Annotated in this window: 232 protein-coding genes, 4 tRNA genes and 2 pseudogenes (2 of these 238 running past the window's edge); 178 read left to right on the top strand and 60 right to left on the bottom strand. The window is 68.8% G+C overall.

The annotated features are described in order from the left end of the window. Positions 1 to 1865: the 3' portion of an FtsX-like permease family protein gene (locus ASE12_RS09305; protein ID WP_056399578.1), read on the top strand. Its footprint begins 85 nt before the window's first position; the window shows 1865 of its 1950 coding nt (coding positions 86–1950); its start codon lies beyond the left edge, outside the window; its stop codon occupies positions 1863 to 1865. A 176-nt stretch (positions 1866 to 2041) separates the two neighbouring features. Here ASE12_RS09305 and ASE12_RS20360 read toward each other — a convergent pair whose 3' ends face one another. Further along, a complete protein-coding gene (locus ASE12_RS20360; RefSeq protein WP_235508881.1) occupies positions 2042 to 3190 on the bottom strand; it encodes a lytic transglycosylase domain-containing protein in 1149 nt (382 codons plus the stop codon). A 227-nt stretch (positions 3191 to 3417) separates the two neighbouring features. On the opposite strand from ASE12_RS20360, the gene hemL reads away from it, so the two are divergent. From hemL to ASE12_RS09260, 8 genes are all read left to right on the top strand, one after another. Next, complete coding sequence (gene hemL, locus ASE12_RS09295; protein WP_369797183.1) at positions 3418 to 4734, top strand: glutamate-1-semialdehyde 2,1-aminomutase; 1317 nt, start codon at positions 3418 to 3420, stop codon at positions 4732 to 4734. A gap of 9 nt (positions 4735 to 4743) precedes the next feature. Then, positions 4744 to 5394, top strand: coding sequence for a histidine phosphatase family protein (locus ASE12_RS09290; protein WP_056399569.1), 651 nt, complete (start codon positions 4744 to 4746; stop codon positions 5392 to 5394). Position 5395: 1 nt separating this feature from the next. After that, positions 5396 to 5983: a TlpA disulfide reductase family protein gene (locus ASE12_RS09285; RefSeq protein WP_056399566.1), complete on the top strand. Its 588-nt coding sequence runs from the start codon at positions 5396 to 5398 to the stop codon at positions 5981 to 5983. Further along, a complete protein-coding gene (locus ASE12_RS09280; protein WP_056399563.1) occupies positions 5980 to 6732 on the top strand; it encodes a cytochrome c biogenesis CcdA family protein in 753 nt (250 codons plus the stop codon). Before ASE12_RS09285 ends, ASE12_RS09280 begins: the two co-directional genes overlap by 4 nt. 79 nt (positions 6733 to 6811) lie before the next feature. Beyond that, complete coding sequence (locus tag ASE12_RS09275; RefSeq protein WP_056399560.1) at positions 6812 to 8353, top strand: cytochrome c biogenesis protein ResB; 1542 nt, start codon at positions 6812 to 6814, stop codon at positions 8351 to 8353. After that, the gene (ccsB, locus tag ASE12_RS09270) at positions 8350 to 9291 is read left to right on the top strand and encodes a c-type cytochrome biogenesis protein CcsB (RefSeq protein ID WP_056399559.1); all 942 of its coding nucleotides are present in this window, start codon (positions 8350 to 8352) and stop codon (positions 9289 to 9291) included. The genes ASE12_RS09275 and ccsB overlap by 4 nt, the downstream gene beginning before the upstream one ends. 121 nt (positions 9292 to 9412) lie before the next feature. Continuing rightward, positions 9413 to 10315 (top strand): ABC transporter ATP-binding protein, encoded by a 903-nt coding sequence (locus tag ASE12_RS09265; RefSeq protein WP_056399558.1) that lies wholly within the window; start codon positions 9413 to 9415, stop codon positions 10313 to 10315. After that, positions 10312 to 11385, top strand: a complete 1074-nt coding sequence (locus tag ASE12_RS09260; RefSeq protein WP_200954994.1) for an ABC transporter permease — start codon at positions 10312 to 10314, stop codon at positions 11383 to 11385. The genes ASE12_RS09265 and ASE12_RS09260 overlap by 4 nt, the downstream gene beginning before the upstream one ends. 78 nt (positions 11386 to 11463) lie before the next feature. Here the strand turns inward: ASE12_RS09260 and ASE12_RS09255 are convergent, their stop codons facing one another. Then, the gene (locus ASE12_RS09255; protein WP_157412874.1) at positions 11464 to 12489 is read right to left on the bottom strand and encodes a hypothetical protein; all 1026 of its coding nucleotides are present in this window, start codon (positions 12487 to 12489) and stop codon (positions 11464 to 11466) included. A 68-nt stretch (positions 12490 to 12557) separates the two neighbouring features. Beyond that, a complete protein-coding gene (locus tag ASE12_RS09250; protein ID WP_056399556.1) occupies positions 12558 to 12827 on the bottom strand; it encodes a PLDc N-terminal domain-containing protein in 270 nt (89 codons plus the stop codon). Positions 12828 to 12895: 68 nt separating this feature from the next. Here ASE12_RS09250 and ASE12_RS09245 point away from each other — a divergent pair, with 68 nt between their 5' ends. Continuing rightward, the gene (locus tag ASE12_RS09245) at positions 12896 to 13162 is read left to right on the top strand and encodes a DUF4229 domain-containing protein (RefSeq protein WP_056399555.1); all 267 of its coding nucleotides are present in this window, start codon (positions 12896 to 12898) and stop codon (positions 13160 to 13162) included. Next, positions 13143 to 14225: a PLP-dependent cysteine synthase family protein gene (locus tag ASE12_RS09240; protein WP_056399552.1), complete on the top strand. Its 1083-nt coding sequence runs from the start codon at positions 13143 to 13145 to the stop codon at positions 14223 to 14225. Before ASE12_RS09245 ends, ASE12_RS09240 begins: the two co-directional genes overlap by 20 nt. Positions 14226 to 14335: 110 nt before the next feature. Here the strand turns inward: ASE12_RS09240 and ASE12_RS09235 are convergent, their stop codons facing one another. Together ASE12_RS09235 and ASE12_RS09230 are read right to left on the bottom strand one after the other, a co-directional pair. Further along, the gene (locus ASE12_RS09235) at positions 14336 to 14830 is read right to left on the bottom strand and encodes a metallophosphoesterase family protein (RefSeq protein WP_235508880.1); all 495 of its coding nucleotides are present in this window, start codon (positions 14828 to 14830) and stop codon (positions 14336 to 14338) included. Position 14831: 1 nt separating this feature from the next. After that, on the bottom strand, positions 14832 to 15722 hold the full coding sequence (locus tag ASE12_RS09230; RefSeq protein WP_056399549.1) for a 1,4-dihydroxy-2-naphthoate polyprenyltransferase: 891 nt from the start codon (positions 15720 to 15722) through the stop codon (positions 14832 to 14834). Positions 15723 to 15795: 73 nt separating this feature from the next. On the opposite strand from ASE12_RS09230, the gene ASE12_RS09225 reads away from it, so the two are divergent. Then, on the top strand, positions 15796 to 16359 hold the full coding sequence (locus ASE12_RS09225) for a hypothetical protein (RefSeq protein ID WP_200954993.1): 564 nt from the start codon (positions 15796 to 15798) through the stop codon (positions 16357 to 16359). Then, positions 16356 to 17399 (top strand): AMP-binding protein, encoded by a 1044-nt coding sequence (locus tag ASE12_RS09220; protein WP_082582177.1) that lies wholly within the window; start codon positions 16356 to 16358, stop codon positions 17397 to 17399. Before ASE12_RS09225 ends, ASE12_RS09220 begins: the two co-directional genes overlap by 4 nt. Positions 17400 to 17580: 181 nt before the next feature. On the opposite strand, the gene ASE12_RS09215 is transcribed toward ASE12_RS09220, so the two are convergent. After that, positions 17581 to 18240 carry an SDR family oxidoreductase gene (locus tag ASE12_RS09215; protein ID WP_056399548.1) on the bottom strand — a complete coding sequence of 220 codons (660 nt, stop codon included), beginning with the start codon at positions 18238 to 18240 and terminating at the stop codon, positions 17581 to 17583. Between the two features lie 37 nt (positions 18241 to 18277). Between ASE12_RS09215 and ASE12_RS09210 the strand changes: the two genes are divergently transcribed. From ASE12_RS09210 to ASE12_RS09175, 8 genes are all read left to right on the top strand, one after another. Next, complete coding sequence (locus tag ASE12_RS09210) at positions 18278 to 19222, top strand: o-succinylbenzoate synthase (RefSeq protein ID WP_369797181.1); 945 nt, start codon at positions 18278 to 18280, stop codon at positions 19220 to 19222. Continuing rightward, on the top strand, positions 19219 to 20781 hold the full coding sequence (gene menD / locus ASE12_RS09205; RefSeq protein ID WP_056399546.1) for a 2-succinyl-5-enolpyruvyl-6-hydroxy-3-cyclohexene-1-carboxylate synthase: 1563 nt from the start codon (positions 19219 to 19221) through the stop codon (positions 20779 to 20781). The genes ASE12_RS09210 and menD overlap by 4 nt, the downstream gene beginning before the upstream one ends. Before the next feature lie 69 nt (positions 20782 to 20850). Beyond that, positions 20851 to 22434, top strand: a complete 1584-nt coding sequence (locus ASE12_RS09200; RefSeq protein WP_056399545.1) for a GMC family oxidoreductase — start codon at positions 20851 to 20853, stop codon at positions 22432 to 22434. Positions 22435 to 22522: 88 nt separating this feature from the next. Continuing rightward, positions 22523 to 24037: an aldehyde dehydrogenase family protein gene (locus ASE12_RS09195; protein ID WP_056399540.1), complete on the top strand. Its 1515-nt coding sequence runs from the start codon at positions 22523 to 22525 to the stop codon at positions 24035 to 24037. 39 nt (positions 24038 to 24076) lie between these two features. Further along, positions 24077 to 24640 carry an RNA polymerase sigma factor gene (locus ASE12_RS09190; RefSeq protein ID WP_056399539.1) on the top strand — a complete coding sequence of 188 codons (564 nt, stop codon included), beginning with the start codon at positions 24077 to 24079 and terminating at the stop codon, positions 24638 to 24640. Beyond that, positions 24637 to 25710, top strand: coding sequence for a hypothetical protein (locus tag ASE12_RS09185; RefSeq protein WP_056399536.1), 1074 nt, complete (start codon positions 24637 to 24639; stop codon positions 25708 to 25710). The genes ASE12_RS09190 and ASE12_RS09185 overlap by 4 nt, the downstream gene beginning before the upstream one ends. Positions 25711 to 26056: 346 nt before the next feature. Then, on the top strand, positions 26057 to 28942 hold the full coding sequence (locus ASE12_RS20700; RefSeq protein WP_162255475.1) for an AAA family ATPase: 2886 nt from the start codon (positions 26057 to 26059) through the stop codon (positions 28940 to 28942). Between the two features lie 28 nt (positions 28943 to 28970). Then, positions 28971 to 29729, top strand: coding sequence for an SGNH/GDSL hydrolase family protein (locus tag ASE12_RS09175; protein ID WP_056399529.1), 759 nt, complete (start codon positions 28971 to 28973; stop codon positions 29727 to 29729). Between the two features lie 12 nt (positions 29730 to 29741). Here the strand turns inward: ASE12_RS09175 and ASE12_RS09170 are convergent, their stop codons facing one another. Further along, complete coding sequence (locus tag ASE12_RS09170; protein ID WP_200954992.1) at positions 29742 to 30620, bottom strand: aldo/keto reductase; 879 nt, start codon at positions 30618 to 30620, stop codon at positions 29742 to 29744. Between the two features lie 37 nt (positions 30621 to 30657). Further along, positions 30658 to 31071, bottom strand: a complete 414-nt coding sequence (locus ASE12_RS09165) for a hypothetical protein (RefSeq protein WP_056399526.1) — start codon at positions 31069 to 31071, stop codon at positions 30658 to 30660. A gap of 86 nt (positions 31072 to 31157) precedes the next feature. Between ASE12_RS09165 and ASE12_RS09160 the strand changes: the two genes are divergently transcribed. Then, positions 31158 to 31931 (top strand): helix-turn-helix domain-containing protein, encoded by a 774-nt coding sequence (locus ASE12_RS09160; RefSeq protein WP_056399525.1) that lies wholly within the window; start codon positions 31158 to 31160, stop codon positions 31929 to 31931. On the opposite strand, the gene ASE12_RS09155 is transcribed toward ASE12_RS09160, so the two are convergent. Further along, positions 31928 to 33184 (bottom strand): isochorismate synthase MenF, encoded by a 1257-nt coding sequence (locus ASE12_RS09155; RefSeq protein WP_082582176.1) that lies wholly within the window; start codon positions 33182 to 33184, stop codon positions 31928 to 31930. The two genes, ASE12_RS09160 and ASE12_RS09155, sit on opposite strands and share 4 nt — an antisense overlap. Positions 33185 to 33217: 33 nt before the next feature. Here ASE12_RS09155 and ASE12_RS09150 point away from each other — a divergent pair, with 33 nt between their 5' ends. Next, a complete protein-coding gene (locus ASE12_RS09150; protein ID WP_056399520.1) occupies positions 33218 to 33910 on the top strand; it encodes a demethylmenaquinone methyltransferase in 693 nt (230 codons plus the stop codon). Here the strand turns inward: ASE12_RS09150 and ASE12_RS09145 are convergent. Further along, positions 33907 to 34521 carry a hypothetical protein gene (locus tag ASE12_RS09145; protein WP_157412871.1) on the bottom strand — a complete coding sequence of 205 codons (615 nt, stop codon included), beginning with the start codon at positions 34519 to 34521 and terminating at the stop codon, positions 33907 to 33909. The genes ASE12_RS09150 and ASE12_RS09145 overlap by 4 nt on opposite strands. A gap of 226 nt (positions 34522 to 34747) precedes the next feature. On the opposite strand from ASE12_RS09145, the gene ASE12_RS09140 reads away from it, so the two are divergent. Genes ASE12_RS09140 through ASE12_RS09070 form a run of 15 tightly spaced genes read left to right on the top strand, consistent with a single transcriptional unit; the run spans position 34748 to position 51221 of the window. Continuing rightward, positions 34748 to 35107: an NADH-quinone oxidoreductase subunit A gene (locus ASE12_RS09140; protein ID WP_056209772.1), complete on the top strand. Its 360-nt coding sequence runs from the start codon at positions 34748 to 34750 to the stop codon at positions 35105 to 35107. Further along, on the top strand, positions 35098 to 35652 hold the full coding sequence (locus ASE12_RS09135; RefSeq protein ID WP_056399516.1) for an NADH-quinone oxidoreductase subunit B family protein: 555 nt from the start codon (positions 35098 to 35100) through the stop codon (positions 35650 to 35652). Before ASE12_RS09140 ends, ASE12_RS09135 begins: the two co-directional genes overlap by 10 nt. 2 nt (positions 35653 to 35654) lie before the next feature. Further along, the gene (locus ASE12_RS09130; RefSeq protein ID WP_056399514.1) at positions 35655 to 36404 is read left to right on the top strand and encodes an NADH-quinone oxidoreductase subunit C; all 750 of its coding nucleotides are present in this window, start codon (positions 35655 to 35657) and stop codon (positions 36402 to 36404) included. After that, entirely contained in the window at positions 36401 to 37729 is a 1329-nt protein-coding gene (locus ASE12_RS09125) for an NADH-quinone oxidoreductase subunit D (protein ID WP_056399511.1), read from the top strand. The genes ASE12_RS09130 and ASE12_RS09125 overlap by 4 nt, the downstream gene beginning before the upstream one ends. Beyond that, positions 37729 to 38556 (top strand): NADH-quinone oxidoreductase subunit NuoE, encoded by an 828-nt coding sequence (gene nuoE, locus ASE12_RS09120; RefSeq protein WP_056399498.1) that lies wholly within the window; start codon positions 37729 to 37731, stop codon positions 38554 to 38556. Before ASE12_RS09125 ends, nuoE begins: the two co-directional genes overlap by 1 nt. After that, positions 38549 to 39865, top strand: coding sequence for an NADH-quinone oxidoreductase subunit NuoF (gene nuoF, locus ASE12_RS09115; RefSeq protein WP_056399494.1), 1317 nt, complete (start codon positions 38549 to 38551; stop codon positions 39863 to 39865). Before nuoE ends, nuoF begins: the two co-directional genes overlap by 8 nt. Next, positions 39865 to 42273, top strand: coding sequence for an NADH-quinone oxidoreductase subunit G (locus tag ASE12_RS09110; protein ID WP_056399491.1), 2409 nt, complete (start codon positions 39865 to 39867; stop codon positions 42271 to 42273). The genes nuoF and ASE12_RS09110 overlap by 1 nt, the downstream gene beginning before the upstream one ends. Then, complete coding sequence (nuoH, locus tag ASE12_RS09105; protein ID WP_056399488.1) at positions 42270 to 43499, top strand: NADH-quinone oxidoreductase subunit NuoH; 1230 nt, start codon at positions 42270 to 42272, stop codon at positions 43497 to 43499. The genes ASE12_RS09110 and nuoH overlap by 4 nt, the downstream gene beginning before the upstream one ends. Beyond that, positions 43496 to 44092: an NADH-quinone oxidoreductase subunit NuoI gene (gene nuoI / locus ASE12_RS09100; protein ID WP_082530447.1), complete on the top strand. Its 597-nt coding sequence runs from the start codon at positions 43496 to 43498 to the stop codon at positions 44090 to 44092. The genes nuoH and nuoI overlap by 4 nt, the downstream gene beginning before the upstream one ends. Beyond that, positions 44089 to 44868 carry an NADH-quinone oxidoreductase subunit J gene (locus tag ASE12_RS09095; RefSeq protein ID WP_056399486.1) on the top strand — a complete coding sequence of 260 codons (780 nt, stop codon included), beginning with the start codon at positions 44089 to 44091 and terminating at the stop codon, positions 44866 to 44868. Before nuoI ends, ASE12_RS09095 begins: the two co-directional genes overlap by 4 nt. After that, positions 44865 to 45158 (top strand): NADH-quinone oxidoreductase subunit NuoK, encoded by a 294-nt coding sequence (gene nuoK / locus ASE12_RS09090; protein ID WP_056209744.1) that lies wholly within the window; start codon positions 44865 to 44867, stop codon positions 45156 to 45158. Before ASE12_RS09095 ends, nuoK (ASE12_RS09090) begins: the two co-directional genes overlap by 4 nt. Positions 45159 to 45168: 10 nt before the next feature. Further along, the gene (gene nuoL, locus ASE12_RS09085; protein WP_056399484.1) at positions 45169 to 47046 is read left to right on the top strand and encodes an NADH-quinone oxidoreductase subunit L; all 1878 of its coding nucleotides are present in this window, start codon (positions 45169 to 45171) and stop codon (positions 47044 to 47046) included. After that, positions 47043 to 48590 (top strand): NADH-quinone oxidoreductase subunit M, encoded by a 1548-nt coding sequence (locus tag ASE12_RS09080; protein WP_056399482.1) that lies wholly within the window; start codon positions 47043 to 47045, stop codon positions 48588 to 48590. The genes nuoL and ASE12_RS09080 overlap by 4 nt, the downstream gene beginning before the upstream one ends. Continuing rightward, complete coding sequence (gene nuoN / locus ASE12_RS09075; RefSeq protein ID WP_056399480.1) at positions 48587 to 50209, top strand: NADH-quinone oxidoreductase subunit NuoN; 1623 nt, start codon at positions 48587 to 48589, stop codon at positions 50207 to 50209. The genes ASE12_RS09080 and nuoN overlap by 4 nt, the downstream gene beginning before the upstream one ends. A 22-nt stretch (positions 50210 to 50231) precedes the next feature. After that, the gene (locus ASE12_RS09070) at positions 50232 to 51221 is read left to right on the top strand and encodes a polyprenyl synthetase family protein (RefSeq protein ID WP_056399477.1); all 990 of its coding nucleotides are present in this window, start codon (positions 50232 to 50234) and stop codon (positions 51219 to 51221) included. 21 nt (positions 51222 to 51242) lie between these two features. Here the strand turns inward: ASE12_RS09070 and rarD are convergent, their stop codons facing one another. Beyond that, the gene (gene rarD / locus ASE12_RS09065; protein ID WP_056399476.1) at positions 51243 to 52148 is read right to left on the bottom strand and encodes an EamA family transporter RarD; all 906 of its coding nucleotides are present in this window, start codon (positions 52146 to 52148) and stop codon (positions 51243 to 51245) included. Positions 52149 to 52255: 107 nt separating this feature from the next. On the opposite strand from rarD, the gene ASE12_RS09060 reads away from it, so the two are divergent. The 4 genes from ASE12_RS09060 (at position 52256) to ASE12_RS09045 (ending at position 56866) form a co-directional block, all read left to right on the top strand. Next, positions 52256 to 52843: a bifunctional 2-polyprenyl-6-hydroxyphenol methylase/3-demethylubiquinol 3-O-methyltransferase UbiG gene (locus tag ASE12_RS09060; protein ID WP_056399475.1), complete on the top strand. Its 588-nt coding sequence runs from the start codon at positions 52256 to 52258 to the stop codon at positions 52841 to 52843. A 55-nt stretch (positions 52844 to 52898) separates the two neighbouring features. Continuing rightward, entirely contained in the window at positions 52899 to 53741 is an 843-nt protein-coding gene (locus ASE12_RS09055; protein ID WP_056399473.1) for an SDR family oxidoreductase, read from the top strand. Positions 53742 to 53775: 34 nt separating this feature from the next. Next, positions 53776 to 54489, top strand: a complete 714-nt coding sequence (locus ASE12_RS09050) for a TIGR02206 family membrane protein (protein ID WP_056399472.1) — start codon at positions 53776 to 53778, stop codon at positions 54487 to 54489. Positions 54490 to 54553: 64 nt separating this feature from the next. Further along, complete coding sequence (locus tag ASE12_RS09045) at positions 54554 to 56866, top strand: hypothetical protein (RefSeq protein ID WP_157412870.1); 2313 nt, start codon at positions 54554 to 54556, stop codon at positions 56864 to 56866. A 2-nt stretch (positions 56867 to 56868) separates the two neighbouring features. Here ASE12_RS09045 and ASE12_RS09040 read toward each other — a convergent pair whose 3' ends face one another. The 3 genes from ASE12_RS09040 to ASE12_RS09030 all read right to left on the bottom strand — a co-directional run bounded on the left by ASE12_RS09040 (position 56869) and on the right by ASE12_RS09030 (position 59744). Next, positions 56869 to 58182, bottom strand: coding sequence for an HNH endonuclease signature motif containing protein (locus tag ASE12_RS09040; protein ID WP_157412869.1), 1314 nt, complete (start codon positions 58180 to 58182; stop codon positions 56869 to 56871). Between the two features lie 171 nt (positions 58183 to 58353). Further along, positions 58354 to 59337: a hypothetical protein gene (locus tag ASE12_RS09035; RefSeq protein ID WP_056399468.1), complete on the bottom strand. Its 984-nt coding sequence runs from the start codon at positions 59335 to 59337 to the stop codon at positions 58354 to 58356. After that, complete coding sequence (locus ASE12_RS09030) at positions 59334 to 59744, bottom strand: nuclear transport factor 2 family protein (protein ID WP_056399467.1); 411 nt, start codon at positions 59742 to 59744, stop codon at positions 59334 to 59336. The genes ASE12_RS09035 and ASE12_RS09030 overlap by 4 nt, the downstream gene beginning before the upstream one ends. Positions 59745 to 59865: 121 nt before the next feature. Between ASE12_RS09030 and ASE12_RS09025 the strand changes: the two genes are divergently transcribed. From ASE12_RS09025 to ASE12_RS08980, 10 genes and pseudogenes are all read left to right on the top strand, one after another. Next, a complete protein-coding gene (locus ASE12_RS09025) occupies positions 59866 to 60234 on the top strand; it encodes an NADH-quinone oxidoreductase subunit A (protein ID WP_056399465.1) in 369 nt (122 codons plus the stop codon). Positions 60235 to 60251: 17 nt separating this feature from the next. Then, positions 60252 to 60794 (top strand): NADH-quinone oxidoreductase subunit B, encoded by a 543-nt coding sequence (locus ASE12_RS09020; RefSeq protein WP_082582456.1) that lies wholly within the window; start codon positions 60252 to 60254, stop codon positions 60792 to 60794. Continuing rightward, positions 60791 to 61462 (top strand): NADH-quinone oxidoreductase subunit C, encoded by a 672-nt coding sequence (locus ASE12_RS09015; protein WP_056399456.1) that lies wholly within the window; start codon positions 60791 to 60793, stop codon positions 61460 to 61462. Before ASE12_RS09020 ends, ASE12_RS09015 begins: the two co-directional genes overlap by 4 nt. After that, positions 61455 to 62423, top strand: a complete 969-nt coding sequence (locus tag ASE12_RS09010) for a complex I subunit 1 family protein (RefSeq protein ID WP_056399454.1) — start codon at positions 61455 to 61457, stop codon at positions 62421 to 62423. The genes ASE12_RS09015 and ASE12_RS09010 overlap by 8 nt, the downstream gene beginning before the upstream one ends. A 122-nt stretch (positions 62424 to 62545) precedes the next feature. Next, positions 62546 to 62770: pseudogene (locus ASE12_RS20525) on the top strand (4Fe-4S binding protein); the annotation flags it as partial. A gap of 188 nt (positions 62771 to 62958) precedes the next feature. Continuing rightward, positions 62959 to 63456, top strand: a complete 498-nt coding sequence (locus ASE12_RS09000; protein WP_056399450.1) for an NADH-quinone oxidoreductase subunit J — start codon at positions 62959 to 62961, stop codon at positions 63454 to 63456. After that, positions 63456 to 63758, top strand: coding sequence for an NADH-quinone oxidoreductase subunit NuoK (gene nuoK / locus ASE12_RS08995; protein ID WP_056399447.1), 303 nt, complete (start codon positions 63456 to 63458; stop codon positions 63756 to 63758). The genes ASE12_RS09000 and nuoK (ASE12_RS08995) overlap by 1 nt, the downstream gene beginning before the upstream one ends. After that, positions 63755 to 65437 carry an NADH-quinone oxidoreductase subunit L gene (locus ASE12_RS08990; RefSeq protein WP_056399445.1) on the top strand — a complete coding sequence of 561 codons (1683 nt, stop codon included), beginning with the start codon at positions 63755 to 63757 and terminating at the stop codon, positions 65435 to 65437. The genes nuoK (ASE12_RS08995) and ASE12_RS08990 overlap by 4 nt, the downstream gene beginning before the upstream one ends. Next, entirely contained in the window at positions 65434 to 66939 is a 1506-nt protein-coding gene (locus tag ASE12_RS08985) for a NuoM family protein (protein ID WP_056399444.1), read from the top strand. The genes ASE12_RS08990 and ASE12_RS08985 overlap by 4 nt, the downstream gene beginning before the upstream one ends. Next, on the top strand, positions 66936 to 68342 hold the full coding sequence (locus tag ASE12_RS08980; protein WP_056399441.1) for an NADH-quinone oxidoreductase subunit N: 1407 nt from the start codon (positions 66936 to 66938) through the stop codon (positions 68340 to 68342). Before ASE12_RS08985 ends, ASE12_RS08980 begins: the two co-directional genes overlap by 4 nt. A 74-nt stretch (positions 68343 to 68416) precedes the next feature. Here ASE12_RS08980 and ASE12_RS08975 read toward each other — a convergent pair whose 3' ends face one another. Further along, complete coding sequence (locus ASE12_RS08975) at positions 68417 to 68908, bottom strand: YajQ family cyclic di-GMP-binding protein (RefSeq protein WP_056399438.1); 492 nt, start codon at positions 68906 to 68908, stop codon at positions 68417 to 68419. A 91-nt stretch (positions 68909 to 68999) separates the two neighbouring features. On the opposite strand from ASE12_RS08975, the gene ASE12_RS08970 reads away from it, so the two are divergent. Further along, a tRNA-Tyr gene (locus tag ASE12_RS08970) sits at positions 69000 to 69081 on the top strand. Between the two features lie 92 nt (positions 69082 to 69173). Here the strand turns inward: ASE12_RS08970 and ASE12_RS08965 are convergent. Further along, entirely contained in the window at positions 69174 to 69620 is a 447-nt protein-coding gene (locus ASE12_RS08965) for a hypothetical protein (RefSeq protein ID WP_157412868.1), read from the bottom strand. 183 nt (positions 69621 to 69803) lie between these two features. After that, positions 69804 to 70553 (bottom strand): FadR/GntR family transcriptional regulator, encoded by a 750-nt coding sequence (locus tag ASE12_RS08960; RefSeq protein WP_056399433.1) that lies wholly within the window; start codon positions 70551 to 70553, stop codon positions 69804 to 69806. 103 nt (positions 70554 to 70656) lie between these two features. On the opposite strand from ASE12_RS08960, the gene ASE12_RS08955 reads away from it, so the two are divergent. The 8 genes from ASE12_RS08955 to ASE12_RS08920 all read left to right on the top strand — a co-directional run bounded on the left by ASE12_RS08955 (position 70657) and on the right by ASE12_RS08920 (position 79111). Continuing rightward, positions 70657 to 71709 (top strand): sugar ABC transporter substrate-binding protein, encoded by a 1053-nt coding sequence (locus ASE12_RS08955; protein WP_056399430.1) that lies wholly within the window; start codon positions 70657 to 70659, stop codon positions 71707 to 71709. A gap of 1 nt (position 71710) precedes the next feature. Next, a complete protein-coding gene (locus ASE12_RS08950; protein ID WP_056399428.1) occupies positions 71711 to 72802 on the top strand; it encodes a mandelate racemase/muconate lactonizing enzyme family protein in 1092 nt (363 codons plus the stop codon). 13 nt (positions 72803 to 72815) lie between these two features. Next, positions 72816 to 73877 (top strand): ABC transporter permease, encoded by a 1062-nt coding sequence (locus ASE12_RS08945; RefSeq protein WP_056404687.1) that lies wholly within the window; start codon positions 72816 to 72818, stop codon positions 73875 to 73877. Further along, on the top strand, positions 73874 to 74875 hold the full coding sequence (locus ASE12_RS08940) for an ABC transporter permease (RefSeq protein WP_082582173.1): 1002 nt from the start codon (positions 73874 to 73876) through the stop codon (positions 74873 to 74875). Before ASE12_RS08945 ends, ASE12_RS08940 begins: the two co-directional genes overlap by 4 nt. Further along, positions 74872 to 76398, top strand: a complete 1527-nt coding sequence (locus ASE12_RS08935) for a sugar ABC transporter ATP-binding protein (RefSeq protein WP_056399426.1) — start codon at positions 74872 to 74874, stop codon at positions 76396 to 76398. Before ASE12_RS08940 ends, ASE12_RS08935 begins: the two co-directional genes overlap by 4 nt. Further along, the gene (locus tag ASE12_RS08930) at positions 76395 to 76736 is read left to right on the top strand and encodes an L-rhamnose mutarotase (protein WP_082582172.1); all 342 of its coding nucleotides are present in this window, start codon (positions 76395 to 76397) and stop codon (positions 76734 to 76736) included. The genes ASE12_RS08935 and ASE12_RS08930 overlap by 4 nt, the downstream gene beginning before the upstream one ends. Before the next feature lie 135 nt (positions 76737 to 76871). Beyond that, on the top strand, positions 76872 to 78155 hold the full coding sequence (locus tag ASE12_RS08925; RefSeq protein WP_056399423.1) for an enolase C-terminal domain-like protein: 1284 nt from the start codon (positions 76872 to 76874) through the stop codon (positions 78153 to 78155). Further along, a complete protein-coding gene (locus ASE12_RS08920; RefSeq protein ID WP_056399422.1) occupies positions 78152 to 79111 on the top strand; it encodes an aldo/keto reductase in 960 nt (319 codons plus the stop codon). The genes ASE12_RS08925 and ASE12_RS08920 overlap by 4 nt, the downstream gene beginning before the upstream one ends. Positions 79112 to 79125: 14 nt before the next feature. On the opposite strand, the gene ASE12_RS08915 is transcribed toward ASE12_RS08920, so the two are convergent. Together ASE12_RS08915 and ASE12_RS08910 are read right to left on the bottom strand one after the other, a co-directional pair. Continuing rightward, positions 79126 to 79881: a hypothetical protein gene (locus tag ASE12_RS08915; RefSeq protein WP_056399421.1), complete on the bottom strand. Its 756-nt coding sequence runs from the start codon at positions 79879 to 79881 to the stop codon at positions 79126 to 79128. After that, a complete protein-coding gene (locus ASE12_RS08910) occupies positions 79878 to 80390 on the bottom strand; it encodes a hypothetical protein (RefSeq protein WP_056399420.1) in 513 nt (170 codons plus the stop codon). The genes ASE12_RS08915 and ASE12_RS08910 overlap by 4 nt, the downstream gene beginning before the upstream one ends. Before the next feature lie 182 nt (positions 80391 to 80572). Here ASE12_RS08910 and ASE12_RS08905 point away from each other — a divergent pair, with 182 nt between their 5' ends. Further along, on the top strand, positions 80573 to 82633 hold the full coding sequence (locus ASE12_RS08905; protein WP_200954990.1) for a right-handed parallel beta-helix repeat-containing protein: 2061 nt from the start codon (positions 80573 to 80575) through the stop codon (positions 82631 to 82633). Between the two features lie 66 nt (positions 82634 to 82699). Here ASE12_RS08905 and ASE12_RS08900 read toward each other — a convergent pair whose 3' ends face one another. Genes ASE12_RS08900 through ASE12_RS08885 form a run of 4 tightly spaced genes read right to left on the bottom strand, consistent with a single transcriptional unit; the run spans position 82700 to position 86008 of the window. Further along, entirely contained in the window at positions 82700 to 83635 is a 936-nt protein-coding gene (locus tag ASE12_RS08900; RefSeq protein WP_056399419.1) for a sugar kinase, read from the bottom strand. Continuing rightward, positions 83632 to 84261 (bottom strand): bifunctional 4-hydroxy-2-oxoglutarate aldolase/2-dehydro-3-deoxy-phosphogluconate aldolase, encoded by a 630-nt coding sequence (locus ASE12_RS08895; protein WP_056399418.1) that lies wholly within the window; start codon positions 84259 to 84261, stop codon positions 83632 to 83634. Before ASE12_RS08895 ends, ASE12_RS08900 begins: the two co-directional genes overlap by 4 nt. Beyond that, a complete protein-coding gene (locus tag ASE12_RS08890; protein WP_056399413.1) occupies positions 84258 to 85016 on the bottom strand; it encodes an SDR family oxidoreductase in 759 nt (252 codons plus the stop codon). Before ASE12_RS08890 ends, ASE12_RS08895 begins: the two co-directional genes overlap by 4 nt. Beyond that, a complete protein-coding gene (locus ASE12_RS08885) occupies positions 85013 to 86008 on the bottom strand; it encodes a zinc-binding dehydrogenase (RefSeq protein ID WP_200954989.1) in 996 nt (331 codons plus the stop codon). The genes ASE12_RS08890 and ASE12_RS08885 overlap by 4 nt, the downstream gene beginning before the upstream one ends. A gap of 159 nt (positions 86009 to 86167) precedes the next feature. Here ASE12_RS08885 and ASE12_RS08880 point away from each other — a divergent pair, with 159 nt between their 5' ends. The 7 genes from ASE12_RS08880 (at position 86168) to ASE12_RS08850 (ending at position 92930) form a co-directional block, all read left to right on the top strand. Beyond that, positions 86168 to 87160: an aldo/keto reductase gene (locus ASE12_RS08880; RefSeq protein WP_235508879.1), complete on the top strand. Its 993-nt coding sequence runs from the start codon at positions 86168 to 86170 to the stop codon at positions 87158 to 87160. A 138-nt stretch (positions 87161 to 87298) separates the two neighbouring features. Continuing rightward, positions 87299 to 88036 carry a FadR/GntR family transcriptional regulator gene (locus tag ASE12_RS08875; RefSeq protein WP_056399410.1) on the top strand — a complete coding sequence of 246 codons (738 nt, stop codon included), beginning with the start codon at positions 87299 to 87301 and terminating at the stop codon, positions 88034 to 88036. A 123-nt stretch (positions 88037 to 88159) separates the two neighbouring features. Then, positions 88160 to 89527 (top strand): ABC transporter substrate-binding protein, encoded by a 1368-nt coding sequence (locus ASE12_RS08870; RefSeq protein ID WP_056399409.1) that lies wholly within the window; start codon positions 88160 to 88162, stop codon positions 89525 to 89527. Continuing rightward, a complete protein-coding gene (locus ASE12_RS08865) occupies positions 89520 to 90500 on the top strand; it encodes a carbohydrate ABC transporter permease (protein WP_200954988.1) in 981 nt (326 codons plus the stop codon). The genes ASE12_RS08870 and ASE12_RS08865 overlap by 8 nt, the downstream gene beginning before the upstream one ends. Positions 90501 to 90580: 80 nt before the next feature. Next, a complete protein-coding gene (locus ASE12_RS08860; RefSeq protein ID WP_200954987.1) occupies positions 90581 to 91423 on the top strand; it encodes a carbohydrate ABC transporter permease in 843 nt (280 codons plus the stop codon). Beyond that, on the top strand, positions 91420 to 92595 hold the full coding sequence (locus tag ASE12_RS08855; protein WP_056399405.1) for a mandelate racemase/muconate lactonizing enzyme family protein: 1176 nt from the start codon (positions 91420 to 91422) through the stop codon (positions 92593 to 92595). The genes ASE12_RS08860 and ASE12_RS08855 overlap by 4 nt, the downstream gene beginning before the upstream one ends. Then, a complete protein-coding gene (locus ASE12_RS08850) occupies positions 92592 to 92930 on the top strand; it encodes an L-rhamnose mutarotase (RefSeq protein WP_056399403.1) in 339 nt (112 codons plus the stop codon). The genes ASE12_RS08855 and ASE12_RS08850 overlap by 4 nt, the downstream gene beginning before the upstream one ends. On the opposite strand, the gene ASE12_RS08845 is transcribed toward ASE12_RS08850, so the two are convergent. Beyond that, positions 92927 to 93778: an amidohydrolase gene (locus ASE12_RS08845; protein WP_056399401.1), complete on the bottom strand. Its 852-nt coding sequence runs from the start codon at positions 93776 to 93778 to the stop codon at positions 92927 to 92929. The genes ASE12_RS08850 and ASE12_RS08845 overlap by 4 nt on opposite strands. 105 nt (positions 93779 to 93883) lie before the next feature. Between ASE12_RS08845 and ASE12_RS08840 the strand changes: the two genes are divergently transcribed. The 5 genes from ASE12_RS08840 to ASE12_RS08820 all read left to right on the top strand — a co-directional run bounded on the left by ASE12_RS08840 (position 93884) and on the right by ASE12_RS08820 (position 101664). Further along, the gene (locus tag ASE12_RS08840; RefSeq protein WP_056399399.1) at positions 93884 to 94744 is read left to right on the top strand and encodes a fumarylacetoacetate hydrolase family protein; all 861 of its coding nucleotides are present in this window, start codon (positions 93884 to 93886) and stop codon (positions 94742 to 94744) included. Continuing rightward, the gene (locus tag ASE12_RS08835) at positions 94741 to 95496 is read left to right on the top strand and encodes an SDR family NAD(P)-dependent oxidoreductase (RefSeq protein WP_056399397.1); all 756 of its coding nucleotides are present in this window, start codon (positions 94741 to 94743) and stop codon (positions 95494 to 95496) included. The genes ASE12_RS08840 and ASE12_RS08835 overlap by 4 nt, the downstream gene beginning before the upstream one ends. Before the next feature lie 33 nt (positions 95497 to 95529). Continuing rightward, positions 95530 to 96225: a FadR/GntR family transcriptional regulator gene (locus ASE12_RS08830; protein WP_056399394.1), complete on the top strand. Its 696-nt coding sequence runs from the start codon at positions 95530 to 95532 to the stop codon at positions 96223 to 96225. A 223-nt stretch (positions 96226 to 96448) separates the two neighbouring features. Further along, positions 96449 to 100348, top strand: a complete 3900-nt coding sequence (locus ASE12_RS08825) for a Pls/PosA family non-ribosomal peptide synthetase (RefSeq protein WP_235508878.1) — start codon at positions 96449 to 96451, stop codon at positions 100346 to 100348. After that, positions 100345 to 101664 (top strand): M1 family metallopeptidase, encoded by a 1320-nt coding sequence (locus tag ASE12_RS08820; protein ID WP_056399391.1) that lies wholly within the window; start codon positions 100345 to 100347, stop codon positions 101662 to 101664. The genes ASE12_RS08825 and ASE12_RS08820 overlap by 4 nt, the downstream gene beginning before the upstream one ends. Here the strand turns inward: ASE12_RS08820 and ASE12_RS08815 are convergent. Continuing rightward, the gene (locus ASE12_RS08815) at positions 101636 to 102187 is read right to left on the bottom strand and encodes a 4'-phosphopantetheinyl transferase superfamily protein (protein WP_056399388.1); all 552 of its coding nucleotides are present in this window, start codon (positions 102185 to 102187) and stop codon (positions 101636 to 101638) included. The genes ASE12_RS08820 and ASE12_RS08815 overlap by 29 nt on opposite strands. Before the next feature lie 98 nt (positions 102188 to 102285). On the opposite strand from ASE12_RS08815, the gene ppk2 reads away from it, so the two are divergent. Next, positions 102286 to 103191 (top strand): polyphosphate kinase 2, encoded by a 906-nt coding sequence (gene ppk2 / locus ASE12_RS08810; RefSeq protein ID WP_056404677.1) that lies wholly within the window; start codon positions 102286 to 102288, stop codon positions 103189 to 103191. 25 nt (positions 103192 to 103216) lie between these two features. Here the strand turns inward: ppk2 and ASE12_RS08805 are convergent, their stop codons facing one another. From ASE12_RS08805 to ASE12_RS08790, 4 genes are all read right to left on the bottom strand, one after another. After that, positions 103217 to 104533: a cyclopropane-fatty-acyl-phospholipid synthase family protein gene (locus tag ASE12_RS08805; protein ID WP_056399386.1), complete on the bottom strand. Its 1317-nt coding sequence runs from the start codon at positions 104531 to 104533 to the stop codon at positions 103217 to 103219. Continuing rightward, positions 104530 to 105231, bottom strand: a complete 702-nt coding sequence (locus ASE12_RS08800) for an anti-sigma factor domain-containing protein (protein ID WP_056399382.1) — start codon at positions 105229 to 105231, stop codon at positions 104530 to 104532. Before ASE12_RS08800 ends, ASE12_RS08805 begins: the two co-directional genes overlap by 4 nt. Next, entirely contained in the window at positions 105228 to 105824 is a 597-nt protein-coding gene (gene sigK / locus ASE12_RS08795) for an ECF RNA polymerase sigma factor SigK (RefSeq protein WP_235508877.1), read from the bottom strand. Before sigK (ASE12_RS08795) ends, ASE12_RS08800 begins: the two co-directional genes overlap by 4 nt. A gap of 185 nt (positions 105825 to 106009) precedes the next feature. Continuing rightward, complete coding sequence (locus ASE12_RS08790; protein ID WP_200954986.1) at positions 106010 to 106681, bottom strand: hypothetical protein; 672 nt, start codon at positions 106679 to 106681, stop codon at positions 106010 to 106012. A gap of 176 nt (positions 106682 to 106857) precedes the next feature. On the opposite strand from ASE12_RS08790, the gene ASE12_RS08785 reads away from it, so the two are divergent. Both ASE12_RS08785 and ASE12_RS08780 read left to right on the top strand, forming a co-directional pair. Then, positions 106858 to 107661 (top strand): S-methyl-5'-thioadenosine phosphorylase, encoded by an 804-nt coding sequence (locus tag ASE12_RS08785; RefSeq protein WP_056404671.1) that lies wholly within the window; start codon positions 106858 to 106860, stop codon positions 107659 to 107661. Continuing rightward, complete coding sequence (locus tag ASE12_RS08780; protein WP_056399378.1) at positions 107658 to 108698, top strand: NAD(P)-dependent oxidoreductase; 1041 nt, start codon at positions 107658 to 107660, stop codon at positions 108696 to 108698. Before ASE12_RS08785 ends, ASE12_RS08780 begins: the two co-directional genes overlap by 4 nt. Before the next feature lie 10 nt (positions 108699 to 108708). On the opposite strand, the gene ASE12_RS08775 is transcribed toward ASE12_RS08780, so the two are convergent. The 3 genes from ASE12_RS08775 to ASE12_RS08765 form a co-directional block, all read right to left on the bottom strand. Further along, on the bottom strand, positions 108709 to 109713 hold the full coding sequence (locus ASE12_RS08775) for a sensor histidine kinase KdpD (protein ID WP_056399375.1): 1005 nt from the start codon (positions 109711 to 109713) through the stop codon (positions 108709 to 108711). Positions 109714 to 109792: 79 nt separating this feature from the next. Further along, positions 109793 to 110503 (bottom strand): response regulator transcription factor, encoded by a 711-nt coding sequence (locus ASE12_RS08770; RefSeq protein ID WP_056399374.1) that lies wholly within the window; start codon positions 110501 to 110503, stop codon positions 109793 to 109795. A 2-nt stretch (positions 110504 to 110505) separates the two neighbouring features. Further along, entirely contained in the window at positions 110506 to 111804 is a 1299-nt protein-coding gene (locus ASE12_RS08765) for a hypothetical protein (RefSeq protein ID WP_235508876.1), read from the bottom strand. Between the two features lie 112 nt (positions 111805 to 111916). Between ASE12_RS08765 and ASE12_RS08760 the strand changes: the two genes are divergently transcribed. The 17 genes from ASE12_RS08760 (at position 111917) to ASE12_RS08680 (ending at position 129730) form a co-directional block, all read left to right on the top strand. After that, a complete protein-coding gene (locus ASE12_RS08760) occupies positions 111917 to 112579 on the top strand; it encodes a glycosyltransferase family 2 protein (protein ID WP_082582168.1) in 663 nt (220 codons plus the stop codon). Then, positions 112576 to 113220: a DUF2064 domain-containing protein gene (locus ASE12_RS08755; protein ID WP_056399371.1), complete on the top strand. Its 645-nt coding sequence runs from the start codon at positions 112576 to 112578 to the stop codon at positions 113218 to 113220. The genes ASE12_RS08760 and ASE12_RS08755 overlap by 4 nt, the downstream gene beginning before the upstream one ends. Next, a complete protein-coding gene (locus ASE12_RS08750) occupies positions 113217 to 113855 on the top strand; it encodes a methyltransferase domain-containing protein (protein ID WP_056399370.1) in 639 nt (212 codons plus the stop codon). The genes ASE12_RS08755 and ASE12_RS08750 overlap by 4 nt, the downstream gene beginning before the upstream one ends. After that, complete coding sequence (locus ASE12_RS08745; RefSeq protein WP_082582167.1) at positions 113852 to 115018, top strand: molybdopterin-dependent oxidoreductase; 1167 nt, start codon at positions 113852 to 113854, stop codon at positions 115016 to 115018. Before ASE12_RS08750 ends, ASE12_RS08745 begins: the two co-directional genes overlap by 4 nt. Then, entirely contained in the window at positions 115015 to 115434 is a 420-nt protein-coding gene (locus ASE12_RS08740) for a hypothetical protein (protein WP_056399368.1), read from the top strand. The genes ASE12_RS08745 and ASE12_RS08740 overlap by 4 nt, the downstream gene beginning before the upstream one ends. A gap of 90 nt (positions 115435 to 115524) precedes the next feature. Next, a complete protein-coding gene (locus tag ASE12_RS08735; protein WP_157412866.1) occupies positions 115525 to 116448 on the top strand; it encodes an ABC transporter ATP-binding protein in 924 nt (307 codons plus the stop codon). Next, on the top strand, positions 116445 to 117119 hold the full coding sequence (locus ASE12_RS08730; RefSeq protein WP_235508875.1) for an ABC transporter ATP-binding protein: 675 nt from the start codon (positions 116445 to 116447) through the stop codon (positions 117117 to 117119). The genes ASE12_RS08735 and ASE12_RS08730 overlap by 4 nt, the downstream gene beginning before the upstream one ends. Before the next feature lie 19 nt (positions 117120 to 117138). Further along, positions 117139 to 120261: an ABC transporter permease gene (locus tag ASE12_RS20220; RefSeq protein ID WP_056399367.1), complete on the top strand. Its 3123-nt coding sequence runs from the start codon at positions 117139 to 117141 to the stop codon at positions 120259 to 120261. Next, positions 120258 to 122942, top strand: coding sequence for an FtsX-like permease family protein (locus ASE12_RS08720; RefSeq protein ID WP_056399366.1), 2685 nt, complete (start codon positions 120258 to 120260; stop codon positions 122940 to 122942). Before ASE12_RS20220 ends, ASE12_RS08720 begins: the two co-directional genes overlap by 4 nt. A gap of 74 nt (positions 122943 to 123016) precedes the next feature. Further along, positions 123017 to 123892, top strand: coding sequence for an ABC transporter substrate-binding protein (locus tag ASE12_RS20520; RefSeq protein ID WP_056399365.1), 876 nt, complete (start codon positions 123017 to 123019; stop codon positions 123890 to 123892). Next, positions 123889 to 124728, top strand: coding sequence for an amino acid ABC transporter permease (locus ASE12_RS20515; RefSeq protein WP_235508874.1), 840 nt, complete (start codon positions 123889 to 123891; stop codon positions 124726 to 124728). The genes ASE12_RS20520 and ASE12_RS20515 overlap by 4 nt, the downstream gene beginning before the upstream one ends. A gap of 10 nt (positions 124729 to 124738) precedes the next feature. Continuing rightward, positions 124739 to 125464 carry an amino acid ABC transporter ATP-binding protein gene (locus ASE12_RS08705; RefSeq protein WP_056399359.1) on the top strand — a complete coding sequence of 242 codons (726 nt, stop codon included), beginning with the start codon at positions 124739 to 124741 and terminating at the stop codon, positions 125462 to 125464. Positions 125465 to 125591: 127 nt separating this feature from the next. Next, on the top strand, positions 125592 to 126188 hold the full coding sequence (sigK, locus tag ASE12_RS08700) for an ECF RNA polymerase sigma factor SigK (protein WP_235508873.1): 597 nt from the start codon (positions 125592 to 125594) through the stop codon (positions 126186 to 126188). Next, complete coding sequence (locus ASE12_RS08695; protein WP_056399357.1) at positions 126185 to 126886, top strand: anti-sigma factor domain-containing protein; 702 nt, start codon at positions 126185 to 126187, stop codon at positions 126884 to 126886. The genes sigK (ASE12_RS08700) and ASE12_RS08695 overlap by 4 nt, the downstream gene beginning before the upstream one ends. A 74-nt stretch (positions 126887 to 126960) precedes the next feature. Then, positions 126961 to 128223, top strand: a complete 1263-nt coding sequence (locus ASE12_RS08690) for an NAD(P)/FAD-dependent oxidoreductase (protein WP_056399354.1) — start codon at positions 126961 to 126963, stop codon at positions 128221 to 128223. Next, entirely contained in the window at positions 128220 to 128984 is a 765-nt protein-coding gene (locus ASE12_RS08685) for a DUF1365 domain-containing protein (RefSeq protein ID WP_082582165.1), read from the top strand. The genes ASE12_RS08690 and ASE12_RS08685 overlap by 4 nt, the downstream gene beginning before the upstream one ends. Continuing rightward, complete coding sequence (locus tag ASE12_RS08680; protein ID WP_056399350.1) at positions 128945 to 129730, top strand: DUF1295 domain-containing protein; 786 nt, start codon at positions 128945 to 128947, stop codon at positions 129728 to 129730. The genes ASE12_RS08685 and ASE12_RS08680 overlap by 40 nt, the downstream gene beginning before the upstream one ends. Before the next feature lie 66 nt (positions 129731 to 129796). On the opposite strand, the gene ASE12_RS08675 is transcribed toward ASE12_RS08680, so the two are convergent. From ASE12_RS08675 to ASE12_RS08640, 8 genes are all read right to left on the bottom strand, one after another. Further along, positions 129797 to 130444, bottom strand: a complete 648-nt coding sequence (locus ASE12_RS08675) for a fasciclin domain-containing protein (RefSeq protein WP_056404658.1) — start codon at positions 130442 to 130444, stop codon at positions 129797 to 129799. A gap of 32 nt (positions 130445 to 130476) precedes the next feature. Then, positions 130477 to 132015 (bottom strand): molybdopterin-dependent oxidoreductase, encoded by a 1539-nt coding sequence (locus tag ASE12_RS08670; protein ID WP_056399349.1) that lies wholly within the window; start codon positions 132013 to 132015, stop codon positions 130477 to 130479. A 92-nt stretch (positions 132016 to 132107) separates the two neighbouring features. Continuing rightward, the gene (locus ASE12_RS08665; RefSeq protein WP_056399342.1) at positions 132108 to 132662 is read right to left on the bottom strand and encodes a hypothetical protein; all 555 of its coding nucleotides are present in this window, start codon (positions 132660 to 132662) and stop codon (positions 132108 to 132110) included. Positions 132663 to 132741: 79 nt separating this feature from the next. Further along, the gene (locus ASE12_RS08660) at positions 132742 to 133833 is read right to left on the bottom strand and encodes a CU044_5270 family protein (RefSeq protein WP_056399341.1); all 1092 of its coding nucleotides are present in this window, start codon (positions 133831 to 133833) and stop codon (positions 132742 to 132744) included. After that, entirely contained in the window at positions 133833 to 134363 is a 531-nt protein-coding gene (locus tag ASE12_RS08655; protein WP_056399339.1) for an RNA polymerase sigma factor, read from the bottom strand. Before ASE12_RS08655 ends, ASE12_RS08660 begins: the two co-directional genes overlap by 1 nt. Positions 134364 to 134394: 31 nt before the next feature. Beyond that, positions 134395 to 134766, bottom strand: a complete 372-nt coding sequence (locus ASE12_RS08650; RefSeq protein WP_056399338.1) for a peptidase inhibitor family I36 protein — start codon at positions 134764 to 134766, stop codon at positions 134395 to 134397. A gap of 100 nt (positions 134767 to 134866) precedes the next feature. After that, entirely contained in the window at positions 134867 to 135163 is a 297-nt protein-coding gene (locus ASE12_RS08645) for a hypothetical protein (protein ID WP_056399337.1), read from the bottom strand. 9 nt (positions 135164 to 135172) lie between these two features. Next, positions 135173 to 135544, bottom strand: coding sequence for a hypothetical protein (locus ASE12_RS08640; protein WP_056399335.1), 372 nt, complete (start codon positions 135542 to 135544; stop codon positions 135173 to 135175). Positions 135545 to 135697: 153 nt separating this feature from the next. Between ASE12_RS08640 and ASE12_RS08635 the strand changes: the two genes are divergently transcribed. Both ASE12_RS08635 and ASE12_RS08630 read left to right on the top strand, forming a co-directional pair. Next, positions 135698 to 136354 (top strand): response regulator transcription factor, encoded by a 657-nt coding sequence (locus ASE12_RS08635; RefSeq protein WP_056399334.1) that lies wholly within the window; start codon positions 135698 to 135700, stop codon positions 136352 to 136354. After that, a complete protein-coding gene (locus tag ASE12_RS08630; protein ID WP_056399332.1) occupies positions 136351 to 138108 on the top strand; it encodes a sensor histidine kinase in 1758 nt (585 codons plus the stop codon). Before ASE12_RS08635 ends, ASE12_RS08630 begins: the two co-directional genes overlap by 4 nt. Before the next feature lie 3 nt (positions 138109 to 138111). Here the strand turns inward: ASE12_RS08630 and ASE12_RS08625 are convergent, their stop codons facing one another. Further along, a complete protein-coding gene (locus ASE12_RS08625) occupies positions 138112 to 138420 on the bottom strand; it encodes a hypothetical protein (protein WP_056399331.1) in 309 nt (102 codons plus the stop codon). Positions 138421 to 138484: 64 nt separating this feature from the next. Here ASE12_RS08625 and ASE12_RS08620 point away from each other — a divergent pair, with 64 nt between their 5' ends. From ASE12_RS08620 to ASE12_RS08600, 5 genes are all read left to right on the top strand, one after another. Beyond that, the gene (locus ASE12_RS08620; protein ID WP_056399330.1) at positions 138485 to 139510 is read left to right on the top strand and encodes a quinone-dependent dihydroorotate dehydrogenase; all 1026 of its coding nucleotides are present in this window, start codon (positions 138485 to 138487) and stop codon (positions 139508 to 139510) included. Positions 139511 to 139571: 61 nt separating this feature from the next. Beyond that, positions 139572 to 139644 (top strand) — tRNA-Thr (locus ASE12_RS08615). A gap of 52 nt (positions 139645 to 139696) precedes the next feature. Beyond that, positions 139697 to 139770: transfer RNA gene (locus ASE12_RS08610), tRNA-Met, on the top strand. A 56-nt stretch (positions 139771 to 139826) separates the two neighbouring features. After that, entirely contained in the window at positions 139827 to 139997 is a 171-nt protein-coding gene (rpmG, locus tag ASE12_RS08605) for a 50S ribosomal protein L33 (RefSeq protein WP_056399328.1), read from the top strand. 58 nt (positions 139998 to 140055) lie between these two features. After that, positions 140056 to 141099, top strand: coding sequence for a UDP-N-acetylmuramate dehydrogenase (locus ASE12_RS08600; protein WP_369797244.1), 1044 nt, complete (start codon positions 140056 to 140058; stop codon positions 141097 to 141099). Positions 141100 to 141102: 3 nt separating this feature from the next. On the opposite strand, the gene ASE12_RS08595 is transcribed toward ASE12_RS08600, so the two are convergent. The 5 genes from ASE12_RS08595 to ASE12_RS08575 are packed head-to-tail and all read right to left on the bottom strand — an operon-like array spanning position 141103 to position 144774. Next, the gene (locus tag ASE12_RS08595) at positions 141103 to 141597 is read right to left on the bottom strand and encodes a DUF4190 domain-containing protein (RefSeq protein WP_162255474.1); all 495 of its coding nucleotides are present in this window, start codon (positions 141595 to 141597) and stop codon (positions 141103 to 141105) included. Positions 141598 to 141635: 38 nt separating this feature from the next. After that, positions 141636 to 141923 (bottom strand): hypothetical protein, encoded by a 288-nt coding sequence (locus ASE12_RS08590; RefSeq protein WP_056399324.1) that lies wholly within the window; start codon positions 141921 to 141923, stop codon positions 141636 to 141638. Positions 141924 to 141950: 27 nt separating this feature from the next. Further along, the gene (locus ASE12_RS08585; RefSeq protein ID WP_056399321.1) at positions 141951 to 142298 is read right to left on the bottom strand and encodes a hypothetical protein; all 348 of its coding nucleotides are present in this window, start codon (positions 142296 to 142298) and stop codon (positions 141951 to 141953) included. Beyond that, positions 142295 to 143350 carry an adenosine deaminase gene (locus tag ASE12_RS08580; RefSeq protein ID WP_082582453.1) on the bottom strand — a complete coding sequence of 352 codons (1056 nt, stop codon included), beginning with the start codon at positions 143348 to 143350 and terminating at the stop codon, positions 142295 to 142297. Before ASE12_RS08580 ends, ASE12_RS08585 begins: the two co-directional genes overlap by 4 nt. A gap of 26 nt (positions 143351 to 143376) precedes the next feature. Beyond that, positions 143377 to 144774 (bottom strand): NAD-dependent malic enzyme, encoded by a 1398-nt coding sequence (locus ASE12_RS08575; protein ID WP_056404653.1) that lies wholly within the window; start codon positions 144772 to 144774, stop codon positions 143377 to 143379. Positions 144775 to 144933: 159 nt separating this feature from the next. Between ASE12_RS08575 and ASE12_RS08570 the strand changes: the two genes are divergently transcribed. The 23 genes from ASE12_RS08570 (at position 144934) to ASE12_RS08460 (ending at position 170501) form a co-directional block, all read left to right on the top strand. Next, positions 144934 to 145006: transfer RNA gene (locus ASE12_RS08570), tRNA-Trp, on the top strand. 35 nt (positions 145007 to 145041) lie between these two features. After that, positions 145042 to 145263 (top strand): preprotein translocase subunit SecE, encoded by a 222-nt coding sequence (secE, locus tag ASE12_RS08565; protein ID WP_056209538.1) that lies wholly within the window; start codon positions 145042 to 145044, stop codon positions 145261 to 145263. Positions 145264 to 145279: 16 nt separating this feature from the next. Further along, complete coding sequence (gene nusG, locus ASE12_RS08560; protein ID WP_235508872.1) at positions 145280 to 146167, top strand: transcription termination/antitermination protein NusG; 888 nt, start codon at positions 145280 to 145282, stop codon at positions 146165 to 146167. Between the two features lie 51 nt (positions 146168 to 146218). Beyond that, positions 146219 to 146647 carry a 50S ribosomal protein L11 gene (rplK, locus tag ASE12_RS08555; protein ID WP_056209536.1) on the top strand — a complete coding sequence of 143 codons (429 nt, stop codon included), beginning with the start codon at positions 146219 to 146221 and terminating at the stop codon, positions 146645 to 146647. An 83-nt stretch (positions 146648 to 146730) separates the two neighbouring features. Next, a complete protein-coding gene (rplA, locus tag ASE12_RS08550) occupies positions 146731 to 147444 on the top strand; it encodes a 50S ribosomal protein L1 (protein WP_056399319.1) in 714 nt (237 codons plus the stop codon). Positions 147445 to 147527: 83 nt separating this feature from the next. Continuing rightward, a complete protein-coding gene (locus ASE12_RS08545; protein WP_056399316.1) occupies positions 147528 to 148280 on the top strand; it encodes a hypothetical protein in 753 nt (250 codons plus the stop codon). 44 nt (positions 148281 to 148324) lie between these two features. After that, complete coding sequence (locus ASE12_RS08540) at positions 148325 to 149140, top strand: hypothetical protein (protein WP_056399314.1); 816 nt, start codon at positions 148325 to 148327, stop codon at positions 149138 to 149140. Positions 149141 to 149228: 88 nt separating this feature from the next. Continuing rightward, complete coding sequence (locus tag ASE12_RS08535) at positions 149229 to 150035, top strand: LppX_LprAFG lipoprotein (protein ID WP_056399313.1); 807 nt, start codon at positions 149229 to 149231, stop codon at positions 150033 to 150035. A gap of 245 nt (positions 150036 to 150280) precedes the next feature. Further along, positions 150281 to 150946 (top strand): 50S ribosomal protein L10, encoded by a 666-nt coding sequence (rplJ, locus tag ASE12_RS08530; RefSeq protein ID WP_056399312.1) that lies wholly within the window; start codon positions 150281 to 150283, stop codon positions 150944 to 150946. A 54-nt stretch (positions 150947 to 151000) separates the two neighbouring features. Next, positions 151001 to 151393: a 50S ribosomal protein L7/L12 gene (gene rplL / locus ASE12_RS08525; RefSeq protein WP_056209524.1), complete on the top strand. Its 393-nt coding sequence runs from the start codon at positions 151001 to 151003 to the stop codon at positions 151391 to 151393. A gap of 275 nt (positions 151394 to 151668) precedes the next feature. Next, entirely contained in the window at positions 151669 to 152628 is a 960-nt protein-coding gene (locus ASE12_RS08520) for an ABC transporter ATP-binding protein (RefSeq protein WP_056399311.1), read from the top strand. 53 nt (positions 152629 to 152681) lie between these two features. Beyond that, a complete protein-coding gene (locus tag ASE12_RS08515; protein WP_082582452.1) occupies positions 152682 to 153401 on the top strand; it encodes an ABC transporter permease in 720 nt (239 codons plus the stop codon). A gap of 3 nt (positions 153402 to 153404) precedes the next feature. Beyond that, positions 153405 to 154250 carry an ABC transporter permease gene (locus ASE12_RS08510; RefSeq protein WP_056399309.1) on the top strand — a complete coding sequence of 282 codons (846 nt, stop codon included), beginning with the start codon at positions 153405 to 153407 and terminating at the stop codon, positions 154248 to 154250. A 3-nt stretch (positions 154251 to 154253) separates the two neighbouring features. Next, positions 154254 to 155687 carry an MCE family protein gene (locus tag ASE12_RS08505; protein ID WP_056399308.1) on the top strand — a complete coding sequence of 478 codons (1434 nt, stop codon included), beginning with the start codon at positions 154254 to 154256 and terminating at the stop codon, positions 155685 to 155687. Beyond that, positions 155684 to 156769, top strand: coding sequence for an MCE family protein (locus ASE12_RS08500; protein ID WP_056399307.1), 1086 nt, complete (start codon positions 155684 to 155686; stop codon positions 156767 to 156769). The genes ASE12_RS08505 and ASE12_RS08500 overlap by 4 nt, the downstream gene beginning before the upstream one ends. Beyond that, the gene (locus ASE12_RS08495) at positions 156766 to 157761 is read left to right on the top strand and encodes an MCE family protein (RefSeq protein WP_056399306.1); all 996 of its coding nucleotides are present in this window, start codon (positions 156766 to 156768) and stop codon (positions 157759 to 157761) included. Before ASE12_RS08500 ends, ASE12_RS08495 begins: the two co-directional genes overlap by 4 nt. Next, positions 157758 to 158924, top strand: coding sequence for an MCE family protein (locus ASE12_RS08490; protein WP_056399305.1), 1167 nt, complete (start codon positions 157758 to 157760; stop codon positions 158922 to 158924). Before ASE12_RS08495 ends, ASE12_RS08490 begins: the two co-directional genes overlap by 4 nt. Further along, positions 158924 to 160270 carry an MCE family protein gene (locus ASE12_RS08485; protein ID WP_056399302.1) on the top strand — a complete coding sequence of 449 codons (1347 nt, stop codon included), beginning with the start codon at positions 158924 to 158926 and terminating at the stop codon, positions 160268 to 160270. The genes ASE12_RS08490 and ASE12_RS08485 overlap by 1 nt, the downstream gene beginning before the upstream one ends. Next, positions 160267 to 161490, top strand: coding sequence for an MCE family protein (locus ASE12_RS08480; RefSeq protein ID WP_056399299.1), 1224 nt, complete (start codon positions 160267 to 160269; stop codon positions 161488 to 161490). The genes ASE12_RS08485 and ASE12_RS08480 overlap by 4 nt, the downstream gene beginning before the upstream one ends. 38 nt (positions 161491 to 161528) lie before the next feature. After that, entirely contained in the window at positions 161529 to 162044 is a 516-nt protein-coding gene (locus ASE12_RS08475) for a hypothetical protein (RefSeq protein WP_157412863.1), read from the top strand. Next, positions 162041 to 162769: a hypothetical protein gene (locus tag ASE12_RS08470; RefSeq protein ID WP_056399294.1), complete on the top strand. Its 729-nt coding sequence runs from the start codon at positions 162041 to 162043 to the stop codon at positions 162767 to 162769. The genes ASE12_RS08475 and ASE12_RS08470 overlap by 4 nt, the downstream gene beginning before the upstream one ends. 379 nt (positions 162770 to 163148) lie before the next feature. After that, positions 163149 to 166613: a DNA-directed RNA polymerase subunit beta gene (rpoB, locus tag ASE12_RS08465; RefSeq protein WP_056399290.1), complete on the top strand. Its 3465-nt coding sequence runs from the start codon at positions 163149 to 163151 to the stop codon at positions 166611 to 166613. Between the two features lie 69 nt (positions 166614 to 166682). Continuing rightward, positions 166683 to 170501, top strand: a complete 3819-nt coding sequence (locus tag ASE12_RS08460) for a DNA-directed RNA polymerase subunit beta' (protein WP_056399287.1) — start codon at positions 166683 to 166685, stop codon at positions 170499 to 170501. Positions 170502 to 170561: 60 nt separating this feature from the next. Here the strand turns inward: ASE12_RS08460 and ASE12_RS08455 are convergent, their stop codons facing one another. Both ASE12_RS08455 and ASE12_RS08450 read right to left on the bottom strand, forming a co-directional pair. Then, positions 170562 to 171332 (bottom strand): cutinase family protein, encoded by a 771-nt coding sequence (locus ASE12_RS08455; RefSeq protein ID WP_056399285.1) that lies wholly within the window; start codon positions 171330 to 171332, stop codon positions 170562 to 170564. Next, the gene (locus tag ASE12_RS08450) at positions 171329 to 172435 is read right to left on the bottom strand and encodes an acyltransferase family protein (RefSeq protein ID WP_056399282.1); all 1107 of its coding nucleotides are present in this window, start codon (positions 172433 to 172435) and stop codon (positions 171329 to 171331) included. The genes ASE12_RS08455 and ASE12_RS08450 overlap by 4 nt, the downstream gene beginning before the upstream one ends. A gap of 61 nt (positions 172436 to 172496) precedes the next feature. On the opposite strand from ASE12_RS08450, the gene ASE12_RS08445 reads away from it, so the two are divergent. Further along, positions 172497 to 172958 (top strand): NUDIX hydrolase, encoded by a 462-nt coding sequence (locus ASE12_RS08445; RefSeq protein WP_056399281.1) that lies wholly within the window; start codon positions 172497 to 172499, stop codon positions 172956 to 172958. Here ASE12_RS08445 and ASE12_RS08440 read toward each other — a convergent pair. Beyond that, on the bottom strand, positions 172937 to 174067 hold the full coding sequence (locus ASE12_RS08440; RefSeq protein WP_157412861.1) for a hypothetical protein: 1131 nt from the start codon (positions 174065 to 174067) through the stop codon (positions 172937 to 172939). The genes ASE12_RS08445 and ASE12_RS08440 overlap by 22 nt on opposite strands. A 146-nt stretch (positions 174068 to 174213) precedes the next feature. On the opposite strand from ASE12_RS08440, the gene ASE12_RS08435 reads away from it, so the two are divergent. From ASE12_RS08435 to ASE12_RS08270, 34 genes and pseudogenes are all read left to right on the top strand, one after another. After that, a complete protein-coding gene (locus tag ASE12_RS08435; RefSeq protein ID WP_056399279.1) occupies positions 174214 to 174942 on the top strand; it encodes a GntR family transcriptional regulator in 729 nt (242 codons plus the stop codon). Between the two features lie 42 nt (positions 174943 to 174984). Continuing rightward, positions 174985 to 176274 (top strand): hydroxyacid-oxoacid transhydrogenase, encoded by a 1290-nt coding sequence (locus tag ASE12_RS08430; RefSeq protein WP_056399278.1) that lies wholly within the window; start codon positions 174985 to 174987, stop codon positions 176272 to 176274. Further along, a complete protein-coding gene (locus ASE12_RS08425; protein ID WP_157412860.1) occupies positions 176271 to 179084 on the top strand; it encodes an FAD-binding and (Fe-S)-binding domain-containing protein in 2814 nt (937 codons plus the stop codon). The genes ASE12_RS08430 and ASE12_RS08425 overlap by 4 nt, the downstream gene beginning before the upstream one ends. 15 nt (positions 179085 to 179099) lie before the next feature. Then, entirely contained in the window at positions 179100 to 179825 is a 726-nt protein-coding gene (locus ASE12_RS08420; RefSeq protein WP_056399276.1) for a maleylpyruvate isomerase family mycothiol-dependent enzyme, read from the top strand. Between the two features lie 167 nt (positions 179826 to 179992). After that, a complete protein-coding gene (gene rpsL, locus ASE12_RS08415; RefSeq protein WP_056209459.1) occupies positions 179993 to 180367 on the top strand; it encodes a 30S ribosomal protein S12 in 375 nt (124 codons plus the stop codon). After that, the gene (gene rpsG / locus ASE12_RS08410) at positions 180367 to 180837 is read left to right on the top strand and encodes a 30S ribosomal protein S7 (protein WP_056399273.1); all 471 of its coding nucleotides are present in this window, start codon (positions 180367 to 180369) and stop codon (positions 180835 to 180837) included. Before rpsL ends, rpsG begins: the two co-directional genes overlap by 1 nt. Before the next feature lie 68 nt (positions 180838 to 180905). Continuing rightward, complete coding sequence (gene fusA, locus ASE12_RS08405; RefSeq protein WP_056399271.1) at positions 180906 to 183017, top strand: elongation factor G; 2112 nt, start codon at positions 180906 to 180908, stop codon at positions 183015 to 183017. Positions 183018 to 183107: 90 nt separating this feature from the next. Beyond that, a complete protein-coding gene (gene tuf, locus ASE12_RS08400; protein WP_056209450.1) occupies positions 183108 to 184301 on the top strand; it encodes an elongation factor Tu in 1194 nt (397 codons plus the stop codon). 165 nt (positions 184302 to 184466) lie between these two features. After that, the gene (locus tag ASE12_RS08395; protein WP_056399270.1) at positions 184467 to 185381 is read left to right on the top strand and encodes a cation diffusion facilitator family transporter; all 915 of its coding nucleotides are present in this window, start codon (positions 184467 to 184469) and stop codon (positions 185379 to 185381) included. 419 nt (positions 185382 to 185800) lie between these two features. Next, positions 185801 to 186109 carry a 30S ribosomal protein S10 gene (gene rpsJ / locus ASE12_RS08390; protein ID WP_012923688.1) on the top strand — a complete coding sequence of 103 codons (309 nt, stop codon included), beginning with the start codon at positions 185801 to 185803 and terminating at the stop codon, positions 186107 to 186109. A 14-nt stretch (positions 186110 to 186123) separates the two neighbouring features. Continuing rightward, positions 186124 to 186780, top strand: coding sequence for a 50S ribosomal protein L3 (gene rplC / locus ASE12_RS08385; RefSeq protein WP_056399266.1), 657 nt, complete (start codon positions 186124 to 186126; stop codon positions 186778 to 186780). Positions 186781 to 186782: 2 nt separating this feature from the next. Then, positions 186783 to 187421: pseudogene (gene rplD, locus ASE12_RS20510) on the top strand (50S ribosomal protein L4); the annotation flags it as partial. Positions 187422 to 187741: 320 nt separating this feature from the next. Further along, positions 187742 to 188047, top strand: coding sequence for a 50S ribosomal protein L23 (rplW, locus tag ASE12_RS08375; protein WP_056209441.1), 306 nt, complete (start codon positions 187742 to 187744; stop codon positions 188045 to 188047). A gap of 13 nt (positions 188048 to 188060) precedes the next feature. Continuing rightward, a complete protein-coding gene (gene rplB / locus ASE12_RS08370) occupies positions 188061 to 188888 on the top strand; it encodes a 50S ribosomal protein L2 (RefSeq protein ID WP_056399264.1) in 828 nt (275 codons plus the stop codon). A 17-nt stretch (positions 188889 to 188905) separates the two neighbouring features. After that, positions 188906 to 189187, top strand: a complete 282-nt coding sequence (gene rpsS, locus ASE12_RS08365; protein ID WP_056209436.1) for a 30S ribosomal protein S19 — start codon at positions 188906 to 188908, stop codon at positions 189185 to 189187. Next, on the top strand, positions 189184 to 189642 hold the full coding sequence (gene rplV, locus ASE12_RS08360) for a 50S ribosomal protein L22 (protein WP_082582160.1): 459 nt from the start codon (positions 189184 to 189186) through the stop codon (positions 189640 to 189642). The genes rpsS and rplV overlap by 4 nt, the downstream gene beginning before the upstream one ends. Beyond that, positions 189642 to 190490, top strand: a complete 849-nt coding sequence (rpsC, locus tag ASE12_RS08355) for a 30S ribosomal protein S3 (protein ID WP_056399261.1) — start codon at positions 189642 to 189644, stop codon at positions 190488 to 190490. Before rplV ends, rpsC begins: the two co-directional genes overlap by 1 nt. After that, complete coding sequence (gene rplP, locus ASE12_RS08350) at positions 190490 to 190909, top strand: 50S ribosomal protein L16 (protein WP_056209431.1); 420 nt, start codon at positions 190490 to 190492, stop codon at positions 190907 to 190909. The genes rpsC and rplP overlap by 1 nt, the downstream gene beginning before the upstream one ends. After that, the gene (gene rpmC / locus ASE12_RS08345; RefSeq protein WP_056209429.1) at positions 190909 to 191133 is read left to right on the top strand and encodes a 50S ribosomal protein L29; all 225 of its coding nucleotides are present in this window, start codon (positions 190909 to 190911) and stop codon (positions 191131 to 191133) included. The genes rplP and rpmC overlap by 1 nt, the downstream gene beginning before the upstream one ends. After that, complete coding sequence (gene rpsQ / locus ASE12_RS08340) at positions 191130 to 191417, top strand: 30S ribosomal protein S17 (RefSeq protein WP_056209425.1); 288 nt, start codon at positions 191130 to 191132, stop codon at positions 191415 to 191417. Before rpmC ends, rpsQ begins: the two co-directional genes overlap by 4 nt. Before the next feature lie 10 nt (positions 191418 to 191427). Beyond that, a complete protein-coding gene (rplN, locus tag ASE12_RS08335) occupies positions 191428 to 191796 on the top strand; it encodes a 50S ribosomal protein L14 (protein ID WP_056209423.1) in 369 nt (122 codons plus the stop codon). Between the two features lies 1 nt (position 191797). Beyond that, the gene (gene rplX, locus ASE12_RS08330) at positions 191798 to 192160 is read left to right on the top strand and encodes a 50S ribosomal protein L24 (RefSeq protein ID WP_056209420.1); all 363 of its coding nucleotides are present in this window, start codon (positions 191798 to 191800) and stop codon (positions 192158 to 192160) included. 2 nt (positions 192161 to 192162) lie between these two features. After that, the gene (gene rplE / locus ASE12_RS08325) at positions 192163 to 192720 is read left to right on the top strand and encodes a 50S ribosomal protein L5 (RefSeq protein WP_056399255.1); all 558 of its coding nucleotides are present in this window, start codon (positions 192163 to 192165) and stop codon (positions 192718 to 192720) included. A gap of 1 nt (position 192721) precedes the next feature. Next, complete coding sequence (locus ASE12_RS08320; RefSeq protein WP_056209415.1) at positions 192722 to 192907, top strand: type Z 30S ribosomal protein S14; 186 nt, start codon at positions 192722 to 192724, stop codon at positions 192905 to 192907. A 69-nt stretch (positions 192908 to 192976) separates the two neighbouring features. Beyond that, a complete protein-coding gene (gene rpsH, locus ASE12_RS08315; protein ID WP_056399252.1) occupies positions 192977 to 193384 on the top strand; it encodes a 30S ribosomal protein S8 in 408 nt (135 codons plus the stop codon). Positions 193385 to 193399: 15 nt separating this feature from the next. Further along, positions 193400 to 193942, top strand: coding sequence for a 50S ribosomal protein L6 (gene rplF / locus ASE12_RS08310; RefSeq protein ID WP_056399250.1), 543 nt, complete (start codon positions 193400 to 193402; stop codon positions 193940 to 193942). 2 nt (positions 193943 to 193944) lie between these two features. Next, on the top strand, positions 193945 to 194328 hold the full coding sequence (rplR, locus tag ASE12_RS08305; protein WP_056399245.1) for a 50S ribosomal protein L18: 384 nt from the start codon (positions 193945 to 193947) through the stop codon (positions 194326 to 194328). Between the two features lie 28 nt (positions 194329 to 194356). After that, entirely contained in the window at positions 194357 to 194974 is a 618-nt protein-coding gene (gene rpsE, locus ASE12_RS08300; RefSeq protein ID WP_056399242.1) for a 30S ribosomal protein S5, read from the top strand. After that, complete coding sequence (gene rpmD, locus ASE12_RS08295; RefSeq protein WP_056209399.1) at positions 194974 to 195156, top strand: 50S ribosomal protein L30; 183 nt, start codon at positions 194974 to 194976, stop codon at positions 195154 to 195156. The genes rpsE and rpmD overlap by 1 nt, the downstream gene beginning before the upstream one ends. A gap of 1 nt (position 195157) precedes the next feature. Then, positions 195158 to 195601, top strand: coding sequence for a 50S ribosomal protein L15 (gene rplO / locus ASE12_RS08290; protein ID WP_056399239.1), 444 nt, complete (start codon positions 195158 to 195160; stop codon positions 195599 to 195601). A 141-nt stretch (positions 195602 to 195742) separates the two neighbouring features. After that, on the top strand, positions 195743 to 197047 hold the full coding sequence (gene secY / locus ASE12_RS08285; protein ID WP_056399236.1) for a preprotein translocase subunit SecY: 1305 nt from the start codon (positions 195743 to 195745) through the stop codon (positions 197045 to 197047). Beyond that, the gene (locus ASE12_RS08280) at positions 197047 to 197610 is read left to right on the top strand and encodes an adenylate kinase (protein ID WP_056399233.1); all 564 of its coding nucleotides are present in this window, start codon (positions 197047 to 197049) and stop codon (positions 197608 to 197610) included. Before secY ends, ASE12_RS08280 begins: the two co-directional genes overlap by 1 nt. Before the next feature lie 17 nt (positions 197611 to 197627). After that, positions 197628 to 198440: a type I methionyl aminopeptidase gene (gene map / locus ASE12_RS08275; RefSeq protein ID WP_056399230.1), complete on the top strand. Its 813-nt coding sequence runs from the start codon at positions 197628 to 197630 to the stop codon at positions 198438 to 198440. Positions 198441 to 198444: 4 nt separating this feature from the next. Beyond that, positions 198445 to 198864 carry a hypothetical protein gene (locus tag ASE12_RS08270; protein WP_157412859.1) on the top strand — a complete coding sequence of 140 codons (420 nt, stop codon included), beginning with the start codon at positions 198445 to 198447 and terminating at the stop codon, positions 198862 to 198864. Positions 198865 to 198868: 4 nt separating this feature from the next. On the opposite strand, the gene ASE12_RS08265 is transcribed toward ASE12_RS08270, so the two are convergent. Continuing rightward, positions 198869 to 200722, bottom strand: a complete 1854-nt coding sequence (locus tag ASE12_RS08265; RefSeq protein WP_157412858.1) for a CHAP domain-containing protein — start codon at positions 200720 to 200722, stop codon at positions 198869 to 198871. 78 nt (positions 200723 to 200800) lie between these two features. Then, positions 200801 to 201670, bottom strand: a complete 870-nt coding sequence (gene ddaH / locus ASE12_RS08260) for a dimethylargininase (RefSeq protein ID WP_056399226.1) — start codon at positions 201668 to 201670, stop codon at positions 200801 to 200803. Positions 201671 to 201815: 145 nt separating this feature from the next. Between ddaH and ASE12_RS08255 the strand changes: the two genes are divergently transcribed. From ASE12_RS08255 to ASE12_RS08205, 11 genes are all read left to right on the top strand, one after another. Next, positions 201816 to 202283 carry an Lrp/AsnC family transcriptional regulator gene (locus tag ASE12_RS08255; RefSeq protein WP_056399224.1) on the top strand — a complete coding sequence of 156 codons (468 nt, stop codon included), beginning with the start codon at positions 201816 to 201818 and terminating at the stop codon, positions 202281 to 202283. 118 nt (positions 202284 to 202401) lie between these two features. Beyond that, entirely contained in the window at positions 202402 to 203274 is an 873-nt protein-coding gene (locus tag ASE12_RS08250) for a serine hydrolase (protein WP_200954984.1), read from the top strand. A 141-nt stretch (positions 203275 to 203415) separates the two neighbouring features. Beyond that, positions 203416 to 203637, top strand: coding sequence for a translation initiation factor IF-1 (gene infA / locus ASE12_RS08245; protein ID WP_007078610.1), 222 nt, complete (start codon positions 203416 to 203418; stop codon positions 203635 to 203637). Positions 203638 to 203672: 35 nt separating this feature from the next. Further along, entirely contained in the window at positions 203673 to 203786 is a 114-nt protein-coding gene (gene rpmJ, locus ASE12_RS08240; protein ID WP_007540807.1) for a 50S ribosomal protein L36, read from the top strand. Between the two features lie 173 nt (positions 203787 to 203959). Next, the gene (rpsM, locus tag ASE12_RS08235) at positions 203960 to 204328 is read left to right on the top strand and encodes a 30S ribosomal protein S13 (RefSeq protein ID WP_056399217.1); all 369 of its coding nucleotides are present in this window, start codon (positions 203960 to 203962) and stop codon (positions 204326 to 204328) included. Positions 204329 to 204334: 6 nt separating this feature from the next. Beyond that, the gene (rpsK, locus tag ASE12_RS08230) at positions 204335 to 204730 is read left to right on the top strand and encodes a 30S ribosomal protein S11 (RefSeq protein WP_056209373.1); all 396 of its coding nucleotides are present in this window, start codon (positions 204335 to 204337) and stop codon (positions 204728 to 204730) included. 33 nt (positions 204731 to 204763) lie between these two features. Beyond that, positions 204764 to 205372, top strand: coding sequence for a 30S ribosomal protein S4 (rpsD, locus tag ASE12_RS08225; RefSeq protein ID WP_056209369.1), 609 nt, complete (start codon positions 204764 to 204766; stop codon positions 205370 to 205372). Positions 205373 to 205443: 71 nt separating this feature from the next. Beyond that, the gene (locus ASE12_RS08220; protein ID WP_056209366.1) at positions 205444 to 206454 is read left to right on the top strand and encodes a DNA-directed RNA polymerase subunit alpha; all 1011 of its coding nucleotides are present in this window, start codon (positions 205444 to 205446) and stop codon (positions 206452 to 206454) included. 50 nt (positions 206455 to 206504) lie between these two features. After that, positions 206505 to 207110, top strand: a complete 606-nt coding sequence (gene rplQ, locus ASE12_RS08215; RefSeq protein WP_056399215.1) for a 50S ribosomal protein L17 — start codon at positions 206505 to 206507, stop codon at positions 207108 to 207110. A gap of 205 nt (positions 207111 to 207315) precedes the next feature. Next, positions 207316 to 209664, top strand: a complete 2349-nt coding sequence (locus ASE12_RS08210; RefSeq protein WP_056399213.1) for a S8 family serine peptidase — start codon at positions 207316 to 207318, stop codon at positions 209662 to 209664. A gap of 138 nt (positions 209665 to 209802) precedes the next feature. Continuing rightward, positions 209803 to 212265, top strand: a complete 2463-nt coding sequence (locus tag ASE12_RS08205) for a S8 family serine peptidase (RefSeq protein WP_056399212.1) — start codon at positions 209803 to 209805, stop codon at positions 212263 to 212265. Here the strand turns inward: ASE12_RS08205 and ASE12_RS08200 are convergent. The 7 genes from ASE12_RS08200 to ASE12_RS08170 all read right to left on the bottom strand — a co-directional run bounded on the left by ASE12_RS08200 (position 212258) and on the right by ASE12_RS08170 (position 217223). Beyond that, positions 212258 to 212851, bottom strand: coding sequence for a class I SAM-dependent methyltransferase (locus ASE12_RS08200; protein WP_056399211.1), 594 nt, complete (start codon positions 212849 to 212851; stop codon positions 212258 to 212260). The genes ASE12_RS08205 and ASE12_RS08200 overlap by 8 nt on opposite strands. 12 nt (positions 212852 to 212863) lie before the next feature. Then, entirely contained in the window at positions 212864 to 213634 is a 771-nt protein-coding gene (locus ASE12_RS20355) for an endo alpha-1,4 polygalactosaminidase (RefSeq protein WP_235508870.1), read from the bottom strand. After that, positions 213631 to 213972 carry an MmcQ/YjbR family DNA-binding protein gene (locus ASE12_RS08190; protein ID WP_056399209.1) on the bottom strand — a complete coding sequence of 114 codons (342 nt, stop codon included), beginning with the start codon at positions 213970 to 213972 and terminating at the stop codon, positions 213631 to 213633. Before ASE12_RS08190 ends, ASE12_RS20355 begins: the two co-directional genes overlap by 4 nt. Before the next feature lie 12 nt (positions 213973 to 213984). After that, the gene (locus ASE12_RS08185; protein ID WP_056399207.1) at positions 213985 to 214488 is read right to left on the bottom strand and encodes a GNAT family N-acetyltransferase; all 504 of its coding nucleotides are present in this window, start codon (positions 214486 to 214488) and stop codon (positions 213985 to 213987) included. Continuing rightward, positions 214485 to 215279: a tRNA pseudouridine(38-40) synthase TruA gene (gene truA, locus ASE12_RS08180; RefSeq protein ID WP_200955088.1), complete on the bottom strand. Its 795-nt coding sequence runs from the start codon at positions 215277 to 215279 to the stop codon at positions 214485 to 214487. The genes ASE12_RS08185 and truA overlap by 4 nt, the downstream gene beginning before the upstream one ends. Before the next feature lie 18 nt (positions 215280 to 215297). Further along, on the bottom strand, positions 215298 to 215855 hold the full coding sequence (locus tag ASE12_RS08175; RefSeq protein WP_056399196.1) for a hypothetical protein: 558 nt from the start codon (positions 215853 to 215855) through the stop codon (positions 215298 to 215300). 72 nt (positions 215856 to 215927) lie between these two features. Beyond that, complete coding sequence (locus tag ASE12_RS08170) at positions 215928 to 217223, bottom strand: citrate synthase (protein ID WP_056399193.1); 1296 nt, start codon at positions 217221 to 217223, stop codon at positions 215928 to 215930. A gap of 248 nt (positions 217224 to 217471) precedes the next feature. On the opposite strand from ASE12_RS08170, the gene rplM reads away from it, so the two are divergent. Genes rplM through glmM form a run of 3 tightly spaced genes read left to right on the top strand, consistent with a single transcriptional unit; the run spans position 217472 to position 219777 of the window. Continuing rightward, positions 217472 to 217915, top strand: a complete 444-nt coding sequence (gene rplM, locus ASE12_RS08165; RefSeq protein WP_056209342.1) for a 50S ribosomal protein L13 — start codon at positions 217472 to 217474, stop codon at positions 217913 to 217915. Between the two features lie 11 nt (positions 217916 to 217926). Next, positions 217927 to 218424, top strand: coding sequence for a 30S ribosomal protein S9 (gene rpsI, locus ASE12_RS08160; RefSeq protein ID WP_056399189.1), 498 nt, complete (start codon positions 217927 to 217929; stop codon positions 218422 to 218424). Positions 218425 to 218430: 6 nt separating this feature from the next. Continuing rightward, on the top strand, positions 218431 to 219777 hold the full coding sequence (glmM, locus tag ASE12_RS08155; protein WP_056399187.1) for a phosphoglucosamine mutase: 1347 nt from the start codon (positions 218431 to 218433) through the stop codon (positions 219775 to 219777). Between the two features lie 3 nt (positions 219778 to 219780). On the opposite strand, the gene ASE12_RS08150 is transcribed toward glmM, so the two are convergent. Beyond that, complete coding sequence (locus ASE12_RS08150; protein ID WP_056399184.1) at positions 219781 to 220146, bottom strand: VOC family protein; 366 nt, start codon at positions 220144 to 220146, stop codon at positions 219781 to 219783. A gap of 62 nt (positions 220147 to 220208) precedes the next feature. On the opposite strand from ASE12_RS08150, the gene ASE12_RS08145 reads away from it, so the two are divergent. Both ASE12_RS08145 and ASE12_RS08140 read left to right on the top strand, forming a co-directional pair. After that, a complete protein-coding gene (locus ASE12_RS08145) occupies positions 220209 to 221183 on the top strand; it encodes a GNAT family N-acetyltransferase (RefSeq protein ID WP_056399183.1) in 975 nt (324 codons plus the stop codon). 108 nt (positions 221184 to 221291) lie between these two features. Further along, positions 221292 to 221969: a hypothetical protein gene (locus tag ASE12_RS08140; protein WP_157412856.1), complete on the top strand. Its 678-nt coding sequence runs from the start codon at positions 221292 to 221294 to the stop codon at positions 221967 to 221969. A 28-nt stretch (positions 221970 to 221997) separates the two neighbouring features. Here the strand turns inward: ASE12_RS08140 and coaA are convergent, their stop codons facing one another. Further along, positions 221998 to 222939: a type I pantothenate kinase gene (gene coaA / locus ASE12_RS08135; protein ID WP_056399179.1), complete on the bottom strand. Its 942-nt coding sequence runs from the start codon at positions 222937 to 222939 to the stop codon at positions 221998 to 222000. A gap of 102 nt (positions 222940 to 223041) precedes the next feature. Here coaA and glmS point away from each other — a divergent pair, with 102 nt between their 5' ends. The 3 genes in view from glmS to ASE12_RS08120 are tightly spaced (each overlapping or abutting the next) and all read left to right on the top strand, a layout consistent with a single transcriptional unit that may run on beyond the window. After that, positions 223042 to 224886 (top strand): glutamine--fructose-6-phosphate transaminase (isomerizing), encoded by a 1845-nt coding sequence (gene glmS, locus ASE12_RS08130; protein ID WP_056399176.1) that lies wholly within the window; start codon positions 223042 to 223044, stop codon positions 224884 to 224886. Then, positions 224887 to 225240, top strand: coding sequence for a holo-ACP synthase (locus ASE12_RS08125; RefSeq protein ID WP_056399174.1), 354 nt, complete (start codon positions 224887 to 224889; stop codon positions 225238 to 225240). Beyond that, positions 225234 to 225471 carry the 5' portion of a bifunctional ADP-dependent NAD(P)H-hydrate dehydratase/NAD(P)H-hydrate epimerase gene (locus tag ASE12_RS08120; protein ID WP_056399172.1) on the top strand. The gene runs 1160 nt beyond the window's last position, so the window shows 238 of its 1398 coding nt (coding positions 1–238); the start codon lies at positions 225234 to 225236; its stop codon lies beyond the right edge, outside the window. Before ASE12_RS08125 ends, ASE12_RS08120 begins: the two co-directional genes overlap by 7 nt.

Below are 225471 nucleotides of genomic sequence, written 5' to 3'. Positions count from 1 at the left end.
CCCAGCTCATCGGGTCCTGGGTCGTGTTGACCATGCTCGCGATCATCCGGGCCGAGCTCGAGAACCTCAGCTATCGAGACGCCGACAGCGAACGTCTGATCCTCGCCGTCGTGGCGACAGTCGGTGTGCCAGTCGTCGTCCTGGTCGCCACGGCCGGCCGGCTCTCGGCCGTGCTGCGCGATCGCCGACTGGCCGGACTGCGGACGCTCGGACTCTCGCGGTCACGCACCCGACTGGTCGCGGCGGTCGAGGCGGGTGCCGGTGGGTTCGTCGGGTGCCTGCTCGGGTTGGTGGCGTTCTGGATCACCCGCCCGGCCATCCACGGCCTGCGAGTCGGCGGGCGGGACTGGTCGTCGTCCGCGTTCGCGCCATGGCCCCTCGCCGCGGCGCTCGTGATGATCGGACTTCCCTTGGTCGCCGTGGTCGTCGCTCTGATACCCGGCGCGCATGCGACCGCGCATCCTGGGAGCAGGGCCATCGCCCTCTCGGCCGCGAAGAAGCCGAGTCCCTGGCGGGCCGCCCTCCTCGTGGCCGGTTTCCTCGCGGTCGTCGTGAGCACCGTCCATGGTTCGGGCTCGGGTGGTGAGGTCGCCCGTCGGTGGACCGACCTGTTCATTGCCGGCGGTGTCCTCTGCGCGCTTGGCTTGGTGCTCGTGGTGCCGGTCTTCACCCGGCTCATCGCGGACATCCTGGTCCGGGTCCAGGGTCGGCCGTCCTTGCGGATCGCCGGACGCCGGCTCCAGACCCAGCCGGCCGGAGTCTCCCGCATCGTGGCCGGCCTGCTGATCGGCCTGTTCGTCGTCGCCGGCGGTCGCATGATCGTCGGGTCGTGGGAGGACACCACGCAATACCGTGACGCCGATCGGGCGATCCATCAAGGCCCGCTCCGCTATGACGTGGAGGCCTACGGTGCGACGCGCGACGATCTCGCCGTCGCCTTCTCCTCGCTCGATGGCGTGGTCGGTGCGTACGTCGACAGAGGAGTGCACACCAAATGCACCGGCGACGGGGGCAGTCCCTGTCTCGAGGGCTTCGTCGGCACCTGCCGTGACCTCAAGGCCGCGATCCCGGACGCGACCGGGTGCCGAGACGACCGCGTCGCCTGGCTCGCCGCCGCCAATGCTGACAACACGCTGGGTCGATCCATCCAGTGGTACGGGCCCGGACCCGAGGACCAGGCGGGGCCGACCGAACGTACGCCGGTGCCCTCCTCCGACGCGATCATCACCTCGAAGGCGTCGCCCTATTCCGTCGTCAGCGCCATGAACGCCGAGGTGTTCATCCCGATCGGCACGCCGGGCATGAAGGCGCTTGCGGACGCCGAGCGGGAGAACACGCAGTTCGGCACGGTGGTCCAGGTCGATCCGAACAAGCTGAGCGCGTCGCAGGTCCGCGCCGCCCTGCACGTCATCGACCCCCGAGCAGAGTCCTACGCGGATCAGAGCTCCGAGTTCTACGCGACACTCAACTTCGTCGCCGGTCTTCGCGCACTCGTGTGGGGCGTGGCTGCCGTGGTCCTGGCGATCGGGCTGCTGGGCTTCGCCATCGCCACGGTCGACCGGTCGGTCGCTCGTCGCGCAGAGATGGTCAGCCTCCAGCTGGCCGGTACGCCCCGTCGGGTGATCCGGGCCGCGCAGTGGTGGGAGGCCGGGCTGCCGCTCCTTGTCGGCGTCGCGCTGGCCGTCGGAGCAGGCACCGCGGTAGGTGCGGCGCTCCTGGTGCTCGGCGATTCCTACGACGCGGCTCCTTGGGGCTCGGTCCTGTGGCTCGGCGCCGTGAGCTTCGTGGCCGCGATCGGCATCGCGGGCGTCACCGTCGCCGCCTGCGCTCCGCGGATCAGGGCCGAGCTGATCCGCCGTGCGTAGTGAAGGTACGACTGGCCTGAGGTCCGCGGCCCGCCGCCGGCGGCTGCTGGCGAGGCGCCGGTTGGCGGTGCTCATCGCGATGCGGAGGGCCGAGCGGTCCATGACCGTCCGCGACTGACCACCTGAGCATGCAGAAGGGGCCCTCCGATGGAGGGCCCCTTCTGTGTTGGTCTTGATCAGCTGAGCAGCGAGGTGATGCAGCTGAGCAGCTTGTCGACCTGGAGCAGCGTGATGCCGTCGGCGAGGCACTTGACCTTGGCCTCGGCCCACGTCAGCGTGGCCGATCCACTGTCGGTGCTGCCACCGGTGCTGCCCGAGCCGCCGCCGGTGAGGTCGGTGACGAGGCCGTCGACCAGGCCGGTGACGCCGCCGGACGTAGTGCCACCGCCGCCCGTGCCGCCGCCAGGAGTGCCACCGGGGTTGCCGGTGCCGCCACCAGGAGTGCCGGTGCCGCCGCCCGTGGAGCCGCCGTTGCTGCCGGAACCGGGCTTGGGCCGGTTGGCCTTGGCCTCGGCGGCGCGCGCCTTCTTGCGATCCTCGGAGCTGAGCGTCTGGTCGTTGGCCGCGGAGGTCAGGACCGGTGCCGTGGTGTAGCCGTCGGGCGACTGCGTGAAGTCACCCTGGGCGTAGCGAGCGGAGATGGCCAGGACCAGGTCGACGTAGGAGTCGGAGTGGTTGTAGCGCCTGACCGCCGCAGCAGCGCCCGAAGGCGTCGCGAGGTCGTCGGAACCGGCGCACAGGTAGATGCCGGCCGAGGTGGCTGCATCATCGATGTCCTGCGGGTTCTTCTTGCCGTCGTTGTCGGAGTCGACAGCGACGGACTTCCAGGTGCCGGGGATGAACTGCATCGGCCCGACCGCGCGGTCGTAGACCGGGTCGTTGTCGAGCGCACCGCTGTCGGTGTCGGAGATCTTGGCGCGTCCGTCGCGGCCATCGAGGGCGACGCCGTAGATGCCGGGTGTCGCGACGCCGTCGGCGTTGAGGGCGTTGCCGCCGGTGCGGCCGTGGTTGGACTCGACGCGGCCGATGGCGGCGACGAGGTTCCACGGCAGCTTGCAGGACTTGTCGGCCTGGGCCAGCAGGGTCTCGGCACGGTGGTAGGCGTAGAGCGCGGAGGACGGGATGCCGTTGGTCGAGAGCGTCGACACGGTGCCGGCGAGGCCGGCCTTCTGGTCGATGCCGGCGGGCGTCGGCTGGACGCTGGCCGGATCCTCGAAGGCGGTCGCGGGCACGGCCGGGATGTCGGATGCGGTGCTGTCACCCGAGGCGGTCGCGAGGTCCGCGTTGGACAGCACGGCGCCATAGGCTCCGACCAGAACAGTCATCGGAACCAGGACGCTGGCCTTCTGCCAACGCGTGAGCTTGCGAGCTCCCATAAGTACGTGCCCTCCATGCTGTCGCGACAGGTGCGACATAGCGTAAACCGATGTTACTGCCACGCAGGACGCGCCGCAAAGCAGTTACCACGATCACAACGACTCCGACGGCCTCTTGGTTACGGTCAGGCGACTCCGCCGACCGGCCGGAAATCCCATTGAGGACAATGGAAGGCGTGACGTCAAACCCCGCTTCGCAAGGCCTGTTCGACCGCGCCCGGCAGGTGTCGCCCGGTGGCGTCAACTCACCGGTGCGTGCGTTCCGGGCTGTCGGCGGCACACCGATCTTCATGCGATCCGGATCCGGCGCCTGGCTGACCGACGTCGACGGCAACCGCTACGTCGACCTGGTCGGCTCGTGGGGACCCATGCTGCTGGGCCACGCCCACCCCGAGGTGCTGGCCGCCGTCGCCGACGCGGTGGGTCGCGGCACGTCGTTCGGCACGCCGAGCGAGCCCGAGGTGCTGCTGGCCGAAGAGATCGTCGGGCGTACGCCGGTCGACTCGGTGCGGCTCGTGTCGTCGGGCACCGAGGCGACGATGTCGGCGATCCGCCTCGCGAGGGGATTCACCGGCCGCGACAAGATCGTGAAGTTCGCCGGTTGCTACCACGGTCACGTCGACGCCCTGCTCGCCGAGGCCGGCTCCGGCGTCGTCACGCTCGGCCTGCCCGAGACCCCTGGCGTGCCGGCGCACGTCACGGCCGACACGATCGTGCTGCCCTACAACGACCGGGCCGCCGTCGAGGCCGCGTTCGCGGAGTACGGCGACCAGATCGCGTGCCTGATCACCGAGGCCGCCGCCGGCAACATGGGCGTCGTGCCGCCGGAGCCGGGCTTCAACGGCTTCCTGGCCGAGACCTGTGCGCAGAACGGTGCCCTGTTCATCAGCGACGAGGTCATGACCGGATTCCGGGTCACCCGGTCCGGCCACTGGGGACTCGACGGCGAGCCCGAAGGCTGGCGACCCGACCTGCTGACGTTCGGCAAGGTCATGGGTGGCGGCTTCCCGGCAGCGGCGTTCGGTGGTCGTCGCGACGTCATGGAGCAGCTCGCACCGGTCGGCCCCGTCTACCAGGCCGGCACGCTGTCGGGCAATCCCATCGCCACGACCGCGGGCCTCACCACGCTGCGGCTCGCGGACGCCGAGGCGTACGCCCGGCTCGACGACGCGTCGGCACAGCTGCAGGGGCTTGTCGCCGAGGCGCTCGACGCCGCCGGCGTGACGTACGCCCTGCAGAGCGCCGGCAACATGTTCAGCGTCTTCTGGGGCGCCGACAAGCCGGTCACCGACTTCGCCGGCGCGCAGGCCCAGGAGGCGTGGCGCTACCGCCCGTTCTTCCACGCCATGCTCGACGCCGGCGTCTACCTCCCACCGAGCGCCTACGAGTGCTGGTTCGTCTCGGCGGCCCACGACTCGGAGGCACTCTCTAGAATTGCCGAGGCACTTCCCGCCGCCGCTCGTGCTGCTGCGCAGGCCACCCCCGAGAGCTGAGGAAACCTGATGTCCGAACGTACGATCGTGCACCTGATGCGGCACGGAGAGGTCGAGAACCCCAACGGCGTGCTCTACGGCCGGCTGCCGGAGTACTACCTGTCGGAGCTGGGCCACAAGATGGCCGAGAGGGTCGCCGACCACCTGTCGAAGAACGAGATCGTGCACATGGTGGCCTCGCCGCTCGAACGCGCGCAGCAGACCGCCGAGCCGCTCTCGAAGCTCCTCGAGGTGCCGATCCACACGGACGACCGGGTCATCGAGGCGGCCAACCTGTTCGAGGGCAAGACGTTCGGTGTGGGCGACGGCGCCCTCAAGCGGCCGCAGAACTGGTGGATGCTGCGCAACCCGTTCCGCCCCTCGTGGGGTGAGCCCTACAAGGAGATCGCGGCGCGGATGAAGCTCGCGGTCGCCGACGCGCGCGAAGCAGCCCGCGGCCACGAGGCGGTCATCGTCTCGCACCAGCTGCCGGTGTGGATCGCACGCCGGGCGTACGAGCAGAAGAGCTTCATCCACGACCCCCGCAAGCGCCAGTGCTCGCTCGCCAGCTTGACGAGCCTCACGTTCGATGGTGACGACTTCGTGGGGTTCACCTATAGCGAGCCCGCGGGCGACCTCATCCCCGAGGCGTTGCGCAACAAGTTCGCCGGCGGCGCCTAACGTGCACCTCACCAAGCGCACGCTTCGCGTCATGGTGGCGGTCGGGGCCCTGGTCCTGCTCGCCGCCTGCACCGGTGGGGGCCGGGACCGCAACACCGACGGATACGTCGGCGCCAACGGCAAGTTCGTCACGATCGTCCCGGTCAAGGACCGCAAGCCGGCGCCGAAGCTCGAGGGCGACGGCCTCGACGGCAAGCCGCTGTCGACCGCCGACTTCGCGGGCAAGACCCTCGTGGTCAACCTCTGGGGTCCCTGGTGCGCGCCGTGCCGGGCCGAGGCGCCGGCGCTCAAGGAGGTCTCGGAGCAGTACGCCGACAAGGACGTGCAGTTCATCGGCATGCTCACCCGTACGCCCGACACGTCCTCGGCGATCGCGTTCAACCGCAAGAAGGGCATCACCTACCCGAGCTTCGCCGACGAGGGCGGCAGCCTCGAGCTCGAGTTCGTCAAGACCCTGCCGACCCAGGCGATCCCGACGACGTGGGTCATCGACTCCAAGGGCCGCGTCGCGGCGCGGATCATGGACGACAAGCTGAGCGCCTCGACCCTGGCCGGAGTCATCGACGACGTCCAGAAGAGCACGTCGTGACGGACTGGTTCCGCGACACGGCACTCTCGGGCAACCTCCTCCTCGCCGCACCGGTCGCCATGCTCGCCGGCCTGGTGTCGTTCTTCTCCCCGTGCGTGCTGCCGCTGCTGCCGGGCTACCTCTCGTACGTCTCGGGCGTCGCGGCGCAGGATCTCGAGACCGCGCGGCGCGGCCGGCTGCTGGCCGGGGCGCTGCTGTTCGTGCTCGGCTTCAGCGCCGTGTTCGTGCTCGGCGGTGCCCTGTTCGGCAACGTCGGCCTGCGGCTCCAGGAGCACCAGCACACCCTGTCGATCGTCACCGGGATCCTGGTCATCGTCATGGGGCTCGCCTTCATCGGCCTCGTCCCGTTCATGCAGCGCGAGGCCCGCGTGCACGCCGTGCCGACCGTCGGTCTCGCGATCGCGCCGCTGCTCGGGGTGTTCTTCGGCCTCGGCTGGACGCCGTGCATCGGCCCGACCCTGACGGCGGTGCTGAGCCTGTCGTTCGCGGACGATGACGCGTCTGCGGCTCGTGGTGCGTTCCTCGCCCTCGTCTACTGCCTCGGCCTCGGCATCCCGTTCGTGCTCGCGGCGCTCGGCTTCGGCAAGTTCATGCGTACGGTCTCGTGGTTCAAGCGGCACCAGCGCGCTGTCTCGATCGCCGGCGGCGCGCTGCTCATCGCGGTGGGGCTCATGCTCGTGACCGGTCGCTGGGACGACCTGGTCGGCGAGATGCAGACCTGGATCACCGGATTCGAGGCGCCGGTATGAGCGAGCGCCAGCGAGTGAATCATGTGGCAGCACTCATGCCGCGGCCTCCGTATCGTGGGCTCTTCTTGGAGGGCGCGGTATGAGCAGCAACGCGGTACCCGCCCTCGGCCGCCGGGAGCTCACCCGGTGGTTCTGGCGCCAGCTGACGTCGATGCGTACGGCGCTGTTCCTCCTGCTCCTGCTGGCGATCGCCGCCGTGCCGGGCTCGCTCGTGCCGCAGCGCGGGGTCGATGCGCGGGCTGTCGAGGCGTACTTCCTCGAGCACCCCAAGAGTGCGCCGACGCTCGACAAGCTGGGATTCTTCAACGTCTACACGTCGCCGTGGTTCAGTGCGGTCTACCTGCTCCTGATGGTGTCGCTGATCGGCTGCATCGTCCCGAGGTCGTTCGTCTACTTCCGTGCCCTGCGGGCGCGGCCGCCCAAGGCGCCGCGGAACTTCTCGCGGTTGCCGGCCTCGGCGTCGTTCGAGACGTCGGCGCCGGTCGACGAGGTGCTCATCGGCGGTCGCCGCGCGCTCGGCCGGGCGCGGGTCGACGTCGTCGACGGCGAGCTCAGCGCGGAGCGTGGCTTCCTGCGCGAGGCCGGCAACCTGGTGTTCCACATCAGCGTCGTCGTGGTCCTGGTCGGCGTCGCCGTGGGCACGCTGTTCGGCTACCGCGGCTCGGCGATCGTCACCGAGGGCCAAGGCTTCGCCAACTCCCTGACGCAGTACGACGAGTTCGGCTCCGGGTCGCTGTTCAAGGCCGACCAGCTGCCGCCGTTCTCGCTCAAGCTCGACAACTTCACCGCCAAGTTCCAGCCGCTGGGCAGCCAGCAGGCCGGCGCCCCCCGGCTGTTCCGCGCGCAGGGCACCTACACGTCGAAGCCCGGAGCTGCCCAACGTACGTTCGACATCACCGTCAACCACCCGCTGGAGATCGGCAGCACCTCGGTGTTCCTGGTGGGTCAGGGCTACGCGCCGGTCATCAAGATCACCGACGCCAACGGCGACGTCGTCTTCAACGAGGCCGTGCCGTTCCTGCCCAACGACCCGTCCTACACGTCGACCGGTGTCGTCAAGGTGCCCGATGCCGAGCCCGAGCAGCTCGGCTTCCAGGGCTTCTTCCTGCCGACCGCCGCCACCGGTGCCAACGGCGCGTCGATCTCGGTCTATCCGGCCGCGGCCAACCCGTTGCTCGGCCTGTTCGTCTGGCACGGCGACCTCGGCCTCGACAAGGGGACGCCGCAGTCCGTCTACATCCTCGACAAGTCGAAGATGAAGCAGTACATGAACGGCGACAAGGGCTTCCGCGTCAGCCTCCAGGAGGGCCAGTCGCAGAAGCTGCCCAACGGCGGGACCATCGAGTTCGTCGACCTCAGGCAGTTCGCCCGGTTCCAGATCAGCTCGTCGCCGGGCGTGCAGGTGCCGTTGATCGGCATCGTCGCCGGGCTCCTGGGACTCGTCACGTCCCTGACGATCAAGCCGCGCAGGACCTGGATCAGGGCGCGCCGCGACGGTTCACGTACCGTGGTGGATGTCGCCGTGCTGGACCGCGTCCCCCGTGACGACCTGCCGGCCGACCTGGACGCCTTCCTCGAGCGGTTCCGCGAACTGCTTGGAGAGACAGAGGAGAAGACATGACCGCTGCGCAGTACGAGCAGTTCTCCAACTACGCCGTCGCGTCGGCCACCGGCATCCTCGCCCTCGCCTTCGTCGCGTACGTCGCCCAGTGGGGCTTCGCCCGGCGCATCGCCCCCGACCGCGCGCTGGTGACCGCCGGCGCCGCCGAGGGTGCGCCGCCATCGGCCGAGGACACCGCCTCCGAGCGCAGCGACGTTGCCGGCGGCATCGGCTTCTCCCTCACGGGCCTGGCCTGGCTGGTCCTGCTGGCCGGCGTCATCGCCCGCGGGCTCTCGGCCCAGCGCGTGCCGTGGGGCAACATGTACGAGTTCGGCTGCGCCGCGACCCTGATGGCCCTCACGGCGTACATCGTGCTGGTCCGCATGTGGGCGATCGACTGGGTCGGCCCGATCATCACGGGCTTCGGCACCGTCGTGCTCGGCCTGTCGGCGCTCGTGTTCGTGCCGCCCGGACCGCTCGTGCCGGCGCTGCACTCCTACTGGCTCGTGATCCACGTCCTCGGCGCCATGATCTCCGGCTCGGCGTTCCTCGTCGGTGCCGCCGCGTCGGTGCTCTACCTCGTCAAGGCGCGCGCCGAGCGTACGACCCCCGAGGAGGAGCGCGTCGGCTTCCTGTGGCGCATCCCGCCGTCGGCCAAGATCGACCAGGTCGCCTACCGCGTGCACGCGTTCGCGTTCCCGATCTGGACGTTCGCCGCGCTGATCGCCGGGCCGATCTGGGCGCAGTACGCGTGGGGCCGCTACTGGGGCTGGGACCCCAAGGAGGTCTGGGCGTTCATCACCTGGGTCGTCTACGCCGGCTACCTCCACGCGCGGGCGACCGCCGGGTGGAAGGGCAAGGCCGCAGCGATCATCGCGCTCATCGGCTTCGCGACATTCGTGTTCAACTTCGTCGGCATCAACCTGTTCGTCTCCGGGATGCACTCGTACGCCAAATAGGGCGCGCGGCTCGTTCCTCGCCGCTTCCGCGGTTCGTACCTCACCGGGGCTGCGCTTCGCGCAGGCGCCTGCCTTCGCTCGCTGCGCTCGCTCGGCCCATGGCCCAGTAAGGTCTTTGGCCATGGGCGCGGAGATCACGGCCGAGGGCCTCGTCATGACGTACGGCGACGTGCGGGCGGTCGACGGTGTCAGCTTCACGGTGGCGTCGGGGGAGTTCTTCGGGCTGCTCGGACCCAACGGTGCCGGCAAGACCACGACGCTCGAGATGGTCGAGGGGCTGCGCAAGCCGCAGTCCGGCACGGTCCGCATCGACGACCACGTCCCCTCGAGGCGCGAGCCCGAGCTGCAACGCCGCATGGGCGTGCAGCTCCAGGCGTCGTCGTTCTTCGAACGGCTCACGGCCCGCGAGCAGCTCGACACGTTCGGTGCGCTCTACGGCGTCGCCGCCGGGCGTACCGACGAGATGCTCGAGCAGGTCGGCCTGGTCGACAAGGCCGACGACCGCACCGAGGACCTCTCCGGTGGGCAGAAGCAGAGGCTGTCGATCGCCTGCGCGCTGATCCACGACCCCGACGTCGTGTTCCTCGACGAGCCGACCGCGGCGCTCGACCCACAGGCCCGCCGCAACCTGTGGGACGTGCTGCGCAGCATCAACGACTCCGGCCGCACCGTGATCCTGACGACGCACTACATGGACGAGGCCGAGGCGTTGTGCGACCGCGTCGCGATCATGGACGCCGGCAAGATCCTCGAGCTCGACACTCCTGCCGCCCTGGTCCGCGGCCTCGACGCTCCCGTACGCATCAGTGTCGCGCCGGGCACGCTCGATGCCGACGCAGCACGGGCCATGGCCGGCTCCGACGACGTGGCCGACGAGGAGTCGGGACTGACGATCACGACCCGCGACCCCGCCCGGATCCTCACCGAGCTCGCGCACCGTGACGCGCTGGACGGGCTGAGCGTCAAGGGCGCCTCGCTCGAGGACGTGTTCCTCGACCTCACCGGCCGGGAGTACCGAGCATGACGTCACCCCGTACGACAGCGTTCAAGAGCCTCGCGGTCGCGATGCTCAAGGGGTTCTTCCGCGACAAGATGGCGGTCTTCTTCGCGGTGATCTTCCCGCTGATGTTCCTGGCGCTCTTCGGTGGCCTGCTCGGTGGCTCCGGCGGCTCGAAGATCGACGTCGAGCAGGTCGGCAAGGTCTCGGTGCTCGACGACGCGCCCAAGGAGGTCCGGGCCTACCTCAAGGAGAGCCTCGACATCCATCGCACGACCGACGAGAAGGCGGCGATCCACAAGGTCCGCAAGGGCGACGCCGACGCCATGATCACGCAGCGCGGCGACACCCTCGTCGTACGTTTCTCGCAGGCGGACCAGGTCAAGGCGGCGACGGTCCAGGGCACGTTCCAGGGCATCGTGCAGTCGGCCAACATCGCCGTCACCGGCCAGCAGCCGAAGTACGTGCTCAAGGGCGACCGGGTCGAGGACGACTCGCTGTCGACGATCCAGTTCTTCACGCCGGGGCTGATGGGCTGGGCGATCGCCTCCGGTGCGACGTTCGGTGCGGCCACCAACCTCGTCGTCTGGCGCAAGAACGGGCTGCTGCGGCGCCTGCGCCTCGCCCCCGTCCCCACCTGGGCCGTCGTCCTCGCCCGGATCGCCGTCAGCGTCGCGATCGCGGCCGTCCAGGCGGCGATCTTCATCGGTGTCGGCGTGGCGCTCTTCGGCCTGCAGCTGACCGGCTCGTGGCCCATGATCGTCCCGCTGCTCACGGCTGGCACGCTGTCGTTCATGGCGATCGGGCTGCTGGCCGGTGCGGTGGCCAAGAGCGAGGAGGCAGCGGTCGGCATCGCCAACTTCGTGGTGCTGCCGATGGCGTTCCTGTCGGGGTCGTTCTTCCCGCTCGACGGTGCACCGGGCTGGGTCACGGCTGTCAGCGAGGTGCTGCCGCTCAAGCACCTGAACGAGGGCATGCTCGACACGATGGTCCGCGGCGAGGGCCCGTCGTCGGCGGTGCTGCCGATCGTCATCCTCCTGGGCTTCGCCGTCGTCGTCTCCGCCGTGGCGAGCCGCGTCTTCCGCTGGGACGACTGACCGGCGGCCAACTTTTGAAGCGTTACGCAGGTTCCTGACGACGGGAAGGCGCGCAACGCTTCAAAAGTTGTCGTCGAGTCAGGCGAACCAGCGGTGCCACATGATGCTCATGCTCGGAGGGCGTCCCGTGTACCCCCGCGCCTTCAGCGCCCGGTGCACCCGCCACGCAATCTCCTGAGGACGCTTCAGGTCTGTCGACGTGATGACGATGACGACCCAACCCGCGGCCTCGATGCGTTCTCGCCGCCGGATATCCTGCTGCCGCTGTGCGGACGATCGTTCGTGGTGCCATCCGTCGTACTCGATGAGCACCTTCCACCGATCGAGGACCAGGTCTCCTCTCCCCAGGAAGCGTCCATCGTCGTCGAGGAGCACGACGTTGCACCTGGGCTCGGGCAGTCGGGCAAAGACGAGCAGCAGTCGGATGACGGTCTCCATCGGCGATTCGACGTTCTCCCGTACGTACGTGACCGCCCTGCGCGCTCGTCGCACACCGTGCAGGTGGCGATCGAGGGCGTATGCGGTGAGGGCGTCGAACGTCGTCCTCCCCGTGTGGATCAGCCAGTCGCCGAGCTGGACGAGCTCGACGAAGGTCAGCCGGCCCGCGCAGTCGACGAAAGTGCGCTCGGGGCCGGTCACGGGAAGCCCCTCCAGCTCAACAGTCGAGATCCGGCGTTGGCGGCGGTGCAGCACGATGCCCACATGGCGTGTCACCGTCGTGCGGGTCGTCGAGAACTCGAGGTGCGGGTGCCGGCCGGTGCGGGGTTCGAGGCCGTACAGCCGCATGGCGCTGGTGTGGCTCACGACGGCGTCGCGGGGCAGAGCCAGGCGGGCGGCATGGAGCAGGAGCCTGAAGGTCAGCTCGACGTCCGCCGAGACCCAGACACCCCGGAACAGCTGGCGACACCGTTTGCCGGCGAGCACCCGCGTCCGATGCCGCGCTTCCTGGCGGTGGCCGTGGTGAAGGGGACGTCCTGCAGGTCGGCCGGAAGGTCGCGGATGAGGGGCATCCTCAGACGATGCAGGGGGCGCCGAAAGGATCTTGACGACGAATCGGAACCTGTGTGCGCCGCCCGCACACCGGACTTCCTGTGGACGCGCCAACTTTTGAAGCGTTACGCAGCCAAATCGGCGTCGGAACCTGCGCAACGCTTCAAAAGTTGGCGGTCGGGCTAGAGGCCGCGGAGGTAGTCCGGGTCGTCGTCGGGACCGAGGGGGCCGGGGCTCGGCGGGTGCGGCGGACGCGTACGACCACCGCCCGGCAGCGCGCGCTCACGGCCGATCAGCAGCCACAGGAGCGGGCCGATGCCGACGACCAGCACGACGACGAACCACAACGGCTTGGGCAGGTAGCGGACGCGCTCACGCGGCGTCGCGACCAGGTCGAACAGGGCGTAGACGAACAGGGCCAGACCGATGACGATCAGCACGAACTTGCCCATGCCTCAACCGTACCGGGGACGGTGCAACCGCCTCCCGCCATGACTCCGGGAGCGATTAGGCTGCGGTCATGAAGGCTTTCTGGACCTACACGCTCGCCCGCCTCGCCGTGTTCGGGGCGACGTTCGGGGTGGTCTGGCTGATCGCGTCGATCTGGGTCGAGTGGGGCAACCTCACGTCGCTCCTGGTCCTGCTGATCTCGCTCGTGCTGTCCTCGGTGATCTCGATCTTCGTGCTCGCGGGGCTGCGCGACAAGCTCGCCCAGAACGTCCAGGAGCGAGCCGAGCGCATGACGCGCCGCATCGAGGAGTCGCGCCATGCCGAAGACGTCGACTGAGAGCCGCGCCTGGATCGCGGAGGCCATCCGCCGGGTCGACGCCGACGCCAATCGCAGCGCCGACACCCACCTGCACGTCCTGCCGATCCCGGTCCCGGGCATCGACCTCTACCTCAAGGACGAGTCGATCCACCCCACCGGCAGCCTCAAGCACCGGCTGGCCCGATCGCTGTTCCTGTACGCCCTGTGCAACGGCTGGCTCAAGCCGGACACGACCGTCATCGAGGCGTCGAGCGGGTCGACCGCGGTCAGCGAGGCCTACTTCGCGCGCCTGATCGGCCTGCCGTTCGTCGCGGTCATGCCGGCCACCACGAGTCCCGAGAAGATCGACCTCATCGAGTTCTACGGCGGACAGTGCCACCTCGTCGACGACCCGGGCACGATCTACGACGTCGCCCAGGAGCTGGCGAGCGGGTGCGGCGGGCACTTCATGGACCAGTTCACGTTCGCGGAGCGGGCGACGGACTGGCGAGGCAACAACAACATCGCCGAGTCGATCTTCGAGCAGCTGGCCGCGGAGCCGCACCCGTGCCCGAGTCTCATCGTCGTGGGTGCGGGCACCGGCGGCACGTCGGCCACGATCGGCCGGTTCGTCCGCTATCGCCGCCACGACACCCGTGTCGTCGTCGCCGACCCCGAGAACTCGGCGTTCTACGGCGGCTGGGAGGCCGACCGTTCCGACGTCACGACGGACCAGCCCTCGCGGATCGAGGGCATCGGCCGCATGCGGGTCGAGAAGTCGTTCGTCGGCGGTGTCATCGACGACATGGTCCACGTCCCGGATGCCGCATCGATAGCCGCGATGCGCTGGCTCTCCGGCATCCTGGGCCGACGCGTCGGCGGGTCGACCGGCACCAACATCTGGGCGACGCTGCAGCTCATCGGCGAGATGCGCGCCGCCGGCGAGACCGGCAGCGTCGTGACGTTGCTGTGTGACGGCGGTGAACGCTACGGCCACACCTACTACGACGACGGGTGGCTGGCCTCGCACGGACTCGACATCGTCCCGTACGCCGCGGCCCTCGCCGAGTTCGACAAGACGGGCATCCTGCCTACGGTGTGACCGTCCTTCGGTCGCTGCGCTCCCTCCCCCTGCTCGCAGAGCTCGCGGGGGGACCCCCACCGGTCGGCCGTGGACGGCCTCCCTAGGAACCGGTGTCAGAGCCTTCGGCGCTAGCTCAGTGGAATGATCTCGGCCGACACCAGCACGCCGGCGTCGACCACGAGCCGGCCCATCGTGCCTCGTGGCTGCCGGCGCTTGTCCGTCGGCGAGCCGGGGTTGAACAGCCGCTGACCGTCCTGCTCGGTGTCCCACGGGATGTGCGAGTGGCCGAACACGACGAGGTCCGCGTCGGGGAACCGGCCACGCATACGAGCGGCCCGCCCGACCTTGTCGCCGCTGATGTGGATCATGGCGACGTGGAGCCCGTCGAGGTCGAGCTCCAAGGTCTCCGGTGCGCCCCACGCGGCGACGTCGGGCCCGTCGTTGTTGCCGAGCACGACGTGCACCGGGGCGTACGCGCTGAGCTCGTCGAGCACGCTCGGCACGCAGACGTCGCCGGCGTGCAGGATGACGTCGACGTCGGTGAGCTGCTCGGCGACGGCCGGCGGCATCGACTTCCAGAAGCGCGGAGCGTGGGTGTCGGCGAGCACCGCGACGCGCAGCACGTCAGGCCCCGATGAACAGCCCGAGTGCGAGCCCGACGGCGTACACGAGCTCGGCGAGGCCGGTGTCGCGCAGCACGGGGATGAGGGCCATGCCCTTGGCGCCGGACGCGACGGTTTGGCGAGCGCGTACGGCCAGCGGCGTCATCGCGAGGCCGAGCAGCGCCCAGAGCGTGAACACCGACGCCCAGATGAGCGACGCCACCGCGACGAGCAGGAGGAACGAGTAGAACCGCCGGGTCCACGTGTCGCCCAGCACGACCGCCAGGGTCTTCTTGCCGGTGACCGAGTCGGTCGGGATGTCGCGCAGGTTGTTGGCCACGAGGATCGCGCAGGCGAGCGCTCCGACGCCGATCGAGCAGGCGACCGCGAGCCCGGTGATCTCCTCGGTCTGGACGTACGCCGTGCCGAGCACCGCGACGAGGCCGAAGAACACGAACACGCTGACCTCGCCGAGCGCGCGATAGCCGTACGGTGTGGGCCCTCCGGTGTAGGTCCAGGCCGCGCCGATCGCCGCGACGCCCACGAGCAGGAGCCACCAGCTCGAGGTCGCGGCCAGGGCGAAGCCGAACGCGGCGCCGAGCGCCAGGAACAGCAGGGCGGCGCGCTTGACCGACGCCGCCGGCACCAGGCCGGACCCGACGAGCCGCAGGGGACCCACGCGGTCGTTGTCGGTGCCCTTGATGCCGTCGGAGTAGTCGTTGGCGTAGTTGACGCCGATCTGCAGCGAGAGCGACACCCCGAGCGCGAGCAGCGCCTTCCACCAGACGAACGACTCGGCGAACGCGGCGGCGCCGGTGCCGGCCAGGACCGGCGCGATGGCGGCCGGCAGGGTGCGGGGCCTGGCGCCGGCGACCCAGAGCTGGGCGGGTGAGAGCGAAGGGGTGGTCACGATCGATCAGTCTGCCACCTGCCTCGCTGTCAACTTCGAGTTGACGCGCCTTGGGCGTCAAGCTAGCGTTGACAGCATGGCGATCAACGACGCGGACTTCTCGGACCTGATCGGTCGTGCCATCGCCCGGCTCGACCCGACGATCGAGCGTCGCCTCGAGAGCGAGCCGCAGGCGCACCTCGATCTTGTCGTGCTCACGCACCGTGCGCACGAGGAAGCCGGCCGCCTGCTGCGTTCGGCCGTGACGTCGGCGCGCGCCGCGGGCTGGAGCTGGGAGGCGATCGGCTCGGCGCTCGGGATGAGCCGCCAGGCCGCCCAGCAGCGTTTCGGCGGGCATCGACCGGAGCCCATTCCCGGCACGGCAGAGCAGCGGCAGCTCGTGGGCCTCACCGCGTTCAACGAGATCGACGTGCTCAACGCGTGGGGCCGGCACGGGTGGCACTCGACCGGTTACGGGCCGCTGTTCCACGACGTCGAGAAGTCGCCGGTGCAGTGGGAGCACAAGCGGGCCGTGATCGGCAGCCGCAAGGCCAAGGACCTCGAGGCCAAGGGCTGGGAGCGCATCGGTGCGCTGTGGTTCCCCTGGATGTACTTCAAGCGGCCGCTCGACGCGCCGGCCGAGCCGGGGGAGCCCGAGTGACCGGCTTGCGTCCCGTGGCCGGGACGCCGCGTGAGGTGTACGCACTGCTGAAGCAGTGGGTGAGCGAGGGTGGCGACCCGCTCGTCATCCGTACGTCCGGCAGCACCGGGGAGCCCAAGGACGTCGTGCTGTCCCACCGCGCCGTGCTGGCCTCGGCGCACGCGAGCCTCGACCGGCTCGGCGGACCCGGGGGCTGGCTGCAGGCGATGCCGGTGACCGGCGTCGGCGGCCTGCAGGTCCTCGTACGTTCGGCAGTCGCCGGCCTCGAGCCCGCGTACGCCGACGAGCACGCGTCGCTCGCCGAGGCGATCGCCGCGATCCCCGGTGACCGTCGCTACGCGTCGCTCGTGCCGACCCAGGCGCACCGGCTCGTCGAGTCCGGCGAGGTCGACGTGCTCACGAGTCTTGACGCGCTGCTGATCGGTGGTGCGGCCGTGCCGCCGGAGCTGCTCGAGGCGCTCCGCTCCGCAGGGGTCGAGGTCGTGCGCACGTACGGCATGACCGAGACCTGCGGTGGCTGCGTCTACGACGGGCTGCCGCTCGACGGCGTGCAGGTGCGGATCGACGACGCCGGGCAGGTGCAGCTCGCCGGTCCGGTGCTGTTCGACGGCTACGCCGATCCGGAGGCGACCGCCGAGGTGCTGCACGACGGCTGGTTCTCGACGGCCGACCTCGGGTCGATCGATGGCGACGGCCGGCTGCGCATCACCGGCCGGGTCGACGACGTCGTGATCAGCGGTGGGGTCAACATCCCGCTCCCAGCGGTGACGGCGGCCTTGCGGACGTACGAAGGGGTGCGCGATGCGGTGGCCCTCGGCGTGCCCGACGAGGAGTGGGGCTCGCGCGTCGTGGCCTTCCTCGTGCCCGACGACGCCGTGTGCCTCGACGGGCTGCGGCTCGACGAGCTGCGCGACCGCGTCGAAGAGGCGGGGCTGCCGCGTACGTGGGCGCCCCGCGAGGTCGTGCTGCTCGACGCCCTCCCCCTGCTGCCCGGTGGCAAGCTGGACCGTGAGGCCTTGAGGCGCGCCGCAGGGCGGTGAGCTGACCGCGCCGGGCGAGGGGTGGTGAGCCTGGTCGAACGCAGAGCCCGAAGGTTCGACCTAGGTCACCGCCGACGCAGGACGGTTCGACCTGGGTCACCGCCGACGCAGGACGGTTCGACCTGGGTCACCGCCGACGCAGGACGGTTCGACCTGGGTCATCGCCGAACGCAGCAAGCCCCTATGCCACCGCCCCGGCGATGGCGTCGTCGATCGGGTGCTCGCCGCTGACGAGCTCCCACTGGCGGTTGATCGTGGCCGGCTCGTCGAGCGCCGCGACGATCACGGCCGCGACGTCCGCACGGGGCACCTGCCCGCGCTCGACGGTCTCGGCGAGCTCGACGTGCCCCGTTGGCGCGTCGTCGGTCAGGCCGCCGGGCCGGATGATCGTCCAGTCCAGGTCACTGTCACGCAGCGCGACGTCGGCGTCCCGCTTGGCCTCGACGTACGCCGTCCAGACGTCGCCGGCGTCCGCGCCGACCGGCCGGTCGACGCCGATCGCCGAGACCTGGACGAACCGGCTGACACCGGCCGCGCGTGCTCCCTCGATCGACTTGAGCGAGCCCCCGAGGTCGACCGTCCGCTTGCGCTCGATGTTGCCGTCGGGACCGCCGCCGGCTGCGAACACGACGGCATCGGCGCCGGCGAACGCCTCCGCGAACGCGTCGGCGCCGTCCCGCTCGATGTCGAGGATGCCGACCTCGGCACCCAGGCCCTCGAGCTCGGCGGAGTAGTCGGGGTTGCGGACGAGCGCCACGGGCTGGTGGCCGGCGTCGACGAGCAACGGGATGAGGAGGCGGGCGATCTTGCCGTGGCCTCCGACGATGGCGATTCGGCTCATGCTTCGACAGTACGGCGGCGAGGCTAGGGTTCAACTCGTGCAGTTCCGTACGTACGCCATCGAGATGCCCACGCGGTTCCGTGGCATCGACCGGCGCGAAGGAATGCTCGTCGAGGGTCCCGCGGGCTGGGCCGAGTTCAGCCCGTTCCTCGACTACGACGCCCGCGAGAGCGCGCCCTGGCTCGCCGCCGCCCTCGACTCGGCCGAGCGTGACTGGCCGACTCCCGTACGTATGCAGGTGGCGGTCAACTGCACCGTGCCCGCCGTCGGCCCCGAGCAGGCGCAGGCGATCGTGCGCAGCAGCGGGTGCGCGACCGCCAAGGTCAAGGTCGCCGAGAAGGGCCAGACCCTGGCCGACGACATCGAGCGTGTTGAAGCCGTCCGCGAGGCGATCGGGCCGCGGGGCAGCATCCGCGTCGACGCCAACGGTGGCTGGTCCGTCGACGCGGCGACCAGCGCGATCGCGGCGCTCAACCTCGCCGCCCACGGGCTCGAGTACGTCGAGCAGCCCTGCGCATCGGTCGAGGACCTCGCGACAGTACGCCGCAAGGTCGGCGTGCCAATCGCCGCCGACGAGTCGATCCGCCGCGCCGACGACCCGTTCCGCGTCGTCGAGCTCGAGGCCGCCGACATCGCGGTGCTCAAGGTCGCACCCCTCGGCGGGGTCCACGCGTGCCTGCGGATCGCCGAGCAGATCGGCCTGCCGGTCGTCGTGTCCAGCGCCGTCGAGACGTCGATCGGCCTCGCCGCGGGCCTCGCCCTCGCCGCCGCGCTGCCGGAGCTGCCCTACGCCTGTGGCCTCGCCACCACGTCCCTCCTCGCCGGTGACGTCGTGGCCCAGCCGCTGAGGCCCGTCGACGGGTACCTCCCCGTCGGTCGGCAGGTGCTCGACCCCGCGGCGTACGACTCGGTGGCCGCCGACGGTGAGACCGATGCCCGCTGGCAGGCGCGGCTGTCGGCCGTACGCGCGGTGCTCCCATGAGTGCGACGTCCACCGCCCGTGACCTGATCGGCGTGCTGCTCGCCCACCGTGTGACCGACGCCGTGCTCGCACCCGGATCCCGGTCTGGCCCGCTGGCCCTGGCGCTTGCGGCAGCCGACGAGCAGGGACTGATCCGCCTCCACGTACGCGTCGACGAGCGCGAGGCCGGCTTCCTCGCGCTCGGTCTCGCGAAGGCATCGCGGCGCCTCGTCCCCGTCGTCACGACGTCCGGCACCGCGGTCGCCAACCTGCACCCGGCGATGCTCGAGGCCAAGCACGCCAATGTCCCGGTGCTCGCAGTGACCGCCGACCGTCCCTCGCGCCTGCGCGGCACCGGTGCCAACCAGACGACCGACCAGCGCGAGATCTTCCCCGGCATCCCGTTCGTCGACCGGGTGAATGCGATCGCGGGCGGTCCCGCGCACCTCAACCTGGAGCTCGACGAGCCCCTGGTCGAACCCACCGACTGGGACTTCGAGTCGGAGGCTCCTTTCGACAAGCTCAAGGAGCGGTCCTCGAGCCCGTCGAAAGGACATGACGTTCCCGCCGGCCCGCGCACCGTCGTGGTCGCCGGCGACGACGCCAAGCAGCCGGCACGCGTGCTGGCCCGCGACGCGGGGTGGCCGCTGCTCGCCGAGCCGAGCTCGGGGTCGCGCAATGGGGAGGCGCTGGTCGCGTACCGGATGCTGCTGGCGCACTCGCCGCTCGCCGAGCGGATCGAGCGCGTCGTGAGCTTCGGTCACGCCACGCTCTCCCGCCCGGTCACGCAGCTGCTGTCCCGCACCGACATCGAGATCGTCCACGTCGGCACGCAGGAGACCTTCCCGGTGCCGGCCGGCGACAACGTCCGCTTCGTCGAGGCGGTCGAGCACGAGGAAGCCTCAGACGCCGCGTGGCTCGCGGCCTGGCACGACGCCGATGCCGCGGCGACGCGGGCGATCGACGCGCTCCTGGACGGCACGACCCCCTACGACGTCGCCCGGACGATCAACGCCGCGGTCCCGCCGGAGGGCCTGCTGTTCGTCGGCTCGTCCAACCCGATCCGCGACCTCGACCTCGTCGCCCGGCCCTACACGGTCGGCGAGCGCCGGCTGATCATCGCCAACCGTGGGCTGGCCGGCATCGACGGGGTGCTGTCGAGCGCGATCGGCGCCGCCCTCGCGCGTACGTCCAGCCGGTCGATCGCCTACGTCGGCGACCTGACGTTCCTGCACGGCAGCAACGGGTTGCTGATCGGCCCCGGCGAGCCCCGGCCCGACCTCACGATCGTGGTGGCGAGCGACGACGGCGGCAGCATCTTCTCGACGCTCGAGCAGGGCGCGCCCGAGTATGCCGCGACGTTCGAGCGCGTCTACGCCACCCCGACCGGCGTCGACATCGCAGCGCTCTGCACGGCGTACGGCGTCGAGCACCGCCGCGTCGAACCCGCGGATCTGGCCTCCGCCCTCGATGAGGAGGTCACCGGCATCAGGGTTCTCGAGGTCCCCGTCGACCGTGCCGGCCGCCGCGATCTGACGGCGCGGATCGGCGCCGCCGTGAGGGCCGCCCTCCGACCGTGACACTGGTTGTGTCAGTGACATACCCGCAGTAGGTTGTGTGGCACGCGTCACGGCCGCTGAAAGGGACTCATGGGCGACGAGAGCTACGACTACATCGTCATCGGATCCGGCAGCGCCGGCGGAGTCGTGGCCGCGCGCCTGAGCGAGGACCCGTCCGTCTCGGTGCTGCTCCTCGAGGCCGGGCCCGACGATGACGACGACATGATCCACCTGCCGGCCGGGTTCTCCGCGCTGTTCAAGACCAAGTGGGACTGGGGCTACCAGACGACGCCGCAGAAGCAGCTCGGCGGGCGTCGCGCCGACTGGCCCCGCATGAAGGCGCTCGGCGGCTGCTCGTCGATGAACGCCATGATCTACATCCGCGGCCACCGCGCGGACTACGACGAGTGGCGCGACGCCTACGGCGCGACCGGCTGGGGCTACGACGACGTCCTGCCCTACTTCAAGAAGGCCGAGGGCAACACCCGCCTGCACGACGAGTTCCACGGCACGAGCGGTCCCCTGCGCGTCGAGGACCGGCGCTACACGCACGAGCTGAGCCACGCGTTCGTCGAGTCGGCGGTGTCGGCCGGCTTCAAGCGCAACGACGACTTCAACGGCGCCGAGCAGGAGGGCGCCGGGCTCTACCAGGTGACCTGCAACAAGGGTCGCCGCTGGTCGGTCGCCGACGCCTACATCCACCCGGCGAGCAAGCGGCCCAACCTGACCGTTCGCACGGAGGCGTTCGTCGCCCGCATCGAGCTCGAGGGCACGCGCGCGACCGGGGTGACGTACCGCCGCGGGGGAGTGACCCACACGGCCAGGGCAAACGCCGAGATCGTGCTGTCGGCCGGCGCGATCGCCAGCCCGCAGATGCTCATGCTGTCGGGCATCGGCCCCGGTGCGCACCTACGCGAGCACGGCATCGACGTACGCGTCGACCTGCCGGGCGTCGGCCAGAACCTGCAGGACCACCCGATCTCGGGAGCGCTGTTCTACACCAAGGACACGACCGACCTCGCCGAGTTCCTCACGCTGCCCAACGTCCTCAAGGCGCAGAAGGCCGGCCGTGGGCCGCTGAGCTCCAACGTCGCCGAGGCGGGTGGGTTCTTCACGTCCCGCGACGACCTCGCCGCGCCCGACCTGCAGTTCCACGTGCTGCCGGCCGGCTTCTATGACAACGGCCTGCACGAGCCCGTACGTCGCGGGCTGACGATCGCCTCGACCCTCGTACGCGTCGAGAGCAAGGGCCACATCAAGCTGCGGTCCGCGGATCCGACCTGGCACCCCGAGATCGAACCGGGCTACTACGACGACGGCGCCGACCTGGACGCGATGATCGCGGGCTATCGCCGGTTGTTCGAGGTCGCCACCCAGGGTCCTTTGGCGAAGCTCATCGCCGAGCCGTGGGAGCCCGCGAGCCTCGACCCGACGACCGACGAGATCCTCGGCACGATCAGCCGCCTCGGCCAGACCGTCTACCACCCGGTCGCGACCTGCGCGATGGGCACGATCGAGGGCAGCGTCGTCGATCCCGAGCTCAAGGTCCACGGCGTCGAGGGCTTGCGGGTCGCCGACGCGTCCGTCATGCCGCGCGTACCCCGTGGCAACACCAACGCACCTGCCATCATGGTCGGCGAGAAGGCTGCCGACCTCATCAAGGAGTCACGATGAGCACCCCACCTTTCGGCTCGTTCCGCCGTACCGCCGCGAGTCCTCTCGCGTCCTCCTTGCTCCACTCACCGAAAGGCGGGGACCCCGCATGACCGCAACACTGGAGCCCACGGTCGACAGCGGCACGACGCCGACCTTCGACTCGCTCAACCCGGCCAACGGCGACGTCGTCGGCACCTACCCCATCCAGGGCCGGGACGAGGTCGACGCCGCCGTCGCACGTGCGCGTGATGCCGCCGCGTGGTGGAGCGGCCTGACGTTCAAGGAGCGCGGCGACTACCTGCTGACGTGGCGCAGCGTCATCACGCGCCGCATCGCTCAGCTCGCCGAGCTGTCGCACCGCGAGACCGGCAAGCCGCACGGCGACGCGCAGCTCGAGATCATCATCGCGATCGACCACATCGCCTGGGTCGCCAAGCACGCCAAGAAGATCCTCGGACCCCAGAAGGTCTCGTCGGGTCTGCTGATGGCCAACCAGGCCTCCTCGGTCGAGTACCACCCGCTCGGCGTCGTCGGCGTCATCGGTCCGTGGAACTACCCCGTCTTCACCCCGATGGGCTCCATCGCGTACGCCCTGGCGGCCGGCAACTCCGTCGTCTTCAAGCCCAGTGAGTACACGCCCGGCGTCGGACAGTGGCTCGTCGACACGTTCACCGAGGTCGTCCACGGCCGCCCCGTGCTGCAGGTCGTCACGGGCCTCGGCGAGACCGGCAACGCCCTGTGCACCGCCGACATCAACAAGCTGGCGTTCACGGGATCGGGCCCCACCGGCAAGAAGGTCATGGCCGCCTGTGCCGAGAACCTCACGCCCGTCCTGATCGAGGCCGGAGGCAAGGACTCGCTGATCGTCGACGAGGACGCCGACCTGACCAAGGCCGCCGAGGCCGCGTTGTGGGGCGGCATGTCCAACGCCGGCCAGACCTGCATCGGCACGGAGCGGGTCTACGTCCACGAGAAGGTCTTCGACGCGTTCGTCAGCGAGATCACCGAGCAGGCCAAGGACCTCCGCGCCGGTGACGACCCCGGCGCCAAGCTCGGGCCGATCACGATGCCGTCGCAGATCGGCATCATCAAGAGCCACATCGACGACGCGATCGCCAAGGGCGCGAACGTCGTGATGGGAGGTCCGGACGCCGTCGGCGAGCGGTTCGTGCAGCCCACGATCCTGACGCACGTGCCGGAGGACTCCACCGAGATCACCGAGGAGACGTTCGGGCCCACGTTGGCAATCAACCCCGTGAAGAGCATGGACGAGGCGGTCGAGCTGACCAACGCCACGTCGTACGGGCTGGCGGGTTCCGTGTTCTCCAAGAAGAACGGCGTCGACATCGCCCGCCGCGTCCGCTCCGGCATGACCTCGGTCAACTCCGTCATCGCGTTCGCGGCCGTCCCCGGGCTGCCGTTCGGCGGCGTCGGGCAGTCGGGCTTCGGCCGCATCCACGGGCCGGACGGCCTCAAGGAGTTCACGTACGCCAAGGCGATCACCCGCCAGCGCATGAAGCCGATCATGATGCTGACGTCGTTCGCGCGTGACGCCAAGACCGACAACAAGGCGCTCAAGCTCATCACCGTGGTCCACGGCGGGAAGAAGACCTTGAAGTAGGCCTGTAACGATCGCGGCGGAGCCGGACATGGGCATGGTGTGACCAGCCGAGATCACGACGAACGGTTCCGCACGTTCTACGCCGAGCACTTCGATGCGCTGTTGGCCTATGCCGTACGTCGGGTCCCGCAGCGCGAGGACGCCGCCGACGTCGTCGCCGACACGTTCCTGGTGGCGTGGCGCCGGGTCGACGAGCTGCCGCCCGGCGACGAGGCGCGGCTCTGGCTGTACGGCGTCGCCCGCAAGGTCCTGTTCAACCTGCGCCGGAGCCGCCAGCGCCGCGACCGCCTCGGACTGCGGCTCCGGCACGAGCTGGCGCATGCGGCGGCCGAGGACGCGACCGCTGACGTGACCGAGCGCATCGCCCTGCGTGCTGCGCTGTCGCGGCTGGGCGAGATCGACCGTGAGGTCCTGACGCTGACGGTGTGGGAGGAGCTCGAGCCGCGCGAGATCGCGCAGGTGCTCGGGCTCAGCGCGCAGACCGTACGGACGCGGCTCTCGCGAGCCCGCGCACGGTTGCGGGAGCAGCTCGGTAACGACATGGGGGTTGTCGGACACGTACTGGGTGTCCGCACAGAACCCAGACCCGAGGAGGGCAGATGACCGACGATACACTCGACCGGCTGGTACGCGACGCCGACCCGCACGACCCCGACGCCGTCCGCGATCTCCGAGGCGCTGGGCAGGTCCTCCTGGAGGAGATCATGTCCACGACCCCCGTCACCTCGATCACGAAGCGCCGACGCACGCGGGTCGCCGCGATCGGCCTCGCCGCTGCCGCCGTGCTCGCGGTCGCCGTCAGCGTTCCGGCGCTGCTCACGGACTCCGACACCGCACCGGGCCGCGACGGACAGACCGTCCACGTCGGCACCGGGACCGACCGCATCGCGTACTCGGCCGCCGCCGTCGAGGTGGCGCGCAACAACCCGCGTCTGCTGATCGGTGAGCCCGGCTGGAAGGCGACCACGGTCTACGGCTTCGCCAAGGACTCGGGAACGATCGTGTTCAGCAAGGGGGACCGCGAGGTCGAGATGAACTGGTACCCCGCCTCGCGCTACCAGTCCTACTACGACGACCGGTCCGAGATCAGCAAGCGCACGCCGATCACGATCGACGGCCAGAAGGGGTCGCGGGTCAGCTACTCGGACACCGACATCGCCGCGATGCTCGAGCCGAAAGGGCCGACGTTCGTCGAGATCCGCACGGGAGGTCCCGGATTCACGTCCACAGCCGAGGTGCTGAAGCTGTTCGGCAGCCTGGAGCACGTCACGGTCAACTCGTGGCTCGCGGCACTGCCCGTCGAGATCGTGACCCCGGGCAAGATCGCCAAGGTCGCCGACGAGATCCTCGCCGACGTGCCGTTGCCCCCGGGATTCGACAAGGCGGGGCTGGCCAAGCTCGGCGTCAACGACCGCTACCAGTTCAGTGCCGAGACGGTGTCGCTCGTCGTGTGTGGCTGGCTCGACGTGTGGCAGCGGGCTGATGCCAAGGGCGACACCGCGACCGCCCAACGGGTCGTCGCCGCGCTCTCCACCGCCCGCGACTGGAAGGTGCTCGACGAGATGCAGAAGACCGGTGAGTACTCGCCCGGTGTCTGGGACCTCGCCGACAAGGTCAAGGTCGGGGACGACCCGCGGACGTACCAGAAGAACTTCCAGTGCTCGGGCGAGTAGGCCCGGACCGAGTGCACTAGGCACCTACCTAGGTACCTCAGATCCGCCACCGGCGGCGAATCTAGGTAGGTCGCCCGATGTGCCCGCCTACCTCACACGACGACTCTGGAGTCATGATCCTGAGTCCAGAAACCTTCGTCCCTGTTGAACTGAGCCGCCACCGCGCCGTGGCACTGGCCCTGACCGAGCTCTCGCGTCACGAGCGTGACCGCACCGGATTTGCTCCGCGGCGGACCCGCAAGGCGCGTCGCGGCCTGGTCGTACGCCTCGTGAGCATGACGGTGGGGCGGACGGCGCACGTATGACCATCGCCCCCATGTCGGCCGCGTCCGACATGATTGGGGACATGGCCAACGACCGGACCCCCGCGACACCCCTGATCGGCCGGGTGCGCGAGCTCGAGCAGCTGCTCGAGGCTGCCGGCGTGACCGACCCCGCCGCCCGCGATGTCGTGCTGATCGGTGGCGACGCCGGCATCGGCAAGACCCGGTTGCTGCGTGAGCTCGGAGCGCGGGCGCGTGCCGCCGGCCACCGCGTGCTCGCCGGCCACTGCCTCGACCTCGGCGACAGCGCACCGCCCTACCAGCCGTTCTCCGAAGCCTTCGCGTCGATCGACGACGCCGAGCGTGACGAGCTGGCCGCCCGCTTCCCGGCCCTCGGGCCCCTCCTGCCCTGGCCCTCCTCCGCGCCCGGTGAGGGTGTCGAGCGCGCCGAGCTGTTCGCCTCGGTCGTCGCCGGACTCGACTCCCTGGCCGCCGACGAGCCACTCCTCCTCGTGATCGAGGACGCCCACTGGGCCGACGCCTCGACCCGCCACCTCATCCGCTTCGTGCTGTCCCACGGCTTCCACGGCCCGGTGCACGTCGTCGTGAGCTACCGCGCTGACGACCTCCACCGCCGCCACCCGCTGCGCCAGGCCCTGTCGGAGTGGGTTCGCCTCCCGGGCGTACGCCGCATCGAGCTCGAGCCGCTCGACGACACCGACGTGGTCGACCTCGTGCGCGCCCATGGCGCCGACGCCCTCGACAGCGACAGCCTCCTGGCGGTCGTACGCCGCGCCGCCGGCAACGCGTTCTTCGCCGAGGAGCTCCTCGATGCCGGTCTCGCCAACGTCGACGGTGCCCTGCCGGAGACCCTCGCCGACCTGCTGCTGATGCGTCTGGAGCGGCTCGACGACAACGCCCGCCGGCTCGTGCGCGCTGCGGCGTGCTCCGACGCCCGCCACGAATACTCGGTGCTGACCCAGGTCGTCGGGCTCGCCGAGGACGAGCTCGACGAGGCCCTGCGTTCGGCGATCGACCACAAGGTGCTGACCCGCGTGGGCGAGGACTCCTACTGGTTCCGCCACGCCCTGCTCGCCGAGGCCGTGCGCGACGACCTGCTGCCGGGCGAGCGTCGCCGCATCCACGCCGCCTACCTCGAGGCGCTGACGTCCGGCAGCCGCCGCGGTCCGGCCGCCGAGATCGCCCTGCACGCCCTCGGCGCCGGTGAGCGCGAGACGGCGTTCCTCTCCAGCGTCCGGGCCGCCGAGCAGGCGCAACGGCTGTCGGGCTACGACGAGGCGGCCCAGCACTACGAGCAGGCACTGACCCTCGTCGACTCCGCGCCGGCCGACCTCGACCTGGTCAAGCTCGTGATCGACGCGTCGTCCGCCCTCGTCACGTCGGGCCGGCTGCTGCGTGCCGTCGAGCTGTTGCGCGACCACCTCGGACAGCTCCCGTCAGATGCGCCCGCGGAGGACCATGGACGGCTGCTCGTCGCGATCGGCGACACCGCCTACTACGCCAACCTCGACGCGGAGTCCGAGCAGGCGAGCCTCGAGGCCGTCAAGGTCGTGCCCGACGAGCCGACCGAGCTGAGGGCCGAGGTCGCGGCGCTCCGGGCCCGCACCGCATCCAACCGGCGACGGCACGACGAGGCCATCGAGTGGGGCGAACGGGCCCTGGCGATCGCCGAGCAGATCGGTGCCGCCGACGTCATCGCCGACGCCAAGGCGACGTTGACCCGCGTCATGGTCCGCACGGGCGATGATCCCGAGAAGGCCAAGCGTGGCTTCCTCGAGCTCGTCGAGGTCTCGCGGGCCGACGGGCACGTCCTGGGCGAGCTTCGCGGCCTGCACCAGCTCGCCTTCGTCCACTACAACGCCGGCGAGCTCGACGACGCCGAGAACGCGTTCCGGCAGGGCATGGTGCGCGCGTCCGAGACGGGCTGGGCCTGGGGTCCCTACGGCTTCGACGGCCGGTTCTACTCCGCGCTGATCTGCTACATGCGTGGCCGTTGGGACGAGGCTCTGGCGCTGCGTGACGTCGGCGCCGACGCGCCGGCGATCCCCGATGCGTCCCTCGCCGCGATCGCCCTCATGGTCCACGCCGGCCGCGGCGACGTCGACGAGGTCGAGCGCACGCTCACGATGCGTTCGCTGTGGCGCCACGAGATCTCGGCGTCGGTCCACTCGACGTCGGCCCTCATCGAGCTCCACGGCGTCGCGGGTGACCTGGCTGCCGCGCGACGGGCGTTCGACGACCTCGCCGACCTGCAGGTCCGGGCCTGGGACGAGCCGTTGTTCTCCGGCGGCATCCGGCTCTCGGCGCTGCTGATCGGCCAGTACGCCACGGCCCTGCCGACGCTCGACCGCGCCGAGCAGGCACCCCTGCTGACCCAGGCGGCAGAGCTGGCCGACTTCTCGGACCGCGTCGCGGCGAGCATCGACCCCATGGGACCCGAAGGCGTCGCCTGGCAGATCCGCGTGCACGCCGAGCACGCCCGGCTCCGGTGGCTGACCGGCGTCGACGTGCCCGACGTCGACGAGCTCACCGACCTGTGGCGCCGTGCCCACCAGGCGTTCATCGGCATGGATGACCCCTACGAGACCGCGCGCTCGGCGACCCGGCTGGCCGCCGTCCTGCTGACGTCCGGCGGCGAGGCCGAGGGCAAGCAGCTGCTCGCCGAGGCACGGGCAACCGCCGAGCGGCTCCAGGCGAGGCCCCTCCTGACCGAGATCGGTGGCCTGACGCGGCGCCCGTCCAAGTCCGACGTCGAGCTGACGCCGCGTGAGCGGGAGGTCCTCGAGCAGGTCAGCGCCGGGCTCAGCAACGGGGAGATCGCGACCCGGCTGTTCATCAGCACCAAGACCGTGTCGGTCCACGTGTCCAACATCCTCGCCAAGCTAGGCGCCGCCGGCCGCACCGAGGCAGCCGCGATCGCCCGTCGCCGTGGGCTCCTCGACGACTGACGCCGGCGCCACTCGCTAGCCTGACCCCGTGCCATTTCATCGCTACGTCGCCCTCGGCGACTCGTTCACCGAAGGCGTCGGCGACAACGACCCATCACGTCCCAACGGCGTGCGCGGCTGGGCCGACCGGGTCGCCGAGGTCCTGGCCGCTGACGACTTCACCTACGCCAACCTCGCGATCCGGGGGCGGCAGCTGCTGCCGATCCTGGCCGAGCAGATCGAGCCGGCGCTCGAGATGAAGCCGGACCTCGTCAGCATCTACGCCGGCGCCAACGACGTCCTGCGCCCGCGCATCGACATCGACCGGCTGGTCTCGGCCTACGACGTCGCGCTGGGCCGACTGGTCGACGCCGGTGCACACCTGCTGCTGTTCACGGCGTACGACCCGGGTGGCTCACCGGTGTTCGGGGCGCTGCGGGGGCGCTTCGCGATCTACAACGAGCTCGTCCGCCAGGTGGCCGACAAGCACGGCGCGACCCTCGTCGACTTCTGGCGCCTGCGCGACTACCGCGACGACCGGATGTGGGACGTCGACCGCATGCACATGTCGAGCCTCGGCCACCAACGCATGGCGATCGCGGTGCTGGATGCCCTCGGCGTGGAGCACACGCTGACGATGCCCGAGCTGCCGCCCGCCTCGCCGCTGACGGCCAAGGAACGACGGGCCGCCAACCTCGAGTGGGCCAAGGCGCACGCCGCCCCATGGGTCAAACGCCGCCTGACCGGCGTCTCGTCGGGCGACAACCTCAGCCCGCGCTGGCCGACCCTCGCGCCCGTCGAGCGCTAGCCGGGGCCTGCCTCACCCCAGCATCGACAGCTCTGCCGGCGTGAGCGTCAGCGCCGCAGCAGCCACGTTGTCCCGCAGGTGCGCGAGGCTGCCGGTGCCCGGGATCACGAGCACGTGCGCACCCTGGTGCAGCGCCCAGGCCAGGCGCACCTGTTGCGCCGTCGCTCCGTGCGCGGCTGCGACGGCTTCGACCGCCGCGTTGGACTCCGCCGTGGCGCCTTGCTCGCGTGCGTCACCGGCGAGCGTGAAGAACGGGACGAACGCGACGCCACGTTCACCGCAGACCCGGACCAGCTCGTCATGACCGCGGCGGTAGTCCAGTCCGTAGCTGTTCTGCACGCACGCCACCGGGGCGATCGCCTGGGCCTCGTCGACGTGCGCGAGCGTCGCCGCCGACAGGCCGAGATGCCGGATCAGGCCCTCGTCGCGCATCGCGGCCAACGCAGCGAACTCCTCGGCGCAGCTGCCGTGCTCCGGGCCGCGCAGCCGTAGGTTGACCAGGTCCAGATGGTCGACGCCCAGCCGGGTCAGGTTCTGCTCGACCTGCTCCCGCAGCTGCGCGGCGTTGCGCGCCCACTCGTGCTCGCCCGGCCCCACCTTGGTGGCGATCAGCAGGTCGTCGGGATAGGGCCACAGCGCCGTCCGGATCAGGTCGGTGGCGTACCGCTTGTCACCGGTGCCGACACCGAGGGTGCCGCCGGGTGAGACGTAGAAGGCTGCGGTGTCGATGTGGTTGACCCCGAGCTCCACCGCGTGACGCAGCACCTGGACGGCCGGCTGCGGGTCCGGGTCGACGGTCAGGCGCATCGACCCGAACCCCAGGCGGCGGACGGCGTGTCCGGCGAGCATCCAGGTTCCGGCGGCGGCTGCGTCGATCTCGTCGTGGGGCACCGCCCCAACCTATCGACGCGCCGCACACCGTCGCAGGTCAGCGCGTACGCCGCAGCGCCGTGAGCTGCAGCGTCGCGAAGACCGCGACGAGCGCCGCCTGCATCAGCGTCCAGACCTGACCGGTCGTCGTGAGGTCGAACCAGCCGAAGCCGACGACCGCGACCGAGCCGATCGCCCAGGCGACGTTGACCTCGGCGGCGAACGTGGCCCAGCCGCGAGGGATCGGCCGACGGGTGCCGGTGACCCCGAGGATCACGGAGCACGCCACGAGGAACGCGCCGATGAGGACGAAGTGGGTCGGGGACGGCCCGAGCAGCGAGTCGAGGACCGCGGCGCAGGCGACGTACGCCAGACCGTTCGCCCCGGTGATCGCGGCATCGAGCAGGAGCGCGGTCTTGAGGGTGACCGGGCCCGTGGTGGTAGTGGTGGTGTCAGCTGTTGTCGTGTTCATGCCGAGGAGTCTGGGCGGCACAGGTAGGCGTCGCAATTACCTCCGAGGTCATGGCCTTGCACCCGCGGGTCCGCGAGAGTGGGGACATGACCACCGCCACCGCCGCATCACCCGTCGGCCCGCTCCTGCGTGAATGGCGCCGGCGACGCCACTTCAGCCAGCTCGACCTGTCGATCGAGGCGGGCATCTCGTCGCGCCACCTGAGCTTCGTCGAGACCGGCCGGTCCCGGCCCAGCCGCGCGATGGTGCTGCAGCTCGCCGCGACGCTCGAGGTGCCCAAGCGCGAGCAGAACCAGCTGCTCATCGCCGCCGGGTTCGCGCCCGCGTTCCCCGAGCGGTCACTCGACGATCCCGAGCTCGCCGCGATCCGGGCCGGGCTCGACCGGGTGCTGGTGGCGTACGAGCCGTATCCGTGCCTCGTCGTCGACCGCGGCTGGAACCTGGTCATGGCCAACGCCGGCGTCGCGCCGATCCTCGAGGACGTGGCCCCGCACCTCATGGAGTCGCCGAACGCCCTGCGCATCAGCCTCCACCCCGACGGCCTGGCGCCGCGCATCCTCAACCTCGCCGAGTGGCGGTTCCACGTGCTCGGGCGCCTCGCTCGTGAGGCTGCGGCGAGCGGCTCCGAGCAGCTCCGCACCCTGCACGAGGAGCTCGTCGACTACCCGGGCGGCATGCAGGCCGGCATCGACGACGGCGGTGTCGCCGTGCCCATGGTGCTGGACTCGCCCGACGGTCCACTGTCGTTCATCAGCACCGTCACGACCTTCGGCACGGCGCTCGACCTGACCGCCGCCGAGCTCAGCATCGAGGCGTTCCTGCCCGCCGACGACGCGACGGCGCAGGCCCTCCAGGGCTAGTCGCGCGGCGTCAGGGCGTCGCGCACCGGGATGAGCTTGGCGTTGGACTCGGCGAGCTCGTCGGCCGGCACCGAGTCGGCGACGATCCCGCAGCCGGCGAACAGGCGTACGACCGAGCCGTCACCCTCGATCTGCGCCGATCGCAGGCCGATGCCCCACTCGCCGTCGCCCGACGCACCGATCCAGCCGACCGGCCCGGCGTAGCGGCCGCGGTCGAGCAGCTCGATCTCGGCGATCAGGCGTACGGCCTCGGCGGTCGGCGTGCCACCCACCGCCGCCGATGGGTGCAGCGAGGCGGCGAGGCCGAGGACGCTGGCGTCGTCGCGGATGACACCGGTGACGTCGGTCGCGAGGTGCATGACGTTGGGCAGGTGCAGGACGAAGGGCGTCTCCGGGACGTTCATGCTGGTGCAGTGCGGCGCGAGCGCCTCGGCGACGGAGCGCACGGCGTACTCGTGCTCCTCGAGGTCCTTGCTCGACCGCGCCAGCGATCCGGCCAGCGCGAGGTCGTGCGCGTCGTCGCCCGTACGCCTGATGGTCCCAGCGAGGACGCGCGACGTGACCAGCCCGCGCTCGAGGCGTACGAGCATCTCGGGCGTCGACCCGAAGAAGCCGTCGACGTGGAACGTCCAGCAGCTGGGGTAGTCGGCGGCGAGCCGGGCCAGCGGTGCGCGTACGTCGAGGGGCTCGTCGAGCGAGGCGACGAGGTCGCGCGCGAGGACGACCTTGTCGAGCCCACCCTGCTCGATGCGCTTGACGGCCTCGCCGACCAGGCCCTGCCAGGTGACGCTGTCGACCGGGCCGTCGGCGAACGTCGTGCCCGCCGGCTCGGTGGGCGTCGAGGCCGCGAGGTCGGGTGCCGAGCTGATGCCCAGGCCTATGACCGTGACCCAGGCGACTCCGTCGCGGCGACCGACGACGACCTCTGGGACGACGAGCGTGCTGCCCTCGGCGTCGTCGGTGAACGTGAAGGAGCCGAACGCCACGAGCCCTGAGCCGGGCAGGTCGATGTCGTCGCGCACGACGGCGTGCGACGAGAGGTCCTGCCACCACGCGGCGGCGTCGGTGAACCGCCCCGACCCGGCCGTGGAGAACTCGGCGGCGCGACCCCAGCCGACGAGCCCGTCGCCCCCGTGGACCCACGCGAACGCGTCGGTGGGAGGGAGCAGGGACAGCAGCGCGCCGGGGTCGTCGATCGGTGAGGAGCGGACCAGGAGTGGCGCCGTCGTCGCATCGACAGCAGGGTTGCTCACAGTGATTCAGCCTACCCGTGGCAAGGTGGGGAGGTGAGCCGAGCCGGTCTGGACAAGGAACCCCACGACGTCGCGAAGATGTTCGACGGGGTCGCCGAGAAGTACGACCTGACCAACGACGTGCTGTCTCTCGGACAGGACCGTCGCTGGCGCAAGCGCGTCGTCGAGCTCGTCGCCCCGATGCCCGGTGAGACGATACTCGACCTCGCCGCCGGCACCGGTACGTCGAGCCAGCCGTTCGCCGACGCCGGCGCGACGGTCGTGCCGTGCGACTTCTCGATCGGCATGCTCGAGGTCGGCAAGCGCGAACGGCCGCGCCTGGCGTTCACGGCCGGTGACGGCATGCGACTGCCGTTCGGCGACGAGACGTTCGACGCCGTGACGATCTCGTTCGGGCTGCGCAACATCGTCGACCCGATCGCCGGACTGCGCGAGCTCTTCAGGGTCACCAAGCCGGGCGGCCGCATCGTGGTGTGCGAGTTCAGCACCCCGACGTGGGGCCCGTTCGAGGCGGTCTACACCAACTACCTCATGCGCGCGCTGCCCACGATCGCCCGCAAGGTCTCGTCCAACCCCGAGTCGTACGTCTATCTCGCCGAGTCGATCCGCGAGTGGCCCGACCAGAAGGGCCTCGCCCTCCGCATGGTCGAGGCGGGCTGGGGCAAGGTCGACTGGCACAACCTGTCGGGCGGCATCGTCGCGCTGCACCACTCGTTCCGCCCCTAGGCCAGCCGCGCAGGCGCCTTGAACGCCTTCACGGCGCCGGCGACGACGCGGCCCTCGACGGCGTCCCAGAAGCTGTCGGCCCGGACCCAGAAGCGGCGGCTCAGCGGGGCGAGCCACCCGGTGTGCGGGGAGTTGGGGTGCGGCCGGGTCGGGCTGCCGGCTTCGGAGCCCGCGAGCCGACGGGCCAGCCGGCCATCGGTGCCGGGACCCACGCCTGCGGCGACGTCCGCGACGATGGCCAGCTCGATCGCCATGAGCTCCTCCAGCTCGTGCTGCATCGCCTCCCAGACCTGTGCCCACGGCAGCCGGATCGACCGGGAGGCGCCGTAGAGCCGGCGCTTCATCTGCGCGACGGACCGCTCGAGCCGTCGCACCTGGTGGATGTAGAGCTGCACGCGATGCCGGCCGCCGGGCAGCCGGTGGCGGGCGGCCGGCAGGATGACGGCGCACGTCGCCGAGACGTGGCGGCACGCATGGATCATGAAGGCGTCGGTCTTCTGGACGATGGCGCGGGTCGACTCCCGCTCCTGCACGGCGCGACCCACCATGACGAGCTGCTCGCCCAGCACGCGGTGCGAGGCTCCGATGGCCGTGAGCAATGAGTCCTGCATGGTGCGCACCTCGTTCTGGGGATGGGTCTTGTGAGGTGTTCGTCGCCGCGCGGCGCGAGGATCGGTCACCGGTGTGACCCAGGTCTCCATGGCGAGGTTAGTGTGACCTAAGTGACACTGCCGAAAACCCGGGCGTAGGGTGAGACCGTGATCACGTTGTGAAGCAATTCACAAGCGCACGAACACACACAGCTCTTGCTCTGTCGGTTGACGCCTGGGAGGTGCCGTGACGGCCTATACGCCGATCATCGTGCTGGGAGCCATCGCGGCCGCATTCGCCATCGGCAGCGTCGCGATCGCCCCACTGACCGGGCCCAAGCGCTACAACCGCGCCAAGCTCGACCGCTACGAGTCGGGCATCGAGCCGAGCCCGCTGCCCGAGGGCGGCGGCAAGGTCTCGATCCGCTACTTCATCATCGCGATGCTGTTCATCGTCTTCGACATCGAGATCATCTTCCTCTACCCGTTCGCCGTCGCGTTCGACGCGCTCGGCTGGTTCGGCCTGATCGAGATGTTCATCTTCATGCTGACGGTGTTCATCGCCTATGCCTACGTATGGCGCCGTGGAGGCCTGGAATGGGACTAGAAGAGAAGCTGCCATCGGGAGTCCTGCTCTCGACCGTCGAAGGACTGGCCGGCTACATGCGCAAGGCGTCATTCTGGCCCGCCACGTTCGGGCTTGCCTGTTGCGCGATCGAGATGATGACGTTCGGCGCCCCGCGGTTCGACTCGGCGCGCTTCGGCATGGAGGTCTTCCGGCCCTCGCCGCGCCAGGCCGACCTGATGATCGTCGCCGGCCGGGTCAGCAACAAGATGGCGCCCGTCGTCCGCCAGATCTATGACCAGATGGCCGGTCCCAAGTACGTCCTCGCGATGGGCGTCTGCGCCAGCTCCGGCGGCATGTTCAACAACTACGCGATCGTGCAGGGCGTCGACCACATCGTCCCGGTCGACATGTACCTCCCCGGCTGCCCGCCCCGCCCGGAGATGCTGATCGACGCGATCCTCAAGCTGCACGACCAGATCCAGCACGAGAAGCTCGGCGTCAATCGGCTCAACGAGATCAAGGAGGACGAGAAGGTCGCCCTCCTCGCCACCCCGACCTCGGCCATGAAGGGTCTGATGAGGTAGTCATGGTTGACGCGAAGGGCAACAAGGACGAGCGCGACGAGGGCACCAAGACCCAGGACGGCTCGCACGAGACGCAGTCCGAGCTCGTCAAGAGCGACGCCGTCGAGCTCGAGATCGTCGAGGTACGCGAAGGGGCCTTCGGCATCCACGGCACGGGTGACACCACCGGCTTCGGTGGGCTGACCCGGCCGGTCATGATGCCCGGCGCGAGCCAGCGCCCCTACGGTGGCTGGTTCGACGAGGTCGCCGACCAGATCGCCACCATCACGGAGCTCGATGAGGCCATCGAGAAGGTCGTCGTCGACCGCGGCGAGATCACGTTCTTCATCCGGCGGCACAAGCTGCTCGAGACCGTGACGCACCTGCGCAACGACCCGGTGCTGCGGTTCGAGTTCTGCTCCAGCGTCTCCGGCGTGCACTTCCCGCACGAGACCGGGCGCGAGCTGCATGTCGCGTATCACCTGCTCTCGATGACCCACAACCGTCGGATCCGCCTCGAGGTCGTGGCGCCCGACGACGACCCGCACATCCCGAGTGTCGTCAGCATCTATCCCACCGCCGACTGGCAGGAGCGGGAGACCTGGGACATGTTCGGCATCATCTTCGACGGCCACCCCGCGCTGGCCCGCATCCTGATGCCCGACGACTGGCCCGGACACCCCCAGCGCAAGGACTATCCGTTGGGCGGCATCCCCGTCGAGTACAAGGGCGGCACGATCGCCCCACCGGACCAGCGGAGGAGCTACTCATGACCGCGACCACCGATCCGTACGCGAGCACGACCGACTCCACCGAGGGCCCGGTCTTCACCGTCACCGGTCAGGACTGGGACACGATCGACGCCTCGGCGGTCGAGGGCGACCACCTCGTCATCAACATGGGTCCGCAGCACCCGTCGACCCACGGTGTGCTCCGCTTGATCCTCGAGATCGACGGCGAGACCGTACGCGATGCCCGTGCCGGCGTCGGCTACCTGCACACCGGCATCGAGAAGAACATGGAGTACCGCACCTGGACGCAGGGCGTGACGTTCTGCACCCGCATGGACTACGTCGCCCCGTTCTCCAACGAGGCCGCGTACGTCATGGCGGTCGAGAAGCTGCTCGGCATCGAGGCGCCCGAGAAGGCGCAGGTCATGCGGGTCCTGCTGCTCGAGCTCAACCGGGTGTCGTCGCACCTCGTCGCGCTCGCCACGGGCGGCATGGAGATCGGCGCCCTGACGGTCATGACCTGCGGGTTCCGTGACCGCGAGCTGATCCTCGACCTGTTCGAGATGATCACGGGCCTGCGCATGAACCACGCGTTCATCCGCCCCGGCGGCGTCGCCCAGGACATGCCCGACGGCGGCATCGAGAAGCTCCGCTCGACGGTCCGGCTGCTCAAGAAGCGGCTGCCCGAGTACGCCGCGCTGTGCAACGCCAACCCGATCTTCAAGGGCCGGCTCAAGGGTGTAGGACACCTCGACCTCGCCGGCTGCCTCGCCCTCGGCCTCACGGGTCCGATCCTGCGCGCGACTGGCTACGACTGGGACCTGCGCAAGAAGCAGCCCTACTGGGGCTACGAGACGTACGACTTCGACGTCGTGACCCGCGACGAGCCGGACGCCTACGGGCGGTTCCGCGTACGCCTCGACGAGATGTGGGAGTCCATCAAGATCGTCGAGCAGGCCACTGAACGGCTCGCCGCGATGGAGGGCCAGCCCGTCATGGTCGCCGACAAGAAGATCGCCTGGCCGTCGCAGCTCAGCGTCGGGTCCGACGGCCAGGGCAACTCCGCGGAGCACATCAAGCACATCATGGGCGAGTCGATGGAAGCGTTGATCCACCACTTCAAGATCGTCACCGAGGGCTTCCGGGTCCCGGCCGGTCAGGCGTACGCGAGCGTCGAGGCGCCGCGCGGCGAGATCGGCTGCCACGTCGTCTCCGACGGCGGCACCCGGCCCTATCGGGCGCACTTCCGCGACCCGTCGTTCGTCAACCTGCAGGGCACCTCGGTCATGAGCGAGGGCGGCATGCTGTCGGACGTGATCGTCGCGATCGCCAGCATCGACCCCGTGATGGGTGGGGTGGATCGCTGATGACACTCACGGACACCACGCTGGGTGAGCTCCGCGAGCTCGCCGGCCGCTATCCGCAGTCCCGGTCGGCCCTGCTGCCGATGCTGCACCTGATCCAGTCCGTCGAGGGCAACGTCACCAACGAGGGCATCGAGGTGTGCGCCGACATCCTCGCCATCAGCGCCGCCGAGGTCTCGGGCGTCGCGACGTTCTACACGATGTACAAGCGCCGCCCCATGGGCGAGCACCACGTCGGCGTCTGCACCAACACGCTGTGTGCCGTGATGGGCGGCGACCTGATCTTCGAGCGGCTCAAGGGCCATCTCGACGTCGGCAACGACGAGACGACCGAGGACGGCAAGGTCACCCTCGAGCACATCGAGTGCAATGCGGCGTGCGACTTCGCGCCGGTGATGATGGTCAACTGGGAGTTCTTCGACAACCAGACGCCCGACTCCGCCGTCGAGCTCGTCGACAAGCTGCGCGCCGGCGAGACGGTCCAGGCCACACGCGGCGCGACGATCACGTCGTGGCGCGAGGCCGAGCGGGTGCTCGCAGGCTTCGAGGACGGGCTCGTCGACGAAGGGCCCGCAGCCGCCGGACCGTCGCTCGCCGGGCTCGAGATCGCCGCCGAGCGTGGCTGGACGGCGCCGTCTCCCGAGGTTGAAAGCTCTTCGGTTCCTAGGGAGGCCGCCAGCGGCCGACCGGGAGCGAGCTCTGCGAGCGAAGGAGCCACCGCCGACACCAAGACCGGTGCGGCCGAGCAGGCCGACACCCAGCGTGCCGAGACCGAGACCAAGATCGACGAATCTCCCGCTGACACTGCCAAGGAGGGCGAGGATGACTGACACCCTCACACCCGTGCTCAGCGCCGACTGGGGCACCGATCGCGCGTGGACCCTCAAGGCGTACAAGCAGGCCGGTGGCTACTCCGCGCTCGAGACCGCGCTCAGGATGGCCCCCGATGACGTGATCGGCATGGTCAAGGACTCCGGCCTGCGTGGCCGCGGTGGCGCGGGCTTCCCGACGGGCATGAAGTGGAGCTTCATCCCGCAGGACAACCCCAAGCCCAAGTACCTCGTGGTCAACGCCGACGAGTCCGAGCCGGGCACCTGCAAGGACATCCCGCTCATGATGGCGACGCCCCACACGCTGATCGAGGGCGTCATCATCGCGGCGCACGCGATCCGCGCCAAGACCGCGTTCATCTACGTCCGCGGTGAGGTCCTCCACGTCGTGCGCCGTTTGCGCGCCGCCGCCCGTGAGGCCAAGGAAGCCGGCTACCTCGGCACCGACATCCTCGGCTCGGGCATCGACGTCGAGCTGATCATCCACGCCGGCGCCGGCGCCTACATCTGCGGCGAGGAGACCGCGCTCCTCGACTCGCTCGAGGGTCGCCGCGGCCAGCCCCGCCTCCGCCCGCCGTTCCCGGCCGTCGAGGGCCTCTACGCCTCGCCGACCGTGGTCAACAACGTCGAGTCGATCGCGTCGGTGCCGTCGATCGTCAAGAACGGCATCGACTGGTTCGGCTCGATGGGCACCGAGAAGTCCAAGGGCTACACGCTCTACTCGCTCTCGGGCCACGTCGCCCGACCCGGCCAGTACGAGGCGCCGCTCGGCATCACGCTGCGCGAGCTGCTCGACCTCGGCGGCGGCATGCGCCCCGGCAGCGAGCTGAAGTTCTGGACCCCCGGTGGTTCGTCGACCCCGATCCTCACCGCCGAGCACCTCGACATCCCGCTCGACTACGAAGGTGTCGGCGCGGCCGGCTCGATGCTGGGCACCAAGGCGTTGCAGGTCTTCGACCAGACGACCTCGGTCGTACGCTGCGTGCTCCGGTGGACCGAGTTCTACAAGCACGAGTCGTGCGGCAAGTGCACGCCGTGTCGCGAGGGCACGTGGTGGCTCGTCCAGACCCTGCAGCGCCTCGACGAGGGCCAGGGCAAGGACGGCGACATCGAGCTGCTGCTCGACCTGTGCGACAACATCCTCGGTCGTTCGTTCTGCGCCCTCGGTGACGGTGCCACGAGCCCCATCACCTCGGCGATCCAGCACTTCCGCAGCGAGTTCGAGGCGGGCATGCACACGCCGTCGCGCGAGCTGTTCCCGCCCGCGGCCTCGACCTTGTTCGCGCCCCAGACCGTCGGAGGCAAGTGATGACTCTGGAAGCGACTCCCGAGGCCCAGGCGCCGGTCGAGCTCGTCACGCTGACGATCGACGACGTCGAGGTCAGCGTCCCCAAGGGCACGCTCGTGATCCGCGCGGCCGAGCTCATCGGCACCGAGATCCCCCGGTTCTGCGACCACCCGCTGCTCGACCCGGTCGGCGCGTGCCGCCAGTGCCTCGTCGAGATCACGGACGCCGGCAACGGCCGTGGGTTCCCCAAGCCGCAGGCGTCCTGCACGATCGAGGTCGCGGCCGGCATGGTCGTCAAGACGCAGGTCACGTCGCCCGTCGCCGAGAAGGCGCAGCGCGGCAACATGGAGTTCCTCCTGATCAACCACCCGCTCGACTGCCCCGTGTGCGACAAGGGTGGCGAGTGCCCCCTGCAGAACCAGGCCATGACGCACGGCCAGGGCGAGACGCGGTTCACCGAGGTCAAGCGCACCTTCCCCAAGCCGATCAAGGTCTCCGAGCAGGTCCTGCTCGACCGCGAGCGCTGCGTCCTGTGCGCCCGCTGCACCCGGTTCTCCGAGCAGATCGCCGGCGACCCGTTCATCGCCCTCGTCGAGCGCGGCTCGCAGCAGCAGGTCGGCATCTACGAAGAAGAGCCGTTCAACTCCTACTTCTCCGGAAACACGATCCAGATCTGCCCGGTCGGCGCCCTGACCAGCGCCGACTACCGCTTCCGCGCCCGGCCCTTCGACCTGGTGTCGACCCCGTCGATCGCCGAGCACGACTCCAGCGGCTCGGCGATCCGCGTCGACCACCGTCGTGGCCGCGTCATGCGCCGGCTCGCCGGTGACGACCCCGAGGTCAACGAGGAGTGGATCACCGACAAGGACCGTTTCGCGTTCACCTACCCCACGGTCGGTGACCGCATCACGACCCCGCTCGTACGCAACCCCGAGACCGAGCAGCTCGAGCCCGCCTCCTGGCCGGCCGCGCTCGCCGCCGCTGCCAAGGGACTGGCCGCTGCCGAGGGCAAGGTCGGCGTGCTGCCCGGCGGCCGCCTGACGTCCGAGGACGCGTTCGCCTACAGCAAGTTCGCGCGCACCGTCCTGCGTACCAACGACATCGACTTCCGCGCCCGTGCCCACTCGGAGGAGGAGGCGCAGTTCCTCGCCGCCCGGATCGCCACGACGTCGTTGGACGTCACGTTCGGTGACCTCGAGAAGGCGTCGACCGTGGTCCTCGTCGGGCTCGAGCCCGAGGACGAGAACGGCAGCATCTTCCTGCGCCTGCGCAAGGCCTCGCGCTCCGGCGTCAAGGTCGTGGCGATCGCGAGCCACGCGACCCGCGGCCTGCGCAAGATGAACGGCGAGCTCGTCCAGACGATCCCGGGGCACGAGCCGGCCGCACTGGCTGCACTCGAGCTCGACCAGGACGCGATCTTCCTCGCCGGCGAGCGCCTCGCGTCGGTTCCCGGTGGCTTCAGCGCCCTCGTGGCCGCCGCCGACAAGGCCGGCGCCCGCATCGCGTGGGTTCCGCGACGAGCCGGTGAGCGCGGTGCGCTCGAGGCCGGCTGCCTGCCCGACCTGCTGCCCGGTGGCCGCCCGCTCGACGACGTCGAGGCGCGTACGGACCTCGCCGCCGCGTGGGGCGTCCGCACGGTCCCGGCACGACGTGGTCGCAACACGACCGAGATCCTCGAGGAGACCCGGCTCGGCGTGGTCCATGCCCTGCTGATCGGCGGCGTCGAGATCACCGACCTGCCGGACCCCGCCGCGGCCCGCAGGGCGCTCGCCAAGGCCGATTTCATCGTGAGCCTCGAGGTGCGCGAGAGCGAGGTCACCGAGGTCGCCGACGTCGTCCTGCCGGTCGCCCCGGTGGTCGAGAAGCCCGGCAGCTTCGTCAACTGGGAGGGCCGCGTCCGTACGTTCGACGCCGTGCTCCACGAGCCCAACTCGCTCACCGACATCCGGATCCTCGCGGGGCTGGCCGAGGAGCTGGGCCAGCCGCTCGGCTTCCGCACCGTCGCGCAGGCGCGTGCGGCCATGGTGGAGCTCGGTCCGTGGGACGGCGCACGCATCCCGGCGCCGACCGTCGAGCCCGACACGACGGCCGCACCCAAGCGGGCCGTCGTGCTCGACGCGTGGCGCCTCATGATCGACGACGGCCGCAACCAGGACGGTCAGCTCGAGCTCAAGGCCACGGCCCGGCCGGCCGTCCTGAGGGCCAGCGAGGCGACGCTCAAGGCGTTCGACGTCGACCCCGGCGCGATGGCGACGCTGTCGACGGACGCCGGCATCGTCAGCTTCCCGACCGAGGTCGCCGAGCTGCCCGACGGTGTCGTCTGGGCGCCGGCCAACTCCGGTGCCAGCCTGCGGGCGGCGCTGGGTGTGGGCTACGCCGACCACGTGACGCTCTCGGCAGGCTCAAGCGACGGGAAGGGGGCATCATGAACCCGCTGTTCGGGCACGACCCGTTCTGGGTGGTGCTGCTCAAGTCCGTCCTGATCTTCGTCGTGCTGGTCGTCTACACGCTGTTCAACATCTGGTTCGAGCGCCGCGTCGTCGCCAAGATGCAGCACCGCATCGGACCCAACGTGCACGGCCCGTTCGGGTTGCTGCAGAGCCTCGCCGACGGCGTCAAGCTCGCGCTCAAGGAGGACATAGTCGTCAAGGCGGCCGACAAGGTCGTCTACGTCCTCGCGCCGATCCTCGCGACGATCCCGGCATTCCTGGCCTGGGCGGTCATCCCGTTCGGGCCCGAGGTGACGATCCCGTTCACCGACCAGAAGACCATGCTGCAGCTCACCGACCTGCCGGTCGCGGTGCTCTACATCCTCGCCGTGACCTCGATCGGGGTCTACGGCATCGTGCTCGCCGGCTGGTCGTCCGGCTCGATCTACGCCCTGCTCGGCGGTCTGCGCTCGAGCGCCCAGATGATCTCGTACGAGGTCGCGATGGGCCTGTCGCTGGTCTCGGTCTTCATGTACGCCGGCTCGATGTCGACGTCGGAGATCGTGTCGGCGCAGCACAGCATGTGGTACTTCGTGCCGCTGTTCCCCTCGTTCGTCATCTACGTCATTGCGATGATCGGCGAGACCAACCGCGCCCCGTTCGACCTCCCCGAGGCCGAGGGTGAGCTCGTCGGCGGCTTCCACACCGAGTACTCCTCGCTCAAGTTCGCGCTGTTCTTCCTCGCCGAGTACGTCAACATGGTCACCGTCTCGGCGCTGGCCACGACGATGTTCCTCGGCGGCTGGCGCGCACCGTTCGGCCTGTCGCACCTCTGGGACGGCGCACTCAACGAGAATTACTGGCCGTTGCTGTGGTTCTTCGGCAAGACCCTGTTCTTCATCTTCATCTTCGTCTGGCTCCGCGGCACGCTGCCGCGCATGCGCTACGACCAGTTCATGAGCTTCGGCTGGAAGATCCTCATCCCGGTCGCGCTGGCCTGGATCGTCGCGGTCGCCTTCATCCGCAAGCTCAAGAGCGAGGACATGCTGGACGGACCGGCGTTGTTCATCGTCGCGGGTGTCGCCGGCGTGCTGGTGATCCTGACGTTCCTGATCCCGGAGAAGAAGGAGCCCGAGCCCGAGCCGGAGCCCGACGAGGTCGACGCCTTCGCCGGCGGCTACCCCGTACCGCCCATCACCGAACCCCCCACGAGGAACGCACGATGAGCAATCCGATCAAGGAAACGTTGTGGGACCCGATCGCCGGCTTCGGCGTGACGTTCCGGACGATGTTCCGCAAGACCGTGACCCAGCAGTACCCGTTCGAGAAGGTTCCGACGGCGCCACGGTTCCACGGCCGGCACCAGCTCAACCGCTGGCCCGACGGCCTCGAGAAGTGCATCGGCTGCGAGCTGTGCGCGTGGGCCTGCCCGGCTGACGCGATCTACGTCGAGGGCGCGTCCAACACCGAGGGCGACCGGCACAGCCCTGGCGAGCGCTACGGCCGCGTCTACCAGATCAACTACCTGCGCTGCATCCTGTGCGGCCTGTGCATCGAGGCCTGCCCGACGCGCGCGCTGACCATGACCAATGAGTACGAGCTGGCCGACAACAACCGGGCCGACCTGATCTACGAGAAGAGCGACCTGCTCGCCCCGCTGCTGCCCGGCATGGTCGAGCCGCCGCACGAGATGATGATCAGCGACGACCACCAGGACTACTACCGCGGCAAGTCGCTGCCGATCTTCCCGATCGACTCGTCGCTGAACGCCGACGTCAACCCCGCCGGCGCGCCTCGTGAACCCGGGGGGGCCGTGTGACCGCGTTCTGGTTCCTCGCGCCGATCATGGTGATCGCCGCGCTGGGTCTCATCTTCGCCCGCAAGGCCGTGCACGCCGCGCTGTGCCTGGCGGTCGTGATGATCAGCCTCGCGGTGCTCTACGCCGCACAGGGCGCACCGTTCCTGTTCGCGGTGCAGATCATCGTCTACACCGGCGCGATCATGATGCTGTTCCTGTTCGTCCTGATGCTCGTCGGCGTCGACTCGTCCGACGCGGTCAAGGAGACGATCGGTGGCCAGCGCCTCGCCGCCGCCATCATCGGCCTGATCTTCGGTGTCACGGTCGTCCTGGCGATCGGCCAGACCGTCTCCGGCGCGGTCGTCGGGCTCAAGGCGGCCAACGGTGACGGCAACCCGTACGGGCTCAGCGAGCTGCTGTTCGGCAAGTACGTCCTCGCGTTCGAGTTCACCAGTGCCCTGCTGATCACCGCCGCGCTCGGCGCCATGGTGCTGGCCCACAAGGAGCGCCTGACGAAGCGGCACTCCCAGGCCGACGTCGCCGCCCGTCGCATGCGTGAGTACGCCGAGTCCGGCCGGCACCCCGGCCCGTTGCCGGCTCCCGGTGTCTTCGCCCGTCACAACGCGGTCGACACCCCGGCCCTGCTGCCTGACGGCTCCCCGCTCGAGACCTCGGTCTCCGAGAGCATCGTGGGCCGTGGCCAGGTCCGCCAGGGCTTCGAGGACGACATCGACAAGCTCGTCGAGCAAGTGGGCGACGAGCAGCCCCGCGACGAGTCGTTCGGAGGCGAGAAGTGAACGAGTACATCACGCTGTCCCTGATCCTGTTCACGATCGGCTCGGTGGGCGTCCTCGTCCGCCGCAACGCGATCGTGGTCTTCATGTGCATCGAGCTCATGCTCAACGCGACCAACCTCGCGTTCGTGAGCTTCTCGCGGCAGAACGGCAACCTCGACGGGCAGGTGGCGGCGTTCTTCGTCATGGTCGTCGCGGCCGCCGAGGTCGTCGTCGGCCTGTCGATCATCGTGTCCATCTATCGCGCGCGTCGTTCGGCCTCGGTCGACGAGGCGAGCCTCTTGAAGTCGTAGGGGGACACCGATGTTCGATCTCCAATGGCTGCTGATCGCCATTCCACTGGCGAGCGGTCTCGGCCTGCTCGTGTGGGGCAAGGAGGGTGACCGGTTCGGTCACCTCATCGGCACCGCCGCCTCGGCCCTGTCGTTCCTGTTCGGCGTCGTGCTGTTCGCGTCGCTGCTCGGCAAGGACGGCGAGGACCGCTCCCAGTCGACCAAGCTCTTCACCTGGATCGACGCCGGCTCGTTCCACGTCGACATGGGCTTCACGTTCGACCAGCTGTCGGGCCTGTTCGTCCTGCTGATCACGGGTGTCGGGACCCTGATCCACGTCTACTCGATCGGCTACATGGCACACGACGAGCGGCGTCGCCGGTTCTTCGCGTTCCTCAACATCTTCATCGCCGCGATGCTCACGCTCGTGCTGGCGTCGGACTACCTGGTGCTGTTCCTCGGCTGGGAGGGCGTCGGCCTGGCGTCCTACCTGCTGATCGGCTTCTGGCAGCACAAGGACTCGGCCGCGGCGGCCGCCAAGAAGGCCTTCGTCGTCAACCGCGTCGGTGACCTCGGCATGGCGACCGGCATCATGCTGATGTTCTCCGAGTTCGGCACGTCGTCGATCGGTGCCGTCAACGGCGCGATCACCGGCGCCTCCGGCTCCGTCGCCACGGCGCTCGGCCTGCTCCTGCTGCTCGGCGCGTGCGGCAAGTCCGCCCAGGTGCCGCTGCAGAGCTGGCTGCTCGACGCGATGGAGGGTCCGACCCCGGTCTCGGCCCTGATCCACGCCGCGACGATGGTCACTGCGGGCGTCTACCTCGTCGTACGCTCCAACGGCATCTTCGATGCCTCCGAGGCCGCCCGCACCGCCGTGATCGTCGTCGGGCTGGTGACGCTGCTCGCCGGCGCCTGGATCGGCTGCGCCAAGGACGACATCAAGAAGGCGCTCGCCGGCTCGACGATGAGCCAGATCGGCTACATGATGCTCGCCGCAGGCCTCGGCCCGGCCGGCTACGCGTTCGCGATCTTCCACCTCATCACGCACGGATTCTTCAAGGCCAACATGTTCCTCGGCGCCGGTTCGGTCATGCACGGCATGGACGACGACGTCGAGATGCGCCACTACGGCGGCCTGCGGACGTTGATGCCGATCACGTTCGCGACGTTCGGGCTCGGCTACCTGGCGATCATCGGCGTGCCGCCGTTCGCGGGCTTCTGGTCCAAGGACAAGATCATCGAGGCAGCGTTCGGTGAGAACTTCTGGGTCGGCCTCGGCGCGCTGCTGGGCGCCGGCGTCACGGCGTTCTACATGACCCGCCTGATGATCATGACGTTCCTGTCCGAGAAGAGATGGCGCGAGGACGTGCACCCGCACGAGTCGCCGCGCGTCATGACGTGGCCGTTGATCGGCCTCGCCGTGCTCTCCGCCCTCGGAGGCGTGCTGCTGGTGAGCAACTGGATCACCGAGTGGCTCGAGCCCATCACGGGTCACGCCGAGCACGAAGAGCTCGCGGTGCCGGCGATCGTCCTGACGCTCATCATCACGGCAGTCGTCGCTGTGGGTGTCGTCGCCGCGGTGGCGTTCTACCGGCGCGAGCCGATCGCCGCCGAGACGCCTGCAGACAGCTCGGTGTCGGTCTTCGCCCGCGCGGGCCGCCACGAGCTCTACGGCAACGAGATCAACGACGCCCTTGTCGTACGCCCGACGCGTCACCTCACCCGGTTCCTGGTGTGGTTCGACGGCAAGGGGGTCGACGGCTTCGTCACGGGCGTCGCCGACCGGCTCGGTGACACCTCGCAGTTCCTGCGCAAGCCGCAGACCGGCTACGTCCGTTCGTACGCACTCACGATGTTCGGCGGCGTTGCCGTCCTCGTCCTTGCCCTCCTGGCGGTGACCCTCGCATGATCCTGTCGATCCTCGCCGCGACTCCGATCGCGGGAGCGGTGCTCCTCGCGCTCCTGCCGCGTGAGTCCGCGCCCCACCACCGGGCCAAGTACGTCGCGCTCGGCGTCTCGCTCGTCACGCTGGTCCTGTCGCTCGTCGTCATGGCCAAGTTCGACCAGGACGCCGGCGGCTACCAGCTGACCGAGAAGCACGAGTGGATCAAGGTCTTCGGCGCCTACTACTCCCTCGGCGTCAACGGCATCGGCATCACGCTGATCCTGCTGACCACGATCCTCACGCCGATCGTGATCCTCGCCGCGTTCGGCGACCGGCTCCCCGATCCCAAGAGCACCAACGCCTACTTCGCCTGGATGCTCGCGGTCGAGGGTCTCGCGATCGGTGCGTTCGCCGCGACCGACGCGTTCCTCTTCTACGTCCTGTTCGAGGCGACGCTGATCCCGCTCTACTTCCTGATCGGCTCGTTCGGCGGGCCCAACCGGTCGTACGCCGCGGTCAAGTTCCTGATCTACAACCTCGTCGGCGGACTGCTGATGCTGGCCTCGATCGTCGGCCTCTACGTCATCAGCGCCCGTCAGGGCGACGCGTCGTTCCTGCTCAGCGACCTGCAGAACCTCGACTTCAGCACCAACACCGAACGGCTGCTGTTCCTCGGGTTCATGGCCGCGTTCGCGATCAAGGCACCGCTCTGGCCGCTGCACACGTGGCTGCCGGACGCCGCGGGTCAGGCGACGCCGGGCACCTCGGTGCTGATGGTCAGCGTCATCGACAAGATCGGCACGTTCGGCATGATCCGCTGGTGCCTCGGGCTGTTCCCCGGTGCCTCGGACTGGGCCAGCCCGGTCGTCATCGTGCTCGCGGTCATCAGCATCCTCTACGGCGCGCTGCTCGCGATCGGCCAGGACGACATCCGCAGGCTCATCGCGTTCACGTCGGTGTCGCACTTCGGCTTCATCATCCTCGGCATCTTCGCGTTCACGACGACGTCGCTCGCCGGCTCGACGCTCTACATGTTCAACCACGGCCTCTCGACGGCTGCGCTGTTCCTCGTCACGGGCATGATGATCGCCCGCCGCGGCTCGGCGCGGATCTCCGACTTCGGTGGTGTCCAGAAGATCGCCCCGATCATGTCCGGTGTCCTGCTCGTGGCCGGCCTCTCGAGCCTGTCGTTGCCGGGCCTCGCGCCGTTCATCTCGGAGTTCCTGGTGCTCGCCGGTACGTTCACGCGATCGATCCCCGCCGCGGCGTTCGCGACGCTCGGCATCGTGCTGGCGGCGCTCTACATCCTGATCATGTACCAACGGGTCATGACCGGGCCGCTCAAGGCCGGCAACGAGGGCGTGACCGACCTCGACCATCGCGAGATGGCGTCGCTGACCCCGGCGATCATCCTGATCGTCGGCCTCGGGTTCTTCCCGCAGCCGCTGCTCAACGTCATCAATCCCGCGATCGACGAGGTGATCAGCCACGTCGGCAAGGGTGACCCGGCGCCGAAGACGCCTGTCCAGATCGATGACTCAGCCACGCACGAAGGAGGACACGAATGATCACCACGTTCGCGTCCGCCACCGACCTGCCGCCGATCTCCGCGCCGGACATCGAGTACTCGCTGCTCGCTCCGGTCTTCATCATCGCCGGCGTCGCCGTCCTCGGTGTCATCGTCGAGGCGTTCTGGCCCCGCAGCTCGCGGTTCGTCGTGCAGGCCGGCCTCGCCGTCGTCGGCATCATCGCCGCGTTCGCCGACACGATCTGGGTCTTCACGGACCTCGACGAGCTCGACGGGTCCCGGCTCGCCCGCGGGCAGGTCGCCGCCGAGGGTGCGCTGGCGGTCGACGGTCCCGGCGTGTTCGCCTGGGGCATCCTGCTGATCTTCGGCCTGCTGAGCATGCTGCTGTTCGCCGAGCGCCGCCTCGAGGGCGGGCTCAGCGGCTTCACCGGCCGCGCGGCCGATGCTCCCGGCTCGGCCTCCGAGGCGGAGGCCATCAAGCACCGTGTCGAGCACACGGAGGTCTTCCCGCTCGCGCTGTTCGCCCTCGTCGGCATGATGCTGTTCGCGACGTCCAACGACCTGTTGACGATGTTCGTCGCGCTCGAGGTCCTGAGCCTGCCGCTCTACCTGCTGTGCGGCCTGGCTCGGCGTCGCCGGCTCATGAGCCAGGAGGCTGCGCTCAAGTACTTCCTGCTCGGCGCGTTCTCGTCGGTGTTCTTCCTCTACGGCATCGCGCTCACCTACGGCTACGCCGGCAGCTTCCGGCTCTCCGACATCGACGTCGCGGTGACCAACCGCACGGGCGGCGAGAACATGCTGCTGGCCGCCACCGCGCTGATGGCGGTCGGCCTGCTGTTCAAGATCGGTGCCGTGCCGTTCCACACGTGGACGCCCGACGTCTACCAAGGCGCCCCGACGCCGGTGACCGCCTTCATGGCGGCCGGGACCAAGGCGGCGGCGTTCCTGGCCCTGCTGCGCGTGTTCTTCGTGGCGTTCGGCGGCTCGTCGTGGGACTGGCGGCCGATCATCGTCGCGGTCGCGATCATCACGATGTTCCTCGGTGCCGTCGTGTCGATCTCCCAGACCGACGTCAAGCGCATGCTCGCCTACTCGTCGATCGCGCACGCAGGCTTCCTGCTCGTCGGCTTCGTCGGCGTCTACGCCGGAGCCAAGGACTCGTCCCGGATCACCTCGACCTCGAGCATCCTGTTCTACCTGACGGTCTACGGCGTCTCCTCGATCGGCGCGTTCGCGGTCGTGACCCTCGTACGCGACTCCGGTGGCGAGACGACGCACCTGTCGAAGTGGGCCGGTCTCGGCAAGAAGTCGCCGGTGCTCGCGGGCTCGTTCGCGCTGTTCATGCTGTCGTTCGCCGGCATCCCGCTGACCGGTGGCTTCATCGGCAAGTGGACCGTGTTCAGCGCGGCATGGTCGGGCGGCTTCTGGTGGCTCGTCGTGATCGGCGTGCTCGTCAGTGCCCTGGCGGCCTACTTCTACGTGCGCGTCATCGTGCTGATGTTCTTCACCGACCCGGTCGGCGAGGGGCCGACGGTGGCGGTGCCCAGCGTCCTGACGACGGTCGTGCTTGCCGTGGCTGTGATCGCCACCCTCGGACTCGGTATCATTCCGGGACCGCTGCTGGATCTTGCGCAGCACGCAGGCGCCTTCGTGCGCTGATCCATTCCACTAGGAGTTCCGCGTGTCCCGTCTGGGTGTCTCGTTCACCGACCCGACCCTGGAGGCACGCGTCCAGGCCGGCGTCGAGCAGGTCGAGGTGCAGCTCGCGGCGGCGGTCGACAGCCCGGAGAAGTTCGTTGCCGAGGCCGCTGCGCACCTGCTCAACGCCGGCGGCAAGCGGTTCCGGCCGCTGCTGGTCATGCTCAGCGCCGAGTTCGGCGAGTCGACCAACCCGGACGTCGTACGCTCGGCAGTCGTCGTCGAGCTGACGCACCTGGCCACGCTCTATCACGACGACGTCATGGACGAGGCCGACAAGCGCCGCGGCGCCCCGAGCGCCAACGCGCGGTGGGACAACTCGGTGGCGATCCTCGTCGGCGACTACCTCTTCGCCCAGGCCTCCGACCTCGTGTCCGACCTGGGACCCGAGGCCGTGCGCATCCAGGCGCGTACGTTCTCCCGGCTCGTGCAGGGCCAGATCCGCGAGACCCTCGGCCCGTCAGAGGGTGACGACGCCCTCGCGCACTACCTGTCCGTGGTCGCCGACAAGACCGGATCGCTGATCGCCACCGCCGCGCTGTTCGGCGCCAAGATGGCCGGCGCCTCGGTCGAGGTGCAGGAGACGCTCAGCGAGTTCGGCGAGCGGATCGGTGCGGCGTTCCAGCTCAGCGACGACATCATCGACATCGCCAGCGAGACCGATGACTCCGGCAAGACGCCGGGCACCGACCTCCGTGAGGGCGTCCCGACGTTGCCGACGCTCATCGCCCTGCGGTCGACCGATCCCGAGAGCGAACGCCTGCGCTCCCTGCTGGCCAAGCCCTTGACCGACGACACCGAGCTCGACGAGGCGATCGGGCTGCTGCGGGTGCACCCTGCGATGACCGAGGCCCGCTCGTACGTCCAGGCCGAGGCCGACGCCGCGAGCGCGCTGCTGGCCAAGCTGCCGGACGTACCGGCCCGCGCTGCGCTGCAGGCCCTCTGTGACACCGTGGCCACCCGCCTCGGCTGACGGCCTTCCAGGCGCTCGGGGCTAGATCGGCGCGGCCTCGGTTGGGACGACCCGGCGGCGACGACTCGTGATCGCGTCGACGGTGAAGATGACGAGCGCGATCCAGACCAGGATGAAGCCGATCCACCGCTCGGTCGTCATGGTCTCGTCGAAGATCGTGAGGCCGGTGATGAACTGGATGATCGGGCCGAGGTACTGCAGGATCCCGATCGTCGTCAGGGTCAGGCGGGTGGCGGCCGCACCGAACAGCAGCAGCGGGATCGCGGTGACCACGCCCGTGCCGACCAGCAGCGCGGCGTTGCCGGGGCCGTCGTGCCCGAACGTCAGGTCGCCGCACACCTGCAGGACGACGAGGAAGGCGACGGCGACAGGGAACAGGATCGCGGTCTCCATGCCGAGGCCCTCGAACGCACCCAGGTTGGCCTTTTTCTTGAGGAACCCGTACGTCGCGAACGAGAACGCGACGAGCAGTGCGATCCAGGGCAGCCGGCCGTATCCGATCGACAGGACGACGACGGCCAGGCCGCCGATGCCGATCGCGCCCCACTGTGCCGGGCGCAACGTCTCCTTGAGCACGAAGACGCCGAGCAGCACCGTGACGAGCGGGTTGATGAAGTAGCCGAGCGAGGTCTCCACGACGTGCCCGTTGGTCACGCCGTAGATGAAGCCGCCCCAGTTGAGCGCGATCGTGATCGACGCGAACGTCAGGATCACCATGAGCCGCCGGTCGCGGGCGATCGCGATGAACGTCGTCCACTTGCCCATCGCCGTGATCGAGACGAGCACGAAGACCATCGACCAGACGAAGCGGTGCGCCAGGATCTCCAGCGACCCTGCCGGGTCGAGCAGCGGCCAGTAGAGCGGGAAGAATCCCCAGCACAGGTAGGCGGCGACTCCGAGGCCCACACCGCTCTTGGAGTCGTTCACGAGACGAGGGTACGCCCGGCGTGACGGTCCCGCGGTGGGCGACGGGGCCTGCCGTGGGAGGTTGGCCGGAATTCGCCGAAGTCTGACCGTCGGGGCACCATGGCCTCATGAGCAGGACGCCGCGCTGGTTCACCGACATGAAGGACGGCCACTCCGAGTGGTACGTCGAACGCTTCCGCACGATGGCCGCCGAGGGTGATGATCTCGGCGGCGAGGCGCGCCTCATCGACGCGATCGCCGCACCGGGCTCGCGCATCCTCGACGCAGGGTGCGGTCCCGGCCGGGTCGGCGCCGTGCTGCACGACCGCGGCCACACCGTCGTCGGCGTCGACGCGGATCCGGTCCTGATCGCGGCTGCCCGCGAGGACCACCCCGGCCCGCGTTGGCTGGTCCGTGACCTGGCGGAGCTGGACCTCGACGAGGACCCGTTCGACATCGCCGTCGTGGCCGGCAACGTCATGGTGTTCGTGGCGCCCGGAACGGAGGTCGAGGTGCTGCGCCGCCTGCGGGCCCACGTACGTACGGGCGGCCGGATCGTGCTGGGCTTCGCGCTCGACCGTGGCTACGGCATCGAGCAGCTCGACGCCGACGCAAGCACCGCCGGGCTCGAGCTGGAGCAACGCTTCGCGACGTGGGACCTGGTGCCGTTCACGGACGACGCGGAGTTCGCCGTCACGTTCCTGCGTGTGCCCTGAGTCACCGCGATCACGCCTTGCGCTGGAGCGCACTCCAGGTCGTAGCGTCGAAGGCATGGACACCACTGACACCTTCACCGGCAAGACCTGGTTCATCACCGGCACGTCCCGCGGCTTCGGGCGCGAGTGGACTGCCGCCGCCCTGGACCGCGGCGACCGCGTCGCCGCCACCGCGCGCGACACGAGCAGCCTCGACGACCTGGTCGAGAAGTACGGCGACGCGATCCTGCCGATCGCCCTCGACGTCAACGACCGCCAGGCGGACTTCGCCGCCGTGGCCCAGGCGCACGAGCACTTCGGCCGGCTCGACGTCGTCGTCAACAACGCCGGCTACGGCCACTTCGGCTTCATCGAGGAGATCACCGAGGACGAGGCCCGCGCCCAGCTCGAGACCAACCTCTTCGGGGCCCTCTGGGTGACGCAGGCCGCGCTCCCGTTCCTCCGCGCACAGGGTTCGGGCCACATCATCCAGGTCTCGTCGATCGGCGGGATCTCCGCCTTCCCGCTGGTCGGGATCTATCACGCGTCGAAGTGGGCGCTCGAGGGCTTCTCCCAGGCGCTGGCACAGGAGGTCGCCGACTTCGGCATCAAGGTCACCCTGGTCGAGCCCGGCGGCTTCTCGACGGACTGGGCCGGCGACTCGGCCAGGCGATCGCAGCCCGATCCCGCGTACGACGACCTGCGGGCCAGGACGATGCAGCAACGCGCGCAGCGCAACGCGACTCCGGGCGACCCGAATGCGTCGGCGGCCGCGATCCTCGAGGTCGTCGACGCGGATGAGCCGCCGCTGCGGGTCTTCTTCGGCGCCGCGCCGCTCGAGATCGCGAAGGCCGACTACGCGCGCAGGCTCGAGACCTGGGAGACGTGGAACCACGTGTCGCTCCTCGCCCAGGGCTGACGCCTGCCGGTCGCTGATCGGCTAGCGTCATCGCATGCTGGCCGCCGATCGATTCGAGACGTACGGCCCGTCGCACGTGACGGTGCTGGCCGTCTTCGCGGTCGGCGCCGTCCTGGTGGTGCTGGCTGGTCGGCGGCTGCGCGGACCGGCGGAGCAGGCGGTCAGGCGTACGTTCGCGATCGCCATCCTCGCGGTCACGGTGCCGCTGCAGATCCTGCAGCTCACGCCCGATGAGTGGAACCTGCAGACCTCGCTGCCGTTCCAGCTCTGCGACCTCGCGTGGATGTTCGCGGTGCACGCGCTGTGGACGCGCAACCGTCTCACCGCGACGATCACGTACCTCTGGGGCATCACGCTCACGACCCAGGGCATGCTGACGCCGGATCTCGCGTCGGACTTCCCTGACCCCCGGTTCCTGATGTTCTGGGGCATGCACCTGCTGATCGTCTGGTCGTCCCTGTTCCTGGTGCCCGGCCTGCGGATCCTGCCCACCTGGCACACATACCGGCGGACCGTGGCGATCACGCTGGCCTGGGCCATCTGCGCGTACGCCTTCAACGTCGTCGCCGGTACCAACTACGGCTATCTCAACCGGCTGCCGAAGAACTCGTCGCTGCTGGACTACCTCGGCCCGTGGCCGTTGTTCGTCGTGCTCGAGATCGCGATCGTCGCGGTGGTCTGGGCACTCCTGACCTGGCCGTGGACCCGCGAGAAGGTGAGTCGGCCGGTCAGCGGGAGCCGAGCCTGACGAAAGCGGCACGGAAGGCGCGCTGCGATGGCATCATTCCGATGGACACACAGGGGGAATGACCATGAGCGAGGACGCCAGCACCACACCGAGCCCGACGAACGACCCGAAGCCCAAGGACGCATCGGACGGGCTGGCATCGCTCGACCTGACGCCGCCAACGCTGGTCAGGGCCGTGACCATCGGAGCCCTGAGCTACGCCGTGGCGTGGGTGGCCGCCTGCATCACGACGGTTCTGGCGCTGCTCGCGGTGAGCCTGGACGACGAGGACGTCTCGTGGTGGTGGATCCTGACGGCGCCCGGCCAGCTCGTCGCGATGGCGTTCCGCAGCCCGGCCGTGGGCTCGTTCGACTCCGGCGACGAGGACTTCGCGATGAGCGGCAAGGTCTCGGTCACTGCGGTGCCTCTGACGATCCTGCTGGTCGCGACCGCCGTCGTGCTGATCCTCTCGAGGCGCGACGAACGGCGCGGTCCCGCCAACACCGTCAAGGGGATGGTCAGCCTTGCGGTGGCCTCCGCGCTGACGTTCGTCACGATCGCGTTCGTCATCGCGTTGGTGCTGACGCCCGGTGAGGACGACACGTCCTATCGGGCGAGCCAGTTCCAGCTGATCCTGTTCGGCGTTGCGGCCCTGACCGTGGTGGCCCTGGTCGGCCGGCGTCCGCTCGCGCTCTGGAGCGCCTTCCGCTCGATCCCGGTCGCTGCCCTCGATGCCGGTCGCGCTGCGCTGGTCCACTTCCTCGTGTTCTCGGCGCTCGCCGTACCGGCCATCGCGATCTACATCGCCGCCGAAGGCAGTCCTGAGGCGATCCTGGCGATGCCGGTCGCGCTGATCAACCTGGTGATCTTCGCCCTGACACTCGGTCATCTCGGGGCGCTGTCGGCGAACGGGTTCGGGGGCTTCTTCGGCGGCTCCGACTCGGACTCCGACACGTTCTGGCTGTTCAGCGACGACGCGCCCAAGGTCTTCCTGCTCCTCATCGTGTTCGCCGTCGTCGCCACGCTCGCTGCCGCTGTGACGCTGCGACTGCGACACGACGGCGCGCCTCGTACGACCGCTCACTGGGTCTGGACGCCGTTGGTCTTCGCGATCGCCGGTGGGGCGATGTCGCTCCTGGCCACGGTGTCGTTCAACGCCGGCTTCGGTGGTGCCGTCGGCGGTGGCGTCTCGGCCGGCCCGGCGGCGTGGTTCCTGCTGGTCTTCGCGGTCTGGGGTGCCGCGGCCGAGCTCGGCTCGCGGACGATCGCGCCGGCGCTGGTCGGCCTGGTGCCGGCCGCCTGGCAGCGTCGGGTCGTGGGCCAGAGGCCCGAGCCGCTGGCCGCCCCGGAGGGTCCTCCGGCTGAGGCGGCCGGAACCGCACCCGCGACTGCTCCGCCCCCGGCCGCGGGCCAGGCGCTGGACGCCCGGACGAAGAAGATCCTCATCGGTGTCGGCGTCCTCGTCGCCCTGGGCATCGTCGCGGTGATCGGGATCTCGGTCGCCAACAAGATGTACTTCGGTCCGGAGAAGCAGGCCGAGGCCTACTTCGATGCGCTCAGCTCCGGCAACGCCGACGACGCGCTCGACCTGGTCCGCCTCGACTACTCCTCGGACGAGCGCGTGCTGCTGACCGACGACGTGCTCGAGGCCAGCGACACGACGATCAGCAAGGCGTCCTTCGGTGACGTCGAGACCCACGGTGACACGGCGACCGTGACCGCCCGATACACGATCGACGGCGCGCAGCAGAGCCAGGAGCTGACGTTGGAGAAGACCGGCTCGCGCTTCGGGGTCTTCGACGAGTGGAAGATCATCGACCCCGGGCTGGGCACGGTCTCCGTGACGGCTCCGGGGGCGTCGTCCCTGGACGTCAACGGCCTGTCCGTCGATGTGGAGGGGCTCGACGATGGCGTGACGCTGCCGGCGTTCCCGGCGGAGTATCAGATCGCACCCGACAGCGGCAGCTCCTTGCTGTCGTACGGTGCGAAGACCGTCACGATCGGCAAGGACGAGGAGAGCCTGGAGTTCGAGGCCGAGCCGAACAACCAGTTCATGGCCCAGGTCGCGCAGCAGGCCAAGACGTTCCTCGACGCCTGCATCAAGCGGCACGAGGCCGAGCCCGAGGGTTGCCCCAACCGGACGTACTGGTCGGACCTGAAGGACGTCTCGTGGAAGCTCACGGAGGAGCCGACCTACACGGTGGAGTCCGACTACGAGGGCGGCTGGACGTTCTCGACCCAGACGCCAGGCAGCGCAACGGTCACGGCGACCGAGCCGGGACTGTTCGACGGTGACGCGGACAGCAAGTACACCGACAAGGTCGACATCAGCATCTCGGGCACCGTGCAGGTCTCGGGCGATGCGGTGACGATCGAGGTCGACGACTCGTACTTCTGAGCCTAGGGTCGCCAGCGGTGGTGTCGTTTCCAGGTCTGGGATCCGGGTGGTCGGTATTCGGGGTGGCCGTCAACGGGTGACATGCGGATGGTCCACGCATTGTCGTGGATCGTGCGGTGGTGGAAGGGGCAGATGAGGACGCCGTCGGCGAGGGCGGTCTCGCTGCCGTCGGCCCATCTGGTGCGCCAGTGGTGCGCTTCGCACCACTCGGGTGGCCTGTCGCACCCTGGGAAGGTGCAGCCGCCGTCGCGGTTGGCGAGGGCTTGTTTCTGAGCCTTGGTGAAGAGGCGCTGTTCGTGTCCGTGGTCGAGCGGGAGGGACCTGCCGTTGAAGACTTGGGGGATGATCCCGGCATTGCAGGCCATGTGTCGGGCCTGGCCGGCGGAGATGCGGGTGCCGGTGGACAGCGTGGCGGGTTTGATGCCACGGATGAGGGTGTCGTAGTCGAACCGGACGATCAGGGTGGCGCTGAGGCCGCCCTTGCCGGGGAGCTTGTCGGTGGGCAGGTGGTCGCACAGCTCGGCGAATCCCATCCCGAGGCGGTGCCGGTGCTCCAGGTCGCGGTCGTAGTAGGACTCCGCGCCGGGGGTGTCGTCGTGCAGATGATCCCGTCTGGGTGCGCTGATCGCCTCGATGGCTGTGCGCAACGTGTCGGCCTGGGCTTCGGGGATGCGGAACCCGCCTCGGCAGGTGCCGTCGCCGTCGCTGGTCATCCAGAACTCGGAGCGCCGCCAAGCGCGCTTCTCCCGCGCCTGCAGGGTCTGGTTCTCGATCTGGTCGACCTCAGGAGAGGGTTTGAGCTGGTCGGTGATTCGTGTCGCCCGGTTGCGTAGGTCCTTGAGGGTGAATCGGGCGGCGTCGCCGATCAAGGTGTCCTCACAGGCCTGCTTCTGCTCCGGCGCCGTGTCGTCGGGCAGGCCTGCGACGGCGGCGGCGATGATCGCGGCCTGCGCGGTGCCGATGTCACCACGGGCCAGCGCCTGCCCGGTCGCCGGCGCGGCGTCGAGATCCTTGGACTGGTTGACCAGGGCGTCGGCAGCGCGGCGATCGCCGCCGAACGATCCGGCGAGCATCGCACCGGTCGATGTGGCCCCCGATGCCTTGGCCAAGCCAGTGGTGTCCAACGCCCGGGTGACGGCCATGAGCTGAGCCTTGACCCTGGCCTCGACCCGCATCAACCGCTCCGCACAGTCCCGCAGCAGGGCCGGCTCCAGACCCGACCAGCCTTGGACAGGCATCCCGTCCAGGGCGTCCTCGATCTGCTCGACGGCACCCACCAACGGGTGCGGGAGCGAAGCGACCGGAGCAACAGACACGAGCAGACCTTCAGACGCACGGGCAGGGAGTCATCTCAACCTTGGGGCCCACTGAAGGGTTCTCACCCGACCCTATTTCGTTCCAGATCGGCGCACTGACAACACTACGGCACGGCATGGACTGTGTCGAACACCTGTTCGAATAGTGAGACGGAAGAGGTCAACAGCCGCCTACACCCGGCGGCGGTCGTAGTGGCGGGTGATCCGGGCCTGCGTCGCCCATGCGGCACGTTGCCGGAGGTTGAACGGCGGCCGTCCCGGAGCGGTCGGCGCCCGCGCGGCGAGCTCCTCGAAGGCCGCGACGATCGCCGCCGCTGACTGCGACTGGGCGGGGAGCCGGAGCGGGTCGATCTGGTTCGGCAGCGGCACGATCACCGGGTTGGTGTTGATCTCCCAGACCTGCAGCCGGCCGTTGCTGAACCCGTAGTCGATGCGGCCGTAGTCGATCCCGGCGACCTCATAGACCCGCCACAGGGCGTCCTCGTGCGGGAACGTGTCGACGAACTCCTGCTCCTCCTGCGCGATGGCGGGCGTGATGACCATCGGCTTCTTGACCATCCACCTGCGACTGACGAGCACGTGGCGGGGGATCAGGTGGTCACCGATCTTCATGGCGGAGTACTTGCGGAACATCCCGTCGGCGCCCTGGGCGTCCGCGTGCTCGACGACCAGAAGGTCCCGGTCGAAGCGGCGGCGCAGCCCGACCTTCTCCTTGACGCGCGCCTTGAGCTCGGCGTCGGAGTGCACCACGGCACCGAGACTGCCGCTGTGCTCGTTGGCCCAGCGCAGGAACGCGGGGAACCGCACCTCGGCGTCGAGGCCCCGCAGCCGGTACGCCCGGAAGTCGTTGATGCCGAGCTCAGCGAGGTCCTGAAGCAGTCCGAGGCGGCCGGTCCAGGCGGCGGGGTCGTTGAGCGTGACGTAGCTGTCGGGCTGGCCCGCGAGGCTGCGGTGCAGGCGCTGGACCAGCGCGAGCTCACGCGGCAGCAGGCGCTCGAAGTCCGCGAACACGTGGGCACCGGCCGGGAGCGGCTCGCCCACGCGCACGTCGTCGTACGCCGTGGGGTGGATGACATCTGCCAGGTGCGGCGCCCAGCCGGCGACGAACCGCTCCATGCCCCACAGGAAGTTGCGTGCGGCGTAGAACCGGATCACGAGGGCGTACCGGGCACCATCGAGAAGTGCGTGTGCACGGCGCGCAGCGCGTCGTCCCGGACGAGGACGATCGTGGCGCGCCCGTCTCGACGGCCGACCGTGCCGTCCGACCGCAGCCCTTCGGACGACCACTCGCTGATGGCGACCACGAGGCCGTCGTCGTCGAAGACCGTCGCGCTGTCGAGGTCGAACGCGAACCCGGTCGTACGCTCCCAGACCCCGTGCCACTGCTCGGCGTGCAGCTGGTCGAGCCCGGTCCAGCGCTCGGCGACCGTCCCGAACCCCTCGGCGTCGGGATGGAACATCGTCCGGGCACGCGCATAGTCGCGCTCGCGCACGGCCGCAGCGAAGTCCCGCAGCCACGCCTTGACCAGTGGCTGCGACTCCGCCCTGACCACCTCGACCACGCGTCCTCGCTCCGCCGACCTGCTGTGCTTCTGGATCCAGCACAGTATGCCCGCTGTCGCGGGTCGCCGTTCGTGGTGCCGGGTACCACCACGGGGTCGCGAAGTTCCCTAGAGTGTTCCCATGGGCGCCTACCTCGACGACTACACCGCGGTCGGCGTCATCATCATCGCCGGCGTCGTGCTCGCCGCCGGGATGCTGGGGGTCAACCGACTCATGCGTCCGCGCGTGGCGGCCCGCGAGAAGCAGCTCACGTACGAGTCGGGCGTGGATCCGGTCGGTGCCGGCTGGGCGCAGTCGACGGTGCGCTACTACGTCTATGCGTTCCTCTACGTGATCTTCGCTGTCGACGCGGTGTTCCTGTTCCCGTGGGCGGTGGTGCTCGAGGACATCGGGCGGGCCGCCGCCGCCGAGATGGGCATCTTCATCGGCATCCTCGTCGTCGGGCTCGTCTACGCGTGGCGCAAGGGGGTGCTGTCGTGGACGTCGTAGGCGCTGTCGACCTGCCGATGCCGACCCTCGCTCCGGCGACCCTCGGGGCCGGCTCGGCGTACGCACCCAAGCCCGCTCGCTACCTGCTCAACTGGGGCCGCAAGTACTCCCTCTGGGTCTTCAACTTCGGCCTTGCGTGCTGTGCGATCGAGTTCATCGCGACGTCGATGTCGCGCCACGACTTCATCCGCCTCGGGGTCATCCCGTTCGCGCCCGGTCCGCGCCAGGCCGACCTGATGGTTGTGTCCGGCACCGTCACCGACAAGATGGCGCCGGCGATCAAGCGGCTCTACGACCAGATGCCCGAGCCCAAGTACGTCATCAGCTTCGGCTCGTGCGCCAACTCCGGTGGGCCCTACTGGGACTCCTACTGCGTCACCAAGGGCGTCGACCAGATCATCCCCGTCGACGTGTACGTGCCGGGGTGCCCGCCGCGACCTGAGGCGCTGCTCAACGGCATCGTCACGTTGCAGGACAAGATCGCCGGCGAGAACCTCGCGGACCGCTACCAGCGCCCGGCCACCTCACTGCTCTCACCTCGTATCGGGGCGCCCGAGTGACGCTCGAGGACAAGCCCCCACTCGCGTCGCTTGTGGGAGGTGCCCCCAGCTTCGGCCCGCGGCACCGCGTCGTCGAGGCAGCCGAGTGGCACGACGCCGCGGCGCAGCTCAAGCGCGACGGCTACACCTACTTCGACTGGCTCTCGGCGGTCGACGAGCACCCCGAGGGGTTCCGCCTGGTGATGCACGTGGCGCGCGTCCCTTCGACGGGCTCAGGAGGCGTTGGCCTCGATCACCTTCTGCTCGCCACGTACCTCGAGCGGGACGTCCCAGCGGTCGCGTCGATCGCCGACGTCTATGCCGGCGCCTCGTGGCACGAGCGCGAGACGCACGAGATGTTCGGCATCGACTTCGGGCTCGACCTGGCCCCGTTGCTGCTGCCCGACGGCTTCGAGGGACATCCGCTGCGCAAGGAGTTCGTGCTGGCATCGCGCGTCGCCAAGCCGTGGCCGGGTGCCAAGGAGCCGGGCGAGAGCGACGCCGAGTCGACCCACTCGCCGAGCCGCCGCAGGATCAAGCCGCCGGGCGTACCTGACCCCGAGGACTGGGGCCCCGGCAAGCTGGCCCACGAGGACGTCCCTTCGACAGGCTCAGGGACCGAAGGGGCGACAGGCTCAGGGACCGAAGGGGAGACAGGCTCAGGGACCGAAGGGGACGTCGATGGCTGACGTCGTCGACGCGATCCTGCGCTGCCTGCTCGTGCTCGCGGTGTTCATGGTGCTCCCGCTGGTCATCGGCCAGATGGAGCACAAGGCGATGGCGCACATGCAGAGCCGCGTCGGCCCGATGGCGGCCGGCGGCTTCCACGGCTGGGCGCAGCTCGTCGCCGACGGCGTGAAGTTCGTGCAGAAGGAGAGCATCACGCCGGTCGCCGCCGACCGTAGGGTCTTCGAGCTCGCCCCGGCCGTCGCCCTGGCGCCCTACCTCGTCGCGCTCCTGGCCATCCCGCTCGGCCCGTTCTTCGGACAGGGCAACCTGATCGGCCAGGACCTCGACCTCGGCCTGTTCTTCGTGCTCGCGGCGATGAGCGTCGGCGTGCTCGGCACGCTGATGGGTGGCCTGGGCAGCGGCAACAAGTACTCCTACATCGGTGGCATGCGCGTCGCGGCGCAGCTGATGTCGTACGAGCTGCCGATGGTGCTCGCCGCGGCCAGCGTCGCGATGGCCGCGGGGACGCTGTCGCTGGTCGGCATCGCGCAGGAGTGGGAGCCCTGGTGGCTGCTCAGCCAGCTCCCTGGGCTCGTCGTGTTCTTCGTCGCGGGGCTCGCCGAGCTGCAGCGTCCGCCGTTCGACGCGCCGCTGGCCGACGCCGAGCTCGTCATGGGACCGCTGACCGAGTACGGCGGCATGCGCTTCGCGATGTTCCTGCTCGCCGAGTACGCCGGCATCCTCGTCCTCTCGGCCCTGACAACCGTGCTGTTCCTCGGCGGCTGGGCCGGGCCGTTCTCCGACGACATCGGCTGGCTGTGGACGCTGGTCAAGGTCATGGCGGTGGCGTTCCTCGTGATCTGGGCGCGCGTCGCGTATCCCCGCCTCCGCGAGGACCAGGTCAACGCGCTGGCGTGGAAGGTCCTCGTGCCGGTGGCTCTAGCGCAGATCACTCTCACGACGGTTCTGGTGGTGGCATGAGCATGTTCGGCAACGGCCTGCTGCAGGGCCTCAAGGTCACGTTCAAGAACCTGACGCGGCGCAGCGTCACGGCGCACTACCCCGACGTGCAGCCCGACCTGCCGCCCCGCAGTCGCGGCGTCATCGCGCTGCAGGAGGAGAACTGCACGTCCTGCATGCTGTGCGCGCGCGAGTGCCCGTCGTGGTGCATCACGATCGACTCGCACAAGGAGACGATCCCCGCGACGACCGAGGGCGGGCGTGATCGCAGCCAGAACGTGCTCGACACGTTCGACATCGACTACTCGCTCTGCATGTACTGCAGCATCTGCATCGAGGTCTGCCCGTTCGACGCCCTGCACTGGTCGCCGGAGTTCGCGTACGCCGAGGGCGACATCAAGGACCTGACGCACGACATGAACCGGCTGCGTGAGTGGATGTGGACCGTCCCGGCCCCGCAGGCCCTCGACCCCGGCGCCGAGCCGTCGAAGGAGCTCGCCGCCTACGAGGCCGCGCAGGCGGAGCCGGCAACCCAGCGCGCACCGGAGGATCCCGAGTGAGCGCCACCGAGGTCATCTTCCTGCTGTTCGCGGCCCTCGCGGTCGGGTCGGCGCTGCTCGCGATGACGACGAGCCAGCTCGTCCACTCGGCCCTGTGGCTCGTCGTGACGCTCGGCGCCGTCGCCGGCTGCTTCGTCCTGATGACCGCCGAGTTCGTCGCATGGGTTCAGGTGCTCGTGTACGTCGGCTCGGTCGTCGTGCTCGTGATCTTCGCCCTCATGCTGACCCGTCAGGAGTCGACGATCTCCGCGGAGGTCACGGGCAACCGCTGGACCGCGGCGCTGCTGGGTCTGGTCGCCGCCGTCGGTCTCGGCGCCACAGTCATCAGCGGGTTCCACGGCGAGCGCATCGAGGGGGACCGGATCGGCAGCGCGAAGTCGATCGGCGATGCGCTGTTCAACGACTGGGTGCTCCCGTTCGAGATCCTCAGTGGCGTCCTGCTCGCCGCGCTGGTCGGCGCGATCGTCATCTCCCGGTCGGGAACCGAGCGCTGATGCCCCTGCTCTATCCGCTGGTGCTGTCGGCCGCGCTGTTCGGCATCGGGCTCTACGGCGTCCTCGCCCGGCGCAACGCGGTGCTGATGCTGCTCGGCGTCGAGCTCATGCTCAACGCGGTCAACCTCAACCTGGTCGCGTTCGACGCCTGGTTCGCTGACGAGGTGCACACCGGCCAGGTCTTCACGCTGTTCACGATCACGCTGGCGGCGGCCGAGATCGGCCTCGGGCTGGCCATCATCCTCGCGCTGTTCCGCGCCGTGCGCACCGTCGATGTCGACGAGGTCGGTGGCGACCGGTGAACCGCTGGCTCTACGTCGTCCTGACCGCCGCGCTCGCCGTGGCGGTCGCCGTGTGGGCGGTCCCGCACCTCGACGGCGACCCGACGACCAAGGTCTGGGTCGAGGGCAACGACCTGCTCGCCGTCTCGCTCGCGACCCGCGTCGACGGCCTCGCCGCCCAGGTGCTGCTGCTCGCCGTCGGCGTCGGCCTGCTGGTGCAGATCTACTCCACGGCCTACCTCGGCCACCACCCGCGCTATCGCTCGTACGCGCTGGTGATCCTGCTCTTCCTGCTCGGCATGATCGCCGTCGTCGCCGCCGACGACCTGTTCGTCCTGCTGATCGGCTGGGAGGTCATGGGGCTCTGCTCCTACCTGTTGATCGGCCACGAGTGGGAGACACCGATCGCGCGATCCGGCGCCGCCAAGGCGTTCCTCATGACCCGCATCGCTGACCTCGGCCTGCTGGTCGGGATCCTCGCGATCGGCGAGACGTACGGGACCTATCGCATCAGCGAGGTGCTCGCGCAGGAGCCCAAGAACTCGACGGCGATCGGGCTGCTGCTGCTCGTCGCGGTCGTCGGCAAGTCGGCGCAGTTCCCGCTCCACACGTGGCTGCCCGACGCGATGCCCGGTCCGACGCCGATCACCGCGCTGATCCACGCCGCGACGATGGTCGCCGCCGGCGTCTACCTCGTGGCCCGGCTGCTGCCGATCCTCGAGCCGTCCGAGCTCGTCATGACGCTGCTGGCGATCATCTCGGCGATCACGATGCTGCTGGGCGCGCTGTTCGCGCTGGTGCAGACCGACCTCAAGCGAGCGCTCGCGTGGTCGACGGTCAGCCAGCTCGCGTTCATGTTCGCAGCGCTGTCGGCCGGCGACCGTGACGCCGGCACCGACCACCTGCTGTCGCACGGCGCGTTCAAGGCGTTGCTGTTCCTCGGCTGCGGCTGCGTGATGCACGCCGTCGGCTCGAGCGCGCTGTCGGCGATGGGCGGCCTGCGGCTGCGGATGCCAGTCACGTTCTGGACCATGACGATCGGGTTCGCCGCGCTCGCGGGCGTCATCCCGACGGTCGGGTTCTTCACCAAGGACTCGGTGCTGCACGCGCTGGAGCACGGTCGCGACGAGGGCCCGTTGCCCGGTGCGGTCGCGGTGATCGTGTTCGGCGTCGCGCTGCTGACGTCGTTCATCACCGCGGCGTACGCCACGAGGCTATGGCTGCTGGCCTTCCTCGCTCCGGCTCCGGCCGACCACGCCGAGGCGCACGAGGCGCCGCGCGCGATGACCGGGCCCATCATCGTCCTCGCCGCCGCGACGTTCGCGCTGTCCATCGGCCAGCCGTTCCACCTCGGCATCGGGCTCCTCTCGACGGCGGTCGCAGCGGCCGGCATCGGCGTCGTCCTCACGGCCTGGCGCCGCGGTCGTTCCCTCGACCTCGCAGCCCCGTGGTTGGTCGCCGAGCTCGCCCTCGATCGCCCGTACGCCCGCTGGATCCCAGCTGGTCTGCGCTCGTCGTCCCGTGCGGTCGTCGACGTCGACCGTGACGGCATCGACGCGTACTCCTACGGCTCGGCGAGCGCCGCGCAGGCGGTCTCGCGGGTGCTCGGCGTGGTGCAGTCCGGCAACGTCCAGCGCTATGCCACGGTCATCGCCGGCGGCGTCATCGTCGTGACGGCAGCGGCGGTGATCTGGACGTGATCACCGCTGCGCTCACGATCCCGTTCGTCGTCGGGCTCGCCCTGCTGTTCCTCCGCAAGCTGGTGTCCGGGCGTACGGCTGCCTGGCTCGGCGCGGTCGCGATGGCGGCGTCGCTCGTCCTGTTCGTGCTCGTGTGGGAGGGCAAGGAGAAGATCTCCGGCGAGGTCGACACCGAGTGGATCGACCCGCTCGGTGCGCGGCTTCACCTCGGCGTGACCGCGCTGTCGTGGCCGTTCCTGCTGATGACGGCGTTCATCGGTCTGCTCTGCTGCGTCTGGCTGATCGCGGACGACACGGCGCCGGCCCTCGTCGGGCTCGTGCTGATCATCAGTGCGTCGTCGCTCGGGGTGTTCGCGTCGCTCGACTTCCTGCTGTTCTTCGTGTTCTTCGAGCTGGCCCTGATCCCGATGTGGTTCGTGATTGCCTGGTGGGCAGCTCCAGACGACGGTTCGTCGCGCGGCGTCGATCGCGGAAAGGGCTTCAAGAACGTTCCAGCGGACGGTGCTCGCCTAGCGGCTACGCGCTTCCTCTTGTTCACGGTCTCCGGCTCGGCGCTGTTGCTGGTCGGCATCGTGCTCGTGGCGCGCGCGAACGACTCGCTGCAGCTCACCGAGATCGGCAGCGGCCCGCTCGTGGCGGCCGTGCTGATCACCCTCGGCTTCGCCGTCAAGACCCCACTCGTCCCGCTGCACACCTGGCTGCCCGACGCGCACAGCAAGGCGCCGACGGTCGGCTCGGTCCTCCTCGCGGCGGTGTTCCTCAAGCTCGGCACGTACGGGCTGATCATCGCCTCCTCGATCCTTCCGGAACGGTTCGCGGACGTCGCCCCGTACGTCGCTGGCGCCGGTGTCGTGGGCATCGTCTGGTCGGCGCTCGCCTGCTACGCCCAGGACGACCTCAAGCGACTGATCGCCTACTCGAGCATCGGCCACATGGGTTTCGTGGCGCTTGCCATCTCGACGCAAAGCGCCGTCGGTGTTGCTGCCGCTGTATTTGGATCAGTGGCTCATGGCCTCGTCACGGGACTGTTGTTCTTCCTGTCCGGCTCGCTCAAGGACCGTTTCGGCACCGCCTCGATGCGGGCGATCGGCCGCGGGCTCTATGCGCGTACGCCGTGGCTCGCCGTCGCGTTCGTCTTCGCAGCGGTCGCCAGCCTCGGCCTCCCCGGTCTCGCCGGGTTCTGGGGCGAGCTGCTGTCGCTGCGTGCCGCGTACGAGGTCGGCGACGTGCTCGACAAGCCGTACGCCTGGACCGCGGTCGGTTTCGCGGTGCTCGGTGTCGCCCTCACGACGGCCTACTTCGTACGAGCGATCCGCCTGCTCGCCCAAGGTGAGCCGGTCGCGCAGGAGGCCGACCGCGACCTCAGCGTGCGCGAGGCTTTCGTGAGCGTCGCCCTGGTCGCCTCGATCGTCGTGCTCGGGCTCGCGCCCGGGCTGGTCGTCGGGCTCTACGACTTCTCGACGGTGAGCTACTCAGGCACCTACGAGGCGGTGACCCCGTGAACATCCCCGTCGAGTGGAGCGTCGCCGGTCCGGCCGTCATCGTCGCGATCGGCGCGCTCGTCGCGCTGCTGGTCGATGCGTTCTATCCCCGGCGTACGTGGCTGGGATCGGGCCTGCCAGCGAGCGTCGGCCTGGTCTGGGCGGGTGTCGAGCTGTTCCGCCTGAAGGACGACATCGACCCGTTCACGTTCGCGCTCTCGCTGGTCGTCATCGGCGGCACGCTCGTCGTCGTGGTGGCCTCGAACGTCATGAACTTCGAGAACGCGATGCCGCCGGGGGAGTACCACTTCCTGCTGATGGCTGCCGCCGGTGGCGCCCTGATGATGGTGGCTGCCCGCGACCTCGTGACGCTGATCATCGCGCTCGAGCTGCTGTCGTTGCCGTCTATCGCGCTGGTCGGGCTGCGCCAAGGTGATCAACGCGCGGTCCGATCGGCATGGACGTTCTTCCTGGCCTCCGTCGTGTCGACGACGATCACGCTGATGGGTGTCTCGCTGCTCTACGGCGTCGCAGGGACCCTCACGTACGACGGCCTGGCCAGCGGCCTGAGTGACACCGAGATGCCGCACGGCGTCGTCGCGGTCGCCGTCGTGCTGACGATCGTCGGGTTGCTGTTCAAGCTCGGTGCCGTGCCGTTCCACGTGTGGATCCCCGACACCTACCTGGGTGCCCCGGTCATGGTCGCCGGCTTCCTGTCGGCCGTCTCCAAGGCTGCGTCGGTCGGTGCCGTCTTCACGTTCCTGGCCCTCGCTGTCCCCACCGAGCACGACACCTGGTCGCCGATACTGGCGGTCGTCGCCGCGGTGACCATGACGGTGGGCAACCTCGGCGCGCTGCGGCAGACCAATGCGATCGCGATGCTGGCCTGGTCGTCGATCGCACAGGCCGGGTTCCTCATCGCTCCGGTGGCCGTCATCACGTGGTTCAGCGGCCAGGCCGTGGTGCAGTACGTCGCGGTCTACGTGCTCGCCAACCTCGTCGCGTTCGCCGCGCTCGCCGTCGTGCTCCGGCTGCGCGGCAGCCTGGACTACAGCGAGCTCAGGGGGCTCGCGCGCACCGACCCGCCCACCGGGGTGCCGCTCGTGATGGCCACGCTGACCCTCGCGGGCTTCCCGCCGGCGGTCATCGGCCTCGTCACGAAGTACGTCGTCATCCGCCCGGTCATCGACGCCGACGGCCACGTCTGGCTCGCTGTCGTCATGGCGGTCAACGTCATGCTCGGCCTGGCCTACTACCTCAAGCTCGTCGTCGTGCTCGTCGACCGGCCGGCGATCGACGACCCCTACCGGAGCCCGTCACCGCCGGTCTCGATCCGCATCTCCAAGGCGGCCGTGCTGATCGGCACCGCCGGCCTCGTGGCCCTCAGCGCCTGGCCCGACCTCCTGCTGTCCAACCTGCCCTGAACCCCCGCGATCTGTGAGGTTGCAGGCGCTACGCGCGTGTTGAGACGTACGCAAGTCCACACATCGCGGGCGGGTCAGCGGTAGTTGACGAACTGCACCGCGAAGTCGAGGTCGGCGCCCTTGACCAGCGCGATGACCTCCTGCAGGTCGTCGCGCTTCTTGCTGCTGACGCGGAGCTCGTCGCCCTGGATCTGCACCTTGACGCCCTTGGGTCCCTCGTCGCGGATCAGCTTGGAGACCTTCTTGGCCTGTTCCTGGCTGATGCCCTCGGTGATGGTCGAGGAGATCCGTACTTCCTTGCCGGACTGGCGGGGCTCACCCTCCTCGAGGGTCTTGAGCGAGATGCCGCGCTTGATGAGCTTGTCCTTGAACACGTCGAGGACGGCCAGCGCGCGCTCGTCGGCGTTGGCCTTGACCTCGATGCCGAACTCGCCGCTCCAGTCGATCGAGGCGCCGGTGTTCTTGAAGTCATAGCGCTGGTTGATCTCCTTGACCGTCTGGTTCAGCGCGTTGTCGACCTCCTGGCGGTCGATCTTGTTGACGATGTCGAAGGAAGAGTCGGCCATGAGTGCTCCTGGTGGTGCGCCGCGGGGATCTGATTTCTCTCACCCTAATCGGCTGCGATAGTCTTGCTTGTCGTTGCCCCGGCAACACCCCGGCAGGTTGCCCGAGTGGCCAAAGGGATCTGACTGTAAATCAGACGGCTCAGCCTACGCAGGTTCGAACCCTGCACCTGCCACAGCACGACAAGAGCCCCTCACCAGCGGAAGCGCAGGTGAGGGGCTCTTCGTTGGCGCGTGGGGCCGGAGGAACGTGCACCGGCAGCCAGGCCTACTTGGGTTCTTTCCAGTCGCCGTAGCGCGCGTCCATGTCGGTCAGGCTGACGCCGCCCTGGCCGGCGTTCGTGACCCCGAGCGGTTCGAGTGTCGCCGCGGCCGCCCTGAGGTCGACGACGCCGTCACCCGCCCGAGGCTCCGCGCCCGCCGTCAGCTCGATGGTGTTCGGCTCCCATGGCAGCGTTCGCCATATCGCCTCCACCAGAGCATCCAGCTCGTCCCCGGTGAAGGGATCAGCCGAATCGGTCACGATCGACAACGACAACCGGTAGCTGAAACCGTTGAGCGATCGACCGAGGTCCCTCACTTCCACGACCCTCGGCACCGCTGCCGTGACCGCGCTCGACACCTCTCCGTAGTCCGGGGGCGCCTTCTCGGCTCGGAGCGTTTCTATGCTGCAGGCCGACAGCGCACTGCACAGCAGCGCGCACGCCAGCGTCACGGCGAAGATCGTGCGTCTGCTGACGAGTCGCGGCGTCATGCTCATGGGTTCGGCGCCTCCGGCAAGCGATCGGTCCGGACGCCTCCGGCCCGATAGCCATGACACTAGTGACGCTGACGGCCCGCGTCGATGGGGACAGCCCGTCCTGCCCGGGATCTCCGTGCGGGGGAGGTGCCGAGTGGCCTACGTCTTGCTCGGGCCAGGCACGTTGCCGGGCGGCCGGCGACGTTCCCATGCCTCGAGAATGTGGGCGTTCATGCGCTCCGCGGCGAGGTCGGGGTCCCCCGAGAAGACGGCGTCGCGAATGGCCCGGTGGGCGATGTTGGAGATCTCGCGGTCGTGCTGGGTGGGCTCACCGATGTAGCGCAGGCTTCGGTACGCCTCTTCGGTCAGGCGATTGATGATCGCCCGGCCGAGACGGTTCCCGGACGCCGCCAGGATGGCGTCGTGGAACGCGACGTCTGCGACCGCATAACCCTGTGGATCGTCGATCTTCTGGTCGAGGTCACCCATCCGCTCCTCGATGAGAGCGCGGTCCTCGGGAGTCAGGCGGGTCGCCGCCTCGCGTGCCATCTGCGCCTCCAACGACCGACGGACGCCGACCAGCTCGTCGAGGATCGCGAGCTCGCTGTCATGGCGTACGACGGCAGCGAGCACGATCGGGTTGACGAGATCCCACTCGTTCACCGGCAGGATCCGCGTCCCTTGACCCTGCTTGGCCTGGACGAGTCGCATGGTCTCCAACGCCTTGATCGCCTCGCGAACGACAGGGCGGCTCACGCCGAACGTCTCGGCCAGCATCGGCTCGATCGGCAGGGCAGCACCCTGGGGGAACTCGCCGGAGACGATCCGGTCAACCAGCGTGTCGATGACGGCCGACGCCAGCCTGGCGGGGCGTCGGGGCCACGGCTGGATGACGTCATCAGCGCTCATGGAGCAATCTAAGCACATTAAACGATTGACAGGATACGTCAGACGTTTTATGTTCTAGGTCGTCCGTCAGTGTGACGGCACTCACGTAGAGGAGCACGGATCGATGAGAACTCGACGTTTGGGCGGAACCGCGGTAGCGGTGCTCGCCGTATGCCTGGCCCTGACCGCTGCGGGCTGTGCGAAGCAGGACGACTCCAGTGACGGGCCGGCCGCCAGCGGCAAGTCCGCCAAGGACGTCAAGATCGCGCTCGTGCCGGGCGGCCCGCACCCGTACTTCCAGCCCTGGAAGGCTGCCGGCGCCAAGGCCGCCACGGACTTCAAGCTCGGTGGAAGCACCTTCAACGAGACGGCCGGATGGGACCAGACCAAGCAGAACGACGTGCTGAAGTCGCTGGCGGCTCAGGGCTACAACGCCTTCGGCATCTTCGGTGTCTCACCGGACAACATCAACTCCACGTTCAAGGACCTCGAGCGCCAGGGCTTCCAGGTCGCGTCACTCGCCTCCTGCCCGGCGGGTGACACCAACGCGGCCGCCTTCTGCCTCTCGACCGATGTCGAGACGGCCGCCTACAAGGCCGCCAAGGCCGCGATCGAGGCCATGAACGGCCAGGGCAACCTCGTCCACCTGACCGGCAACAAGGTCGACTCGAACACGCAGCGCCGCATCGCCGGCGTCAAGAAGGCCGTGGGCGAGACCGGCGGCAAGGTGAAGCTCCTCCAGACGATCACCGACATCGACGTCGACCTGCAGACCGCGCAGCGATCGGTCGCCGACCTGCTGGGTGCCCACGGCAGCGACATCGACGGGATCGTGAACACGGCGTACAACCCGGCTGTGGCCTCGGCCGCGGCGGTCAAGAAGTCGGGCCTGCCCATCAAGGTCGTCGCGATCGACGACGATCCCACGATCCTCGCCGGGATCAAGGACGGCTCCGTGTCGGCAACCGTCGTCCAGAACCCCACCGGTCAGGGCTACGTCGGGTCGTACGCGCTCATGAAGCTGTCGACCGGGTGCAAGATGACCACCCCGGGCGTCATCATCGACTCCGGTTCGTTCGTGGTGACCACGAAGAACGTCGACACGTACGACGCCGAGCGCCAGGCCAAGTCGGACGAGGTCAAGAGCGACTTCGACTCGAAGTACCTGAGCTGCTGACATGACCGCGAAGATCTCGGCAGCCTCGGCTCGGCTCGTGGACGTACCGGTGGAAACCGTGCGTACCGATGCCAAGCAGGCGTTCTTGAAGCAGGAGACGATCCTCGTCCAGGTCGACACCGATGACGGTGCGTCGGGACTCGGCTACTCCTACACGATCGGCACGGGCGGGACAGCCGTGCTCGCGATGCTTCGGGACTACCTGCTGCCGGGACTTCTCGGTCAGGACGCGGACGCTGTGGAGGCGGTGTGGCGTCGTACGTACGACGCCACCCGCGCCACCGCGGTCGGTCCGATCACCTCGTTGGCACTGGCGGCGATCGACACGGCCCTGTGGGACCGCCGCTCGCGGGTTGCGAGTCTTCCGCTCAGCATCATCGCCGGCGGCGCCAAGGAGCGAGTGCCGGTCTACGACACCGAGATCGGCTGGTTGCACCTTCCGATCGAGGACCTCGCCGCAGGAGCGAAGGCGGCCGCCTCGGGCGGAGCCCGTGGCGTCAAGATCAAGGTCGGCAAGCCGTCAGCGAGCGAGGATGCCGAGCGGCTCCAGGCCGTACGCCAGGCGATCGGCCCTGACCGTGACCTGATGGTCGACGCGAACCAGGCGTTCACGCTGGTCGAGGCGTTGCGTCGTACCTCGGCTCTGGAAGCCGTCGACGCGCTCTGGTTCGAGGAGCCCTTGCCGGCAGATGACGTCGCCGGCCACGAACGGTTGGCTCGGCAGACCAGCGTCGCGGTGGCGGTCGGTGAGTCGATGTACTCGATCGGCCAGTTCGCCGAGTATCTCGGCCGCGGGGCCGCCGGGATCGCGCAGCCCGATGTCGCCAGGATCGGTGGGATCACGCCGTGGCTGAAGGTCGCTCATCTCGCCGAGGCCCACAACGTCGAGGTGTGCCCGCACTTCCTGATGGAGATCCACGTGAGCCTCTGCGCGGCCGTGCCGAACAGCCGCTACGTGGAGTACATCCCGCAGCTGCGGTCGGTCACCCGGTCCGAGCTCGAGGTCGTGGACGGGTTCGCCGTCGCGCCCACGACACCCGGACTCGGGATCGACTGGGACCTCGACGCCCTCGACAATCTGACGGTCGCCTGACATGACTGATCTCATGACAACCCTTCCCAGCGCGGCAGACCCCGACGCGGGCACCGCCGCGGCGGCGACCCCTCGCCTCCCGTGGTGGGCCAACCCGAGGTTCGGGCTGGTCGTGGTCATCGCCGCACTGGTCGTGCTGTTCTCGTCGCTGCGGTCGTCGTTCCTCAACGTCGACCTGACGATCGTCCCGATGCAGGCCGACCTCAGCGTGTTCGTGGTCGTCGGGCTGGCTCAGCTGGCCGTGCTCTCGCTGGGACACATGAACCTCGCGGTGCCCCGCATGGCCGCGCTCGCCGCGTTCGCGGCCGGTTACACGTACGACTCGTTGCACGCACCCCTGCTCGTCGGACTGCTGGTGGCCCTGCTCGTCGGTGCGGCGGTCGGTGCGGTCTCGGGCCTCATCATCGTCAGCACGGGGGTGAACTCGTTCGTCGTCACGCTGGCTCTCGATTTCGGGCTGTTGGGCCTCGTCTCGATCCTCTACGCCAAGTACGCGGGTGGGGTCGCCTTCAACGCCCATCCCGCAGGCATGGACAGTCTTCGCTTCGACACGATGTCGGACTACTGCACCGGCAACGTCTGCGGTCCGCCGATCCCGCTCGTCGTGCCGTTCGCCGTGGTCGCGGTCATCGTGGTCGGCGTGATCTTCCGGTTCAGCCGGATCGGTCGCGAGGTCCTGATGACCGGCTCGAACGTCCGCGCGGCGCGACTGTCGGGCATCCCGGTGGGCCTCCGGATCACACAGGCGCACGCGCTCTCGGGCCTGCTGTGCGGCCTGGCCGGCTGGCTGCTCGCCATCAACAACGGTGCCTTCTCCGCGACGGTCGGCGAGCAGTTCCTGCTGCCCTCGTTCCTCGCGCCGGTGCTGGGCGGCACGTTGCTGGCGGGCGGGGCGATCAGCGTGATCGGCACCGTCCTCGGCGCGACGCTGACCACCGTCATCCAGAAGGGCCTGAACCTGCTGGAGTTCCAGCTCGACCAGCTCAACATCCTGATCGGCACGGTGCTGCTGATCGCGCTCTCGCTCGACCGTGTCAGGCACGTGGTGGCCGAGAAGAGGGGGACCAGGGCATGAGCACCCGAACCACGACATCGGATCGGGCCTCGACGACAGACCGTTGGAGCCTGCGACGCGTAGGGCAGCTGCCGACCGAGGCGGTTCTCGCGGTCCTCGCGACTGTGGCCTTCGTCGTGCTGGCCCTGACCACGAACGGCAACCTGATGCACGCCGCGACCCTGAAGACCGTGCTGGCCTATCTGGCGGTCCCGATGGTGATCGGCCTCTCGCAGATGGTCGTGCTGGCCGTCGGCCAGATGAACCTGTCGGTCGGCGTCCTCACGGGACTGTCAGCTGTCGTCGGCGCGTCACTGATGGTGGACCGCGGACTCAGCCCGTGGGTCGCGGTGCCGGCTGCGGTTGCGGTCGGCGCGTTTGCCGGACTGTGCAACGGCATCCTGGTGGTGCTGACGCGGATCAACGGCTTCATCGTCACGTTGGCCACCATGACGATCATCTCGGGCCTTCGCTACGGGATCAACGGCACCGGCACCTATCAGGGCTATTCGCCCAAGCTCGTCGACATCGGTCAGTCATCCATCCTTGGTGTGCCGGTCGTGTTCCTCGCCGCCCTCGTGGTCGCCGTCGTCCTGGCCTGGTTCTACCGGCGGACGGTCGCCGGGCGCACCATGCTCGCGAGCGGTGGCAATCCCGTGGCGGCGATGTTGTCGGGCATATCGAACGACCGCAGCGTCGTGCTGGCCCACACGGTGTCGGGCCTGCTGGCGGGCATCGCCGGAATCTTCGTCCTCATGCTGTCGGGAAGTGTCAACGCCAGCATCGGCGACGATCTCCTGCTGCCGAGCTTCGCGGCGCCGATCATCGGTGGAGTCGCACTCGTCGGCGGTGTCGTCAGCGTGCTCGGCACCTGCCTGGCGGCGTTCATCGTGCGACTGGTCGACGTGGCGCAGGCCCAGTACAACATCAACCCGCGATGGGTCGACCTCGTCGTCGGGATCGTCGTGCTGAGTGCCGTGATGGTCAGTCAGCGACGCGATCGGAAGGAAGCAGGATGAGGGTGCACGCGCAAGGGCTGGTCAAGGTGTTCCCAGGTGTCCGCGCACTCGACGGCGTCAACCTGACCCTCGAGCCCGGCTCCGTGCATGCGCTCCTGGGCGAGAACGGTGCGGGCAAGAGCACGTTGATCAAGATCCTCACCGGTGTGCACCGTTCCGACGGCGGCACCGTGTCGATCGACGACGAATCCGGTGGACCCCGCGAGCTGGTGTTCGCCACTCCGCACGACGCGACGGCGGCCGGCATCGGTGTGGTGCACCAGGAACGCAATCTCGTGCCCGCGTTCTCGGTCGCCGAGAACATCGTCCTCCAGAGCCTGCCGAGTCGTCGCGGTGTGGTGGACCGCAGGGAGATGCGCGAGGTCGCGACCCGATGCCTGTCGGAGCTGGACCTCGACCTCGACCTCGACATGCCGGTCGAGCGGCTCTCCGTCGCGCAGATGCAGCTGGTCGAGATCGCCAAGGCACTCGCGACCGACAGCCGGATCCTGCTGCTGGACGAGCCCACCTCGACCCTGACGTCGGACGAGGCCGACAGGCTCTATGCCGTCGTGGATCGCCTCCGGGCCAAGGGCCGGTGCGTGGTGTTGGTCAGTCACAAGCTCGACGAGGTCTTCGCGATCGCCGACACGGTGACGGTGCTGCGGGACGGTCGAAGCGTCGCAGAAGGCCTGCCGCTCAAGGAGCTCAGCCGCGGCCAGGTCATCGACCTGATGGTGGGACGGGCCTTCGAGGACGTCGAGCGCGAGACGGCCCAGCCGGTCGACCGGAGCACTGTTCCCGCCCTCGAGCTCGACGGAGTGAGCACCGCCTCGGGTCACCATGACGTCAGCCTGAGCGTCCATGCAGGAGAGATCGTCGGGCTCTACGGCCTTGTGGGGGCGGGCCGGAGCGAGCTGGCGCGGGCACTCCTCGGACTCGACACGATCACGGACGGCACGGTCAAGGTCCACGGCGACGTGGCCTCGATCGGGTCGGTGAACGAGGCGTTGCAGCGCTACCGCATCGGCTACGTCACCGAGAACCGCAAGGAGGAAGGGGTCTTCCTCGACCAGACCATCAGCCGGAACGTGGCTGTCACGACGTGGCGACGACTCAGTCGATGGGGGATGGTCCGCGACCGCGCCGAGGACGACCTGCTGTCCCGGTATGTCGAGCGGCTGGGCATACGCGTCTCGGGACCTCGCCAGCTGGCCGGTCAGCTCTCGGGGGGCAACCAGCAGAAGCTCAGCCTGGCCAAGTGGCTCGCCGCCGACTGCTCCGTCCTGGTGATCGACGAGCCGACCGTCGGCATCGACGTCCGCACCAAGGCCGCGTTCCACCACTTGATCGCAGATCTTGCCGAAGGCGGGCTGGCCATCCTGCTGATCACGTCCGACCTCCCGGAGATGATCACGCTGGCCGATCGTGTCCTGGTGATGCACAACTATCGCATCTCCGGAGAGGTCGACAACGCCGAGCACCGCTACGAGACGGCCAGCAAGCAGGTCGTACGCCTGATGCATGCCGAGTCCGTGGCATGACGTCCGGCGAAGCGGTGGAACGGCACGGGTCGATGGTCCGGCTCCGGGCGGACCACGAGGCCGAGTACGTCCGCCTCCACGCCGAGGTCTGGCCGGAGGTCCTGCAGCAGATTCGCGCGTCCGGGATCCGCAACTACACGATCTTCCTGCGCGACGGTCTGCTGTTCTCCTACTACGAGTACGTCGGCGACGACCATGCGAGGGACATGGCGGCCATGGCCGCCGATCCGGTCACGCAGGACTGGTGGCGACTGACGGATCCCTGTCAGCAGCCCGTCGACACCGCCGAGCCCGGTGAGCTGTGGGCTCCGTTGCGTCAGGTCTTCCATGCCGACTGAGTGCGAGTCGCGAAGGCCCCACCTGGGTGCCTGCCTCATCGACCAAGGCGCACCTGGTGCCGCTCGCGAAGCAACCCCTTCAAACGTCTCGCCCACCGGCAAGCGCCTTGCCACCACTACGTCCAGGAGCCACACATGACCCGCATCACCTCGCTGCAGGTGACTGACGTCCGGTTCGCGACCTCGCTGTTCCTCGACGGCTCGGACGCGATGAATCCCGACCCGGACTACTCCGCCGCATACCTGGTGATCAGCACCGATGCCGGCGACGGGCTGACGGGAACCGGACTCGTGTTCACGATCGGTCGCGGCAACGACGTCCAGGTGGCCGCGATCCGGCGCGTCGCAGAGCACCTCCTGACGTCGGACGTGGAGGACCTGTTGGCCGACATGGGAGCCACGTCCCGATCACTGGTCTACGACTCGCAGCTGCGCTGGCTCGGACCGGAGAAGGGCGTCATGCACATGGCGATCGGTGCCGTGATCAACGCCCTGTGGGACCTGAAGGCCAAGCGCGCCGGCCTGCCGCTGTGGGACCTGCTCGGACGGATGAGCCCCGAGGAGCTCGTCGAGCTCGTCGACTTCCGCTACTTCGGTGACGTGCTGACTCGCGATGAGGCGCTGGACATCCTGCGTGCCGCCGAGCCGGGCCGTGACGAGCGGCGCGAGCGCCTGCTGGCCGACGGCTACCCCGCGTACACCACGACGCCGGGATGGTTGGGCTACGACGACGCCAAGCTCGAACGTCTCGCGAAGGAGGCTGTCGCCGACGGGTTCCAGCAGATCAAGCTCAAGGTGGGTCTGGACCTGGACGACGACCGGCGGCGGCTGAAGATCGCCCGTGACGCGGTCGGCCCGGACGTCGCCATCGCGATCGACGCCAACCAGCGCTGGGAGGTCGACGAGGCCGTCGCATGGGTGGACACGTTGGCCGAGTTCGACCTTGCCTGGGTGGAGGAACCCACCAATCCGGACGACCTTCTCGCCCACGCCGAGATCGCCCGCGCCATCGCGCCGATACCGGTCGCGACGGGCGAGCACATGGCGAACCGGGTCATGGCCAAGCAGTTTCTGCAGGCCGATGCGGTCCAGGTGCTGCAGATGGACGCCACCCGTGTCGCGGGCGTGAACGAGAACCTCGCGATCCTGCTGCTGGCTGCGAAGTTCGGCGTCCGGGTCTGTCCGCACGCAGGAGGCGTCGGTCTGTGCGAGCTGGTGCAGCACCTCTCGATGTTCGACTTCGTGGCCGTCTCGGGCACGACCGACGGGCGCATGATCGAGTTCGTGGACCACTTGCACGAGCACTTCGTGACACCGGCGGTCGTCACTGGCGGGCGCTACCGGTCGCCTCTGGCGGCCGGCTCCGGCGCGGAGATGCTGGCGGCCTCTGTCGTCGGCAACACGTGGACGCCGGAATGAGCGAGGCCCGGCTCGGCAGGATCGGGCTCGGTTGTGCCTCTCTGGGCAACCTGTACCGCGAGCGATCCGATGACGAGGCGGCAGCTGTGCTCGAGGCCGCGTGGGAAGCCGGGGTGCGCTACTTCGACACGGCTCCCCACTACGGCCTCGGCCTCTCCGAACGCCGTCTCGGGCGCTTCCTGGCCGGCAAGCCGCGCGACGAGTACGTGATCTCGACGAAGGTGGGACGGCTGCTCCGTCCTGACCCGGATGCGGACGACGCCGCCACCGACGACGAGGGGTTCGCCGTCAGCTCGCCACTCCGGCGGGTGTGGGACCTCAGCCCCGGCGGGTTGCGAACGAGTCTCGAGGAATCGTTGGAGCGACTCGGCCTCGACCGGGTGGACATCGTCCTGCTCCACGACCCCGAGCGATCCGGCCGGGCGGACGCCGTGGAGACCGGGATGGCCGGGCTCGCCGCCCTGCGGGACGAGGGCCTGGCGACGTACGTGGGGTGCGGCTCCATGACTCCGGAGACCCTGCTGGCCGCCGTGGAGACCGAGGTCTCGGACCTTGTCATGGTGGCCAATCGCTACACGCTCCTGGACCAGGGGGCTGCTCCCGCCGTCCTCGAGGCGTGCGACCGGACCGGGACCAGAGTCGTGGCTGCGGCCGTCTTCAACAGTGGCCTGCTGGCCGTCGGGGCACGAGCAGGGGCGACCTACGACTACGAGGCGGTTCCTCCCGAGGTCCTGGCCCGCACGGAGCGGATCGAGGCGGTGTGCCGCGAGCACGACGTCGATCTCGCCACGGCCGCCGTGCACTACCCGTTGCTCGACCTGCGCGTCACCACCGTGGTGGTCGGCGCCGACACGCCTGACCAGATCCGGCGCAACGTCGCCCGTCTCGACGAGCCCGTGCCGGGCGCTCTGTGGGCACAGCTCGCTCGCGAGGACCTGGTGCCCCAGTACGCCTGATGGTCAGGTGCGACCTACGTCGCCCTGAGCAGCTCTGCCCAGGTGGCGCGGTCGTCGAGCAGGGCCAGCAGCTGTCGGGCATGGACCTCGTGCTCGGCACCCCGGGCGGGATCGATCGCTGCTCGCTGCCCTTCGCGCACGACATCGAGCAGCTCCGCGCTGCGGGTCCGGGCCGCGGCCTGGGCGATGCGACCGTACGCATGGTGGTAGAAGCCCTGGGCATCGGAGAGCGCCGGTGCGAGGCCGCGCAGCTGAAGCTCGCGGCGCAGGTCGAGCAGCACCACGGCGTCCTGCGCCCACAGTGGCAGGCCCGCGAATCGCGGCGATTGCGGGAAGTCGGCGGGCTGGGACGGGCGTACGAACCAGATGTACGACAGCGCCTCCCACGGGTCGTCGAGCTCGCCGAGGTTGGCGGAGGTGAGCTCCAGCCGGTCGGCGAGCACGACCCGTCGCAGCCCGAGGGCGTCGTCGGTCGACTCGTTGACCCGGTCGAGCATCGATGCGAGCGAGGTCTGCAGGGCGCGTGACTTCGCCGAGACGGGACGCTGACCTGCCGTCGCCTCGGCGGAGCGGTTGCGTCGCCGCACCAGCATGTAGGCAGCGCCCACGGCGGCGGGGACGAGCAACGCGATCCCCGCAACGATCGCCACGGTCACCTGGGCGGCACCGGAGAAGCGATGATCGCCGCTGACCAGGACGATGATCGCGACGACGCCGACCGCCGTCAGGAGCCAGCCGCCGGCGTTGCGCGCGGCGCTCCGGATGCTCACTCCGGGGCGGTGAAGGACCACAGGTGGTCGACGCCGTCCTTGACCGCGACGACGGCGACGTTCTGCGTCAGGTCCGAGCGGTCGAAGAGCTGGCTCGTGCAGGCGCCGACACCGAACCGCTCCTGGAACCACAGCGACAGCGGCCGGCCGCCCATGCCCTGCCAGCCGAAGAACGCAGCCTGCTTCTTGTTGCGCCCCTTGTAGGTCGCCTTCTCGTCCGCCTGGATCAGGTCGACCGGAAGGGCGGAGCTGATCGCGGCGTCGATGGCGGCCAGGTCGGGCGTCGTCGTCGACGGGTCCCAGAACACCCGGATCACGAAGCCGGTGCCCTTGCCGCCGGGTGCGGTGAAGCCGCGGTAGGTCCCGACGTAGCGCTCATCGGCCTGGCTCCACAGCTCGAAGGCGGCCTTGGCCTGCTTCTCGGCGCCGATGACCTTGGGCTCGTCGGTGAGGGCGAGGAACGCCTCGGGGGAGGTCATGGATGCGGCGATCTGGGCGTGGTCCGGCACGAGAGGTCCTTTGTCGACGGGAAGCGGCGGCACGAGTCTAGGGGAACCGAGACAGAGCGTCGCACCCCGCGGCCGGCGGCGTGCCGAGCGGAAACATCACATGTCTCTTGTGACAAAGGTCATACGTATGATAAGTCTTCTCCGGGGGCATCGACGCCCACGATGAGAGAAAGCGATCGACCATGAAGTTGACGTCATACTCGCGGAGAAGGATGGGACGGGGTGGCCGTACGACTGCGGCTCTCGCGTTGCTCGGCACCGGCATTGTCCTGGTGTCGACGCTCGCGCCGACCGCCGCGGAAGCCCGACCGGCGACGACCTACTACGCCGCGCCGGACGGCAAGGACGGCGGGCACTGCAGCCAGGCCAAGCCGTGCTCGCTCGAGCGCGCCCAGCACGTGGTGCGGCCGGCTGCCAAGCAGGGCGACGTGACCGTCCAGCTCGCCGACGGGACGTACCGCCTGTCCGACCCGCTGAGCTTCGACGCGAACGACGGCGGCGGTGACCACACGATCACGTGGGCAGCAGCCCCCGGCGCACACCCGGTCATCACGGGTGCCTCGAAGGTCTCCGGCTGGACCAGGTCCGACGCCGGCAAGGGCATCTGGGAGGCAAAGACTCCCGAGGGGCTGGACAGCCGCCAGCTGTACGTCGACGGCAAGATCGCGCCTCGCGCCGCGATTCGACTGGCGAACGCGGACGTCCAGCCGACGGCTACGGGCTTGACGATCAAGAACCCGGCGCTCAGCTACCTCGCGACGCTCCCGGACCAGGGACGCATCGAGTTCGAGTCGCTCGGGGACTTCACCAACCGCTACTCGCCGGTGAAGAGCATCAGCCCGACGGAGATCACCATGGCGCAGTCGGCCTGGGACAACAACACCTGGGGCTGGGACACCGTCCAGAACTCGTTCCTGGCCGGACCGAGCTGGTACCTCGACAACTCGCTCAGCTTCCTGACGCAGGCCGGGCAGTGGTTCATCGACCCGGGCAAGGGCACGCTCTACTACAAGCCCGCAGACGGGGTCGACCCCAACAGCCTCAGCATCGAGCTGCCGCGGCTGGAGTCGCTGATCAGCATCGGCGGGACGTACGACGAGCCGGTCGAAGGACTCGCCTTCAAGGGCATCCAGTTCTCCGGCACCTCGTGGCTCGGCCCCTCGACCCACGGCTACGGCGACCAGCAGAACGGCACGTTCATCAAGGAGGCGTACGACTACCGCCCCGCTGACGCGTTCACGAGCTGCTCGCGCGGCTGCGAGATGTTCGAGCGCGCTCGTACGAGCTGGTACCAGGAGCCGGCGGCTGTGCAGGTCTCCGCCGCCAGCCGGGTCTCGTTCACGGAGAACACCTTCACCAACCTCGGCTCGTCGGCACTGGGCATCGGCAACGACGCCAACGCGACCGTGACGGGTGTCGGTCTCGGCGCCAGCGACATCGACGTGGTCGGCAACCGCTTCATGGAGGACAGCGGTCACGGCATCGTCGTCGGTGGCGTGCTGCCGGACGCGCACCACCCCAGCGACGTACGGATGACCAACAAGGACATCCGTCTGGAGAACAACACCGTCGACCGGGTCGCCGTGGACTACAAGGACAACAGCGGCATCCTCAGCACGTACGTGACGAACGCGAGCATCCTGCACAACGAGGTCTCGCACGTCCCGTACGACGGCATCGACACCGGCTTCGGCTGGGGCATCAACGATGCGGGCGGGTCGAACGACTACGTCGATCGTGGCTACTACAAGTGGAACACGCTCTACACGACGCCGACCACGCTCAAGAACACCCGTGTGGAGGGCAACCTCGTCCACGACACCAAGTCGCGGTTCGCTGACGGCGGCACGCTCTACAACCTCTCGGCCAACCCGGGAGCGGTCGTGGCGAAGAACTACCTGTTCAACATCTCCGGTGTCGGCCTCTACCTCGACGAGGGCTCGCGGTCGATGACGTGGGAGAACAACGTGGTCCAGGGTGGCTCGTTCGTGTTCACCAACGCGTACAGCCTCCGCAACAACACGAGCGACAACGTCATCCAGAACAACTGGTACAACTCCGGGGGAGTCTCGGCCCCCAACGCTGCCGCGCACAACAACAAGCTCATCAACAACGTGAAGGTGAGCGGGACCAACTGGCCCCAGGGTGCGCGCGACGTGATCTGTGCGGCGGGCGTCGCCCCGCAGTACCGCACGGCGCTGAACGCGAACCAGTCCGGCTTCCCGGGCTGCCCGGCTCCGTGACCGCGGACCAGGCGTAGCGACAGGACGCCGGTGACACCTCGACGAGGTGTCACCGGCGTCGTCGTCTCAGCGCACGACGGGGTCGGTGACCTCTGCGGCGAGCTCGGCGCGGGTGATGGCGCCTTCCCAGTCGCCGGGCACCCGGCACACGGCGGCACCCGCCGCGACTGCGGTCTCGAGGCACTCGGTCAAGGGCCGGTCCCGGGTCAGCTCCGCCAGGTAGCCGGCGACGAACGCGTCACCGGCGCCGACGGTGTCGACGACGTCCACGCGTACGGCGCTCGCCCGCGCCCGGCCCTCCCCGGATCGCGCGAGGGCACCGCGCTCGCCGAGCTTGAGGACGACCGTCGACGGACCCAGGCTGCCGAGCGCCTTGACGGTGTCCCACGGATCAGACGTCGGGTCACCCACCAGGAGGGCTGCCTCGTCGAGCCCGGCGAACAGCACGTCCGACCGTGCGGCGAGCTCGCGGTAGACGGGAGTGGCGGCCTCGGCGCTCCAGAGGCGCGAGCGATGGTTCACGTCGAACGAGATCGTCAGGCCGGCGTTCTGCGCGCGTCGTACGGCCTCGGTCACGGTCGTGGCGGCAGAGCCGGACAAGGCGGGCGTGATGCCGGTGAGGTGCAGGACGCCGAACGTGGACCAGTCGACGGCACCCAGGTCAGCGGCGTTGAGCGTGCTGCCGGCGCTGCCGCTGCGGTGGTAGGTGATGACCGTACGCCCGAGCGCGTCGCGCTCCTTGAGGAGCAGGCCGGTGGGTTGGTCGACGACCGGTGCGATCACGTCGACGCCCTCGGCCCGTAGCTCTCGGACCACGCGTCGACCCAGGCCGTCGGCTCCCACGCGGCCCAGCCACGTGACGCCGGTGCCCAGGCGGGCCAGTCCGATGGCGACGTTGAGCTCCGCGCCGCCAACGCCTGCGCCGAGGCTCGCCGCGGTTGCCAACGTCTCGGTCGTACGGATGACGCCGAGCGCCTCGCCGAGCGTGAGGACGTGCTTCATGACGCCGCCAGGGTGGTCGCCGTGGCTCGGGCCAGCTGCTCGATGGCCGCGAAGTCGCGGTCGAGCAACGCGGATCGAGGGGTCAGCCAGCTGCCGCTGATCGCCGCGACGGACGGGACGGCGAGGTAGTCGGCGGCGCTCTCCAGCGAGATGCCGCCACTCGGCAGGAACCTGACGTCGGGGAACGGCCCCGCGAGGGCGGTGAGGAAGGCGGGGCCACCCAGGGAGGCCGCGGGGAAGACCTTGAGGAGCGACAGGCCGAGTCGCAGGGCGTGCTGGACCTCCGTGGCCGTGGCGACGCCCGGGATGACCGCGACCCCTCGCGTACGAGCGCGCGCCACGACATCGCTGTCGAGCCCGGGGCTGACGATGAACTCAGCGCCGGCGTCGACGCAGTCATCGACCTGCTGGGGGGTCAGCACCGTGCCGGCGCCAGCGATGAAGCCGTCGACCTGCGCAGCCTCCCGGATCGCGTCGATGCCTGCGGGCGTCCGCAGCGTGATCTCTGCACACCCGATGCCGCCGGCCAGCAGCGCTTCGGCCATGGGTCGCGCCGCTCCGGGGTCGTCGATCACGACGACCGGGACCATGCGGAGCCGCGACAGCTGGGCGGCGACGTCGTTCATCGCGCCAGCCAGCCGCCGTCGACCGGCAGCACGATGCCGCTGACGTAGTCCGACGCCGGCGAGGCCAGGAACACCGCGGCCCCGGCGAGGTCGGCGGGACGTCCCCAGCGGCCGGCGGGGATCCGCTCGAGGATCGCGCGGGAGCGGTCCTCGTCGTCCTGCAGCGCCTGGGTGTTGTCCGTCGCGATGTAGCCGGGGGCGATCGCGTTGACCGTCACGCCGCGTCCGGCCCACTCGTTGGACAGCGCGCGGACGAGGCCCAGGAGCCCGGACTTCGCGGCGGCGTAGCCCGGCACGTTGATGCCGCCCTGGAAGCTCAGGAGGCTCGCCGTGAAGATGATCTTGCCCGCGCCGCGGTCGAGCATCCCTCGGCCGACGGCCTGGCTGAGCGCGAACTGGCTGGACAGGTCGACCTCGAGGACCCGGTCCCACGACGCGAGCGAGTGCTCGGCGGCGGGTGCGCGCTCGATCGTGCCGGCGTTGTTGACCAGGATGTCGATCTCGCGCTCGGCGAGCTCGGCGCCGAGCGCCTCGACGGCAGCGCGGTCGGAGAAGTCGACGGCCCTGGCCTCGAAGCGTCGCCCGTGCTTCTCGACGGCGGCCGCCGCGGCGCTGCCCTCGGCCTCCATCGACGCGCTGATGCCGATGATGTCGGCGCCCGCAGCAGAGAGGGCATCGGCGAACGCCAGGCCGATGCCCCGACGGGCACCGGTCACGACGGCGAGCCGTCCGGTGAGGTCGAACGGGCCGGTCATGACGCCGCCCCGTCCTGCACGGCCACGAGCATCTTCATCGCGGTGCCGGCCTCGAGCCGCGCGAACGCGTCGGCCGTGGCTTCCAGTGGCACGACGTCCGTGATCAGCTCCTCGGCAGGGATCACGCCGTCGACGATCAGCTGGACGGCTCGGTCGAAGTCCTCGCGCTCATAGACCCGCGCGCCCAGGATGCGCAGCTCGCGCCAGAACACCCGCTGCAGGTCGAGCGGCCGAGGTGTCGGGTGGATCGCGACCACGACGATCGTGCCGCGCACCTTCGCCAGCGCGGTGGCGGCCAGGACCGCCGCCGGCGCGCCGGACACCTCGAACACGACGTCGGCGCCGGCTCCCGACGTCCACTCGGTGACGACGGACTCGACGTCCTCCTGCGCGGCGTTGAGCGTACGGAATCCGAGCGCCTCGACCTGCTGAAGCCTGGTCGGATCGACCTCGGAGACGCAGACCTCGGCGCCGGCGTGCCGGGCGACGGTGGCGATCAGCACGCCGATCGGCCCGCCGCCCAGGACGACGACCTTGTCGCCCGCCGTCAGCTCCGACCGGCGTACGTCATGGGCTGCCACCGCCACCGGCTCGACCAGGGCAGCGTGCCGCAGGGATGCGCCGTCCGGCAGGCGTACGACGACCTGCTCGGGCACGGTCCACAGCTCCTGGAGCGAGCCGGGGGAGTCGATGCCGATGAAGTTGAGGTGATGGCAGAGGTGCTGGTGCCCGGCCAGGCACGCCGGGCACGTCCCGTCCCAGTCCAGCGGCATCACGGTCACGCGATCACCGGGTGACACCGTCGTGACGCCGGGTCCGGTGGCGGCCACCGTGCCGCTCATCTCGTGGCCGAACACCAGCGGGCGGTCGACCCGCGCGTCCATGTTGCCGTGCACGATGTGCAGGTCGGTGCCGCAGAGGCCGGTGTAGGCCACCGTGATCTGCACCTGTCCTTCTGCCGGCTCGAGCGGGTCGAGGCGTTCGGTCCTCACGGTTCTGTCGCCGACGTACTGGGCTGCGCGCAACGGAGCTCGTCCCTTCGATCTCATCCGGGCGGCCTCTGAAAGGCCAGTTGATAGGTAATACATCATACCTTAGACTGAGCCGGGCCGGCGGGTCCTCGCCGATTCGCAACGGGATGAGGGAGCGTCGTGGGACAGTCAGCCGTGGGAGCCATGAAGCGACGGGACTACCGGCGAGGCGGATCGTTGACCGAGCTCGGCCTGGGAGGTTCGCAGCTCGGGAACCTCTTCCAGGAGTCGACCGATGCGGAGTCAGAGGCCGCGGTCGTGGCCGCCTGGCAGGCGGGCATCCGCTACTTCGACACCGCTCCGCACTACGGCCTCGGGCTGTCGGAGCGACGCCTCGGCCGCGCCCTGGCCGGTCGGCCTCGCGACGAGTTCGTCATCTCCAGCAAGGTCGGCCGGCTGCTCGTCGACTCCCCGGAGACGGCGGATCAACAAGATGACGACGGCTTCGTCGTCCCGGCGGCGACCAAGAGGGTCTTCGACTTCACCCGGGACGGCGTGTTGAGGTCGGTCGAGTCCAGCCTCGAGCGGCTGGGCCTCGACCGACTCGACATCGCCTATCTCCATGATCCGGACGACCACTGGGAAGAGGCCTCCACGACGGGTGTCGACGCACTGGTCGAGCTCCGCGACCAAGGGGTGGTGGGTGCGATCGGGGCCGGGATGAACCAGTCGGCGATGCTCGCCGAGTTCGTCCGCCGCACCGACGTCGACATCATGATGGTCGCCGGTCGCTACACGCTGCTCGACCAGTCCGCCGCCGACGACCTCCTGCCGATGGCCGCCGAGCGCGGCGTCAGCGTGGTGGCTGCGGGCGTCTACAACTCCGGCATCCTCAGCACGTCGTCGGTGCCGGATGTCGCTCACTTCGACTACCGGGCGGCGCCCGCGGCGATTCTCGACAGGGCGCGACAGATCCAGGCCGTGTGCGACCTCCACGGCGTCGACCTGCCGTCCGCGGCGGTCCAGTTCCCGCTGCGGCGGCCCGACATCGCGTCGGTGGTGCTGGGCATCCGTACGGCAGCGCACGCGACCTCGTCGGTCGAGCGGGCGACCGCCCCGATCCCTGAGGAGTTCTGGACCGCGCTGACCGACCAGGGGCTGGTGCGCGCGTGACGTCCCGGCGCGCCGTGGCCCGCCCCGTCGCCCGCATCTGCGCGGGTGGCGAGATGATAGGACGTATGAGGTCATGTGGGCTCGGTTGAGATCTCGCACCACGTCAGGAACCGCCCCGAGGAAATGGAGTCAGCGCGCATGAGTGGTCGAGGCCAGATCAAGGATCTGCAGGCGCCCGAGACCCGGGAGCGCCCGTCGGACATGTTGATGCGCGCGATCGTCGACTCGATCGTCGCCGGTCGCTACGAGGCGGAGCAGGCGCTTCCGCCGGAGGCCGCCCTGGCTGAGCACTTCGGGGTCAGTCGCACGATCGTGCGTGAGTCGATGAAGCGGCTCGAGGAGAAGGGTCTGGTGGCCGTGCAGCAGGGCCGCGGGACGCTCGTGCGCGCGCACGCGAGCTGGAACGTCCTCGATCCCATCGTGCTGGGCGCGGTCATCGCCCACGACGAGGAGCTGCACACCCTCGACGAGCTCACCCTGGTCCGGGGCTCGCTGGAGGGCGTCATGGCCGCGCAGGCCGCGGAACGCGCTGGTGAGGAAGGGCGCTCCGAGCTCGCCGCGGCGCTCGACCAGATGGTGGCGCTGACCGACGACTACGCCCAGTTCAGCGAGGCCGACGCGGTGTTCCACCGCACCGTCATGGACCTGTCCGACAACTTCCTGGCGAGCAACATCGCCTACACGCTCTACAGCCGCGCCCGCTCGTTCGCCCGGTTCGAGGGCGATCCGCCAGCTGACGCCATCGACCTGACGCTCTCGGAGCACCGCGCGGTCTACGAGGCCATCGCCGCCGGGGACGTCGCCGCGGCACAACGCGCCATGACCGATCACATCGTGGGCTCCTGGGAGCGCCGCAACCCGGCCCGCAAGTCCTGATCAGTCCGCGCGTATCCCAAGAAAAGTGACCCGGTTCACACAAAACCCTTGCGCAAACATCACACGTATGATGTGCTATCTCCGCTGCCGACCACGGCAGACCTGTGACAGTGGAGGAACTGAATGAACCGCATCCAACCCCGCCGCCTGGTTCGGCAGATCGGCCTTCTCGGCGTCCTGAGCGTGACCGCCGTGGCCGTCCTCTCGGGATGCTCGAGCAGCGGAAGTGACAGCTCGGACGGAGGTCGCGGATTCTCCGAGGCCAAGCAGGACAAGAACAGCACGATCACCGTGTGGGTCGACGCGACCCGCGTCCCGGCGGTGAAGGCGTTCCAGAAGGCGAACCCGTCGATCAAGGTCAAGACCGTCACGTACGACGGATCGGCCAACGGGTCCAACTCCTTCAAGACGAAGATGTCCCTCTACGACCGCGCCGGCAAGGGCTGGCCCGACGTCGTCTTCTCGTCGCAGAACAACGACGCCTCGTGGGCGACTCAGGGCGTCGCCGGCAAGCAGCCCTTCGCCGCACGCCTCGACAAGGGCCTGATCCCCGCGGATACGCTGTCCGGCTTCGCCAAGGGCTCCCTCAACCCGTGCACCGTCGACGGTGGCGTCTACTGCCTCCGCAACGACCTGGCCCAGACGGTCCTCTGGTACGACAGCTCGCTGCTGAAGAAGTTCGGCTACGCCGTGCCCAAGACGTGGGAGGAGTACCAGGCGCTCGGCGAGAAGGTCGCCAAGGAGCACCCCGGCTACATCGTCGGCTCGGTCGGCGACACCTGGACGCCCGAGGTGTTCATGTGGTCGAGCAAGTGCCAGGCCAACGACGTGACCGACATCCGCAAGGTGACGGTCAAGACCGACTCCACCGAGTGCAAGCGCGCCGCGTCGATGCTCGACACCCTCGTGGCCAACAAGTCGCTGACCAAGCTGAGCGTCTTCACCCCCGACTTCGTGAAGACCTACACCGGCAAGGTCCTGCTGATGCCCGGACCGGCGTGGTTCGCCGGTGCGATCTTCAACAACAAGGAGTCGCTCAACGTCCCCAAGGGCCGCCTGGGCGTCGCCGCACCGCTCGCGTGGGACGGTGACTCCGCCGTGGCGGGCAACGTCGGCGGCGGCACGTGGTTCATCTCGAGCCACTCCAAGAACCTGGCCAACGCCGCCACGTTCGCGAAGTTCGTCACCACGGACGACGCGTACCAGGTGGACCTCGGCCCGGGCTACCCCGCGTACGCGGCAGCAGCCGACAAGTGGGTCCAGAAGCAGGAGTCCTCGGGCTACTACGCGACCGACCTGTCCGGCCTGACCTCGGCCGCCGGTCTGGTCTGGGACGGCTGGGGCTTCCCGTCGTTCAGCCAGGAGGCGATCTGGGCCAAGACCATCACGCCGCTGATCTCCTCGGGCAAGTCGATCGAGGACAATCTGGACACCTGGGGCACGGCCATCAAGAACCAGGCGAAGGTCAACGGTTACCAGGTCAATGACTGAGGTGACCACCACGCAGTCGGCCGGCCCGGAGACCCCGGGCCGGCCGGCGGCCGCCGATCACCACCCACATCCGAAGGAGGCGGCACGGATGACCAAGGTTCGCAAGGGCCGCACGCGATCGATCGGTGCGCTGTTCGTGACGCCGTACGCGTTGTTCATGCTGGCGTTCGGCGTCCTGCCGGCGCTCTACGCGATCTACCTGTCCGTGACCGATGTCGACGGCGGGTTCACGCCGACCGCCAACTTCTCGAAGGTCATCGGCGACTTCAGGTTCTTCGCCGCCGCCCGGCACGTCGCGTTCTTCCTCGGGATCTGGCTCGCGGCGCTGCTCGTGCTCGTGGTCTTCCTCGCGATCGTCGTGCACGCCATCCGGGCCCGCTGGCTGAGTGCCAGCGCCCGGCTCTTCTTCTACCTGCCCGGCGCCCTGGCGGGGGCCTCGAGCGTGATGCTGTGGCTGTTCGTGCTCGATCCGGTCGCCAGCCCCGCTGGTCCGCTGCTGCGCGCGATGGGCATGGACAGCTTCACCAACGTCATCCAGCCCGATCACCTCCCGCTGATCTTCGCCATCATCGCGTTCTGGACGGGTGCGGGCGGCTGGATCATCGTGATGTACGGCGCGCTCAACAACATCTCGACCGAGATCATGGAGGCGGCCCGCATCGACGGCGCCAACCCGGTCCAGGTCGCGATCCACATCCAGCTGCCGCTGCTGCGCAAGTGGATCGCCTACATGGCGGTCCTGTCGCTCGCGGCCGGCACCCAGCTGTTCGTCGAGCCCTCCCTGCTGTCGCAGGCGAGCAACGCCGTCGTCCCGAACGACTACTCGCTCAACCAGCTCGCCTATCAGTACGCGTTCGACCTGAACGACTTCAACGGCTCCGCGGCGATCTCCGTGCTGCTTCTCATCGTCGCCCTGGTGCTGTCTGCCGTGTTCGTCACCAAGGGCGGCCTGTTCGAAACCGAGGACGTATGAGTACGACCCTGGCGGCTCGAGGCAGCCGCGTGGACCGGGCCCGGACGGCCTCGAGGCTCACCGGATGGAGCGGCCGTTCCATGATCGGGCTCGTCCTCGTCGTGGCGACGCTGTTCTTCATCGTGCCCCTGGCCTGGCTGCTCATCGCGACGACCAAGACCGAGCACGAGCTGGCCGTGCGTACGCCGTTCGCGATCGGCTCGTGGGACACGTTCACGACCAACGTGCGCCAGCTGTTCGACTTCCAGTCCGGCGCGGTCGTGCAGTGGATCCGCAACTCGGCCTACTACTCGATCGCGGCGCTCGTCATCACCCTCGCCATCTCGATCCCGGCCGGCTACGCGCTCGCCCTGACCGAGTTCCGCTTCCGCCGCACGCTCATGGTGACCACGCTCGTCGTGATGCTGATGCCCAACACGGCGTTGGTGCTGCCGGTGTTCCTCGAGATGAACAAGGTCGGCCTGGTCGGCCAGCCGTTGTCGGTGATCCTGCCGTTCTCGTTCTATCCCTTCGGCGTCTACCTGACCTACATCTACTTCTCGTCGAGCATCCCGCGGAACCTGCTCGCCGCGGCACGCCTGGACGGCTGCAGCGAGGTGCAGGTCTTCACCCGCATCGCGCTGCCGCTGGCCTCGCCGGTCGTGGCCCTCGTGGCGTTCTTCAGCTTCGTGCAGAACTGGAACAACTACTTCCTGCCGTTCGTCATGCTGCCGTCGAGCGACAGCTATCCGATGCAGGTCGGCCTCTCGACGCTGCTGTCGTCCACGCCGGCGTTCAACCCCAGCGCGGCCGGGTCGGAGTCGATGCACCTGCCGACGCTCGCGCTCGCGACGATCGTGTCGATGCTGCCGGTCCTGATCCTGTTCCTGTTCTCGCAACGCTTCCTGGTGGCGGGCATGACGGCCGGGGGAGTCAAGGAATGAAGATCACCGGCTACCGCGAGCTCTTCACGCAGCACGAGTGGCACCGCCCGGTCGGCGACGTCAACGGCGTGAGCGTCGGGACCCGCACCGACGTGCACGTCCTGATCCTCACCACGGACGAGGGCTACGAGGGCATCAGCGTCGGCCCGTCGAGCCGGAGCGACCTCGCCCGGGTCTTCCCCGCGATCGAGGGCGAGGACCCCCGCGGCGTCACGGCGCTCTACGACCGCATGCTGTCGTACGTCTTCAAGTCCGGGCACACCGGCAGCGTGTTCGCGTCGATCGGTGCGATCGACGACGCGCTCTGGGACCTCAAGGCGAAGATGGCCGGCGAGCCCCTGTGGCGGATGCTCGGCGGCCGCACGCGGTTCGTGCCCGGCTACGCGTCCGGCCTCGAGTTCGGCCTCGCCGACGACGAGGTGCACGCGCTCTACGAGCAGTTCGCCGCCGCCGGCTTCGCCCAGGCGAAGCTCAAGGGTGGGCGCAACGCCGACGACGACATCCGCCGGCTCCGCCTCGTACGGGACGTGCTCACCACGAACTCCGCCCAGCCCGCCATGATGTTCGACGCCAACGAGTCGTGGCACCGCTCGCAGGCGGTGCGGCACATCCAGCGGATCGAGGCCGAGATCGACCTGACCTGGATCGAGGAGCCCGTACGCCGTTGGGACGCGCACGGCCTGGCGGAGGTGCGCAGGAGCGTCAGGACCGGCGTCGCGACCGGCGAGAACCTGACGGGTCTCGAGCAGTACCGCCCGCTGTTCGACGCCGACGCCGTCGACGTGGTGCAGTTCAACAGCGGGTGGGGGACCACCAACGCGCTGCGCGTCGCGGTGGCGGCGCATGCGCACGACCTGCCGGTGAGCCCGATCGGCTTCACGTCGATCATCGCGCACGCGGCGAGCACCATGCCGAACCACCTGACCACCGAGGTCCAGGACCTCGGGCAACCCATCGGGGTGCACATCGACCAGGAGATCGCCGACGGCGGCATCGTGCTGGGCAACTCTCCGGGCGCGGGCATCACGCTGGACGAGGCGCTGATCGAGAAGCTGCCGGTCGGCCAGGGCTGGGCGACACCCGCGGGCCCGCACGTACGGCCGGAGCGCGCAGGCCTCCGCATGGTCCCGGGCGAGCCGGGTGCCCCCGACATCACGTGGCTCGGAGCATGAGGGAGCCGTTGCGGGTCTGCCAGACGACGCAGCTGCGACCCGGCATGCGCGAGCGCTACCTGGAGCTGCACGCGGCCGTCTGGGACGCCGTCGAGGCCGGGATCCGGGCCGCGCACATCGAGAACTACTCGATCTTCGTGCGCGACGACACGCTCGTGGCCTACTTCGAGTACGTCGGCGAAGACCTCGCCGCCGACCTCGCGGTGCTCGACGAGGACCATGAGATGCAGCGGTGGCTCGAGCTGACCGACCCGTGCCAGCTCGACCCCGAACCGGGCGAGCCGGGCGGTCCCTGGCGCGACCTCACCCTCGCCTGGCACCTCTCAGGGGGCTAGTCGAGCGCGATCCCGTACGTCGTGGCGCCGTTGGTGCGGAGCACGAGTGCCTGCTCCGCCTCCGTCAGGCCGAACGAGGTGGCCACGAAGTCCAACCACGCCTCGTACGGTTCACCGTCGCGGCGGGACACCGGCCAGTCGCTGCCCACCATGCAGCGGTCCGGCCCGAACACCTCGAGGGCGGCACCCACGAACGGGTGCGCGCGGTCGAACGTACGTGCTGGATCCGTCGCCGAACCCTGGCCGGAGAGCTTGATGAGGGTGTTCGGCTCCCGGGCCAGCGTCGTCAGGTCCTCGAGCCATTGCGTCGTCGACGGGCTGCCCCAGGTGTCGTCGATGTCCGGCTTGCCGAGGTGGTCGAGGACCACGGTGGTCTCGGGGGCGCGCTGCCTCAGACGTACGAGCGCGGGGAGCTGGTGGGCGCGGACGCATGCGTCGAACGTCAGCCCGGCGCGCCCGACGGCGACCAGTCCGGCTGCGACGGCGGGATCGTCGAAGAACTCGGCAGGCTCGTCCTGCAGCAGTCGGCGGACACCGGTGACCTTGTCAACCTGGCCCAGCACGTCGAGGTCCGCGACGACGGCGTCGCCGCGCTCGATGGGCAGGAACGCCACGACCGCGGCGATGGCGGGGCCGCCTGCGTGCAGCTGCGCGGCCCACTGGGCCTCCGCCGGGGCCTGGTCGGCGGTGCGATCGGCCTCGACGAACACCGCGCCCAGGGAGCCCGGGCTCTGGCCGGCCAGATCGGCCGGAGTGAACTGCTCGGGGAACGGGGTGCCGTCGAGCCAGTCGTAGGAGAAGAGTCGTCGGTCCCAGCAGTGCAGGTGCGTGTCGAGATAGGTGACCACACCCCCGAGACTAGACATCGGATGTTTGATCCGTCAAGATACCGGAATGCCGCGCAATGGCGCGCGACGCCTCGACCAAAGATCGAATGTCTGCGAAGGATTCTGATGAAGTTTGCCCGGCTCGGCCCCTTGGGCAGCGAGACCCCTGTCGTCCAGGTCGAGGACCGCATCCTCGACATCTCGTCGATCACCGACGAGATCGACGAGACGTTCTGGGCCTCGGACGGCGTCGCCCGGGTGCGTGCTGCCGTGGCTGCGGACACGCTGCCCGTCGTCCCCGATGCCGAGACGCTCCGCGTGGGTGCACCCATCGCCAAGCCCGGCACGATCGTCTGCATCGGCATGAACTACGCCGCCCATGCCGCCGAGTCCGGCTCGGAGCCGCCGAGCGTGCCGGTGCTGTTCTTCAAGGCCGCCAACACGATCGCAGGGCCGAACGACACCGTGACGATCCCGCGCGGCAGCACCAAGACCGACTGGGAGGTCGAGCTGGGCATCGTGATCGGCCGACGGGCGTCCTATCTCGACTCGGTCGAGCAGAGCCTCGACCACGTGGCGGGATTCGTGCTGGCCAACGACCTGTCGGAGCGGGCGTTCCAGCTCGAGGAGTCCGGCGGGCAGTGGAGCAAGGGCAAGATCGCGCCCGGCTTCAGCCCGCTCGGCCCGTGGGTGGTCACCCCGGACGAGGTCGACCACGCCAACCTGCGGCTCCGCAGCTGGGTCAACGGGGAGCCCCGCCAGGACTCGTCGACGGCGGACCTGATCTTCGACGTCGCCCACATCATCCATCACCTGAGCCAGTACATGGTGCTCGATCCCGGTGACGTCGTGCTGACCGGTACGCCCGAGGGTGTCGCGCTGTCGGGCCGGTTCCCCTACCTGCAGCCGGGAGACGTGGTCGAGCTCGAGATCGACGGCCTCGGCCGGCAGCGCCAGGACGTCGTCGCGCACGAGGCGGCACGATGAGCGCGGAGCTCGAGGGCCTCGTCGCGATCGTCACCGGTGGTGCCAGCGGCATCGGGGCAGCGATCGCCTCGGAGCTCCACGACCGCGGCGCCTCGGTCGCGATCCTCGACCTCAATCCCGGCGCCGCCCCCGAGGGCACGCTCGCCGTCGAGGCGAACGTCGCCTCCGACGACAGCGTCCGTGCGGCGATCGAGACGGTCGTGCGCACGCTCGGACGTATCGACATCGTCGTCAACAACGCCGGCATCAGCGCGAAGGGCACGGTCGAGGACAACACCGACGCCGACTGGCAGCGGGTGTTCGACGTCAACCTCTTCGGCGTCGTCCGGACGACCCGTGCCGCCCTGCCCCACCTGCGGCAGTCGCCGAGCCCGGCGATCGTCAACGTCTCGTCGATCGCCGCAACCGCCGGACTGCCCGAGCGGGCGCTCTACTCGGCCACCAAGGGTGCCGTCCACGCGCTCACCCTGGCGATGGCCGCGGACCACGTCCGCGAGGGCATCCGGGTCAACAGCGTCAATCCCGGAACGGTCGAGACCGACTTCGTCACCGGCCTGCTGGAGAAGGCGGACGATCCGGTCGCCGAGCGCGCGGCGATGACGGCCCGTCAGCCGCACGGCCGGCTCGTCAGCCCCCATGAGGTCGCGCACGCGGTGGCGTACCTGGCCAGTCCGCTGGCCACGTCGACCACCGGAACGACGCTCGCGGTCGACGGCGGCATGGCAGGCTTGCGAACCCGGCCCGCCAGCTGAGGTTGCCCGGCCACCGAGCGAGAACGGAGTGACATGGCACTGACCGACGACGCGATCTCGAAGATCAAGGACATGATCCTCGACGGTCGCCTCAAGCCCGGTGATCGCCTGCCCCGCGAGGCCGACCTGGCCGAGCAGCTCGGCATCTCCCGGGGCTCGCTGCGCGAGGCGGTCAGTGCGCTCTCGATGATCCGCATCCTCGACGTACGCCGGGGCGACGGCACGTACGTGACGAGTCTCGAGCCCGAGCTGTTGCTCGAGACCTTGACGTTCGTCATCGACTTCCACCAGGACTCGGACATCCTCGACCTGTTCGAGGTGCGCCGCGCGCTGGAGCCGCTGGCCGCCGAGAAGGCGGCGCTGCTGATGCCTCCCGACGAGGCCGCCGACCTGCTGGCGCTGGTGGACTCGGTCGGTGTCGAGGACTCGGTCGAGGCCTGGGTCGTGAACGACCTGGAGTTCCATCACCGCATCGCGCTCGCCGCCGGCAACTCGGTGCTGTGCCTGCTCGCCGACAGCGTCGCCGCCCGGACCCATCAGGCGCGGGTGTGGCGCGGCGTGACCCAGCAGGACTCGTTCGAGCAGACGCGCCGAGAGCATCGTGCGATCGCGCTGGCCATCGCCGAGGGTCGGCCGAGCGTTGCCGCGGCGCATGCCCTGGCGCACGTCGCGGGGATCGAGGACTGGCTGCGACGCAGCCTCGGTGGCGCCGACGACCCCGACACATGACGGAGCCCCTCGAGCCGGGTGGTCGGCGAGGGGCCCAGTCGCTCAGGGCGCCCATGGAGGTTGAAGCAGCACGCTGAGCCTGTGTGCACCGGCGAGGACTGTTCACCCGCCGGCTCGTCATCGAATCTACGGCCGGCGGGTGAGGCGGACAACCAACGCCAGGTGAACGTTGCGGGTCCGGTGATTCACCGGACGTTCACGTCGTTGCTCCAAGGTGTGTTCAGTGTCGACATCAGATCTGAGCCCGCTGGTGTCCGAGGCCCCTTCACCGCTCCTCCGAGCGACGCAGGCGCCGCCGGTACGCACGCTGGTCGACATCCTGCGGCAGACCGCGCTGGCGCACCCGGACGCCTCGGCGCTGGACAACGGGTCGAACGTCCTGACGTACGAGGAGTTCTGCGAATCAGCTGACGCGTTCGCCTCCGCCCTGCGCGAGCGTGGGGTGGGACGCGGTGACCGGGTGGGCGTCCGGGTCGACTCCGGGACCATCGACCTCTACGTCGCGATCATGGGGATCCTCGTCGCCGGCGCCGCGTACGTGCCGGTCGACGTCGACGACCCGGATTCCCGGGCCCGCACGGTGTTCGCCGAGGCCGATGTCGCGGCCGTCGTCGGCAACGAGCTGGTGATCACCTCGCGCCGCGGTGGCAGCGCCGTCTCGATCGACGAGGAGCCCCTGCCGGCCGATGACGCGTGGGTCATCTTCACCTCAGGGTCGACGGGTACGCCCAAGGGCGTCGCGGTCTCGCATCGATCCGCCGCGGCATTCGTCGACGCCGAGGCAGCGCTGTTCATGCAGGACGCGCCTTTGGGCCCGGGTGACCGGGTGATGGCGGGGCTCTCGGTGGCGTTCGACGCGTCGTGCGAGGAGATGTGGCTTGCCTGGCGACACGGCGCCTGCCTCGTCCCCGCGCCGCGTTCCCTCGTCAAGAGCGGCAGCGACCTCGGGCCCTGGATGGTGGCCAACGGCATCACGGTGGTCTCGACCGTCCCGACTCTTGTCGCCTTGTGGCCACCCGGCGTGCTCGACGACGTACGCCTCCTGATCGTCGGTGGCGAGGCGTGCCCGCCCGAGATCGGCGAGCGCCTGGCCGCACCGGGCCGCGAGCTGTGGAACACGTACGGGCCGACCGAGGCGACCGTGGTGGCGTGCGCTGCGCCGCTCGAGGCGGGCGTTCCGGTACGCATCGGGCTGCCGCTTGCCGGCTGGGACCTCGCCGTCGTCGACGCCGACGGGCGGCACGTACAGCAGGGCCAGACCGGTGAGCTGATCATCGGTGGTGTCGGGCTCGCGCGTTACCTCGACCCGGCCAAGGACGCCGAGAAGTACGCCGCCATGGCGACACTGGGCTGGGATCGCGCCTATCGCAGCGGCGACCTGGTGTCGTACGACGGGGAGGGCCTGGTGTTCGTCGGTCGAGCCGACGAACAGATCAAGATCGGCGGCCGGCGCATCGAGCTCGGCGAGATCGACAGCGCGTTGCTGGGACTGCCCGGGGTGGCGGCCGCAGCTGCCGCGATCCGGACGACCGAGGCCGGCAACCGCATCCTCGTCGGCTACGTGGCGACCGATGCTGCCTTCGACCTGACCGCGGCCCTGACCGTGCTGCGGGGACAGATGCCGGAGGCGCTCGTGCCCCGGCTCGCCAGGCTCGACACCATGCCCACCCGCACCTCAGGCAAGATCGACCGGGACTCGCTCCCGTGGCCGTTGCCGGGCATTGACGCGTCGGCCGAGGCGACCCACCTCGAAGGGACCGCTGCCTGGCTCAAGACCATCTGGCTCGACCTGCTCGGCGCCGTGGTGACGAGCCCAGCCGACGACTTCTTCGTCCTCGGCGGTGGCAGCCTGAGCGCCGCGCAGCTCGTGGGCCGGCTGCGGGAGAAGTTCCCCGACGTCACCGTTGCCGACGTCTACGAGAACCCGTCGGTCGCGGCTCTCGCCTCGATGCTCGACGCCATGTCGGGCGAACCCACCCGGCAGAACTCTCCGGTCCGGCCCGTGCGGACCGCGACCCAGGCGGCGCAGATCGTCCTGACCATCCCCTTGCGTACGTTGAGTGGTCTGCGGTGGCTGACGTGGCTGGCGGCCGGCAACCATCTCGTCGCGTCGATGGTCAGCTGGTCCTGGCTGCCGCAGATCTCCTGGGGCTGGATCGCTCTCGGCTGGCTGCTCCTGATCTCGGCACCGGGGCGGATGGTCCTCGCTGCGCTGGGCGCCCGCATGCTCCTGCGCGGTGTCACGCCGGGTGCTCATCCGCGCGGTGGCGGGGTGCACCTGCGCCTGTGGCTCGCCGAGCACCTCGCGGACGAGCTGCGCGCCGGGTCGCTCTCCGGCGCGGCGTTGCTGACGACGTACGCGAGAATGCTCGGCGCCAGGATCGGGTCCGACGTCGACCTGCACTCGCTGCCACCCATCACCGGGTTGATCGAGATCGGCAACGGCGCGTCGATCGAGCCGGAGGTCGATCTCAGCGGGCACTGGCTGGACGGCGACACGCTCCACATCGGCACCGTCACCGTCGGGTCGGACGCGCGGATCGGGGTGCGCAGCCTGCTCGGTCCCGGCTCCCGGATCGGGGCCCGAGCCGAGATCGGACCGGGCTCGGCGGTCTTCGGCGTGGTTCCGGACGGCGAGTACTGGTCCGGCGCTCCAGCCCGACGCAAAGGTCCCGCACGCGGGCCCTTCACCAGCACGCGAGCGCCACGACGGCGCCGTTGGACCCTCGCGTACGCCTTGGTGGCCGGCGGCATTGCGCTGCTGCCAGTGCTCGCCGTGTGCATCGGCGCGCTTGCTGTCGTTCCCCTCGTCCGGTCGGCCGACAGCCTTGGCGAGGCACTGACCCGGCTCGCGATAGCGGCGCCGCTCGGTGTGCTGGCCGGGTTCGTCGCGCTCGCCCTGCTGGTGCTGGCGGCGGTGAGGCTGCAGTCGATCGGCCTGACCAGCGGCACCTACCCCGTGCACAGCGTCCCGGGATGGCAGGCCTGGTCGGTCGTGCGATTGATGGACGAGGCGCGCACGTGGCTCTTCCCGCTCTACTCCAGCACGCTCACGCCCTGGTGGCTGCGGCTGCTCGGCGCCAAGATCGGCAAGGGGGTCGAGGCCTCCACCGTGCTGATGCTGCCGGCCCTGACCTCGGTCAACGACGGCGCCTTCCTCGCCGACGACACGATGCTCGGCATGTACGAGCTCGGTGGCGGTTGGCTGCGGATCGAGCAGGTCAAGATCGGCCGTCGAGCGTTCGTCGGCAACTCCGGCATGACGGCGCCGGGTCGCAAGGTCCCCAAGGGCGGGCTGGTCGCGGTGCTCTCGGCCGCGCCGCGTCGGTCCGAGGCCAAGGCCGGCACGTCCTGGCTGGGCAGCCCGCCGCAGAAGCTCCGTCGATCCTCTGGCAAGGCCGACGACAGCAGGACGCATGCACCGCCTCGGCGCGTACGGACGTTCCGGGCTCTGGTCGAGCTGGCCCGCGCCGTCCCGCTGGTCCTGAACGGACTGCTCGGGCTGGTCGTCGTGGTCGGGCTGGAGCGGCTCGCTGCCGGGAGCTGGCCGGTGGCGGCAGCCCTGTCGGGCCTCGTGCTCATCGCCGCAGGGGCCATTGCGGCTCTCGCGGCCGCCGGGGCGAAGTGGGCCCTGGTCGGCAAGGTCCGCCCCGCCGAGCACCCGTTGTGGAGCAGCTTCGTGTGGCGCAACGAGCTCGCCGACACCTTCGTCGAGGTGCTGGGCGCGCCCTGGCTGGCGCGAACCGCGTCGGGCACGCCGGTGCTCAACCTCTGGTTGCGGTCGCTGGGCGCGCGTGTCGGGCGCGGCGTGTGGTGCGAGACGTACTGGCTGCCCGAGGCAGACCTCATCACGCTCGGGGCGGGAAGCACGGTGAACCGGGGCTGCGTGGTGCAGACGCACCTCTTCCATGATCGGATACTCAGCATGGACACCGTCTCGCTCGAGCCAGGATCGACGCTCGGACCCCACAGCGTCATCCTCCCGGCCGCGACCATCGGTGCGCACGCCTCGATCGGTCCGGTGTCACTCGTCATGCGCGGGGAGTCGGTGCCGAAGAAGACCCGCTGGATCGGCAACCCGATCGGGCCGTGGGCCGAAGACGACATCGCGGCTCCGCGGTGACGCGCGCCGCAGCAGTCGGTGTCGAGGACGACCGCTACGTCCCGGACCACGGCGACCTGTCGTTTGACGTCACGCACTACGACCTGCAGCTCGACTACAGCGTCGAGTCGAACCGGCTGTCAGGTCGCGCCACCATCACCGCGACGGCGCTGGAGGAGCTCGACGAGCTGGAGCTCGACCTCTACCGCCTGCGGGTGTCCAAGGTCAGCGTCGACGGATCGCCCGTCGCGAAGTACACCCAGCGCAAGCACCGGTTGGTCGTACGCCCCCGTGCCGCCGTGGCCGCCGGGAGCACGTTCACGATCGTCGTATCCTACGCCGGATCGCCCCAGCCCATGCCGGGCCTCGACGGCGACGCAGGCTGGGAGGAGCTCGCCGACGGGGTCATCGTCGCGTCCCAGCCGCACGGTGCGCCGTCGTGGTTCCCCTGCAACGACCGGCCGGCCAACAAGGCGACGTACGCGATCGAGATCACCGCGCCCTCCAACTATCGGGTCGTGGCCAACGGGGTCCTCGAGAGCAAGCGCCGCCGGTCCGCGGGCACGACGTGGCGCCACGTCGAGGAGTCGCCGATGGCGACCTACCTGGCGACAGTCCAGATCGGCCGCTACGACGTGGTGGAGTCGGGCGGCACCGTGCCCCTACGCACGGTCCATCCCGCAGGCAAGAAGGCCACCAGTGGCGGGCCGTTCGCCCGGCAGGACGAGATGATGAGCACGTTCGTGGGGTTGTTCGGGCCCTACCCCTTCGCGTCCTACACGGCCGTCATCACCGCGGACGAGCTCGACATCCCGCTCGAGGCCCAGGGACTCGCGGTCTTCGGCTCCAACTTCGCCACCGACGACTGGGACAGCGAACGCCTCGTCGCCCACGAGCTCGCCCACCAGTGGTTCGGCAACAGCGTGACGCTCGCCAGCTGGCGCGACATCTGGCTGCACGAGGGCTTCGCCTGCTACGCCGAGTGGCTGTGGTCGGAGGAGTCCGGTCGCGAGCCCGCTGCGGACCATGCGCAGCTGCACTGGGACCGCCTGGCCGGCCTCGAGCAGGACTTCCTGCTGGGCGACCCCGGCCCCGACCTGATGTTCGACGACCGGGTCTACAAGCGTGGGGCTCTGCTGCTGCACGCGCTGCGCACGGACGTCGGTGACACCCGGTTCTTCGAGCTCCTTCAGACGTGGACCGAGCGCCATGCCCACGGCTCGGTGTCGACGGACGACTTCATCGCGTTGACCGGCGAGATGTGCGGCGCCTCGGTGGGTGGGCTGTTCGACGCGTGGCTGCGTGAGGTCAGCCTTCCGGCGCTGCCCCAGGCGTGAGCTCCGGAGCGGCGTCCGACAGCACCGCCGCAGCGGCGACGTAGCCCGCAGGGCACTCCACGTCGTACATCCAGACGGGTGAGCCCAAGGGCTCGTCCTCGGGCCACCCGATGAGCGCCGGAGCCGAGCCGGGTGGTGTCACCTCGACGAGGTCCGGGTCGACCGTGAGGCCATGGCCCGTCGCCTTGACGACGGACTCCTTGCGTACCCAGGTCGCCACGTCGGATGCGCCGCCGGTAAGCAGCGCCTCGACGTCGATCCCGACCGGGCCGGCGTCGGTCACCGCAAGGGCGGCGAGTCCGCCGGTCCTGCTGAGGCTCACGTGGACCGGGCTGTCGAGCCCGACCACGTACGGCTTGCCGTGCCGGTCGCTGCCGCACGATCGGCACGCGCGGACGATGCGAGCGTCACCGTCGCCAGCACCGATGAAGGACGCGGCGAGCCGGGCCAGCTGCTGGTCGGCACCTGCTGCGGTGGTCCAGGCGACGACGAGCCGCCCGCGAGCCGCCGTGCCGGCATCCATGACCACGTGACGGGTCTATCACGCCCATGTGAGCGCTGTTCACCGCCGCGTCGCTGAGCATCCACCCCATGGCCGTCGCCGGACCGTACGTTGCCCGCATGACCACTGACTTCGGGACGCCGCTCCGCGTCGACATCGACCGTCTGGGCGACTACTCCGTCCTCGACACGGAGGACGACGACCCGATCCTGCTCGACCAAGGCGGACGGCCGATCGACACCTGGCGTGAGGGATACCCGTACCCGGCACGCATGGACGTCCAGGAGTACGACATGCAGAAGCGCCTCCTGCAGATCGAGCTGCTGAAGCTGCAGAACTGGATCAAGAGCACCGGCGGACGGCTCGTCGTCGTGTTCGAGGGCCGCGACGCTGCGGGCAAGGGCGGCACGATCAAGCGGTTCACCGAGCACCTGAACCCGCGTGGTGCGCGTGTCGTCGCGCTCGAGAAGCCCAGCGAGCGCGAGGAGTCGCAGTGGTACTTCCAGCGTTACGTCCAGCACCTGCCGGCTGCCGGCGAGATCGTGATGTTCGACCGGTCCTGGTACAACCGAGCCGGCGTCGAACGGGTCATGGGATTCTGCTCCGACGCCCAGTACGACGAGTTCATCCGGCAGGCACCGACGTTCGAGAAGATGCTCGTCAACGACGGCCTGCACCTCATCAAGTTCTGGTTCTCGGTCTCGGCGTCCGAGCAACGCACGCGCTTCGCGATCCGCCAGGTCGACCCGGTACGCCAGTGGAAGCTGTCGCCGATGGACCTGCAGTCGCTCGACAAGTGGGACGCCTACACGCGCGCGAAGGAGACGATGTTCGCGCGCACCGACACCTGGGTCGCGCCGTGGACCGTGGTCAAGAGCAACGACAAGAAGCGGGCGCGCGTCGAGTCGATGCGGCACGTGCTGGCGCAGTTCGACTACGACAACAAGGACCACGAGCTGGTCACCCGGGCTGATCCCCTGATCGTCGGACCGGCATCAGAGCTGTTCCGCGACGCCACCGACTGAAACGCACTGTGGATCGTTCGCGGCCTCAGCTGGTGACCGGGAGCCATGCCATCGGCGATGACGGCATCCCGCTGACTCCGCGAGCACTCGGCCTGACCGCCAGGATCTGGTCGACGCCCATGCGGTTCTCCTCGAACGCGAGTGCCCCGCCCGCCAGATAGAGCCGCCACACGCGGGCGTTCTCCTCGCCGACGAGCTTGACCGCGGTGTCCCAGCTGTCCTCGAGGTTCGCGGCCCAGGCCGCGACGGTCTGCGGGTAGTGCTCACGCATCGCCTGGACGTCCCGGATCTCGAGGCCGGCCGCCGCGATCAGGCCGATGGTCTTCGCTAGTGGCTTCATGTGCATGTCCGGAGCGATGTACGTCTCGATGAACGGACCGCCTCCGGGACGGTCGCCGAGCGTGTCGTTGCTGCGTGACATCTGCTGGATGAGCACCCGGCCACCCGGCTTGAGATAGCGGCGGATCGAGTCGACGAACACGACGTACTCGGCGTCGCCGACGTGCTCGCCCATCTCGATCGAGGCGATCGCGTCGATCTCCGCGTCTCGTACGCCGGACGCCTCGAGGTCACGGAAGTGGCGCAGGCTCACGTCGACCCGGTCCCGAAGCCCGCGCTCGGCTGCCTTGCCCATGACGTAGTCGCGCTGCTCGACCGACAGCGTCACACCCGTGACGTGGACGCCGTAGTGCTCGGCGGCGAACAGCGTCAGGGAGCCCCAGCCCGAGCCGATGTCGACCATCCTCATGCCGGGTTGCAACCCGAGCTTGCGGCAGACCAGATGGAGCTTGGCGGTCTGCGCGTCCTCGAGGCTCAGCTCCGGCGTGGTGTGGAAGCCGCAGGAGTACGCCATGTTGGGATCGAGGATCAGCTCGTAGAAGTCGTTGGACAGGTCGTAGTGGTGCGAGATCGCTGCGAGGTCGCGCTCCGTGCTGTGCAGCTCGCCGGTCAGGGCGGACTCCGCCGCCGGTCGCGGCGGGCAGCGACCGATCGCACCGAGTCGTACGGCCAGCGCCGCCGCCCGGGCGACCTGTTTCGGGCCGAGCCGCGGCCGGCCGGCCGAGCCGTCGGCCGTACGAGCGTTGCGGACCGCGTCCCAGAGGGACCGCAGCGCCTCGCCGAGATCGCCCTCGACGTCGAGATCGCCTTGGACGTACGCGCGGGCGAGCCCCAGCTCTCCTGGGCTCCACAGGACGTGCCGCAGTGCTCGGCGGTTCCGGATCACGACGGTCGGCGCGCCGGGTGGACCGGCTTCGCTGCCGTCCCAGCTGCGCAGGCGGATCGGCAGCTCGAGCCCGACGCTGTCCTCGACCAGGCGGAGGAGGGCGGATGCCTGGCTCATATCGCGATCGTCACGATCGGAGCCGTGGTCGGCTGCTTCGAACCGCCTTCGGGCTCCACGGTGATGGCCACGGAGTCCGCGCCACCGGCACCGTGCATGATCATCGTGCCGCTCCTCGTGAACGTGCCCTGGGACTTCGATCCGGCACCGTTGACCATCCAGACCTGGTACACCTTGTGGCCCTTGAGCGGCGCGAGATCGTTGGCCACGATGACCGCCGAGTCCTTCGCCGGCGAGGCGACCAGGCGGAGGTTGCCGCCGGTGGAGAACGTCTTGGAGGTGGTGGCTGCATCGGGTGCGGCCAGGACGGACGTGATGGCCGTGCTGCGCACGTCGGCCTCGTGCGCGTTGTCGCGCTCGATCGCGTAGCCGCCGACACCGATGGTGCCGACCAGGAACGCCGCCGCGGCGACGAGCCGGGGCACGGCGGACCTGAGGCCGCGCCGCTGGGCGATCGTGGTCACGACGGGCCGCTCCTGAGGGGTTCGCACGATCTCGGTGAGGACTCGGGACCGCATGGTTGCGGGCGGCGTGAGAGCGACCGCGTCGCCGAGCCGTGTCGCCGTCGCCTGGAATCCAGCCAGCTCGGAACGGCAGGCGGAGCACTGCTCGAGGTGGGCCTCGAAGCGGGCGCTCTCGGACGACTCGAGTGCATCGAGCGAGTACGGGGCCAGGAGGGTGTGCAGGTCGGTTGTCATGCTTCGATTCCCATGCAGTCGCGCAGGCGGACGATGCCGTCGCGTATTCGGGTCTTGATCGTGGCCGGGTTGACGCCGAGCGCCTCGGCGACCTCGGCGTAGGTGTAGCCCTGGTAGTACGCGAGGTTGACCGCCTCGCGTTGCAGATCGGTGAGTCCGGCCAGGCACCGGCGAACCTGTTCGTGCTCGAGGCTGAGGGCGACGGACTCCTCGACCTCGTCGAACGCGGGCGCGTCGCTGGAGGCGTACTTCTGCTCCCGGTTGGTGGCCGCCTGGTCGTGGCGGACGGCGTCGACCGCCCGGCGGTGGGCCATGGTCAGGACCCAGCTCCGGGCACTGCCACGCCGAGGGTCGAACCTCGGCGCGTTCTTCCAGACCTGGATGAAGACCTCTTGGGAGACCTCCTCGGCACGCGAGGGATCGCGGATGACCCGCCGGGCCATGCCGTAGACGGCAGGACTGAGGACGTCGTACACGTCGGCGAACGCCGATTCATCGCCCCGGCCGGCGCGGACCAGGAGATCGCCGAGGTCGACGGCCGCCCCGGGCATGCTGGGGCTCGCGAGCCTCAGCTGAGCGGCGTTCGCTGCCATGTCGTTCTCCCGTTCTCGGTGCCTGTTGTGAGTGATTCGTTGCCGCGCGGCACAGGGATGGGCGGAAACCCTCACGTTCCGAGGAGCAGCGGCCCCTGTCGTGTCCGTGGCCGGACAGCACTGTGGGCGCGTCCCGGAGGAAACGCGCCCACTGTGCTTCTCCCAGGGGAGGGAGGTGCCGTCGACTACTTGGTGTTGACGGTGATCTTCGCGACGCCCACCAGGAGGTCCTTGGTCACCGCGTCGGTCTTGAAGACCTTGTTCAGCAGGCCGGCAGCGACCGGGCTGATGAAGACCTTGGTGCCTTCGAGGATCGCGGTGTTGCCCTCGGCCTGCAGCGGCTTCAGGGTCGCGCCGCGCAGCTGGAACAGGAACGCGCTGGTGGCGGCCACCTTGCCGTTGACCGTGACGTCGCCGTAGACCCGTGAGATGCCGGGGTCGACGTTGAAGTTGGTCAGCTCGACCTTGGTGTCGCCTGCGGTCAGCGACAGGCCGGAGGCCTCGTGCTGGATCTGGCCGATGACGTACGGCTTGGCCGTGCCGGGCTTGAAGTAGGTGACGTTGCCGCCCGTGATCGGGAAGATCAGCGAGCCGTCCTCGAGCTTCGCGCCGTCGACGACACCGGGGGTGAGCTTCAGCGACGTCAGTGCGTCGACGAAGCCCTGGTCGAGCTTGATGGCGGTGGTGCCGCCGGTGCTGAGGTCGTTGAGCCGGGCGACCGGCTTGGCGACCGACACCTTGGAGTCGGACGATGCCGAGTCGGAGCCTGACGAACCGCACGCCGCGAGCGGCAGGGCTGCGATGGCGACGATGGCGAGGCCGGCGATCTTCTTCTTGCGAGAGCTGATGGAGCTCATGTGGTCCACATCCTTGGTTGTATGTCGTGGGGTCATCTGCTGACACCCGTGGTTCGCCACGGAGGGGTGCGGATGATTGGTCCAGAGGGCAAACAGTTCTGTCGCACCCGTGACGGGCCGGTGACCGTCGTCGTCTCGTCGCCCGTGCGGACGTGCGAGGTGACATGCTCGACGGCATGACTGACATCCAGCGCCCGGACGTCGCCGTGATCGGCGGATCCGGGTTCTACACGTTCCTCGACGAGCCACGGTCGGTCGAGGTCGAGACGCCGTACGGGAAGCCGTCCGCGCCCATCTCGATCGGCACCGTCGAGGGTCGGTCGGTCGCGTTCCTCCCGCGGCACGGACCGCACCATGACTTCCCGGCGCACCGGGTTCCGTACCGCGCGAACCTGTGGGCGCTGCGCAGCCTCGGTGTGCGGCAGGTGCTCGCACCCTGCGCCGTGGGCGGGCTCCAGGTCGAGCACGGGCCCGGCACGTTCGTGGTGCCCGACCAGCTCGTCGACCGTACGACCGGCCGCCACCAGACGTACTTCGACTCCGGCGCGTGCCACGTGTCGTTCGCCGATCCCTACTGCCCGAGGCTGCGCACGCACCTGCTCGGCGGGCTCGCGGAGCAGAGTCCCGTGGACGGCGGCGCGATGGTCGTGATCGAGGGACCGCGGTTCTCGACCCGTGCCGAGTCGAGGTGGTACGCCGACCAGGGCTGGGCGGTCATCAACATGACGGGTCATCCGGAAGCGGTCCTGGCCCGCGAGCTGGCGCTCTGCTACGCCACGGTGGCGCTGGTCACCGACCATGACGCCGGCGTCGACGAGGCGAGCGCGGTCAGCATGGACGAGGTGTTCGCGGTGTTCGCCGCCCACACCGAGACCCTGAAGTCGGCGCTCACGTCGGTGGTTGCCGGCCTCGGAACGGACCGCGACTGCAGCTGCTCCCACGCGGTGGACGGCATGGACCTCCCGATCGACCTGCCATGAGGATCCTGCTGACCGGTGCGGCCGGCTTCATCGGCGGGCACATCAGGGCGCAGGCACTGGAGCGGGATCACGAGGTGGTGAGCCTCGACGCGTACCTCCCGCAGGCGCACGGGACCGGTGGGCCGTACGACTCGAGCATCCACCGCCTCGACCTGCGCCGCGATCCTCTCGACGAGGTGCTCGAGGGGATCGACGTGGTGTGCCATCAAGCGGCCATGGTCGGCAACGGCGTGGACGCGCAGGACCTGCCCGACTACGCCGAGCACAACGATGCCGGCACGGCACGGTTGATCGCGGCGATGTCACGAGCCGGCGTGCGTGACCTCGTCCTCGCGTCGTCGATGGTCGTCTACGGCGACGGCCGCTACACGTGTCAGGTCGACGGCGACGTGCCGCCGGCCGTACGTCGTGAGGACGATCTGGCTGCCGGCCGGTTCGATCCACGCTGCCCGGTCTGCGGTGGCGACATCGCGTGGCGGGAGATCGGCGAGGACACGCCGTTCCTGCCGCGCACGAGCTACGCCGCGTCCAAGGTCGCGCAGGAGCACTACGCCGCCGCGTGGTGCACGCTCGACGACGCCCGGACGATCGCGTTGCGCTATCACAACGTCTACGGCCCGGGCATGCCCGCGGACACGCCGTACGCCGGGGTCGCGGCGATCTTCCGCTCGGCGATCGCGCGCGGCGAGGCGCCGCGGGTGTTCGAGGACGGCCGGCAGGTGCGCGACTTCGTGCACGTCAGTGACGTCGCGCGTGCCAACGTGCTCGCGGTCGAGCAGGTCGCGGCGCACTCCTCGGGTCTGACTGCCTACAACGTCGCGTCGGGGCACCCGTTCACGATCGGCGAGATGGCCTCTGTGCTCGCGGAGGCTGCCGGGGGCACACCGCCGGAGCTGACCGGCGACTACCGCCGTTTCGACGTGCGGCACGTGGTGGCCTCGCCGAGGGCTGCGGCCGAGCAGCTCGGCTTCACCGCGGAGATCACCCCCGAGGTCGGCCTCGCCCAGCTGGCGACGGACCCGTTGCGCCGGCGCTGAAGCACCGGACCTAGGCGGCCGGCAAGCGGATCTCGAACTGACAGCCGGTGTCGTGGTTGCGGACGTCGATCGAGCCGGACTGGGCGTCGAGCAGGCCGCGGGCGATGGCCAGGCCCATGCCGGCGCCCTGGCCGTCGGACTCGCGTGCCTCCGAGCCGCGATAGCCCATGTCGAACACCTTCGCGAGGTCGTGGTCGGGGATGCCACCGCACGAGTCGTCGACGCGCAGCCAGACCTCTGAGCGGTCGGACCCGATCGAGACCGTGACGGTGCTGCCTTCGGGCGTGTGGCGGATCGCGTTGCCGAGCAGGTTGCGGAGCACCCGCATGAGCTCCGGTGCCGCGCCGACCGCGAGCGTGCCGTGGGGACGGCCCTCGACAGCCAGGCGTACGCCGTGACGCTCGGCCGTCGGCCGAGCAGCCTCGACCGCGGAGCGTACGACGTCGTCGACCGCGATGGGTCCGACGTCGAGGGCCAGCGTCCCGGCGTTGATCTGCGACATCTCGAAGAGGTCGTCGATCATCGAGGCGAGCCGCAGCGTCTCGGCACGGATCAGCTGGGCGTACTGCTTGACGTCCTCGGGCGAGGACACGACACCGTCCTCGAGGGCCTCGGTCATGGCCTGCACGCCGGCGATGGGCGTACGCAGGTCGTGGCTGAGCCAGGCGAGGAGCTCCCGGCGTGATCGCTCGGCGCTGCGCTCACGCTCGAGGGCTTCGCGCTCCCACACGATCTTGCGGGCCAGCGAGCTGCCGAGGACGATCGCGCTCGGCACGCTGACGGCCGTGACGACGAGCCAGACGATCGCGGTGCGGCGGAGCTCAGCCGTGAACATGAACTGGCTCGTGCCGACCACGCCGACGATGATCGCGACGAGCGGCACGAGGGTCAGCAGGACGATCGAGGTCGTCAAGGCGCGACCGCGCAACAGGTAGAGCACGAGCGCTCCGACCCCGACGACGCCGAGCGAGCCCACCAGCCCGATGACCAGCGCGTGCAGCGTGTCCGCGCTCATGCTGACGCCTCCCTGAAGAGCCAACGATACGGAGGCGTCAGCATGATTGCTGCCACACGATTCCCTCGCTGGCGCTCGCTCATGGCTGCGGGTCCCAGCGGTAGCCGAGGCCGTAGACCGTGACGATCCGCGCCGGATCGGCCGGATCGGCCTCGATCTTGTGGCGCAGCCGCTTGACGTGCACCGTCACGGTCGAGTGGTCGCCGTACTCCCAGCCCCACACCTGCCGGAGCAGCTCCTCGCGGCTGAACACCTCGTGCGGGTGCCGCAGGAAGAAGTGGAGGAGGTCGAACTCCCGCGTCGTCAGCGGGAGGACCGCGCCGGACAGCAGGGTCTCGCGAGCCACGGGGTGCACCGTCAGGTCGCCGTCGATCAGCAGCCCTGCGACGGGGCGCGTCCCGGCCGGCACGAGGCTGCGCCGCAGCACGGAGCCGACCCGGAGCGTGAGCTCCTTGACGCTGAACGGCTTGGTGACGTAGTCGTCGGCGCCACTGGAGAGCCCGGCGATGCGGTCGTCCGTCTCACCGAGCGCGGTCAGCATGATGATCGGGACCGCCGAGCCGTCGGTCTCGCGGAGCTCGCGGCAGATCTCCAGGCCGTTCAGCCGCGGCAGCATCACGTCGAGCACGATGAGGTCGGGCGCGAGCTCACGGGCGGCGGCCAGCCCCGTCGCCCCGTCGGTGGCGACCGTGACCTCGTACGACTCCTGCTCGAGGTAGCGACGCAAGACGTCGCCGACCGCGTGATCGTCCTCGACCACCAGGACGTGTGGCCGCTCGACAGCCGTCATGGTCACCACCTTGTCAGCACGAGTTGTTGGACGCAGAGGGCCAGGACGACCTGGGAGAGCAGGGCCGGGCGATGCCATCGCTCGGGGAGCAGCGCCGGAATCGCGACGACCCAGATCGTGAACGGCAGCCAGATGCGCTCGACCTCGGCCTTGCTCATGCCCGAGAGCGTCGCGACGAGGATCGTCAGCACGGCAGCCCCGGCGAGCCGGGCCATGACGTCACCGTCCTTGAACGCGCGGACCGCCCGCGGGAAGGCGGCCCAGACGACCAGACCGACGGTGAACGTCCACGCGGCCACGTCCGCCCAGACCCAGTACGAGTAGGGGCGCTCGGAGGCGATCCCGGCGTAGTAGCGGTCGTGGAGCACGGGGTAGGCCCGCCACCACTCGAAGCCTGCGGCGGTGAACGCCGCGACGACCGCGGCCGCGCCCGCGAGAGCCCAGGGCAACGGCCGCCACGTGCGCCCGATGATCAGGACCGCCAGGGCGAGGATCCCGAGCAGCAGCAGTCCGTACGAGAGGTAGACGCAGCTGCCGAGCAGCACGCCCGCGGCGATGGCGACCCCTGGGCGGCGGTGGGCAGCGGCGATCGCCAGCAGCGCGAGCCCCCAGGCGGCGACGGCAGTGAACAGCGCGTCGCCGTCGACGCCCATCCAGACCGCGGTCGGGGCGAGGACGATCCACGGCATGGCCTGTCGCGCGAGGCGCACGGAGCCGAGTGTCCTGAGGGTGACGAGGACCGCGACGACCGCCGTGCTCCCGATCGTGACGACGACGACGCCGATCCAGAACGGGTCGGTGATGCCGAGCCGGTCGAGCAGCACGAAGAAGAGCAACGCTCCGGGCGGGTGCCCGGCGACATGGGTGTGCCAGTGGTCCGGGGAGTCCATCGGGATGCGGTCGACGAACGTCCGCATCATGGTGCCGATCGAGTCGACCCGTTGGGCGTCGTACACGTACTCCCCGGGTCGCTCGAAGACGCGCGCGAGCCCGTCGGTGCCCTCGGTCATCGCCAGCGCCATGGTCCACAGCCACGTGCCGGCGAACGCGTACGCGAGGAGTGCCCGCCACGATGCGACCGCGGCGAGCCGGGGCAGCGCGACCCACAGGAGCAGTCCGATCGCGATCGCCGGGGCCGTCAGCAGACCGAGCCGCGGATCCCAGTCCGCGTGGAGCGGCGGCCAGTGCACGCGGACGTCCTCGTCGGTCACGCGCGGGATCGCGATCGCGGCCACCACCAGGACCAGTCCGACGGTCGCGGACGCGGTCGCGGCACGCGCGGACGACAGGGTGGGGGACACGTCGTCAGCCTAGGTGCGGCTCCGCCATGTGGGGGCCCGACGAAGCGGACGTCACGGGTCTGTCATCGCGCGACGTCTGGTGACCAAGCCACGGCGCCCCTAGCGTCGAATCATGGTCATGAGCGTGTGCGATGTGGTGATCCCCTGCCGGGACGAGGCTGCCGCCCTGCCGATCGTGCTCGCTGACGTCCCGCCGGGATGGCGGGCCATCGTCGTCGACAACGGCTCGACCGACGGCACGGCGGACGTGGCTCGCGCCCTCGGCGCCCTCGTCGTCACCGAGACGCGGCCGGGCTACGGATCCGCCGTGCACGCGGGGATGCTCGCCGCCGAGGCGGAGCTCGTCGCCGTGCTGGACGGCGACGCCTCGATGCGGTTGACCGACCTCGAGCCGATGCTGGACCTCGTACGTTCAGGGGCGGCGACGATGGCCGTGGGCCGGCGCCGACCTGTCGGCCGTGGCGTGTGGCCGTGGCACGCCCGACTGGGCACGCTGCTGCTGGCGACCTGGATCCGGCGACGCTCGGCTTTCCCGATCCACGACCTCGCGCCGATGCGCGTCTGTCGTCGCGAGGACATGCTGAGCCTCGGCGTCGAGGACCGCCGGTTCGGCTATCCGCTCGAGCTCATGCTGCGGGCCGCGGAGGCTGGGTGGACCGTGCAGGAGGTCGACGTCGACTACGACCGCCGGGCCGCCGGCACGAGGTCCAAGGTCTCGGGCTCCGTCCGTGGCACGGCCCGCGTCGTCCAGGACTTCGCCAAGGTGCTGCGATGAACGACCCGACGCTGCTGATCGTCGCGAAGGCGCCGGTCCCGGGGCTTGCCAAGACCCGGATCGCCGCGACGATCGGCGACGAACCGGCAGCCGAGCTGGCAGCCGCGGCGTTGCTCGACACGCTCGAGACCGTCGCCGCCCTCGGGTGGCCTGTGGTCGTCGCGATGACCGGTGACCTCGGCGAAGCGGCCCGGGCCGACGAGATCACCCGCGCGCTCTCGGGCGTACGGGTGATCGCGCAGCGTGGCGACGGTCTGGGCGAACGGCTGGCCCACGCGCACGCCGACGCCGACGACGGACACGGAGTCGTGCAGGTCGGCATGGACACGCCGCAGCTGACCGTGCGGGACTACCTTGACGCCGGCGCCGCAGTCCGCGAGGGATCGCGTGTCATGGGCCCGGCCACGGACGGCGGCTGGTGGCTGCTCGGACTGCCCGACCCGGCGGAAGCTGTGGTGCTCGCGGACGTCCCGATGTCGGTCGACGACACGGCCGCGCAGACCGAACGAGCCCTGGTCACGATCGAGCGGCTGCGGACCGTACGCGACATGGACACGTGGGCAGACGCCGTCGACATCGCTGCTGAGATCCCGCTCTCGCGCGTCGCCGCCGTCGTGCAGACCGTCCGGGTAAGCGCATGAGCATCGCGTTCGACGCGGTCTCGGCCTACGACGAGGCCTTCGCCGGCAAGCCCACGCACGTCGTCGACCACGTCGGGCGTACGCAGCCGTTCGAGGTGGCCCAGTGGTCGTCCGCCCCCGACTGGGTCGACCGTGAGCTGTTCATCGACCCGTGCGACGAGGCGACGATCGACGTCGGGTGCGGTCCCGGGCGCCTGGTTGCCGAGCTCGCCGCCCGCCGGATCCCGGCGATGGGCATCGACGTCTCGAGCGAAGCGATCCGCCAGACGCGCGTGCGCGGTGCACTTGCCCTGCGGCGCGACGTCTTCGGCTCGATCCCCGGCGAGGGCCGTTGGGCGTACGCCTTGCTGGCGGACGGCAACCTCGGGATCGGCGGCGATCCCGTCCGCCTGCTCCGTCGCCTGCGCGAGGTGCTGACCGGCGACGGCACGGTCATCGCCGAGGTCGCTCCTGCGGGAACGGGCCTGGTCCGCGAGCACCGCCGGCTGCGCGTCGACGGCCGACTGTCGGCGCACTTCGAGTGGGCCGTGGTCGGCCTCGACGCGATCGAGGAGGTCGCGCATCGGGCGGGACTACGCGTTGTCGCCACGCATTCCGCGGGCGGCAGGCACACTGCACGTATGGAACGTTCATGAGGCTCCCACGGGTCGAGGACATCGAGAAGCGGATCCCGCGGCCCGAGGACTTCACCGCCAGGTCGCGCGGACCCGCGACCACGGCCCGCGTGGGCACGGCGCTGGGCATCGCCTTCGGCATCTGCTTCCTGACCGGGCTGTGGAGCCACGCCCAGTACTCGGCGCCGGGCTGGCTGCCGATCGGACCGAACCCTGCGTGGCTCTATCGGGTCACGCAGGGCACGCACGTCGCGACCGGCATCGCCTCGGTGCCGCTGCTGCTGGTCAAGCTGTGGTCGGTCTATCCGCGGTTCTTCATCCGTCCGCCCAAGGCGCGTCGCGACCAGCTCGTCGACGTGCTCGAGCGAGCATCGATCGGCGTGCTGGTCGCTGCGGCGATCTTCCAGCTCACGAGCGGCCTGCTCAACATCGTCCAGTGGTATCCGTGGGAGTTCAGCTTCCGGCGTACGCACGAAGCCGTCGCCTGGGTCGCGATCGGTGCGCTCCTCGTGCACATCGCGGTCAAGCTGCCGGTCATCCGGGAGGGCCTCGGAGCCTCGGTCGAGGACGAGCCGACGCTCGACGCCGATGGTCCCAGTCGCCGTGCGGTGCTCCGTGGTGTGACCGCCGCGTCGGGCCTCGCCCTGGTGCTGACGGTCGGCCAGACGGTGCCGCTGCTGCGCAGGATCTCGGTGTTCGGTGTACGCGACGGTGATGGGCCGCAGGACCTGCCGGTCAACCGCACGGCGCGAGCCGCGGGCGCCACGCGTGCGGCCAGCGATCCGGCGTTCGCCCTCCAGGTCCGCTCCGGCGGACGCACCGTGTCCCTGACGCGTGACGACCTGGCGAAGCTGCCACAACGCACGCACCGCCTGCCGATCGCGTGCGTCGAGGGCTGGAGCCGCAACGCGGTGTGGACCGGGGTCGCGGTCAAGGACCTCGTCGCGCTCGTCGGGGCACCCTCCGGCTCGACCGTCACCGTCCGCTCGATGCAGACCCGCGGAGCATTCCGTACGTCGGAGCTGCCGGGCGACTTCGTCGACGACCCGCGAACGTTGCTCGCGCTCGAGCTCAACGGCAAGCCCCTGAGCCTCGACCACGGCTACCCGTGCCGCATCATCGCGCCCAACCGCCCTGGCGTCCTCCAGACGAAGTGGGTCCGTGAGCTCGAGGTGAGGACATGAGGCTCGTACGAGCGGTGCTGCTGCTCACCGGTGTGGGGTTCGGGTTGTGGGGGGTCTGGCTCATGCGGGACTTCACGTCCGAGCAGCTCGTCTCGATGGGCACCTGGCTCGTCGCCGGCGTGATCGTCCACGACGCGGTCCTGGCGCCGGTCACGGTGCTGCTGGGTGTCGTCGCCGCGCGAGCCCTCCCGCGACGGATGCGGGCTGTGGCGGCGATCGCGTTCCTCGTGTGGGCGACGCTCACGGTGGCCTTCGTCAACGTCCTGTCGGGCAAGGGCGGCAAGCCCGACAACGACACGGTGCTCCACCGGCCGTACCTGTTGAGCTGGGTCGTCCTCACGGTGGCTATCGCGGTCTCGGCCGCTGTCGTCACGCATCGTCGTCGTCGGATGGCGCCGCGGCCGGCGTCTCCCTGACCGCCACGCAAGACAGCCGTTCACTTCACCGCGTGCAGAGGTGTGACCTTTGTTACGCTCGTGCGGGGCCGGAGCGGGAGGACTGACGTGGTGGGATCGAAGCTGTCGTTGCCTGCGCCGGCCGCGCGAGAACCGGAGTACGGGCACGACGCGCTGGTGGTGTGCGACAACCTCGTGCGGATCTACCAGACCGAGAGCGTCGAGGTGCAGGCGCTGCAGGGCCTCGACCTGCTGGTGCACGAGGGCGAGATGGTCGCGATCGTCGGCGCCTCCGGCTCCGGCAAGTCCACATTGCTGCAGGTCCTGGCAGGAGTCGACGCGCCGACGGCCGGCCGGGCGCGCGTTGCGGGGCACGACCTCCTCGCGCTGACGCGCAGCGAGCGGGTGCACTACCGGCGCAACGTCGTCGGCTTCGTGCGCCAGCAGACGTCCCGCAACCTCGTGCCCTACCTCACCGCGAGCGAGGTCGTCGACCTGCCGATGAGCATCGCCGGCCGGTCGCGGGCCGACCGCCGGGAGCGTACGGCCGCGCTGCTCGAGGCGGTGGGCGTCGCACACTGCGCCGATCGCCGGCCCGACCAGATGTCGGGCGGTGAGCAGCAACGGGTCGCGATCTGCGTGGCGCTCGCCAACGAGCCCCGGGTGCTGCTCGCCGACGAGCCCACCGGTGAGCTCGACAGCGAGACGGCGCAGGAGGTTTTCGCGGCCCTCCGGACCGCGAACCGCGACCTCGGCGCCACGATCGTGATCGTCACGCACGACTCCGCGGTCAGCGGGCAGGTCGCCCGCACCGTCGCGATCCGCGACGGGCGTACGAGCAGCGAGGTGCTGCGCAGCCACGACGACCTGGCAGCCGGCGCGCACGCGGTGGGCGAGGAGTACGCCGTCATGGACCGCGCCGGCCGGGTGCAGGTGCCACGTGAGTTCCGCGAGGCGCTGGCCCTGACGCGGCGGGTCCGGCTCGCGCTCGAGCAGGACCACGTCGAGATCCGGTCGGACGGGGACGCCGGGTGAGCGAGCCGATGATCGTCGCGCGTGGTCTCACGCGCACGTACGGGAGCGGTCCCGGCACGGTTCACGCGCTGACGGACGTGTCGTTCGACGTCGCGCCGGGCGAGATGGTGGCGCTGGTCGGCCGCTCGGGATCCGGCAAGACGACGCTCCTCAACCTGCTGGGCGGTCTCGACCAGCCCGACAGCGGCACGGTCCGCGTCGACGGCACCGAGGTCACCGGGCTCGACGACGAGGGCCTGAGCCAGCTGCGCCGCGACTCGATCTCGTACGTGTTCCAGACCTTCGGACTCGTGCCCGCGCTGACCGCCGGCGAGAACGTGGGGGTGCCGCTGCGCCTCCGTCGTACGCCCGCCGTCGAGCGCGAGAAGCGAGTCGCGCTCCTGCTCGACCTGGTGGGCCTGCGCGAGCACGCCGACCAAAGGCCCTCCGAGCTGTCAGGTGGCCAGCAGCAACGTGTGGCGATCGCCCGCTCGCTGGCCGGGTCGCCTCGCCTGCTCATCGCCGACGAGCCGACCGGTCAGCTCGATGCCGAGACCGGCCTGGGCGTGATGGGCTTGTTGCGCGGGCTGGTCGAGTCCGAGGGGGTCACGGCCGTCGTCTCGACGCACGACCCGGTGATGATGGCGCTCGCCGACCGCGTGCTCACGATCTCCGACGGCCGGCTCACATGACCGCTCGGACCAGCGCACTGTGCTGACGCTCGTACGCCGGCGCACCGTGGCCCAGCGGCGACTGCTCGCGGGCATCGTCGCGCTCGTGACCCTTGGCACGACCCTGCTCGGGGTCGGTGCATTGCTGATCGGCCCGACCCAGGACCGGGCGTTCACCGCAGGCGTACGCGAGACGTCGCCCCAGGAGACCGCGGTGACGGCGTTCATCGGTGGCGTGAAGGCGTCCGACGAGGCCGGTGTGCGGGATGACGCAACGACGGTGATCCGCGACGCGCTCAAGCCACTGCGGCCGAGCTTCACGACCAGTGCCACCTCGCGGATGCGGCGACTCGAGGGCGGGCAGCGTCTGGCCTACCTCGCGACGACCACCTCGTTGCCCCGGCGCGCAGCCCTGACCCCCGGGCACTGGCCCGACGGTGCCCGCGAGACGGTGGTGCCCGCGGCCGCAGCCAGCCGGCTCCACCTCGACCTCGGCGACCGGATCACCTTGGGCAAGGAGGTCGGCATCCGGCCGGTCCAGCGAGAGGTCACGCTGGTCGTGGTCGGGATCTTCCGGGCCACGTCGCGATCCGCCTGGGAACGCGACCCGCTGGCCGGGAGCGGGTACGACGGCGCGTACACCGACGGCTCGCTGCCCAGGCTGTCGCCGACGTACGGCCCGTTCGTCGTCGACGAGGCGACGTTCCTGGCGACCGGCTCGACCGTCGACGCGATGCAGGTGACCGGCCAACCGACGCTGGCACGTGCGACGGACGGCTCGATGAACGCGGCGGTCGGGGCCGTGCGATCGGCGGACGGCCTGCTCTCGTCGCAGGTGGTCGATCGGGTGGACATCAGCCGGGTGGCGTCGGACCTGCCGCAGACGCTGAGCCGGATCCACGCGCAGCAGGCGGCGACCCGCTCGACGCTGCTCGTCGTGCTGCTGCTGGGCACCGTCATGGCCCTCACCGCCCTGCTCCTGGCCGGCCGGCTGCTCGGCAGCGTGCGCGAGAGCGAGCGTGCCCTGCTGGCCGGCCTGGGTCTCGGGCGGGACCAGCTGGCCGCCGCGGCGCTGACCGAGGTCCTGCTCATCGCCGCTGCGGCGACGGTCGTCGCGGTGCCCGCCGCCGCGCTGGCGCACTCGGCCGTCACCCACCTGCCGGCCATGGCGGCGGCCGGGCTCAGCCAGGGCCCGACGGTCACGTTCGGCCTCGTGCTGGCGGAGGTCGCCAGCGCTCTCCTGCTCGCCCTGGCGCTGGTCGTCCCCTTGGTGGGCTCCGCCAGACCCGCGTCCCGCGTGGCGCGGACCGCTCGTTCCGGCGTGGACATCCTGCTCGTCGTCGTGGCGGTCGCCGCGTGGTGGCAGCTGCACTCACAACCGCCCACGGCCACCACCGACGACGTCACCCTCATCGTGGCGCCGGTGGTCGGGGTCGTGGCGGTGACGCTGGTGGCGGTGCGCTTCGCACCGGTGCTCCTGGGCGGGCTCGCCTGGGTCGCCGGCCGGTCGACCGCGCTCGTGCTGCCGCTCGCTACGAGCCAGGCGGCCCGCCGTCCGTTCGGCGGTGCCGCGCTCGCGCTGCTCGCCATGGCCACCGCCTCCGCGACGTTCGGGCTGGCGGTGCAGACGACCTGGGAACGGTCGCAGGACGACCAGGCAGCGCTCCGCGTCGGCACCGACCTGGCGTTCGTGCTGTCGACGCCGGCATCGGACCGGGAAGCGGCGGCGATCGCCACAACGACCCACGGGCTGACGACCTCAGCCGTGATCGACCGGCCCATCGCCCTCGGGCAGTACGTCGGCTCCGGCGAGGGCGACTCGGCCCCCGTGCTGGTGGCGGCCGACTCCCGCCGGGCCGGCGACCTCCTGCGTGGCCGGCTCGACCACGGACGTACGTGGGCGGCCGTGGGCCACCTGCTGGCGCCGGGACCGCCCGTCGGCGGGCTCGCGCTGACCTCGGCGGGCATCACGATCAAGGGATCGGCACCGGAGGGCGTGCCGATCGACGTGACCCCGACCCTGCTGGTGCAGGACGCCTCGGGATTCCGTCGCTCGGTGAGCGCCGACGCCGTACCGTTCGACGGGCGCCCGCACCGGCTCGAGGGGACGGGTGACCTCAAGGGATCGCACCTGGTGGCGGCCAAGCTGACACTGGCCGGCGGCACCACGTCCGGCACCGCCACGGTCTCGGTCGCGCTCTCGGTCAAGGGTGCTGGGCGTACGCCGGACTGGCACGTGGAGACGCTCGGCGCACCGGACACCCCGGTCAAGGGGTCCGCGGTCGAGGTCACGTCGACGGCGCGCTCGACGACCGTGCGGACCACTGCGGACCTCGACCTCGGATACCTCCTGTACGCCACCGGTGACGTGCTGGTGACCGGCTTCAAGCGCCCGACCGCGCTGCCCGTCGCCGTGTCCGAGCGGCTGGCCGACGTCGTCGGGACCAAGGTGGGCGGCACGATCAGCGCGACGGTCGAAGGGGTCCCGGTGCCGCTCAAGATCGTCGCGGTCGTCCCGACGGTGCCGTCGGCGCCCGGACGCGTGGCGGTGCTGGCCGACGCCGACACGTTGTCGCGCATCCTCATCGGGCTGGGCCACCTCGAGCCCGTCGTGGACGCGTGGTGGGTGGCGGACCCGGGCCCGCAGACGGCTCGTGACCTGGGCAGCCTCGACCTCGGCGAGGTCACGACCCGTACGGCCGTGGCGCACCAGCTGGAGCGCGGTCCACTGCGCGCGATGGTGCCCGCGGCGCTGGTCCTGCTCGTGGTCGCGGCCGGTCTGCTGCTACTCGCGGGCGCGGCGCTGGTCGTCGGTGCCGACCGGCCGGCGCGGTCTGCCGAGGTGGCCCGGCTCCGGGCACTCGGTCTCAGCCGACGCCAGGTGACGCGACTGGTGCTCGCCGAGCACGGCATCCTCCTCGGCCTCGTGCTGATGACCGGTGTCGCCGTCGGAGTCGTGGCGTCGCTGGCGCTCGGGTCGAGCCTGGTCCGCTCCGACATCGGCGTGGCGCCGGTGCCTGGGGCCGTGCTGGTCTGGCCATGGGGTCGCGAGTCGGCGGTCGTGGCGGCAGCTGTGGTGAGCTGCCTCCTCATCGCCACGGTCATCACGTTCGTCATCGTCCGGCGGTCCGGCCCGGAGCAGCTGAGGGGGGCGGACTCATGATGCCGCGATGGCATCGGCCGAGCATCGTCGGCCGGGCGCGGGCGCACCTCGGTCTGCTGCTGCTGATCGGCCTCGTCGTCACGCTCGCGACGATGCTCACGGCGGCGGTGGCGCCACTGACCGAACGTACGTCGGACCGGGCGATCGCCGCCGACGTACGCGAGGCCGGCCTGCAGGGCGCGGTCGTGGCGACCGTGGCCCGCCCGTACGACGAAGGTCAACGGATCCGCGACCCGAAGGCGGCTGCCGAGCTGCGCGAGGCCGCGAGGAGCGCGCAGGACACCATGCCGACCGGGCTCGCCGACGTCGTACGCCCCGGCGTGACCAGCCTGACGTCCCCCTCGATGCACCTGCTGGACGCTGGCCCGGGACGCTACCTCCGGCTGGCCTACCTGACCGCACCGGGCGACCCGCCCAAGGTCACCTACGTCTCCGGCGGACCACCCAAGCCGTCCGTCCCGGCTGCCAAGGCTGACGCCGAGGTCGCGGTGAAGACGGACCCGTGGCCGGTGCAGGTGGCGTTGCCGCGGCAAGCAGCTCGGACGCTGGGTCTCGAGGTCGGGGACCGGGTGGAGGCCGAGGACGAGCAGCACCGCACGGCCACGATCGTGATCAGCGGGGTGTTCGTCGCGGGCGACCCTGACGACCACGTGTGGGCGGCGGTGCCGGAGCTGTTGCATCCGACGATCGCGCGTTCGGACCAGATGACGAGCGTCTCCGCCGCGGCGATCGTCTCGGCGGACTCGTTGCCGGACTTCCAGCTGGCCCTGCCGTTCGACGACCTGACCACCCGCGTGGTCTTCAGCCCACGACCCTCGCAGGTCCGTTGGAAGCAGACGCAACGGTTGATGCGGGAGATCGTCGCGTTGAAGACGTCCGCGTCCCGGGGCAGCGGCAACGTCTCGTGGGACAGCCTGCTCGACCGGATCCTGATGGACAGCCGCGCGAGGGTGTCCGCCGCACAGGGCCAGGCGACGGTGCTCATCGTCGGGCTGCTCGCGGGCGTCGCCCTGGTGCTGGTCCTGGCGGCTGACCTCTTGGTGCGTCGCCGGTCGGGGTCGCTCGTGCTGATGCGCGAACGGGGCGCCTCGTTGCTGGGCATCTTCACCGAGCTGGTCGCCGAGTCGGTCGTCGTGGCGCTTCTCGGCGCGGCGCTCGGGACCCTCGTCACCTGGCTGGTCGTGGGTGACGTCGGCTGGCGCTGGTCGTTGCCGGTCCTGGTCGTGGCGACGCTTGCCGGTCCGGTTCTCGCGACCGTGCGCGCAGCGCGCGCAGCGGACGACCGGAGGGTGCCGGCCAACCGCTCGGCGCGGCAGGCGCTGGACCGGGCCCGGCGCATGCGGCGCCTCCTCGTCGAAGGTGTCGTGCTGGCGGTGGCCGTCATGACGTACGTCGCGCTGCGCCAGCGTGGGGTGGTGGGGGACGGCGACCTGACCGCCTCGTCCGCGCCGACCTGGGCCGCGGTCGTCGGTGGGCTCCTGCTCGTACGCGTGCTGCCATCGGCGAGCCGGCTGGTGCTGGCGCGAGCGCGTCGCGTGCTCGGCGCCGTGCCACTCGTCGTGGCGGCTCGGACCTCGCGGTCGGCCGGCCGCGCGCTGCCTCTGCTCGTCGTGGCGGTCACCGTCGCCCAGCTCACCACGGCCGTCGCGCTCGTGGCGACGGAGCAGCACGGCCAGGCGGCGGGGGCTCTGCAGTCGGTCGGGGGCGACGCCGTGTGGCACACCGCCCCGGACCGAGCCGTCGCAGCGACCGCCGCCAAGGTCTCGGCCAGGTCAGGGGTGCGGGCCGCCGCCGCTGCCCGGGTCGTCGAGGGATTCGGCGTCGCGTCCGGGTCGAGCGCCGCGACCGTGCGACTGGTGATCGTCGACGCCAAGGCGTACCAGCGCGTGCTGGCGGCCAGCCCCCTGCCCGATGCTCCACAGCTCGCCCGGCTACGGCAGAAGTCCGGCGACCGGGTCCCGGCCCTGCTCCTCGGCGGCGACCGCGACCTCCGTGAGGACCTCCAGGTCCGGTGGGAGGACACGCCGGTCCCGCTCTCGGTGGTCGGCGTCGCCCCACAGGTCGGGGACTCGACGGATCCCGTGCTGGTCGTCGACCGGGCAGCGTTCGAGGCCGCGGGTGTGGTGGCCGATCCCGGCACGGTCTGGGCCGTCGGGCCTGGTGCCCCGGCCGCGCTGAAGGCGGTGACTCGGTCGACGGGCACCGTGGAGGTGCTCACCGATGTCGTCGACAGCCGTCGCTCGGCCCCGCTGGCGTCCGGGCTCGTCCACCTCGCCATCGCGTCGGCGGTCCTCCTGCTCATGTTCGCGGTCCTGGGGGTCGCCCTGGCAGCCGCTGCGGAGGCGCCCGCGCGGGCGGAGTCGTTGGGACGCCTCCGGTCGCTCGGTCTGGGCCGGCCCGGCATACGGCGCGTGCTGCTCGGCGAGCTGGTCAGCCCGGTCCTCGTCGGCGCCGTCGCCGGACTGGTCGTGGGCGTCTGCTCGACCCTCATGATGTTCGGCTCGCTCTCGCTCGAGCTGGTCACCGGCCAGTCCTCGGCACCAGGACTGGTCGTCCCGTGGTGGACGGCGGCGACCGTCGTCGTCCTCGTCGGGACGGCGGCGCTGATCGCTCGCGCCGAGGCGGACCGGGTCGGTCGCATGCCCCTGGCCGCCCTGCTGCGTGGCGGCGACCAGCGCTGACGGTGCGACCAGGACCACACCTCGAGGGGTGAGATTTGTCCAGACCTATTGCGCACTGGCCCTACGCTTCTCCCATGAAGTTCACCCCCTACCGCGGTCTGACCGCCATCGCCGCCGCGGCGCTCGTCCTGACCTCCGCGTGCGCCCCCGCCGACTCCGAAGGCGACGCCAAGCCCAAGAGCGCCTCCGCCCTCGCCGACTGCAAGCCGGCGACCCTGCCGCTGGTCAAGCCCGGCACGCTGACGATCGCGACCGACGACCCGGCGTACGACCCGTGGTTCAGCGACAACGACCCGTCCAACGGCAAGGGCTTCGAGTCCGCCGTGGCGTACGCCGTGGCCGACAAGCTCGGCTTCGCGAACGGCAAGGTGACATGGGTCAAGGCGGGCTTCAACCAGGTGATCCAGCCCGGCAAGAAGCCCTTCGACTTCGACATCAACCAGTTCTCGATCTTGCCGAAGCGCGCCAAGGCCGTCGACTTCTCGACGCCCTACTACTCCGCGGCCCAGGCGATCATCACGCTCAAGGGCTCGAAGTACGCCGGCGCCACGAGCCTGGCCGACCTCAAGGACGCCAAGCTCGGCGCCCAGATCGCCACGACCTCACTCGACGCGATCAGCAACCAGATCAAGCCCACCGCCAAGCCGCTGGTCTACGACGACACGTCCAAGGCGGCGCAGGCGCTGCAGAACAAGCAGGTCGACGCGATCGTCGCCGACCTCCCGACGGCCTACTACCTGACGTCGGCCGAGATCGATGGCGGCACGATCGTCGGGCAGTTCCAGCCGACCAAGGGCAAGCAGGACACGTTCGGCCTGCTGCTGTCCAAGGGCAGCAAGCTGACACCGTGCGTCAGCGCCGCCGTCGATGCACTGGGCAAGGACGGCACGCTGGACCGCCTCGAGAAGAAGTGGCTCAACCAGGCGACCGACGTCCCCGAGCTGAAGTGACACCGAGCGAGCGCCAGTTCGAACGCGACCGCTACCGCCGTCGCCGCACCCTCACCCGGGGTGCGGTGGCGGCGGTGTCGACGCTCGTCGTGATCGGTCTGCTGGTCTACGTCGTGGGCAGCTCGCCGGGCTGGGACCGGGTGCACCGCACCTACTTCTGGTGGCCCGACGCCAAGAGCGCCTTCCCCGAGGTCGCCCGGTCGTTCTGGCTCAACATCCGGCTGTTCATGGTCGTCGAGGTGTTCGTGCTGGTCGTGGGTGTCGTGGTGGCGATCATCCGCGTCGTCCCGGCGCCGGCCCTCGCGCCGATCAAGCTGCTGGCCGTGCTCTACGCCGACGTCTTCCGCGGAACGCCCACGCTGTTGATCGTGCTGCTGGTCGGCTTCGGCGTCCCGGCACTCAACCTGACCGGCATGCCCACCAGCCTGTTCTGGCTCGGCGTCGTCGCCCTGACTCTGAGCTATGGCGCGTACGTCGCCGAGGTCATCCGCGCCGGCATCCTGTCGATCCACCCGACCCAGTGGGCCAGCGGCCGCGCGCTGGGCATGACGTACGGCCAGACGATGCGCCACGTCGTGCTGCCGCAGGCGCTGCGCCGGGTCGCTCCGCCGCTGCTCAACGACTTCGTCTCGCTGCAGAAGGACACCGCGCTGCTGTCGACGATCGGTCTCGTCGAGTCGCTCCGAGCCGCGCAGGTCATCTCGGGAAAGGACTTCATCTTCACGCCGTATGTCGTGGCGGCCGCGTTCTTCATCGCCGCGACGGTCCCGTTGGCACGGTTCACCGACTACCTGACGGTGCGGTCGCTGCGCCGCGAGAACGGACTGATCACATGAGGAGCGCGCCGTGCTGAGGGCTGAGGCGGTCCGCAAGTCGTTCAACGGCACCGAGGTGCTCAAGGGCATCGACCTCGAGGTCGCCGAGGGCGAGGTCGTCTGCCTCATCGGGGCTTCCGGTTCGGGGAAGTCGACGCTCCTGCGCTGCCTCAACCTGTTGGAGCAGGTCGACGACGGTGACATCTGGCTCGGCGATGCCGAGATCACCGATCCGCGCGTCGACGTCGACGCGATCCGGCGCCGGATCGGCATCGTCTTCCAGGCCTACAACCTGTTCCCGCACAAGACCGTGCTCGACAACATCGTCCTGGCTCCGGTCAAGGCCGGTGGGCGGAGTCGTGCCGAGGCCGTGGCCGACGCGCACCGGCTCCTGGCCCGGATCGGCCTCGAGGACCGCGCCGGGGCCTACCCCGACGCCCTTTCCGGAGGCCAGCAGCAGCGGGTCGCGCTCGTACGCGCGATCGCGATGCGGCCCGAGGTCCTCCTGCTCGACGAGATCACCTCGGCGCTCGACCCGATGCTGGTCGGCGAGGTGCTGGACGTCATCCGTGACCTGCGGACCGAGGGGATGACCATCGTCATGGCGACGCACGAGATGGCGTTCGCCCGCGAGGTGGCCGACCGCATCGTCTTCATGGCCGACGGGCGCATCGAGGAGTCCGGTCCGCCGGAGCAGCTGTTCACGGCGCCCAAGAGCGCGCGCACCGCGGAGTTCCTGGCCCGTCACCGCTCGTGAGGCGCGGCAGGACCCCGCGAGTGCGATGATGCAGGCGCGGGCCCGCACAAAAGGTGCGCGTGCGACCCATCCGCGACGGAGGCAGCTTCGAATGATTGGCAAGAAGCCATTCCGATCGGAGAGCCACGTGACCCGCAGCGCCGCGCACCTGCGCCTCGCCGACGCGTCGTCCGACGAGCCGGCGGGCGATGCCGCTGAGCTGCTCGTCCGTGTGGGGCGCGGTGACGAGCAGGCCTTTGTCGCCGTCTATGACCTGCTCGGCGCCTCGGTCTACGGAATGGCGCGCCGGGTCGTGCGCGATCCGGCACGGGCCGAGGAGATCGCCCAAGAGGTCTTCATCCAGGTCTGGCAGTCGGCAGCACGGTTCGACCCGGTGCGGGGGAGCGCACGTGGTTGGGTCATGACGCTTGCCCACCGGCGCGCTGTCGACGCCGTCCGGCACGATCAGGCGGCGACCAACCGCGAGAACAGCTACGACTGGTCGAACGGCCCGGACTACGACGAGGTCGAGGAGACCGTGAGCGCGACGCTCGAGCACGAACAGGTGCGCCGCTGCCTCGAAGGGCTCACCGAGCTCCAGCGCGAGGCCGTCAACCTGGCCTACTACAACGGCCACACGTACGCCGAGGTGGCACAGGTCCTCGACGTCAACCCCGCCACCATCAAGACCCGGATCCGCGACGGCCTCGTCCGCCTGCGCGACTGCATCGGAGTTCCGGCATGACCACCGACCTGCACTCTCTTCTCGCACCGTACGTCCTCGACGCGCTCGATCCCGACGAACGCAACCGGTTCGAGGCGCACCTCGAGCACTGTCCCGACTGCAGCGCTGAGCTCGGGGGTCTGCAGGAGACCGCGACACGGCTCGGTGAGGCGCAGAGTCAGGAACCGCCTGCCGCCCTCCGCGAGCGACTGCTGTCCGCGATCGGGTCGGTCCCGCAGGACCGGCCGATCGTCACCTCGCTGAGCGCTCGCACCGGGCTCCGACGCAGGCTGCCGCAGCTCGTCGCGGCGGCCGCCCTCGTGCTGGCCGCCGCCGGCGGTGGGGGCTACCTCGTCGAGCGTGACCGGGTCCAGGACCGCGAGCAGCGGATCGACGCCATCACGTCCGTGCTCGGCGCGGCCGACGCCGCCACGTCGGCGCAGGACTTCCCCAACGGGGGGACGGTTCGCCTCGTGACGTCCAAGAAGCGTGACGCCGCCGTGGTCGTTGCCCGCGACCTGCCGGCCCTCGCCGACGGCAAGGTCTACCAGGTGTGGCTCATCAAGAGCGCCAAGGCAGAGTCGCAGGGCACGTTCTCGCGATCGGGCGAGATGATCATGAAGGACCTGGCCAGCGCGGACCAGCTCGCGGTGACGGTCGAGCCGAGCGGTGGCTCCGACAAGCCGACGACGGCACCGGTCCTCGACGTCCCGGTGTGAACCGCTGACCAATCCGTACGCCCACCTGCTCCGAACTCCCTGTAGTACCGGTCAATCGGAGCAGGGAGTTCACCATGGGCAGACGACAGGTCGCCGTCATCGGGAGCGGGGTGGCGGGCCTCACCGCCGCCTACCTCCTCCAACGCGTCGCCGACGTCACGATGTACGAGGCGGACGGGCGGCTCGGGGGACATGCCCACACACACGAGCTGCTCGATCCTGACGGCCGGTCCCTCAACGTCGACAGCGGCTTCATCGTGCACAACCGGCAGACGTACCCGAACCTGACCCGCCTGTTCGACGAGCTCGGCGTCGAGACGCAGGAGTCCGAGATGAGCATGTCGATCCGCTGCGGCGGATGTGGGCTGCAGTACGCCGGAGCGCTCGGCGCGAGCGGACTCTTCCCGACGCTCCGCAACGCGGCGAAGCCGCGCTTCCTCTACCTGCTGACCGAGGTCAAGCGCTTCCACCGCCGCGCCCGGCGGCACCTCGCCGAGACCGCCTCGGTGGAGATGACCCTCGACGAGTTCCTGGCGGAGGGCCGGTTCAGCCGCTACTTCCGCACCCACTTCGTGGTGCCCATGGTGGCGTGCGTCTGGTCGTGCGCCCCGGCCGAGGCCGGCACCTATCCGGCGCGCTACCTGTTCGAGTTCCTCGCCAACCACGGCATGCTGTCCGTACGCGGCTCGCACCCTTGGCGGACCGTCACCGGAGGATCGGCGAGCTACGTGGAGAAGGTCGGCAAGCAGCTCTCGGCAGTCAACCTGCTGTCTCCCGTCGTCTCCGTCACCCGGACCGGCCAGGGCGTCAGGATCATCGACGCCGACAACCAGGCGGCGGAGTTCGACGCCGTCGTCATCGCGACGCATCCTGACCAGGCGCTCCGGATGCTGGCCGAGCCCACCACGGCCGAGTCCGCCGCGCTGGGCGCCTGGACGTACTCGAAGAACCGCGTCGCGCTGCACACCGACGCCTCGGTCCTCCCGCCGTTGCCCCGGGCCCAGGCCGCCTGGAACTACCAGATGCCGACGTGCGAGGCCGCGGGTGACCAGGTCAACGTCACGTACGACATGACGCGCCTGCAGAGGCTGCCGGGCCGGTCGCGCTATCTCGTCACGCTCAACGGCGACGAGCCGGTCGATCCCGGCCACGAGATCGCGTCGATGCTCTACGAGCACCCGGTCTTCACCCCCGAGTCGGTCGCCACGCGCGCCGACCTGCCGGCGCTCAACGACGGCGTCATCGCCTACGCCGGGGCGTACCACGGCTGGGGATTCCACGAGGACGGCTGCCGCTCGGGCGTCGCCGCGGCGAAGAGCCTGGGTGCCACTTGGTGAGCGAGGCGCTCGCGAGCTACGACGTCACGATCGGCCACCGCCGGCGTGACGGGTTCGAGTACGCCTTCACGAACCGCGGCCGCACCTGGCTCGTCGACCTCGACGACGTGCCGCGGCTCGCCGGGCCACTGCGGAGGCTGTGCTCCTTCAGCTCCCGCGACCACCTGGGTGACCCGGCCCGCTCGCTGCGCGGCAACGTCGACCACTGGCTCGCCGAGCGCGGCGTCCAACCGCCGGTGACCGTCCGTATGCTCGCGAGCCCGCGGGTGCTCGGCCATGTCTTCAACCCGCTCAGCCTCTTCTACTGCCACGACGGCGACGGCACCCTCACCCACGTCGTGGCCGAGGTCCGCAACACGTACGGCGGCCGGCGCTGCTATTTGCTGGAGCCCGCCGCGAACGGGCGCGCGACGACCGACAAGACGTTCTACGTGTCGCCGTTCCACGGCGTCGACGGGAGCTACGAGCTCGTCGTCCCGGCTCCCGGTGCGGAGCTCGCGGTCACCGTGACGCTCCGCCGGCCCGATCGCGCCCCTTTCGTCGCGACGATGCGGGGCACCCGACGCGCTGACGCCCGGCTCGCCTCCGCGTTGCGCAAGCCGTGGGCCAACGGGACCGTCGACCTGATGATCCGCGTCCATGGCATCCGGCTGTTCCTCAAGGGCCTGCGGCCTGCGCCGCGTCCCGACCACCAACCCGACGACCTGACCAGGAGTCAACCATGTCCGAGATCGACGGCAGCGCACTCGCCCACACACTGATCGGAGCGGCCGCGGCGATCGCGGTCACGCTGCTCGTCACGTACGCGATCGCCAGGCGCATCGGCCGCCACAACGTCATCGACGTCGCGTGGGGTCTGCTGTTCTGCTGCGCCGCCGTGGCGGCCTTCGCGGGATCGGCCGGCCACGGTCACGACCTCCGCCGTTGGCTGCTCCTCGTGATGACCGTCGCCTGGGGACTGCGGCTCGCCGTGCACATCGGCCTGCGCAGCCGCGGTCACGGGGAGGACCCGCGGTACGCGAAGCTGCTCGAGGGCCGGGGCGAGCTGGGCATCGTCCTCATCGTGTACGTCCTGCAGTGCGGCATCGCGTTCTTCGTCGCGCTCCCGGTCATGGTGGGCTCGCTGACCACCGGCGCCGTCGGCGTCCTTGGGTACGTCGGCGTGCTGCTGTGGCTCGTCGGACTCGCGTTCGAGGGGATCGGCGACCGGCAGCTCGCGGCCTACAAGGCTGATCCCGACCGGGGCCCGGTCATGGACCGTGGCCTGTGGGGCTGGACCCGCCACCCCAACTACTTCGGCGACGCCTGCGTCTGGGTCGGCCTGTTCCTCGTCGCCGCGGAGCACTGGCCCGGCGTGCTGACGATCCTGTCGCCGGCGCTCATGGTCTACCTGCTCGCCTTCGGCTCGGGCAAGCGGGTCCTCGAGCGCCACATGGCGGAGCGCCCCGGCTATCGGGCGTACATGGAGCGCACGTCGGGGTTCTTCCCCCTCCCGCCGCGCCGCTGACGCACCCGGACATGGCGATGGGCCGCCTCCCGTGAGGGAGACGGCCCATCGTCGCGAGGCGATCCGTCAGGCGGGGGGCATCAGGACGTTGTCGATCAGGTAGACCGTCGCGTTGGCGGTCTTGACGCCGCCGCAGATGACGGTGGCCTGGCCGCCGCCGACCTTGATGTCGTTGCCCGAACCGGTGACCTCGAGGTCGGCACCGTTGACGGTCTTGTGCGTTCCGTCGATGTCCGCCGGAGCGATCTGCCCGGGGATCACGTGGTACGTCAGGACGCTCGTCAACGTGTCCGCGCCCGCGGGGGTGCTGAGCGTCTTGAGCGTCTTCGCGTCCAGCTTGGCGAACGCCGAGTCGACCGGTGCGAACACCGTGAACTCGTCGCCGTTGAGCGTGTCGACGAGGTTGACGTCGGGGTTCAGCTGACCGGACACGGCCTTGACGAGGGTCTTCAGCAGCGGGTTGTTGCTCGCAGCTGTCGCGACCGGGTCCTGCGACATGCCGCTGACCGAGCCCTTGCCCTCGGGCACGGCCTTGGCGTAGTCGGCACAGCCGGCACCGACGAGGTCGGCGGCCGGATCGGCCGCGGCCGAGCTGGTGGACTCCGCCTTGGGTGCGGCATCCTCCGACTTGTTGTCGCTCGAGCCGCACGCCGCGGTGAACAACGACAACGAGACGGCCGCCGTGACGGCGAAGGTCTTCACAGTTGTACGCATCTTCATCTCTCCTTGTTGGGGTTGGGGTCGTGCTACTCGACGCGGAACTGGACGCTGTGCCAGCCGGTCGTCCCGTTCGGGCGAATGCTCGCCCGCTCGGAGGTCTGGGTGTCGCCGTCCTTCGTGGTGGCGCGGACGGTGAGGGAGTGGTTGCCGGGCGTCGCGTCGTCCCACTGCCAGCTCCACTGGCGCCAGGTCTCGACGGTGTCCTCGGCGCCGAGCTTCGCGACCTGCCACGGGCCCTTGTCGACGCGCACCTCGACCTGCTCGATGCCGACGGTCTGCGCCCACGCGACGCCGCCCACGCGAACGCGGTCGGCCGGGAAGGTCTGGAACGACTTGGGCACGTCGATGCGCGAGGAGAACTTGATGGGCGCCTCGGCGTCGTACTCCCGCGTGGTCCAGTACGCCTTGAAGTCCGCGAAGCGGCTCACCTCGAGGTCGACGAGCCACTTGGTCGCCGAGACGTAGCCGTACAGGCCGGGGACGACGAGGCGGGCGGGGAAGCCGTGCGCGAGCGGCAGGGGCTCGCCGTTCATGCCGATCGCGACCATCGAGCTGCGGTCGTCGGTGAGGGCCTCCAGCGGTGTGCCCGCGGTCCACTTGTCGGCGCTGGTGCTCTTGACTGCGTCGGCGCCGGGCTTCACGCCGGCCTGCTCGAGGAGGTCCTTGACGAGCACGCCGGTCCACACGGCGTTGCCGACGTAGGGGCCGCCGACCTCGTTGGACACGCACGTCAACGTGACGCGGTGCTCGACGAGCGGCATGTCGAGGAGCTCGCGGAAGCTGAGGTTGACCTCGTTGTCGACCATGCCATGGATGCGGAGGTTCCAGCCCTCGGCCGGCACGTCGGGGATGCGGAGGGCGGTGTCGACGCGGTAGAAGTCGCGGTTCGCGGTGACGTAGGGGCTGATGCCGGTCACGTCGACCTGCGTCCCGGCGGGCACCGGCGGGGCGGCGACGGCGGGTTTCGGCAGGCGGATCCCGGCCCGTGAGGCGACGGCTGCCGCGGTGCCGTACAGCTTGTTGACGACGCCGCCGACGATCACGAGCGCGCCGACGCCGATCACGGCCTTGAGGAAGTCGCGGCGCAACAGTCCTGCGGGAGCGGCCTCCCGCGTACGCCTGAGGGTGACCAGGAGGAGCGCGAGCGCGGCGAGGCTGACGGCCAGGGTCAGCAGCGAGGGCACGAGGGTCAGGGCGCGGCCGGCGGTGGCCGTGCGATCGACCGCTGCGGCGGCCACGGCGACCAGCCCGATGACCGCGACGCCGCCGGTGGCGATCGCCGGCCGGGTGCGCCCGATGACGCCGGCGACGGCCGCGAGCAGGGCCAGGGTGGCGACGACGCCGCCGATGAGCACCGGCTTGTCATGGGTGCCGAACCGCTCGACCGCGAAGTCCTTGAGCATCGGTGGCGCCAGGTCGATGGCCCGGTTGCCCACCGACTCGATCGGTGACGGCACGCCGTCGAGAAGCGCAGCCACCGCCGTACCGGTGGCCACTCCGGCCGCGGCGGCCAGCACGCCCGCAAGCGCGCCGGCCCACCATGGGCTCCTCGTTGTCGTGTTCACACGGGTGGTTCGCCGCCGGCGACCACCTGGATTGGTCTCCGTCGAGACCGGGCGAGCTCACCCCCGGTGTCCCGGGCGCAGGGGAGTGTGGGTCAGGCGGCGACGAGCTGCTCCGCGAGGACGAACTCGTCAGGGACGATGCGCACGTCGGGACCCTCGAGGTCAGCCGAGCCGAGCCGGTGCCTGAGCGCCCGCTCGCACTCCGCATCGAGCCAGGCCTGCCACATCGCGAGCAGGTGGTTGGCGGCGAGTGGCGCGGCCATCAGGGCGAGCTCGCTGCCGGGAGCCCGCAGGTCGTGGCCGGGGATCGGCCGCATCCGCGGCTCCGGGTGCTGCACGCTGGGATCGCAGCACACCTGGTCACGATGACTCGCCCAGACCGCGGCCTGCAGCGCCCGCGCCGGCTCACGCAGGTTGCGGATCGCGGCCGGGCGCAGGCCGAGAGCACGGGCGTAGGTGGCCGCGGCCGGCGCCGGTGCGTAGAGATAGCGGTGCGCGAGGGTCTGCTGCACGCGCTCGTACTCCTCGTCGACGTCGTCGAAGATGACCGCGGCGAGGTGGGTCAGGTTGGCGTGACCTCGGCGGCCGGTGATCCACACCGCGGCACTGCGGTCGGGGGACACGGCGAGCGTTGCCATCGTGATCAAAGCGGCTCCTAGGTGGGGGCGTCTGCCTTCCCATCACACTCCAAGCCGCGTATTCACAGCGTTGGCAGAACTTCGTGCGTCATGGCGCCGCCGGCCCCGCCCGGCTGACCCGCTCCGCGCTCAGGAACGCCGTGAACTGGGTGATGGCCGGGGCGCTCACGTCGAGCTCCGGCACGCGCTTGATCAGGATCTCCTCGGTGCCCAGCAGCTGGCCCGTGCGCGGGCTGATGATCAGCACGAGCCGGTAGTGGTCGCGGTCGGCCGGGATGACCGAGACGCCCACGCCCGGTCGTCCGGCCCGGTCGCGGACCTCGCCCAGGAGCCGGACCGACGGCTCGTCGGCCAGCAGGGACCAGAGCGCCGCGGTGACGCGGGTCGGCACGACGTAGGTGCTGTTGTACTCCTGGGCGTACGAGAACAGGCACGCGGCGCGACCGCGAGGTGACTCGTCGCCGCAGGTCGTGACCTTGAGGACCTCAGCCCGCAGCCGCGCCGGATCCTTGGGCAGGGACGACAGGAGCAGCGGGTCGAACGAGTCGGCGGGCTGGGTCTCGTCCGCCTTCGACGGCTGGTGCTGGGACGCCTGCGCGGTCACGCCGCGGCCATCGGGACTCAGGGGCCGGCCCGTGCGCTCGATCAGCCGGAACGAGCCGTCGGGCGACAACCAGGTCTCGTTGAGCGTCGGTATCAGGGCGATGCTGTCGGCACCTTTGTCGTCGTCGATCGAGCCGAACCAGTTGTCGGTGACGACGTGCTGGACCTTGCCCTGGCCGGCGGGCTCGCTGAACCGGCCGGCCACGATCGCGAGCCGGCGCAGGCTCGGCGCCGCGTCCTTGCCGGGCACGGTCGCAATGTCCTGCGCGTTGGCGAACTCGAAGTCCAGGACCGGCGGGGTCTCGGCCGACGCCGGCGATGACTGCCACGGCTGCAGGACCCCGAGCACGAGCGCGGCGGTCGCGGCCACGGCGGTGGCGGCCAGCGCGGCGACCGGCCGGCGGCGCCGCGCGGCGAGCTCGTCGGGGCGCGTCGTGATCCGGGCCAGCAGCTCGTCGGCACTGTCGAGGCGTACGCCGAGGTCGTCGGGGTCCAGCCGCGGGTCGAGGCCCGAGTCCAGCGCCGTCTGCCGCAGCAGCTCGACGTCGCCACGCACCTGGTCGTCGTCGGATGACATCAGCGTCCACCTCCTTCCGTCGTCGTGAGCTCGCCGTCGGCGGCATCGAGCGAGGCGATGCGCTGCCGCAACCGGCTGACGCGGGTCGTGTAGGCCGTGACGCTGATGTCCAGCAGCGCCGCAGCCTCCGCCTTGTCGAGGTCGTTCATGAACGCGAGGTTGAGCAGCTGGCGCTCCGCCACCGACAGCTGCTCCCAGATGCGGCGGCCGGAGTCGGAGTGCGCGACGACGTCCGCGATGTCGGGTGCGCCGGGCTCGACGTGAGCCCCGTGCTCGGCGAGGAACCGGTTGTCGTGGTGCTTCCGGCGTACGCGCTGCAGCTCCTGGAGCACGTGGTTCTTGCCGATGCCGAAGATCCAGGCGGGCCACTGCGAGGGCTCGGCCGGCACCGCGTCGCGCTTGTGCCACACGACCTCGAACGTGCTGTTGACCACGTCCTTGGCCTGCTCGGGCGACAACCGCACGGCTGCGTAGGAGAAGATCTGGGCACCGAGTCGCGCGTAGAGCACCCTGAACTCGTCCTCGCCCACTCCCTGACAATACGTGGTGCGGCGCCCATGATCAGCAGTTCGCCGACGCCGAGAGGTAGACCGACCCGGCACGCTGGACCCAGCCGGACGTCTCGGAAACGCGCTCGCCGGGGCTGAAGCAGGCGAACACGCCACCTCCGCCGGAGCCCTCGTGCACGAAGGCCCGGCCGGCGCGGTGGTTGTAGACCGACTTCACCCGGTCCACGGTGATCGGGCGGTAGGTGCCGGTCGCCCGGAATCTCTGGATGGTGCCGGTGTAGCCGCTGCCGCTCCACACGCACAGGTAGCCGGACTGGCACTGGCTGAGCGACCGCAAGGCGACCGCCTCGGACGCGAGTGGCCCGAGCGATGCCGCCAGCGGGAGGAGCGCCGCAGTGACGGCAAGGCCGAGCCTGCGGGACATTGATGCTCGACTGACGTTCATAGTGGTCCATCACTTTAGAGCCCCCGAATTCACACGAGCCCGGCCTCCTTGAGAGGCCGGGCTCGTGCGGACCGACGTGTCAGGCGTGTGCCGGAGTCCTGGCCCGCCGGCGGGCGCCGACCAGATGGCCCACGGCGACCAGGCCGAAGCCCACACCGAACAGCCCGGCACAGACCACCCCGTACATCACCGGGATCGTGTCGGCGTCCTTCGGGAAGGCCGAGTCGTCCCCGCCGACCCACATCCGGGTCAGGTAGACGCCTTGGAAGACGAACGCCCACAGGTAGGCGACGGCGTACGCCAGGTTGGCGGCGAGGTGCGACCGGAGGAAGAGCCCCAGCGGGAACGCACAGAGGATCGTGACGACGGCGATCATGGCGGCACCTCAATCCATCACGGTGGTCGTGCGCCGTGCCGGTGAGAACATCAGCACGAGCGACGCGATGGTGGCGATGACGAACACCGTCACGAGGACCTTGACGAAGGCCGGGACGTCGACGAAGAACGCCGGCAACGCCGACAGCATCGAGACGATCCGCGCTCCGGCGGCCACCCGGACGGCCGCGCCGCTCGCCGAGCGCCAGGCGATGACGACCGCGATGATCGTGATCACCCCGCAGATCGATCCGAGGATCAGGATGCCCAGCGGCGGCCCGGTCTCGCCGTCGGACGGGGCCTCCAGGAAGCTGGGCAGGTCGAGGACCCCGAGCAGCCCGGCCAGTGCGAGGCCGACCTTGTTCTTGGTGGTGAGGATCATGATGAGCTCCTTGTCGTGGAAGGTGGTTCCACGGTGGCCCGGCCCCCGCACCCCTTGAAGGTGTGCCGGTTCCCCATTGTGCGGAGTTTCTCCCGGCCTGCCTAGGTGCACGTTCCCGGGTCTTTTGCCCTGATTTCTCGGCATCATGAGGGAATGACCCCCGACCTCATCCGTGTCGTGCTCGCCGACGACCACCCCGTCGTACGCGGTGGCCTGCGCGCGCTCCTCGAGTCGATCGACGGGTACGAGGTCGTCGGTGAGGCGGTCGACGGCGAGGGCGCGGTGCGCGAGACGCAGCTGCAGCGCCCCGACGTCGTGCTGATGGACATCCGCATGCCGGGGATCGACGGTCTCGAGGCGACCCGCCGACTCCGGGTCGCCGTCCCGGACGCGATGGTGCTGGTGCTCACGATGTTCGACGACGACGACACGGTCTTCGCCGCGATGCAGGCCGGCGCCCGTGGCTACCTCCTCAAGGGCGCGCAGCAGGACGAGATCGACCGGGCGATCCGGGCCGTCGTCGCCGGCGAGGCGATCTTCGGGCCGGGCGTCGCGGCTCGGGTCCTCGGGCACTTCAGCCAGCCGAGGACCGCGCCCGAGCTGCCGTTCCCCGAGCTGACCGACCGCGAGCGCGAGGTGCTCGACCTCGTGGCGGCGGGCAAGCGCAACCATGCGATCGCCGACGAGCTCGCGCTGGCGCCCAAGACCGTCGCGAACCACATCTCGTCGATCTTCGCCAAGCTTGCGGTGTCCGACCGGTCAGCCGCGATCGTCCGCGCCCGCGACGAGGGTCTGGGCAGGGCACGATGAGCGACTGGTTCCTCGGCGCGAGCATCGCACTGCTCGCCGTCGTCACCGGGGTCAGTGGGCTGGTGCTGCTGTCCGTCCGACGAGCGGCGGTCTCCGGAGCCCTTCTGGTCGTCGTCTCACTGACCGGCTTGGGCGCCCTGGTGCTACATGCGCGAGGCGAGGCCGGTGACGTCGAGTGGGCCCTCGCGATCGGGTCCACGATGCTGGCGTTCCCGCTTGCGGTGGCCGCCTATCCGCGGTGGAGCTGGCGGAACCCGGTGGACTTCGTCGCCGTGACGACGTTCGCCGCCGCGGGGGCCATCTCGGTCGCCGCGCCGCGTGAGTCGCACACCGCCGACGCGATGGCGGTCGTCATCGGACTGGCCGTGATCCTGCACGTCTGGTGGCGGCTCGAGACAGCCGACCAGGCCGACCGCGCCCCGCTCCAGTGGTTCGCGGTGGCCGCCGGGACGGCCGGTCTCGTCGGCGGCCTGGTGCTGTTCTCCGCCGAGGGCGCCGCCCACAGCACCCCGGCGTCGGTCGTGGCGCTGCTGTGCGCGCTGATCGCCCCTGCGATGGTCATCGGCGTGATCCGCCCCGACGTGATCGACGTCCGCGGACTCATCGTCTGGGGCGTCGTCGGGTGCGTGGCGGTCATCGCGTACGTCTCGGTGTTCGCGGGCTTCGTGTCGGTGCTCGACTGGACCGGCGCGCCTGAGCTGACGCCCGGGGCGCTCGGCGTGATCGGCGCGGTGTTCGCCTTCGGCTTCCACCCCGTGATGGTCATGCTGCGTGGCGTCGTCGACCAGATGCTGTTCGGCGACCGACCGGACCCGCTCCAGGCGGCGACGACGGTCGTGGACCGCATCGGCGACGATCCCGTCCTGGCGTTGCGCGCCATCCGCGAGGCCTTGGTGCTGCCGTACGCCTGCCTCCGCGCAGAGGGCCAGATCCTCGCGACGTCCGGCACGGAGGTCACCCACACCCGCACGCTGCCGCTCCGTCTCGGCGACGACGCCGTGGGGGAGATCGTCGTGGGGCTGCGGGCCGGCGAGCTGACCCTGGCAGCCGCCGACGAGCACGTCCTGCGGATCGTGGCGCCACTGCTGGCCCAGACGTTGCGCGCGACGACCCTGGCGCGTGACCTGCAGGAGTCGCGCGGCGCCGCGATCACCGCGATCGAGGACGAGCGTCGCAGGCTGCGGCGAGACCTCCACGACGGCTTGGGACCCACCCTGACGGGCGTCGCCTTCTCGGCCGACGCGGCCCGCAACCACCTGCCCACGGACGTCGCGGCTGCCGACGTGCTCCTCGCCCGGCTCCGGGACGACACCGCGGGCGCGATCGCCGAGGTGCGGCGGCTGGTCGAGGGGCTGCGCCCGGCAACGCTCGACGAGCTGGGCCTGGTCGCTGCCGTACGTCAGCACGCGGCGAGCCTCCACGCCGCCGAGGGCAGACCGTTGACCGTCACGATCGACACCCCCGAGGCGCTTCCGGACCTGTCAGCGGCGGCGGAGGTTGCGGCCTATCGGATCGTCGTCGAGTCGCTCACCAACGTGGCCCGGCACGCCGCGGCGACCACAGTCGAGGTCAGCATCTCCGCCGACGACGGCGTGCTGCACGTGTCGGTGCACGACGACGGGACGTCGAGCCGGAGATGGAAGCCCGGCGTCGGGCTGTCCTCCATGCGCGAACGGGCCGAGCAGGTCGGCGGGAGCGTCGTCGCCTCGGCACACCGCGACGGTGGCCGCGTCGACGCCGTCATCCCCATCTGAGGTTCAGCGCTGTTGCAACGCCTCGAGCCGCTGCTCGGTCTCGGCGAGCCGCTCCTCGAGCTCGGTGATCCGGTCGTAGATGTCGACGAGCGTCACGCCGTCCGCGACGACGCCGGGGCGCCCCCAGTTCCGCCGGACGAACGCCTCCCGGCTCTCGTCCGCCGCCTGCTGGAACCCCGTCGGGCCCGCGCCGCCGGCCTGACGCTCTCCGACGTACGCGGACATCTTCTGGGCCTTCATCACGAGGATCCCGCCGAAGACGACCACGAGGGTCGCGGTGGCAGGGATCAGCAGGAACAGTGCGCTCGACATGTCGCTCAGCGTATCGGCGACAGCGCAGCGCAGGCCGCCCTCGCCCTGCCGATACCCTGACGCCGTGGTCTATCGCGCCTTCTTCGACGCCGTCTTCCGCTCGATGGATCCCGAGAAGGCGCACGAGCGGGCCTTCGCCGCGATCCGCGCGGGGCGCTACGCGACGCGGCGGGTGTTCCCCCAGACCTACGCGCCACGCACCGTGATGGGCATCGAGTTCCCCAACGCGTTCGGCCTCGCTGCCGGCTTCGACAAGAACGCCAGGGCCGTTCCCGGCCTGTTGGGGCTGGGCTTCGGCCATGTCGAGATCGGCACCGTGACCGCCCGTGCCCAGCCCGGCAACCCGCGGCCGCGGCTGTTCCGGCTCGTCGACGACCGGGCGATCATCAACCGGATGGGCTTCAACAACGACGGCGCGGCAGAGGTCGCCTCGCGGCTGCACCGGATCCGTGCCACCAAGGCCGGTCGCACGGCGGTCATCGGCGTCAACATCGGCAAGACCAAGCTCGTGGAGCCCGAGCACGCGACCGAGGACTACGTCGAGAGCGCCCGGTTGCTCGCCCCGTACGCGAGCTACCTCGTCGTCAACGTCTCCTCGCCCAACACTCCGGGCCTGCGCGACCTGCAGGCGGTCGACGAGCTGAGGCCGTTGCTCAGCGCGGTCAAGGAGGTCGCCGACCGGGCGCCGGCCGGTCCGGTCCCGTTGCTGGTCAAGATCGCCCCGGACCTGGCCGACGCGGACGTCGACGCCGTTGCGGACCTCGCCGTCGAGCTGGGTCTCGCCGGCATCAGCGCGACCAACACGACGATCGCCAGGCCCGAGTCGCTCACGACCGCCCGTGAGGTCGTCGAGGCCGCCGGAGCCGGTGGCCTCTCGGGGCCGGTGCTCGCCGAGCGCGCGACCGAGGTCCTCGTACGCCTGCGGGCCCGCGTGGGCGACCGGCTCGCGATCATCTCCGTCGGTGGGGTGACGACACCCGACGACGTACGCGCACGGTTGTTGGCGGGCGCCGACCTCGTGCAGGGCTACACCGCGTTCATCTACGAGGGCCCGAAGTGGCCTTCGCGGCTCGCTGCGGCTGCAACCTGAGGCAGTCCCGGACCCGATTTCGTCCCGGGGCCGATCACCCTGTATCTTTGGCTGTCGGCTTGCCCCTTTAGCTCAGTCGGCAGAGCGTTTCCATGGTAAGGAAAAGGTCTACGGTTCGATTCCGTAAAGGGGCTCTGGACTCGGATCACTTCTGGGTCCTTCGGACATGAGGCAACTCATGCCCGTGGCGGGGTAGCTCAGGTGGTTAGAGCACACGGCTCATAATCGTGGTGTCGCGGGTTCGAGTCCCGCCCCCGCTACCGCAGAACTGCACACGTACGACCTTCAGCATCACCGATCAAGAAGAGGCACCCTCGTGGCCAGCAAGAGCTCAGACGTTCGTCCCAAGATCACCTTGGCCTGCACCGAGTGCAAGGAACGCAACTACATCACCAAGAAGAACCGTCGCAACGACCCCGATCGTCTCGACCTCAAGAAGTTCTGCCCGCGCTGCAAGGCCCACCAGGTCCACCGCGAGACCCGCTGACCCCTGCTTCACAGAACGACGGCTCCCCCTGCTCCAGCAGGCGGGAGCCTTCGTCGTGTTGGACGCTGCTAGCGTCGCCGCCATGGACCTCGCCGAGCTGACGACGCTGCGCCTCGGTGGCCCCGCCCGGGCCGTGATCGACGCGACCTCCGAGCAGCAGCTGCTCGATGCCGTACGCGTCGCCGACGAGGCCGGCGACCCGATCCTGGTCGTCGCCGGCGGCAGCAATCTCGTGGTCGCCGACGAGGGCGTGCCCGGCACCGTGATCCGCGTCCTGACCAAGGGCGTCGAGGTCGACTCCGACGCCTGCAGCGGGGCCATGGTCACGATCGCGGCGGGGGAGCCGTGGGACCCCATCGTCGCGCTCGCGGTCGACGAGGGCTGGGTCGGCATCGAGGCACTGTCGGGCATCCCCGGGTCCACCGGAGCGACGCCCATCCAGAACGTCGGCGCCTACGGCCAGGAGGTCGGCCAGACGATCGCGACCGTCCGCGCGTACGACCGCTTCGAGGGCAAGGTCCGCACGATCCACGCCGTCGACTGTGGCTTCGGCTATCGCACGAGCCGATTCAAGGCCCAGCCGCAGCGCTGGCTCGTGCTGTCGGTGGCCTATCAGTTCCGGCTCGGTGAGCTGAGCGCCCCGATCGCGTACGCCGAGCTGGCGCGCACGCTGGGCGTCGAGATCGGCCAGCGGGCGCCGTCCGCCGAGGTACGCGAGGCGGTGCTCGAGCTGCGACGCGGCAAGGGCATGGTGCTGGACCCCGAGGACCACGACACCTGGAGCGCGGGATCGTTCTTCACCAACCCGCTGCTCACGGCCGACCAGTCGGACGCGCTGCCGGCCGAGGCGCCGCGGTTCCCCCAGCCGGACGGCACGGTCAAGACCAGCGCGGCCTGGCTGATCGACCACGCCGGCTTCGCCAAGGGCGAGACCCGGGGACACGTGGGGCTGTCCACCAAGCACGTCCTGGCACTGACCAACCGCGGCGGTGCCACGACGACCGAGCTGCTGGGCCTCGCGCGCGAGGTGCGCGACGGCGTGCGTCAGGCGTACGGCATCACCCTGGTCAACGAGCCGGTGCTCGTCGGCTGCGAGCTCTGACGGTCAGCTCAGCCAGCCGACGATGAAGTCGGAGTAGTAGGTGTCGTCATACGGATCGTCGTCGAAGCCACCGTTGAGGCCGATGATGACCAGCGCGATGGCCGCGAGCAGCACGAGCACCAGCAGGACCGTGCCGATGATGCCCATGATCTTGCCGGCGCTGGCCTCGCCCCTGCCGGAATAGCCCGACGGGTTGGCGTCGATCTCCTTGACCGCCTTGGCGCCGAGGATCCAGGCGACGGGCGCGACGAGGATCGGGACGAGGCAGGTGAAGAGCCCGGCGAGGCTCACGATCCCGAAGACCATCGCCGCGGTCGCCTGCGGGTGCTTGGGCGGCGGAGGGGTGAACTGCGGGTAGGGCTGCCCGTAGCCCGGCGGCGGGTACTGCGGAGGCGGCGGGGGATAGGCGTTGCCCCAGTTGGGGGGCGGCTGCTGATAGCCCGGCGGTGGGGGCTGATGGGTCGGGTCCGACGGGTTCCCTGGCTGCTCGTCGCTCATGGAGTCACCCTTGCACATCCACGTCGCGCCGGGGCGGTCTAGGCGGACGTGAGGCTGAGGCTCAGCAGGCCGATCATGGCCAGGATCGTGAAGCCGAAGATGCACGTCCCGACGATTCCCAGGATCCGGCCGGCGTTCGCCTCACCCTGACCGCTGTAGAGCCCGGGGTTCGCCTCGATCTCCTTGATCGCCTTCCCGCCGATGCTCCAGGCGATGGGTGCCAGGATCCCGCACGCGGCGATGCCGAGGATGCCCAGGACCATGGCGGTCGTGGCCTGCGGATGCTTCGGGGGGACGTAGTACGGCGGCGGGTACCCGGGACTCATGTCGGCAGCCTTGCACAGTCGAGCGGGTCAGGTGCCGTATCCGGCGTCATGGCGAGCGCCGATCAGGGTGAGTGTCGCGGCGACCACCAGGAGGAGCAGCACGACGCCGAGGATCGCCGAGCCGATGATCCCCAGGATCATCCCGGTCCTGGCCTCGCCGGCATGCCGGTAGCGCGTCGGCTCACGCTCGGCCTCGCGGTCGGCGACCGCCCCGAAGTACCACGCGAGCGGGCAGACGATGATCGGCACGAGCAGGACGAAGAACCCCGCGAGACCGACGATGCCGAGCACCATCGACGTCGTCGCGCGCGGATGCTTGGGGACCTGCATCGGTCGTGGAGCGTACGCATAGGGGTACGGGTAGGGCGTCGTCATCGCTCGTCCCCTTCCTGCGGTTGGCCGGCCAGCCAGTCGTCGATGCCCGTGAGGGCCGTGGTCACGGTGTCTGAAGGAGCGTACGACCTGCGCACCGACATGCGGGCGAGTTCGGCGAGCTCGGCGTCGCTGAAGTCCTGGGCGGCGCGCAGCACGGCGTACTGGCCGGCGAGTCGCGAGCCGAACAGCAGGGGGTCGTCGGCGCCGAGGGCCACGTCGATCCCTGCACCGGTCAAGGTGCGCACGGGCACCTCCTCGAGCGTGCTGTAGACCCCGAGCGACACGTTCGAGGTCGGGCAGACCTCGAGCGCGACACCGGTGCTCGCGAGCCGGTCGAGCACGGCGGTGCTCTCGGAGGCGCGCACGCCGTGCCCGAGGCGGTTGGGGTGGAGGTGGTCGAGGCACTGCGTGACGTGGGCCGGCCCACGCAGCTCGCCGCCGTGCGGCACCAGGGCGAGTCCGGCCCGCTCGGCGATCGCGAAGGCGGGGCCGAAGTCGGCGGTGTCACCGCGACGCTCGTCGTTCGACAGCCCGAAGCCGATCACGCCCCGGCCGGCGTACTGGGCCGCGAGACGGGCGAGCGTACGGGCGTCCATGGGGTGGCGCGTGCGGTTGGCGGCGACGACCAGGCCCATCCCGATGCCGGCACGCTCCGACGCGTCACGGACCGCGTCGATGACCAGGTCCGTGAACGCCGTGATGCCGCCGAAGCGCGCGCCGTAGCCGGACGGATCGACCTGGATCTCGGTCCAGACGGATCCGTCCGCGGCATCGTCCTGCGCCGCCTCGAGGATCAGCCGTCGTACGTCCTCCTCGGTGCGCAGCACGGATCGCGCGACGTCGTAGAGCCGCTGGAAGCGGAACCAGCCCTTCTCGTCCGTCGTGCTCAGCTGCGGCGGCCAGTCCTCGGTCAGCGAGGCGGGCAGGCGTATGCGGTCCCGCGCGGCCAGCTCGAGCAGCGTGGCGTGCCGCATCGAGCCCGTGAAGTGCAGGTGCAGGTGTGCCTTGGGGAGTGCCGAGAGCGACCGGCGATCCGCGTGGTCATAGGGCACGCGTTCATACTGCCAGTCGCTCGCCGTCACTCCTTGTCGGCTGCCTCCGCCGCCTTGCGCACGGCTGCCGCGACGCGCTTGTGCACGTCGGCGTGGAACACGCTCGGCACGATGTAGTTGGCGTTGAGCTCGTCGGCGGTGACGCTGCCGGCGATCGCCTCGGCCGCCGCCAACAGGATGTCCATGCCGATGCCGTGGCTCTGGGCATCGAGGAGGCCGCGGAAGATGCCGGGGAACGCCAGCACGTTGTTGATCTGGTTGGGGTAGTCCGAGCGACCCGTCGCGACGACCCGGGCGTGCTCGCGCGCGATCGCGGGGTCGATCTCCGGGTCGGGATTGGCGAGCGCGAAGACGATCGAGTCGTCGGCCATCGACTCGACGTCCTGGGCGTTGAGCAGGTTGGGCGCGCTCACGCCGATGAACACGTCGGCTCCCGGCAGGGCCTCGCGGAGGGTCCCGCTCAGGCCGTCGGCGTTGGTGTTGTCGGCGATCCACTGCAGCGACTCGTCGAGCCCTTCGCGGCCCTGGTGCACGACGCCCTTCACGTCGCACACGACGACGTGCTTGGCGCCGGCGTGCATCAGGACCTTGAGGACCGCGGTGCCCGCCGCGCCGGCCCCGGCCAGCACGATCCGGGCCGTGCCGATGTCCTTGCCGACGACCTGGAGCGCGTTGCGCAGCGCTGCCAGGACGACGACGGCGGTGCCGTGCTGGTCGTCGTGGAACACCGGGATGTCGAGCCGTTCACGCAGCCGCGCCTCGATCTCGAAGCAGCGAGGCGCCGAGATGTCCTCGAGGTTGATGCCGGCGAAGCCGGGCGAGATCGCCGCGACGGTCTCGACGATCTGGTCGACGTCCTGCGTGTCGAGGCAGATCGGCCAGGCGTCGATGTCGGCGAAGCCCTTGAACAAGGCGGCCTTGCCCTCCATGACGGGCATCGCGGCGTGTGGGCCGATGTTGCCGAGGCCCAGCACCGCCGAGCCGTCGCTGACGACCGCGACGCTGTTGCGCTTGACCGTCAGGCGCCGGGCGTCCTCCTTGTCGGCCGCGATCGCCATGCAGATGCGGGCGACGCCGGGGGTGTAGATCATCGAGAGGTCGTCGCGGTTGCGCAGGGGATGCTTCGTGGCCGTCTCGATGACTCCGCCGAGGTGCATGAGGAACGTCCGGTCGGAGACCTTCTCGACCTTGACGTCGCTGATCGCCTCGAGCGCCGAGACGATCAGCGCCGCATGGTCGGTGTCGGAGGCGGCGCACGTGAGGTCGATGCGCAGCGCCTCGGCGCCGGACGCCGTGACGTCGAGCGCGGTGACGATCCCGCCCGTACGTTCGACAGTCGTCGTGAGCTCACTGACCGCCGATCCGCCGGACGGCACCTCGAGTCGGATCGTGATGGAGTAGGAGATGCTGGGTGCAGTGGCCATGGAGTCCATGCTAAAACATGAGGAAAGGCTCAGGTTTTTGGGTCGCGGGCCTCGGTTCGACGAGGGCGGGGCGCAGCACGTACACTTGACCCACCGGTGAATATTCACTCTAGATCGTCATGCCCTCATCAGGTTTGACCCTGGGATGGAATTCGACTGAGGGCACTAGCTCAACTGGCAGAGCATCGGTCTCCAAAACCGAAGGTTGGGGGTTCAAGTCCCTCGTGCCCTGCGAGACACGACAACGAAGAACAACGAAGGAGTACCGTGAGCGACCGTCACGAGCTGGCCGGCACCTCCGGCAAACGCACGTCGCCGATCACGTTCTACCGACAGGTGATCGCCGAGCTCCGCAAGGTGGTCTGGCCGACCCGCCCCCAGGTGGTCAACTACTTCTGGGTCGTCCTCGTCTTCGTGCTCTTCATGATGGCCATCGTGGCCGGACTCGACTACGGGTTCGGCAAGGCCGCTTTCTGGATCTTCGCGTAGCAACCAAAGGAATTTTGTGACTCAAGGCATCGACCCGCAGACCAGCTCCGAGACCGACGAGGTCGAAGAGCTCGAGCCGTCGACCCCTGCTGCCGAGGACGCCGACGCGCCTGACGCTGACGTCGAGGCGTCGATCCCCGCATCGGACGACGACGTCGACGACACGACCGTCGAGGACCCGACGCTGGGTGCCGAGGTCGTCGACGACGAGCTCTCCGACGACGAGGCCACGACGCCGGAGGCCGCCGAGGACGAGGCGGCCGACGACGCACCCGCCGAGGACGAGCCGGTCGCCGACGCGCTCCAGGAGTTCCGCGACCGCCTGCACAACCAGATCGGTGACTGGTACGTCGTTCACACCTACTCCGGCATGGAGAAGCGGGTGAAGTCCAACCTCGAGAACCGGGTGACCTCGCTCAACGCCGAGGACTACATCTTCGAGGTCGTCGTCCCGACCGAAGAGGTCGCCGAGATCAAGAACGGCCAGCGCAAGCTCGTCAAGCGCACGGTCCTCCCCGGCTACGTCCTGGTCCGCATGGACCTCACCGACGAGTCGTGGGGCGTCGTCCGCCACACGCCGTCCGTCACCGGGTTCGTGGGCAACTCCCACCAGCCCGTACCCCTCAGTCTTGCCGAGGTCGAGAGCATGCTCGCCCCGGCAGTGGAGGCAGAAGTCGCGACAGCGACCGACACCCCCGATCAGCAGCAGGCGAAGGCCTCCAAGGTCGAGTTCACCGACTTCTCCGTCGGCGACTCCGTCATGGTCGTCGATGGCCCGTTCGCCACGCTGCACGCGACCATCACGGAGATCAACATCGACGCACAGAGGGTCAAGGCCCTCGTGGAGATCTTCGGCCGCGAAACCCCGGTCGAGCTCAGCTTCACCCAGATCCAGAAGGTCTGAGCCAACCGGTTCTCATCAGCACCAACCATTCAGTAGTCAAGGACCCGAGAAATGCCTCCCAAGAAGAAAGTCGCAGCCATCGTCAAGGTGCAGCTGCAGGCCGGTATGGCCAACCCGGCGCCGCCCGTCGGCACCGCGCTCGGCCCCCACGGCGTCAACATCATGGAGTTCTGCAAGGCCTACAACTCGGCCACAGAAGCCATGCGTGGCAACGTCGTCCCGGTCGAGATCACGATCTACGAAGACCGGACGTTCAGCTTCATCACCAAGACGCCGCCCGCGGCTGAGCTGATCAAGAAGGCTGCCGGACTGCAGAAGGGCTCGCCCGTTCCGCACAAGGACAAGGTAGGCAAGATCTCCAAGGACCAGATCCGCGAGATCGCCACGACCAAGATGCCGGACCTCAACGCGACCGACATCGACGCCGCCATGAAGATCGTCGAGGGCACCGCGCGCTCGATGGGCGTCACGACCGACTAGCACCACTCCACCCCAGCAGTACGTGGCAGGGTCCGCTGGACCCGTTCAGACCACAACTGGTTCACACAGAAGGAAGACCAGAGATGGCACAGCACAGCAAGGCGTACCGACAGGTCGCCGAGAAGATCGACAAGACCAAGCTCTACACACCGCTCCAGGCCACCACGCTGGCCAAGGAGTCGGGGAGCAAGACGTACGACTCGACGGTGGATGTCTCCATCCGGCTCGGCGTCGATCCCCGCAAGGCCGACCAGATGGTGCGCGGCACCGTCAACCTCCCTCACGGCACAGGCAAGACCGCACGGGTCCTGGTCTTCGCCACCGGCGCCAACGCCGACGCCGCTCGTGAGGCCGGAGCCGACTTCGTCGGTGCCGACGAGCTGGTCGACAAGGTCAACGAGGGCTGGCTCGACTTCGACGCCGTCGTCGCGACGCCCGACATGATGGGCAAGGTCGGCCGTCTCGGCCGCGTCCTCGGCCCGCGCAACCTCATGCCGAACCCCAAGACGGGCACCGTGACGCCCGACGTCACCAAGGCCGTCAACGACATCAAGGGCGGCAAGATCGAGTTCCGCGTCGATCGTCACGCCAACCTGCACTTCGTGATCGGCAAGGCGTCGTTCTCCGCCGAGCAGCTCGCCGACAACTACGGCGCCGCGCTCGACGAGGTCCTGCGTCTCAAGCCCGCGAGCTCCAAGGGTCGCTACGTCAAGAAGATCACGGTCTCCACGACCAACGGTCCCGGCGTTCCGGTCGACCCGAGCCGCACCAAGGCGTACTCCGTCGACGAGGCCTGAGCCTCCCAGACGCCATCCACCGGCCCTATGCTGACGTCACGTCGGCATGGGGCCGGTGTCGTTTATCTTCTCGGGGGCCAGCCATGGTGCTGAGGCAAGGTGTCGTCGTGCTGGGCCTGGTGCTCGCGGCGGGATGCGGTGGTTCGGATGACAGCGAGCAGGACGGCCGGTTCACCAGGGACAACATCACCAGACGTGTCACCGACGCCTTGGTGCAGCAGGGCTCGATGCACCTCGACATGACGATCGAGGCCGGCGACGACAAGATCCACATGAGTGCGGACCAGATCCTCGGCAAGGACGCGCAGAGCACGGCGATGTCGATGGAGTACTCCGAATCGGGAGAGGACGACATGTCGATGCGGCTGGTCGACGGAATCGTGTTCGCGAATCTCGGCGAGTCCTCCGACGGCAAGTTCGTACGGATCGATCCGGAGGACGCGGAGAGCCAGATGGGCCGGGTCTTTGCGCCTCTGATGGACGAGCTCGACATCACCACGTCGATACGTCAGTTCGAGGAGGCGGTGACAGATGTCGAGCAGGACGGCGACACCCGGGAGATCGATGGCGTCACGACGACGCCGTTCCAGGTCACGATCGACGTGGACCGCGCGATCGAGTCGGGAGCGCTGGAAAAGGACACCAATCTGAGGCCTGGTGCCAGCGTCGAGTACACGTTCTACGTCGACGACGACGACCTGCTGAGACGCATGGAGTTCGCGGTGGACAGCGCACACGCGACCATGGACGTGACGAATCTGGGCGAGCCGGTCGACATCGCGGCGCCGCCGGCAGACGAGGTCATCGACGAGGATGCCTTCATGGACGCTGCCTGAGGCCCGAGCTTTCCGACATGCTGTCGGGCTCTTATGCTCGGGGCATGACTTTCACCAGGAAGCTGTCATCCGTCGTCGCCACCGTGCTGCTTGCCGGCCTCTCGTTGTCCGCCTGCGGCGGCAGCGACGGCTCCGACGGCGACAAGGCCGATTCGACGTCCGGCGGAGGTGGCGGCAAGACCGCGCTGACGCAGTCCAACTTCGCGCAGGTCATCGGAGACTCCCAGACCAAGGCCAAGTCGACCCACGTCGACATGACGATCGGGGCAGGTGGCCAGACGTTCAAGGCGCAGGGCGATGCGAAGATCGGCAGCTCGGCCGATGACACCTCGGTCTCCATGACGATGGATCTCGGATCGATCAAGGCCGACATGCGCCTCGTCGACCAGGTCTTCTACATGAACATGGGCCAGATGAGTGACGACAAGTTCCTCAAGATCGACCTCAAGGACAAGAGCAACCCGTTCGCCCAGCAGTACGGCCAGATCATGGACCAGATGGACCCGTCGAAGCAGATGGCGCAGTTCAAGGATGCGCTGAAGTCGTTCGAGAAGAAGGGTGAGCCGCAGAAGATCGACGGCGTCGAGGCGCAGCCGTACGTCGTGACGGTCGACACCACCAAGGTCAAGGCCTACAAGGACCTGCCCGGGGCGACGAAGGCGCAGATCCCGGACACGATCGTCTACACGATGTTCATCGGTCCCGACAACCTGCCGCGTCGGATGGAGTTCGAGCTCGCCGGTTCGAAGTCGACGGTCGACTACTCGAAGTGGGGTGACCCGGTCGACATCAAGGCGCCGCCGGCCGGCGAGATCTCCGACAAGGACCTGAGCCAGCTGGGCGCCCCGCCCGCCGCCTGACGCACCACACCTGCGAGTGCCCCCGACCACGTCGGGGGCATTCGCGCGTTACACGGCAGGCAGGTTCATTGCCTCTTATGCTCGTGCCATGAAGCTCTCACGGAAGTTCTCGGTGGCCGCGGTCGCGTTTCTCGCCGCTCTCACGCTGTCGTCCTGCGGTGCCAAGGACAGCTCCGGTGACACCTCCACGTCGGGCGGCGGCGGGAAGTCGGGCTCCCTGACGCAGGCCAACTTCGCCGACGTGCTGAGCGACTCCCAGTACAAGGCCGAGTCCGGCCACTTCGAGATGACGATGGACATGGGCGGCCAGTCCGTCAAGGCGCAGGGCGACGTCAAGGGCACCTCTCCCGACGACATGGCGATGACGATGTCGATGGACTTCCAGTCCATGACGATGCGCATGACCGTCCTGGACCAGACCCTCTACATGAACATGGGCGAGGTGAGTGACGACAAGTACGTCAAGGTCGACCTGACCGACCGGAGCAACCCGCTGAGCAAGCAGTGGGGCGAGATGATGGACCAGATGGATCCCGCGAACCAGATGAAGGTGTTCAAGGAGGCGGTGAAGTCGTTCGAGAAGACGGGCGGGTCGAAGACCATTGACGGGGTCGAGACACAGCGCTATCTCGTGACGCTCGACACGAGCAAGGTCCCGACCTTCAAGGACCTGCCCGACGCAGCCAAGGCGCAGGTCCCGGACACGATCGACTACACCCTCTTCATCGGGTCTGACGACCTCCTGCGGCGCATGGAGTTCGACGTCGCCGGCGTGGAGTCGAGGATGGACTTCTCCAAGTGGGGTGAACCGGTCGACATCAAGGCGCCGCCTGCGGACGAGATCTCCGACAAGGACTTCAGCGAGCTGGCCGACATGCCGGCACCGACCGCCTGACCTGCTCCGCAGCCAGAGAGGATTTGGTCGCCGGCTGGGCGTGCCCTATTCTGGACCTACCGAAGACCGCTGGTCGGTGACTCGTCAGAGTCGCACGAAGCGCCCGGAAGGGCGGCCCGCGCAGGTTGCGAATGTTGGTTCACTCAACGTCCCGTGCCTTGCGCCGGGACGTTTTTTCGTGTCGGGCCCGTGTACGCACATGGGATCGCAGTCGACGGATGGACCCATGTGCTGGAAGGAGACCCATGGCAAACCCGGACAAGACAGCCGCCGTTGCCGAGCTCGCGGAAAACTTCCGTGAGTCGAATGGCGCTGTTCTCACCGAGTACCGCGGTCTCACCGTGAAGCAGCTGCAGGAATTGCGGCGCACTCTCGGTGCGAACGTAAGCTATGCCGTCGCCAAGAACACGCTGACCAAGATCGCCGCCAAGGACGCGGGAGTGGAGATCGACACCGATCTCCTCACCGGTCCGACCGCCATCGCCTTCATCAAGGGCGATGCGGTGGAAGCGGCCAAGGGTCTGCGTGACTTCGCGAAGGCCAACTCGCCACTCATCATCAAGGGAGGCTTCCTCGACGGGAAGATCCTCACTGCTGACGAGATCAACAAGCTGGCCGACCTCGAGTCGCGCGAGGTCCTCCTCGCCAAGCTCGCAGGTGGCATGAAGGCCAGCCTGACGAACGCCGCGTCGCTGTTCAACGCCCCGCTGTCGCAGGCCGCCCGAGTTCTGGGTGCCCTGCAGGCGAAGGCCGAGAGCGACCCGTCGGTTCTGGCAGCCGGCCCCGCGCCTGCTGCCCCTGTCGAGGAGGCCCCCGCGGCCGAGTCGGCGGAATCAGAAACCCCGGCCGAGGCACCCGCCGACGCCGCCCCTGTCGAAGCGTCTGCCGACGCCGAGACGACCGAGGGCTGAAAGCCCGATTCACATCGGGACCCCCTCGGGGTCTCATAACGGAAGGACGCCACCATGGCGAAGCTCAGCACCGGCGATCTGCTGGATGCATTCAAGGAAATGACCCTCATCGAGCTCTCTGAGTTCGTGAAGGAGTTCGAGGACACGTTCGACGTCACCGCGGCCGCTCCGGTTGCCGCTGCTGCCGCTCCTGCTGCTGGTGGCGCTGCCGCCGGTGGCGAGGCTGCTGCTGACCAGGACGAGTTCGACGTCATCCTCGAGGGTGCCGGCGACAAGAAGATCCAGGTCATCAAGGAAGTCCGTACGATCACGGGCCTCGGTCTCAAGGAGGCCAAGGACCTCGTCGAGGGCGCCCCGAAGCCTGTTCTCGAGAAGGCCAACAAGGAAGCTGCCGACAAGGCCAAGGAGGCCCTCGAGGCCGCCGGCGCCAGCGTCACCGTCAAGTGACTCGTCGCTGAATCCATTCAAGAGCGCCCCTCCTTCGGGAGGGGCGCTTTTGCGTGCTCGGGGGTGACGTGGGTCACGATTGTCACCCACAGTTACATGGGGTATGTTTCACCGGATCCTTCAGGTAGTTACCGGCGAGTCACCAGGCGTGGCGGGAGCGTAACCTCGGTTGCCATTTCTCGTTACTCTGTGTGTCCACGGTCACACCGACCTAGGATTGAAGCAGTTCGGTCGGCAGTCGCCGGCAGACCACGGCAAGCAAGGAGGGGCCGACCGTGGGCGTTGAAGTCGTCGTCGAGGGGCTGACCAAGAAGTTCGGTAGCTCACTCATCTGGAAGGACGTCTCGCTGACCCTTCCGGCAGGTGAGATCTCTGTCATGCTCGGCCCGTCCGGCACCGGCAAGTCGGTGTTCCTCAAGACGCTCATCGGGCTGCTGAAGCCCAACGAGGGCCACGTCTACATCGAGGGCACGGACATCGCGAACTGCTCCGAGAAGGAGCTCTACGAGATCCGCAAGCTGTTCGGCGTCCTGTTCCAGGACGGCGCGATGTTCGGGTCCATGGACCTGTTCGACAACGTCGCGTTCCCCTTGCGTGAGCACACCCGCAAGTCCGAGTCCGAGATCCGTCAGATCGTCATGGACAAGATGGAGCTCACCGGCCTGGTCGGCGCCGAGAACAAGCTGCCCGGCGAGATCTCCGGTGGCATGCGCAAGCGCGCCGGACTGGCCCGCGCCCTGGTCCTCGATCCCGAGATCCTGCTGATCGACGAGCCCGACTCAGGCCTCGACCCGGTCCGTACGTCCTACATCAACCAGCTCTTCATCGACCTCAACGCGCAGATCGATGCGACGTTCCTGATCGTGACCCACGACGTCAACACCGCCCGCACCGTGCCGGACAACATCGGCCTGCTCTACCACCGCCACCTGGCGATGTTCGGCCCGCGCGAGATGCTCTTGACGTCGTCCGAGCCCGTCGTGGCCCAGTTCCTCAACGCCCAGACCGTCGGCCCGATCGGCATGTCGGAGGAGAAGGACGCCGACGAGCTCGCGGCGGAGCAGGGCATCGAGATGCCGCCGCTGCCGCCGGTCCCGCTCCAGCTCGAGCCGTCCGACGGCCGGCCCCGCCGCGCCCAGCGTGAGCCGGGCGCCTGGTGCCGCGACAACGGAGTCACCGCCCCTGCCGGTTCTTTCGGAGAGAAGACGCCGCTGGCTGCCGGCGGTGTTGCGTGAGCGCTGCCGTTGTCACCGGCCCCGCGAGGGTAGCCGGCAACCTGTTCGCGTTCATGTTGGACGTGTTCGTGGCCTTGTTCAAGAGGCCGTTCCAGCTCAAGGAGTTCCTGCTCCAGGCCTGGTTCATCGTCAAGGTGACGATCGTCCCCACCGCGTTCGTCTCGATCCCGTTCGGCGCCGTCATCGCGCTGCAGACCGGTGGCCTCATCAAGCAGTTCGGTGCGCAGTCGTTCACCGGTTCGGCCGCCGTGCTCGCGGTCGTGCAGCAGGCCGGCCCGATCGCCACGGCCCTCCTGATCGCCGGAGCGGCCGGCTCGGCCATCGCCGCTGACTTCGGCGCCCGTCGCATCCGCGAGGAGCTCGACGCCATGATGGTGCTCGGCATCGACCCGATCCAGCGGCTCGTCGTGCCCCGCGTCCTCGCCTGCATGCTCGTCGCGGTGTTCCTCAACGGGCTGGTCACGGTGGTCGGCGTGGCCGGCGGCTATGTCTTCAACGTCCTGCTGCAGGACGGCACCCCCGGCGCCTATGTCGCCTCGTTCTCTGCCCTCGCGCAGCTGCCCGACCTCTATGTCGGCATGATCAAGGCCGTCATCTTCGGGTTCCTCGCCGCCATTGTCGCGGCCTACAAGGGCATGAACGCCAAGGGCGGCCCCAAGGGTGTCGGTGACGCGGTCAACGAGGCCGTGGTCATCACGTTCACCCTGCTGTTCATCGTCAACTTCTTCCTGACGGCGATCTACATCCAGCTCGTGCCGCCGAAGGGGATGTAGACGATGTCCGACAAGACAGCTCTGTCCGCGATCACCGGCCTCCCGGGACGGTTCGGGGGATTCCTCGACGACCTCGGGCGTCAGATGTTGTTCTACATCCGGGTGATCCGATCGGTCCCGCGCACGATCGCCAACTACGGCAAGGAGATCGTCCGCCTGCTGGCCGAGGTCGCCCTCGGATCCGGCTCGCTCGCGGTCATCGGCGGCACCGTCGGCGTCATCTTCGCGATGTGCTTCTTCACGGGCACCGCGGTCGGTATCCAGGGCTACGCGGCCCTCAACCAGCTCGGCACCGCGGCACTCACCGGATTCATCTCCGCCTACTTCAACACGCGTGAGATCGCGCCGATCGTCGCCGGCATCGCGCTGGCCGCCACGGTCGGGTGCGGCTTCACCGCGCAGCTCGGCGCCATGCGGATCAGCGAAGAGGTCGACGCCCTCGAGGTCATGGCGATCCCGTCGCTGCCGTTCCTGGTGACGACCCGGGTCATCGCCGGGCTGGTCGCCGTCGTCCCGCTCTACATCGTCGGACTGCTGGCGTCCTACTGGGCCACCAGGCTGACCGTCACCAAGATCAACGGGCAGAGCTCGGGCACCTATGACCACTACTTCACCACTTTTCTGCCACCAGGCGATGTCTTGTGGTCGTTCGTGAAGGTGCTGATCTTCGCCGTCGTCGTGATCCTGATCCACTGCTACTACGGCTACTACGCCAGCGGCGGACCGGCCGGCGTGGGTGTGGCCGTGGGCCTCGCCGTCCGTACGTCCATCGTGGCGATCAACGTCGTCGACCTGCTCGCCTCGATGGCGATCTGGGGCACGAACGTCACCGTGAGATTGGCGGGCTGACCCATGGCTCGTGAACCGCTGCTCGAGCGTCCCGGCTCCCTCAAGGTGCTGGGCGCTGCCTTCATCGCGCTGTTGCTGCTGATGCTCTGGATCACCTGGGCGTTCTTCACCAAGGCGTTCGTCAACTACGACGCGGTGACCCTCAAGACCGAGACGACCGGCGTCAACCTCCCGCAGAACGCCGACATCAAGCTGCGCGGCATGATCGTCGGCGAGGTCCGCAAGGTCGAGCCCGACGGTGACGGGGTCAAGCTCGAGCTGGCGATCAACCCCAAGCTCATCAAGGACATCCCCAAGGGCGTGACGGCCCAGCTCGTCCCCAAGACGCTGTTCGGCGAGAAGTACGTCGCGCTGATTCCGCCGGCGACCGACGACGGCCAGACGCTGCAGGCCGGCGACACGATCACCAAGGCCAACGTGCCGATCGAGGTCGAGACGCTGCTCAACGACCTCTACCCGCTGCTCGACGCGGTCGACCCGGCCAACCTTTCCTACACGCTGAGCGCCGTCTCGACCGCACTCAGCGGCCGCGGCAAGCAGCTCGGCGAGACCCTCGTGCAGGCCAACAGCTACCTGCAGAAGACCAACCCGGACATCCCGCAGCTCATCGACGACCTCAACAAGCTGGGCACCGTCTCCGACACCTACGCGTCGGCCATGCCAGAGCTCGGCCGACTGCTGCGCAACACCGTGGTCACCGGCAACACCGTGGTCGCCAAGAAGGCGCAGCTGACGGCGTTCTTCGACGAGGCCACGGGCCTGTCCGACACCCTGACCGACTTCACGAAGGCGAACGGCGACAACATCAAGGCGCTCAACAAGCTCGGCCGGCCGATCCTCGAGATGGTCGGCGACTACTCCACGACCTTCCCGTGCTTCCTCGGTGCGATGTCGACGCTCGTCCCGCGACTCGACAACGCCTACCGCGACGGCCAGCTCCACATCAACGTCGAGGTCATCGCCCAGCCCGACGCCTACTCCAAGAACGAGAACCTCGTGGCGTCGCAGGAGCTGTTCGACAACGCATCATCCGGTGCACCGGCCAAGAGCGGCAAGGACATCCGGGCCGACAACGCCGCCTCGCCGAGCTGCCTCGACCTCAACGAGATCAACAAGGGCAAGGCCGAGGAGAAGAAGTACTCCTCCCAGGCCCACCCGTTCAAGATCCCGGCCGACGTCTACAAGCTCGTGGGCATCAAGAAGCCTCACGCCAAGTTCGGCTCGGCTGCCGACTTCGCCAACCGCGCAGCGGCCTCCAGCGTCTCGCTGGAGGACCTGGTGCAGCCCAGCATCACCGGCGTCGACTCCCCGAGCGAACGGGCTGAGCTCAACGTCCTGCTCGGTGGCAGCCTCGGCATGCAGCCCTCGAACGTCGACGACATCGGCTCGCTCCTGATCAGCCCCGTCCTCCGTGGATCGGCGGTGGAGCTCCGATGAAGCAGATCGATCGCGAATCCGTCGGCGCCCTGATCAAGCTGGGGTTCTTCTTCGCCTTCACCGGCATCTCGACACTGGTCCTGGCCCTGACGCTGAGCAACGGCTCGTTCGGCGACCGCAAGGAGTACAAGGCGGTCTTCAGCGATGTCACGGGGTCGGCCAAGGGCGACGACGTACGCATCGCCGGTGTCGCCGTGGGCTCGGTCAAGAAGGTCGAGATCATCAAGCGCGACAAGGCGCTCGTGACCTTCGCGGTCGACTCCGACGTCCCGTTGACCGACAACACCCACGCGACGATCAAGTTCCGCAACCTCGTGGGCCAGCGCTACATCGCCCTGTCCCAGGGCGCCGACGGTGCCAAGACCACGCTCAAGCCGGGCAGCACGATCCCCGAGAGCCGTACGCAGGAGGCCCTCGACCTCAACGTCCTGCTCAACGGCTTCAAGCCGGTCTTCCAGGCCCTCTCGCCGGCCGACACCAACAAGTTCGCCTACGAGATCGTGCAGACGCTGCAGGGTGAGAGCGGCAACGTCGAGAACCTGCTGGCACGCACCTCGTCGCTCACCAACACGTTGGCCGGGCGCGACCAGCTGATCGGCGACGTCATCACCAACCTCAGCCAGGTCCTCGACACCGTGGGCAGCCGCGACAAGGAGCTGACCGAGACGATCGACACGCTCCAGCAGTTCGTCACCGGCCTCAAGGACGACCGCGACGCGATCCTCAACTCGGTCGACTCGATCTCCGACCTGACCGACGAGACGTCCGACCTGCTGGTCAAGGGTCGCCCGGCGATCGGCGAGGACATCAAGCAGCTCAACTCGCTGACCAAGAACCTCAGCAGCAAGAAGAACCTCGCGACGATCGAGAACTCGATCAAGATCCTGCCGATCAAGCTCCAGAAGATCGGCAATGCCGCCACCAACGGCAGCGAGTTCAACTTCTACCTGTGCGCGGCTCGCGGCAGCATCACGATCCCGGCCATCGCCGGCATCCTGCCGCAGACGACGATCGACCTGACCGGGCCCAACGGCCTGGCGGTCGGCGGCGCACGTTGTGACCAGCCGGGGTACGAACAATGAAGCCATTCCGCGAGCGCAATCCCGTCGTCATCGGCGTCATCGGCATCGCCGTGGTCGCCCTGATGATGCTGGGCGCCTTCCGCGCCGACCGGCTGCCGATCATCGGCAGTGGTGACACCTACCACGCGGACTTCGCCGAGATCGGTGCGCTCAAGACCGGCAGCGAGGTACGTGTCGCCGGCATCTCGATCGGCAAGGTCCAGGGCATCGAGCTCCGGGGCAACAAGGTGCGCGTGACGTTCAAGATCGACAAGGGCACCAAGTTCGGCACCGAGACCGGCGCCGACATCCGCGTACGCACGCTGCTGGGCGCCGAGTTCCTCGCGCTGACCCCCAAGGGTCCCGGCCAGCTGCCCAAGGGCAGCACGATCCCGGTGTCGCGGACGATCCCGCCCTACGACGTCGTGCAGGCGTTCTCGCAGCTCAGCAAGACGACCGACGAGATCGACATCCCCGAGCTCTCCAAGGCCCTCGACAGCCTCGCCGACGTCGCGGCCAGCACGCCGGAGGAGTTCCGCGGCGCCATCAAGGGTGTCTCCGACCTCTCGCGCAACCTCGCAGCCCGTGACGACCAGATCAACACGCTGCTGGTCAACCTCAAGAAGGTCTCGGGTGTCCTCAACTCGCGCAACACGCAGCTCGTCTCCCTGTTCAAGGACTCCGACGTGCTGTTCCAGGCGATCAGTGCTCGCCGTGACTCGATCCACCGGCTGCTCGTGTCGACCCAGTCGATCTCGACCCAGCTGCGCGGCCTGGTCAAGGACACCCGGTCGGACCTCAAGCCGGCCCTCGACCAGCTCGACACGGTGACGACGATGCTGCGCAAGAACGAGGCCAGTCTCGACGAGGCGCTGCGGATCTACCCAGGATTCCTCCGGGTGTTCTCCAACTCGCTGGGCACCGGACCCTGGTTCGACACCTACCTCGGCGGCGCCGCATCGGGCGCCGGCATCCGCAAGCAGATCGAAGACGCGCTGGGAGGTAGCAAATGAGCCCGTCCGGACTGGTCCAGCGGTTCGCCGGCATCTCCAAGGTGCTGACGGCGATCGTCCTGCTCGCCCTCCTCGCAGCCGTGCTGCTCGTCGTCAACAACGGCGACGGCAAGCGCTACATCACGATCGACTTCGAGCAGACCAACTCGGTCTACAAGGGGTCCGACGTCAAGATCCTCGGTGTGCCGGTCGGTGAGGTCGTCAGCCTCACGCCGCGCGGCGACATCGTACGCGCCAAGGTCTCCTACAAGGGCAACGTGAAGCTGCCCAACGACGTCAAGGCCGTGGTGGTCTCGCCGTCGATCGTCGGCGACCGGTTCATCCAGCTCGCCCCGGCCTACACCGGCGGCGCGGTGCTCAAGAACAACGCGCGGCTGTCGGTCGACCGCACCGCGGTCCCGGTCGAGCTCGACCAGATCTACAAGTCCCTCGACGACCTCTCCGTGGCGCTCGGCCCCAAGGGCGCCAACAAGGAGGGCGCGCTCAGCGGCCTGATCGACGACTCGGCCAAGCAGCTCGACGGCCAGGGCGCGCAGCTCAACGAGACGATCCACAACTTCGGCAAGCTCAGCACGACGCTGTCCAACAACAAGGACGAGCTGTTCGGCAGCCTGCGCGAGGTGGAGGACTTCGTGAGCCTGCTCAAGACCAACGACTCCGCAGTCCGCTCGTTCAACGACAGCACGGCCCAGGTGTCGACGGTCCTGGCCGGCGAGCGTGACGACCTCAAGGAGACGCTCAAGCAGCTCAGCCTCGCGCTGGTCGACGTCAACTCGCTGGTCAAGGAGAATCGCGGCAAGCTGCGGAGCAACATCGACAACATCGCCTCACTCGCGGCGCTGCTGGCCAAGCACAAGGACGAGATCGAGGAGCAGACCATCTCGGCACCGACCGCGCTGACCAACGTGGCGCTCGCCTACAACGGCACGGCCGGCACCCTCGACACCCGCGCCGACATCCCTGAGCTGATCAACGGGACGCTGAAGGATCCGGCGACGTTCGTGTGCAACCTCCTCGGCGAGACCGTCCAGGGCGGCCTGTGCAAGACCCTGACCGGCGTGCTCGACAAGGCCCTGCCGCGTACGGCCCCGGCGTCGTCGGTGCCCATCGTGCCGACCGAGCGGGTCAACACGACCTTCGCCCAGATGCTGGGGGTGAAGTGATGAACACCCGACTTCTCCGCGCCGGCGTCATCGCCGGCGTCATGGGACTGCTGCTGAGTGGCTGCGGCTTCTCGCCCTACAAGCTCCCGTTGCCCGGTGGCGCCGACCTCGGCAGCGACCCCTACACCGTCAAGGTGCAGTTCCGCGACGTCCTCGACCTGGTGCCGCAGAGCGCCGTACGGGTCAACGACATCGCGGTCGGCAAGGTGACCGACATCAAGCTCAACGGCTGGACGGCCGTCGTCACGCTCAAGATCAACCGCAAGTCCGAGCTGCCCGACAATGCCGAGGCGACGATCCGCCAGACCAGCCTCCTCGGTGAGAAGTTCGTGTCACTCGCCCCGCCCAAGACCGGTGCTCGTGGCACGCTCGGCAACGGCGACACGATCCCGCTCGACCGATCCAGCCGCAACCCGGAGATCGAGGAGGTGCTCGGCGCTGCCTCGCTGCTGTTCAACGGCGGTGGCCTCGAGAAGACCAACACGATCGTCCGCGAGCTCAACAACGCGTTGGGCGGCAACGAGCCGGAGGTCAAGGAGCTCATCAACTCCACGACATCCTTCATCGGTCAGCTCGACGACAACAAGGCCGCGCTGCTCACGTCGCTCGAGAAGATCAACCGGCTCGCAGTCGCGACCAACGACCAGAAGGCTGCGATCACCGGAGCGCTCGACGACCTGCCCGATGCGCTGCGGGTCGTCAACGACCAGCGCGACGACCTCGTCAAGCTGCTGCAGTCGCTCTCCAAGCTCAGCCACGTGGCCACCGGCGTCATCCGCGACTCCAAGGCCGACACCATCGCCAACCTCCGCGCCCTCGTCCCGACGCTGACCAACCTCACCAAGGCCGGCGACGACCTCGCGACGGCCACCAGGGTGCTGCTGACCTACCCGTTCTCGGACGGGTTCGTGGGCAACACCTACGCTGCGGCGTCCGGCAAGTGCGAGGACGGCAACCCGTCGGTCAAGGAGGGCGTGTGCTTCGGTGACTTCGCCAACCTCAACCTCGGCCTCGACATCAGCGCGACGCAGCTGACCAACATCCTCGACGGTTACGCCGCCCAGGCGGGACTCACCAAGACCGAGAAGACCCCGGACGGCGGCACGGCGATCGTGCCCGGCACCCCGACCCAGGACCTGGTCGACCTCGTCACCGGCCTCGTGCCGTCGGGCGGATCGAGCGCGACGCCCGACCCGGCCGGTACGCCGACACCGACGCCGAGCGCGACCCCGACGCCCAGCAAGGGCGGCATCTGCTCGCTGCTCAACACCTGCCGCGCAGCCGTCGCCAGCGTGCCGTCGGGCGACCTCGCACAACTTCTCGTGGAACCGGCGGTGGCACCATGATCTCGAGGCCCGTCAAGATCCAGCTGGTGATCTTCGCGATCATCACCGTGCTGGGTGGCGCCTTCGTGGGCGGCCGCTACGCACAGGTCGACCGCATCTTCGTCGACCGCAGCTTCCCGGTGTCGGCGCAGTTCAAGGACTCCGGCGGCATCTTCGCCGGTGCCCAGGTGACCTACCGCGGCATCCCGGTCGGCAAGGTCGGCAAGCTCGACTTCAAGGACGACGGGGTGCAGGCGCGGCTCGACATCGAGAACAGCGCGCCCAAGATCCCGTCCGACGTCCTCGCGGTCGTCGCCAACAAGTCGGCGATCGGCGAGCAGTTCGTCGACCTGCAGCCGCGGACCAACTCCGCGCCCTACCTCCACAAGGGCTCGGCGATCACGCTGCGCAACACCCGCATCCCGATCGACACGACCACGCTGCTCGTCGACGTCAACGACCTGGTGTCGTCGGTCAACACCGACAGCCTGCGAACCGTGGTCGACGAGCTGGGCCAGGCCTTCGAGGGCACCGGCCAGGACCTGTCGACGATCCTCGACACGTCGTCGGAGTTCATCAAGGCCGCCGACGACAACATCGACGTGACGCGCGCCCTGATCCACGACTCCTCGTCGGTCCTGCAGACCCAGATCGACAAGAGCGACGACATCAGCACGTTCTCCAAGAACCTCGCCCTGCTGTCCGACAGCCTCGTCGACGCGGATCCAGACCTGCGACGGCTGCTCGACAAGGGCAGCGAGAGCGCCTCGACGCTCAACGCCGTGGTCAACGAGAACTCCGCCGACCTCGGCAACGCCATCCGTGACCTGGTCACGGCGAGCAAGCCGCTGTCCGAGAACGTCCTCGGCCTGCAGGCGATCTTCATCCTCTACCCCTACCTGGTCGAAGGCTCGTTCTCCGTGCTCGACCCGGTCGTCAAGAACGGCAAGGAGACCGGCGACTACAACGCGACGTTCGGCCTCGTGGCGCTGGACCCGACACCGACCTGCACCTACGACCAGAACGGCGGCGCCGCATCGGGCTACCGCGAGCGTCGGGAGGAGCAGGTCATCAGTGACCAGGCCTTCGATACGGAAGCGGACTGTAAGGTCGCTAACAACCACATCGCACGGCAGCCGTCCAAGACCGTGCTCAAGCGGTCGGCCGCTACGTCGAACGCCCCCGTGCCCACCGGAAAGGACTCCTGGAAGTGGCTTCTGCTCGGCCCGGCCCAACAGTGACCGAGAGGTCCAGCCGCAACCGAGTCATCGCTCTCCTGGTGGTCACCACGGCCCTCGGCGTGGTGCTCTCGGCTGTCGGCTTCTTCCTGCTCCGCGCGAACCCCTACGAAGACTCCAAGGACCGCAACGAGATCACGTCGCGAGCCACGGACTTCGCGGTCGCCTACAACACCTATGACGTGTCGGACGTGAAGAACTACCAGAAGCGGCTCAAGGGGCTGCTGACGCCGAAGTACGACAAGGAGTTCGTCAAGATCACCGACGCGGTGTTCAAGGCGTTGGAGTCCAAGCAGCAGAAGAGCGACGGCGCCAAGGTGCAGGGCGCCGCGGTCGACAGCATCGACAAGGACTCGGCCGTCGCGATCGTCGCGGTCGACTCCAAGGTCAGCAACACCGACACCAAGGCCGCCGTGCTCCGGCACTTCCGCTGGAAGGTGTCGTTCACCAAGAAGGACGGCACGTGGCTCATCTCGAGCTTCGAGAGCATCGCGCCGCGGTCCGCAGTGGCCACCCCGTCGCCCTCTGCGACGCCGAGCGAAGGCAGCGGCGAATGAGCGATCCCAACGGACCCACCCGTCGTCGCCGGATCGCCGGCGAGGGCAAGCCGGCCGTACCCGCGGCGAAGCCCGCCGCACGCAAGGTGCCGGCGCGAGCGGCGGCGGCCAAGAAGGCCGCCACCCAGAAGGCGACCGTCGCAGCGCCGCCCAAGGCAGCGCCGACGGTCAAGGCGGCTCGACCGCCCAAGGTGGCCAAGCCGGCCTCCGACAAGCCGTCCAACCCCGACCTGCGGTGGACCGTTCCTGCCGCGCTGGTCGCCGCGGTCGTCCTCGTCCTCGGTGTCGTCCTGACGTTCCAGGGTGTCCGGCACGTACGGGGTGCGGGGGACCGGCTCGACGATGCGCGGGAGCAGGCAACGGCTGCTGCCGCCAGCGCGGTGGAGACGGTGTTCACCTACAAGTACAACGCGCTCGACAAGCACCTGTCGTCGTCGACCGCGCTCATGACCCCGTCGTTCGCCAAGACGTTCAAGAAGTACGAGCCGGCGCTGCAGGAGGCTGCCCAGCAGCGCAGTGTCCAGATGCAGAGCGTCGTCGGTGACGCCGCAGCGCTGCCGTGCGGCGACGAGTGCTCCACGACGAAGATGGACGTCCTCGTGTTCTACGACCAGGCGCGGCTCACCAGCGACTCCAAGACGCCGTCGGTGTTCTCCAACCGCGCGAGCGTGTCGATGGTCAAGACCGACGACGGCTGGCTCGTCGACGACATCCGGGCCCGATAAGGAAGACGAAAGCTCGCGCGAGATCGGGGCGCGGCTCGCCGGGCCCGATAAGGGAGACGAAAAGCTCGCGCTCTCCGCTGGTTGAGGTGCGGAGGCCGCCCGCGGCCGCAGCCTCGAAACCAGCGCACCTACCGCGACGATCGCGGGAACTTGCGGGCGCGTTTGTGCGTGAAATCCGCCGATTCGTCCGAAAAGCCAAATAGACTCCCCCAAGCAGCGGGCTTTGTCAAGACCCGCCCTTGCTTCGCTGTGCCCTGCGGGTTACACTGAACTTTCGCGCCCGCTCTGTCTGCCCATGTCCCCTTGACCGGGGTCGATTGGCGTGCGCGCAGCACGATCCATCGAGCCACCCGCCTGCGAGCCCTTGGAAGGACCCCTCTTGGCCGCCTCGCGCACCTCCGCACCTGTTCAGCCCCGCCGCATCTCATTTGCAAAAATCTCAGAACCCCTCGAGGTCCCAGAGCTCCTGGCTCTGCAGACCGACAGCTTCGCCTGGTTGATCGGCGACGAGTCCTGGAAGGCCGGCGTCGAGGAAGCCCTCGCCGGTGGCCGCACGGACGTCTCCACCAAGTCCGGGCTCGAGGAGATCTTCGAGGAGATCTCCCCGATCGAGGACTTCTCCGAGACGATGAGCCTGTCGTTCCGTGACCACCGCTTCGAGCCGCCGAAGTACTCCGTCGAGGACTGCAAGGACCGCGACGTCACCTACGCCGCTCCGCTGTTCGTCACCGCCGAGTTCATGAACAACGAGACCGGCGAGATCAAGAGCCAGACCGTCTTCATGGGCGACTTCCCGCTCATGACGGACAAGGGCACGTTCATCATCAACGGCACCGAGCGTGTCGTCGTCTCGCAGCTCGTCCGCTCCCCGGGCGTCTACTTCGAGCGCGTCCCCGACAAGACGTCCGACAAGGACATCTACACGGCCAAGGTCATCCCGTCGCGTGGTGCGTGGCTCGAGTTCGAGATCGACAAGCGCGACCTGGTCGGCGTACGCCTCGACCGCAAGCGCAAGCAGAGCGTCACGGTGCTGCTCAAGGCACTGGGCTGGAGCGAGGCGCAGATCCTCGAGGAGTTCGGCCAGTACGAGTCGATCCGCCTGACCCTGGAGAAGGACAACACCACGACCCAGGACGAGGCCCTCCTCGACATCTACCGTAAGCTGCGTCCGGGCGAACCGCCGAGCCGCGAGGCCGCGCAGACGTTGCTGGACAACTACTACTTCAACGCCAAGCGCTACGACACGGCCAAGGTCGGTCGCTACAAGATCAACAAGAAGCTCGGCGTCGAAGAGGCCTTCGACCAGCAGACGCTGACGATCGACGACATCGTCTCGACGATCAAGTACATCGTCGCGCTGCACGCCGGCGAGACCGAGCTGGCGACGCCGGCCGGTCAGACGATCGTCGAGGCCGACGACATCGACCACTTCGGCAACCGCCGCATGCGCACCGTCGGCGAGCTGATCCAGAACCAGCTCCGCACCGGTCTTGCGCGCATGGAGCGTGTCGTCCGTGAGCGCATGACGACCCAGGACGTCGAGGCCATCACGCCGCAGACCCTGATCAACATCCGCCCGGTCGTCGCGGCGCTGAAGGAGTTCTTCGGCACGTCGCAGCTCAGCCAGTTCATGGACCAGAACAACCCCTTGGCCGGACTGACGCACAAGCGTCGCCTGTCCGCCCTCGGACCTGGTGGTCTGTCCCGTGAGCGCGCCGGCTACGAGGTCCGCGACGTCCACCCGTCGCACTACGGCCGCATGTGCCCGATCGAGACCCCCGAAGGCCCCAACATCGGCCTGATCGGCTCGCTCGCGTCCTACGGACGGATCAACTCGTTCGGCTTCGTCGAGACGCCTTACCGCAAGGTCGTCAAGGGCAAGGTCACCGAGCAGGTCGACTACCTCACCGCGACCGACGAGGACCGCTTCATCATCGCTCAGGCCAACTCGGTCCTGACCGACAAGAGCACCTTCGCCGAGGACATGGTCCTCGTACGCCAGAAGGGTGGCGAGGCCGAGCTTCGCCCCGCTGCTGACGTCGACTACATGGACGTGTCGCCTCGCCAGATGGTGTCGGTGGCCACGGCCCTGATCCCGTTCCTCGAGCACGACGATGCCAACCGCGCCCTCATGGGCTCGAACATGCAGCGTCAGGCCGTCCCGCTGATCCGCAACGACGCCCCGCTCGTCGGCACCGGCATGGAGTTCCGTGCCGCGGTCGACGCCGGTGACGTCACGGTGGCCAAGGTCGCCGGCGTGGTCAACGAGGTGTCCGCTGACGCGATCGAGATCATGCAGGACGACGGCTCCTACTTCACCTACCGTCTGGCGAAGTTCCGTCGCTCCAACCAGGGCACCTGCACCAACCAGCGTCCGCTGGTCGAGCAGGGTCAGCGCGTCGAGGTCGGCACCCCGCTGGCCGACGGCCCGTGCACCGACGAGGGCGAGATGGCCCTCGGGACGAACCTGCTCGTGGCGTTCATGCCGTGGCAGGGTCACAACTACGAGGACGCGATCATCCTCTCGCAGCGAGTCGTCCAGGACGACCTGCTGACCTCGATCCACATCGAGGAACACGAGGTCGATGCCCGCGACACCAAGCTGGGTCCCGAGGAGATCACGCGCGACATCCCCAACGTCAGCGAGGAAATGCTGGCGGACCTGGACGAGCGCGGCATCATCCGCATCGGTGCCGAGGTCGGCAACGGCGACGTCCTGGTCGGCAAGGTCACGCCCAAGGGTGAGACCGAGCTGACCCCGGAGGAGCGCCTGCTCCGTGCGATCTTCGGTGAGAAGGCGCGCGAAGTGCGCGACACCTCGCTCAAGGTCCCGCACGGCGAGTCGGGCACCGTCATCGGCGTCCGCGTGTTCGACGCGGCCGAGGGTGACGAGCTCTCCCCGGGCGTCAACCAGCTCGTCCGCGTCTACGTCGCGCAGAAGCGCAAGATCTCCAACGGTGACAAGCTCGCTGGTCGCCACGGCAACAAGGGCGTCATCTCCAAGATCCTTCCGGTCGAGGACATGCCCTTCCTGGAGGACGGCACGCCCGTCGACATCGTGCTCAACCCGCTCGGTGTCCCCGGTCGAATGAACGTCGGACAGGTGCTGGAGACCCACCTCGGGTGGGTCGCCAAGACCGGCTGGCAGATCCCGGACGACGAGAAGGACGAGTGGGCGCAGACCCTCCGCAAGATCAAGGCGGACAAGGCCGAGCCCTCGACCAACATCGCGACGCCCGTGTTCGACGGCGCCCGTGAGGACGAGATCCAGGGCCTGCTGGCCTCGACTCTCCCCAACCGGGACGGCGAGCGCATGGTCAAGCGCGACGGCAAGGCGGTGCTCTTCGACGGTCGTACCGGCGAGAAGTTCCCCGACCCCGTCTCGGTCGGCTACATGTACCTGCTCAAGCTGCACCACCTCGTCGACGACAAGATCCACGCACGTTCCACGGGTCCCTACTCGATGATCACGCAGCAGCCCCTCGGCGGTAAGGCGCAGTTCGGTGGACAGCGCTTCGGCGAGATGGAGGTGTGGGCCCTCGAGGCCTACGGAGCGGCGTACGCGCTGCAGGAGCTCCTGACCATCAAGTCGGACGACATCCTCGGACGCGTCAAGGTCTACGAAGCGATCGTCAAGGGCGAGAACGTGCCCGAACCCGGTATCCCCGAGTCGTTCAAGGTTCTCGTCAAGGAGATGCAGTCCCTGTGTCTCAACGTTGAGGTGCTGTCCAGTGACGGTTCGGCCGTCGAGATGCGCGACGCGGAAGAGGATCTCTTCCGCGCCGCCGAAGAGCTCGGCATCGACCTGTCACGGCGTGAGCCCTCCAGCGTGGAGGAGGTCTAGCCCCGCGGGCTGGACCTTCCCCATCGCAACCACATCAGTTTTCAGAACAAGCAAGGGAAAGAAGACAACGTGCTCGACGTGAACTTCTTCGATCAGATCCGGATCGGTCTCGCGACCGCCGACGACATCCGCGGATGGTCGTTCGGTGAGGTCAAGAAGCCGGAGACGATCAACTACCGCACGCTCAAGCCCGAGCGTGACGGCCTCTTCTGCGAGAAGATCTTCGGTCCCACCCGGGACTGGGAGTGCTACTGCGGCAAGTACAAGCGCGTGCGCTTCAAGGGCATCATCTGCGAGCGCTGCGGCGTCGAGGTCACGCGGTCCAAGGTGCGCCGTGAGCGCATGGGCCACATCGAGCTCGCCGCCCCGGTCACGCACATCTGGTACTTCAAGGGTGTGCCCAGCCGGCTCGGCTACCTGCTCGACCTGGCCCCGAAGGACCTCGAGAAGGTCATCTACTTCGCGGCCTACATGATCACGAAGGTCGACGAGGACGCCCGGCACAAGGACCTGTCGAGCCTCGAGACCAAGATCGACCTCGAGCGCAAGCAGCTCGAGAGCCGTCGTGACAACGAGGTCAACGAGCGCATGCAGAAGCTCGAGGAGGACCTCAAGGAGCTCGAGGACGAGGGCGCCAAGGCCGACGCCAAGCGCAAGGTCAAGGACGCCGCCGAGCGTGAGGCCAAGCAGCGTCGCGACCGCACGCAGCGTGAGATCGACCGTCTGGACGAGGTCTGGAACCGCTTCAAGAACCTCAAGGTCCAGGACCTCGAGGGCGACGAGCTGCTCTACCGCGAGATGACCTACCGCTTCGGCAAGTACTTCGAGGGCTACATGGGCGCCACGGCGATCCAGAAGCGCCTGCAGGACTTCGACCTCGAGGCCGAGGCCGAGTCGCTGCGCGAGATCATCGCGACCGGCAAGGGCCAGAAGAAGACCCGTGCGCTCAAGCGCCTCAAGGTCGTCTCGGCGTTCCTCGGCAGCAGCAACGCGCCCGAGGGCATGGTTCTCGACGCCGTCCCGGTGATCCCGCCGGAGCTGCGCCCGATGGTCCAGCTCGACGGTGGACGTTTCGCGACGAGCGATCTCAACGATCTCTACCGCCGCGTGATCAACCGCAACAACCGGCTCAAGCGACTGCTCGACCTGGGCGCTCCGGAGATCATCGTCAACAACGAGAAGCGCATGCTGCAGGAGGCCGTCGACTCGCTGTTCGACAACGGCCGTCGCGGCCGTCCGGTCACCGGACCGGGCAACCGTCCGTTGAAGTCGATCTCCGACATGCTCAAGGGCAAGCAGGGTCGCTTCCGTCAGAACCTGCTCGGCAAGCGCGTCGACTACTCCGGCCGTTCGGTCATCATCGTCGGCCCGCAGCTCAAGCTGCACCAGTGCGGTCTGCCCAAGCAGATGGCGCTCGAGCTGTTCAAGCCGTTCGTCATGAAGCGGCTGGTCGACCTCAACCACGCGCAGAACATCAAGAGCGCCAAGCGCATGGTCGAGCGGGCTCGTCCGGTCGTGTGGGACGTCCTCGAAGAGGTCATCACCGAGCACCCCGTGCTGCTCAACCGCGCACCGACGCTGCACCGTCTGGGCATCCAGGCTTTCGAGCCGCAGCTCATCGAGGGCAAGGCCATCCAGATCCACCCGCTCGTCTGCTCGGCCTTCAACGCCGACTTCGACGGTGACCAGATGGCCGTGCACCTGCCGCTGAGTGCTGAGGCGCAGGCCGAGGCCCGCATCCTGATGCTGTCGACCAACAACATCCTGAAGCCGTCCGACGGTCGCCCGGTCACGATGCCGACCCAGGACATGATCATCGGTCTGTACTTCCTCACGCTCGAGCGTGCGGGGCACGTCGGTGAGGGTCGCGCGTTCAGCTCGGTCTCGGAGGCCATCATGGCGTTCGAGCGCGACGAGATCACGCTGCAGAGCCACGTCAAGATCCGCATCGGCGGCGAGACCGTCGAGACGACCCTGGGTCGGGCGATCTTCAACGAGGCGCTGCCCGAGGACTACCGCTACGTCAACTACCAGGTGGGCAAGAAGGAGCTCGGTGTCATCGTCAACGACCTCGCCGAGCGCTACTCCAAGGTCGACGTCGCCAACTCGCTCGACAACCTCAAGGACACCGGCTTCCACTGGGGCACGCGCTCCGGTGTGACCATCTCCATCGAGGACGTCGTGACCCCGGGCCGCAAGCCCGAGATCCTCGCGACCTACGAGACGCAGGCGGCCAAGGTCCAGACGCAGTTCGACCGCGGTCTCATCACCGAGGACGAGCGTCGCCAGGAGCTCATCGAGATCTGGACGCAGGCAACTGCCGAGGTCTCGGCCGAGATGGAGAAGGGTTTCCACGAGGACAACCCGATCTTCATGATGGTCGACTCCGGTGCCCGCGGAAACATGATGCAGGTCCGTCAGATCGCCGCCATGCGTGGTCTGGTCGCCAACCCCAAGGGCGAGATCATCCCTCGTCCCATCAAGGCCAACTTCCGTGAGGGCCTGTCGGTGGTCGAGTACTTCATCGCCACCCACGGTGCCCGCAAGGGACTCGCCGACACCGCGCTCCGCACGGCCGACTCCGGTTACCTGACGCGTCGACTCGTCGACGTCAGCCAGGACGTCATCATCCGTGAGGACGACTGTGGCACCGAGCGCGGCCTGCCCAAGGTCATCGCGACCAAGCTCGACGACGGCCGTCTGGTCGCCGCCGAGAACGTCGAGACCTCGGCCTACTCGCGTTCGGCAGCCGTCGACGTCACCGACGCCAAGGGCAACGTGCTCATCGCGGCCGGCGGCGACCTCGGCGACGTCGAGATCGAGCAGCTCATCGCTGCCGGTGTCGAGGAGATCAAGGTCCGCACGGTCCTGACGTGCGAGGCCAAGGCCGGCACGTGCGCCAAGTGCTACGGCCGTTCGCTCGCGACCGGCAAGCTCGTCGACATCGGTGAGGCCGTCGGTACGATCGCGGCCCAGTCGATCGGTGAGCCCGGCACGCAGCTGACGATGCGTACGTTCCACACCGGTGGTGTGGCCGGAGACGACATCACGCACGGCCTGCCGCGCGTCGTGGAGCTCTTCGAGGCGCGTCAGCCCAAGGGTCGTGCGCCGATCACCGAGTCCGCCGGCCGGGTCGAGATCGATGACTCCGACAAGACGCGCAAGCTCGTGGTGACGCCGGACGACGGTTCCGAGGTGCTGGAGTACCCCGTGACCAAGCGTTCGCGTCTGCTGGTCGCCGACGGCGATCACGTCGAGGTCGGGCAGCAGCTGACGCACGGCACGCCGGATCCGCAGGAAGTCCTGCGCATCCTCGGTGTCCGCCGGGCGCAGGAGCACCTCGTGGACGAGGTCCAGGAGGTCTACCGCTCGCAGGGCGTGGCGATCCACGACAAGCACATCGAGATCATCGTGCGCCAGATGCTCCGTCGCGTGACGGTCATCGAGCAGGGCGCGTCGAACCTCATCCCGGGTGACCTGGTCGATCGGGCCAAGTTCGAGGAAGAGAACCGTCGCGTCGTCGCCGAGGGTGGCACCCCCGCCTCCGGTCGACCCGTCCTGATGGGCATCACGAAGGCCTCGCTGGCCGTCGAGTCGTGGCTGTCGGCCGCCTCCTTCCAGGAGACGACCCGCGTCCTCACCGACGCCGCCATCCACGGCAAGTCGGATGCGCTGCGCGGCCTCAAGGAGAACATCATCATCGGCAAGCTCATCCCGGCTGGTACCGGTCTCGACCGTTACAAGAACATCCGGGTCGAGCCGACCGAAGAGGCCCGTCAGGCCGCCTACGCCGTCACCGGCTACGGCGACTACGACTACGGCTTCGGCGCTCCGGACTCCGCTCCGGTGCAGCTCGATGACTTCGACTTCACGTCGTACGAGAAGTAACCCGGCACCACACGTCAGCAGCCCCCGGCCATCGGCCGGGGGCTGCTGCGTTCTCCGGGTCTAGAGCCCGCCCTTGCGGAGGATGGCCGCCATCCGGTGACCGGTCGCCCGCGAGTGTGAGGGCGTCTCGTAGAAGTGCCGGTGCGTGTCGGACAGTGGACCGGAGTAGCCACCGGGCGGCCAGTTGCAGATCTCGTCGCCCGTGGCGCAGAACCCGATCGTGACGGGACGCAACGCGCGGGGGATCGGCGGTCCCGCACCGAGCTTGCCGGGTCCGGGTGCGGACTTCCCGTAGGTCCAGAAGGTGATCGCGTCCTCCGGGTCGCGGCGAGGGTCGGCGATCATCGCGACGAGCGCGATCTGCGGGGACGGCCGGAGGGACGTGACGAGCTCGTGCACGGCTTGGGCACCCTGGCTGAAGCCGACGAGGGCGACCTTGCTGCGCGGGCACCGCTCGGCGAGCTGGGCGAGGCGATCGCGCGCCCGGTTGGCGCCGTCGTCGACGTACGACTGGTAGATCGCGGCACTGGGCGCGCTCTGGGCGCGGTAGGGGACACCCTCGAGTCGTACCGTCGTGCGGGACGTGCGGTGCAGCTCGGTGGACATCGCACGTACGGAGCGGAGGATCTCCTGGCCCGAGCCGAAGTTCTTGTCGAGCGACTGGTCGGAGCCGCGCAGCCCGAGGACGACGAGGTCGGCGCACCCGGTCTTGACGAGGACCGGGACGGGCTGGTGGCCGGTCGTCGACGAGGGACCGGCCTCGTGCCCAGGGCTCGGGCTCGAACAGCCGGCGACGACGAGCAGCGCCACGGTCGCCGCGACGCGCTTCACGTCGCTGCGGCAGAGCGGTCAGGGGTGGGCGGTGCGGGCTCGGCCGCCTTGGCGGGGGTCGGCTTCGGCGCCTCCCTGAAGAGCCAGGCCAGCTTGGGCTCGAAGACCGGCCGGAACAACGTGGCGACGGGCTTGGTCATCAGCAGGTTGGCCGCGACGACGGCGACGAGCGAGCAGCCGATCACGGCGCCCACGCCGAACCGCTCCACGCGGTCGAAGACCTCGAACTGGTACTGGAGGTACAAGATGACGTAGCCGTGGATCAGGTAGCAGTAGAACGTACGGCCGCCCAGCGCCGTGGTCCACGAACGGCGGCGGGGGACGAGCGACAGGGCCGCGAACGTCAGCACGAAGCCGATCACCAGCAGCTCGGCCCGCTGGGTGATTCCCTCGATCGGCGTGGCGCTGAGCGGGTTCTCGTCGTAGCGCTGCTTCCACAGCAGCCAATCGGTCGTCCAGTTCTTGGAGTAGACGTAGCAGATCAGCAGTGCCGACCCCAGGAGGACGACGGACGCCGCGCGGACGCGAGGCGTCGTGAGGCGTTCGAAGCGCTCGCGGCTCATGTGCAGCCCGACGACGTAGAACGGCAGGAAGCCCAGGATCTTGGGCAGTGCGAGCACGTTGGGCACCTCGATGAGCCCGACCAGCAGCGAGATCACGATCGACGTGGTGATGGGGTACTTCAGCGCCCGCCAGATCGGGGTCGTCAGCCGCCAGACGAACAGCGCCGCCATGAACCAGGCGAGCCACTGCGGCGACAGGATCATCATGGGATCGGGCTCGCCGGTGTAGTGCCGGGTGATGAGCTGCATCGTGGTCTCGACGATGAGGTAGGGCACCACCAACGTGCTGACGATGCGGCGTACCTGGCGGGCGTCGCCCATGTAGCGGCGCGCCGTGTAGCCCGAGATCAGGATGAAGAACGGCATGTGGAACGAGTAGATCCACACGTAGACCCCGCGCGCGGAGTCCATGTCGGTGAACTGCGTGAGCGAGTGGCCGATGACCACCAGGAGCATGACCCAGTAGCGGGCGTTGTCGAGGTACGCCACGCGCTCCTTGGCCGGAGACGTGGTGACGGGCAACGGTTCGAGCGCACTCATTGTGATTGACTCTATAAGCACTGTCTGAACGTGCACTGTGACGCATCAGTGGGGAGCACGAGTGGTTGATCCATCCCGTACCCAGCGCCTGGGTGCGTACGCCGTCGCGGTCGACGACGGTCGTCTCCTGCTGACCCGCATCTCACCGATCGGCTATCCGGCCGGCACGTGGACCCTCCCCGGTGGCGGCGTCGACCACGGGGAGTCGCCGCATGACGCCGTGCGCCGTGAGCTCTACGAGGAGGCCGGTCTCGAGGCCATCAGCGCGCGACTCGTCGACGTGCATCACGTGCACATCGTCGAGGTCGGCCGCGGGGACCAGTACGAGGACTATCACGGCGTGCACCTGCTCTACGCCGTGGAGGTCGACCCGTCGATCGAGCCCCACGTCGTCGACGTCGACGGCACCACCGATCTCGTCAGGTGGGTGCCGATCGACGAGATCGGCTCAGCCACGCACCCCGTGCTGCCCATGGTGACCCATGCGCTGGAGCACCTGGATCAGTTCGACGTGGGGTCGTAGAACAGCACGCTGTAGTTGCCGCGCGCCGACAGGACGTAGGTCGCGCGTGCCGTGCCGCCGTTCTTGGTGCGCGTCGTGTAGGTCGTGCTGACCTCGTTGAGGTCCTCCACGACGTCCTTGGAGACGCGGCCGTTCGGGCTGTTGGCGAGGACGTACTGCTCGGCGGCGACGTCGGCGTCGACGGCGCGCTTGGCCGTGATGACGACGAAGCTCGGGTGGTAGCCACTCAGCAGGATCGACGCCGTGGTCGGTGCGGTCCAGCCGTTGAGGAGCTTGCTGGTCGCCGGCGCGTCCTCGTCCATCTTGGGCCAGATGAGGCCCGACTTCTCCGGCTCGGAGTCGATGCCCTTGACGCCGTCGAGCGAGTTGGACTCGCGCGACAGCTGGCCCTTGCGGGGCTCTCCGACGTACTCGACCGACAGGGTCATGACGGGCCGGGTGAGGTCCGACGGGCCGGACGTACGCGTCGCGATCTTGCCGGGGTCGACCGTCATCACGACGCGGATCTCACGGTCCTCCTGGGCGATGCCCTGGATGGCGAGGCGGCACCGCGTGATGCGGCGCTGGGCCGAGGTGCAGTAGTTGCCGAGGTCGTCGGTGGAGACACCCGAGTCGGGCAGGAGCGCGGCGATCTGGGCGAGCATGCGGCGCACGACGTCGGACGGGTCGCCGTCGATGCGCATGAGCGAGACCGTCGAGTCGGGCTTGGGCGGGTCGTCGAGCAGCTTGAACGAGTCGTCGCTGGGCCGCGTGTCGGGGGTCGGCGTGGTGGGCGTCGTGGGGGTGCCCTCGCTGGCCTCCTCGGCTGCCTTGTCGCGTGCCTCGGCGTCCTTCTGCGCCTGCGCCGCCTTGAGCTCGGGCAGGTAGGCCGCGATCAGGCGCGCGCTGCGGTAGCGGATCAGCGGGCCGAGCTGCGTCGCGCCGCGCGGCACCTGGAGGCCGTACGTGATGGGGCTCTCGGGGCCCGACTCGTGCTCCGTGACGTCCGGGGGCTGGGTCGTGGTCTGCGTCGAGGTCGGTGTCGGTCCGCCGCCGGATCCACCGTCGCACGCGGCGAGCGACGTCAGCGCGACCAACGACACCACCACCCGGAAGCAGCGAGACTTCATGCGATCCCCTCGTCGAGGTCCCCGTCGGGGACGTGGTCGGTCAGCGCAACGCCCGAGTAACGAGATCTCGTGCACCAACACCACACGATATCGTTCCCGGCCAAGGGACCAGAGCGTACGGTCCGGCGCCCGGAGAGGAGAACGCCATGGTCGCGCGGGTCACGACGACGGATCGCGTGTTCGCCTCGTTGCGCGAGTCGATCCTCTCCGGCGAGTTCCCGGCGGGCTCCCTGCACTCGATCTATCGGCTCGCCGACCTGCTCGAGGTGTCCCGTACGCCCGTCCGTGAGGCCGTCCTCAGGCTCGCGGACGCCGGCCTGGTGACGATCGAGCGGAACCGCGGCGTACGCATCCGCGGGGTGTCCGTGGCGGACGTACGCGCGGTGTTCGAGCTGCGCCTCATGATCGAGGTCCCGGCGGCGGCGTACGCCGCGGCGCACGCGTCGGACGAGGCCGTGCGCGTGCTGGAGGCGGAGCTCGACGGGATGCGGGCGGCGGCCGAGGCCGGCGACGAGACGGCGTTCACGATCCACGACCGGGCCCTGCACGAGGCGATCGGGGCGGTCCTGGGCAACCAGCGGGCCCAGCACGAGGTCGCGGCGCTCCGCGACTCGATCCAGACCCGCGGTGCCTCGACGCTGCACCGGTCGCGCGGCATGCCGGAGATCCTCGGCGAGCACGTGCCGATCGTGACGGCGATCGCGGCGCGCGATCCGGAGGCGGCGGCGTCCCACATGGAGGCGCATCTGGTCTCCACCGCGACGCTCCTCATGGCCCAGGCCGCCACGGCGGACGATCCTGCACCCGGGACCGGCTGGGCGGACCGTCTGCGGGCACACCTGTACGTCGCCGGACGCGGGGTGGCATCGCAGTAGCATGCTAGTACGCTGGACGCGTCGATCCGAAGGAGCAGCATCGTGGCGAGCTTTCATCCCGTACGTCCCGAGACCGTCTTCACGTACGGAGCGCCGGGCCTGAAGTTCGGCGTCGGTGCGCGGCACGAGCTCAGCCACGACCTCGCCCAGCTCGGCGCGAGCCGCGTCCTGATCGTCACCGACCCCGGCGTCGCCGCGACCGGTGCGCCCGGCGAGATCGCCGAGTCGCTGCGGGCGGCCTCGATCGACACCGTGGTGTTCGACCGCTCGAGGGTGGAGCCCACGGACGGCAGCCTGGTCGAGGCGATCGACTTCGCCCGCTCCGAGGGACCGTTCGACGCCATCGTCGCGATCGGTGGCGGCAGCAGCATCGACACCGCCAAGGCGGTCAACCTGCTGACGACCAACGACGGCGAACTGATGGACTACGTCAACGCGCCGGTCGGCCGGGCCCGCGCGCCCAAGCAGCCCCTGCTGCCCCTGATCGCGCTGCCGACCACGACCGGCACCGGCAGCGAGAGCACGACGATCTGCGTGCTCGACGTCGTCAGCCAGCACGTCAAGACCGGCATCTCGCACGCCCGCCTGCGGCCGACCCTCGCCGTCGTGGACCCCGAGCTGACGCTGACCCAGCCGGCCGGGGTGACCGCGGCCGCAGGGCTCGACATCCTGTGCCACGCGCTCGAGAGCTACACGGCGCGGCCCTTCGAGTCGTACGAGCACAAGCAGGCCGACGAGCGGGTGCCCTACTGCGGCGCCAACCCCATCGCCGACATGTGGTCCGAGAAGGCGCTGAGCCTCATGGCGTCCTCGTTCCGCGCGGCGGTGCACGACGGCGACGATCTCACTGCCCGCACGGAGGTCGCGATGGCGGCCACGTTCGCCGGGCTCGGCTTCGGCAACGCCGGGGTCCACATCCCGCACGCCAACGCCTACCCGATCGCCGGCCAGGTCCGCGACTTCCGGCCGGCCGGCTACCCGGCGGACCACGCGATGGTGCCGCACGGCATGGCGGTGTCGCTGACCGCGCCCGCCGCGTTCCGCTACACGTTCGCAGCCTCCCCGGAGCGTCACCTCCGGGCGGCCGAGCTGCTGGCCCCGGGGACGGACCGCCCGAACGACCCGGCCGAGGCGCTGCCCCAGGTGCTGGCCTCGATCATGCGGGACGTCGGCATCCCGGCCGGCATCGGCGCCGTGGGGTTCACGTCCGGCGACATCGACTCGCTCGTCGAGGGCACGATGAAGCAGCAGCGCCTCCTCGCAACCGCCCCGCTCGAGGTCACCGAGGACGCCGTCGCGACGATCCTCGACGAGTCGATCGAGCTCTGGTGAGCAGCGTCGAGGTCGCGACCCGGGACGTCGTCGCGGAGCTGCGCAAGCTGGGCGTCACCGAGGTCGACGACTCGACTCTTGGCCGCGCGCTCTACAGCACCGACGCGTCGCTCTACCGCGTCGTCCCGCAGGTCGTCGTCCGGCCCCGCAGTGTCGAGGAGGTGCTCGCCACCGTCGAGGCGTGCCGCCTGACCGGCACGCCCCTGACGTCCCGTGGCGCCGGCACGTCGATCGCGGGCAACGCGGTCGGCACGGGTGTGGTCATCGACTTCACGCGACACCTCAACCGCGTGCACGACATCGACGTCGACGCCCGTACGGCACGCGTCGACCCCGGCACGGTCCACGCCGTGCTGCAGAAGGCCGCCTCACCCCTGGGCCTGCGGTTCGGCCCCGACCCCTCGACCCACACCCGCTGCACGGTCGGCGGCATGATCGGCAACAACGCGTGCGGCTCGCGCGCCCTGGCGTACGGGCGGACGGCCGACAACGTGGCGGGTCTTGACGTCGTGACGATGGCGGGGGAGCAGCTCACGGTGACGGCCGGCGGGCGTACGGAGTCGCCCACGCTCGACCGCCTCGCCGACGTCGTGCAGGGCGGTCTCGGTGTCGTGCGGACGGAGTTCGGCACGTTCGGTCGCCAGGTCTCGGGCTACAGCCTCGAGCACCTGCTGCCCGAGCGCGGCTTCGACGTCGCGACGTTCCTCGCGGGCACCGAAGGCACGCTCGCGACGATGACCTCGGCCACCGTGCGGCTCATCGAGGATCCGCCGCACCGCCAGATCCTGGTCCTGGGCTACGCGTCGATGGCCGATGCCGCCGACGACGTCCCGGCACTGCTGCCGTTCGGCCCCACCGCATGTGAAGGCCTCGACTCGCGCATCGTCGACGTCTTCCGTACGCACAAGGGTTCGGTGCCCGAGCTGTCCCGTGGCCAGGGCTGGCTGTTCGTCGAGATCTCCGGCGACGACCCGGGGCTCGTCGCCGACACGGTACAGCGAGCGTCTGCTGCATCCTCGGCAGTCGCGAGCCGGGTCGTCACGGACGTGCGCGAGCAGGCCGTGCTCTGGCGGATCCGCGAGGAGGGCGCCGGGCTCGCGACCCGGACGCTGCCGGGCAAGGCGTTGTCGGGCTGGGAGGACGCGGCCGTGCCGCCCGACAAGCTCGGCACCTACCTGCGCGAGTTCGACGCCCTGCTTCGCGACAACGGGCTCGACGGCGTTCCCTACGGACACTTCGGCGACGGCTGCATCCACGTACGCATCGACTTCCCGCTCGACGCGGCCGGCGGCAAGGAGCTGTTCCGCTCGTTCCTGTTCGACGCCGCGACGCTCGTGGCTTCCCACGGTGGATCGTTGTCGGGGGAGCACGGTGACGGCCGCGCCCGGTCCGAGCTCCTGCCGCTGATGTACTCGGCCGAGGCGATCGACCTGTTCGCCCAGGTCAAGGCCGTGTTCGACCCTGACGACCTGCTCAACCCCGGCGTCCTCGTACGCCCCCGGCCGGTCGACGCCGACCTGCGTGGCCCGGAGTCGTCGCGAGACCGCCTCGACGGCCGCCTGGGGTTGCGGCTGCTCCACGACGACGGTGACTTCGGCAAGGCCGTCCACCGGTGCACCGGCGTCGGCAAGTGCATCGCCGACAACGCCGGTTCCAACGGCGTCATGTGCCCGTCGTTCCAGGCCACGCGCAACGAGAAGGACTCGACCCGCGGACGGGCACGCGTGCTGCAGGAGATGATCGACGGTCGCCTGGTGACGGGCGGGTTCCGGTCTCCCGAGGTCCATGAAGCCCTCGACCTGTGCCTGTCGTGCAAGGGCTGCGCCAACGACTGCCCGACCGGCACCGACATGGCGACCTACAAGTCCGAGGTGCTGCACCAGTCCTACAAGGGGCGGCTCCGCCCGCGCAGCCACTACATCCTCGGCCGGCTGCCGTTCTGGGCGCGGGTCACGTCGCCGATCGCGTGGCTCGCCAACCTCGGCCTCCGTACGCCGGGAGTCCGGTCGCTCGCCAGGTGGGCGGCCGGCGTCGACCAGCGCCGCAGCCTGCCGACGTTCGCCCGGGGGAGCCTGAGCCGTTGGGGCCGCAGGCGTACGCCCGACACCTCGGACCGGCCTCGCGTGCTGCTCTGGGCCGACTCGTTCACCGACTTCTTCTCGACCGCCGGCGGCAAGGCGGCGGTCCGCGTGCTCGAGGGCGCCGGCTACCGCGTCGAGCTCCTGGCCCGATCTGCGTGCTGCGGACTGACGTGGATCACGACCGGGCAGCTCGACAAGGCGCGATCGATCGTCGGCAGCACCGTCGCGCAGCTCCACCCGTACGTCGCAGAGGGAGTGCCGATCGTCGGGCTCGAGCCGTCGTGCCTCGCCGTCCTGCGCTCGGACGCCGTCGAGCTGCTCGACGACCCGCGCGCCGTCGACGTGGCCCGCGGGGTGTTCACGCTCTCGGAGCTGCTGCAGCGCACCGATGGGTGGCGGGCGCCCGACCTCACCGGCACGACCCTCGTCGTCCAGCCGCACTGCCACCAGGCGTCGGTCCTGGGGTTCGAGGCCGACCTCGCAGTCATGCAGTCCACCGGCGCGACGATCCAGCGGCTGTCCGGCTGCTGTGGCCTGGCCGGCAACTTCGGCGTCGAGAAGGGGCACTACGAGGTGTCGGTCGCGGTCGCCGAGCAGCAGCTGCTGCCCGCGGTTCGTAACGCTGGAGACGGCGCGATCGTTGTCGCTGACGGGTTCTCCTGCAGGACCCAGCTGGACGACCTAGCCTCAGTGGAAGCGCTGCACCTCGCGCAGCTCCTCGACCCCTGACCGGAAGCTGACCACATGGACCACATGCTCGAGCTCGGCTCGGCCATGTCCCGGTTCGCCGAGCTGGTCGGCAAGGCAGCGGGCGACGAGCCAGTCCCTGCGTGCCCGGCGTGGAACGTGCGCGACCTGACGACCCACCTCGGCACGATCCATCGGTGGGCCGCGGCCACGGTGCTCAGCGGCCAGCGGATCCACGAGCCCGAGCCGGTCGTCACCGATCCCGCCGTCGAGTGGTACGCCGGCACCGCCACGGCGCTCCTCAGCGCGCTGCAGGCCGTCAGCGCGGACGAGCCCGTGCCCAACTTCGCCTACATCGACGAGCGCGCGTCGTTCTGGGTCCGCCGGCAGATGCACGAGGCGACGGTGCACGCCATCGATGCCGCCCAGTCCCTCGACATCCATGAGGGCGACTGGGGCGTCGCGCCCTCGGTCGCCGCCGACGGTGTCGACGAGGTGCTCCAGGTGTTCTTCCCGCGGATGACCGCACGTCGCCAGCGCCCGGACGTACGTTCGCGGATCCGGCTGGTCGCCACCGACACGCAGCAGACGTGGCTCGTGGCGCCCGGCACGGGCGACCTGGGCCCGCCGATCCAGCTGCACCCGTCGCTCGACGCCGACGGATCCGTCAGCGGCACGGCGGCCGAGCTCTACCTAGGACTCTGGAAGCGGATGGGTCCCGAACGCCTCGACTTCGACGGTGTCGACGGACGCATCCTGTTCGACGGCCCCACCACGCCCTGACCGGCGGCAATCCCGCGTCGTCTCGGTTTGGAAGATGGCGAGGCTGCCCGGTAGTATTGGCTGCTGTGCCTGAACCACTCAGGCCGATGCACGCATCCTGCCGGATCGCACGGTGGCGAGTGCATCACGACTCATGGCTCACACCAGTCAGAAGAAGGAAGTTTGTAGTGCCCACGATCAACCAGCTGGTCCGCAAGGGCCGCCAGCGCAAGGTCGTCAAGACGACGACTCCCGCGCTCAAGGGTTCGCCTCAGCGCCGCGGTGTCTGCACCCGCGTCTACACCACCACTCCGAAGAAGCCGAACTCCGCGCTCCGCAAGGTTGCCCGTGTGAAGCTCTCGAGTGGCACCGAGGTCACTGCATACATCCCGGGCGAGGGCCACAACCTGCAGGAGCACTCGATCGTGCTCGTGCGCGGTGGCCGAGTCAAGGACCTTCCCGGTGTCCGTTACAAGATCGTTCGCGGCGCCCTGGACACCCAGGCCGTCAAGGGCCGCAAGCAGGCTCGCAGCCGCTACGGCGCGAAGAAGGAGAAGAGCTAATGCCTCGTAAGGGTCCGGCAACCAAGCGCCCCGTCGAGACTGATCCCGTCTACGGGAGCCAGCTCGTCACCTCACTCATCAACAAGGTCCTGGTCGACGGCAAGAAGCAGGTCGCCCAGCGCATCGTCTACACCGCGCTCGAAGGCACCCGCGAGAAGTCCGGCACCGATCCGGTCATCACGCTCAAGCGTGCGCTCGACAACGTCAAGCCGTCGATCGAGGTCAAGAGCCGCCGCGTCGGTGGCGCGACCTACCAGGTCCCGATCGAGGTTCGCGCCTCGCGTCAGAACACCCTGGCCCTGCGCTGGCTCGTCAGCTACGCCGGTGCGCGTCGTGAGAAGACCATGGCCGAGCGCCTCATGAACGAGCTGCTCGATGCCTCCAACGGTCTCGGCGGCGCCGTCAAGAAGCGTGAGGACACGCACAAGATGGCCGAAGCCAACAAGGCCTTCGCCCACTACCGCTGGTAAGTCAGCAACACATTCACCCGTCGCCGTGACCCGGCGATGCTCCGTAACAAAGGAAAGCGACCAAACTCGTGGCAACCGACATCACCACCGACCTCAACAGGGTCCGCAACATCGGCATCATGGCGCACATCGATGCCGGCAAGACCACGACGACCGAACGCATCCTCTTCTACACCGGTATCAACTACAAGATCGGTGAGGTCCACGACGGCGGCGCCACGATGGACTGGATGGAGCAGGAGCAGGAGCGCGGCATCACGATCACGTCTGCCGCGACGACCTGCTGGTGGAAAGACAACCAGATCAACATCATCGACACCCCCGGTCACGTCGACTTCACCGTCGAGGTCGAGCGCAACCTGCGCGTCCTCGACGGTGCCGTCGCCGTGTTCGACGGCGTGGCCGGTGTCGAGCCGCAGTCCGAGACCGTCTGGCGTCAGGCCGACAAGTACGGCGTCCCGCGCATGTGCTTCGTCAACAAGCTCGACCGCACCGGCGCCAGCTTCGACTACTGCGTCAAGACGATCCGTGAGCGCCTCGGCGCGACGGCCCTCGTGCTGCAGGTCCCGATCGGTGCCGAGGGTGACTTCATCGGCGTCGTCGACCTGATCGGCAACCGCGCGCTCGTGTGGCGCGGCGAGACCGTCATCGGTGAGGACTACACGGTCGAGGAGATCCCGGCCGACCTCGTCGACAAGGCCGCCGAGGCCCGCAACGAGATGATCGAGACGCTCGCCGACCACGACGACGAGTTCGCCGAGGCCTACCTCGACGGCGCCGACATCACCCCCGAGCTGCTCAAGCCGGCGATCCGTCGCGCGACGCTCGCGGCCAAGCTCAACCCGGTCCTGTGTGGCACCGCGTTCAAGAACAAGGGCGTCCAGCCCCTGCTCGACGCGGTCATCGACTTCCTCCCGTCGCCGATCGACGTCGGCGCCATCACGGGCCTCGACCCGCGCGACGAGAGCAAGACCGACACGCGTGAGCCCAAGGAGAGCGAGCCGTTCGCGGCACTGGCGTTCAAGATCGCGTCGGACCCGCACCTCGGCAAGCTGACCTACCTGCGCGTCTACTCCGGTCGCCTCGAGGCCGGCAGCACGGTCATCAACGTGACCAAGGGCCGCAAGGAGCGCATCGGCAAGATCTACCAGATGCACGCCAACAAGCGCGCTGAGATCGCCTCCGTCGGCGCCGGCCAGATCGTCGCCGTCATGGGCCTCAAGGACACCACGACCGGTGAGACGCTGGCCGACCCGCAGAAGCAGATCGTCCTCGAGTCGATGACGTTCCCCGCGCCGGTCATCCAGGTCGCGATCGAGCCCAAGACCAAGAGCGACCAGGAGAAGCTCGGCACCGCGATCCAGCGGCTCGCCGAGGAGGACCCGACGTTCCAGGTCCACACCGACGAAGAGACCGGTCAGACGATCATCGCCGGCATGGGCGAGCTGCACCTCGACATCCTCGTGGATCGCATGAAGCGCGAGTTCAACGTCGAGGCCAACGTCGGCAAGCCGCAGGTCGCCTACCGCGAGACCATCAAGCGCAAGGTCGAGAACGTCAGCTACACCCACAAGAAGCAGACGGGTGGCTCCGGCCAGTTCGCCAAGGTCATCATCAGCATCGAGCCCACGGGCCCGATCGCCGGTGGCGAGGGCGGCTACGAGTTCGAGAACGCCGTCACGGGTGGTCGCGTCCCGCGCGAGTACATCCCGTCGGTCGACCAGGGTGCGCAGGATGCCATGCAGTTCGGTGTCCTCGCCGGCTACCAGATGGTCGACGTCAAGGTGACCCTCGAGGACGGCGCCTACCACGACGTCGACTCCTCGGAGCTCGCGTTCAAGCTGGCTGGCTCGATGGCTTTCAAGGAAGCCGCGCGCAAGGCCGATCCGGTGATCCTCGAGCCCGTCTTCGCGGTCGAGGTCACCACGCCCGAGGACTACATGGGCGACGTGATCGGCGACCTCAACTCTCGCCGTGGCCAGGTTCAGGCCATGGAGGAGGGCATGGGCGGTGTCAAGATCATCCAGGCACTCGTTCCCCTGTCCGAGATGTTCGGGTACGTCGGCGACCTGAGGTCCAAGACCTCGGGCCGTGCGTCATACTCGATGCAGTTCGACTCCTACGCGGAGGTTCCCAAGAACGTCGCGGAAGAGATCATCAAAAAGGCCCGCGGCGAGTAGCAGCGGTCCATCTCATAAGATGGCCTGAGGCTTCCGTACGGCGGGACCCAACGGCGTTCAACAGCAACCAATTCGAAGAAGGAGCCCCAAGTGGCTAAGGCGAAGTTCGAGCGGACCAAGCCGCACATGAACATCGGCACCATCGGTCACATCGACCACGGTAAGACGACTCTTACCGCGGCGATCACCAAGGTGCTGCACGACAAGTACCCCGACCTGAACGAGGCCTCGGCCTTCGATCAGATCGACAAGGCGCCGGAAGAGAAGCAGCGCGGCATCACGATCTCCATCTCGCACGTCGAGTACCAGACCGAGAACCGCCACTACGCGCACGTCGACTGCCCGGGTCACGCTGACTACGTCAAGAACATGATCACCGGTGCGGCTCAGATGGACGGCGCGATCCTCGTGGTCGCCGCCACCGACGGCCCCATGCCCCAGACGCGTGAGCACGTGCTGCTCGCTCGCCAGGTCGGCGTGCCGGCGATGGTCGTCGCGCTCAACAAGTGCGACATGGTCGACGACGAAGAGATCCTCGAGCTCGTCGAGCTCGAGGTCCGTGAGCTCCTGAGCGATCAGGAGTTCGACGGCGACAACGTCCCCGTCGTCAAGGTCGCCGCTCACCCGGCGCTCCAGGGCGACGCCAAGTGGGGCGAGTCGATCCTCGAGCTGATGCAGGCCGTCGACGACTACATCCCGATGCCTCCCCGCGAGACCGACAAGCCGTTCCTCATGCCCGTCGAGGACGTCTTCACGATCACGGGTCGTGGCACGGTCATCACCGGTCGCATCGAGCGCGGCATCATCAAGGTCAACGAGACCGTTGACATCGTCGGCATCCGCGAGGACAAGCAGACGACGACGGTCACCGGCATCGAGATGTTCCGCAAGCTGCTCGACGAGGGCCAGGCCGGCGAGAACGTCGGACTGCTCCTCCGCGGCACCAAGCGCGAGGACGTCGAGCGCGGCATGGTCATCATCGCGCCCGGTTCCACGACTCCCCACACGGAGTTCGAGGGCCAGGTCTACATCCTCTCGAAGGAAGAGGGTGGCCGTCACACGCCGTTCTTCAACAACTACCGTCCGCAGTTCTACTTCCGCACCACGGACGTCACCGGCGTCGTCACGCTGCCTGAGGGCACCGAGATGGTCATGCCCGGCGACAACACCGAGATGAGCGTTCAGCTGATCCAGCCGATCGCCATGGAGGAAGGCCTCCGCTTCGCCATCCGCGAGGGTGGTCGCACGGTGGGCGCCGGACGCGTCACGAAGATCAACAAGTGAGCTAGCCACACCAGCTCATCGAGAGCCCCGTCCTGCTTCGGCAGGGCGGGGCTCTCGTCATCCGTGGACCGCTGGGCCACTCGCCCAGGTGAGAGTGGTTCCCGGTGGCGTCCTTTTGGCGGACAGCGGCTCGTTGTTTTCGCAACGCCGCCTTATCCTTAATGCATGGGACATGACCACGCGCACGGTGCCGGAGCGGCGCACCGCGGCCGGCTCGCGCTGGTGCTGGCCCTGTCCGTCGGCGTCCTGGTCGTCGAGGCCCTGGTCGCCTGGGTCACCGGCAGCCTCGCGCTGCTGGCCGATGCCGGGCACATGCTGGGCGACTCGTTCGGCATCGTGATGGCGCTCGCCGCGATCACGGTGGCGCAGCGCGGTGGCGCGCCGGGCTCACGGCGTACGTTCGGCTACTCGCGCACCGAGGTGCTGGCCGCCGGCGCCAACGGACTGATCCTGCTGGGTCTGGCCGGATGGGTCGCCTACAGCGCGATCCGGCGATTCGGCGACTCCCCGGAGCTCGAGGGGGGATTGATCCTGGTCGCGGGTGGTGTGGGCCTCGTCGTCAACCTCGTCGGCCTGCTGCTGCTGCGCCCCGGCGCCCAGGAGAGCATCAACGTCCGCGGCGCCTACCTCGAGGTCCTGGGCGACGCCCTCGGCTCGGTGGCCGTGCTGGTGTCGGCCGGCGTCATCCTGGTCACCGACTGGTACGCCGCTGACGCGATCGCCTCGCTCGTGATCGCCGCCATGATCGTGCCGCGCGCCGTCTCGTTGCTGCGGGAGGTCGCCGAGGTGCTGCTGGAGTCGACGCCGCGCGACGTGGACCTCGGCGAGCTGCGCGAGCACATCCTGGCGATGGACGGCGTCAAGGACGTCCATGACCTGCACGTCTGGACCATCACGTCGGGCATGCCCATCATGAGCGCCCACGTCGTGGTCGAGGACTCGGTCACCGCGATGGACGACGCGCACGGCGTCCTGGACCGGCTGCGCGGCTGCCTGGCCGAGCACTTCGACGTCGAGCACTCGACGTTCCAGATCGAGCCCGCGGGCCACGTGGACTCCGAGAACCACGTACATCACTAGCCCGGACCACAGGCTGGCGTGGGCTGCGTCGAGAGGTGGGCCATCCGTCGATCGCGGCGCCGGCTCGGAGCCGATCGGGACGACGTGGCGTGAGCGACCACCGTCATACGGCTAGCACTTCGCGGCCTCGATTTGTCTTAGGGCGCGTGCGTCTGTCAGAATAGTTCGGTTGCTCCGGCTCGATCGCTGGGGCGCCGACCGTCCGGCCTCTCACGCCGATCATGACGCCGGTGCCGAACCTGAGATCGAGCTTGTCCCGCTGAAAGCGGGTCCAACCACCTAACTCGACAAGTGTGTGACGTATGCGCCCATGTGGCCGCGACACGCCCGACCTCGGGGGTCGGCGGGAGGGAGGAGCCTTTCTCCCTCGATCCGGGGCGAGACTGCGAAGCGAACGAACGTAAAGGACAAGCGAGAGCATGGCGGGACAAAAAATCCGTATCCGGCTCAAGGCCTACGACCACGAGGTCATTGACTCGTCGGCGCGCAAGATCGTCGACACGGTGACGCGCACGGGCGCCAAGGTCGCAGGACCGGTGCCGTTGCCCACCGAGAAGAACGTGTTCTGCGTGATCCGTTCGCCGCACAAGTACAAGGACAGCCGCGAGCACTTCGAGATGCGCACGCACAAGCGCCTCATCGACATCATTGACCCGACGCCGAAGACAGTCGACTCGCTCATGCGCCTCGACCTGCCTGCCGGCGTCGACATCGAGATCAAGCTCTGAGGGGGACAGCGACCATGAGCTCCAGCAGCACTGCAACCACGCGCGGCCTCCTCGGCCGCAAGCTCGGCATGACCCAGGTCTGGGACGCCGACAACAAGATCGTTCCCGTCACCGTGATCGCTGCCGACACCAACGTCGTCACGCAGATCCGTACGCGTGAGACCGACGGCTACTCCGCCGTCCAGCTCGGCTTCGGCGAGATCGACGGCCGCAAGGTCAACAAGCCGGTCGCCGGGCACCTCGCCAAGGCGGGCGTGACTCCTCGCCGCCACATCGTCGAGATCCGCACCGAGGCCATCTCGGACTACACGCTGGGCCAGGAGGTCTCCCCGGAGATCTTCGCCGCCGGCGACGTCGTCGACGTCACCGCGACCAGCAAGGGCAAGGGCTTCGCGGGTGTCATGAAGCGCCACGGCTTCCACGGCGTCGGCGCCTCGCACGGTGCACACCGCAACCACCGCAAGCCCGGCTCGATCGGTGGCTGCGCCACCCCGGGTCGTGTCTTCAAGGGCCTCCGCATGGCGGGTCACATGGGCGCCGAGCAGGTGACGACGCAGAACCTCAAGGTTCACGCCGTCGACACCGACAAGGGCGTCATCCTCATCAAGGGCGCCGTACCCGGGCCCAAGGGCGCACTCGTCGTCATCCGCTCTGCCGTGAAGGGAGCCTGATCATGGCAAAGACCATCGACGCTCAGCTGCCTGTCGACATCTTCGACGTGCAGGTCAACATCCCCCTGATCCACCAGGTCGTCGTGGCGCAGCTCGCCGCGGCTCGCCAGGGCACGCACAGCACCAAGACGCGTGGCGAGGTGTCCGGCGGTGGCAAGAAGCCGTACCGCCAGAAGGGCACCGGTCGCGCTCGTCAGGGCTCGATCCGCGCACCCCAGTACAACGGTGGTGGCATCGTCCACGGCCCGACGCCGCGCTCGTACGACCAGCGCACGCCCAAGAAGATGAAGGCCGCCGCCCTGCGTGGTGCCCTCTCGGACCGGGCTCGTTCGGGTCGCCTGCACGTGGTCGACAGCATCGTCGCCGGCGACAAGCCGTCGACCAAGCTGGCCCTGGCCACGCTGCGTGAGCTCACGCCGCGTCCCCGCGTGCTGATCGTCGTGGACCGTGACGACACGATCACGTCGCTCAGCCTGCGCAACGCCGGCGAGACCGTCATCCTGACGTACGACCAGGTCAACACCTACGACGTGCTGCTCAGCGACGACATCATCTTCACGCAGTCCGCGTTCGACGCCTTCGTGGCGGCGCGTTCGGGCGAGGGTGTCAAGACGATCGCCCTGAGCGCCGCAGCGACCGAGGTCGACGCCCGCGACGCCAAGCCGGCCGCCAAGAAGGCCCCCGCCAAGAAGGCTCCGGCCAAGAAGGCAGCGGCCACCGAGGCTGTCGCCGACGAGGAGAAGCCGGCCAAGAAGGCCACCGCCAAGAAGGCGCCTGCGAAGGCTGCCGACGAGGCGCCGGCCAAGAAGGCCAGCACCGCCAAGAAGGCGCCGGCCAAGAAGGCTGCCGCCGACGAGGACAAGCCGGCCAAGAAGGCTGCTGCCAAGAAGGCCCCCGCGGCCAAGAAGGCGCCCGCCAAGAAGACCGCAGCCAAGAAGGCCGCACCCGGAGGCGATGACAAGTGAGCACGATCCACAAGGACCACCGCGACATCCTGATCGCGCCGGTCGTCAGCGAGAAGAGCTACGGCCTGCTCGATGACAACAAGTACACGTTCGTGGTGCACCCCGACGCCAACAAGACGGAGATCAAGATCGCCGTCGAGAAGATCTTCGGCGTCAAGGTCACTGCGGTCAACACGCTCAACCGCAAGGGCAAGACCCGTCGCACGCGTTCGGGGCTCGGCAAGCGCAAGGACACCAAGCGAGCCATCGTGAGTGTCGCCGCAGGCCAGAGCATCGACATCTTCTCGAGCCCGAGCAACTGAGGACTGAGGACTTATGGCTATTCGCAAGTACAAGCCGACAACCCCGGGCCGTCGTGGCTCGAGCGTTGCCGACTTCGCCGAGATCACCCGCACGACGCCTGAGAAGTCGCTGACGGAGCCGCTGCCCAAGAAGGGCGGCCGCAACAACCAGGGACGCATCACCACGCGTCACCAGGGTGGCGGTCACAAGCGCGCCTACCGCATCATCGACTTCCGTCGCTACGACAAGGACGGCGTGCCGGCCAAGGTCGCTCACATCGAGTACGACCCCAACCGCACCGCGCGCATCGCGCTCCTGCACTACGCCGACGGCGAGAAGCGCTACATCATCGCGCCCGAGGGCCTCAAGCAGGGCATGACCGTCGAGTCCGGTGTCGGTTCCGACATCAAGGTCGGCAACAACCTGCCCCTGCGCAACATCCCCGTGGGCACGCTGATCAACGGCATCGAGCTGCGTCCGGGCGGTGGCGCCAAGATGGGCCGCTCCGCCGGCACCAAGGTGCAGCTCGTCGCCAAGGAGGGCAACAAGGCGCAGCTGCGTCTGCCCTCCGGTGAGATGCGCTACGTCGACGTCCGCTGCCGCGCCACGATCGGCGAGGTCGGCAACGCCGAGCAGTCCAACATCAACTGGGGCAAGGCCGGACGCAACCGCTGGAAGGGCAAGCGCCCGACCGTCCGCGGTGTCGCCATGAACCCGGTCGACCACCCGCACGGTGGTGGTGAGGGCAAGACGTCCGGTGGACGTCACCCCGTCTCCCCGTGGGGCAAGCCGGAAGGCCGCACGCGCAAGCGCAAGGCCAGCGACTCCCAGATCGTCCGCCGCCGCAAGTCCGGCCGCTGAGAAGGATTGGTTAACAGATGCCACGCAGTTTGAAGAAGGGCCCGTTCGTTGACGGGCACCTCGAGAAGAAGGTCGACGCGCAGAACGCCGCCGACACTCACACCGTGATCAAGACCTGGTCGCGTCGCTCGATGATCCTGCCGTCCTTCATCGGACACACGATCGCCGTGCACGACGGCCGCAAGCACGTGCCCGTGTTCATCACGGACTCGATGGTGGGTCACAAGCTGGGCGAGTTCGCCCCGACCCGCACGTTCCGCGGTCACGAGAAGGACGACCGGAAGGCGAAGAGGCGATGAGTGCAGCTACCCGTGAGAGCATCAGTGCTCGACGTGAGCGTCTGCTGGGCGACGAGCCCGGTGCGTTCGCCGTCGCTCGCTTCGTGCGCGTCACCGCGCAGAAGTCGCGCCGCATCGCGGACCTGATCCGCGGCGACTCGGTCGAGAACGCCCTGGCCACCCTGCAGTTCGCGCCGCAGGCCGTCGCCGAGAACTTCTACAAGCTCGTCGACAGCGCCGCGGCCAACGCCGAGACGACTGAAGGCCTCGACCGTTCCGACCTGGTCATCACCGTGGTCCAGGTCGACGAGGGCCCGACGATGAAGCGTTGGCGTCCGCGCGCCAAGGGTGCGGCCAACCGCATCCTCAAGCGCAGCAGCCACCTGACCGTGGTCGTACAGCCCCGCGAGGTCGTCCAGGCCAAGCTGGACGCGGCCAACATCAAGAACTCCAAGAAGAAGGGCGGGAACCGATAGTGGGACAGAAAATCAACCCGCACGGGTTCCGACTGGGCATCTCGACGGATCACAAGAGCCGTTGGTACGCCGACAAGCTCTACAAGAGCTACGTCGGCGAGGACGTCAAGATCCGCAAGATGCTCACCAAGGGCATGGACCGCGCCGGCATCAGCCGTGTCGAGATCGAGCGCACGCGTGACCGCGTACGTGTCGACATCCACACCGCTCGTCCCGGCATCGTCATCGGCCGCCGTGGCGCCGAGGCCGACCGCATCCGCGGCGACCTCGAGAAGCTCACGGGCAAGCAGGTGCAGCTGAACATCCTCGAGGTCAAGAACCCCGAGATGGACGCGCAGCTCGTCGCCCAGGGCGTTGCCGAGCAGCTGTCGGGTCGTGTGCAGTTCCGTCGCGCGATGCGCAAGGCGATGCAGACCACGATGCGCAGCGGTGCCAAGGGCATCCGTATCCAGTGCTCGGGTCGTCTCGGCGGCGCCGAGATGTCTCGCTCGGAGTTCTACCGCGAGGGCCGCGTGCCCCTGCACACGCTCCGTGCTGACGTCGACTACGGCTTCTACGAGGCCAAGACGACCTTCGGCCGTATCGGTGTGAAGGTCTGGATCTACAAGGGTGAGGTCGCGGGCACCCGCGCCGAGCGCGAGGCCGAAGCGGCCAAGCGCGCTGCTGCTCCGGGCAGCAACCGTCGCCCCGCCCGTGGTGGCGCCGCCGGTGGCGCACGTCGCCCCGAGCGTCCCGCCCGTGACGACGCCGCTCCGGCAGCCGACGCCGCTGCCGCGGCTCCGGCCACCGAGGCCGCCGCAACCGTTGCCGCGCCCGCCGCTGCAGCACCCGAAGGAGGGGAGAGCTGATGTTGATGCCCCGCAGGGTCAAGTACCGCAAGCAGCACCACCCCACGCGCCGCGGCGCGGCCAAGGGTGGCACCGAGCTCGCGTTCGGTGACTACGGCATCCAGTGCGTGACCGCCGCGTACGTGACGAACCGTCAGATCGAGTCCGCTCGTATCGCCATGACGCGTCACATCAAGCGTGGCGGCAAGGTCTGGATCAACATCTACCCGGACCGTCCGCTCACGAAGAAGCCTGCCGAGACCCGCATGGGTTCCGGCAAGGGTTCGCCTGAGTGGTGGGTCGCCAACGTCAAGCCCGGACGCGTCATGTTCGAGCTGTCGGGTGTCTCCGAGGAGGTTGCTCGCGAGGCCATGCGCCGCGCGATCCACAAGCTCCCCATGAAGGCCCGATTCATCACCCGAGAGACAGGTGAGCTGTGATGGCGCAGCACACAACCGCAGCAGAGCTGCGCAGCGTCGCTTCCGACGACCTGGCAGCCAAGCTGTCAGAGGCCAAGGAAGAGCTGTTCAACCTGCGCTTCCAGAACGCCACCGGTCAGCTCGACAACACCGCCCGGCTTCGGGCAGTGCGCAAGGACATCGCCCGGATCTACACCGTCATGCGTGAGCGCGAGCTCGGCATCGTCGAGGAGGTCCAGGCATGACCGACAAGAACCAGAAGGACGAGGCAGTGACCGAACGTACAGCGCGCAAGACCTTCGAGGGGCTCGTTGTCAGCGACAAGATGGACAAGACCGTCGTGGTCAACGTCGAGGAGCGCGTCAAGCACGCGCGCTACGGCAAGGTCCTGCGTCGCAACATCAAGTTCAAGGCTCACGACGAGGCGAACGACGCCGGCATCGGTGACCGTGTCCTGATCATGGAGACACGTCCACTGTCCGCCACCAAGCGTTGGCGCATCGTGGAGATCCTCGAGAAGGCCAAGTAGGAGACGACAGATGATTCAGCAGGAGTCGCGACTCAAGGTCGCCGACAACACCGGTGCCAAGGAGATCCTTTGCATCCGTGTCCTCGGTGGCTCAGGTCGACGCTACGCGGGCATCGGCGACACGATCGTCGCCACTGTCAAGGACGCCATCCCCGGCGGAAACGTCAAGAAGGGTGATGTCGTCAAGGCTGTCGTCGTGCGCACCGTCAAGGAGCGCCGTCGTCCGGATGGTTCGTACATCAAGTTCGACGAGAACGCAGCCGTGATCCTCAAGGCCGATGGCGACCCGCGCGGTACGCGCATCTTCGGTCCCGTAGGCCGTGAACTTCGCGACAAGAAGTTCATGCGCATCATTTCGCTCGCACCGGAGGTGCTCTGAGATGGCCCGCAAAGGCACCATCAGCATTCGCAAGGGTGACCAGGTCAAGGTCATCGCTGGCAAGGACAAGGGCGTGACCGGATCGGTGATCGAAGTGATCGCTGACCAGAACCGCGTCATCGTCGAGGGCGTCAACCGCGTCAAGCGCCACACCAAGCCTTCACAGGCCGGTGGCGCAGGCTCGGGCGGCATCATCACCAGCGAGGCTCCGATCCACATCTCCAACGTGATGCTGCTCGCCGACAAGACCCCGACGCGTGTCGGCTACCGCCGCGACGACGTCACCAAGAACCGTCCCGACGGTTCCACCTACACCGCGCAGCGCAGCGTGCGCATCGCGAAGAAGACCGGAAAGGAGATCTGAATATGGCCACCACCACCGCACCGCGGCTCAAGGCGCGCTACCGCGAAGAGATCCTTCCGGCGCTTCGTGAGCAGTTCGACTACGCCAACGTCATGCAGGTTCCCGGCCTCACCAAGATCGTCGTCAACATGGGCGTCGGCGAGGCTGCCCGCGACGGCAAGCTGATCGAGGGCGCGCTCCGCGACCTCACCGCCATCACGGGACAGAAGCCGCAGGTCACCAAGGCTCGCAAGTCGATCGCCCAGTTCAAGCTGCGTGAGGGCATGCCGATCGGCGCGCACGTCACGCTGCGTGGCGACCGCATGTGGGAGTTCCTCGACCGTCTGCTGACGCTCGCGCTGCCCCGCATCCGTGACTTCCGTGGGCTCTCGCCCAAGCAGTTCGACGGCCGCGGCAACTACACGTTCGGTCTGACCGAGCAGGTCATGTTCCACGAGATCGACCAGGACAAGATCGATCGGTCGCGCGGCATGGACATCACGATCGTCACCACGGCCACCAACGACGACGAGGGTCGGGCGCTGCTCACGCTGCTCGGCTTCCCGTACAAGGAGAACTGACATGGCGAAGACTGGACTCAAGGTCAAGGCCGCCCGCAAGCCCAAGTTCGCGGTACGCGGCTACACCCGTTGCCAGCGCTGTGGCCGACCCCGGTCGGTCTACAAGAAGTTCGGCCTCTGCCGCATCTGCCTTCGCGAGATGGCACACCGTGGCGAGCTGCCGGGCATCACCAAGAGCTCCTGGTAATCACCTACCTCTGAAAGCCGCAGGTCCGTCGCAAGACGGAAACCACGGCAGGAATGGAACACACGAACTATGACAATGACCGATCCGATCGCCGACATGCTGACGCGTGTCCGCAACGGCAATCAGGCGTACCACGACAGCGTGTCGATGCCGTACTCCAAGCTCAAGGCCGGCGTAGCCGAGATCCTGAAGCAGGAGGGCTACATCACCTCGATCGAGGTCGCCGAGCCCAAGGAGGGTGAGGTGAGCAAGACGCTCACGATCACGCTCAAGTACGGGCCGCACCGCGAGCGTTCCATCGCTGGCATCCGCCGCATCAGCAAGCCGGGTCTGCGCGTCTACGCGAAGTCGACCGGCCTGCCCAAGGTGCTCGGTGGACTCGGCGTCGCGATCATCTCGACGAGCCAGGGTCTGCTCACGGACCGCCAGGCCAACCAGAAGGGCGTAGGCGGAGAAGTCCTCGCCTACGTCTGGTGAGAGGGGTCTGAACACATGTCACGCATTGGCAAGATTCCCGTCACGATCCCGTCCGGGGTCGAGGTCACGATCGAGGGCCAGGACATCCGCGTCAAGGGCCCCAAGGGCGAGCTGTCGCACACGGTCGCGGAGCCCATCAAGGTCTCCAAGTCCGACGACGGCACCCTCGCGGTCGAGCGTCCCGACGACGAGCGCCGGAGCAAGGCTCTCCACGGCCTCTCGCGCACCCTGATCGCCAACATGGTCACGGGTGTCACCGAGGGCTACGAGAAGAAGCTCGAGATCGTCGGCGTCGGTTACCGCGTCCAGGCCAAGGGCCCGGCTGCACTCGAGTTCGCGCTCGGCTTCAGCCACCCCGTCCCGGTCCAGGCTCCCGAGGGCATCACGTTCTCGGTCGAGTCGCCCACCAAGTTCGCCGTGCACGGCATCGACAAGCAGGCCGTCGGTGAGGTCGCAGCGAACATCCGCAAGATCCGCAAGCCCGAGCCTTACAAGGGCAAGGGCGTCCGCTACGCCGGCGAGCACGTCCGCCGCAAGGTCGGAAAGGCTGGTAAGTAGTCATGGCTATCTCGATCAAGCACGCCAAGCACACGTCGCCCCGTACGGCTTCGCGTCTGCGCCGTCAGGTGCGAGGACGCAAGAAGATCGAGGGTTCGGCGGAGCGTCCGCGTCTCGTCATCACCCGTTCGAGCAAGCACATCGTTGCCCAGGTCGTCAACGACCTCGAAGGCCGCACGCTGGCCTCCGCGTCGACGATGGAAGCCGATCTGCGCTCGTCCGACGGTGACAAGACCGCCAAGGCCCGCAAGGTCGGCGAGCTCGTCGCCGATCGTGCCAAGGCTGCCGGCGTCGCCACCGTCGTCTTCGACCGCGCGGGCAACAAGTACGCCGGCCGTGTCGCAGCCCTGGCTGACGGCGCGCGCGAGGGCGGACTGGAGTTCTGATGAACATCAACAACCAGAGGAGTGCCGCATGAGCGGGCAGCAGCGCCGCGGAGGCGGAGGCGGACGCGGTCGTGGAAACGACCGTGGCGCCGAGAAGTCGCAGTACATCGAGAAGGTCGTCACGATCAACCGTGTCGCCAAGGTCGTCAAGGGTGGTCGTCGCTTCAGCTTCACCGCTCTCGTGATCGTCGGCGACGGTGACGGTCAGGTCGGCATCGGCTACGGCAAGGCCAAGGAAGTCCCCACAGCGATCGCCAAGGGCGTCGAAGAGGCCAAGAAGTCCTTCTTCCGCGTCCCGCGCATCCAGGGTACGATCCCGCACCCGGTGCAGGGCGAGAAGGCGGCTGGCGTCGTCTTCCTGCGTCCCGCATCGCCCGGTACCGGCGTCATCGCCGGTGGCCCGGTGCGCGCCGTGCTCGAGGCGGCAGGCGTCCACGACGTCCTGTCCAAGTCGCTCGGCTCGTCCAACGCGATCAACATCGTCCACGCGACCGTGGCGGCCCTCAAGCTGCTCGAGTCGCCGGAGATGGTGGCTGCGCGTCGCGGCCTGACGGTCGAGGAGGTCGCTCCGGCGGCGCTCCTGCGGGCCGGCAAGGAAGGCATCGCCGAGGCCAAGGCCAAGGCAGACGCGGGAGTGGGTGCGTGATGGCGAAGATCCAGGTCACCCAGGTCAAGTCCGGCATCGGCCGCAAGCCCAATCATCGTCAGACCCTGCGCACGCTCGGTCTGAAGCGCATCGGCGACGTCGTCGTCAAGGAAGATCGTCCCGAGATCCGCGGCATGGCTGCGTCCATCTCGCACCTCGTGGACGTCAAGGAGGTTGACTGACATGGCGCTCAAGCTGCACCACCTGCGTCCCGCGCCGGGAGCCAAGACCGCCAAGACCCGCGTGGGTCGCGGTGAGGGCTCCAAGGGCAAGACCGCCGGTCGAGGCACCAAGGGCACCCAGGCTCGCTACCAGGTCCCCGCGGGCTTCGAGGGCGGCCAGGTTCCGATCCACATGCGACTGCCGAAGCTGAAGGGGTTCAAGAACCCGTTCCGCGAGGAGTACCAGGTCGTCAACCTCGATCGTCTCGAGGAGCTCTACCCCAAGGGTGGTGACGTCGACGTCGCGTCGCTCGTCGCCAACGGCGCGGTCCGCAAGGGTCGCCCGGTCAAGGTCCTCGGGCAGGGCGAGATCACGGTCAAGCTGCAGATCACGGCGAACAAGTTCTCCGCGTCGGCCAAGACCAAGATCGAAGCAGCCGGAGGCAGCGTCACCGTTCTCGGTTGATGCTGCCCGGGGCAGGACGCCATGTCCTGCCCCGGCTGCTTTGGTGACTGTTAGAGTCATCGTGCGGGCGTACTCGCCCGCTTTTGTCCGTCATACCGACGCCCGTTTTTATATGCACCATGGTGCACGAGGAGGATCGCGGTGCTCAGCGCCTTCGTCCATGCATTCAGGACGCCCGACCTGCGGAAGAAGATCCTCTTCGTCCTGTTCGTCATCGTGCTGTTCCGGCTGGGCTCGACGATGCCGGCACCCGGCATCGATGTCGCCAACGTCCGACAGTGCGTCGACAACGCCTCGAACGGCTCCAACAGCAGCCTGTTCGCCCTCATCAACGTCTTCTCCGGCGGAGCGCTGCTCCAGCTGACCGTGTTTGCGCTGGGCATCATGCCCTACATCACCGCGAGCATCATCCTGCAGCTGCTCGTCGTCGTGATCCCGCGTCTGGAGGCCCTCAAGAAGGAGGGCCAGGCGGGGCAGACCAAGATCACGCAGTACACCCGCTACCTCACGCTGGGCCTGGCGATCCTGCAGGCGACCGGCATCGTGGCCCTGGCCCGCAGCGGCAACCTGTTCGGTGGCTCGTGCAACCTTGACCTGCTCTACCGCCAGGACAGCATCCTGTCGTTCCTGCTGATCGTCCTGACGATGGTCGCCGGCACCGCCGTCATCATGTGGCTCGGCGAGCTCATCACGGACCGCGGCATCGGCAACGGCATGTCGATCCTGATCTTCACGCAGGTCGTCGCCACGTTCCCCGGCGCCATGTGGCAGATCAAGCAGCAGAAGGGCCCGACGACGTTCGTCCTGGTCATCCTGATCGGTCTCGTGATCGTCGCGGCGGTGATCTTCATCGAGCAGGCGCAGCGCCGCATCCCGGTGCAGTACGCCAAGCGCATGGTCGGCCGCCGCATGTTCGGTGGCTCGTCGACGTACATCCCGCTCAAGGTCAACCAGGCCGGCATCATCCCGGTCATCTTCGCCTCGAGCCTGATGTACCTGCCTGCGCTGATGGCGCAGTTCAACCAGAACGCTCCGTGGGCGATCTGGGTCAACGACAACTTCGTCAAGGGCGACCACCCCTACTACATGGTCACGTTCTTCCTGCTGATCGTGTTCTTCACGTACTTCTACGTGTCGATCACGTTCAACCCCGAAGAGGTCGCCGACAACATGAAGAAGTACGGCGGCTTCATCCCGGGCATCCGTGCCGGCCGGCCGACGCAGGAGTACCTCGCGTACGTCCTGAGCCGCATCACGGCGCCGGGCGCGCTCTACCTCGGCCTGATCGCCCTGATCCCGATGATCGCGATCGCGATCCTCAACGCGAGCCAGAACTTCCCGTTCGGCGGCACGACGATCCTCATCATCGTCGGCGTGGGTCTCGACACGGTCAAGCAGATCGAGAGCCAGCTGCAGCAGCGCAACTACGAAGGGTTCCTCAAGTAATGCGGCTGCTCATCATGGGCCCCCCGGGTGCGGGCAAGGGAACCCAGGCCGTCGCGCTGGCCAAGCGCATCGGTGGAGCACACATCTCGACCGGCGACATCTTCCGCGCCAACGTGCAGCAGCAGACCGAGCTCGGCAAGGTCGCGCAGCGCTACATGGACGCCGGCGAGTACGTCCCCGACGAGGTGACCAACGCGATGGTCGAGGACCGCCTCGCGCAGGACGACGCCCGTGAGGCGTTCATCCTCGACGGCTATCCCCGCACGGTCGACCAGGTCGACACCCTCGACCGCATCCTCGACGGACTCGGCACCAAGCTCGACGGCGTGCTCGAGCTCGTCGTCGATCCTGAGGAGCTGATCCAGCGCCTGCTCAAGCGGGCCGAGACCAGCGGCCGCGCCGACGACACCGAAGAGGTCATCCGGCACCGCCAGGAGGTCTACACGGCCGAGACGGCGCCTCTGCTCGAGGTCTACGGCTCGCGCGGCCTCGTCATCGAGGTCGACGGCATGGGCGATGTCGACGAGGTCACCCGAAGGATCGACGCCGCCCTGCCCTCCTGAGGGTCGGCTTCGCAGCCATGTTCGAACGCGGCATCGAGATCAAGACGCCGGCCCAGATCGAGTCGATGCGCGAGGCTGGGCTGGTCGTCGGCTCCGCCTTGGCGTTGCTTCGTTCCGCGGCCGCACCGGGCATGACCACTGCAGAGCTCGACGCGATTGCGCACGACCACATCCGTTCGCAGGGCGCGACGTCCAACTTCCTCGGCTATCACGGGTTCACCGGAGTCATCTGCACCTCGGTCAACGACCAGGTCGTGCACGGCATCCCGGGCACCCGCGTCCTCCGCGACGGCGACATCATCTCGATCGACTGCGGGGCGATCGTCGACGGCTGGCACGGCGACGCGGCGACGACGGTCGCCATCGGCGAGGTGCCAGACGAGGTCACTGAGCTGATGCGGGTCACCGAGGAGGCGCTGTGGCGTGGCATCGCGGCCGCACGCCTCGGCGGCCGGGTGTCCGACATCAGCCATGCGGTCGAGACGACGGTCGACGCAGCGGGCGACTACGGCATCGTCGAGGGCTACACCGGGCACGGCATCGGCTCGGCGATGCACCAGCCGCCCAACGTCCCCAACTACGGCAAGGCCGGCCGCGGGTCCAAGCTCGTCAAGGGACTGGCGCTTGCGGTCGAGCCGATGGTCACGCTCGGCTCGCCCGACACCCGCACGCTCGCCGACGACTGGACCGTCGTGACGACGGACGGCTCGTGGGCCGCCCACTACGAGCACACGTTCACGCTGACCGACGCCGGCGCGTGGGTGCTGACCGCGCTCGACGGCGGCAAGGCACGACTCGCCGAGCTCGGCGTGCCCTACGGGGGACACTGAACGTATGAGGCTGATGCTGGCGATGGGCGCATTGCTCGTCGTCGCTGCCTGCGGCACCTCGGACCCGCCCGAGACTCCGCCGACATCGGCTCCCACGCGTACGACCGCGACCCCCTCGAAGTCCCTGGCGCCGGCCGAGGCAGCCGTCGATGCGTTGATGCGGGCGCTCGACGCCGGAGACTGCAAGGCAGCGCGCAAGCTTGTCGTCTCGCCGGCGGAGCTGACCTGCGATGTCGTCGAGCTGTCCAAGGACTCGTTCGCCGACGAGGGGATCGACCTCGACGAGGTCGTCTATCGCGCAGGGCCGGTGCACGACGCCAGCTCGACGGTCGACATCACCTGGGGCAACGGCTATCCCACCGAGTCCTATGACGTGCAGAAGATCGGCGGACGGTGGAAGGTCGTGTTCGACTCGGCCGCCTGACCGGTCAGGACGAGGCGCGGCGTCCGGCGGTGGTGACGACCGCGGTGGTGTAGCCCGGGGCCGATGCGGTGACCCGGACCGAGATCAGATGTCCGGCGTCGCTGCTGCTGATCCGGCGGGTGCGTCCAGTGAACCCCTTGAGCACCTTGCCGTCCCGAAGCCACTGGTAGCGCAGGGTTGCGGCCGACGGCGTGTGCACACCGGGGTCGAGGGTCACGACCTCACCGGCCTTCAGGGTGCCGGTGATGCGGGGCAGGGTCGAGAACCGGATGTGCCCGTAGGCGACCGCCGTGGTGCCGGTCGAGACGGCCGAGGCGGTCGTGTAGCCGGCCTTGCGTGCCGTGACGCGTACGTAGACGGTCTTGCCACGCTGGGCTGAGGTGGGCGTGAACGTACGTCCGGTGGCCCCTGACACGGCGACGCCGCCGGCGTACCAGCGATAGGAGTACTCGGCGGTCGCCGACCAGGTGCCGGCACTGGCGACCAGTGCCGATCCGACCCGGGGTGTGCCGGCGATCGTGGGCCGGGTCCGTACGCTCAGGACGCCGCGAGCGACGGCGGCGCTCTGGGTCGACGCAGCCCGGGTGGTCTCGTATCCGGGCCGGCTCGCGGAGACCTCGACCGAGACGGGCAGGCCCACGTCGGCGGCGCGGGGCACGAACGTGCGGCCGTGTGCGCCCGGCACGACGTGACCGTCGACCGACCACTCATAGGCGTACGTGAGGTCGGGCTTGGACCAGCTGCCGACCCTGGCGGTCAGGGCGGACCCGACCCGTGGTGTGCCGATGACGTACGGCCGGGTGGTGTTGCTGAGGAAGCCGGGCAGCGTCGCTGCGCTCGGCTCGGACACCGCGGTCACCGGGTCGTAGCCGCTGCGGGTCGCCGTGACGGCGAACGTGAGCTGCTTGCCGGCCAGTGCCGGGCCGGGCGAGAAGGTCCAGCCGGTGGCTCCGGGGACCTTCACGCCGTCGGCGAACCACTGGTAGGTGTAGGCGTTGCCGGTCGGGTTCCAGCGGCCCGCGGTGGATGCCGAGATCTTCTGGTCGACCCGCGGCTCACCCGTGATGCCGGGCAGCGAGGTGCTCGTGATGCTGCCCGGCTCGACCAGGCTCGCAGGCGAGGTTGCCGAGGTGGCCGGATAGCTCGTCCGCGTGGCGGTGACCCGCACCGAGAGCTGGGTCTTGAGCTGTGCCGTCGTCGGCGTGAACGTCCGGCTCGTCGCGCCGGCGATCTTCGCGCCGTTCGCGAGCCACTGGTAGGCGTACGTGCTGCCGGTGGGGCTCCAGGTGCCGCCCGACGCCGTCAGCGTCGCGCCGACCTTGACGGTGCCGAGGATCGCGGGCTTGGTCTTGTTGGTGATCGTGAGGTCGGTGAAGTGGATGAAGCCATCGGGCCAGCCAGAGCCGGACTTGGTGATCTTGCGCCAGTCGAACGCACCGCTCCAGTTGGACTCCGACACCCAGATCTCGCTCGAGGACACGATCTTCTCGACGTACGCGACGTGGTGACCGGTCCGGCCCCACCACGCGACCGAGCCCACCGCGGGGGTCGAGTCCGTGATGGAGGCCATCGCGACGCCCCAGTCCTCGGCGTTGCCGACGCCGGACTTCGGCCGCTCGTTGGGCATGCCGTTGGTCGTGACGAGCCGATAGGCGACGTAGTTGGTGCAGTTGGTGCCGGTGTACATCCGCCAATAGCTCGTCGACTTGTGCGTCGAGTAGCCGTAGTTGGAGTAGCCCTTGTCGGTGCACGACGAGTAGCCCGAGCAGATCAGGGAGTAGCTCGCCTGTGCCGACGACGTCGGGACCAGGAAGGCAGCGAAAAACAGCACCACCAAGACGACCCGAGAGCGTGACACGCGGTTACCCTACGTGACTGGTGTGACTGGTGGGAATGAATTGAACTGAATTACAACAGTGGTATTACTGCTGGAAATTCAGCGGTGGAGCTCCATCGTGCAGCACTTCACGCTGCCACCGGACTTCATGTACTCGCTGAGGTCGACCGGCACCGGCGTGTAGCCGCGAGCCCGGAGGGACGCGGCGAGGCCGGTCGCGGCGGACGGCAGCACGACGTGCTGTCCGTCGCTGACCGCGTTGAGGCCGAGCACGCGGGCGTCGGCCTCCGAGCAGATGACGGCGTCGGGGAACAGGTCGCGGAGCGTGCGCTGGCTGTGCTTGCTGAACGCGCCCGGGTAGTAGGCGATCTCCGCGGGGGCGTCGCCGTTGCCGTCGTCGAGCACGGCGATCGCGACGTCGAGGTGGTAGAACCGCGGGTCGACGAGCTCGAGCGAGACGACGGGCCGGTCAAGGGCCTCGGCCGCCTCGATGTGGGCGGCCAGCGACGTACGGAAGCCGGTGCCGGCCAGGATCATCGTCCCGAGCGCCAGGAAGTCGCCCTCACCCTCGTTGGTGTGCGTCGGTTCGGCGACCGTGACGCCTGACCGCACGAGCCACGACGCGTAGGCGTGCCCCTCGGCGGCACGCTCGGGGAAGCGGAACTTCGCGCCATACGCACGGCCGCCGACGACCAGGCCGCCGTTGGCGGCGAAGACCATGTCGGGCTGGCCGGGCATCGGCTCGATCAGGTCGACGCGGTGGCCGAGGCTCAGGTAGGTGTTGCGGAGGACCTCCCACTGCAGGTGCGCGCGCTTGGCGTCGACGGGGTTGGTGGGGTCCATCCACGGGTTGATCGCGTAGGTGACCTCGAAGTGCGTCGGCGCGCACATCAGGTAGTGCCGGGTTCTCGACGTTCGGACGTACGGGCTGGCGGTACGGACGGCGGTGCGGGTGTCGAGAACGGTCAACGTGAGCCTCCGGGGGTGAGGTGGTGCGCAATGAATCAATGCTAGAGGCGACGTGTGTGAAGCAACGAATCGGAAACCGCTGATCAACCCGGCGATTTCTTGCGTCAATCGCCAATCAGCGACAGATTCTTGCAATACTGTTGCCATGGACGATCTCGATCGCAAGCTCATCGGCTGCCTGCTCGAGGACGGCCGGGCCAGCTACGCCACGATCGGTGATCGCATCGGGCTGTCCGCGCCCGCGGTCAAGCGCCGCATGGACCGCCTGCTGGCCGACGGCGTGATCAGCGGGTTCACCGCAGTCCTCGACCCGGACCTCGTCGGCTGGAGCACAGAGGCGTACGTCGAGGTGCACTGCAAGGGCACGATCTCGCCCGACGAGCTCCGTGCGGCGTTCAGCCGGGTGCCGGAGGTGCATGCCGCGGCGACGGTGTCCGGTGCGGCGGACGCGATCCTGCACATCGTGGCCAAGGACGTACGCGACCTCGAGCGCGCACTCGAACGCGTACGCGTCGAGACCGACAACATCGACCACACCGAGACCGCGATCGTGCTGTCCCGGTTGATCGAGCGCTACGGGCCGGGCCAGTCCGAGTTCACCCCGCCGGCCTGAGCCCGACGTACGTTCACAGCAGGCTGACACCTCACGTGGAGGGCGTGCCCAGCCCGGATTCCTAGCGTCGGCGACATGGAAACCGGCAGGAAACAGCCCGATGCCTAGCGTCCTCGCCATGGCGAAGTCGTCGGCGTACTGGGTCGCGGGGCTGCTCGTCTGCGCGCTCATCGCGATCGCGGGATTGACCCTGGCGCCGCAGGACTCTGACGCCGCCGGCGCGGCCACCCCGGAGGCGCCGGCGACGACCACCGCCCCGACCACGCCGGCCGCCGCGACCGTTGCCGAGCCGTCGACGGCGACGCTCGAGGCGATCGACACCGATGCGGACTTCTCCGTCGCTGCGGTCGACGTCGACACGGGGGAGACCCTGACGTACGGCGACGGGTCGTTCGACACCGCGAGCATCGTCAAGGTCGACATCCTCGCGGCGCTGCTCCACCGGGCGCAGCGGGACGGTCGTACGCTCACCGGGTCCGAGCAGGCGTTGGCGACGGCGATGATCGAGCGCAGCGACAATGCCGCCGCGACGACCCTGTTCAACGCGGTCGGCGGCAAGACCGGGCTCGACGCGTTCAACGACGTCATCGGTCTCGACGACACGGTGGTCGGGTCGAACGGCAACTGGGGCCTGACGCAGACCACGGCGGTGGACCAGCTCAGGCTGCTCGAGGTGGTCTTCGGCGACGACTCGGTGCTGACCGCCGACTCCCAGGCGTACGAGCAGGGGCTCATGTCGCACGTCGTCGAGGCGCAGAGCTTCGGCGTCTCCGCCGCAGCCGACGACCCCGACGACGCGGCCCTCAAGGTCGGCTACCTGCAGCGGTCGGTGACCGGGTTGTGGGACGTCACGAGCATCGGCGAGATCGAGGCGGGCGGCCACACGTACCTCGTCGCGGTGCTCACGGACGGCAACGCCTCGTACGATGGAGGCGTCGCGCTGGCCGACGCCGTGGCGCGCGCCGCGGTCTCCGGGCTGTCGGCGATTTGAGTCTGCCGCCTGTGTGAGCGTAGAATCGGGAGTCGGCCTTTTCAGGTCTGCATTCCCATGTCGTGGCCACCGCTCAGGCGGCTTCGCTGAGGTGCGCCAGAACGGGCCGATCGGCCAGACAAGCGACACGAAGAAGAGGTTATGGCGAAAAAAGAAGGCGTCATCGAGATGGAAGGCGCCGTAGTTGAGGCACTTCCCAACGCGATGTTCCGCGTGGAGCTGGCCAATGGCCACAAGGTTCTCGCGCACATCAGCGGCAAGATGCGCCAGCACTACATCCGCATCCTCCCCGAGGACCGCGTTGTGGTGGAGCTCTCGCCGTACGACCTCTCCCGCGGCCGCATCGTCTACCGCTACAAGTAAATCCAACACGTTCAGATCCCAAAGAGAGAATCTCGATGAAGGTCAACCCGAGCGTGAAGAAGATCTGTGACAAGTGCAAGGTGATTCGTCGCCACGGCAACGTCATGGTGATCTGCGAAAACCCGCGTCACAAGCAGCGCCAGGGCTGAGCAGAGTTCTTCACAGCAACACGAAACATCTGATCGCTCCCGTCACAGCACGATCGTGGCGGGTCACCTCCGGAAGCGTAGGCCGGAGCCCGACTCAGGATCGACCAAAGATCCTGGAGGCAGTCGGGATGCATCAGGTGGCCATACCTCGCCGAATGGAAGGAAATGCCTAGATGGCACGCCTCGTAGGAGTCGACCTCCCGCGCGAAAAGCGCATCGAGATCGCACTCACGTATGTATTCGGGATCGGTCGCACACGCGCCACCGAGACCCTCGCAGCAACCGGCATCAGCCCGGACAAGCGCGTCCACGAGCTCGACGACAACGACCTCGTCGCTCTGCGCGATCACATCGAAGCGAACTACCAGACCGAGGGCGACCTGCGTCGTACGGTCACCGGTGACATTCGCCGCAAGATGGAGATCGGCAGCTACCAGGGCCGTCGCCACCGTGCGCACCTGCCCGTTCGTGGCCAGCGCACCAAGACCAACGCGCGTACCCGCAAGGGCCCCAAGCGCACCGTCGCCGGAAAGAAGAAGTGATAGCGCATGCCTCCTAAGACAGCTGGCAAGAAGGTTCGCCGCAAGGAGAAGAAGAACGTCGCTCAGGGCGAGGCCCACATCAAGAGCACGTTCAACAACACCCACGTCACCATCACGGATCCTTCGGGCGCCGTGATCGCATGGGCCTCCGGCGGAACCGTCGGATTCAAGGGCTCGCGCAAGTCGACGCCGTTCGCAGCCGGCATGGCTGCCGAGTCGGCCGGTCGTCAGGCGATGGAGCACGGGATGAAGAAGGTCGACGTCTTCGTGAAGGGCCCCGGTTCGGGCCGCGAGACGGCGATCCGGTCACTGAGCGGAGTCGGCCTCGAGGTCGGCACCATCTCCGACGTGACACCCAGCCCGCACAACGGCTGCCGTCCCCCCAAGCACCGTCGTCTCTGACGTCGACTGAATTCTTTCTAGGAGCTATCAACCATGGCCCGTTACACCGGACCTCTCACCAAGAAGTCGCGCCGCCTCGGCATCGACCTCGTCGGTGGTGACGCTGCATTCGAAAAGCGTCCTTACCCTCCCGGCCAGCACGGCCGCGCGCGCGTCAAGGAGTCGGAGTACCGCAACCAGCTGCTCGAGAAGCAGAAGGCGCGTTACACCTACGGAGTGCTCGAGAAGCAGTTCCGCAAGTACTACGAACTCGCCTCGCGTCGTCCCGGCAAGACCGGCGACAACCTGCTGCAGATCCTCGAGTCGCGCCTCGACAACGTCGTCTACCGTGCCGGCTTCGCCCGTACGCGTCGTCACGCCCGCCAGCTCGTCAACCACGGTCACTTCGTGGTCAACGGCGTCAAGACCGACATCCCGTCGTTCCAGGTGAGCAAGCACGACATCATCGACGTCAAGACCAAGTCCCTGGAGACCACGCCGTTCATCGTCGCGCGTGAGACCCATGACCGCGACACCGTGCCGGCCTGGCTCGACGTCGCGCCCGAGCGCGGCCGGATCCTCGTTCACAGCCAGCCTGTGCGCGAGCAGATCACGGTCCCGATCAACGAACAGCTGATCGTGGAGTTCTACTCCAAGATCTGATCTGGCCCCGCTCTCACCAGAGAAAACAACCCGGACCTTCAAATAGAGGTTGGTCCGGAAAGGAAGAAACAATGCTCATCGCCCAGCGCCCCGCCCTGTCCGAAGAGGTCGTCGACGAGTTCCGTTCGCGGTTCGTCATCGAGCCCCTGGAGCCCGGCTTCGGCTACACCCTCGGCAACTCGCTTCGTCGTACGCTCCTGTCGTCGATCCCGGGTGCGGCCGTCACGTCGATCAAGATCGACGGCGTCCTGCACGAGTTCTCGACCGTCCCCGGCGTGACCGAGGACGTCACCGAGATCATCCTCAACCTCAAGGAGCTCGTGGTCTCCTCGGAGAACGACGAGCCCGTCGTCATGTACCTCCGCAAGGAGGGCGCCGGTGACGTGACCGCCGCCGACATCCAGCCCCCGGCCGGTGTCGAGGTCCACAACCCCGACCTGCACATCGCGACGCTCAACGCCAAGGGCAAGATCGAGATCGAGCTCGTCGTCGAGCGTGGCCGTGGCTACGTCTCGGCCGTGCAGAACAAGTCCGGTGACGAAGAGATCGGCCGCATGCCGGTCGACTCGATCTACTCGCCGGTCCTCAAGGTGACCTACAAGGTCGAGGCGACCCGAGTCGAGCAGCGTACGGACTTCGACAAGCTCGTCATCGACGTCGAGACCAAGAAGTCGATCCTCCCGCGTGACGCGATCGCGTCGGCCGGTTCCACCCTGGTGGAGCTGTTCGGCCTGGCTCGTGAGCTCAACGTCGAGGCCGAGGGCATCGACATCGGTCCGAGCCCGGTCGACGAGCAGCTCGCTGCCGACCTGGCCCTGCCGATCGAGGACCTCAACTTCACGGTGCGCTCCTACAACTGCCTCAAGCGCGAGGGCATCCACACCGTGGGTGAGCTCATCACGCGCTCGGAGCAGGACCTGCTCGACATTCGCAACTTCGGTTCGAAGTCGATCGACGAGGTCAAGGCCAAGCTCGCCGAGATGGGTCTCGCGCTCAAGGACAGCCCGGCCGGTTTCGACCCGTCGGCCGTCATCGACGCCTACGACGACGACGCCAGCTTCGCCGAGGACGAGCAGTACTGAGTACTGCCCGTCCTTGACGGCTCAGCCCGAACACATTTGGAGACGAAACAATGCCCACCCCCACCAAGGGACCTCGCCTCGGCGGTAGCCCGGCCCACCAGCGTCTGATCCTCGCCAACCTCGCGCAGAACCTGTTCGAGCACGGCAAGATCACGACGACCGAGGCCAAGGCCCGTCGCCTGCGCCCCTACGCGGAGTCGCTCATCACGAAGGCCAAGACGGACACGGTGGCCAACCGCCGCCAGGTCGTCAAGGTCATCCGTGACAAGAGCATCCTGCACACGCTGTTCACCGAGATCGGTCCCGCCATGGCGACCCGTCCCGGCGGCTACACGCGCATCACGAAGGTCGCGCCGCGCAAGGGCGACAACGCCCCCATGGCCGTCATCGAGATCGTCGAGGCCAAGCAGTTCGGCGCGCAGAACCAGACGCCCAAGAAGGCCAAGGCTGCTCCCAAGGCCGCTGCGCCCGTCGAGGAGCCGGCAGTCGAGGAGACCGAGGTCGTCGAGACCGAGGACCTGGGCACCGACGTTCCCGTCGACGCCACCGACGACGCTGCTGAGGCAGCCGAGACGGTCGCCGAGGCCACCGAGGCTGAGGCCGACGTCGCTGAGGAGGCTCCCGCCGAGGAGACCACCGAGGACGACGCCAAGTAGGCATCGCGTCATCAGGAAGCCCGTCACCGCGAGGTGACGGGCTTTCTGCGTTCTGGTCATCCGCGACTCTGATCGCTGATAAATTTGGCCGACGGCACAGCGTTTCGAGTTGGGCCTTTTTCTCTGGGGAGCTCCACTCGTGTCGACGTATCGCCGGTCCCTGACCGTTCTTGCCCTGACTGCCTTGACCGTCTCGGGTCTCGCGATGACCGCTTCCGCCGAGGAGCCTGCCCCCGCGGTCGCTGCTTCCGACCGGCCCTCGCCCGACCGGCCCGAGCCGGTGGCTCGCGGCCTGATCGTCAAGACCACGACGTCGACCCCGTCGGATGCGGCGCTCGACGCCACGGACGACGCTCTCGGGTCCGAGGCGAACGTCGCCGACGACGACAAGGTCGCCGGCAAGATCTCGACGATCGACTTCGACCAGGAGGTGCCTGCCGACGTCGCCGCTGACGTGGCAGCGGACGTGGCCAAGCGCAGCGACGTCGTGTGGGCAGCCCCGAACGTACGACGCACGATCGAGGCGGCACCGCCGGTGGCACCCAACGATTCGCTGTTCCCGAGCCAGAGGAACCTGTGGGACTCCAGCTACACCACGCCCAAGGGCGGCTACAGCATCAAGGCGCCGTCCCTGTGGCGCGCGACGGAGGGGTCGTCGGATGTGCGCGTCGCTGTGGTCGACACCGGCATCCTGCCCAACACCGAGCTGGACGGCCAGCTGGTCGACGGCTGGGACTTCGCCGGGCCGGATGACCCCGATGCCACCACACCGAGCTTCGTGTCCGCGAACGACGGCGACGGCTGGGACTCGGATCCGACTGATCCGGGCGACTGGGCGTCGCGAGGCCTCTGCTACCAGAACTCGCCCGGGTCGACGAGCTCGTGGCACGGCACGTTCGTCGCCGGCCAGGTCGCAGCGAAGGCGAACAACGGACCCGGTGTCGTGGGTGTGGCGCCGGGTGTCAAGGTGCAGCCCGTGCGCGTGCTTGGCCGCTGTGGAGGCTGGGACTCCGACATCATCGCCGGCATCCTCTGGGCGTCCGGTGAGCCGGTCAACGGGGTCCCTCAGAACCAGACACCGTCCCAGGTCATCAACCTGTCGTTGGGCTACACGTACGGAAACGCAACCGATCGCGCGGCGGCCTGCGAGGCGTACACGTCCGCAGCTGCGGTCGCTCGGACCAATGGGTCACTGTTGATCGCGGCTGCCGGCAACGACGGCAGCAACGCCGACTGGGCGGTTCCTGCGTCCTGCAGCGGCTTCATGTCGGTCGGGGCGACCAGCGCCAAGGGCTACAGTGCGCTCTACTCGAACATCGGAGCCTCGGTCGACATCTCCGCTCCGGGCGGCGACACCATGGTCGAGGGTGCCAGGGACAGCATCCTCGGACTGGGCAACACCGGCACGACGGGTGCCAAGCTGAGCACCTACGTCCGTTACGAGGGCACGAGCATGGCCACCCCGCAGGTCTCGGCGGGCGCGGCTCTGTTGTTCTCACTCGGCCTTGCAGGTCCTACCGAGGTACGTGCGGCCTTGATGGACTCCACCACCTACTTCCGGCCGGTGTCTGCCGCGTACAGCCGCAAGAAGGTCAGGATCGGCGGCCGTTACTACTACTTCGACCTCAATTGCCGAGGGCATCGCTGGTGCGGCACGGGAATCCTCGACTTGAGCAAGGTGCAGTATCCGTTGGGGGAGGCGAGCTTCGCCAACGCTCCTGTCATCGGTGAGCCGCTCCAGGTCGTGCTGCCGCCGTACGTTGCCAAGGGGCCGCTCCTGTTCCACTGGTCGGGAGGGGCGAACACCCCTGGACCGGATCCGTCGGGCCCCGGTCCGTACACCGACCCGCTTACGGCCTCCTACTACACGCCGTTGCCGCAGGATGCAGGCAAGCAGCTCACCGTGACGGCCTACCCGGGCAACCTGTTCACGACGAGCGGCTTCTCGCCATTCACCACGACTGCGACGTCCGCCCCGGTCCTCTCCGGCCCCGCGATGCAGCTGAGCGGCGTCGGCAAGGAGAAGCACGGTGTCGCCGACGTGGCCGTCGTCTACTCGCCAGACGTGGCGAGCGGCCCCGTCGAGATTCGCCGCGGACCCCACACCGTGATGGGGTCGGGGACGCTGGTCGATCACCAGGCCTCGATCACGATCACGGGTACCGCGTGGGCCGGCGGCGCATACCCCGTCAGAGCTGCGTTCCTCGGCGATGGGACCACCAACCCCGCCTCGTCACCCGGCACCTGGGTCAGTGTGGCCAAGGCCACCTCTTTCGTGACGACATCGCTCAGCTCGACAGTCAAGCGCACCTCGCACGCTTCACTGAGGGTGACGGTGAAGGTCTCCGGTGACCCGAACCCCTCGGGCGACATCAAGGTCTACGACGGTGATCGGGCCATCACCACGTCGCATCTCTTCGGCAGCACGCACGGGACGCGGACGATATCGCTGCCCAGGCTGAAGGCCGGCAAGCACTGGATCCGGGTCTACTACTACGGCAACGAGAGCATCGTCGCGAAGTACTCCTCGTACAAGACCATCGTCTCCAAGTAGGCATTGCGTCATCAGGGGGCCCGTCACCGCAAGGCGACGGGCTTTCTGCGTTCCGGTCTTTTGTGGCGCTGATCGCTGATAAATTTGGCCGACGGCACAGCGTCTCGAGTTGGGCCTTTTCTCTGGGGAGCTCCACTCGTGTCGACGTATCGCCGGTCCCTGACCGTTCTTGCCCTGACTGCCATGACCGTCTCGGGTCTCGCGATGACGGCGTCCGCCGAGGAGTCAGTCGCTCCCGTGGTGTCGGACCGGACATCACTGTCCGGCGATCAGCCAGAGGCGGTGGCTCGTGGACTGATCGTCCAGACCACGACTCAGGGTGTGTCGGACGATGCCCTCGAAACCGCGGACGATGCGCTTGGTGGTGAAGCCAACGTGGTGGACGATGCCAAGCTGACAGGCAGGATCTCCACTGTCCGTTTCGACGCGGAAGTTGGCGCCGAGGTGGCAACAGAAGCAGCGTCAGACCTCGAGAAGCGGTCAGATGTGGTGTGGGCAGTTCCGGACACCCTGCGGCAGCGGCAGTACAGACCTCCGGGATACCCGCATTACGAGAGTACGCAGTGGAACCTCTGGGACGTGGTCCCCGCGACCCCAGCTGGCGGGTACACCATCAAGGCGCCAGGTCTTTGGCGTAAGACCTCTGGCTCCAGCGACGTACGGGTGGCGGTCTTGGACACTGGTGTCACGAGTCACGCGGCTCTTGCTGGCCAGCAAGTTCCTGGTTACGACATGGTGGGACCAGACGATCCCAAGGCGAGTGTAAAGACCTTTTTCACTGCCAATGACGGGGATGGTCGGGACGCGAATCCGGCGGATCCAGGGGATTGGGTCACCAGAGGGCAGTGCTACCGGAACTCGCCGCCCCAGAACAGTTCCTGGCACGGCACGTTCGTCGCCGGTCAGATTGCCTCGGACGGGAACTACGGAATCCGAGGCGTTGCTCGCGGCTCCAAGGTGCAGGCGGTTCGTGTTCTGGGTCGCTGCGGCGGGTGGGACTCGGACATCCTCGCCGGGATCACTTGGGCCAGCGGAGGGAGCGTCGCCGGTGTGCCAGACAATCAATTCCCGTCCCAGATCGTCAACCTGTCGCTCGGCTATACGTACGGCAGGGGCGCCGACCGCGATCGCGCCTGCAAGGCCTACGCCACTGCCGCTGCAGCGGGCCGTGCACGGGGTTCGATCTTCGTCGCTGCCGCTGGGAACGATGGAGCGAATGCCAACCTTGCAGTCCCCGCGTCCTGCCCCGGGTTCATCTCCGTGGGCGCGCTAGGTCGGAAGGGGTTTAGCGCGACCTACTCGAACATCGGCTCCTCCGTCGATCTTTCTGCGCCTGGCGGTGACACCCTCATCGGCGGGGAAGCAGAGCTCATCCCGTCACTCGGCGATCGGCATCGCTCCACGCCAGGCGTCGACGGCACGCTTGCCTACGAGGGCACCAGCATGGCCGCTCCGCAAGTGTCCGGAGGTGCTGCGCTCATCCTGTCGTTGCTCAAGGAGCCGGACCCACGGGGTGAGCCGGTGGCGATCTCCGCGTCGAAGCTTGAAACGGCTGTGTTGGCGTCCACCTCTCCCTTCCGGGCGAAATCGGCCACCTACGCAAAGAAGAAGGTCGTGATCGGCGGTCGCACCTACACGTTCGACCTGAACTGCTCCGGTCATGCCTGGTGCGGGCGCGGAATGTTCGATCTGAGCCGCATTCCCGTGCCGTGGACCGAAACTCAGTGGGGTGGCGAGCACGTGGTCAACGAGCCGTTCATCGCGTACCCGGGGCAGTGGCAGGGCAATCCGGACCTCCGCTTCCAGTGGTTCCGTATCAGCGCGGACTACATGAATGTTCAACCGGTCGGCACGGACTCTCGGTTCTACTATCCGACAGTGGATGACGTAGGCGCCATGCTGCAGTTGAGGGTCACCCCGAAGTCGGGTTTGTACTCGGAAGTGAGTCAATGGACATCCCAAACTGGTCTGGTCAGGGTGGGGCCAAGTGTCGCGATGACGGTGCCGACCGAGCCGATCGTGTATGGGACGCCCTACACAACCTCCGTCGTCGTGCGCGGCCTTGAGGGTGGGGGTCCGCTTGCTGACCATGTCGAGGACGCACCTGTTGCCGTGCGTGCCGACGACTTGGACCTCACCGGATGGGTCGACTTGGTGGATGGCAAGGCTGAGCTCACCATTCCGGGCGACAAGTGGAAGGTGGGATCCATGCGGGTTCGTACGACGTACGTCGGAAAGTACGACGTGGAGAGCCAGCACACCACGACGTCGTCCTCCGCGTCGCCGTACCAGATCGTCACGGTCGTCAAGGCCAGTGCGGTCATGCGGACTTCGCTGATCTCGAAGATTCGCTACACGAGTCGGGCCAAGCTCTCATTGGTCGTCACCGTGCCGAACGTCCCGCAGCCTTCCGGGGCGCTCAAGATCTACGACGGGTCGCGGGTCATCGCCAATTCCTACCTCTACGGCAGCAGCAACGGGAGGAAGACCATCACTCTCCCTCGGCTGTCGAAGGGCACCCACGAGATCCGCGTTCGATATGCGGGCAACGAGAACATCAACGCGAAGTACTCCGCTTACGAGCGGATCGTCTCTAAGTAGTGCGGCGGACCTCGAGGACCCGGAAGCCCTTCTCGCTCGCGACGCGCTCGGTCGGCCAGCCCTGGTCGGTGAGCCAGCGTTGCAGCGAGTCGGCGCCGAGGTTCTTGCCGACCACGAGGCGGGCGACCCCGTCGGGCGCGAGGCGGGGCAGCCAACGCAGGAGCAGGTCGTGCAGCGCCTGCTTGCCGATGCGGATCGGCGGGTTGGACCAGATCTCGTCGAACACCACGTCTGCCGGTACGTCGTCGGGCAGCGCGGCGTGCACCGTGACGCCGAGGCGGGACGCGTTGAGCGCGGTCAGCTCGAGGGCGCGCTCGTTGGGGTCGGTCGCCCACACCGTCGCGCCGGCGCCGGCGTCGGCGAGCGCGCACGCGATGGGGCCCCAGCCGCAGCCCAGGTCGAGGATCGTCCCTCCGGCCGGCGGGGTGGAGGTGCGCAGGAGCACGGCGGTGGCCTTGTCGAGGCCGTCGTGCGAGAACACGCCGGCTGACGTCGTGAACGTCAGCTCCTTGCCCCAGATCCGGGCCGTGACGTCCTGCCGCCGGTCGGGGATCGAGGGGGTGGCGTCGAAGTAGTGGTCCGGCACGCCTTCATTGTCTCAGCAGGTGCGATAGACGTAGCCCGCAGCGCCGCGTGGCACGACGTCGCGGTCGCGCAGCAGGATCGAGTGGGTGCCCGAGCGGGCAGCGCAGGCGCGCGCGAAGGCGCTGCGGCCGTTGTCGGTGTACTCGATCTCGATGACCCGTCGCCCGTACGCCTTGGTGTACGCGCCGCACTCGCGATAGACCTCGCACTCCTCGGCCACGGCGAAGTCGAAGCCGATGCCCTTGTCGGAGAGCTCAGGGGTGTTCTTCTGGGCGATCGCGAGGCCGGCGCGGTGCGCGTCGCGGACCATGAGCGTGGCGAACGCCACGGCGTGCGACTGTCGCAGCAGCCCGCGTGACCGAGTCCAGGAGTCCAGGTTGTCCGGCTCGGTGCCCTGGAAGCCGTCCGCGGCACACCGGGTGAACCACGCTCCGACCACCTTCGCGAGCGCGGCGCGCTTGGCCGGCGTGCGGATGTCCAGCAGGATCTCGTCGGGCCAGCCCGGATCGCGTACGACCTTGCCCTTCGAGGTGCGCAGCAAGAGCTCGGGATGACGTTGCTTCCACCAGCCGTACGAGCCCGGCTGGGTCTGGAAGGCGTTGACGTAGCAGATCGAGTACACGCCCTCGGCGGGCTTCTCCGTACGGTCGCGGGTGACGATCTGGACGCCTGCGGCCGGCGCGTACGCTCCGCCGAGCTGGTAGTCGGCAGCACCGGCCACCGGTGGCCCGGGAGGCGCCAGCACGCCGAGGAGCGCGACGAGCGTCGCGAGGAACGCGCTCACGGCGCGTGCTTCTTGCGCAGGGTGGCGGGCGCGGCGATGTGCCAGGCGTCGGTGACGAGCTCGAACAGCTCGCCGGAGTCGGCCTGGTCGAGGCGTACGAGCACGTAGTTGTAGCCGTCGTAGTGCGGCGTCGTGTAGTAGGCCGGGTCGTCCCCGCCGGCGAGCGCCATCTTGTCGGAGGCGGAGCACTTGATCGCGAGCCCGCCGTCGTCCTCCGTGCGGAGCCTCGCCATGAGCTTGCCGGCGACCTTCAGGCACGGCGTCCCGTAGGACGTCGACTCGGCGACCTCGGGCAGCGTCACGGCGTACGCCACGACGTCCGCCCAGGTCACCGCCATGCGCTCAGTCTCTCATCGGGTGGTGCGCTCGATCGGGTGTACGAACTGGAGCTGCAGGCCGGAGTTGGGGCTCAGGTAGTCGCCGTCGGGGACGAAGCCGGCCTTGGTGACGACGCCGATCGAGGCTGCGTTGTCTGGGTTGATCCGGGCGATGACCCGAGTGATGCGCGGGTCACGGGCGGCGCGGTCGAGCAGCAGGCGCACGACCTGTGACGCGTAGCCACGACGGCGCAGCTCGGGCGCGATGCTGTAGCCGAGCTCCACCTGGCCGTCGAGCGGTGCGCCCTTGAACCCGGCGTTGCCGATGGCGGTGTCGTCCATCACGACGGCCTGCATGAGCCAGTCGGCGTTGTCGGGCCGGCCGTCGAGCAGCGAGATCATGTAGTGCCAGATCCCGACCCGTTCGGCGAACCACGGACTCATCGTCAGCCCCGTGAGCTTCTCGGCCAGCTCGACGTCCTCGGCTGCGAGTGCCTCGAACACGGGCAGGGTGAGTCGGACCAGGTGCAGAGTCATTCGTCCCTCCTGCGGCGTGACTCGGCGGCGCGGGCGGCGAGCCCTGCGTCGTCGGGATAGACGACCTGCTCCAGCACCAGGCCGTGTGGCGGCATGACCATGACACGGGCGTCGCGCGTCGCCTTGGCGAGCACCTCATCGGTCCACTCCGGCTCGTACCGGCGCTCACCGACCGCGACCAGCAGCCCCATCAGCGACCGCACCATGGAGTGGCAGAACGCGTCGGCGCGGACAGTCGTCTCGAGGTTGTCGCCGCTGCGGACCGTGCTGAGCTCCCGGAGCGTTCGGATCGTCGTGGCACCTTCGCGCTTCTTGCAGAACGAGGCGAAGTCGTGGTGCCCGAGCAGCCGCTCGCTCGCGGCGTTCATGGCGTCGACGTCGAGCCTGCGCGGCCACCGAACCACCGAGGTACGGGTCAGGGGGTCGGGGCCGGTCGGGCCGTCGAACATTCGGTACGCGTAACGGCGTTCCAACGCAGCGAACCGCGCGTCGAAGCCGTCAGGGGCCACGGTCAGCGAGCGCAGCACGATGTCGTCGGGCAGCAGCCGGCGCAGCCGCCGCTCGAGGTGCCCCGGGTCGACGTCGTCGAGGTCGACATGGGCGACCTGGCCGCGGGCGTGCACCCCGGCGTCCGTGCGACCGGCACAGGTCAGCTGGGCCGAGCGGGGGAGTCGCAGGATCATCGCGATCGCCGCCTCGACCTCGCCCTGGACGGTGCGCAGGCCCGGCTGGACGGCCCATCCGCGGAAGTTGGTTCCGTCGTAGGAGAGGTCCAGTCGCAGTCGCACCAGGTCACGCTACCGGGCGGCTCACCGCCACGAGTAGAAGGACCATGCCCCGAGTGCCGCACCGACCGTGCCGAGGGCGAGATAGATGCCCCACCACAGTCCCGCATCGGTCGGCTTGCTGCCGGCGCCCTTGCCCGACGTCCACATCGCCCCACGGGTCGCAAGGATCGCGATCAGTCCGGGCAGGGCCATGAGCTCGAACACGATGCCGCAGATCAGCCATCCCGGGTCGACGCCACCGGGCCACGTGATCGCGTACTCGAGGAAGTTCCAGCCGAGCGAGCCGAACAGGATCGTCCACATCGGGACCAGCAGGTTGGGAGCGCTGATGCTGACCGCCACGAAGCTGCCGGCGAAGGTGGCCAGGATCATGAGCGGGACCGCGATGCCGATGAAGCCCGCGCCTCCGGGGCACGGCTGGGCGCTGACGTACGGGCCGCCGTCAGCGCACGAGCCGCCGACCTCCATGACGGCCCGCATGCTGAGGAAGCTCCAGGTCAGCGTCAGGCCCAGGAGCAGCACGCTGACCAGCAGCACCGCGAGCCTGCCGGTCGGCACAGCCGTCTGCGTGTCGCTCATGCGGACACTGTGACAGAGCGGACGTGTGCGTGAACGTCATTTCGACAGGTGGTTCCAGAGCCTGCCGATCGGTCAGGCCCAGCGCTCCTCGGCGGGGACGAACTCGAGCTGCCGGTCGCCGGTGTAGATCTGCTTGGGGCGAGCGATCTTCTGCTCCTTGTCGTCGACCAGCTCGAGCCACTGCGCAAGCCAGCCTGGAGTACGTCCGATGGCGAACAGCACCGTGAACATCTCGGGCGGGAACTGCAGCGCCTCGTAGATCAGGCCGGAGTAGAAGTCGACGTTGGGGTAGAGCTTGCGCGAGATGAAGTAGTCGTCCTCCAGCGCGATGCGCTCGAGCTCCTGCGCGATCTCCAGCAGCGGGTTGACGCCGGTGACCTCGAACACGTCGTCGCAGGCCTTCTTGATGATCGTCGCGCGCGGGTCGAAGTTCTTGTAGACCCGGTGCCCGAAGCCCATGAGCTTCTCGTCGCCGTTCTTGACGCCCTCGATGAACGCCGGGATCTTGTCCTTGGTGCCGATGCGGCGCAGCATCTTGAGCACTGCCTCATTGGCGCCACCGTGCAGCGGGCCGTAGAGCGCGGCGATGCCGGCGCTGACCGCCGAGTAGGGGTCGACCTGGCTCGACCCGACGGAGCGGACCGCGTTGGTCGAGCAGTTCTGCTCGTGGTCGGCGTGCAGGATCAGCAGGACGTCGAGGGCCTTGGCCAGGCGCGGGTCCGGGTCGTACTTGGGCTCGCTCATCTTGAACAGCATCGAGAGGAAGTTCTCGGTGTAGGTCAGGTCGTTGTCGGGGTAGACGTACGGCTTGCCCTGCGCGTGGCGGAACGACCAGGCGCCGAGTGTCGGCATCTTGGCGATCATGCGGACGACCTGCTCGTGCCGCACGTCGGGATCGCTGATGTTGCGCGCCTCGGGATAGAACGTCGACAGCGCGCCCACGCTCGACAGCAGCATGCCCATGGGGTGCGCGTCGTAGCGGAAGCCCTGCATGAGGGACTTGACGTTCTCGTGCACGAACGTGTGGAACGTGATCTCGTGCACCCAGCGCTCGTGCTGCTCCTTGGTGGGCAGCTCGCCGTGGATCAGGAGGTAGGCGACCTCGAGGAACGTGGACTTCTCCGCGAGCTGCTCGATGGGATAGCCGCGGTACTCCAGGATGCCCTTGTCGCCGTCGATGTAGGTGACGGCGCTACGGGTGGAGGCGGTGTTGGTGAAGCCGGGGTCGTAGACCGCGAGGCCGGGTTCGTTCTCGGACTTCCCGATCTTGTTGAAGTCACTCGCACGGACGGTGCCGTCGGTGATCGGGAGCTCGTACTCCTCGCCCGTGCGGTTGTCGCGTACGGTCAAAGTCTGGTTTTCGGTCACGATGGGTCTCCTGTGACGGCGGGGAATTGCCCTGCTGCGAGGTGATGCAGCCATCAACCAACTTAGTGCGGGTCAGCAATTCACACGATCTGGGGTCGCGGGTGTGAGACGGGGCGCCCACTCGTTTTGACCCGAGTGGCTGCCGCCGGTTAACCTTGTGTGTCGTGTCTCCGTCGGCTTGAGCCGCGGATACGACCGCCGAAAGTTTTGATCAACCGCCACACCACCAAGAACGAGAAGGTCACGCCGTGCGTACGTTCAGCCCCAAGCCGTCTGACATCACCCGTCAGTGGCACGTCATCGACGCCGAGGACATCGTCCTGGGCCGTCTCGCCGTCCAGGCTGCGACGCTGCTGCGCGGCAAGCACAAGCCGACCTATGCACCTCACGTGGACGGTGGCGACTTCGTCATCATCGTCAACGCCGAGAAGGTCGCGCTGTCGGGCAACAAGCGCACCGACAAGCTGGCCTACCGCCACAGCGGCTACCCGGGCGGACTCAAGTCCATCGCCTACGGTGACCTGCTCGACAAGGATGCCCGCAAGGCCATCGAGAAGTCGGTCCGTGGCATGCTCCCCAAGAACCGTCTGGGTGATCAGCTGATCACGAAGCTCAAGGTCTACTCCGGCCCCGAGCACCCGCACCACGCCCAGAAGCCCCAGCCGTTCGAGATCACGCAGATCTCCCAGTAAAGAAGAGCATCGTGACTGAGACCACCACCGAAGAGACCGAGTTCGAGACCAACGCGGAGGGTGTTGCCTACACCTCCGAGACCGCTGGCTCCGCTGTCACCTCCGACAAGCCCGCGACCATCGCGCCGGGTGCTGCGACGGGTCGCCGCAAGGAAGCCATCGCGCGCGTCCGCATCGTTCCGGGCACCGGCGTGTGGACCGTCAACGGCAAGCCCCTCGAGGAGTACCTCCCCAACAAGCTGCACCAGCAGATTGCCAAGGAAGCCTTCGCCGAGACGGGTCTGCAGGACCGCTTCGACGTCATCGCCCGCGTCACCGGTGGTGGCATGACCGGCCAGGCCGGCGCGCTGCGCCTCGGTGTGGCCCGCTCGCTCAACCAGATCGACGAAGAGGTCAACCGCCCGGTCCTCAAGAAGGCCGGACTCCTGACGCGTGACTCGCGCATCAAGGAGCGCAAGAAGGCCGGCCTCAAGAAGGCCCGTAAGGCTCCCCAGTACAGCAAGCGCTAAACCGCTGTGGGCCGGATCTTTGGCACAGATGGCGTTCGCGGACTCGCGAATCGTGATCTGACCGCAGAGCTGGCCGTCGACCTCGCGGTCGCGGCAGCCCACATCCTCGGTGAGGTCGGTGCTTTCGCCGACCAGCGTCCGACCGCAGTCGTTGCCCGCGATCCCCGCGCCTCAGGAGAATTCCTGGAGGCTGCGGTGGTCGCGGGTCTTGCGTCTGCGGGTGTCGACGTGCACCGGCTCGGCGTCGTGCCGACCCCTGGTGCGGCCTTCCTGACGTCCTACCTGCAGGCCGACATGGGCGTCATGATCTCGGCGAGCCACAACCCCATGCCCGACAACGGCATCAAGTTCCTCGCGCGCGGCGGGCTCAAGCTCGACGACGACCTGGAGCTCCAGATCGAGCAGCGCCTCGAGGAGCCTTGGGACCGGCCGACAGGTTCGGGCGTCGGCCGCATCGGCGACAGCCACGCCGGTGTCGGTGCGTACGTCAAGCACCTCGTCGCGTCGGCGCCCGGCCCGCTCGACGGCCTCACGATCGTGCTCGACTGCGCCAACGGTGCGGCGTACGAGGTCGGACCCCAGGTGTTCGAGCAGCTCGGCGCCACGGTGATCCCGATCCACGCCGAGCCCGACGGTCTCAACATCAACCTCAACTGCGGCTCCACGCACCTCGACGACCTGCAGAAGGCCGTCATCCAGCACGGTGCCGACGTCGGCTTCGCGTTCGACGGCGATGCGGATCGTTGCCTCGCGGTCGATCACTCCGGTGCCGTCGTCGACGGCGACCAGATCCTCGCGATCCTCGGCATCGCCGCCCGTGACGCCGGCCGGCTCAAGGACGACACCGTGGTGGCCACCGTGATGAGCAACCTCGGCTTCGTCCAGGCGCTCCAGGCTGCCGGCATCACGGTGATCCAGACGGCTGTGGGCGACCGCTACGTCCTCGAGGCCATGCGCTCGGGCGGCTACAGCCTCGGTGGCGAGCAGTCGGGCCACGTCATCATGGCCGACTTCGCCACGACCGGCGACGGCGTCCTGACGGCGGTGCACCTCGCCTCCCGCATCCGCGAGACCGGCCAGACGCTCGAGCAGCTCGCGTCGGTCATGACGCGCCTGCCCCAGGTGCTGATCAACGTCCCCGATGTCGACAAGGCCCGCGCCGACACCGACCCCGTGCTGCAGGGCGAGGTCGCGATCGCCGCGGCGAAGCTCGGCGACAGCGGCCGGGTGCTGCTGCGCCAGTCGGGCACCGAGCCGCTGGTCCGGGTCATGGTCGAGGCGGCGACGCACGACGAGGCGACCGAGGTCGCCCAGCGCCTCGCCGGCGTCGTGCGCGCCACGCTCGCGCTCTGAGCCCTACTGCTGCTCGGTCCAGACGCCGAGCTCGTTGCCGCTCGGGTCGACGAAGTGGAGCCGGCGACCGCCCGGGAACCCGTAAGGGCCGTTGATGATCTCGCCCCCGTTGGCTCGGATGGCCTCGGCCGTGGCGTCGAGATCGTCCGAGTAGAGCTGGACGAAGACTCCGCCCCGGCTCGGCGTGGCCTCGGGGTTGAGGCCGCCGACCTCGGCGTCGTCGGGTGCCGCGCCCTGGATGCCGGCGTAGTCGGGGCCGTAGTCGTTGAACGCCCAGCCGAACGTGTCGGCGTAGAACGTCTTGAGCTGCTGCAGGTCCGTGGCAGCGAGCTCGACGTAGTCGATGCGGTGGTGTCGTGATGAGGTCATGGGCGTCATGCTGCCGCCCGGCACCGACAGAAGAACGGCACGGATTTCGTAGACTCGCCGGCGTGACGACCGTCGAACGCCTCGATCCGACCGATGACGACCAGTTCGCGGCCTTCCACGCCGTGTACGTCGCCGGGCACGACGACGAGTGGGACCGGCCCTACACCGCGCGGGAGCAGCGCGCCGAGCTGTTGCAGGACGTGCCCCACCTGAAGATCGAGGGTGTCCTGGCCCGTGACGACGCCGGCATCCCGGTGGCGATGGGATACATCGAGATGCCGCAGAAGGACAACGTCGACCTCGGCTACATCGACGTCCTCGTACGCCCCGAGCATCGTCGTCGGGGTCACGGCACCGCCGTCCTGGCCCGGCTCGCCGAGATCGCCGAGGCGGCCGGCCGCCACACGCTGTACGTCGAGGTGCGATGGGACCTGGACCAGGACGGCTCGGGCCGCACCGCGTTCGCCGAGGCGATGGGCTTTCACCGCGACCTCGTGGACGCGCACCGGGTGCTGACGCTGCCCGCCGACCTGCCGGAAGCGCCGCCGCGCGACGGCTACACGTTGCACGCGTGGCGCGGACCGTGCCCCGAGGAGTGGATCGACCAGTACGCACACCTGCTGTCGCTCATCGTGCAGGAGGCGCCGTCGGGCGACTACCCGCTCGAGAACGAGTTCTTCGACCGGGCGCGCATACGCTCCGACGAGCGGCTGCTCCAGGAGCAGGGGCGGGTCATGCAGGTCGTCGCCGCGGTGTCCCCGGACGGTGTCCTGGCTGGTCACACCCAGCTGCAGCTCTCCGAGACCGACACGCTGAACGCCTACCAGTGGGACACCTTGGTGCTGGCCGATCACCGCGGGCACGGCCTCGGCCTCTCGCTCAAGGTGCGGGCGATGGCAGAGGCGGCGGACCTGCTCGAGACCCGGCGCCACGTCCACACGTTCAACGCCGCGAGCAACGGACCGATGATCGCGGTCAACGAGAAGCTGGGGTTCCGGCAGGTCGGCTGGCTGGGCGAGTACGTCCGCACGGTCTAGGCCAAGCTCTATAAAAAGTCCAGACAATTTCTCCAAAACGCGGACGCCCTGTCTGCAAGTGCAGTAGTTTTCGAACGCCTCTCGGGACACTTCAACAGGGAGATCACCATGCGTTCCATGCGAATGATCGTCGCGGCCCTCGTGGCCACGACGGGTTTGGTGGCAGTCGGCCTGACCACAGAAGCCGCCAACGCCACGACCAAGGACCTGACCGTCAGTCACAGCAGCGTGATGAAGTACGAGACGTTCGTCGTCAGCGGCACCGTCTCGACGCACGATGCCCGCGCGGTCTGGCTGCAGTACCGTGACGGCAAGACCGGTTCGTGGAAGACCAAGACCAAAGGCGCGAGCATCGCTGGAGGCGCCTTCAAGTTCTTCCCGAGCACCTACAAGACCCGTTACTTCCGCTACTACGCACCCGGGAGTGGCGGCGAGGCGTCGATCATCGGCAACGCCAAAAAGATCACGGTGGTGAGCCAGAAGGTCACGGTCCAGGTGATCCGGCAGACCCAGTGCCACTTCGGCTCCAGCCCGACCAGCGACGTGACGTTCGTCTACACGTTCTATCCGGCGAGGGCTGGGCGGACCGTGGACTTCGGCTCCACTGCGCTCGACGCCTCCGACTACACGGATGCCAAGGGCCGCGTGGCCTTCCGCTTCAACCCGGGCACGACCAACGGGACGTTCGATGGCGCAGCAACGGCCGAGACGTTCAGCGGCGCGGCGTCGCTGGCGAGCGGAGTGGCGCACTACTCCATCACGCAGTGCATCCTCATTCCCATCTGATCCGAGGAACCCGCCGGTAGGGCATCGCTCAGATCTTGCGGAGGCGGACCCATTCGACCGAGTGGTCGGGTCCCTTCCGCAGGACGAGCGATGCCCGTCCGCGGGTGGTCTGGATGTTCTCGCGCAGGTTGGGCAGGTTGATCGTGTCCCACAGCTCGCCTGCGCGGGCCTCCGCCTGCTCGTCGGTCAGCGCGCTGTAGCGGTGGAAGTAGGACGCCGGATCGGCGAATGCGGTCTTGCGGAGCGTGAGGAACCGGTCGACGTACCAGCGACGCAGATCGCGGGCCGCGGCGTCCACGTAGATCGAGAAGTCGAAGAAGTCGCTGACCGCCAGGCCGGGGCTGCCGTCGCCGCGGGGCCGGGCCGGCGCGAGCACGTTGAGGCCCTCGACGATGACGATGTCGGGCGCCTTGAGCGTCACGACCTCCTCGGTGCGGTCGTAGGTGAGGTGCGAGTAGACCGGGGCGGAGACGACCTCGACGCCGGACTTGACCTCCATGACGAACCTGAGCAGTGCCTTGCGGTCGTACGACTCGGGGAATCCCTTGCGCTCCAGCAGCCCGCGCCGCTCGAGCTCGGCGTTGGGGAACAGGAAGCCGTCGGTCGTGACCAGGTCGACGACCGGGTGGTCGGGGGAGTGCGAGAGCAGCTCGCGGAGCAGTCGCGCCGTGGTCGACTTGCCGACGGCGACCGAGCCGGCGATGCCGATGACGAACGGGGTGCGGTTGGCCTGCGGGGCGTGGAGGAACGCCTCGGTCGCCTGGTAGAGCGCACCGGCCAGGCGTACGCGCATGCTGATGAGCTGCGTCATCGGCAGGTAGACCTGACGGACCTCCTCGAGGTCGAGCTCGTCGCCCAGGCCTCGTACGCGCTCGATCTCCGCGGGTTGCAACGGCTGCGGGGCGTCACCGGCGAGCGCGGCCCACGCGGCCCGCTCGAGCTCGACATACGGTGACTGGTCGCGCGTCATGCCGCCATTCTCGCGCCTGCCTCGTATGACGGGCACAGCCGGTCCCCTCGCGGCCCTCACGCGACGGCGGCCGCCGCCCGTCGCGCCGGTAGTCTTGCCCGTATGTGTGGAATCGTCGGATATGTCGGACAGCGCTCTGCGCTCGACGTCGTCATGGGTGGCCTGAGGCGTCTTGAGTACCGCGGGTACGACTCCGGCGGAGTCGCTCTGGTGCACGAGGGCTCGATCGTGTCGGCCAAGAAGGCCGGCAAGCTCGTCAACCTCGACGCGGAGCTCGAGGCCCACCCGCTGCCGGTCGCGCACACGGGCATCGGACACACCCGCTGGGCGACGCACGGTGCGCCCAACGACGTCAACGCGCACCCGCACCTGGACCAGACCGGGCGCATCGCCGTGGTCCACAACGGCATCATCGAGAACTTCGCGTCGCTGCGCGCCGGCCTCGAGGCGAGCGGCCACGAGCTGCTCTCCGAGACCGACACCGAGATCGTCGCGCACCTGCTGCACGACGAGCTCGAGCACACCGATGACCTCTCGGAGGCCGTACGCGTGGTGTGCCGCAAGCTCGAGGGCGCGTTCACCCTGGTGATCTGCGACGCCGCGAAGCCCGACGTGGTCGTGGGTGCCCGCCGCAACTCCCCGCTGGTCGTCGGCCGCGGGGAGGGCGAGAACTTCCTCGGCTCCGACGTCGCGGCGTTCATCGAGTTCACCCGCAACGCGATCGAGCTCGGCCAGGACCAGGTCGTCACGATCACGCCGGACGACATCGTCGTGACCGACTTCCACGGCAACGCCGCCGAGACCAAGGAGTACCACGTCGACTGGGACGTGTCGGCTGCCGAGAAGGGTGGCTACGACTGGTTCATGCTCAAGGAGATCGCCGAGCAGCCGCAGGCCGTCGCCGACACCCTGCTGGGCCGGCACTCCGCCGACGGGCGCCTGCAGCTCGACGAGATGCGGCTGTCCGACAGCGAGCTGCGCGACGTCGACCGCATCATCATCGTGGCGTGCGGCACCGCGGCCTACGCGGGGCTCGTGGCCAAGTACGCGATCGAGCACTGGACCCGCATCCCCTGCGAGGTCGAGCTGGCCTCCGAGTTCCGCTACCGCGACCCGATCATCGACCGGTCGACGCTCGTCGTCTCGATCAGCCAGTCGGGCGAGACGATGGACACGCTGATGGCCGTCCGCTACGCCCGCCAGCAGAAGGCTCGCGTGCTGTCGATCTGCAACACCAACGGCTCGACGATCCCGCGCGAGTCCGACGCGGTGATCTACACCCACGCGGGGCCGGAGATCGCGGTCGCGTCGACCAAGGGCTTCCTCGCGCAGATCGTCGCCTGTTACCTGCTCGCGCTCTACCTCGCGCAGGTCAAGGGCACCAAGTACGGCGACGAGATCAGCGACATCATCGCCGACATCGAGCAGATCCCCGCAGCCGTCCAGCGCATGCTCGACGACGGCGACCAGATGCGCAAGCTCGCCGCCGACCTCGCAGAGTCCCGCTCGATCCTGTTCCTCGGCCGCCACGCCGGCTTCCCGGTCGCCCTCGAGGGTGCGCTCAAGCTCAAGGAGCTCGCCTACATCCACGCGGAGGGATTCGCCGCCGGCGAGCTGAAGCACGGTCCGATCGCGCTGATCGAGGAGGGCCTGCCGGTGTTCATCGTCGTCCCGCCCAAGGGCCGCGACCAGCTCCAGGAGAAGACCGTCAGCTCGATCCAGGAGATCCGGGCGCGTGGCGCTCGCACGATCGTGCTGGCCGAGGACGGTGACGAGGACGTCGTGCCGTACGCCGACACGTTGGTGCGGCTGCCCAAGGTGCCGACCCTGTTGCAACCCCTGGTCGCGGTGGTGCCGCTGCAGATCTTCGCGTGCGAGTTCGCGTCGGTGCTGGGTCACGACGTCGACCAGCCCCGCAACCTGGCCAAGTCCGTCACGGTCGAGTAGATGACGATCCTGGGCATCGGGGTGGACGTGGTGGATCTCGCGCGCTTCGCCGAGACCCTCGAACGTACGCCGACGATGCGCAGCCGGCTGTTCACCGACGCCGAGGCGCACCTGCCGGTCGAGTCGTTGGCGGGCCGGTTCGCGGCCAAGGAGGCGTTCGTCAAGGCGCTGCGGGCGCCCGCCGGCATGTCGTGGCAGGACATCGAGGTCGTCAACGGTCCGCAGGGCGCGCCGGAGTTCCAGCTCTACGGCGCCGCGCTCGACCGGGCCAAGGAGCTCGGCATCACGACGGCCCACCTGTCGATCTCCCACGACACGAGCGTGGCGACGGCCTTCGTGGTGGCTGAATGCTGAGTGCCCACACCGTCGGCGACATCCGTGCCGCCGAGGAGGCGCTTGCCGCGACGCTTCCTGAGGGTGAGCTCATGCAGAGGGCCGCGCGGGGGCTCGCCGACAGCCTGGGGCTGATCCCGGCCGGCGAGGTCGTCGTGTGCCTGGTCGGTCCGGGCAACAACGGCGGCGACGCGCTCTATGCCGCGACGCACCTCCTGGATCGGGGCGTACGGGTCGACCTGTGCCTGCTCG

The organism is Aeromicrobium sp. Root236 (genome assembly GCF_001428805.1).
Lineage (GTDB): Bacteria > Actinomycetota > Actinomycetes > Propionibacteriales > Nocardioidaceae > Aeromicrobium.
Note: the sequence above shows the minus strand (reverse complement) of the source record. Positions and strands in the feature narration are given on the sequence as shown.

Excerpts from the sequence above, each read along its gene's own strand:
- ASE12_RS20360 (WP_235508881.1), bottom strand. The coding sequence starts at position 3,190 with ATGACTGTTCTGGTCGGAGCCTATGGCGCCGTGCTGTCCAACGCGGAC.
- ASE12_RS09290 (WP_056399569.1), top strand. The coding sequence starts at position 4,744 with ATGTCCGAACGTACGATCGTGCACCTGATGCGGCACGGAGAGGTCGAG.
- ASE12_RS09275 (WP_056399560.1), top strand. The coding sequence starts at position 6,812 with ATGAGCAGCAACGCGGTACCCGCCCTCGGCCGCCGGGAGCTCACCCGG.
- ccsB (WP_056399559.1), top strand. The coding sequence starts at position 8,350 with ATGACCGCTGCGCAGTACGAGCAGTTCTCCAACTACGCCGTCGCGTCG.
- ASE12_RS09265 (WP_056399558.1), top strand. The coding sequence starts at position 9,413 with ATGGGCGCGGAGATCACGGCCGAGGGCCTCGTCATGACGTACGGCGAC.
- ASE12_RS09260 (WP_200954994.1), top strand. The coding sequence starts at position 10,312 with ATGACGTCACCCCGTACGACAGCGTTCAAGAGCCTCGCGGTCGCGATG.
- ASE12_RS09250 (WP_056399556.1), bottom strand. The coding sequence starts at position 12,827 with ATGGGCAAGTTCGTGCTGATCGTCATCGGTCTGGCCCTGTTCGTCTAC.
- ASE12_RS09245 (WP_056399555.1), top strand. The coding sequence starts at position 12,896 with ATGAAGGCTTTCTGGACCTACACGCTCGCCCGCCTCGCCGTGTTCGGG.
- ASE12_RS09240 (WP_056399552.1), top strand. The coding sequence starts at position 13,143 with ATGCCGAAGACGTCGACTGAGAGCCGCGCCTGGATCGCGGAGGCCATC.
- ASE12_RS09225 (WP_200954993.1), top strand. The coding sequence starts at position 15,796 with ATGGCGATCAACGACGCGGACTTCTCGGACCTGATCGGTCGTGCCATC.
- ASE12_RS09215 (WP_056399548.1), bottom strand. The coding sequence starts at position 18,240 with ATGAGCCGAATCGCCATCGTCGGAGGCCACGGCAAGATCGCCCGCCTC.
- menD (WP_056399546.1), top strand. The coding sequence starts at position 19,219 with ATGAGTGCGACGTCCACCGCCCGTGACCTGATCGGCGTGCTGCTCGCC.
- ASE12_RS09200 (WP_056399545.1), top strand. The coding sequence starts at position 20,851 with ATGGGCGACGAGAGCTACGACTACATCGTCATCGGATCCGGCAGCGCC.
- ASE12_RS09195 (WP_056399540.1), top strand. The coding sequence starts at position 22,523 with ATGACCGCAACACTGGAGCCCACGGTCGACAGCGGCACGACGCCGACC.
- ASE12_RS09185 (WP_056399536.1), top strand. The coding sequence starts at position 24,637 with ATGACCGACGATACACTCGACCGGCTGGTACGCGACGCCGACCCGCAC.
- ASE12_RS20700 (WP_162255475.1), top strand. The coding sequence starts at position 26,057 with ATGGCCAACGACCGGACCCCCGCGACACCCCTGATCGGCCGGGTGCGC.
- ASE12_RS09165 (WP_056399526.1), bottom strand. The coding sequence starts at position 31,071 with ATGAACACGACAACAGCTGACACCACCACTACCACCACGGGCCCGGTC.
- ASE12_RS09160 (WP_056399525.1), top strand. The coding sequence starts at position 31,158 with ATGACCACCGCCACCGCCGCATCACCCGTCGGCCCGCTCCTGCGTGAA.
- ASE12_RS09145 (WP_157412871.1), bottom strand. The coding sequence starts at position 34,521 with ATGCAGGACTCATTGCTCACGGCCATCGGAGCCTCGCACCGCGTGCTG.
- ASE12_RS09135 (WP_056399516.1), top strand. The coding sequence starts at position 35,098 with ATGGGACTAGAAGAGAAGCTGCCATCGGGAGTCCTGCTCTCGACCGTC.
- ASE12_RS09130 (WP_056399514.1), top strand. The coding sequence starts at position 35,655 with ATGGTTGACGCGAAGGGCAACAAGGACGAGCGCGACGAGGGCACCAAG.
- ASE12_RS09125 (WP_056399511.1), top strand. The coding sequence starts at position 36,401 with ATGACCGCGACCACCGATCCGTACGCGAGCACGACCGACTCCACCGAG.
- nuoE (WP_056399498.1), top strand. The coding sequence starts at position 37,729 with ATGACACTCACGGACACCACGCTGGGTGAGCTCCGCGAGCTCGCCGGC.
- nuoF (WP_056399494.1), top strand. The coding sequence starts at position 38,549 with ATGACTGACACCCTCACACCCGTGCTCAGCGCCGACTGGGGCACCGAT.
- ASE12_RS09110 (WP_056399491.1), top strand. The coding sequence starts at position 39,865 with ATGACTCTGGAAGCGACTCCCGAGGCCCAGGCGCCGGTCGAGCTCGTC.
- nuoH (WP_056399488.1), top strand. The coding sequence starts at position 42,270 with ATGAACCCGCTGTTCGGGCACGACCCGTTCTGGGTGGTGCTGCTCAAG.
- nuoI (WP_082530447.1), top strand. The coding sequence starts at position 43,496 with ATGAGCAATCCGATCAAGGAAACGTTGTGGGACCCGATCGCCGGCTTC.
- nuoL (WP_056399484.1), top strand. The coding sequence starts at position 45,169 with ATGTTCGATCTCCAATGGCTGCTGATCGCCATTCCACTGGCGAGCGGT.
- ASE12_RS09080 (WP_056399482.1), top strand. The coding sequence starts at position 47,043 with ATGATCCTGTCGATCCTCGCCGCGACTCCGATCGCGGGAGCGGTGCTC.
- nuoN (WP_056399480.1), top strand. The coding sequence starts at position 48,587 with ATGATCACCACGTTCGCGTCCGCCACCGACCTGCCGCCGATCTCCGCG.
- ASE12_RS09060 (WP_056399475.1), top strand. The coding sequence starts at position 52,256 with ATGAGCAGGACGCCGCGCTGGTTCACCGACATGAAGGACGGCCACTCC.
- ASE12_RS09055 (WP_056399473.1), top strand. The coding sequence starts at position 52,899 with ATGGACACCACTGACACCTTCACCGGCAAGACCTGGTTCATCACCGGC.
- ASE12_RS09050 (WP_056399472.1), top strand. The coding sequence starts at position 53,776 with ATGCTGGCCGCCGATCGATTCGAGACGTACGGCCCGTCGCACGTGACG.
- ASE12_RS09045 (WP_157412870.1), top strand. The coding sequence starts at position 54,554 with ATGAGCGAGGACGCCAGCACCACACCGAGCCCGACGAACGACCCGAAG.
- ASE12_RS09025 (WP_056399465.1), top strand. The coding sequence starts at position 59,866 with ATGGGCGCCTACCTCGACGACTACACCGCGGTCGGCGTCATCATCATC.
- ASE12_RS09020 (WP_082582456.1), top strand. The coding sequence starts at position 60,252 with ATGCCGACCCTCGCTCCGGCGACCCTCGGGGCCGGCTCGGCGTACGCA.
- ASE12_RS09010 (WP_056399454.1), top strand. The coding sequence starts at position 61,455 with ATGGCTGACGTCGTCGACGCGATCCTGCGCTGCCTGCTCGTGCTCGCG.
- nuoK (WP_056399447.1), top strand. The coding sequence starts at position 63,456 with ATGCCCCTGCTCTATCCGCTGGTGCTGTCGGCCGCGCTGTTCGGCATC.
- ASE12_RS08975 (WP_056399438.1), bottom strand. The coding sequence starts at position 68,908 with ATGGCCGACTCTTCCTTCGACATCGTCAACAAGATCGACCGCCAGGAG.
- ASE12_RS08960 (WP_056399433.1), bottom strand. The coding sequence starts at position 70,553 with ATGAGCGCTGATGACGTCATCCAGCCGTGGCCCCGACGCCCCGCCAGG.
- ASE12_RS08955 (WP_056399430.1), top strand. The coding sequence starts at position 70,657 with ATGAGAACTCGACGTTTGGGCGGAACCGCGGTAGCGGTGCTCGCCGTA.
- ASE12_RS08950 (WP_056399428.1), top strand. The coding sequence starts at position 71,711 with ATGACCGCGAAGATCTCGGCAGCCTCGGCTCGGCTCGTGGACGTACCG.
- ASE12_RS08945 (WP_056404687.1), top strand. The coding sequence starts at position 72,816 with ATGACAACCCTTCCCAGCGCGGCAGACCCCGACGCGGGCACCGCCGCG.
- ASE12_RS08940 (WP_082582173.1), top strand. The coding sequence starts at position 73,874 with ATGAGCACCCGAACCACGACATCGGATCGGGCCTCGACGACAGACCGT.
- ASE12_RS08935 (WP_056399426.1), top strand. The coding sequence starts at position 74,872 with ATGAGGGTGCACGCGCAAGGGCTGGTCAAGGTGTTCCCAGGTGTCCGC.
- ASE12_RS08930 (WP_082582172.1), top strand. The coding sequence starts at position 76,395 with ATGACGTCCGGCGAAGCGGTGGAACGGCACGGGTCGATGGTCCGGCTC.
- ASE12_RS08925 (WP_056399423.1), top strand. The coding sequence starts at position 76,872 with ATGACCCGCATCACCTCGCTGCAGGTGACTGACGTCCGGTTCGCGACC.
- ASE12_RS08920 (WP_056399422.1), top strand. The coding sequence starts at position 78,152 with ATGAGCGAGGCCCGGCTCGGCAGGATCGGGCTCGGTTGTGCCTCTCTG.
- ASE12_RS08905 (WP_200954990.1), top strand. The coding sequence starts at position 80,573 with ATGAAGTTGACGTCATACTCGCGGAGAAGGATGGGACGGGGTGGCCGT.
- ASE12_RS08900 (WP_056399419.1), bottom strand. The coding sequence starts at position 83,635 with ATGAAGCACGTCCTCACGCTCGGCGAGGCGCTCGGCGTCATCCGTACG.
- ASE12_RS08895 (WP_056399418.1), bottom strand. The coding sequence starts at position 84,261 with ATGAACGACGTCGCCGCCCAGCTGTCGCGGCTCCGCATGGTCCCGGTC.
- ASE12_RS08890 (WP_056399413.1), bottom strand. The coding sequence starts at position 85,016 with ATGACCGGCCCGTTCGACCTCACCGGACGGCTCGCCGTCGTGACCGGT.
- ASE12_RS08875 (WP_056399410.1), top strand. The coding sequence starts at position 87,299 with ATGAGTGGTCGAGGCCAGATCAAGGATCTGCAGGCGCCCGAGACCCGG.
- ASE12_RS08870 (WP_056399409.1), top strand. The coding sequence starts at position 88,160 with ATGAACCGCATCCAACCCCGCCGCCTGGTTCGGCAGATCGGCCTTCTC.
- ASE12_RS08865 (WP_200954988.1), top strand. The coding sequence starts at position 89,520 with ATGACTGAGGTGACCACCACGCAGTCGGCCGGCCCGGAGACCCCGGGC.
- ASE12_RS08860 (WP_200954987.1), top strand. The coding sequence starts at position 90,581 with ATGATCGGGCTCGTCCTCGTCGTGGCGACGCTGTTCTTCATCGTGCCC.
- ASE12_RS08855 (WP_056399405.1), top strand. The coding sequence starts at position 91,420 with ATGAAGATCACCGGCTACCGCGAGCTCTTCACGCAGCACGAGTGGCAC.
- ASE12_RS08850 (WP_056399403.1), top strand. The coding sequence starts at position 92,592 with ATGAGGGAGCCGTTGCGGGTCTGCCAGACGACGCAGCTGCGACCCGGC.
- ASE12_RS08840 (WP_056399399.1), top strand. The coding sequence starts at position 93,884 with ATGAAGTTTGCCCGGCTCGGCCCCTTGGGCAGCGAGACCCCTGTCGTC.
- ASE12_RS08835 (WP_056399397.1), top strand. The coding sequence starts at position 94,741 with ATGAGCGCGGAGCTCGAGGGCCTCGTCGCGATCGTCACCGGTGGTGCC.
- ASE12_RS08830 (WP_056399394.1), top strand. The coding sequence starts at position 95,530 with ATGGCACTGACCGACGACGCGATCTCGAAGATCAAGGACATGATCCTC.
- ASE12_RS08815 (WP_056399388.1), bottom strand. The coding sequence starts at position 102,187 with ATGGATGCCGGCACGGCGGCTCGCGGGCGGCTCGTCGTCGCCTGGACC.
- ppk2 (WP_056404677.1), top strand. The coding sequence starts at position 102,286 with ATGACCACTGACTTCGGGACGCCGCTCCGCGTCGACATCGACCGTCTG.
- ASE12_RS08805 (WP_056399386.1), bottom strand. The coding sequence starts at position 104,533 with ATGAGCCAGGCATCCGCCCTCCTCCGCCTGGTCGAGGACAGCGTCGGG.
- ASE12_RS08800 (WP_056399382.1), bottom strand. The coding sequence starts at position 105,231 with ATGACAACCGACCTGCACACCCTCCTGGCCCCGTACTCGCTCGATGCA.
- sigK (WP_235508877.1), bottom strand. The coding sequence starts at position 105,824 with ATGGCAGCGAACGCCGCTCAGCTGAGGCTCGCGAGCCCCAGCATGCCC.
- ASE12_RS08790 (WP_200954986.1), bottom strand. The coding sequence starts at position 106,681 with ATGAGCTCCATCAGCTCTCGCAAGAAGAAGATCGCCGGCCTCGCCATC.
- ASE12_RS08785 (WP_056404671.1), top strand. The coding sequence starts at position 106,858 with ATGACTGACATCCAGCGCCCGGACGTCGCCGTGATCGGCGGATCCGGG.
- ASE12_RS08780 (WP_056399378.1), top strand. The coding sequence starts at position 107,658 with ATGAGGATCCTGCTGACCGGTGCGGCCGGCTTCATCGGCGGGCACATC.
- ASE12_RS08775 (WP_056399375.1), bottom strand. The coding sequence starts at position 109,713 with ATGAGCGCGGACACGCTGCACGCGCTGGTCATCGGGCTGGTGGGCTCG.
- ASE12_RS08770 (WP_056399374.1), bottom strand. The coding sequence starts at position 110,503 with ATGACGGCTGTCGAGCGGCCACACGTCCTGGTGGTCGAGGACGATCAC.
- ASE12_RS08760 (WP_082582168.1), top strand. The coding sequence starts at position 111,917 with ATGGTCATGAGCGTGTGCGATGTGGTGATCCCCTGCCGGGACGAGGCT.
- ASE12_RS08755 (WP_056399371.1), top strand. The coding sequence starts at position 112,576 with ATGAACGACCCGACGCTGCTGATCGTCGCGAAGGCGCCGGTCCCGGGG.
- ASE12_RS08750 (WP_056399370.1), top strand. The coding sequence starts at position 113,217 with ATGAGCATCGCGTTCGACGCGGTCTCGGCCTACGACGAGGCCTTCGCC.
- ASE12_RS08745 (WP_082582167.1), top strand. The coding sequence starts at position 113,852 with ATGAGGCTCCCACGGGTCGAGGACATCGAGAAGCGGATCCCGCGGCCC.
- ASE12_RS08740 (WP_056399368.1), top strand. The coding sequence starts at position 115,015 with ATGAGGCTCGTACGAGCGGTGCTGCTGCTCACCGGTGTGGGGTTCGGG.
- ASE12_RS08720 (WP_056399366.1), top strand. The coding sequence starts at position 120,258 with ATGATGCCGCGATGGCATCGGCCGAGCATCGTCGGCCGGGCGCGGGCG.
- ASE12_RS20520 (WP_056399365.1), top strand. The coding sequence starts at position 123,017 with ATGAAGTTCACCCCCTACCGCGGTCTGACCGCCATCGCCGCCGCGGCG.
- ASE12_RS08695 (WP_056399357.1), top strand. The coding sequence starts at position 126,185 with ATGACCACCGACCTGCACTCTCTTCTCGCACCGTACGTCCTCGACGCG.
- ASE12_RS08690 (WP_056399354.1), top strand. The coding sequence starts at position 126,961 with ATGGGCAGACGACAGGTCGCCGTCATCGGGAGCGGGGTGGCGGGCCTC.
- ASE12_RS08680 (WP_056399350.1), top strand. The coding sequence starts at position 128,945 with ATGTCCGAGATCGACGGCAGCGCACTCGCCCACACACTGATCGGAGCG.
- ASE12_RS08675 (WP_056404658.1), bottom strand. The coding sequence starts at position 130,444 with ATGCGTACAACTGTGAAGACCTTCGCCGTCACGGCGGCCGTCTCGTTG.
- ASE12_RS08660 (WP_056399341.1), bottom strand. The coding sequence starts at position 133,833 with ATGTCATCCGACGACGACCAGGTGCGTGGCGACGTCGAGCTGCTGCGG.
- ASE12_RS08650 (WP_056399338.1), bottom strand. The coding sequence starts at position 134,766 with ATGTCCCGCAGGCTCGGCCTTGCCGTCACTGCGGCGCTCCTCCCGCTG.
- ASE12_RS08645 (WP_056399337.1), bottom strand. The coding sequence starts at position 135,163 with ATGATCGCCGTCGTCACGATCCTCTGTGCGTTCCCGCTGGGGCTCTTC.
- ASE12_RS08640 (WP_056399335.1), bottom strand. The coding sequence starts at position 135,544 with ATGATCCTCACCACCAAGAACAAGGTCGGCCTCGCACTGGCCGGGCTG.
- ASE12_RS08635 (WP_056399334.1), top strand. The coding sequence starts at position 135,698 with ATGACCCCCGACCTCATCCGTGTCGTGCTCGCCGACGACCACCCCGTC.
- ASE12_RS08630 (WP_056399332.1), top strand. The coding sequence starts at position 136,351 with ATGAGCGACTGGTTCCTCGGCGCGAGCATCGCACTGCTCGCCGTCGTC.
- ASE12_RS08625 (WP_056399331.1), bottom strand. The coding sequence starts at position 138,420 with ATGTCGAGCGCACTGTTCCTGCTGATCCCTGCCACCGCGACCCTCGTG.
- ASE12_RS08595 (WP_162255474.1), bottom strand. The coding sequence starts at position 141,597 with ATGAGCGACGAGCAGCCAGGGAACCCGTCGGACCCGACCCATCAGCCC.
- ASE12_RS08590 (WP_056399324.1), bottom strand. The coding sequence starts at position 141,923 with ATGAGTCCCGGGTACCCGCCGCCGTACTACGTCCCCCCGAAGCATCCG.
- ASE12_RS08585 (WP_056399321.1), bottom strand. The coding sequence starts at position 142,298 with ATGACGACGCCCTACCCGTACCCCTATGCGTACGCTCCACGACCGATG.
- ASE12_RS08575 (WP_056404653.1), bottom strand. The coding sequence starts at position 144,774 with ATGGCCACTGCACCCAGCATCTCCTACTCCATCACGATCCGACTCGAG.
- rplK (WP_056209536.1), top strand. The coding sequence starts at position 146,219 with ATGCCTCCCAAGAAGAAAGTCGCAGCCATCGTCAAGGTGCAGCTGCAG.
- rplA (WP_056399319.1), top strand. The coding sequence starts at position 146,731 with ATGGCACAGCACAGCAAGGCGTACCGACAGGTCGCCGAGAAGATCGAC.
- ASE12_RS08545 (WP_056399316.1), top strand. The coding sequence starts at position 147,528 with ATGGTGCTGAGGCAAGGTGTCGTCGTGCTGGGCCTGGTGCTCGCGGCG.
- ASE12_RS08540 (WP_056399314.1), top strand. The coding sequence starts at position 148,325 with ATGACTTTCACCAGGAAGCTGTCATCCGTCGTCGCCACCGTGCTGCTT.
- ASE12_RS08535 (WP_056399313.1), top strand. The coding sequence starts at position 149,229 with ATGAAGCTCTCACGGAAGTTCTCGGTGGCCGCGGTCGCGTTTCTCGCC.
- rplJ (WP_056399312.1), top strand. The coding sequence starts at position 150,281 with ATGGCAAACCCGGACAAGACAGCCGCCGTTGCCGAGCTCGCGGAAAAC.
- rplL (WP_056209524.1), top strand. The coding sequence starts at position 151,001 with ATGGCGAAGCTCAGCACCGGCGATCTGCTGGATGCATTCAAGGAAATG.
- ASE12_RS08515 (WP_082582452.1), top strand. The coding sequence starts at position 152,682 with ATGTTGGACGTGTTCGTGGCCTTGTTCAAGAGGCCGTTCCAGCTCAAG.
- ASE12_RS08510 (WP_056399309.1), top strand. The coding sequence starts at position 153,405 with ATGTCCGACAAGACAGCTCTGTCCGCGATCACCGGCCTCCCGGGACGG.
- ASE12_RS08505 (WP_056399308.1), top strand. The coding sequence starts at position 154,254 with ATGGCTCGTGAACCGCTGCTCGAGCGTCCCGGCTCCCTCAAGGTGCTG.
- ASE12_RS08500 (WP_056399307.1), top strand. The coding sequence starts at position 155,684 with ATGAAGCAGATCGATCGCGAATCCGTCGGCGCCCTGATCAAGCTGGGG.
- ASE12_RS08495 (WP_056399306.1), top strand. The coding sequence starts at position 156,766 with ATGAAGCCATTCCGCGAGCGCAATCCCGTCGTCATCGGCGTCATCGGC.
- ASE12_RS08490 (WP_056399305.1), top strand. The coding sequence starts at position 157,758 with ATGAGCCCGTCCGGACTGGTCCAGCGGTTCGCCGGCATCTCCAAGGTG.
- ASE12_RS08485 (WP_056399302.1), top strand. The coding sequence starts at position 158,924 with ATGAACACCCGACTTCTCCGCGCCGGCGTCATCGCCGGCGTCATGGGA.
- ASE12_RS08480 (WP_056399299.1), top strand. The coding sequence starts at position 160,267 with ATGATCTCGAGGCCCGTCAAGATCCAGCTGGTGATCTTCGCGATCATC.
- ASE12_RS08470 (WP_056399294.1), top strand. The coding sequence starts at position 162,041 with ATGAGCGATCCCAACGGACCCACCCGTCGTCGCCGGATCGCCGGCGAG.
- ASE12_RS08450 (WP_056399282.1), bottom strand. The coding sequence starts at position 172,435 with ATGAGTGCGCTCGAACCGTTGCCCGTCACCACGTCTCCGGCCAAGGAG.
- ASE12_RS08440 (WP_157412861.1), bottom strand. The coding sequence starts at position 174,067 with ATGAAGTCTCGCTGCTTCCGGGTGGTGGTGTCGTTGGTCGCGCTGACG.
- ASE12_RS08435 (WP_056399279.1), top strand. The coding sequence starts at position 174,214 with ATGGTCGCGCGGGTCACGACGACGGATCGCGTGTTCGCCTCGTTGCGC.
- ASE12_RS08420 (WP_056399276.1), top strand. The coding sequence starts at position 179,100 with ATGGACCACATGCTCGAGCTCGGCTCGGCCATGTCCCGGTTCGCCGAG.
- rpsG (WP_056399273.1), top strand. The coding sequence starts at position 180,367 with ATGCCTCGTAAGGGTCCGGCAACCAAGCGCCCCGTCGAGACTGATCCC.
- ASE12_RS08395 (WP_056399270.1), top strand. The coding sequence starts at position 184,467 with ATGGGACATGACCACGCGCACGGTGCCGGAGCGGCGCACCGCGGCCGG.
- rpsJ (WP_012923688.1), top strand. The coding sequence starts at position 185,801 with ATGGCGGGACAAAAAATCCGTATCCGGCTCAAGGCCTACGACCACGAG.
- rplC (WP_056399266.1), top strand. The coding sequence starts at position 186,124 with ATGAGCTCCAGCAGCACTGCAACCACGCGCGGCCTCCTCGGCCGCAAG.
- rplB (WP_056399264.1), top strand. The coding sequence starts at position 188,061 with ATGGCTATTCGCAAGTACAAGCCGACAACCCCGGGCCGTCGTGGCTCG.
- rpsS (WP_056209436.1), top strand. The coding sequence starts at position 188,906 with ATGCCACGCAGTTTGAAGAAGGGCCCGTTCGTTGACGGGCACCTCGAG.
- rplV (WP_082582160.1), top strand. The coding sequence starts at position 189,184 with ATGAGTGCAGCTACCCGTGAGAGCATCAGTGCTCGACGTGAGCGTCTG.
- rplP (WP_056209431.1), top strand. The coding sequence starts at position 190,490 with ATGTTGATGCCCCGCAGGGTCAAGTACCGCAAGCAGCACCACCCCACG.
- rpmC (WP_056209429.1), top strand. The coding sequence starts at position 190,909 with ATGGCGCAGCACACAACCGCAGCAGAGCTGCGCAGCGTCGCTTCCGAC.
- rpsQ (WP_056209425.1), top strand. The coding sequence starts at position 191,130 with ATGACCGACAAGAACCAGAAGGACGAGGCAGTGACCGAACGTACAGCG.
- rplN (WP_056209423.1), top strand. The coding sequence starts at position 191,428 with ATGATTCAGCAGGAGTCGCGACTCAAGGTCGCCGACAACACCGGTGCC.
- rplX (WP_056209420.1), top strand. The coding sequence starts at position 191,798 with ATGGCCCGCAAAGGCACCATCAGCATTCGCAAGGGTGACCAGGTCAAG.
- rplE (WP_056399255.1), top strand. The coding sequence starts at position 192,163 with ATGGCCACCACCACCGCACCGCGGCTCAAGGCGCGCTACCGCGAAGAG.
- ASE12_RS08320 (WP_056209415.1), top strand. The coding sequence starts at position 192,722 with ATGGCGAAGACTGGACTCAAGGTCAAGGCCGCCCGCAAGCCCAAGTTC.
- rpsH (WP_056399252.1), top strand. The coding sequence starts at position 192,977 with ATGACAATGACCGATCCGATCGCCGACATGCTGACGCGTGTCCGCAAC.
- rplF (WP_056399250.1), top strand. The coding sequence starts at position 193,400 with ATGTCACGCATTGGCAAGATTCCCGTCACGATCCCGTCCGGGGTCGAG.
- rplR (WP_056399245.1), top strand. The coding sequence starts at position 193,945 with ATGGCTATCTCGATCAAGCACGCCAAGCACACGTCGCCCCGTACGGCT.
- rpsE (WP_056399242.1), top strand. The coding sequence starts at position 194,357 with ATGAGCGGGCAGCAGCGCCGCGGAGGCGGAGGCGGACGCGGTCGTGGA.
- rpmD (WP_056209399.1), top strand. The coding sequence starts at position 194,974 with ATGGCGAAGATCCAGGTCACCCAGGTCAAGTCCGGCATCGGCCGCAAG.
- rplO (WP_056399239.1), top strand. The coding sequence starts at position 195,158 with ATGGCGCTCAAGCTGCACCACCTGCGTCCCGCGCCGGGAGCCAAGACC.
- ASE12_RS08280 (WP_056399233.1), top strand. The coding sequence starts at position 197,047 with ATGCGGCTGCTCATCATGGGCCCCCCGGGTGCGGGCAAGGGAACCCAG.
- map (WP_056399230.1), top strand. The coding sequence starts at position 197,628 with ATGTTCGAACGCGGCATCGAGATCAAGACGCCGGCCCAGATCGAGTCG.
- ASE12_RS08270 (WP_157412859.1), top strand. The coding sequence starts at position 198,445 with ATGAGGCTGATGCTGGCGATGGGCGCATTGCTCGTCGTCGCTGCCTGC.
- ASE12_RS08255 (WP_056399224.1), top strand. The coding sequence starts at position 201,816 with ATGGACGATCTCGATCGCAAGCTCATCGGCTGCCTGCTCGAGGACGGC.
- ASE12_RS08250 (WP_200954984.1), top strand. The coding sequence starts at position 202,402 with ATGGCGAAGTCGTCGGCGTACTGGGTCGCGGGGCTGCTCGTCTGCGCG.
- infA (WP_007078610.1), top strand. The coding sequence starts at position 203,416 with ATGGCGAAAAAAGAAGGCGTCATCGAGATGGAAGGCGCCGTAGTTGAG.
- rpmJ (WP_007540807.1), top strand. The coding sequence starts at position 203,673 with ATGAAGGTCAACCCGAGCGTGAAGAAGATCTGTGACAAGTGCAAGGTG.
- rpsM (WP_056399217.1), top strand. The coding sequence starts at position 203,960 with ATGGCACGCCTCGTAGGAGTCGACCTCCCGCGCGAAAAGCGCATCGAG.
- rpsK (WP_056209373.1), top strand. The coding sequence starts at position 204,335 with ATGCCTCCTAAGACAGCTGGCAAGAAGGTTCGCCGCAAGGAGAAGAAG.
- rpsD (WP_056209369.1), top strand. The coding sequence starts at position 204,764 with ATGGCCCGTTACACCGGACCTCTCACCAAGAAGTCGCGCCGCCTCGGC.
- ASE12_RS08220 (WP_056209366.1), top strand. The coding sequence starts at position 205,444 with ATGCTCATCGCCCAGCGCCCCGCCCTGTCCGAAGAGGTCGTCGACGAG.
- rplQ (WP_056399215.1), top strand. The coding sequence starts at position 206,505 with ATGCCCACCCCCACCAAGGGACCTCGCCTCGGCGGTAGCCCGGCCCAC.
- ASE12_RS08210 (WP_056399213.1), top strand. The coding sequence starts at position 207,316 with ATGACCGCTTCCGCCGAGGAGCCTGCCCCCGCGGTCGCTGCTTCCGAC.
- ASE12_RS08190 (WP_056399209.1), bottom strand. The coding sequence starts at position 213,972 with ATGGCGGTGACCTGGGCGGACGTCGTGGCGTACGCCGTGACGCTGCCC.
- ASE12_RS08185 (WP_056399207.1), bottom strand. The coding sequence starts at position 214,488 with ATGACTCTGCACCTGGTCCGACTCACCCTGCCCGTGTTCGAGGCACTC.
- ASE12_RS08175 (WP_056399196.1), bottom strand. The coding sequence starts at position 215,855 with ATGAGCGACACGCAGACGGCTGTGCCGACCGGCAGGCTCGCGGTGCTG.
- ASE12_RS08150 (WP_056399184.1), bottom strand. The coding sequence starts at position 220,146 with ATGACCTCATCACGACACCACCGCATCGACTACGTCGAGCTCGCTGCC.
- ASE12_RS08140 (WP_157412856.1), top strand. The coding sequence starts at position 221,292 with ATGCGTTCCATGCGAATGATCGTCGCGGCCCTCGTGGCCACGACGGGT.
- coaA (WP_056399179.1), bottom strand. The coding sequence starts at position 222,939 with ATGACGCGCGACCAGTCACCGTATGTCGAGCTCGAGCGGGCCGCGTGG.
- glmS (WP_056399176.1), top strand. The coding sequence starts at position 223,042 with ATGTGTGGAATCGTCGGATATGTCGGACAGCGCTCTGCGCTCGACGTC.
- ASE12_RS08125 (WP_056399174.1), top strand. The coding sequence starts at position 224,887 with ATGACGATCCTGGGCATCGGGGTGGACGTGGTGGATCTCGCGCGCTTC.